Source organism: Bradyrhizobium sp. LMTR 3 (genome assembly GCF_001693485.1).
Taxonomy (GTDB): Bacteria; Pseudomonadota; Alphaproteobacteria; order Rhizobiales; family Xanthobacteraceae; genus Bradyrhizobium.
This window is the reverse complement of the sequence record NZ_MAXC01000051.1, coordinates 114,027-344,712: the sequence shown is the minus strand read 5'-3', so window position 1 is coordinate 344,712 and position 230,686 is coordinate 114,027. Positions and strand designations below refer to the sequence as shown.

Annotated in this window: 198 protein-coding genes and 1 pseudogene (2 of these 199 only partly in view); 108 read left to right on the top strand and 91 right to left on the bottom strand. The window is 62.9% G+C overall.

The genetic code is table 11. The features are described from left to right. The 10 genes from LMTR3_RS31905 to LMTR3_RS31860 form a co-directional block, all read left to right on the top strand. Positions 1-925, top strand: the 3' portion of a protein-coding gene (locus tag LMTR3_RS31905) for a LacI family DNA-binding transcriptional regulator (protein WP_065748914.1). The gene continues 119 nt to the left of window position 1, outside the view; only the last 925 of its 1,044 coding nucleotides appear in the window; its start codon lies beyond the left edge, outside the window; it ends in the stop codon at positions 923-925. Between the two features lie 81 nt (positions 926-1,006). After that, a complete protein-coding gene (xylB, locus tag LMTR3_RS31900; RefSeq protein WP_065748913.1) occupies positions 1,007-2,461 on the top strand; it encodes a xylulokinase in 1,455 nt (484 codons plus the stop codon). After that, the gene (gene xylA / locus LMTR3_RS31895; RefSeq protein WP_065748912.1) at positions 2,458-3,780 is read left to right on the top strand and encodes a xylose isomerase; all 1,323 of its coding nucleotides are present in this window, start codon (positions 2,458-2,460) and stop codon (positions 3,778-3,780) included. The genes xylB and xylA overlap by 4 nt, the downstream gene beginning before the upstream one ends. An 11-nt stretch (positions 3,781-3,791) precedes the next feature. Continuing rightward, positions 3,792-4,556, top strand: a complete 765-nt coding sequence (locus LMTR3_RS31890) for an ATP-binding cassette domain-containing protein (protein ID WP_065748911.1) — start codon at positions 3,792-3,794, stop codon at positions 4,554-4,556. Next, the gene (locus tag LMTR3_RS31885) at positions 4,556-5,638 is read left to right on the top strand and encodes an ABC transporter permease (RefSeq protein WP_065748910.1); all 1,083 of its coding nucleotides are present in this window, start codon (positions 4,556-4,558) and stop codon (positions 5,636-5,638) included. Before LMTR3_RS31890 ends, LMTR3_RS31885 begins: the two co-directional genes overlap by 1 nt. A gap of 87 nt (positions 5,639-5,725) precedes the next feature. Further along, a complete protein-coding gene (locus tag LMTR3_RS31880; RefSeq protein WP_065748909.1) occupies positions 5,726-6,658 on the top strand; it encodes a sugar-binding protein in 933 nt (310 codons plus the stop codon). Positions 6,659-6,745: 87 nt separating this feature from the next. Continuing rightward, positions 6,746-7,723 carry an aldo/keto reductase gene (locus LMTR3_RS31875; protein ID WP_065748908.1) on the top strand — a complete coding sequence of 326 codons (978 nt, stop codon included), beginning with the start codon at positions 6,746-6,748 and terminating at the stop codon, positions 7,721-7,723. Positions 7,724-7,726: 3 nt separating this feature from the next. Continuing rightward, the gene (locus LMTR3_RS31870) at positions 7,727-8,590 is read left to right on the top strand and encodes an amidohydrolase family protein (protein WP_065748907.1); all 864 of its coding nucleotides are present in this window, start codon (positions 7,727-7,729) and stop codon (positions 8,588-8,590) included. A gap of 507 nt (positions 8,591-9,097) precedes the next feature. Next, a complete protein-coding gene (locus LMTR3_RS31865; protein ID WP_065748906.1) occupies positions 9,098-10,297 on the top strand; it encodes an ABC transporter substrate-binding protein in 1,200 nt (399 codons plus the stop codon). Between the two features lie 192 nt (positions 10,298-10,489). Further along, positions 10,490-12,292, top strand: coding sequence for an AMP-binding protein (locus LMTR3_RS31860; protein WP_065748905.1), 1,803 nt, complete (start codon positions 10,490-10,492; stop codon positions 12,290-12,292). A 126-nt stretch (positions 12,293-12,418) separates the two neighbouring features. On the opposite strand, the gene LMTR3_RS31855 is transcribed toward LMTR3_RS31860, so the two are convergent. Next, on the bottom strand, positions 12,419-12,931 hold the full coding sequence (locus LMTR3_RS31855) for a winged helix-turn-helix transcriptional regulator (RefSeq protein WP_065748904.1): 513 nt from the start codon (positions 12,929-12,931) through the stop codon (positions 12,419-12,421). A 239-nt stretch (positions 12,932-13,170) separates the two neighbouring features. On the opposite strand from LMTR3_RS31855, the gene LMTR3_RS31850 reads away from it, so the two are divergent. Together LMTR3_RS31850 and LMTR3_RS31845 are read left to right on the top strand one after the other, a co-directional pair. After that, complete coding sequence (locus LMTR3_RS31850) at positions 13,171-13,803, top strand: 2-hydroxychromene-2-carboxylate isomerase (protein ID WP_065748903.1); 633 nt, start codon at positions 13,171-13,173, stop codon at positions 13,801-13,803. A 77-nt stretch (positions 13,804-13,880) separates the two neighbouring features. Continuing rightward, entirely contained in the window at positions 13,881-15,080 is a 1,200-nt protein-coding gene (locus tag LMTR3_RS31845; protein WP_065748902.1) for a CaiB/BaiF CoA transferase family protein, read from the top strand. Positions 15,081-15,087: 7 nt separating this feature from the next. On the opposite strand, the gene LMTR3_RS31840 is transcribed toward LMTR3_RS31845, so the two are convergent. Beyond that, positions 15,088-15,765 (bottom strand): glutathione S-transferase family protein, encoded by a 678-nt coding sequence (locus tag LMTR3_RS31840; RefSeq protein WP_065748901.1) that lies wholly within the window; start codon positions 15,763-15,765, stop codon positions 15,088-15,090. Next, the gene (locus LMTR3_RS31835; RefSeq protein ID WP_065748900.1) at positions 15,765-16,508 is read right to left on the bottom strand and encodes an SDR family NAD(P)-dependent oxidoreductase; all 744 of its coding nucleotides are present in this window, start codon (positions 16,506-16,508) and stop codon (positions 15,765-15,767) included. The genes LMTR3_RS31840 and LMTR3_RS31835 overlap by 1 nt, the downstream gene beginning before the upstream one ends. A gap of 224 nt (positions 16,509-16,732) precedes the next feature. Between LMTR3_RS31835 and LMTR3_RS31830 the strand changes: the two genes are divergently transcribed. The 7 genes and pseudogenes from LMTR3_RS31830 to LMTR3_RS38110 all read left to right on the top strand — a co-directional run. Beyond that, positions 16,733-18,337 (top strand): class I adenylate-forming enzyme family protein, encoded by a 1,605-nt coding sequence (locus LMTR3_RS31830; RefSeq protein ID WP_084029944.1) that lies wholly within the window; start codon positions 16,733-16,735, stop codon positions 18,335-18,337. Positions 18,338-18,356: 19 nt separating this feature from the next. Beyond that, the gene (locus LMTR3_RS31825; RefSeq protein WP_065748899.1) at positions 18,357-19,094 is read left to right on the top strand and encodes an SDR family oxidoreductase; all 738 of its coding nucleotides are present in this window, start codon (positions 18,357-18,359) and stop codon (positions 19,092-19,094) included. Between the two features lie 15 nt (positions 19,095-19,109). Beyond that, positions 19,110-20,291 carry an acyl-CoA dehydrogenase family protein gene (locus tag LMTR3_RS31820; protein ID WP_065748898.1) on the top strand — a complete coding sequence of 394 codons (1,182 nt, stop codon included), beginning with the start codon at positions 19,110-19,112 and terminating at the stop codon, positions 20,289-20,291. A gap of 21 nt (positions 20,292-20,312) precedes the next feature. Next, a complete protein-coding gene (locus tag LMTR3_RS31815) occupies positions 20,313-21,443 on the top strand; it encodes an acyl-CoA dehydrogenase family protein (protein ID WP_065748897.1) in 1,131 nt (376 codons plus the stop codon). A gap of 47 nt (positions 21,444-21,490) precedes the next feature. Next, positions 21,491-22,675 carry an acetyl-CoA C-acyltransferase gene (locus LMTR3_RS31810; RefSeq protein WP_065748896.1) on the top strand — a complete coding sequence of 395 codons (1,185 nt, stop codon included), beginning with the start codon at positions 21,491-21,493 and terminating at the stop codon, positions 22,673-22,675. A 31-nt stretch (positions 22,676-22,706) separates the two neighbouring features. Further along, positions 22,707-23,711, top strand: a complete 1,005-nt coding sequence (locus LMTR3_RS31805; RefSeq protein ID WP_065748895.1) for an NAD(P)H-dependent flavin oxidoreductase — start codon at positions 22,707-22,709, stop codon at positions 23,709-23,711. A 22-nt stretch (positions 23,712-23,733) separates the two neighbouring features. Next, positions 23,734-23,841: pseudogene (locus tag LMTR3_RS38110) on the top strand (enoyl-CoA hydratase); the annotation flags it as partial. A gap of 171 nt (positions 23,842-24,012) precedes the next feature. On the opposite strand, the gene LMTR3_RS31800 reads toward LMTR3_RS38110, so the two are convergent. Further along, on the bottom strand, positions 24,013-25,203 hold the full coding sequence (locus LMTR3_RS31800; protein ID WP_141686896.1) for a hypothetical protein: 1,191 nt from the start codon (positions 25,201-25,203) through the stop codon (positions 24,013-24,015). 312 nt (positions 25,204-25,515) lie between these two features. Between LMTR3_RS31800 and LMTR3_RS31795 the strand changes: the two genes are divergently transcribed. Further along, the gene (locus LMTR3_RS31795) at positions 25,516-26,247 is read left to right on the top strand and encodes a class I SAM-dependent methyltransferase (protein ID WP_065748893.1); all 732 of its coding nucleotides are present in this window, start codon (positions 25,516-25,518) and stop codon (positions 26,245-26,247) included. 167 nt (positions 26,248-26,414) lie between these two features. Further along, positions 26,415-27,929, top strand: coding sequence for an NAD(P)/FAD-dependent oxidoreductase (locus tag LMTR3_RS31790; protein ID WP_065748892.1), 1,515 nt, complete (start codon positions 26,415-26,417; stop codon positions 27,927-27,929). Positions 27,930-28,121: 192 nt separating this feature from the next. On the opposite strand, the gene LMTR3_RS31785 is transcribed toward LMTR3_RS31790, so the two are convergent. Beyond that, the gene (locus LMTR3_RS31785; protein WP_065748891.1) at positions 28,122-29,927 is read right to left on the bottom strand and encodes a hypothetical protein; all 1,806 of its coding nucleotides are present in this window, start codon (positions 29,925-29,927) and stop codon (positions 28,122-28,124) included. Between the two features lie 567 nt (positions 29,928-30,494). Between LMTR3_RS31785 and LMTR3_RS31780 the strand changes: the two genes are divergently transcribed. Next, the gene (locus tag LMTR3_RS31780; RefSeq protein ID WP_065748890.1) at positions 30,495-31,694 is read left to right on the top strand and encodes an adenylate/guanylate cyclase domain-containing protein; all 1,200 of its coding nucleotides are present in this window, start codon (positions 30,495-30,497) and stop codon (positions 31,692-31,694) included. A 123-nt stretch (positions 31,695-31,817) separates the two neighbouring features. On the opposite strand, the gene LMTR3_RS31775 is transcribed toward LMTR3_RS31780, so the two are convergent. Further along, positions 31,818-32,495 carry an L-2-amino-thiazoline-4-carboxylic acid hydrolase gene (locus LMTR3_RS31775; RefSeq protein ID WP_065748889.1) on the bottom strand — a complete coding sequence of 226 codons (678 nt, stop codon included), beginning with the start codon at positions 32,493-32,495 and terminating at the stop codon, positions 31,818-31,820. Positions 32,496-32,621: 126 nt separating this feature from the next. Here LMTR3_RS31775 and LMTR3_RS31770 point away from each other — a divergent pair, with 126 nt between their 5' ends. Next, complete coding sequence (locus tag LMTR3_RS31770) at positions 32,622-33,251, top strand: LysR family transcriptional regulator (RefSeq protein WP_065749007.1); 630 nt, start codon at positions 32,622-32,624, stop codon at positions 33,249-33,251. A gap of 431 nt (positions 33,252-33,682) precedes the next feature. Beyond that, positions 33,683-35,983, top strand: coding sequence for an MHYT domain-containing protein (locus tag LMTR3_RS31765; RefSeq protein WP_065748888.1), 2,301 nt, complete (start codon positions 33,683-33,685; stop codon positions 35,981-35,983). Positions 35,984-36,029: 46 nt separating this feature from the next. Here the strand turns inward: LMTR3_RS31765 and LMTR3_RS31760 are convergent, their stop codons facing one another. Together LMTR3_RS31760 and LMTR3_RS31755 are read right to left on the bottom strand one after the other, a co-directional pair. Further along, on the bottom strand, positions 36,030-39,140 hold the full coding sequence (locus LMTR3_RS31760; RefSeq protein WP_065748887.1) for an efflux RND transporter permease subunit: 3,111 nt from the start codon (positions 39,138-39,140) through the stop codon (positions 36,030-36,032). Next, on the bottom strand, positions 39,137-40,315 hold the full coding sequence (locus LMTR3_RS31755; RefSeq protein WP_065748886.1) for an efflux RND transporter periplasmic adaptor subunit: 1,179 nt from the start codon (positions 40,313-40,315) through the stop codon (positions 39,137-39,139). Before LMTR3_RS31755 ends, LMTR3_RS31760 begins: the two co-directional genes overlap by 4 nt. 40 nt (positions 40,316-40,355) lie before the next feature. On the opposite strand from LMTR3_RS31755, the gene LMTR3_RS31750 reads away from it, so the two are divergent. Next, the gene (locus LMTR3_RS31750; RefSeq protein WP_141686894.1) at positions 40,356-41,039 is read left to right on the top strand and encodes a hypothetical protein; all 684 of its coding nucleotides are present in this window, start codon (positions 40,356-40,358) and stop codon (positions 41,037-41,039) included. Positions 41,040-41,267: 228 nt separating this feature from the next. On the opposite strand, the gene LMTR3_RS36965 is transcribed toward LMTR3_RS31750, so the two are convergent. Both LMTR3_RS36965 and LMTR3_RS31740 read right to left on the bottom strand, forming a co-directional pair. Then, positions 41,268-41,639, bottom strand: coding sequence for a hypothetical protein (locus LMTR3_RS36965; protein ID WP_084029926.1), 372 nt, complete (start codon positions 41,637-41,639; stop codon positions 41,268-41,270). Positions 41,640-41,901: 262 nt separating this feature from the next. Then, entirely contained in the window at positions 41,902-42,132 is a 231-nt protein-coding gene (locus LMTR3_RS31740; protein WP_065748883.1) for a hypothetical protein, read from the bottom strand. A 303-nt stretch (positions 42,133-42,435) separates the two neighbouring features. Here LMTR3_RS31740 and LMTR3_RS31735 point away from each other — a divergent pair, with 303 nt between their 5' ends. Both LMTR3_RS31735 and LMTR3_RS31730 read left to right on the top strand, forming a co-directional pair. Further along, on the top strand, positions 42,436-43,113 hold the full coding sequence (locus LMTR3_RS31735) for a response regulator transcription factor (protein WP_065748882.1): 678 nt from the start codon (positions 42,436-42,438) through the stop codon (positions 43,111-43,113). An 80-nt stretch (positions 43,114-43,193) separates the two neighbouring features. Next, positions 43,194-44,558 (top strand): sensor histidine kinase, encoded by a 1,365-nt coding sequence (locus LMTR3_RS31730; RefSeq protein ID WP_065748881.1) that lies wholly within the window; start codon positions 43,194-43,196, stop codon positions 44,556-44,558. A 17-nt stretch (positions 44,559-44,575) separates the two neighbouring features. Here LMTR3_RS31730 and LMTR3_RS31725 read toward each other — a convergent pair whose 3' ends face one another. Then, entirely contained in the window at positions 44,576-44,869 is a 294-nt protein-coding gene (locus tag LMTR3_RS31725) for a hypothetical protein (RefSeq protein ID WP_141686893.1), read from the bottom strand. Positions 44,870-45,304: 435 nt separating this feature from the next. On the opposite strand from LMTR3_RS31725, the gene LMTR3_RS31720 reads away from it, so the two are divergent. Beyond that, the gene (locus LMTR3_RS31720) at positions 45,305-46,210 is read left to right on the top strand and encodes an RNA polymerase factor sigma-32 (protein ID WP_084029925.1); all 906 of its coding nucleotides are present in this window, start codon (positions 45,305-45,307) and stop codon (positions 46,208-46,210) included. Between the two features lie 60 nt (positions 46,211-46,270). On the opposite strand, the gene LMTR3_RS31715 is transcribed toward LMTR3_RS31720, so the two are convergent. Together LMTR3_RS31715 and LMTR3_RS31710 are read right to left on the bottom strand one after the other, a co-directional pair. Then, entirely contained in the window at positions 46,271-47,467 is a 1,197-nt protein-coding gene (locus tag LMTR3_RS31715) for an acetyl-CoA C-acyltransferase (RefSeq protein WP_065748879.1), read from the bottom strand. Positions 47,468-48,064: 597 nt separating this feature from the next. After that, positions 48,065-48,934 carry a response regulator transcription factor gene (locus LMTR3_RS31710; RefSeq protein ID WP_065748878.1) on the bottom strand — a complete coding sequence of 290 codons (870 nt, stop codon included), beginning with the start codon at positions 48,932-48,934 and terminating at the stop codon, positions 48,065-48,067. A gap of 178 nt (positions 48,935-49,112) precedes the next feature. On the opposite strand from LMTR3_RS31710, the gene LMTR3_RS31705 reads away from it, so the two are divergent. The 9 genes from LMTR3_RS31705 (at position 49,113) to LMTR3_RS31660 (ending at position 61,657) form a co-directional block, all read left to right on the top strand. Beyond that, a complete protein-coding gene (locus LMTR3_RS31705) occupies positions 49,113-49,835 on the top strand; it encodes a hypothetical protein (RefSeq protein WP_349643830.1) in 723 nt (240 codons plus the stop codon). Between the two features lie 301 nt (positions 49,836-50,136). Continuing rightward, the gene (locus LMTR3_RS31695; RefSeq protein WP_065748875.1) at positions 50,137-50,979 is read left to right on the top strand and encodes a hypothetical protein; all 843 of its coding nucleotides are present in this window, start codon (positions 50,137-50,139) and stop codon (positions 50,977-50,979) included. 135 nt (positions 50,980-51,114) lie between these two features. Beyond that, on the top strand, positions 51,115-53,046 hold the full coding sequence (locus LMTR3_RS31690; protein ID WP_065748874.1) for a hypothetical protein: 1,932 nt from the start codon (positions 51,115-51,117) through the stop codon (positions 53,044-53,046). 120 nt (positions 53,047-53,166) lie between these two features. After that, a complete protein-coding gene (locus LMTR3_RS31685; RefSeq protein WP_245320064.1) occupies positions 53,167-55,194 on the top strand; it encodes a type I secretion system permease/ATPase in 2,028 nt (675 codons plus the stop codon). 36 nt (positions 55,195-55,230) lie between these two features. Further along, positions 55,231-56,595, top strand: a complete 1,365-nt coding sequence (locus tag LMTR3_RS31680; protein WP_065748872.1) for an HlyD family type I secretion periplasmic adaptor subunit — start codon at positions 55,231-55,233, stop codon at positions 56,593-56,595. Positions 56,596-56,638: 43 nt separating this feature from the next. Further along, positions 56,639-58,201, top strand: a complete 1,563-nt coding sequence (locus LMTR3_RS31675; RefSeq protein WP_065748871.1) for a GNAT family N-acetyltransferase — start codon at positions 56,639-56,641, stop codon at positions 58,199-58,201. A gap of 54 nt (positions 58,202-58,255) precedes the next feature. After that, the gene (locus LMTR3_RS38765; protein ID WP_176722036.1) at positions 58,256-58,402 is read left to right on the top strand and encodes a hypothetical protein; all 147 of its coding nucleotides are present in this window, start codon (positions 58,256-58,258) and stop codon (positions 58,400-58,402) included. Positions 58,403-58,940: 538 nt separating this feature from the next. Next, the gene (locus LMTR3_RS31665) at positions 58,941-60,977 is read left to right on the top strand and encodes a VTT domain-containing protein (RefSeq protein WP_084029923.1); all 2,037 of its coding nucleotides are present in this window, start codon (positions 58,941-58,943) and stop codon (positions 60,975-60,977) included. After that, positions 60,977-61,657 carry an endonuclease/exonuclease/phosphatase family protein gene (locus LMTR3_RS31660; protein ID WP_065748869.1) on the top strand — a complete coding sequence of 227 codons (681 nt, stop codon included), beginning with the start codon at positions 60,977-60,979 and terminating at the stop codon, positions 61,655-61,657. The genes LMTR3_RS31665 and LMTR3_RS31660 overlap by 1 nt, the downstream gene beginning before the upstream one ends. Positions 61,658-61,679: 22 nt before the next feature. Here the strand turns inward: LMTR3_RS31660 and LMTR3_RS31655 are convergent, their stop codons facing one another. The 4 genes from LMTR3_RS31655 to LMTR3_RS31640 all read right to left on the bottom strand — a co-directional run bounded on the left by LMTR3_RS31655 (position 61,680) and on the right by LMTR3_RS31640 (position 64,973). After that, a complete protein-coding gene (locus tag LMTR3_RS31655; protein ID WP_065749004.1) occupies positions 61,680-61,871 on the bottom strand; it encodes a hypothetical protein in 192 nt (63 codons plus the stop codon). Between the two features lie 90 nt (positions 61,872-61,961). Then, a complete protein-coding gene (locus tag LMTR3_RS31650; protein ID WP_245320063.1) occupies positions 61,962-62,657 on the bottom strand; it encodes a DUF3750 domain-containing protein in 696 nt (231 codons plus the stop codon). A gap of 243 nt (positions 62,658-62,900) precedes the next feature. Beyond that, the gene (locus tag LMTR3_RS31645; RefSeq protein ID WP_084029922.1) at positions 62,901-63,923 is read right to left on the bottom strand and encodes a YihY/virulence factor BrkB family protein; all 1,023 of its coding nucleotides are present in this window, start codon (positions 63,921-63,923) and stop codon (positions 62,901-62,903) included. 120 nt (positions 63,924-64,043) lie between these two features. After that, positions 64,044-64,973: a dihydrodipicolinate synthase family protein gene (locus LMTR3_RS31640; protein ID WP_065748868.1), complete on the bottom strand. Its 930-nt coding sequence runs from the start codon at positions 64,971-64,973 to the stop codon at positions 64,044-64,046. Between the two features lie 110 nt (positions 64,974-65,083). Between LMTR3_RS31640 and LMTR3_RS31635 the strand changes: the two genes are divergently transcribed. From LMTR3_RS31635 to LMTR3_RS31610, 5 genes are all read left to right on the top strand, one after another. Next, a complete protein-coding gene (locus LMTR3_RS31635) occupies positions 65,084-66,268 on the top strand; it encodes a CaiB/BaiF CoA transferase family protein (RefSeq protein WP_065748867.1) in 1,185 nt (394 codons plus the stop codon). 409 nt (positions 66,269-66,677) lie between these two features. After that, positions 66,678-67,439 (top strand): SDR family NAD(P)-dependent oxidoreductase, encoded by a 762-nt coding sequence (locus tag LMTR3_RS31625; protein WP_065748865.1) that lies wholly within the window; start codon positions 66,678-66,680, stop codon positions 67,437-67,439. A gap of 33 nt (positions 67,440-67,472) precedes the next feature. Next, positions 67,473-68,309, top strand: coding sequence for an enoyl-CoA hydratase family protein (locus LMTR3_RS31620; protein WP_065748864.1), 837 nt, complete (start codon positions 67,473-67,475; stop codon positions 68,307-68,309). Between the two features lie 200 nt (positions 68,310-68,509). Next, a complete protein-coding gene (locus LMTR3_RS31615; RefSeq protein WP_065748863.1) occupies positions 68,510-70,858 on the top strand; it encodes a bifunctional salicylyl-CoA 5-hydroxylase/oxidoreductase in 2,349 nt (782 codons plus the stop codon). 78 nt (positions 70,859-70,936) lie between these two features. After that, the gene (locus LMTR3_RS31610; protein WP_065748862.1) at positions 70,937-72,190 is read left to right on the top strand and encodes a flavin-dependent oxidoreductase; all 1,254 of its coding nucleotides are present in this window, start codon (positions 70,937-70,939) and stop codon (positions 72,188-72,190) included. 109 nt (positions 72,191-72,299) lie between these two features. On the opposite strand, the gene LMTR3_RS31605 is transcribed toward LMTR3_RS31610, so the two are convergent. Together LMTR3_RS31605 and LMTR3_RS31600 are read right to left on the bottom strand one after the other, a co-directional pair. After that, positions 72,300-72,755: a cupin domain-containing protein gene (locus LMTR3_RS31605; protein WP_065748861.1), complete on the bottom strand. Its 456-nt coding sequence runs from the start codon at positions 72,753-72,755 to the stop codon at positions 72,300-72,302. A 21-nt stretch (positions 72,756-72,776) separates the two neighbouring features. Then, positions 72,777-73,952, bottom strand: coding sequence for an ABC transporter substrate-binding protein (locus LMTR3_RS31600; protein WP_065748860.1), 1,176 nt, complete (start codon positions 73,950-73,952; stop codon positions 72,777-72,779). A gap of 214 nt (positions 73,953-74,166) precedes the next feature. Here LMTR3_RS31600 and LMTR3_RS31595 point away from each other — a divergent pair, with 214 nt between their 5' ends. After that, positions 74,167-74,667 (top strand): MarR family winged helix-turn-helix transcriptional regulator, encoded by a 501-nt coding sequence (locus LMTR3_RS31595; protein ID WP_065748859.1) that lies wholly within the window; start codon positions 74,167-74,169, stop codon positions 74,665-74,667. Positions 74,668-74,739: 72 nt separating this feature from the next. Here the strand turns inward: LMTR3_RS31595 and LMTR3_RS31590 are convergent, their stop codons facing one another. After that, the gene (locus tag LMTR3_RS31590) at positions 74,740-75,759 is read right to left on the bottom strand and encodes an AraC family transcriptional regulator (protein WP_065748858.1); all 1,020 of its coding nucleotides are present in this window, start codon (positions 75,757-75,759) and stop codon (positions 74,740-74,742) included. Between the two features lie 327 nt (positions 75,760-76,086). On the opposite strand from LMTR3_RS31590, the gene LMTR3_RS31585 reads away from it, so the two are divergent. The 4 genes from LMTR3_RS31585 to LMTR3_RS31570 all read left to right on the top strand — a co-directional run bounded on the left by LMTR3_RS31585 (position 76,087) and on the right by LMTR3_RS31570 (position 80,423). Then, positions 76,087-76,536, top strand: a complete 450-nt coding sequence (locus LMTR3_RS31585; protein WP_057843280.1) for a cupin domain-containing protein — start codon at positions 76,087-76,089, stop codon at positions 76,534-76,536. 31 nt (positions 76,537-76,567) lie between these two features. Continuing rightward, on the top strand, positions 76,568-78,058 hold the full coding sequence (locus LMTR3_RS31580) for a flavin-containing monooxygenase (protein ID WP_065748857.1): 1,491 nt from the start codon (positions 76,568-76,570) through the stop codon (positions 78,056-78,058). A 183-nt stretch (positions 78,059-78,241) separates the two neighbouring features. After that, on the top strand, positions 78,242-79,939 hold the full coding sequence (locus LMTR3_RS31575; protein WP_065748856.1) for a benzoate-CoA ligase family protein: 1,698 nt from the start codon (positions 78,242-78,244) through the stop codon (positions 79,937-79,939). Positions 79,940-79,964: 25 nt separating this feature from the next. Then, positions 79,965-80,423, top strand: a complete 459-nt coding sequence (locus LMTR3_RS31570) for a RidA family protein (RefSeq protein WP_065748855.1) — start codon at positions 79,965-79,967, stop codon at positions 80,421-80,423. 97 nt (positions 80,424-80,520) lie between these two features. Here the strand turns inward: LMTR3_RS31570 and kynA are convergent, their stop codons facing one another. Both kynA and kynU read right to left on the bottom strand, forming a co-directional pair. Continuing rightward, complete coding sequence (gene kynA, locus LMTR3_RS31565) at positions 80,521-81,360, bottom strand: tryptophan 2,3-dioxygenase (protein ID WP_065748854.1); 840 nt, start codon at positions 81,358-81,360, stop codon at positions 80,521-80,523. After that, on the bottom strand, positions 81,357-82,550 hold the full coding sequence (kynU, locus tag LMTR3_RS31560) for a kynureninase (protein ID WP_065748853.1): 1,194 nt from the start codon (positions 82,548-82,550) through the stop codon (positions 81,357-81,359). Before kynU ends, kynA begins: the two co-directional genes overlap by 4 nt. A 163-nt stretch (positions 82,551-82,713) precedes the next feature. On the opposite strand from kynU, the gene LMTR3_RS31555 reads away from it, so the two are divergent. Further along, positions 82,714-83,544, top strand: a complete 831-nt coding sequence (locus LMTR3_RS31555; protein ID WP_065749002.1) for a hormone-sensitive lipase — start codon at positions 82,714-82,716, stop codon at positions 83,542-83,544. Positions 83,545-83,822: 278 nt separating this feature from the next. Here LMTR3_RS31555 and LMTR3_RS31545 read toward each other — a convergent pair whose 3' ends face one another. Beyond that, positions 83,823-85,343 carry a mannitol dehydrogenase family protein gene (locus tag LMTR3_RS31545; protein WP_065748851.1) on the bottom strand — a complete coding sequence of 507 codons (1,521 nt, stop codon included), beginning with the start codon at positions 85,341-85,343 and terminating at the stop codon, positions 83,823-83,825. Between the two features lie 120 nt (positions 85,344-85,463). Here LMTR3_RS31545 and LMTR3_RS31540 point away from each other — a divergent pair, with 120 nt between their 5' ends. The 6 genes from LMTR3_RS31540 (at position 85,464) to uxuA (ending at position 91,600) form a co-directional block, all read left to right on the top strand. Then, positions 85,464-86,201, top strand: a complete 738-nt coding sequence (locus LMTR3_RS31540) for a FadR/GntR family transcriptional regulator (RefSeq protein WP_065749001.1) — start codon at positions 85,464-85,466, stop codon at positions 86,199-86,201. Positions 86,202-86,282: 81 nt separating this feature from the next. Continuing rightward, on the top strand, positions 86,283-87,260 hold the full coding sequence (locus tag LMTR3_RS31535) for a sialic acid TRAP transporter substrate-binding protein SiaP (RefSeq protein WP_065748850.1): 978 nt from the start codon (positions 86,283-86,285) through the stop codon (positions 87,258-87,260). An 85-nt stretch (positions 87,261-87,345) separates the two neighbouring features. Beyond that, entirely contained in the window at positions 87,346-87,924 is a 579-nt protein-coding gene (locus LMTR3_RS31530) for a TRAP transporter small permease (RefSeq protein ID WP_065748849.1), read from the top strand. A 4-nt stretch (positions 87,925-87,928) separates the two neighbouring features. Then, positions 87,929-89,335 (top strand): TRAP transporter large permease, encoded by a 1,407-nt coding sequence (locus LMTR3_RS31525; RefSeq protein WP_065748848.1) that lies wholly within the window; start codon positions 87,929-87,931, stop codon positions 89,333-89,335. Next, the gene (locus tag LMTR3_RS31520) at positions 89,332-90,378 is read left to right on the top strand and encodes an L-idonate 5-dehydrogenase (protein ID WP_065748847.1); all 1,047 of its coding nucleotides are present in this window, start codon (positions 89,332-89,334) and stop codon (positions 90,376-90,378) included. Before LMTR3_RS31525 ends, LMTR3_RS31520 begins: the two co-directional genes overlap by 4 nt. 31 nt (positions 90,379-90,409) lie before the next feature. Further along, the gene (gene uxuA / locus LMTR3_RS31515; protein ID WP_065749000.1) at positions 90,410-91,600 is read left to right on the top strand and encodes a mannonate dehydratase; all 1,191 of its coding nucleotides are present in this window, start codon (positions 90,410-90,412) and stop codon (positions 91,598-91,600) included. 87 nt (positions 91,601-91,687) lie between these two features. Here the strand turns inward: uxuA and LMTR3_RS31510 are convergent, their stop codons facing one another. The 8 genes from LMTR3_RS31510 to LMTR3_RS31475 form a co-directional block, all read right to left on the bottom strand. Beyond that, on the bottom strand, positions 91,688-92,767 hold the full coding sequence (locus LMTR3_RS31510) for an ABC transporter ATP-binding protein (RefSeq protein WP_065748846.1): 1,080 nt from the start codon (positions 92,765-92,767) through the stop codon (positions 91,688-91,690). Next, the gene (locus tag LMTR3_RS31505; RefSeq protein ID WP_176722035.1) at positions 92,764-93,744 is read right to left on the bottom strand and encodes an ABC transporter ATP-binding protein; all 981 of its coding nucleotides are present in this window, start codon (positions 93,742-93,744) and stop codon (positions 92,764-92,766) included. The genes LMTR3_RS31510 and LMTR3_RS31505 overlap by 4 nt, the downstream gene beginning before the upstream one ends. Continuing rightward, positions 93,744-95,315 (bottom strand): ABC transporter substrate-binding protein, encoded by a 1,572-nt coding sequence (locus LMTR3_RS31500; protein ID WP_065748844.1) that lies wholly within the window; start codon positions 95,313-95,315, stop codon positions 93,744-93,746. The genes LMTR3_RS31505 and LMTR3_RS31500 overlap by 1 nt, the downstream gene beginning before the upstream one ends. A gap of 17 nt (positions 95,316-95,332) precedes the next feature. Next, on the bottom strand, positions 95,333-96,901 hold the full coding sequence (locus LMTR3_RS31495; RefSeq protein WP_065748843.1) for an ABC transporter substrate-binding protein: 1,569 nt from the start codon (positions 96,899-96,901) through the stop codon (positions 95,333-95,335). Beyond that, a complete protein-coding gene (locus tag LMTR3_RS31490; RefSeq protein ID WP_065748842.1) occupies positions 96,898-97,785 on the bottom strand; it encodes an ABC transporter permease in 888 nt (295 codons plus the stop codon). Before LMTR3_RS31490 ends, LMTR3_RS31495 begins: the two co-directional genes overlap by 4 nt. Beyond that, positions 97,782-98,720, bottom strand: coding sequence for an ABC transporter permease (locus LMTR3_RS31485; RefSeq protein WP_065748841.1), 939 nt, complete (start codon positions 98,718-98,720; stop codon positions 97,782-97,784). The genes LMTR3_RS31490 and LMTR3_RS31485 overlap by 4 nt, the downstream gene beginning before the upstream one ends. Before the next feature lie 356 nt (positions 98,721-99,076). Further along, positions 99,077-99,331 carry a hypothetical protein gene (locus LMTR3_RS31480; RefSeq protein ID WP_065748840.1) on the bottom strand — a complete coding sequence of 85 codons (255 nt, stop codon included), beginning with the start codon at positions 99,329-99,331 and terminating at the stop codon, positions 99,077-99,079. Positions 99,332-99,586: 255 nt separating this feature from the next. Then, positions 99,587-100,333 (bottom strand): polyamine aminopropyltransferase, encoded by a 747-nt coding sequence (locus LMTR3_RS31475; protein WP_065748839.1) that lies wholly within the window; start codon positions 100,331-100,333, stop codon positions 99,587-99,589. A 181-nt stretch (positions 100,334-100,514) separates the two neighbouring features. Here LMTR3_RS31475 and LMTR3_RS31470 point away from each other — a divergent pair, with 181 nt between their 5' ends. Next, a complete protein-coding gene (locus tag LMTR3_RS31470; RefSeq protein WP_065748838.1) occupies positions 100,515-100,829 on the top strand; it encodes a helix-turn-helix domain-containing protein in 315 nt (104 codons plus the stop codon). A 6-nt stretch (positions 100,830-100,835) separates the two neighbouring features. Here the strand turns inward: LMTR3_RS31470 and LMTR3_RS31465 are convergent, their stop codons facing one another. The 11 genes from LMTR3_RS31465 to LMTR3_RS31415 all read right to left on the bottom strand — a co-directional run bounded on the left by LMTR3_RS31465 (position 100,836) and on the right by LMTR3_RS31415 (position 112,162). Further along, entirely contained in the window at positions 100,836-101,369 is a 534-nt protein-coding gene (locus LMTR3_RS31465; protein ID WP_065748837.1) for an NADH-quinone oxidoreductase subunit B family protein, read from the bottom strand. 12 nt (positions 101,370-101,381) lie between these two features. Beyond that, positions 101,382-102,893, bottom strand: a complete 1,512-nt coding sequence (locus LMTR3_RS31460; RefSeq protein ID WP_065748836.1) for a hydrogenase large subunit — start codon at positions 102,891-102,893, stop codon at positions 101,382-101,384. A 14-nt stretch (positions 102,894-102,907) separates the two neighbouring features. Beyond that, the gene (locus LMTR3_RS31455) at positions 102,908-104,359 is read right to left on the bottom strand and encodes a hydrogenase 4 subunit F (RefSeq protein ID WP_065748835.1); all 1,452 of its coding nucleotides are present in this window, start codon (positions 104,357-104,359) and stop codon (positions 102,908-102,910) included. Beyond that, positions 104,356-105,018 carry a hydrogenase-4 component E gene (locus LMTR3_RS31450; RefSeq protein ID WP_065748999.1) on the bottom strand — a complete coding sequence of 221 codons (663 nt, stop codon included), beginning with the start codon at positions 105,016-105,018 and terminating at the stop codon, positions 104,356-104,358. Before LMTR3_RS31450 ends, LMTR3_RS31455 begins: the two co-directional genes overlap by 4 nt. Positions 105,019-105,023: 5 nt before the next feature. Continuing rightward, positions 105,024-105,980 (bottom strand): respiratory chain complex I subunit 1 family protein, encoded by a 957-nt coding sequence (locus tag LMTR3_RS31445; RefSeq protein WP_065748834.1) that lies wholly within the window; start codon positions 105,978-105,980, stop codon positions 105,024-105,026. After that, entirely contained in the window at positions 105,971-107,986 is a 2,016-nt protein-coding gene (gene hyfB / locus LMTR3_RS31440; RefSeq protein ID WP_065748833.1) for a hydrogenase 4 subunit B, read from the bottom strand. Before hyfB ends, LMTR3_RS31445 begins: the two co-directional genes overlap by 10 nt. Continuing rightward, positions 107,986-108,294: a helix-turn-helix domain-containing protein gene (locus LMTR3_RS31435; RefSeq protein ID WP_065748832.1), complete on the bottom strand. Its 309-nt coding sequence runs from the start codon at positions 108,292-108,294 to the stop codon at positions 107,986-107,988. The genes hyfB and LMTR3_RS31435 overlap by 1 nt, the downstream gene beginning before the upstream one ends. Positions 108,295-108,581: 287 nt before the next feature. After that, complete coding sequence (locus tag LMTR3_RS31430) at positions 108,582-109,163, bottom strand: DUF2889 domain-containing protein (protein WP_065748831.1); 582 nt, start codon at positions 109,161-109,163, stop codon at positions 108,582-108,584. Between the two features lie 29 nt (positions 109,164-109,192). After that, on the bottom strand, positions 109,193-110,170 hold the full coding sequence (locus tag LMTR3_RS31425; RefSeq protein WP_065748830.1) for an NADPH:quinone oxidoreductase family protein: 978 nt from the start codon (positions 110,168-110,170) through the stop codon (positions 109,193-109,195). 84 nt (positions 110,171-110,254) lie between these two features. Continuing rightward, positions 110,255-111,328 carry an LLM class flavin-dependent oxidoreductase gene (locus LMTR3_RS31420; protein WP_065748829.1) on the bottom strand — a complete coding sequence of 358 codons (1,074 nt, stop codon included), beginning with the start codon at positions 111,326-111,328 and terminating at the stop codon, positions 110,255-110,257. 75 nt (positions 111,329-111,403) lie between these two features. After that, positions 111,404-112,162, bottom strand: coding sequence for a FadR/GntR family transcriptional regulator (locus tag LMTR3_RS31415; RefSeq protein ID WP_065748828.1), 759 nt, complete (start codon positions 112,160-112,162; stop codon positions 111,404-111,406). 153 nt (positions 112,163-112,315) lie between these two features. On the opposite strand from LMTR3_RS31415, the gene LMTR3_RS31410 reads away from it, so the two are divergent. From LMTR3_RS31410 to uraD, 8 genes are all read left to right on the top strand, one after another. Continuing rightward, entirely contained in the window at positions 112,316-113,680 is a 1,365-nt protein-coding gene (locus tag LMTR3_RS31410) for an ABC transporter substrate-binding protein (protein ID WP_065748827.1), read from the top strand. Beyond that, complete coding sequence (locus tag LMTR3_RS31405; RefSeq protein WP_065748826.1) at positions 113,677-114,576, top strand: carbohydrate ABC transporter permease; 900 nt, start codon at positions 113,677-113,679, stop codon at positions 114,574-114,576. Before LMTR3_RS31410 ends, LMTR3_RS31405 begins: the two co-directional genes overlap by 4 nt. A gap of 8 nt (positions 114,577-114,584) precedes the next feature. Next, positions 114,585-115,412: a carbohydrate ABC transporter permease gene (locus LMTR3_RS31400; protein WP_141686889.1), complete on the top strand. Its 828-nt coding sequence runs from the start codon at positions 114,585-114,587 to the stop codon at positions 115,410-115,412. Positions 115,413-115,417: 5 nt separating this feature from the next. Beyond that, positions 115,418-116,209, top strand: a complete 792-nt coding sequence (locus LMTR3_RS31395; RefSeq protein ID WP_065748824.1) for a shikimate dehydrogenase family protein — start codon at positions 115,418-115,420, stop codon at positions 116,207-116,209. A gap of 164 nt (positions 116,210-116,373) precedes the next feature. After that, positions 116,374-117,516, top strand: coding sequence for a mechanosensitive ion channel family protein (locus LMTR3_RS31390; protein WP_065748823.1), 1,143 nt, complete (start codon positions 116,374-116,376; stop codon positions 117,514-117,516). 142 nt (positions 117,517-117,658) lie between these two features. Then, the gene (locus LMTR3_RS31385) at positions 117,659-118,072 is read left to right on the top strand and encodes a DUF3830 family protein (RefSeq protein WP_027536371.1); all 414 of its coding nucleotides are present in this window, start codon (positions 117,659-117,661) and stop codon (positions 118,070-118,072) included. Positions 118,073-118,074: 2 nt separating this feature from the next. Beyond that, complete coding sequence (puuE, locus tag LMTR3_RS31380; protein ID WP_065748822.1) at positions 118,075-119,013, top strand: allantoinase PuuE; 939 nt, start codon at positions 118,075-118,077, stop codon at positions 119,011-119,013. A gap of 10 nt (positions 119,014-119,023) precedes the next feature. After that, the gene (uraD, locus tag LMTR3_RS31375; protein WP_065748821.1) at positions 119,024-119,905 is read left to right on the top strand and encodes a 2-oxo-4-hydroxy-4-carboxy-5-ureidoimidazoline decarboxylase; all 882 of its coding nucleotides are present in this window, start codon (positions 119,024-119,026) and stop codon (positions 119,903-119,905) included. Positions 119,906-120,042: 137 nt separating this feature from the next. Here uraD and LMTR3_RS31370 read toward each other — a convergent pair whose 3' ends face one another. Next, positions 120,043-121,437, bottom strand: coding sequence for a nucleobase:cation symporter-2 family protein (locus LMTR3_RS31370; protein WP_065748998.1), 1,395 nt, complete (start codon positions 121,435-121,437; stop codon positions 120,043-120,045). Between the two features lie 196 nt (positions 121,438-121,633). Here LMTR3_RS31370 and pucL point away from each other — a divergent pair, with 196 nt between their 5' ends. The 7 genes from pucL (at position 121,634) to LMTR3_RS31335 (ending at position 130,293) form a co-directional block, all read left to right on the top strand. Further along, positions 121,634-122,476 carry a factor-independent urate hydroxylase gene (pucL, locus tag LMTR3_RS31365; RefSeq protein WP_065748820.1) on the top strand — a complete coding sequence of 281 codons (843 nt, stop codon included), beginning with the start codon at positions 121,634-121,636 and terminating at the stop codon, positions 122,474-122,476. A gap of 55 nt (positions 122,477-122,531) precedes the next feature. Further along, positions 122,532-123,797 carry an allantoate amidohydrolase gene (locus LMTR3_RS31360; protein WP_065748819.1) on the top strand — a complete coding sequence of 422 codons (1,266 nt, stop codon included), beginning with the start codon at positions 122,532-122,534 and terminating at the stop codon, positions 123,795-123,797. 173 nt (positions 123,798-123,970) lie between these two features. Then, positions 123,971-125,365 (top strand): hypothetical protein, encoded by a 1,395-nt coding sequence (locus LMTR3_RS31355; protein WP_065748818.1) that lies wholly within the window; start codon positions 123,971-123,973, stop codon positions 125,363-125,365. Positions 125,366-125,702: 337 nt separating this feature from the next. Then, a complete protein-coding gene (locus tag LMTR3_RS31350; protein WP_065748817.1) occupies positions 125,703-126,413 on the top strand; it encodes a cysteine hydrolase family protein in 711 nt (236 codons plus the stop codon). After that, on the top strand, positions 126,410-128,062 hold the full coding sequence (locus LMTR3_RS31345; RefSeq protein ID WP_065748816.1) for a regulator: 1,653 nt from the start codon (positions 126,410-126,412) through the stop codon (positions 128,060-128,062). The genes LMTR3_RS31350 and LMTR3_RS31345 overlap by 4 nt, the downstream gene beginning before the upstream one ends. 227 nt (positions 128,063-128,289) lie before the next feature. Then, a complete protein-coding gene (locus LMTR3_RS31340) occupies positions 128,290-129,309 on the top strand; it encodes an alpha/beta fold hydrolase (RefSeq protein WP_065748815.1) in 1,020 nt (339 codons plus the stop codon). 27 nt (positions 129,310-129,336) lie between these two features. After that, on the top strand, positions 129,337-130,293 hold the full coding sequence (locus LMTR3_RS31335) for a fatty acid desaturase (protein WP_065748814.1): 957 nt from the start codon (positions 129,337-129,339) through the stop codon (positions 130,291-130,293). Here LMTR3_RS31335 and LMTR3_RS31330 read toward each other — a convergent pair. Both LMTR3_RS31330 and LMTR3_RS31325 read right to left on the bottom strand, forming a co-directional pair. Then, positions 130,280-130,891 carry a TetR/AcrR family transcriptional regulator gene (locus LMTR3_RS31330; RefSeq protein WP_065748813.1) on the bottom strand — a complete coding sequence of 204 codons (612 nt, stop codon included), beginning with the start codon at positions 130,889-130,891 and terminating at the stop codon, positions 130,280-130,282. The genes LMTR3_RS31335 and LMTR3_RS31330 overlap by 14 nt on opposite strands. Before the next feature lie 50 nt (positions 130,892-130,941). Further along, positions 130,942-131,793, bottom strand: coding sequence for a VOC family protein (locus LMTR3_RS31325; protein ID WP_065748812.1), 852 nt, complete (start codon positions 131,791-131,793; stop codon positions 130,942-130,944). A gap of 73 nt (positions 131,794-131,866) precedes the next feature. Between LMTR3_RS31325 and LMTR3_RS31320 the strand changes: the two genes are divergently transcribed. After that, complete coding sequence (locus tag LMTR3_RS31320; protein ID WP_065748997.1) at positions 131,867-133,171, top strand: NAD(P)/FAD-dependent oxidoreductase; 1,305 nt, start codon at positions 131,867-131,869, stop codon at positions 133,169-133,171. Positions 133,172-133,230: 59 nt separating this feature from the next. Here LMTR3_RS31320 and LMTR3_RS31315 read toward each other — a convergent pair whose 3' ends face one another. The 4 genes from LMTR3_RS31315 to LMTR3_RS31300 are packed head-to-tail and all read right to left on the bottom strand — an operon-like array spanning position 133,231 to position 138,312. Next, positions 133,231-134,862 (bottom strand): ABC transporter ATP-binding protein, encoded by a 1,632-nt coding sequence (locus tag LMTR3_RS31315; RefSeq protein WP_065748811.1) that lies wholly within the window; start codon positions 134,860-134,862, stop codon positions 133,231-133,233. Next, entirely contained in the window at positions 134,859-135,689 is an 831-nt protein-coding gene (locus LMTR3_RS31310; RefSeq protein WP_057843250.1) for an ABC transporter permease, read from the bottom strand. Before LMTR3_RS31310 ends, LMTR3_RS31315 begins: the two co-directional genes overlap by 4 nt. 4 nt (positions 135,690-135,693) lie before the next feature. Then, positions 135,694-136,671, bottom strand: a complete 978-nt coding sequence (locus LMTR3_RS31305) for an ABC transporter permease (RefSeq protein ID WP_065748810.1) — start codon at positions 136,669-136,671, stop codon at positions 135,694-135,696. Positions 136,672-136,695: 24 nt separating this feature from the next. Continuing rightward, a complete protein-coding gene (locus tag LMTR3_RS31300; protein WP_065748809.1) occupies positions 136,696-138,312 on the bottom strand; it encodes an ABC transporter substrate-binding protein in 1,617 nt (538 codons plus the stop codon). A gap of 428 nt (positions 138,313-138,740) precedes the next feature. Between LMTR3_RS31300 and LMTR3_RS31295 the strand changes: the two genes are divergently transcribed. Further along, entirely contained in the window at positions 138,741-139,040 is a 300-nt protein-coding gene (locus tag LMTR3_RS31295; protein ID WP_028347431.1) for an HU family DNA-binding protein, read from the top strand. Positions 139,041-139,242: 202 nt separating this feature from the next. On the opposite strand, the gene LMTR3_RS31290 is transcribed toward LMTR3_RS31295, so the two are convergent. Further along, positions 139,243-140,001, bottom strand: a complete 759-nt coding sequence (locus LMTR3_RS31290; protein ID WP_245320062.1) for an SDR family oxidoreductase — start codon at positions 139,999-140,001, stop codon at positions 139,243-139,245. Positions 140,002-140,278: 277 nt separating this feature from the next. Here LMTR3_RS31290 and LMTR3_RS31285 point away from each other — a divergent pair, with 277 nt between their 5' ends. From LMTR3_RS31285 to LMTR3_RS31265, 5 genes are all read left to right on the top strand, one after another. After that, on the top strand, positions 140,279-141,124 hold the full coding sequence (locus LMTR3_RS31285) for a CmcJ/NvfI family oxidoreductase (protein ID WP_065748996.1): 846 nt from the start codon (positions 140,279-140,281) through the stop codon (positions 141,122-141,124). A gap of 79 nt (positions 141,125-141,203) precedes the next feature. Continuing rightward, positions 141,204-142,439 carry an MFS transporter gene (locus LMTR3_RS31280; protein WP_065748807.1) on the top strand — a complete coding sequence of 412 codons (1,236 nt, stop codon included), beginning with the start codon at positions 141,204-141,206 and terminating at the stop codon, positions 142,437-142,439. A 149-nt stretch (positions 142,440-142,588) separates the two neighbouring features. Next, the gene (locus LMTR3_RS31275) at positions 142,589-144,256 is read left to right on the top strand and encodes a hydantoinase B/oxoprolinase family protein (protein ID WP_065748806.1); all 1,668 of its coding nucleotides are present in this window, start codon (positions 142,589-142,591) and stop codon (positions 144,254-144,256) included. Next, complete coding sequence (locus tag LMTR3_RS31270; RefSeq protein ID WP_245320061.1) at positions 144,253-146,313, top strand: hydantoinase/oxoprolinase family protein; 2,061 nt, start codon at positions 144,253-144,255, stop codon at positions 146,311-146,313. The genes LMTR3_RS31275 and LMTR3_RS31270 overlap by 4 nt, the downstream gene beginning before the upstream one ends. Positions 146,314-147,000: 687 nt before the next feature. Next, positions 147,001-148,233, top strand: a complete 1,233-nt coding sequence (locus LMTR3_RS31265) for an ABC transporter substrate-binding protein (RefSeq protein WP_065748804.1) — start codon at positions 147,001-147,003, stop codon at positions 148,231-148,233. Positions 148,234-148,372: 139 nt separating this feature from the next. Here LMTR3_RS31265 and LMTR3_RS31260 read toward each other — a convergent pair whose 3' ends face one another. Together LMTR3_RS31260 and LMTR3_RS31255 are read right to left on the bottom strand one after the other, a co-directional pair. Then, positions 148,373-149,587, bottom strand: a complete 1,215-nt coding sequence (locus LMTR3_RS31260; protein ID WP_065748803.1) for a mandelate racemase/muconate lactonizing enzyme family protein — start codon at positions 149,585-149,587, stop codon at positions 148,373-148,375. A 262-nt stretch (positions 149,588-149,849) separates the two neighbouring features. Then, a complete protein-coding gene (locus tag LMTR3_RS31255; protein ID WP_065748802.1) occupies positions 149,850-151,091 on the bottom strand; it encodes an amidohydrolase family protein in 1,242 nt (413 codons plus the stop codon). A 152-nt stretch (positions 151,092-151,243) separates the two neighbouring features. On the opposite strand from LMTR3_RS31255, the gene LMTR3_RS31250 reads away from it, so the two are divergent. After that, positions 151,244-151,663, top strand: a complete 420-nt coding sequence (locus LMTR3_RS31250; protein WP_065748801.1) for a nuclear transport factor 2-like protein — start codon at positions 151,244-151,246, stop codon at positions 151,661-151,663. 5 nt (positions 151,664-151,668) lie between these two features. Here the strand turns inward: LMTR3_RS31250 and LMTR3_RS31245 are convergent, their stop codons facing one another. Then, positions 151,669-152,427 carry a GntR family transcriptional regulator gene (locus tag LMTR3_RS31245; protein ID WP_065748800.1) on the bottom strand — a complete coding sequence of 253 codons (759 nt, stop codon included), beginning with the start codon at positions 152,425-152,427 and terminating at the stop codon, positions 151,669-151,671. A 192-nt stretch (positions 152,428-152,619) separates the two neighbouring features. On the opposite strand from LMTR3_RS31245, the gene LMTR3_RS31240 reads away from it, so the two are divergent. From LMTR3_RS31240 to LMTR3_RS31220, 5 genes are all read left to right on the top strand, one after another. Next, positions 152,620-153,483 (top strand): ABC transporter ATP-binding protein, encoded by an 864-nt coding sequence (locus LMTR3_RS31240; RefSeq protein ID WP_065748995.1) that lies wholly within the window; start codon positions 152,620-152,622, stop codon positions 153,481-153,483. Position 153,484: 1 nt separating this feature from the next. Further along, complete coding sequence (locus tag LMTR3_RS31235) at positions 153,485-154,261, top strand: ABC transporter permease (protein ID WP_065748799.1); 777 nt, start codon at positions 153,485-153,487, stop codon at positions 154,259-154,261. Positions 154,262-154,305: 44 nt separating this feature from the next. Next, positions 154,306-155,331 (top strand): ABC transporter substrate-binding protein, encoded by a 1,026-nt coding sequence (locus LMTR3_RS31230; RefSeq protein WP_065748994.1) that lies wholly within the window; start codon positions 154,306-154,308, stop codon positions 155,329-155,331. A gap of 119 nt (positions 155,332-155,450) precedes the next feature. Further along, positions 155,451-156,893, top strand: coding sequence for an amidohydrolase family protein (locus LMTR3_RS31225; RefSeq protein WP_065748798.1), 1,443 nt, complete (start codon positions 155,451-155,453; stop codon positions 156,891-156,893). Between the two features lie 205 nt (positions 156,894-157,098). After that, positions 157,099-160,419, top strand: coding sequence for a carboxyl transferase domain-containing protein (locus LMTR3_RS31220; RefSeq protein WP_065748797.1), 3,321 nt, complete (start codon positions 157,099-157,101; stop codon positions 160,417-160,419). A gap of 1,085 nt (positions 160,420-161,504) precedes the next feature. On the opposite strand, the gene LMTR3_RS31210 is transcribed toward LMTR3_RS31220, so the two are convergent. Then, positions 161,505-163,076 (bottom strand): flavin-containing monooxygenase, encoded by a 1,572-nt coding sequence (locus LMTR3_RS31210; RefSeq protein ID WP_502686687.1) that lies wholly within the window; start codon positions 163,074-163,076, stop codon positions 161,505-161,507. Between the two features lie 283 nt (positions 163,077-163,359). Between LMTR3_RS31210 and LMTR3_RS31205 the strand changes: the two genes are divergently transcribed. The 3 genes from LMTR3_RS31205 (at position 163,360) to LMTR3_RS31195 (ending at position 166,751) form a co-directional block, all read left to right on the top strand. Then, entirely contained in the window at positions 163,360-164,961 is a 1,602-nt protein-coding gene (locus LMTR3_RS31205) for a GMC family oxidoreductase (RefSeq protein WP_065748794.1), read from the top strand. Between the two features lie 7 nt (positions 164,962-164,968). Continuing rightward, positions 164,969-165,418 carry a gluconate 2-dehydrogenase subunit 3 family protein gene (locus LMTR3_RS31200; RefSeq protein ID WP_065748793.1) on the top strand — a complete coding sequence of 150 codons (450 nt, stop codon included), beginning with the start codon at positions 164,969-164,971 and terminating at the stop codon, positions 165,416-165,418. A 313-nt stretch (positions 165,419-165,731) separates the two neighbouring features. After that, positions 165,732-166,751 carry a S1C family serine protease gene (locus tag LMTR3_RS31195; RefSeq protein WP_065748792.1) on the top strand — a complete coding sequence of 340 codons (1,020 nt, stop codon included), beginning with the start codon at positions 165,732-165,734 and terminating at the stop codon, positions 166,749-166,751. Positions 166,752-166,949: 198 nt separating this feature from the next. Here the strand turns inward: LMTR3_RS31195 and LMTR3_RS31190 are convergent, their stop codons facing one another. The 5 genes from LMTR3_RS31190 to LMTR3_RS31170 form a co-directional block, all read right to left on the bottom strand. After that, positions 166,950-167,735 (bottom strand): alpha/beta fold hydrolase, encoded by a 786-nt coding sequence (locus LMTR3_RS31190; protein WP_065748791.1) that lies wholly within the window; start codon positions 167,733-167,735, stop codon positions 166,950-166,952. Positions 167,736-167,738: 3 nt separating this feature from the next. Beyond that, complete coding sequence (locus LMTR3_RS31185; protein WP_065748790.1) at positions 167,739-169,034, bottom strand: O-acetylhomoserine aminocarboxypropyltransferase; 1,296 nt, start codon at positions 169,032-169,034, stop codon at positions 167,739-167,741. Positions 169,035-169,079: 45 nt separating this feature from the next. After that, positions 169,080-170,384: a nicotinate phosphoribosyltransferase gene (gene pncB / locus LMTR3_RS31180; RefSeq protein ID WP_065748789.1), complete on the bottom strand. Its 1,305-nt coding sequence runs from the start codon at positions 170,382-170,384 to the stop codon at positions 169,080-169,082. Positions 170,385-170,453: 69 nt separating this feature from the next. Further along, entirely contained in the window at positions 170,454-174,008 is a 3,555-nt protein-coding gene (locus tag LMTR3_RS31175) for a molybdopterin cofactor-binding domain-containing protein (protein WP_065748788.1), read from the bottom strand. Next, positions 174,005-174,475, bottom strand: coding sequence for a (2Fe-2S)-binding protein (locus LMTR3_RS31170; RefSeq protein ID WP_065748993.1), 471 nt, complete (start codon positions 174,473-174,475; stop codon positions 174,005-174,007). The genes LMTR3_RS31175 and LMTR3_RS31170 overlap by 4 nt, the downstream gene beginning before the upstream one ends. Before the next feature lie 292 nt (positions 174,476-174,767). Between LMTR3_RS31170 and LMTR3_RS31165 the strand changes: the two genes are divergently transcribed. The 8 genes from LMTR3_RS31165 to LMTR3_RS31130 all read left to right on the top strand — a co-directional run bounded on the left by LMTR3_RS31165 (position 174,768) and on the right by LMTR3_RS31130 (position 182,987). Then, the gene (locus LMTR3_RS31165) at positions 174,768-176,213 is read left to right on the top strand and encodes a 6-hydroxynicotinate reductase (protein ID WP_065748992.1); all 1,446 of its coding nucleotides are present in this window, start codon (positions 174,768-174,770) and stop codon (positions 176,211-176,213) included. After that, positions 176,210-177,118: a UPF0280 family protein gene (locus LMTR3_RS31160; RefSeq protein WP_065748787.1), complete on the top strand. Its 909-nt coding sequence runs from the start codon at positions 176,210-176,212 to the stop codon at positions 177,116-177,118. The genes LMTR3_RS31165 and LMTR3_RS31160 overlap by 4 nt, the downstream gene beginning before the upstream one ends. A gap of 18 nt (positions 177,119-177,136) precedes the next feature. After that, complete coding sequence (locus LMTR3_RS31155; protein WP_065748786.1) at positions 177,137-177,721, top strand: amino acid synthesis family protein; 585 nt, start codon at positions 177,137-177,139, stop codon at positions 177,719-177,721. 23 nt (positions 177,722-177,744) lie between these two features. Continuing rightward, positions 177,745-178,956 (top strand): ABC transporter substrate-binding protein, encoded by a 1,212-nt coding sequence (locus tag LMTR3_RS31150; protein ID WP_065748785.1) that lies wholly within the window; start codon positions 177,745-177,747, stop codon positions 178,954-178,956. A gap of 171 nt (positions 178,957-179,127) precedes the next feature. Next, positions 179,128-181,014 carry an ABC transporter permease gene (locus LMTR3_RS31145; RefSeq protein ID WP_065748784.1) on the top strand — a complete coding sequence of 629 codons (1,887 nt, stop codon included), beginning with the start codon at positions 179,128-179,130 and terminating at the stop codon, positions 181,012-181,014. Further along, positions 181,011-181,802 carry an ABC transporter ATP-binding protein gene (locus LMTR3_RS31140; protein ID WP_065748783.1) on the top strand — a complete coding sequence of 264 codons (792 nt, stop codon included), beginning with the start codon at positions 181,011-181,013 and terminating at the stop codon, positions 181,800-181,802. Before LMTR3_RS31145 ends, LMTR3_RS31140 begins: the two co-directional genes overlap by 4 nt. Beyond that, a complete protein-coding gene (locus LMTR3_RS31135; RefSeq protein WP_065748782.1) occupies positions 181,799-182,503 on the top strand; it encodes an ABC transporter ATP-binding protein in 705 nt (234 codons plus the stop codon). The genes LMTR3_RS31140 and LMTR3_RS31135 overlap by 4 nt, the downstream gene beginning before the upstream one ends. A gap of 28 nt (positions 182,504-182,531) precedes the next feature. Further along, on the top strand, positions 182,532-182,987 hold the full coding sequence (locus tag LMTR3_RS31130; RefSeq protein ID WP_065748781.1) for a MarR family winged helix-turn-helix transcriptional regulator: 456 nt from the start codon (positions 182,532-182,534) through the stop codon (positions 182,985-182,987). Between the two features lie 13 nt (positions 182,988-183,000). Here the strand turns inward: LMTR3_RS31130 and LMTR3_RS31125 are convergent, their stop codons facing one another. The 5 genes from LMTR3_RS31125 to LMTR3_RS31105 form a co-directional block, all read right to left on the bottom strand. Further along, positions 183,001-183,666, bottom strand: a complete 666-nt coding sequence (locus LMTR3_RS31125; protein ID WP_065748780.1) for a hypothetical protein — start codon at positions 183,664-183,666, stop codon at positions 183,001-183,003. 3 nt (positions 183,667-183,669) lie between these two features. Continuing rightward, on the bottom strand, positions 183,670-185,070 hold the full coding sequence (locus LMTR3_RS31120) for a selenium-binding protein SBP56-related protein (RefSeq protein ID WP_065748779.1): 1,401 nt from the start codon (positions 185,068-185,070) through the stop codon (positions 183,670-183,672). 67 nt (positions 185,071-185,137) lie between these two features. Further along, the gene (locus LMTR3_RS31115; protein WP_065748778.1) at positions 185,138-185,563 is read right to left on the bottom strand and encodes a DUF4399 domain-containing protein; all 426 of its coding nucleotides are present in this window, start codon (positions 185,561-185,563) and stop codon (positions 185,138-185,140) included. A gap of 16 nt (positions 185,564-185,579) precedes the next feature. Then, positions 185,580-187,148, bottom strand: coding sequence for an SUMF1/EgtB/PvdO family nonheme iron enzyme (locus LMTR3_RS31110; protein ID WP_065748777.1), 1,569 nt, complete (start codon positions 187,146-187,148; stop codon positions 185,580-185,582). A gap of 386 nt (positions 187,149-187,534) precedes the next feature. Then, entirely contained in the window at positions 187,535-188,734 is a 1,200-nt protein-coding gene (locus LMTR3_RS31105; RefSeq protein ID WP_065748991.1) for an amidohydrolase family protein, read from the bottom strand. A gap of 145 nt (positions 188,735-188,879) precedes the next feature. Between LMTR3_RS31105 and LMTR3_RS31100 the strand changes: the two genes are divergently transcribed. Further along, a complete protein-coding gene (locus LMTR3_RS31100; protein WP_065748776.1) occupies positions 188,880-189,653 on the top strand; it encodes a ferredoxin--NADP reductase in 774 nt (257 codons plus the stop codon). A gap of 159 nt (positions 189,654-189,812) precedes the next feature. Here LMTR3_RS31100 and soxA read toward each other — a convergent pair whose 3' ends face one another. The 9 genes from soxA to LMTR3_RS31055 all read right to left on the bottom strand — a co-directional run bounded on the left by soxA (position 189,813) and on the right by LMTR3_RS31055 (position 196,732). After that, the gene (gene soxA / locus LMTR3_RS31095) at positions 189,813-190,586 is read right to left on the bottom strand and encodes a sulfur oxidation c-type cytochrome SoxA (RefSeq protein ID WP_065748775.1); all 774 of its coding nucleotides are present in this window, start codon (positions 190,584-190,586) and stop codon (positions 189,813-189,815) included. Further along, entirely contained in the window at positions 190,583-190,903 is a 321-nt protein-coding gene (soxZ, locus tag LMTR3_RS31090; protein ID WP_065748774.1) for a thiosulfate oxidation carrier complex protein SoxZ, read from the bottom strand. The genes soxA and soxZ overlap by 4 nt, the downstream gene beginning before the upstream one ends. Then, positions 190,903-191,382 (bottom strand): SoxY-related AACIE arm protein, encoded by a 480-nt coding sequence (locus tag LMTR3_RS31085; RefSeq protein ID WP_065748773.1) that lies wholly within the window; start codon positions 191,380-191,382, stop codon positions 190,903-190,905. The genes soxZ and LMTR3_RS31085 overlap by 1 nt, the downstream gene beginning before the upstream one ends. A 9-nt stretch (positions 191,383-191,391) precedes the next feature. Further along, positions 191,392-191,829: a sulfur oxidation c-type cytochrome SoxX gene (soxX, locus tag LMTR3_RS31080; protein WP_065748772.1), complete on the bottom strand. Its 438-nt coding sequence runs from the start codon at positions 191,827-191,829 to the stop codon at positions 191,392-191,394. A 13-nt stretch (positions 191,830-191,842) separates the two neighbouring features. Then, positions 191,843-193,126 carry an NAD(P)/FAD-dependent oxidoreductase gene (locus LMTR3_RS31075; protein ID WP_065748771.1) on the bottom strand — a complete coding sequence of 428 codons (1,284 nt, stop codon included), beginning with the start codon at positions 193,124-193,126 and terminating at the stop codon, positions 191,843-191,845. A 10-nt stretch (positions 193,127-193,136) separates the two neighbouring features. Then, positions 193,137-193,430 (bottom strand): c-type cytochrome, encoded by a 294-nt coding sequence (locus tag LMTR3_RS31070; RefSeq protein ID WP_065748770.1) that lies wholly within the window; start codon positions 193,428-193,430, stop codon positions 193,137-193,139. Between the two features lie 53 nt (positions 193,431-193,483). Next, positions 193,484-195,670 carry a xanthine dehydrogenase family protein molybdopterin-binding subunit gene (locus LMTR3_RS31065; RefSeq protein ID WP_065748769.1) on the bottom strand — a complete coding sequence of 729 codons (2,187 nt, stop codon included), beginning with the start codon at positions 195,668-195,670 and terminating at the stop codon, positions 193,484-193,486. A gap of 10 nt (positions 195,671-195,680) precedes the next feature. Beyond that, entirely contained in the window at positions 195,681-196,130 is a 450-nt protein-coding gene (locus LMTR3_RS31060) for a (2Fe-2S)-binding protein (protein ID WP_065748768.1), read from the bottom strand. Positions 196,131-196,309: 179 nt separating this feature from the next. After that, positions 196,310-196,732, bottom strand: a complete 423-nt coding sequence (locus LMTR3_RS31055) for a MarR family winged helix-turn-helix transcriptional regulator (RefSeq protein WP_349643829.1) — start codon at positions 196,730-196,732, stop codon at positions 196,310-196,312. A gap of 99 nt (positions 196,733-196,831) precedes the next feature. Between LMTR3_RS31055 and LMTR3_RS31050 the strand changes: the two genes are divergently transcribed. Continuing rightward, positions 196,832-197,260 (top strand): anthrone oxygenase family protein, encoded by a 429-nt coding sequence (locus LMTR3_RS31050; RefSeq protein ID WP_065748766.1) that lies wholly within the window; start codon positions 196,832-196,834, stop codon positions 197,258-197,260. Positions 197,261-197,294: 34 nt separating this feature from the next. Here the strand turns inward: LMTR3_RS31050 and LMTR3_RS31045 are convergent, their stop codons facing one another. From LMTR3_RS31045 to LMTR3_RS31015, 7 genes are all read right to left on the bottom strand, one after another. Beyond that, positions 197,295-198,686: an MFS transporter gene (locus LMTR3_RS31045; protein WP_065748765.1), complete on the bottom strand. Its 1,392-nt coding sequence runs from the start codon at positions 198,684-198,686 to the stop codon at positions 197,295-197,297. A gap of 131 nt (positions 198,687-198,817) precedes the next feature. Continuing rightward, a complete protein-coding gene (locus LMTR3_RS31040) occupies positions 198,818-199,606 on the bottom strand; it encodes an ABC transporter ATP-binding protein (RefSeq protein WP_065748764.1) in 789 nt (262 codons plus the stop codon). After that, positions 199,594-200,649 (bottom strand): dihydrodipicolinate synthase family protein, encoded by a 1,056-nt coding sequence (locus tag LMTR3_RS31035; RefSeq protein ID WP_065748763.1) that lies wholly within the window; start codon positions 200,647-200,649, stop codon positions 199,594-199,596. Before LMTR3_RS31035 ends, LMTR3_RS31040 begins: the two co-directional genes overlap by 13 nt. A gap of 11 nt (positions 200,650-200,660) precedes the next feature. Then, entirely contained in the window at positions 200,661-201,485 is an 825-nt protein-coding gene (locus LMTR3_RS31030) for a GNAT family N-acetyltransferase (protein ID WP_065748762.1), read from the bottom strand. Continuing rightward, positions 201,472-202,509, bottom strand: coding sequence for an NAD-dependent epimerase/dehydratase family protein (locus tag LMTR3_RS31025; protein WP_065748990.1), 1,038 nt, complete (start codon positions 202,507-202,509; stop codon positions 201,472-201,474). The genes LMTR3_RS31030 and LMTR3_RS31025 overlap by 14 nt, the downstream gene beginning before the upstream one ends. 14 nt (positions 202,510-202,523) lie before the next feature. After that, positions 202,524-203,294, bottom strand: coding sequence for an ABC transporter permease (locus tag LMTR3_RS31020; protein WP_065748761.1), 771 nt, complete (start codon positions 203,292-203,294; stop codon positions 202,524-202,526). A gap of 88 nt (positions 203,295-203,382) precedes the next feature. Continuing rightward, positions 203,383-204,030 carry a TetR/AcrR family transcriptional regulator gene (locus LMTR3_RS31015; protein WP_028347374.1) on the bottom strand — a complete coding sequence of 216 codons (648 nt, stop codon included), beginning with the start codon at positions 204,028-204,030 and terminating at the stop codon, positions 203,383-203,385. Between the two features lie 98 nt (positions 204,031-204,128). Here LMTR3_RS31015 and LMTR3_RS31010 point away from each other — a divergent pair, with 98 nt between their 5' ends. Continuing rightward, complete coding sequence (locus LMTR3_RS31010; RefSeq protein ID WP_065748760.1) at positions 204,129-205,133, top strand: ABC transporter substrate-binding protein; 1,005 nt, start codon at positions 204,129-204,131, stop codon at positions 205,131-205,133. Between the two features lie 19 nt (positions 205,134-205,152). Here LMTR3_RS31010 and LMTR3_RS31005 read toward each other — a convergent pair whose 3' ends face one another. Both LMTR3_RS31005 and LMTR3_RS31000 read right to left on the bottom strand, forming a co-directional pair. After that, positions 205,153-206,151: a Bug family tripartite tricarboxylate transporter substrate binding protein gene (locus LMTR3_RS31005; RefSeq protein ID WP_084029918.1), complete on the bottom strand. Its 999-nt coding sequence runs from the start codon at positions 206,149-206,151 to the stop codon at positions 205,153-205,155. Positions 206,152-206,214: 63 nt separating this feature from the next. Beyond that, positions 206,215-207,027 carry an IclR family transcriptional regulator gene (locus LMTR3_RS31000; protein WP_065748759.1) on the bottom strand — a complete coding sequence of 271 codons (813 nt, stop codon included), beginning with the start codon at positions 207,025-207,027 and terminating at the stop codon, positions 206,215-206,217. 100 nt (positions 207,028-207,127) lie between these two features. On the opposite strand from LMTR3_RS31000, the gene LMTR3_RS30995 reads away from it, so the two are divergent. After that, positions 207,128-208,369: an acyl-CoA dehydrogenase family protein gene (locus tag LMTR3_RS30995; RefSeq protein WP_065748758.1), complete on the top strand. Its 1,242-nt coding sequence runs from the start codon at positions 207,128-207,130 to the stop codon at positions 208,367-208,369. 101 nt (positions 208,370-208,470) lie between these two features. Continuing rightward, the gene (locus LMTR3_RS30990) at positions 208,471-210,417 is read left to right on the top strand and encodes an alkyl/aryl-sulfatase (RefSeq protein WP_065748757.1); all 1,947 of its coding nucleotides are present in this window, start codon (positions 208,471-208,473) and stop codon (positions 210,415-210,417) included. Positions 210,418-210,566: 149 nt separating this feature from the next. On the opposite strand, the gene LMTR3_RS30985 is transcribed toward LMTR3_RS30990, so the two are convergent. Next, complete coding sequence (locus LMTR3_RS30985; protein WP_065748756.1) at positions 210,567-211,634, bottom strand: glycosyltransferase family 4 protein; 1,068 nt, start codon at positions 211,632-211,634, stop codon at positions 210,567-210,569. A gap of 303 nt (positions 211,635-211,937) precedes the next feature. On the opposite strand from LMTR3_RS30985, the gene LMTR3_RS30980 reads away from it, so the two are divergent. From LMTR3_RS30980 to LMTR3_RS30965, 4 genes are all read left to right on the top strand, one after another. After that, a complete protein-coding gene (locus tag LMTR3_RS30980; protein WP_065748755.1) occupies positions 211,938-213,701 on the top strand; it encodes an ABC transporter ATP-binding protein in 1,764 nt (587 codons plus the stop codon). Positions 213,702-213,769: 68 nt separating this feature from the next. After that, positions 213,770-215,968, top strand: a complete 2,199-nt coding sequence (locus LMTR3_RS30975) for an amylo-alpha-1,6-glucosidase (RefSeq protein WP_065748754.1) — start codon at positions 213,770-213,772, stop codon at positions 215,966-215,968. 46 nt (positions 215,969-216,014) lie between these two features. After that, positions 216,015-216,512, top strand: coding sequence for a PRC-barrel domain-containing protein (locus LMTR3_RS30970; protein WP_065748753.1), 498 nt, complete (start codon positions 216,015-216,017; stop codon positions 216,510-216,512). A 45-nt stretch (positions 216,513-216,557) separates the two neighbouring features. After that, positions 216,558-217,850, top strand: a complete 1,293-nt coding sequence (locus LMTR3_RS30965; protein WP_065748752.1) for an MFS transporter — start codon at positions 216,558-216,560, stop codon at positions 217,848-217,850. On the opposite strand, the gene LMTR3_RS30960 is transcribed toward LMTR3_RS30965, so the two are convergent. From LMTR3_RS30960 to LMTR3_RS30945, 4 genes are all read right to left on the bottom strand, one after another. Continuing rightward, complete coding sequence (locus LMTR3_RS30960; protein ID WP_065748751.1) at positions 217,819-219,048, bottom strand: MFS transporter; 1,230 nt, start codon at positions 219,046-219,048, stop codon at positions 217,819-217,821. The two genes, LMTR3_RS30965 and LMTR3_RS30960, sit on opposite strands and share 32 nt — an antisense overlap. A 120-nt stretch (positions 219,049-219,168) precedes the next feature. Continuing rightward, on the bottom strand, positions 219,169-219,660 hold the full coding sequence (locus LMTR3_RS30955; protein ID WP_065748750.1) for a cupin domain-containing protein: 492 nt from the start codon (positions 219,658-219,660) through the stop codon (positions 219,169-219,171). 311 nt (positions 219,661-219,971) lie between these two features. Then, positions 219,972-221,333, bottom strand: a complete 1,362-nt coding sequence (locus LMTR3_RS30950; RefSeq protein ID WP_065748749.1) for a dihydrolipoyl dehydrogenase family protein — start codon at positions 221,331-221,333, stop codon at positions 219,972-219,974. 90 nt (positions 221,334-221,423) lie between these two features. Continuing rightward, positions 221,424-221,915, bottom strand: a complete 492-nt coding sequence (locus tag LMTR3_RS30945) for a DUF302 domain-containing protein (RefSeq protein ID WP_065748748.1) — start codon at positions 221,913-221,915, stop codon at positions 221,424-221,426. Positions 221,916-222,156: 241 nt separating this feature from the next. Between LMTR3_RS30945 and LMTR3_RS30940 the strand changes: the two genes are divergently transcribed. Next, positions 222,157-222,441: a hypothetical protein gene (locus LMTR3_RS30940; RefSeq protein WP_065748988.1), complete on the top strand. Its 285-nt coding sequence runs from the start codon at positions 222,157-222,159 to the stop codon at positions 222,439-222,441. An 80-nt stretch (positions 222,442-222,521) separates the two neighbouring features. After that, entirely contained in the window at positions 222,522-223,241 is a 720-nt protein-coding gene (locus tag LMTR3_RS30935; RefSeq protein WP_065748747.1) for a peroxiredoxin-like family protein, read from the top strand. A gap of 88 nt (positions 223,242-223,329) precedes the next feature. Here LMTR3_RS30935 and LMTR3_RS30930 read toward each other — a convergent pair whose 3' ends face one another. The 3 genes from LMTR3_RS30930 to LMTR3_RS30915 form a co-directional block, all read right to left on the bottom strand. Then, positions 223,330-223,899, bottom strand: coding sequence for a NuoB/complex I 20 kDa subunit family protein (locus tag LMTR3_RS30930; RefSeq protein WP_065748746.1), 570 nt, complete (start codon positions 223,897-223,899; stop codon positions 223,330-223,332). A gap of 25 nt (positions 223,900-223,924) precedes the next feature. Further along, on the bottom strand, positions 223,925-224,251 hold the full coding sequence (locus LMTR3_RS30925) for an antibiotic biosynthesis monooxygenase family protein (protein WP_065748745.1): 327 nt from the start codon (positions 224,249-224,251) through the stop codon (positions 223,925-223,927). 798 nt (positions 224,252-225,049) lie between these two features. Then, positions 225,050-225,952, bottom strand: a complete 903-nt coding sequence (locus LMTR3_RS30915; RefSeq protein ID WP_065748743.1) for a LysR family transcriptional regulator — start codon at positions 225,950-225,952, stop codon at positions 225,050-225,052. A 188-nt stretch (positions 225,953-226,140) separates the two neighbouring features. Here LMTR3_RS30915 and LMTR3_RS30910 point away from each other — a divergent pair, with 188 nt between their 5' ends. Together LMTR3_RS30910 and LMTR3_RS30905 are read left to right on the top strand one after the other, a co-directional pair. Then, entirely contained in the window at positions 226,141-226,965 is an 825-nt protein-coding gene (locus LMTR3_RS30910) for a 3-hydroxybutyrate dehydrogenase (RefSeq protein WP_065748742.1), read from the top strand. 16 nt (positions 226,966-226,981) lie between these two features. Continuing rightward, a complete protein-coding gene (locus tag LMTR3_RS30905) occupies positions 226,982-228,145 on the top strand; it encodes a patatin-like phospholipase family protein (protein ID WP_065748987.1) in 1,164 nt (387 codons plus the stop codon). Here the strand turns inward: LMTR3_RS30905 and glgA are convergent. Continuing rightward, a complete protein-coding gene (gene glgA, locus LMTR3_RS30900; protein WP_065748741.1) occupies positions 228,123-229,580 on the bottom strand; it encodes a glycogen synthase GlgA in 1,458 nt (485 codons plus the stop codon). The two genes, LMTR3_RS30905 and glgA, sit on opposite strands and share 23 nt — an antisense overlap. Positions 229,581-229,778: 198 nt before the next feature. Between glgA and LMTR3_RS30895 the strand changes: the two genes are divergently transcribed. Further along, positions 229,779-230,686 carry the 5' portion of a CaiB/BaiF CoA transferase family protein gene (locus LMTR3_RS30895; RefSeq protein WP_065748740.1) on the top strand. It continues 295 nt past the right edge of the window, so 908 of the gene's 1,203 nt are visible here — the first part of the coding sequence; the start codon lies at positions 229,779-229,781; its stop codon lies beyond the right edge, outside the window.

The window sequence follows — 230,686 nt, the reverse complement described above, 5'->3', positions numbered from 1 at the left end:
GATCCGCCGTGTCAAGGAGACGATCGCGCGCAACTCCTTCCAGCCGCATGTGGCCGGCGCCGAACTCGCCCGTGGCCGTTTCAGGCGCTTCGCCTTCGTGATGCCGTCGGGGCCGAACCTGTTCATGCAGCAGATCCAGTCCTATCTCGGCGAGATGTCGGGCTGGCTGTCGTCCCGCCGACTCGCGGTCGAGATGGTCGCGACCGACGTGTTCGATGCCTCCGTCCTCGCGAGCTCGCTGGAGGCTCTTGCCGGCGAGTATGACGGCGTCGCGGTTGTCGCGCTCGATCATCCGAGCGTGCGGGCCGCCATCAATGATCTCGTCGATGGTGGCGCCAAGGTGGTGACGCTGGTCTCTGATGTGCCTTCGTCGCGCCGTCATCATTATGTTGGCATCGACAATATCGCCGCCGGGCGCACCGCCGGCGCGCTGGTCGGCCGCCTCGTTGGTCCGCGATCCGGCAAGGTCGCGATCGTCGCCGGCTCGCAAGGCCTGCGCGACCATGCCGAGCGCATCTTCGGCTTCAATCAGGTGATGGCGTCGGAGTTTCCGGGGCTCAACGTACTGCCCGTGCTCGAAGGGCGCGACGAGGACGAGCGCTCGGAACAGCTCATGTCGCGGCTGCTCGGCAAACATCCCGACATCGTCGGCCTCTATAATGTCGGCGCCGGCACGCAAGGCGTTGCCAAGGCCCTGATCGATTCCGGTCGCGAGAAGCAGGTGGTGTTCGTCGGACACGACGTCACCGTGCTGACGCGCAAGCTCTTGTTGCAAGGCGTGATGGATGCGGCGATCTCGCAAAACCCGGGACATGAGGCCCGCGCCGCCGTGCGCGTGCTGCTCGCGCTCGCCCGTGGGGAGCCGATCCTGAGTGAACAGGAGAAGATCCGGATCGACATCGTGATGCGGGACAATCTGCCGTAGGCAGCAGAACTGATTGCAAGACGGCCGGATACGGGAAAGGCGGCAAAGATCGCCAACCGGGCCGGAAGGGAGGATGACGACGTGTATCTCGGGATGGACATCGGCACGTCCGGTGTGAAGGCGGTGCTCGTGAACGAGGTCGGCGCGGTGGTCGCGACAGCCGCGCGCGAGCTTGCGCTCTCGCATCCCGCACCGCTGTGGTCCGAGCAGGATCCGGACGCCTGGGTTGATGCGGCGATCGGCGCCGTCGACGATCTCGCGTCCGCTCATCCGCGCGACGTCGCGCAGGTGCGTGGCATCGGTCTCTCCGGCCAGATGCACGGGGCTACCTTGCTCGGCGAGGACGGCCGTCCGCTGCGTCCGGCAATCCTGTGGAATGACGGCCGGTCGCATGCCGAATGCGAGCGGCTCGAGGGGGGCTGTCCCTCGCTCCACGCGATCGCCGGCAATCTCGCGATGCCAGGCTTCACCGCGCCAAAGCTGCTCTGGGTGGCCCGCCACGAGCCCGAGATCTTCGATCGGGTGGCAAAAGTGCTGCTGCCAAAGGCCTACGTGCGCTACCGCCTGACCGGCGAGATGGTCGAGGACATGTCGGACGCCGCCGGCACGCTCTGGCTCGACGTCGGTCAGCGCCGCTGGTCGGCGTCGTTGCTAAATGCCACGGGGCTCGATCTTCACCATATGCCGCGCCTGGTCGAAGGCAGCGAGATCAGCGCGGCACTCGCCCCCGAATTTTCGCAGCGCTGGGGCATGGCGAAAGATGTCGTGGTTGCCGGCGGTGCGGGAGACTGTGCCGCGAGCGCGATCGGGCTGGGCGCCATCACGTCCGGCGATGCGTTCCTGTCGCTCGGAACTTCGGGCGTCGTATTTCGTGTCACTGACAGTTTTGCGCCGGCGCCCGCGTCGGCTGTGCACGCCTTCTGTCATGCGCTTCCCGGTCTCTGGCACCAGATGGGCGTGATGCTGGCGGCGGCCGCCTCGCTCGCCTGGCTTTCGGGCGTCATGGCGACGCCTGCCGCCGCGCTGCTGGCGCCGCTCGGCGAGACCGTCCGCGGACCGAGCCCGGTCAAGTTCCTTCCCTATCTCGATGGCGAGCGCACGCCACACAACGACGCTGCCGCCAGTGGCGCGTTGGTGGGTCTTCGCGGCGCGACGGGACGCGATCAGATCGTCCAGGCCGTGCTCGAAGGCGTGGCCTTCGCCGCGCGCGACAACCTCGCGGCGCTCGCCAACGCCAGCGGGATCACGGAGGTCGATCTCGTGGGCGGCGGCTCGCGCTCGGCGCTGTGGGCCCAGATCTGCGCCGATGTGCTCGGCATTTCCGTCCATCGCGTCGAGGAGGGCGAGGTCGGTGCAGCGCTTGGCGCGGCCCGGCTCGGCCGGCTTGCCGCCACAGGCGAAAACCCTGCCCAGATCTGCACGCGTTCGCGGCGGCTTGCGAGCTTCACGCCGCGTGCGTCTGCCGAAGCCGCCTACGATGAAGCCTATCACCAGTGGCGAAAACTGTATCCCGCGCTGAAGGAGCTCTCCCTGTGAACGTGTCACCCAAATTCTTCGGGGCGAGTGCGCCGGTCGCCTACGGCGGCAAGGACGCCAAAAGCCCGCTCGCGTTCCGCTGGTACGACAAGGATCGCGTCGTGCGCGGACGGCGGCTCGAGGATCACCTGCGTTTCGCGGTCTGCTACTGGCACTCGTTCTGTTGGCCCGGCGGCGATCCCTTCGGCGGCGAGACATTCCTGCGGCCCTGGCATCGTGGCACGGATATGATGGCGCTGGCGCGGGCCAAGGCCGATATCGCCTTCGAGCTGTTCCGCCTGCTCGATGTGCCCTTCTTCACCTTCCACGATGTCGACGCCGCGCCGGAAGGCGCCTCGCTCGCCGAATCCGTCGCCAACCTCAACGCCATTGCCGATCTCTTCGAACAGAAGATGGCGTCTTCCAAGGTGCGCCTGCTCTGGGGGACGGCCAATCTGTTCACGCATCGCCGCTACATGGCCGGCGCCGCGACCAATCCGGATCCGGACATTTTCACCTATGCCGCCGGCCAGGTGCGGGCCGCGCTCGAGGTGACCAACCGTTTGGGCGGGCAGAACTATGTGCTCTGGGGTGGACGCGAAGGTTACGAGACGCTGCTCAACACCGACATCAAGCGCGAGCTCGACCAGCTCGGCCGCTTCGTCTCGCTGGTCGTCGAGCACAAGCACAAGATTGGTTTCAAGGGACCGATCCTGATCGAGCCGAAGCCGAAGGAGCCGACCAAGCATCAGTATGATTTTGATGTCGCCACCTGCTACGGATTCCTGCAGCGCTATGACCTCCTGAACGACGTCAAGCTCAACATCGAACAGAACCACGCCATCCTTGCCGGCCATTCGTTCCAGCACGAGATCGCGCTGGCGCAGGCGCTCGGCGTGTTCGGCTCGCTCGACATCAACCGTGGCGACGATCTGCTCGGCTGGGATACCGACCAGTTCGCGATGAACGTGCCGGAGCTGGCACTGGCGTTCCACGACATCCTGAAGGCGGGCGGCTTCACCACCGGCGGTCTCAATTTCGACGCCAAGATCAGGCGGCAATCGATCGATCCGGACGATCTGATCCACGCCCATGTCGGCTCGATGGATGCGTGCGCGCGGGCGTTCCTTGCCGCCGCCGACATGCTCGAAGCCGAGGCGCTGACGATGCCGGTTGCGGAACGCTACGCCGGATGGGCCGATGCCGAGGGACGCGCGATCCTCGCTGGCCAGCGTTCGCTTGCCGATCTTGCTGATCGCGCGCTGGCACCCGGTTTCGATCCGCAGCCGCGCTCGGGTCGTCAGGAATATCTGGAATCACTGGTCAACCGGTACGTCTGAGCGAGGCGAGCATGGAAACCGCAGGTAGCGCCGGGCAACCGGTTCTGGAATTGACAGGGATCGGCAAGGAGTTCGGCGCGATCCGCGCGCTGCACGACGTCGACATGCAGGTCTTCCCCGGCGAGGTGGTCGGCCTGATGGGCGACAACGGCGCGGGCAAGTCGACGCTCGTCAAAATCATCGCCGGAAACTTCCGCCCCACCCATGGCGAGGTCCGCTTCGGCGGCAACGCGGTCCATTTCTACCGTCCCATCGATGCTCGCGCGGTCGGGATCGAGGTCGTCTATCAGGACCTGGCGCTTGCCGACAATCTCACGGCGGCGGCCAACGTCTTCCTTGGCCGCGAGCTCAAGCGCAAATTCGGCCCGTTCGCCTTCCTCGATCACACTGCGATGGCGGCGCGCGCGCTGCAACTGTTCGGCGAGCTGCGCTCCGAGACCAGACCGCATGATCTCGTCAAGCAGATGTCGGGCGGCCAGCGCCAGGCGGTTGCGATCGCACGAACCCGCCTGTCGAACGCCAGGCTCGTGATGATGGACGAGCCGACCGCGGCGATCTCGGTCCGCCAGGTCGAGCAGGTGCTGGGCCTGATCCATCGGCTGAAAGAGCAGGGCGTCGCCGTCATGCTGATCTCCCACCGCATGCCCGACGTCTTCGCGGTCTGCGACCGCGTCGTCGTCATGCGCCGCGGCGAGAAGCGGGCGGATAAGTCGATCCGCGATACCAGTCCCGAGGAAGTCACTGCCCTGATCACCGGTGCGAAGGAGGCTGCGTGATGGCTATGCCCCTGGAATCCCCGATCTCCTTCACCAACGTAGGCCGTATCAGGTGGTGGCAGCGCGGCATCTTTGCATCCCAAACCGGCTACGTTCTGCTGGCGCTGCTCGTGCTGCTGATCGCGATGCATTTTGCCAGCCCCTACTTCTTCACGCAGGGCAACATGCAGAACGTGGCGAAGAATTTCTCCTTCATCGCCATTGCCACCCTCGGCATCACCTTCGTGATCATCACCGGCGGCATCGATCTCTCGGTGGGATCGATGATGTGCTTCTCCGCCATGATCACATCCATGGTGATGTCGGGCCTGTCGACGCCGGGCATGCCCGGCGCGTCCCTGTTCGTGCATCTGGCTGCGGACGGCAAGACCGTGGTCGCCAATGTACCGGGGCTGATCCTGCTTGTCTCGATCCTGGCGGGACTTGTCACCGCGCTGATCGTCGGCCTCGTCAACGGCTTCTGCATCGCCGTGCTCGGGCTGTCGCCCTTTGTCACCACGCTCGGCATGCTCTCGATCGTCCGCGGTCTCGGCTATGTCGTCTCCAACGGGCGCGGCAGCTTTCCGGGCGGACCAGATGCCGACTGCTTCTACGCGCTGACATCGGGCGATCTGTTCGGCATACCGGCGCCATTCATCTATCTCGTGATCCTCGCGGCAATAATGGCGATCGTGCTGCACCACACGAGCTTCGGCCGTCATGTCTTCGCGCTCGGCGGCAACGAGAAGGCGGCGGAATTGACTGGCATCCCGGTCGTACGGGTCAAGATCGAAGTCTACGTGATTTGTGCGCTGGCCGCAGGGCTGCAGGGCATCATCGTCTCGGGCTGGCTGGGGTCTGCGCCCGCGAACATGGCGACATCCTACGAGCTCAACGTGATCGCAGCGGCGGTCATCGGCGGCGCCAATCTCGCAGGTGGCGTCGGCGGCCCGCTCGGGGCCATCGTCGGCTGCGTGCTGCTTGAGGTGATCCGCAACGGCCTCGTGCTCGCGCAGGTCAGCTCCTACTGGCAGCAGACGCTCGTGGGCGTGATCATCATTCTGGCCGTGCTGGTCGACCGCATCCGCTCACGCATCGCTTGAGGTTACTCCGGGGGAGCAACGAACACTTCGTCTATCCGCCTTCTGGAGATTCAATTCAAAAGGATAGGCACAAATGTGGAGGGACCAATGAGGAAGATACTTCTCGCCGGAATGGCCATCGCGATGATGGCGACCCCGGCATTCGCCCAGACCTACAAGTTCGTGATCGTGCCCAAGGCGATGAACAATCCGTTCTTCGACGTCGCGCGCGACGGTTGCCTGAAGCGAGCCAAGGAGCTCGGTAACGTCGAATGCATTTACAAGGGACCGGTCGAGCATGAGCCGGCGACGCAGGCGCAGATCATCCAGGATTTCGTTACGCAAAAGGCGGATGGTCTTGCGATCTCGGTCGCGGATGTCGCAGCGATGACCAAGTCGATCGAGGCTGCGACCGCGGCCGGTATTCCCGTCATCACCTTCGATGCGGATGCGCCCGGCTCCAAGCGCATTGCCTATATCGGCACCAACAACAAGGACTTCGGCCTCGCGCTCGGCAAGCAATTGCTGCAGCTCAAGCCCGAGGGCGGCAAGTATGCCGTCGTTTCCGGTGGTCCGGGCGCCAAGAACCTCGCCGAGCGCGTCGATGGCGTGCGCGAGGCGCTCAAGGGCTCGAAGTGGGTCGAGGTCGCGGGCTCGCCGACCTTCTGCAATGACGATCCTGCGCTCGCGGTCCAGCAGATGGCGGATCTGCGCACTGCCACGCCCGATCTCGGCGCGATCGTGCCCGTTGGCGGCTGGCCGATGTTTGCGCCCGAAGGCTACAAGGCCTTCGTCAACAAGAACAAGAAGGACATCGATGCCGGCAAGCTGACGCTCGTCGTCGCCGATACGCTCAAGATGCAGCTTGAACTCCTGCGTGACGGCTACTCCAACGCGCTTACGGGACAGCGCCCGTTCGAGATGGGCGAGAAGGCGATGGACACTCTGCTGGCAATCAAGAAGGGCCAGAAGGTTCCCGAGATCATCTATACCGGCCTCGACCTCGTGACCAAGGACAATGTCGCTCAACTGTTGAAGTAGGAAACGTTCTCAGCCCCAACGTTCCTGCGCTACACTCCCTCTCCCGCTTGCGGGAGAGGGAGTGCTGGTTCGACCCTGGAGCTTGGAATGAAGCGTACACGGCTTGCGGATAGGCTCGACGTCACGGCGATTGGTCTCGGAACCGCTCCTCTCGGTGGATTGTTTGCGCCGGTCAGCGATGCGGATGCAGAGGCGACGATCGAACGCGCCTGGTCGCTCGGCGTCCGCTTCTTCGATACCGCGCCGCTTTACGGCTTTGGATTGGCCGAACGTCGCTTGGGTGGTTTTCTGCGCCGGCAGGAGCGGGACTCCTTTGCAATCTCCACCAAGGTGGGCCGCTTGTTACGCCCAGCCAATGCTGCTGCGGAAGACGATCACTACAAGGGCACGTCCGCCGAGCGGCCGCAATTCGATTTCAGCTACGACGGCGTGATGCGATCGGTCGAGGAAAGTCTCGCCCGTCTCGGCCTCGACCGCGTCGATGTACTGCTCGTCCATGATCCGGATGATCATTATGAGGATGCCGTCGCCGGTGCATTCCGCGCGCTGCGGCGCTTGCGCGACGATGGCACCGTCAAGGCAATCGGCGCCGGCATGAATCAATCCGAGATGCTCGCCCGCTTCGCCGAAGCGGCGCCGGTCGATTGCTTTCTGTTGGCAGGCCGCTATACGCTGCTCGACCAGGGCGCGCTGACGAATTTGTTTCCGATCTGTCATGCGAGGAGCATCGGCATCATTCTCGGGGGCATCTACAACAGCGGCATCCTCGCGAACCCGCGTGCCGGCGCGAAGTTCAATTATGAAGACGCCGATGCGACGCTGGTCGCCCGGGCGTTAGAGTTGGAGGCGCTGTGCCGCAAGCATGGCACCGAGCTCAAGGCCGCCGCAGTCCAGTTCTGCATGGCCCATCCGGCGGTAACGGTCGCGCTGCAAGGTGCGCGTACCGCTGCGGAGGTTTTGGACAACATCGCGATGGCCGAACGGTCGGTACCATCAGCCTTCTGGCAGGAGCTGCGCGAGCGCAAGTTGGTCGATGTATCAGCACCGCTGCCGGGTGGAGCCTGACCCATGGTGATCGACGCCCATCAGCATTTCTGGGATCCCGCGCGCGCCGATTATCCCTGGATGGAGGCGCCCGAACTCACGCGGATTCGCCGCGCCTTCGGTCCGGCCGATTTCGCGCCGGTGCTTCGCGCCAACGGAGTCGATGCCAGCATTCTGGTGCAATGCCGTTCGTCGATCGAGGAGACAGAGGAATTCTTGCGCCTCGCCGCTGTAACGCCCTTTATCATCGGTGTGGTCGGCTGGGTCGACCTGACGGACGGCGCGGTCGATGAGACGCTCGAGCGGCTACGCGGCTCGCTCGGAGGCGACAGGCTGGTCGGGATTCGTCACCAGGTGCACGACGAGCCCGATCCTGAATGGCTGCTGCGCGAGGACGTGCAACGCGGCTTGACCTCGGTGTTTGCGCACGATCTCACTTACGATATTCTGGTGCGCACGCGTGAAATGCCGGCCGCGATCGCAACTGCGCAGGCGTTTTCGCAAGGGCGCTTTGTCCTCGATCATGCCGCCAAGCCGCCGATATCAGAGGGATTCAGCCGTGAATGGGCCGATCTTCTCGTCGCACTCGCCGCTTGCGGCAATGTCTGGTGCAAGATTTCGGGTCTCGCCACCGAGGCCAGGTGGAACGACTGGGATGCGGAACGTCTGCTTCCGTTCGTCGCGCACGCCGCCAAATGCTTTGGCGAGGATCGCCTGATCTTCGGCTCCGACTGGCCGGTGTGTTTGCTCGCAGGAAGCTATGGCGCGACCAAGGGCGCGCTCGAGGAGTGCCTGATGAAGCTTGGTCCGCATGTGCGCGACAAGGCGTTTGGGGCGAACGCTCAGCGGGCATATCTTATTCCTTCTGCCCTTGAAGGTGGCGCGTAGCGCCGGACGAGAGGTTCTGTCCGCGAACTAACCCGGGCGAGGGGCATTCGCGCCAAACTACGATTTTCCACCCGACCGCAGCGCTGGTTTGACCAGAGCACTGGCCCGCGAGCGTCAGGCACTCCGGCGCATAGTTGTATGGCGTACGAAAGCCCGCTCTTGGTAGGCCATCAAGAAGGCCAGCGGTTCCACAAATAGTTCTATAATAGAATTTATATCGTACTTCGCTCGGAAGAAGTATTCCCGCCGCGTTTCTGACGGCCGCGCTGCTTCACTTACGCTGGTAGTTGCGCAAGCTATACGCCTGCAGGCGATACGGCAGCGACTGATGAATCCTATTAGGTCAGGGCTGGAGACGCCACGTCACCCAAAATGGATTGAAGCCCATTTCCGGCAAACAGAGAACTGGTTTCGAGGGACTTGACTAGTTCTAAAAAAGAACGGTAACTTGCGGAACAAGAAGGTCGGACAACGGCCGCGGTTGCATCGCGTTTGGGAGGACGAAAAATGTTGATGAAATGGAAGATCGTGGCGGCTCTGGTTTTACTTTTGAGCGGCACGGCATTCGCAGCCGAAGAGCCAGGAATCTCAGCGACCGAGATCAAGATTGGCGGCGTCTTTCCCTTCAGCGGACCGGCGTCATCGATCGGTCTCGTGGGCAAGGGACTTATGGCCTATATTCAGTCGGTCAACGACCGCGGCGGCATCAACGGCCGCAAGATCAACTACATCGCATATGATGACGCGTACAGCCCTCCAAAAGCGGTGGAGCACGTCCGCAAACTCGTTGAGAGCGACGAAGTGTCGTTCATGTTCGGCCAGCTCGGCACTCCCGGCATCTCGGCTACGGCAAAATACCTGAGGTCGAAAGGGGTGCCCAGCATCGCGATTATCAGCGGGTCATCCAAGTTCACTGACGTCGCCAACTACCCGCTGACCACGACAGGTCTTGTCAGCTACGACACCGAAGGAAAAATCTACGCCAAATATCTGACGAAGGCGCTGCCAAACGCCAAGTATGCGGTCCTCTACCAGAATGACGACCTCGGCAAGGACTACCTCAACGCCTTCAAGGCGTTTCTCGGCAAGGACTTCGACCGAAAGGTCGTAAGCGCTTCCTATGAGGTCACCGAACCGACGGTCGATTCACAGGTCGTAAACTTGAAGAGCTCTGGTGCGGACGCGCTTGTCATCGCCGGCACGCCGAAGTTCGCGGCGCAGGCCATCCGGCAAGCCTCGGTGATCGGCTGGAAGGCGACCGTAATCATTAATTTTCCTTCGGGCTCGGTCGGAGGCACGCTAGCGCCCGCCGGTCTCGACAAATCCGTCGGCGTAATCGTCGGTACGACCAACAAGGATGTTCTGGATTCGACCTGGAAAGACGACCCGGGCATGCAGGCCTTTCGGGGGTTTTTTGACAAGTATTTGCCGGGCGCTGACATCACCAACGGCAGCTATCTGACCGGCTATCAGCAAGGCGTCCTGCTCGAGCAGATTCTGAAGCAATGCGGCAATGATCTTTCACGCAAGAATATTCTTGCGCAGGCCAAGAACCTGAAAGACTTCATCGTTCCGACTGCGCTGCCTGGCATCAAGGTCAACACCACCGACACCGAGAACATGATCTGGACGCAAATGCGATTGCAGCGGTGGAGCGGCACGAGTTGGCAAGCCTTCGGCGAAGTGTTGGACGCCAGGTCCGAGTGACCTGGCGCGGGCGAAACGACGGTTCCGGCAGGTTCGCGACGTGGGTGCGAACTGCCGGCCGGTCGCGCCCATCAGGCCGATTGACAACTCGCGCCACCCAGGCCGACGGACCCGCGAGCACCAGCTATCGGTGGTGAATCGGGTTGCTGCCTTCGAGCGCTCCTTTCCGGGTAATTCAGGAGATCATTTTCCATGTCGACGAAGGCACTGACGTTTGCGCCGAGGGAGCTTTGCGTAGAGCGTCGAACCGACGGCACGCTCATCTTGAGCTCGCCCGTTGAGTTGGGTGAGTGCGCCTGGCGCATCACGGATTTCCTTCCGACCTGGGCAAATTCTGCTCCGGATAAAGTTTTTCTTGCGCAGCGCAATGCGAAGGGCGGATGGGACGAGATTACCTATGGTGAAGCATGGTTGCAGGTTCAGGCGGCCGGCCAAAGCCTGATCGATATGGGCGCAAAGCCGGCTGACAAGCTGGCGGTACTTTCAGGAAACTCCATCGAGAACGCCGTGATCTCGTTTGCCGCGATGTCGATAGGGGTAATTCTGGCGCCAATATCGCCAAACTACACGCTGATGCCCGGCGGCCTGGCTCGTCTCAAGGATATCGCGGAGGTGCTGCGCCCGAGTTTCGTTTTCGTTCAGAGCGGACGAGACTTTTCTGCGGGCCGCTCCATTCCGGAACTGGCAGCCGCGACCTGGATCAGCGTCGATGGCGCGCCGGACACGGTGCCGTTCCAGGCTCTGACCGCCCGAAGCGGGAGCGACGGATTCGAGCGCGCGTCACGTGCGGTATCTTGCGACGCTGTCGCAAAGATACTCTTCACGTCCGGTTCGACCGGTTTCCCCAAAGGCGTGCTCAACACCCACCGCATGATGGCGAGCTCACTGCAAATGGGGAGCCTGCTGGTGTCTGCTCCGGATGCGCCGGTGCAGGTCGAGTGGCTGCCATGGCACCATACAATGGGCAGCAACGTAATCCTTCACGGCATTCTGAGGAATGGCGGTACGCTTTACATCGACGATGGCCGGCCGCTGCCTCAGCTCTTCCACAAGACGGTCGCGAACCTGAAGGAAATTTCACCCACCGCCATGTTCAACGTGCCTGCCGGCTATAATCTCTTATGTGATGCGATCGAGAACGACTTCGATCTTGGCGCCAGCGTGTTCAAGCGGATGGATAGGCTGAGCTATGCCGGGGCTGCAATTTCGCAGGCGACGCTCGAGAAGCTCTATCGATTGACATCCTCGATTACCGGTCGGCGAATCCCGGTCATGTCGGGATACGGCACAACCGAAACGGCCCCGACAATCAGTACGACCCATTGGGCGACCGACCAGCCGGGAGAGATCGGCCTTCCCGCGCCGGGTCTGCAACTAAAGCTGATCCCGGTTTCCGATACTTATGAGGCGAGGGTGAAGGGACCCAACGTCACCCCCGGCTATCTCGGAAGGCCGGATTTGACGGAGAAGGCCTTCGATGAGGAAGGATTCTATCGCATCGGCGACACCGTCTCGTTTCTGGATCCGCAGAAGCCGGAGCGGGGGCTGCGTTTCACGGGCAGAATTTCCGAGAACTTCAAACTCGCAAACGGCACGTGGGTTTCCATCGGGAATGTGCGCGCGGCAATCCTGGCTGCAACGCGCGGCGTATTGCTGGACATTGTCGTTGCGGGGGAAAACCGTGAATCGTGCGCGCTGCTCTGCTGGTTGAATCCGACCGAGGCGGCGCGAATTTCGAAGACGCCAGCCTCGGATTTAACCTGCGACGCTCTCGTGGTTCAATTTCTTAGAGATCGTCTTCAGGAATATAATGAGACCGTTGGAAGCAGCGAACGAATCTGTTCGTTTTCCCTGCTGAAGGATCCACCGTCAATGGCGGCAGGAGAAATCACCGACAAGGCCTACGTCAATCAACGTGCTGTGCTGAAACATCGCTCTGAACAGGTCGAACGCCTCTACTGCAACGACGCAAGTCGAGATGTGATCCGGATCTAGGTGCGGTTCAACCGTTCGCGAGACCGTTGCCGGATATCTCGTTTCCGCCATATGGCGCCTACGATATGCCTGCGCGGAGATCTGGTTAGTCAGGCCTTCGATGCGAAGCCGGGGTGGGCGGCCACCTCAAGCGGCGCTGCGGCGCGCCTTTGCCTTCGGTTTCTCTGGCGCCTTTATTGCCGGGGTGGTTCGGGCACCAGGGCCGGGGTGGGTATGAACCTCCTTGGCCGAAAGTGGCTCGCCGCATTCGGAGCACACCATGACCGGATCGAAGTTCTTTCCGCATTTGCGGTGCTGGTGCAGCAAAGGTCGCCCGCGTTCGTCGACCATGTGCGTGTCGCCCCAATGCACAATCGCCATCATGATCGGATAGAGATCGAGTCCCTTCTGGGTGAGGATATATTCATGCCGTTTGGGCGATTCCTGATAGGGAATGCGACGCAGTACGCCCTGGCGGACCAGTTTCTTCAGTCGTTCGGCGAGCAGATGGCGTGTGATTCCGAGCGCGGACTGAAATCCCTCGAAACGGCGCGTGCGCAGGAAGCACTCGCGCAGGATCAGAAGCGTCCAGCGGTCGCCGATCACGCCGATGGTCCGGGCCATCGAACATGGCTCTTCTTCCAGTTCATCCCATCTCATTCCGGCTCTCCAGTCTTCCCGCGCTCATTCCGCTCGAATCGTCCAGGGAACTTTTGGTTCCGCTACCATTCTAGTTAGGTACTAAACTCCAAACAATCCCCTAGGGTTCGCATTAAATTAGGAAAACTCCGCATAGTTTGACAGTTCGTTTTTAGAACTGTAAGGGTAAATGGCAGGCTTGGGTTCAGCCTGCTGATGATCGAACCTGACCAACAACGTGCTCTCCGGGAGGAGTCGACATGCCCCTGAAGGTAGAATTCCAGTTCGATTTCGGCAGCCCCAACGCCTATCTGGCGGAGGTCGCCATTCCGGGGATCGAGCGGCGTACCGGCGTGAAATTCGAATATGTCCCGGTTCTGCTCGGCGGCATCTACAAGGCGACGGGCAACATGTCGCCGTTCGATTCGCTTCGCGGCATCAAGAACAAGCCGGAATACCAGGCGCTGGAGACCCAGCGGTTCATTCGCCGCCATAATGTCACGAAATTTCGCCAGAATCCGTTCTTTCCGGTCAATACGCTGATGCTGATGCGCGGCGCCGTCGCGGCCCAGTTCGAAGGCGTGTTCGAGCCCTATTTCCGCGCCGCCTACCATCATATGTGGGAGGAGCCGAAGAAGATGGACGACCTCGAAATCTTTCGTAACGCATTCATCTCCTCAGGCGTCGATATCGACCGGTTGATCGCACGCGCGCAGCAGGATGACGTCAAGAAGAGGCTGATCGACCTGACCAACGACGCCGTCAGCCGGGGAGCATTCGGCTCACCGACCTTCTTCGTTGGAAAGGAAATGTTCTTCGGCAAGGACCAACTCCGCGATGTCGAGGAATCGATCGTCGAACAGACCAGACAACCTGTTTCCAAGACGGCCTAACAGCGCCTATTGTCCGGGTTGAGTGACGAAAGCCAAACTCCCGGACCCAAGCAAAGTGAACTCAGGGAGAATGCCTCATGCCTGGCCCGCTTAGCGGTGTTCGCGTCCTCGATCTGACCGGCGTGGTGTCGGGCCCGTTCGCGACCATGTTTCTGGCGGACCAGGGCGCCGACGTGCTGAAGATCGAGCCGATCGGCGGCGATATTACGCGCCGCAGCCGTGCCACCATCGACAAGGACGGCGAGTTCTCCGCGCTGTTCATCTCTTCGAACCGCGGCAAGCGTTCGCTGTCGATCGACGTCAAGAGCACGGGTGGCCGTGAGGTGCTCACCAGGCTGATCGCGCAGGCTGATGTGCTGGTGCAGAACTTCCGGCCCGGTACCATGGAGCGCCTCGGTTTAGGCGTGGAAGAATTGCGCCAGCGCCATCCGCGCCTGATCTATGTCTCGATCAGCGGCGTCGGCGACACCGGCCCCTATGTAAAGAAGCGCGTCTATGACCCGATCATTCAGGGCCTGTCGGGCTTCGCCGATATCCAGTCGCAGCCGGTAACGAATCGTCCGCAAATGATCCGGACGATCGTATGCGACAAGACCACTGCGGTGTTCACTGCACAGGCGGTGGCGGCAGCGCTCTATGCCCGCGAGAAAACCGGGCAGGGCGATCATATTCAGGTCGCGATGCTGGATGCGATGATTTCCTACCTGTGGCCCGAAGGCATGATGCAGTATACGGTGGTGGGGGCCGAGGCCGCCGCAGCCGATCCCAACGATCGGCCGGATCTCGTCTTCAAGACCAGTGATGGCTACATCACCGCCGGCACGATTTCAGATTCCGAATGGCAGGGCTTCTGCCGGGCATCCGGCGATCCCGAGCTTGCCAACGATCCCCGGTTCGCGACGCCATCGGCGCGTTCGGTCAACGCCACCGCCCGCATCAACAAGATGGCTGAGTATATCAGCCAGCATACCACCGCCGAATGGCTGGAGCGGCTGGATGCCGCGGATGTACCTTGCGCGCCGATCCTGCGGCGGAGCGAAATCATCCACAATGAACAGGTGGTGGCGCGCGGTATCATCGCGGAATTCGATCAGCCGAAGGTCGGACGGGTGCGGCAGCCGAAGCCCGCGGCCCGCTTCGAAATCAATGAGGCTGCAATTGGCGGGCCGGCGCCGAGGGTCGGTGAGCATTCGCGCGACGTGTTGCGCGAACTGGGGTATGACGACAGCGCCATCGACAAGATGGTCGCCGAACGTGCCGTACGCGTGGCCGTCTAGGCCAAGCTCAGATCTTCGCCGCTGCCGGCGTGATCGGTGCCACCGGGACATTCGCCGCGACGGCTCGCTGATAGGCCTCTCGGCCTTGGATGCGCTCAAGGTAGGGTTGCGCGTTGTCGCAAATGCCGACGCCGTAGGCGACGGCCCAATCGAGGCATGTCGTAAGCAGGATGTCGGCGCTGGTAAATTGGTCACCCATCAGGAATGTCCGGCCGTCTGCCAGCGCGACCTCCACGTGTCGTAGCTGTTGCCGGAAATATTCGCCGGCCTGCGCGACGACTTCGGGCGCAATTCCATAGATATGTCCCAGTGCATCCGCGCGATGGCGGCGCATGACGTAGAGGCTCGTAGAATCGAGTTCGGCGACGATAAAGAAGCACCATTCGAGCCACGCGGCATACTCGCGTTGGGCTTCGGGGATCAGCGAGCGTTCCGGCGTCGAATAGGTTCGCGACAGATAGGCGACGATCGCGGCGCTTTCACCGATGCAGAAGTCGCCGTCCTGCAGCAAGGGGATCTTCTGGCGGGGATTGAGCCTGGTGTATTCGGCCGTCTTGGTCTCGCCGGTCCGCGGCCCGATCGGCTTGACCTTGTAGGATAGGCCAAGCTCGTGCATGGCCCAGTGCGGACGAATGGTGCGGCTTGTTCCAACGCCCCACAGGGTGAGATCGGGTGTTGCGCTCATCACCATTTCTCCACGGACGGACGAAGATCGAGTTCATGGGTCCAGCCGTCTCGGCTTTGCTGATGGGCGAACCAGTACGCCTCGGCGATGGAAGACGTCTTCGTCAGGCTGTCCGGGGGAATCTCGCTTGCCTCGATTCCCTTCGCCGCTTTCATGCGCTGATGAATGGCTTCGCTATCCACGCCGGCGTCGATGATGAGATGGACCACGTGGATGTTCTTCGGCCCCAGTTCGCGCGCCATGGCCTGGGCGACCGCGCGAAGGCCGAACTTCGCCGATGAAAACGCCGCAAACCCCTGGCCGCCACGGACACTGGCGGTCGCGCCGGTAAAGAAGATGGTGCCGCGCCCACGTGGCAGCATGACGCGCGCAGCCTCGCGTCCGACTAGGAATCCCGCGTAGCAGGCCAGTTCCCAGGCCTTGAAGAACAGCTTTTCCGTGGTCTCCACCAGGGGCTTGTTGACATTCGATCCGGCATTGAAAAGGCAGACCTCGATCGGCCCGATATTGCTTTCGACGTCGGAAAAAAGCTTTTGAACTCCGGCTTCCTGACGAGCATCGACGCTGAAAGCGTGGATACGATGACCCGCAGCGGCGAGTTCATCCACCAGTCCCTGGGATTTGGCTGCGTCACGCCGGCAGATACAAACGGTGTAGCCCCCTTTGGCAAAGCGACGCGCGACCGCCGCGCCGATGGCGTCGCCCGCGCCCACGAGTATTGCAACGCCGCGACTTTCCGCCATTCTCGCCTCTCCAATAGGTTCTTATTTGATACTTATAGGTAACTCCTATCGACCTCGTTGTAAACGAGCTTTTTGAGAACTCTCAAACATGACAGGCCTCCTGCCTCTTTGGAGCCGTGGACACCAGAAGATGAAATAGCAATTGACGAGTTCTAAAAAAGAACGTTAACTTGATATCGCACGTGACGCGGCAAGGGCGACGTTGGCTGTTCGGGAGGTTGACGGTGACGGGTCTTTCAGGGGCAATCGATATCGATGAGATTGCTGCGGGGCTGCCGCGCCGAATCCATGAAGTAACGACCGGCCACGTCGTCAACGCCCCGGACCGGATCGCCCTGGTCGAAGATGGCGCTGCCTGGAGCTATCGTGACCTGGATGGGCGGGTCGCCGAGATCGCGGCTGTTCTCACCTCGCTGGGGGTGAGAGCGGGTGATCGGATGGTTATTGTCAGCGAAAACTGCATCGCGCTGGCGGCCTTGCTGCTAGCGTCGAGCCGGCTCGACGCCTGGGCAATCGTCGCCAACCCGCGATTGTCGACGCGCGAGTTGGACCAGATCCGCGACCATAGCGGCGCCCGCCGGATGTTCTTCACGTCAGGTGTTTCGAAAGAGGCCGCGGCGCACGCATCACGCTATGGTGCGGAGAACCGGCAAGTTGGCGCGCTGCGGGAGATTGGCATCGGCCCGCTGAACGAAAGCGCCACTGTCGAGCCGGTGGAGGCCGATCCGGCAAAACAAGTAGCTGTCCTGATCTACACCTCGGGAACGACGGGCACACCGAAGGGGGTGATGCTCTCTCACGAAAACCTGCTGATCAGCGCCAAGACCACGGCGCTTTTCCGCAGGATGGATCGAGACGACAAGATCTATCTGGTGTTGCCGATCTCGCACATCGTCGGTATCTCGCTCCTGATCATGACGCTAATGGTCGGCGGCACGGTGCGGATGGTCAGCAAATTCGATCCGGCGGCAACTGCCAAGGCGATCGCGGAGGAGGGCGTAACCATCCTCAATGGCGTGCCCGCCACTTATCAACGCCTGCTGGAGTACAAAAGCGTATCGGGTCTGACACGGCTCGACCCGGGCTCGTTGCGCTTGATTGCCGTTGCCGGCGCGCCGCTCGACCTGAATTTGAAGCTGCGTGTGGAGAAGGAGTTCGGCCTTGCGCTCCTCAACGGTTATGGGATCACCGAATGTTCGCCCGGAATATCCGGCGTGCGCTTCGATGCGCCGCGGTCCGACCAGGCGGTTGGTACGCTGCTGCCGGGAGTAGAAGGGCGCATCAGAACAATCGACGGCATACCGCTGTCAAAGGGTGAGGTCGGAGAACTTCACGTTCGCGGACGCAACGTGATGCGCGGCTATTATCGCGCGCCGGAACTGACGGCCAAGGTGATCGACAGCGAGGGCTGGTTCAATACCGGCGATCTGGCGCGCTTCGACGGCGATTGCCTGTATGTCGTCGGCCGCACCAAGGAAATGATCATCCGCTCGGGCTTCAACGTCTATCCCGCCGAGGTGGAAGCGGTCCTCGGTTCACACAAGGATGTGGTGCAATGTGCCGTCGTCGGCCGTCCGGCCGACGGCAATGAGGAGATTGTCGCCTTTGTACAGTTGCTGCCGGGGTCGCGCGCGACGCCGGCAGATCTGATGGGCTTCATCCGATTTCAGCTCACCTCCTACAAGCGGCCATCCGAAATCATCGTCCTCGATGCCTTGCCGGCCACTTCGACCGGCAAGATACTCAAGCATAAGCTGGCGGAGTCATTACGCGAGGGTGACGAAGCTCCACCGGCGCAGACGGCTCCACTTCGTAGACAGCAGATCTAACCTGACCGGGAGAAGACCCTTGCAAAAGAGAAACGCAGCCGTGGCCGTGATCGGCGCCGGGGATTACATCGGCGGCGAGATTGCGAAGAAATTCGCGTCCGAGGGCTTCACGGTGTTTGCCGGACGCCGCAACGGCGCCAAGCTCGAACCACTCGTCAAGGAGATCGAGCAGGCCGGCGGCGAAATTCACGCCCGCTCGCTCGACGCACGCAAGGAGGAGGAGATTATCTCGTTCCTCGGCGATGCCGACAAGCATGCGCCGCTTGAGGTGTGCATCTTCAACATCGGCGCCAACGTCAACTTTCCGATTCTGGAAACCACCGAGCGCGTGTTCCGCAAGGTCTGGGAAATGGCTTGTTACTCCGGCTTCCTCGCCGGCCGCGAAGCGGCGCGGCTGATGCTGCCTCGCGGCAAGGGGAATATCTTCTTCACCGGAGCGACGGCCAGTCTGCGCGGTGGATCCGGCTATGCAGCCTTTGCCAGCGCCAAGTTCGGTTTGCGGGCCGTCGCCCAGGCGGCCGCTCGCGAGTTGGGGCCCAAAAACATCCACGTGGCGCATCTCATCATTGATTCCGGCGTCGACACCGAGTGGGTGCGCCAGCGACGGATCGAGGCACTCGGTCCGAACGCGCTGGATAACCCCGATGCCTTGATGCCGCCGTCATCGGTCGCGGAGTCCTATTGGTTGCTCTATCAGCAGCCGCGCAGCGCCTGGACCTTCGAACTGGAGATCCGTCCCTTCGGCGAGAAGTGGTAGCGGGAGCCTCGCACGATGGAGCTCGAACTTTCCAGCGAGGACGCTGCGTTTCGTGACGAGGTGCGTGCTTTTATCGCGGAGAACTATCCGCAGGAAATGCGCGTTCCAAATCCAGAGACCGATTTGACCAAGGAGCAGTCGCTGCTCTGGCACCGCATCCTCCACAAGAAGGGGTGGATCGCGCCGCTCTGGCCCAAGGAATATGGAGGCCCCGGCTGGTCCGTCACGCAGCGCTTCATCTTTGAACAGGAGACCTCACGCGCCGGGACGCTGCCGCCGCTGGCGTTCAGCGTCACCATGGTCGGCCCGGTCATCTACACCTTCGGCAACGATGCGCAGAAGAAGAAGTTTCTGCCGCGAATCCTCTCTGGTGACGACTGGTGGTGCCAGGGCTATTCGGAGCCGGGCTCAGGCTCCGACCTTGCGTCCGTTCGCACCAAGGCGGCGCGTGACGGCGATCACTACATCGTCAACGGCCACAAGACCTGGACGACGCTGGCCCAGCATGCCGACTGGATCTTTTGCCTGGTGCGAACCGATCCTGCGGCAAAGCCTCAGGCCGGCATCTCCTTCCTGTTGATCGACATGAAATCGCCCGGCGTCACCGTGCGGCCCATCATCACCATCGATGGATCGCACGAAGTCAACGACGTGTTCCTCGAGGACGTGCGGGTCCCCGTGGAGAACTTGATCGGCGAGGAAAACAAGGGCTGGACCTACGCGAAATTCCTGCTCGGCAACGAGCGTACCAGCATGGCCGGGATCGGCCGGTCCACTCGGTATCTCGGGCGTCTCAAGCAGATCGTGAGAACCGAGATCGGCGAGGACGATCCGTCCTTCGGGGAGTTCATCAGGGAGATCGCGCGCGTCGAGCTCGATGTGCTGGCGCTGGAGGCAACCGAACTGCGTATCGTGGCTCAGATGTCGCGCGGCATCGACCCGGGGCCGGCTGCGTCGCTGTTCAAGATCCGGGGCACCGAGATATTCCAGCGCATCACTGACCTGACGCACCAGGCGATCGGTAATTACGGTCTGGCCATCCGTGAGCACCCGGTGAGCGCCAACCGCTTCATGCCGGGACCGGACTACGGGCACACCGCGACCGAAAAGTACCTGAATTCCCGCAAACTCAGCATTTACGGGGGATCGAACGAGATCCAGCGCAACATCATCGCGAAAGCTGTTTTGGGTCTCTGACCACATCGCACGAGGCATCGGATGGATATTCAGTTGACGGAAGAACAGGAATTGCTCCGTTCCAGCATTCAACGCTTCCTGCGCGAGCAGTACGATTTCGACGAGCGCCGCAAGATCGTTGCGACCGATGAGGGCTGGAGCCGCAGGCACTGGAAATCCTTTGCCGAACTTGGGCTCTGCGCCGCACCGTTCCAGGAAAACTCCGGCGGCCTTGGTGGCGGCTCGCTTGCGACGATGATCGTGATGCAGGAGTTCGGCCGCAACCTCGTCGTCGAACCGTATTTTGAGACGGTTGTCCTCGCCGGCGGCGTGATCGAGGACGTCGGCTCGCCCGAGCAGCGCCAGACCTTCCTGCCGAAGATCATGGAGGGCGATGCGATATGGGCGCTGGCCTGGGCGGAGGGACGATCACGTTATGATTTCCACAACGTCACGACCACTGCACGCCGCCAAGGGGACAAATTCGTTCTGAGCGGGACCAAAGCTGCGGTGGTCGGCGCGCCCTGGGCCGATAAGTTGATCGTTTCGGCGCGTACCTCGGGCCAGCAACGCGATCGCGACGGCGTAAGTCTGTTTGTCGTGGATCGCCATGCGGCCAATCTTCACCTGCAGAGCTTCAAGACGGTCGACGGCCGGCGCGCCGCTGAACTCACGCTGATGAAAGTCGAGGTGCCGGCAAGCCAGATGCTGGGGAGCGAAGGCGAGGGCGTCGCTGCCCTGGAGGCGGCTCGCGATCGCGCTATCGCGGCCCTTTGCGCGGAAGCCGTCGGTGCCATGACGGAGCTGAACTCGGCGACGCTCGAGTACAGCAAGACGCGCAAGCAGTTTGGGGTTGCGCTGGGAACGTTTCAGGTGCTGCAGCACCGCATGGTCGACATGTTCATCGCGCTTGAGGAATCGATTTCGCTCACTCAGCATTTGAATCTAACCCTGGCGTCGAAGGAACCGAACGGATCGAAACTGGCGTCCGGCGCCAAGACCAAGGTGGGCTATGCCGCGCGCTTCGTTGCAGAGCAGGCCGTGCAACTGCACGGCGGCATGGGCATGAGCGACGAGTTGAACATCGGCCACTACTTCAAGCGAATAAGCTCCATCAACGTCCAGTTCGGCGATCCTGCCTATCATCTGATGCGGTACGCGCAGCAGAGCTAATTCAAGTTCACATGCGCGGGTCATCTCGTGCCCAACGGAGAGTAACCATGACTGAAGCGGTAATCGTTTCGACTTCACGGACAGGCATCGGCAAGGCTTATCGCGGTGCGCTCAACAGCACCGAAGGTCCGACGATGGCCGGCCACGTGATCGCCGAAGCGGTCAAGCGCGCGAGGATCGAACCGGGAGAGGTCGAGGATGTGGTGATGGGCTGCGCGATGCAGCAGGGCACCATGGTGATGAACGTCGCGCGCAAGGGAGCAATCCGAGCCGGCCTGCCGGTGACGGTAGCCGGCACGACAATTGACCGCCAGTGCGCTTCCGGTCTGCAGGCGATCGCAGTCGCCGCGCGTTCGGTCATGTTCGACGGCGTCGAGGTCGCGGTTGCCGGGGGCGCGGAGTCGATCAGTCTCGTCCAGAACGAGCATATGAACAAGTTTCATGCGATCGACGATGAATTGATGGCTTTGAAGCCGGAAATGTACATGTCAATGCTGGATACGGCCGAGGTCGTGGCGGAGCGCTACAGGATTTCGCGTGAGCGCCAGGACGAATACAGCCTCGAATGTCAGCGCCGCACGGCGGCGGCTCTCCAGGGCGGGCGATTCAACGACGAGATCGTCCCGTTCAGGACCAGGATGGCCGTCATGGACAAGGACACCAAGCAGATTTCGTTCAAGGAGATTACGCTGACAAAGGACGAGGGGCCACGCCCGGAAACGACAGCCGAGGGTCTTGCCAGCATTAAGCCGGTGTTTGAGGGCAAGACGATCAGCGCCGGAAATGCCAGCCAGCTTTCTGACGGCGCGTCGGCCTGCGTCATCATGAGCGATAGGCTGGCGGCGAAGAAAGGCCTTAAGCCGCTTGGCATTTTCCGCGGCTTTGTCGCGGCCGGAGTCGAGCCGGATGAAATGGGCGTCGGGCCGGTAGCCGCTATTCCGCGCCTGCTCAAGCGTCATGGTCTGAAGATCGATGACATCGATTTGTGGGAGCTGAACGAGGCCTATGCCGTTCAGGTGATCTATTGCCGCGACAAGCTCGGGATCGATCCTGAAAAGCTCAATGTCAACGGCGGTTCAATCTCGATGGGCCACCCCTATGGAATGACCGGAGCGCGCCTCGCCGGCCACGTGCTGATAGAAGGGCGCCGCCGCAAGGCCAAATATGGTGTAGTGACCATGTGCATCGGCGGCGGCATGGGCGCGGCCGGGCTATTCGAAATGGTCCATTGAACGAAAACGCGGCAACAAACCGGAGGCACGTGTGAAGACAGCAATTACCGAAATGTTCGGCATCGAACATCCGATCATCCAGGGCGGAATGCACTATGTGGGTTTTGCCGAACTCGCGGCCGCGGTGTCGAATGCCGGCGGGCTCGGAATCATCACCGGCCTGACGCAGAGGACGCCGGAACTGTTGGCGAAGGAGATCGCGCGTTGCCGCGATATGACGGACAAGCCGTTCGGCGTGAACCTGACCTTTCTGCCGACCTTTACCGCGCCTCCATATCCGGAATACATCGCAGCCATCAGGGAGGGCGGCGTCAAGATCGTCGAAACCGCCGGCCGCAGCCCCCAGCAGTACATGCCTGCCTTAAAGGCGGCTGGCATCAAGGTGATCCACAAATGCACGTCCGTCCGGCATTCGCTGAAGGCCGAGCAGATCGGCTGCGATGCCGTCAGCGTCGACGGTTTTGAGTGCGGCGGCCATCCCGGCGAAGACGACATGCCCAACATGATCCTGTTGCCGCGTGCGGCCGAAGAACTGAAAATACCGTTCGTTGCCTCCGGCGGCATGGCCGACGCGCGCAGCCTGGTTGCGGCGCTGGCGATGGGCGCCGCGGGCATGAACATGGGCACACGCTTTATCGCCACCAAGGAAGCGCCGGTGCACGAGAACGTCAAGAATGCGCTGGTGAAGGCGTCGGAACTCGATACGCGCCTGGTCATGCGCGCGCTGCGGAACACCGAACGGGTCCTGAACAACAAGGGTGTCGAGCACCTGCTCGAGATCGAGCGAGAGAAAGGCAAAGGCCTCAAGATTGACGACATCCACGACCAGGTGGCGGGCGTCTATCCCAAGGTGATGATCGAAGGCGATATGGATGCGGGCGCCTGGAGCTGCGGCATGGTCGCTGGACTCATTCACGATATTCCGACGGTGAAGGAACTGATCGACCGCATCATGGCGGATGCCGAGCGACTGATCAGGGGCCGGCTGACGGGATTCCTGGACGCCGATAGCGAGGCAGCCCTGAAGGTCGCGTGAAGGCACGACGGGAGTAGCGCGAATGGCCGAAGATCGGATCGAGGTCGATACCGGGACAGGTGAGCTGCTGTGTGAAATCCGGGATCGCGTGGCGCTGATCACACTGAACCGGCCCGAGGCGCGCAACGCCTAGACAGCGACCTTTGACCGGGGCGAGGTCGCGACGGCCGAAAGTCGCTAAGCCACTGGAGTCGGTTGGCGGCAAACACGAAAGTTGGTCAAGTAGAGTCAGTTGGTTGACCGATAAGGCAAGCTGCCATCATTTTCCAAACATTTGATCTCGGCATCAACTTACGGAAGCCTATCCCAAAGGAGCGCCCAGCAGACGGAACGCCACGGGACCGCCGATGAGGAAAGCAAGCAGGAGGGTGCGGATGGTCGATTGCCGGATTGCGCCCAGCAATGACAGCCCGGCGAGCGGGACGACTCCAGCGAGCGGTAGATAATAGCGCGGATAGGCGGTCGTCATCCAGCCGAACTCGGTGTGCAGCCTGTAGCCGAAGATAATGTGTAGCAGGAGCGTAACGGCAAATGCCAGCGCGCCGGCGACCACCACGATTTCGAGTGGACCTTCCGTCCCGCGTACGATCCTGACTCCCGCCACCCAAATCCCGCCAAGTGCGCAAAGCCCGGCTGCTATCGGGATCGCCAGCGCCGCGTAATTCAGCGCGCTGCGCTCCCGTAACGCCGGCATCCATTCAGCGACGAATTCGGAGACGAAGTGCATGAAAAAGGAGACTGGCGTCATACGCGGAGCGCTGTCCCAGCCCATGGTTAACGCGCCGGTCTTGATCATCGCCATGACTCCCGGCGTTGTCGGTGCGGGGCTGCCGTATTGCGCGAGCAACGCAACATAAGGGACGCCAGCCAGCAGCATGGCTATCGCAATTGGAACGATCCATTGGAACGGCAAGCGCCCGCGCCACACCAACCATAGCAGCGCGCCGGCGACCAATCCGCCCGCCAGCACCAGTCCTGTGAATTTCGCCCACGACGCCAGGATGACGCCGCCCAGCGCAGCAAATAGCCAGGACCGGCTCCCGTTCGCCAGGAGTCGAAAAGCCGCAAGCGTCGCGATTGATCCACCCGCGAATGCGGCGTTGTCGTTGTTGATGGCGCCGGCAAGCGGCGCCATCACAGGGATGCAAGCGATGGGAACAACAAGGGCGTAGAACGGCAGCCGCGGAAGCTTCGCGAGGACGCCAATTGCCATCAGAGCCGCGAGCCCGATTGCTGCAAGGGCAACATTGAACAGCCGGTAGACGAGCATGCCCGCGGGATGGCCTTCCAGCCCGGGACCGAGGCGAGCCAGCAGCAGATAATACGGCGAGGGATGATTCAGGTAGTTCGCCTCGTCGGTGAAGCGGAAGGTCGACGGATCGAGCATCCGCAGATCCGCGAACGCGGGCCAGATATCACCGGTGCGTTGAAGATGCGCAACATAGGATGCATGCGCGACCTCATCGAAGCCCTGCGTCACATCCTTGCGCATCGCGCTGAGTATCGCAGCGACAATGAAGATAACAAGAACGATGGCGCAAACGCGCAAATTGGTGTTGGCCGAAGCAGCGGAGTTTCGATGGTGCGACGGCGCATATAAGTCATTCGGCGCAAGCATCGGGTCAGTGTGCATGGCGTCCGTTAAGCAAATCTGATGGCGCGTGCGTCAGTCTCACGCAGATAAGGAGTATATTAAGCAGATCGGAGGAAAAGGAGGCGATTCGAGCCTATCCTTCTCGATCCCCGCCGGACGGTCGCGAGCGGAAACGGCTCTATTATTGGGCATTGCTGAAGGTGACCTCACATGACGCGGATAGGCACTCGAGCCGAGGTCTGGTTTTCCAACGTCGTTGCTTCGTTTGCGCGCTATGTCGCCGAGAGAACACTTCCCGAATCAGTTCCGATGCTGATGCGTCGCGACGCCGTCCTGGACTCCTACGGCCACGCAAAGGAGGTCATGCAGGGTGCATATTCGTTCCTGGATCGCTTTGAAGGGCTGACCCTTTCGATCCAGGAGGCCAGGAAACGATTTCCAACCCGGAAGCTCGTGCTTGAATTTGGAGTCTACAAGGGTGGAATGATTAACTACCAAGCGAGGAAGTTCGCCGAATTGAATTTTGTAGGATTTGATAGTTTTGAAGGCTTGCAGGAACAGTGGAGCGGCATGGCTCCCAAAGGGACCTTCGATCTTGGCGGCAAGCTGCCAAGGGTCCGGAGCAATGTCGCCCTGGTTAAGGGATGGTTTGCGGAATCGGCGCCGCGATGGAAAGCGGAAAATCCTGCTTCCGGCACGCCGTTGCTGGTGCACGTCGACTGTGACACGTACGCCGCGACGGTAGACGTGCTCGAATTCTGCGCCAACTATGTCGAACAGGGGCTCGTTCTTCATTTTGACGATTATTTCGGCTTTCCCGATTGGAGAACCGGCGGATTCAAGGCGTTGCAGGAAGTCTCCGAAAAGCGACGCTGGCGGCTGACCTATCTGTCATACGGGACAAAAGAGGTCGCTCTGCTGGCGGAAGCGCGCGCCGACTGATGGGCTGGCGCCGGGCGTGCGAACGGCACCGGTCGGATGATGCGCTGACGTTTCATTAACTCTCGCCTCCAAGCATCCCAAGCGGGCAGAACCCACCAGAGGATGTAAGTTCCCTTTAACGAAACTCTGCGCAAGTGCGAACCCGAAATCCGAGGATCGCGCCGCGCATGACAGTTGATGCAGACGTTTTCGTGATCGGCGCCGGGCCCGCCGGCCTTACCACGGCCTATTGCCTGACCAAGGAGACGTCCTCGGTTATCGTGATCGAGAAAGACCCGGTTTATGTAGGCGGCATCAGCCGAACAGTGCGGCACGGCAATTACCTGTTCGACGTCGGCGGCCATCGGTTCTTCTCAAAAGCAAAGGAAGTCGTCGATCTCTGGCTGGAGATCCTGCCTGACGACTTTATCACGCGGCAGCGGCTGTCGCGGATCTACTATGGCGGCAAATTCTATTCCTATCCCCTGAACGCATTCCAGGCGTTGCGAAATCTCGGAATATTCACGAGCGCCGCTTGCGTGTTGTCCTATGCCTTCGCCAAGGCCTTTCCGGTCGCGTCGCCTCGCAGTTTCCACGACTGGGTGCGCAATCAGTTCGGAGAGCGTCTGTTTCAAATCTTCTTCAAGACCTACACCGAGAAAGTGTGGGGCATGTCGTGCGACGAAATCTCTTCGGACTGGGCGGCGCAGCGTATCAAAGGGCTGGATCTTCGCATCGCCGTCACGAACGCGCTGACGCGCTCATTCCGGCGCAAGCCAAAGGCCGATGCCGCGGGCGGCGAGGTCGTGAAGACGCTGATCGAGACGTTCCAGTACCCGCGCAAGGGTCCCGGCATGATGTGGGAAGCGGCTGCGGCCAGGATTACAGAGCGCGGCGGCCGAATTCTGATGGGCAGGGAGCTGGCCGATCTCGCATACGACGACTTGCGGAAACACTGGCGTATCGGCGTTGTGACCGCCGACGGGCGACGCGAAGACTATACGGCGCGCCATATCGTGAGTTCGGCGCCGGTGCGTGAGCTGGTGCAACGGCTCTCGCCGAAACCTATCTCGGTCCTGCACGCGCGAGCCCTACGCTACCGCGATTTCCTCACGGTTGCGTTGATGGTCGACAAGCCGGATCTTTTTGCCGACAACTGGATCTATATCCACGACCCATCGGTGAAGGTCGGTCGGGTGCAGAATTTCGGCTCGTGGTCGCCCGACATGGCGCCGCCCGCGATGTCTTGCCTCGGCCTCGAGTATTTCTGTTTCGAGGGCGACGGTCTGTGGGCGATGTCCGATCGGGATCTTGTCGCGCTCGCGACACAAGAGATCGTCAAGGTCGGCCTGATCTCTGCCGCCGACGTCGTCGACGGCTGTGTGGTGCGCCAGCCCAAAGCCTATCCGGTCTATGACGATGCCTATCGTGAAAATATGGCAGTGATCCGGCGCGATCTCGAGCAGAGCTATCCGAGCCTGCATCTGGTCGGCCGAAACGGGATGCACAAGTACAACAACCAGGATCATGCCATGATGACCGCCATGCTGACGGCGCGCAATATTCTGGCTGGCGAGCGCATCTACGACGTATGGCAGGTAAACGAGGACGCTGAGTATCATGAAGCGGGAGCTTCGAGCGCGCAAGCAGCTCTTGCGAGCGAGCGTCTGGTGCCGCTCAAGGCGAGCACCCGGGCGGCGTAGCGCGATGCGCCCGCTGGCTTGAACGCGGGGCTTTTCAACTACGCGTCATCATTTCCGGACACCGCCGAACGCCTTCCGCAAAATGGTCGGCACTCTCTACCAAGGTTGCTTCGGGCACTTTTAAGACACGCCGGCGTCCGCGATTATGTTTGCTTGTCGGGTTAGACCAGAAGCGAGCTGCGTGCGGCTCGTTTACCTTCGCACGCGCCAAACGGAAATTTTGTGTGTGGGGTCGACGTCGAGACGCTCAAGGAAATCAGGCGTTTCGCCCCGGCCGAGCCGTGCCGCTAATCCATCTGGAGCGAGTTTGACAAAATCCTGCTCGGGAGCTGCCGAACACATTACCAGGTGGTCGATGCGACGATCCGATAGTATTTGATGCGCGACCGGTATTGGCGCCAGCATCAGCTTCAGCATCGCGACGATACCGTCGTTATTTCGATGGTATGGTGCTGCAAAAACGGCGTGACCGGTGGCGACAAGAATCTTTGGTCCGAGATCGATCGGTGCCATCACACGTCCGTTCGGAAGTTGTGTCATGAAAGCGACATCGGACACGGTCTGGCACGTTGACGCATCTTGCTCGGCGATCGTCATCTGCGGCTTGAAAATCAAGTCGATCAGTGGCTTCGCCGAAAGGCCCAAGGCTGCAAGGCTCGCTGGTGACACGGCGAGTGCCAAAATGACCAAGGTTCGTCCAGAGGCAAGTGTTGGCCACAGAATGGTCAGGCTCGCCGCAAAAATCGGAGCCGCCAACATCGTTGCCGCCGCAGAGCCCCGAATCTCCCAAAAGCTAAGCCCGATCAACGCGGCCAGGGTCATTACGCCAAGGATCCAGCAGAATCGTCCAAGCGGATTGGACCGGATCAGCGCCGCCACGGCGAAGCCCATCGTCATCAACGGAAACCCGTAGAAACCGAGGACTTTTTGCGGCGCGAGCTGCAGCATCGTCGCGAGTGACATCGATTCGACAACCCTGTCGACCCAAAGCGAAGTAACAAGCGGATCGAGATGTGCGTAAGGCGACGCAATGCATCCCGCAAACAGTGAGAGGAAGGCGCCAACCAGAGTGATCGCCGACCCCGTTCCCGTAGCCACGCGCAGGCGCAGCGTAGAGTGGCGACGATCAATTGCGGCCATGGTCATCAGACCAATGCCGCCCCCGGCGGCCAGCAGCAGGACCGGCCCACCGAAAGTGTCGCAGACTGGCAACGCCAGCGAAGGCAGTGGAAGCAATGCCAATGCGAGCAGGAGCGATGATGCTGCCAGCCCCGCCCCGAAGGCGCTGATCTGTCGCGAGACGGATGCCCCCCTCCAGACAAAGAGGCCAAATACGGCGAGACTTATTGCTGCGATGGCGGGCAGCATTTCAATGCCGATCGCCAGCGATAGCGATGCCACCACGCCGCCCAGCGCGGCCTTAACCGCACTCTGCTCGATCTGTGACGTCAGCAGGACCAGGGCGAGCAACAAAGCGATCTGCGCGTTGTGGTGATCAATCGCACCTGGCCGGAAATGGATTAGCGCCGGCACGGATAGCACTGCCAGCAGCACTGCCGCCATCTGCGAGTTATTGGCACTGGTACTCATTTGGCGGGCAATTGCAGCGACCAACACAAGCGAGGCTGCGAGCAGCAGCAGGGGCCAAAGAAATAGCATCGCGACTTCTGCGCCGTGCGTTCCAACCAGCGGCTTCAGCAGAAGGATCAACGCAGCCAAGGGGACGTCGATGACGCGCGACCAGTGCATCGACGCGCCAGGCGGATCCAATCGATATTGGAACAGGTCGAACCAGCCTTGCCCACTGATCAGGTCGCGAACCTGGACGAGCCGCATGGCGTCATCTGCAGATAGCGCATCGAAGACGTCGCCGTCGATCGAGGGCAACGCAAGTGCGAGCACTACCGCTAGCCACAGCACCGGCATCCAGACGTTCGGATTCGTGCCGAATTGCTCTCTTTGCGCTGCCTGGCCTGAGGTCGAACTGAGATCGGACATGGCTTCCTCATTACTGATGAGCTAGCCCTGTGGCCTTTACGGATTAATTAACGGCGAACATGCAACGCGGCCGAAAATAGCGAGCACCTGCCCCGCATATAGAGCACGTAGAATGACGAAGCGTATCGCAATCATCCAGGGGCGCGAAACTCGATTTTCCACTGTTGCGCACGCAGTTGGATTTTAGCGGACATTGCTGCGGTTGGCTCCAAAGTCCGGTTTGCCACGGCGGATCCCGTGTGGCGGGCTGCTTTTGTTTGGAAACGGGCTGCTAAGCTATTGAGTTTGCTAGAGGCCATTCTGGCCATTTTTTCCAAACGCCCCTTGAAATCACTCGAGAATCAAACTGATTTTGATTCCGCCATTCGGAGGTTCGATCGCTCCGCCCCAGCCAGGGCTCGAAGCGCCAGCCCGGCACGACCGCGGCGCCCTCTCGCGCCGGATACGCAACAACTCGCCGACAACCCGATGCGCACAAGCAGATTGCGGCGGACGCCGTTGACGACGTCGCGCGGGGACACGACATATCCTGTACCGTCGATCCAGGTCACCGCTCAGGAGCAAGATATGAACGCGCCGCCAACAATTGATCCCGTTACCGCGTGTTCTGACCGGGACGTCTTGCACTGGCTGACAAACGACACGCGTGATGAGCGCTTCATTGACAATATTTTCGCCGAGCTGTGTATCCGGCTCCAGCGAGCAGGCATTCCCGTCAAGCGGGCGTCGCTTCATATCCTGATCCACCATCCGCAATGGCTTGGCGCACGGATCATGTGGGCCGACGGGATGCGCGAGGCGGAGATTGCGAGGGTCGACTACGACATCAGGGAGCGATCCGAATACATCGGTAGTCCCGCCAACGAAGTTCATGACGGTGCCTCCGAGGTGCGCGAAAATCTCGAACGGGACCCGTCACTGGGCCGCAAGCACGCCGTCTTTGACGAGATGCGGGCGAAAGGCCTGACTGATTATGTGGCGTGGCCGCTGTATCATACGCTCGGCAAGCGGCATATCGTGACCTTTGCAACCGACCGGCCAGGAGGTTTCGACGATGCGCATATCGCCAGCCTGCTGGAACTGTTGCCGGTTCTGGCGCTGGTCAGCGAAATCCGTGTCAAGAACCGGTTGGCGCGAACGCTGCTTGAAACCTATGTCGGGTCGCATGCCAGCGAGCTCATTCTAGCCGGCGCCACCAGGCGGGGTAGCGGGACGACGGTACGTGCCGCCATCATGATCTGCGATCTGCGTGATTTCACCAGGATCTCCGACAACTGGCCGCGCGATGACGTCATTGATCTTCTGAACGGCTATTTCGATGCGATGTCGGAGCCGATTGCGCGACATGGCGGGGAAATACTGAAATTCATCGGCGACGGTCTGCTTGCCATTTTTCCGCTGAGCCGGTCGTCGGCCTGCGCAAATCTGCTGCATGCCGTGGCTGAAGCCCGTCAGGCCATGCTTGCTCTCAACGAAGAAAATAGCGAAACCGGTCGTGAGCCGCTGAATTACGGCATCGGCGTCCACGTCGGAGACGTCATGTACGGCAATATCGGGTCGCGCAGCCGGCTCGACTTCACGGTCATCGGTCCTGCGGTCAACATGGCTTCGCGTCTCGAAGCCCTCACCAAACAATTGGGAAAAACGGTGCTGCTGTCCCGCGCGTTCGCTGATTTCGTCGAAAACGATTTCGATCTCGAACGCGTCGGGGAATATCCGGTGCGCGGCTTCAACGACCCAATCGAGCTGTTTGCGTATCACGGCTGAACGACCATCCATCGCCAGGTGCCGGGCCGCCCACACGGGGCACCAACTCGTCAAGCGGCCATTGTCAGCGAATGTCGATCTCGGCGCTTGCGACGCGAAGACCCGAAGCACACGTACGTCGTCCTAGTCCGACGCGAGCCGCGAGAAGCGGAAATTGCAGTGGTTCGCGCCGCCAGCCAACGTTTGTGTCCTTTCCAGGTGGATGCCTCGCGTTGCATAGGCGTCGAAATCAAGCCCACAAATGTTCGGCAAGATTTCTTCATCTCCGTGGCGAGCCGCGAATTTGCAAAAGCCGCAAGCTTTGTAGTTGATGCCGAATTCAAAGCTGTCACCCGGGCCCGGCTCGACGAAATCGTAGACGAAATCTTCCGGAAACTCTTTCTGATGGCTTTTTGTAGCCTGCTCGCGCAGCAAAGTCTGATTCTCTGACGACATGAATTGACGCCCCGAGGCGAGACGTTCCGCTTCGGGCACGGTGAGCAATTGCGCCTTGTAGGTTTCTCGCTCGATTTCGCCGATCACCGACAGCGACACGCCGTGTCGCCGGAGCACTCGGCTGATGGCCATAAAGCCCATGAGACGCATGAAGAAATCGCTCATACGACTTGCAGCGCCTCCGACATAGGGCATTTGGGTGAGCACGATTTCGAATTCGTCCATCACCTCCTGCCTAATCCCATCGATATTGGATAGATGCGCGCGCTCGCACAACATCGCTTCGGCAAGGTCGAGGCGATGGCGCATGGCGGCCTCCATTGCACTGCGATGCGACTCGTAAAAGGGATGGATGATCTCAGCCATTGGACACCTCTGTTGCGAACCGACCGTAACCGGGGACATCAAGTCAGCGCAAAGCATCGTTCCTTAGGTCAAGCACTAGAAAATCTATTGCAAGGCCACGGCCTATCAGTGTCAAACTGCAGCGCGATGACCTACACCCTTCCACCACTCAACGCGCTCCGCGCATTCGAAGCCGCCGCGCGGCATCTCAGCTTCAAACTGGCCGCGCACGAGTTGCACGTGACGCCCGCCGCTGTGGGGCAGCAGGTGAAAGCGCTGGAGGCGCGCCTCGGCGTACGCCTGTTCGAGCGGCTGCATAAGCAGCTCATCCTGACCGCGGCCGGTCAGGCCTATCTGCCCGAGATATCCGATGGTTTTCGTCGCATTGCGGACGCGACCTCGCAATTGAAACCGGCAGGTGCGGTGCTGTTGCAGTTGGGGGTCCATGGCAGCTTCGACCTGCGCCGCCTCGAGTTGGCGGAGTTTCGCACCGCGCATGCGGAAATCGGTTTGCGGGTGCTGCAGCCCGCCGGCTTGCACGAGTTGGTCGAGGGCAAGGTCGACTTGCTGATAGCCCGCGGTCTTGGCCACCATCCGGGCTATCGCTGCGACCGGGTCATTGGGGGATCCGGTTTGGGTGATTGGCTGATTGCACCTGAAGGCACCGCGGATTGTCCCGAGGTCGTCAGCTTCCGCGAATGGCTGCGCGCCCTTCCGGCCGAGAACCCGCCCGCAAACCACCGCCGCCCTCGTCTGGTCGGCATCATCGGAAGTTGAGGCGACCGTGAAGCAGAAAGAATTCGGCGTCAAAGGTCCGGAAGTAACGATCATCGGGCAGGGCGCCTGGTCGCCCAAAAGCTAAAAGACAGTTGAGCCACAGCTTTAGAGCCATTGATTCGCGTGCAGGCCATGTCAGCGCAGTCGCTCCCAGTTGTTGCCGGGACCGATCCTCCGTGGAGGCTGCTTCTATTTGGAAACGGCTGCCAAGCTATTGAACGGCTGGGGCCGTCTTGGGCTTCTTTCCAAAGGCGCCTTGAAATCATTGGATAATTGGGCGGATTTCGATTCCGTCATTCGGAGGTTCGATCCCTCCCACTCCGGCCAGGCGCTCCGCCGAGCTCGGCACCCTCAATTGCCATTCGGCGCGGGAACAATGCACGGCCGCAAGAACGGTGCTATTGAGATGCTTTCCTTGCGACATCAACGGAATGCATCACCATCCAGGCACCCATGACCCCGTTCTTGTCGCGCTGTCACTCCTGATTGCCGCGCTTTCTTCCTATACGGCGCTGGATCTCGCGACTCGCATGCGGGCTGCTTCCGGCTCCGCCAGCCTGGGCTGGCTTGGGGCTGCGGCCGTCGCCATGGGTGGCGGCATCTGGTCCATGCATTTCGTGGCCATGCTGGCGTTCAGCCTGCCCGGCGTCGAAATTTCCTACGATCCGCTCCTCACGCTCCTCTCGCTCGCCCTTCCCATTTTGGTCGCTGCAGCCGCGTTCGTCGTCGTAAGTCAGCGGTCGAACGCGCTCGTCGTTTCCGGCATTGGAATGGGGCTCGCGATCTCCGGCATGCATTACACCGGCATGAGCGCCATGCGGATGGCGGCTGCGATCCACTACGATCCCGTCTGGGTTGTGCTTTCCATCGCCATTGCGATCGGCGCGTCCATCATTGCGCTGCGCCTCGCCTTTCACATGACGAGCGTGCTCGAGCGCATATCGGCGGGCGTCGTCATGGGGGTGGCGATCTCCGGGATGCACTACGCGGCCATGCGCGGCTCCTCCTTCCTTGCCACGGATGCCATTCTTGGCCGCGCAGCCCACGGCGCGGTTGGGCAAGCGCCCCTCGCGTTCCTGGTCGCCGGCACCACGATCGTCGTCCTCGTCATTGGGCTCGCCGCGGCCGTGTACGACCGCGCCTCGGCAGAACGTGCCGATCGCGAAGCCGAGGCACTCAGGCGGAGCGAGGAGAAATTCCGCCTGCTGGTGGAGGGGGTGGCCGATCACGCCATCTTCATGCTCGACCCCGAAGGGCGGGTGGCGAACTGGAATCTCGGCGCGCGCCGGCTGATCGGCTACGGCGACGAGATCATAGGTACCCACTACGCCATCCTTCACACCGAAGAAGACCGCGAGTCCGGGGTTCCCGATGCCGTGCTTCTCGACGCAGAGCGGGAAGGCAAGTCGGCAGGCGAGGGCTGGCGCGTTCGCAAGGACGGCAGCCGCTTCTGGGCCGAGGCGACGATACGCGTGGTGCAAAACGAGCGTGGCGAGGCAATCGGCTACGCCAAGATCGTGCGCGACGTGACGGAACGGCGCCGGGCCCAGGAAGCGCTGGAGCGCACGCGCGATGCGCTCGTGATATCGCAGAAGATGGAGACTGTCGGACAGCTTACCGGCGGCGTCGCCCACGACTTCAACAACATACTTGCCGTGATCCTGGGCAGCCTCGAACTGGCGAAGAAGCGCCTCCAGCCGGAAGATCCCAGGATTCACCGGCTGCTCGATAACGCGATTCAAGGTGCGCTGCGCGGCGCCTCGCTAACCCAGCGCATGCTGGCGTTCGCGCGCAAGCAGGACCTCAAGCCTGTCGTCGTGGATGTCCCGGAGCTGGTGCGCGGAATGGCGGCTCTCCTGAAGTTTGATCCAGCCATCCGGGTCGAGACCCGTTTTCCGATCGAGCTTTCGAAGGTGAAGGTCGATGCCAACCAGCTCGAGCTCGCGATCCTCAACCTCGCCGTCAATGCGCGCGATGCGATCGCGGCTAGTGGCGGGGTCATCAGCATCGCTGCCCGCGAAGAGCATGCCATCGATGGCCTTGCCGAGGGACGATACGTCGCGCTCTCGGTGAGCGACACCGGATGCGGCATGGACGAGGAGACGCTCAAGCATGCGCAGGAGCCGTTCTTTACGACCAAGGGCGTCGGTAAGGGAACCGGTCTCGGCCTCTCGATGGTGAAAGGGTTGACCGAACAGTCCGGAGGCGTGTTGCTGCTGAAGAGCCGCATCGGCGAAGGGACCACGGCCGAGATCTGGCTGCCCGCCTCTCAGGACGAAAAGCTGCCGGCGCTCCATGCGGCGGAGCCGTCGCGCTCCGCGCCCCGCGGCAGCCGCCCGCTTTCCGTGCTGGTCGTCGACGATGATCTTCTCGTCCTCGACAGTGTCGCTGCGATGCTCGACGATCTCGGCCACGCCGTGATCGAGGCGCGCTCCGGCGAGGAGGCAGTCCAGCTTCTGCGCCGAATGCCGAAGATTGACATCGTGGTGACCGATTACGCCATGCCCGGGATGAACGGGTTGCTGCTTGCCGAGGCAGTGGCCGCCGAGCGTCCGGGCACGCCCGTGGTGCTCTGCACAGGATATGCCGAACTGCTCGGCTCGACGCAGCCTCACTTGCCGCGCATTTCCAAGCCGTTCGACCAGGCGGCGCTCCTGGCCGCCATTGAGGAGGTGCTGAGCGCACAGGCAGCTTCGCGCTCGGTTGTGACCTTACACCCGAAGAGAGCCTGACGGTTGATGGATCTCATCGCGTCTCACTGAACGGCCGGAACTCCCGTCACTCGGCCGGCATAGGCTTGGCGCCGTCCTCGATCGCCGGCTTCTTCTTGCCGAACAGCCAGGTCTGCAGTCGGTCGAGATAGATGTAGACCACCGGCGTCGTATACAGCGTGAGAAGCTGCGACACGGCCAGTCCTCCGACGATGGCGTAGCCAAGCGGCTGACGTATCTCGGAGCCCGCGCCGGTGCCGAGCATCATGGGAACGCCAGCAAGCATGGCTGCCATCGTGGTCATGAGGATCGGCCGGAATCGCATGACGCAGGCGCGATAGATGGCGTCTTCCGCCGACAATTGCTCCTGTTGGCCGACATGGAGGGCGAAATCGACCAGCATGATGCCGTTCTTCTTGACGATGCCGATCAGAAGGATGATGCCGACGATCGCGATCACGCTGAGATCGAGGTGAACCGCCATCAACAACAACAGTGCTCCGAGCCCCGCCGACGGCAGCGTCGAAATGATGGTGATGGGGTGGATCAGGCTCTCATACAGGATGCCGAGGATGAGATAGATCACGAACAGCGCCGCCACGATCAGGATCGGCGTTGTTGACAACGAATCGCCGAACGCCTGTGCGTTACCCTGGAAGCTGGTCTGCAGCGAAAGCGGTTTGCCGAGCTGCTTCTCGATATTCTGGATGGCGCTGGTCGCCTGGCCGATCGCCGTGCCGGGGAGCAGGTTGAAGGAGATCGTCACCGACGGAAACTGTCCCTGGTGATTGACCACGAGCGGGGCGACCTTGACCACGCTGTCGACCAGCGTCGATAGCGGCACTTCCTGGCCGGTGGAGGATTTGACATAGATTCCGGTCAACGCCTCGGGCGAATACTGGAATTTCGGATTGACCTCCATGATCACGTGGTACTGGTTCAGGGTCGTGTACATCGTGGAGACGATGCGCTGGCCAAAGGCGTCATCGAGCGTGTTGTCGATGGTGAAGGGCAGGATGCCGTAGCTCGAAGCCACCTCGCGTTTGATTGAGATATCCAGCAGGGGACCGGAATTGAGCTGGTCGGTCGCGACGTCGGTGATGCCGGGGACCTTCTTGATCCTGTCGAGGAACAGCGCAGCCCAGTGATTCAGCTCGCCGGGATCGGCATCGCCGAGCGTGTACTGATACTGGGTTTTCGAAACGCGCCCGCCGATGGTAATGTCCTGCGCGGCCTGCATATAGAGCGTGATGCCTTGAATCTTGGCCAGGCTGGTGCGCAGGCGGGCGAGCACCGTTTCCATGCTGTCGCGCTGCTTGTAGGGCTTGAGCGCAATGTAGATGCGGCCATTGTTGACCGTGGTGTTGCCGCCGCCGGCGCCGATCGCCGATCCGACGGACGCGACGGCCGGATCCCGCGTGATGGCATTGAGCAGCGCCTGCTGGCGCTCGGTCATCGCCTGATAGGAAATATCCTGCGCGGCTTCGGACAGGCCGATGATCAGCCCGGTGTCCTGCTGCGGAAAGAAGCCTTTGGGAATCACGACGTAGAGATAGCCGGTCAGCCCGATGGTCGCAAACATCGTCAACAGGGTGATGAAACGGTGACGGAGCACGATCTTGAGACCGGCCTCGTAGACTCCGAGTAGTGAATTGAAGCCACTTTCGAGGATGCGGAACAGCCGTCCGTGCGTCCTGTTTTCCGGCTTGAGCAGCCGCGCACACATCATCGGCGTCAAGGTCAGCGAGATCAGGAGCGACAGCACCAGGGCTACGCTGACGGTGACGGCAAATTCGCGGAACAGCAGCCCGACATATCCGCCCATCAGGAACAGCGGAATGAACACCGCGATCAGCGACAGCGTGATCGACATGATGGTGAATCCGATCTCGCCGGCGCCCTTCAGCGCCGCCTCGAATGGCGTGGCGCCGCCCTCCATGTGCCGCACGATGTTCTCGATCACGACCACGGCGTCGTCGACCACGAAGCCGACGGCGATCGACAGCGCCATCAGCGACAGGTTGTCGAGGCTGTAGCCGAGCTCGTAGAGGACAGCGAGCGTGCCGATCAGCGACAGTGGAACGGTGACCGCCGGGATGACCGTCGCCCAGAAGTTCCTCAGGAAAACGAAGATCACCATCACCACCAGCGCAACCGTCAGCATCAGCGTGAACTGAACGTCGTGGATGGATGCGCGAACCGTATCGGTGCGGTCGGAGATGACATTGACCTTGATCGCGGGCGGGATCGAGGCCTGTAGCACCGGCATTTCCGCCTTGATCCGCTCGACGGTGTCGATGACGTTGGCGCCGGGCTGGCGCTGGATCGCCAGGATGACGGCGCGCCGGTTGTTGTACCAGCCGGCGATCAGGTCGTTTTCCGGCGCGCTGACGGCGCGACCAACGTCGCGGATGCGAACCGGCGAGCCGTTTCGATAGGCGATTACGAGATTGGCGTAGTCCTCCGCCTTCAGGAGCTGATCGTTGGTGTTCAGCGTATAGGTCTGGCGCGGGCTGTTGAGCGTGCCTTTCGGCAAATCGACATTGGCTTGGCCGAGCGCCGTGCGGACGTCCTCGAGATTGATGCCGCGCGCGGCAAGCGCCTGCGGATCGAGCTGCACGCGCACGGCCGGCTTCTGCTGGCCGCCGATGCCGACGAGGCCGACGCCCGGTATCTGCGATATCTTCTGCAGCAGAATGTTTTCCGCGTAAGCATCCACGGTGGTTAGCGGCAGGCTGTCCGAAGTGAAACCGAGCACCAGGATCGGCGTGTCCGCCGGGTTGACCTTGCGGATGGTGGGCGGGTAGGGAATGCCGGGCGGCAAAAACGGACTCGCGGCGTTGATCGCCGACAGCGTGTCGCTGACCGTTCCGTCGATCTGGCGGTTCAGATCGAACTGTAGCGTTATCTGGGTGAAGCCGAGTGCGCTCGCCGACGTCATCTGGAGGAGACCCGGAATCTGCCCGAACTGGAGTTCGAGCGGTGTCGCTACCGACGCCGCCATGGTCTGCGGATCCGCGCCCGGCAACTGCGCCGTCACCTGCAGCGTCGGATAATTGACATTCGGCAACGCCGCGACCGGCAGCAGCGGGTAGGCGATGAGGCCGCCGACCAGAAGACCGACCATCAGGAGCGCCGTTGCGATCGGCCGGTGGATGAAGGGCGCGGATATGTTCATGGGATCGTCGCCTGTTGTGCTTGCTGTGCCGCTGCTTCCTCGGCTGCTTCGCCATGCAGCAGCGTGACATGTGTGCCCGGCTGCAGCCGGTATTGTCCGTCGACGACGACCTGCTCGCCGGCCTTCAGGCCGGTATCGATCAGCGCCTCGCCATCGGTGATCTGTGCGACCTTGACGGGGCGCATCGCTACCGTGCTGTCGGGCTTGATGACATAGGCATAGGCGCCGTTCGGCCCCTGCTGCACGACCGACGCGGGGACGGTCAGACCGTTATGCCGGGTCGTGACGAGCAGCCGCGCATTCACCAGTTCACCGGGCCACAGCTCGCGAGACTTGTTGGGAAAGGTTGCCTTGAGCTGGATCGAGCCGGTCGTCTGCAGGATCTCGTTGTTGACCAGCGCGAGCTCGCCCCGGCCTAGCTGGAGAGTGTCATCCTGATTATAGGCCAGGACCGGAAGCGGCGTCTTGGTCGCTTGCTGTTGCTTGAGGATCTGCGGCAGCACGCCTTCCGGCAGCGTGAAGATCAGCGAGATGGGATCGAGCTGCGTCACGACGACGAGCCCGTTGGCCGTCGTCGGGTTGATGATGTTGCCGACATCGATCTGGCGAATGCCGACGACGCCGTCGATCGGCGAAGTCAGCCGCGTGTAGCTAAGTTGCACCTTGGCCGCCTCGATCAGCGCCTGGTCGGTCTTGATCGCGGCCTCCAACTGGCCGACCTGCGCCTTCTGGGTTTCGATCAGTTGCGGCGTGGCCCAGCCCTTGTCGCCGAGTTGGTTGTAACGCGCGAGATTGGCGCGGGCATTGGTGAGCTGGGCCTGGTCGCGCTCCAGATTGCCCTCGAACTGGTCGATCTGGGCCTGGTACGGGCGCGGATCGATTTGCGCGAGCAGGTCGCCGGCATGGACGGTCTGCCCTTCGGTGAAATTGATGCTGATGAGCTGGCCCTGGATCTGGGCTCGCACGACATCGGTGTTGTATGCGATCACGGTGCCGACGCCGTTCTGATAGATCGGCACGTCATGCTGCGCGACCACGCCGGCCACGATCGGAACCGGAGGTGGCGGCGCGGCGGCGACAGCGGCTTTGAACGCATTGGCCTGCGTGAAGTAGAGAAGGCCGCCGGCGGCGACGGCGCAGAACAGGACGGCGGGTATTGCAAGTTTCATTTTCATGGCTGCTTCTCGCACGTGGGCTTCCGCTCAACGGAACATCGTGGCGGCGGTTGATAGGCCTGGTATCGTGTTCGGCGCCCCTGTGATGTTCGGTATCCCTGTGATGGCGTCGGTGGACGCGGCGACGGCGGTCGTATTCGGCGCCGGCAGCGTGAGGGCGGGCACCGTCGGGACCGTTGAGGCGATGGTGCTGACGGTGGGCGCGACGCCGATGGTCGGCACTGCCGCGGCGGAGCTGACGCCGAGATTGGCGATCTCCGTCGAACCCATTGGAATGCCGGTTCGCGCCACGCCGCCCGGCGCCACCGGAGACATCGGCGTCGATGATGCTGCTAGACTGCCCGAGCCGGCGCCGCACATGCTCGATGTACCCGAGGTGTCGATCAGGGCCGATGTCGGCGGAATGCCCGATGACGACATTCCCGACGAATTTGGCGCTCCCGCCATCGGCATCGCGGACATCGTGCTCTGCGGTGTGACGGTCCCGACTGCCACGCCGCCGCCGTCGAAGGTTGCAGCCGATCCGAACATCGTCGACGGTGCCGTGCCGATCGTCGAGCACACGGTGCTGCCGATTGTGCCAGTCTGGTCGGCCGGTGCGGGACTCACACCGGGTGAGGCGATTTCCGTTGCGCCGAGCGGGATGCCGGTGCCGCCGACCGGCGCGCTTGGCACCATGCCCAGTGGCGAGGTCGCCGCCAGCAAAGGCGTCGGCATCACCTGAGCCTGCTGCGCAAAGGCCGGGCCGCACAGCAAGGCAGATGCTGCCGTGATTATCAGGAAGCGTTTCATGTTGCTCTCCAGTACCGTTCGACCGGCACGACAACGCGTGGCGCGACGTCCACGCGATATCTTTCGAACTGTTGGGGGGATCGGTCCGGAGGACGTTTGAAGAAAGCAGGAAGACGTTCTCCGAACCGACAGCCCGCGCGCAGGGTCCTGCGCGGCGGGTTCAGCTACAGCTCAGGGGCAATGGGCTGTAGGGGTGCAGGTAGTACCAGTCGTAGCAATCGGGATAACCGTAGTATCCGTAGCCGTACCCCGGTCCGTATCCGCCGAAGCGGTGCGCGGCGTGCTGGTGCAGCCCGAAGCCGTGCTCGCCAAAATGACCGATGCCGCCGATGTGGCTGCCGCCAAAGCCTCCGACATGTTCGCCGCCGATGCCGCCGAAATGGGCGCCGCCGCCAAAGCCGCCGCCCATATGGCCGCCGCCAAAACCTCCGCCGTGACCGCCGCCACCGCCACCACCGCGGGCTTCGGCCGCGCCCGCCATCAGGCTCGACGCGAGAAGAGCTGTCGCCAGTATCGTGATCATCCGTTTCATCGTGATACTCCTTTTCAGCCAGATTGTTCGGCGCTGTGACGCGCGAGCTTCAGCGGGTCGCGCGGACCAAACGTCGGATGGGTGACAGGTAGGTGCGGTGCACAACGCATCCATTAAATTCGATGTTAGTGGCGTTCACGAACCAGAGCGGCGCTGTACGGACATCGAGGGCGAGCTTCCTTGCGCATGGCAAAGAAGAACGGGTTGGCGGGGAATCCCGCCAACCCGTTATGGGGCGTTGTCACATCGCAGCGTTCGCGGCTCAGTAACCCGTGTTCGGCTCGCAGGGCGGAGCGGTCCAGGGTGCCGTGGCGAAAGCGCCGACGTCCGGTGCGCGGACGCAGCTATTGCCATCGTTACGATGCATGACCGACATTACGCCCGCATTGTCATTGGTTACGACGTGCCGGGCCATGTGCGGGGCGGCGAGGGCCGGCGTGGCGAGGGTGGCTGCGGCGAGGAGCGCAGCCGACAGGAGTTTCACTTTGCGCATGGGTTTTCTCCATTCGATGAGAGGGAAGCCGGACTGGCTTCTTGCTGTGACGTGCGGCCGGCTCGTCCTCGTCCAAAGGGAATATCGCCTCACGTGCTTTCAACTCGCCGTGAACCGAAATCGCGCCGGCTGGACGAGGCAATACACGCCCGCCTTTCATTAAATCGCAATTTATTGGCGCCGCGCGCCGCCGCGAGCTAACTGTTTGGGGCATGCGGGCGTCGCCCTGGCTTTGTCGGCTGGCCGGCATATCATTGTCACCTTGTGGCGAGCGGATATCTTGATGGCAATCGGACCGATCGGATGACAAAGGTTCTTCTCATAGAAGACGACAACGAGACGGCGGGGGAAATCACCGCCGAGCTGGCCGATCGCGGCTTCGAGGTCGAATGGTCGGCTGACGGGCTGGATGGCCTTGCCAAGGCGCGCGACCTGCGGCCGGATGCCATGATCGTCGACCGCCTGCTGCCGGGGATGGATGGCCTCACCGTGATCGAGTCGCTGCGGAAGGACCAGGTGCGCACGCCGGTGCTGGTGCTGAGCGCACTTGGCGCGGTCGATGACCGCGTGCGCGGCTTGCGGATGGGCGGTGACGACTACCTCACAAAGCCGTTTGCGATCGTCGAGCTCGTCGCGCGCATCGAGGCGTTGCTCCGCCGTCCGCCGGAAACGCGGGAAACGACCTTGCGTGTCGGACAGCTCGAGCTCGACCTGATCGAACGCACGGCAAGGCGCGGCGAGCGCAGGATTGACCTTTTGCCACGCGAGTTTCGCCTGCTCGAATACATGATGCGGCGAAGCGACCAGCTATTGACGCGGGCGATGCTGCTCGAGGAGGTCTGGAACTACAAATTCGTTCCGGCCACCAATTTGGTCGACGTTCATATGGGCCGCGTGCGGCACAAGGTCGACGGCCCCGGCGACACCCCGATGATTCACAATGTACGCGGCGCGGGGTTCATTCTGCACGCCGTGCCCTGACGGATGCATAGCGACTGTGCCGGGGCGCCCGCGCCGTCGGGCCGGCAGGGTAATCGGACGGCAGGTTCGGGAAGCTTCACTTGCAGTTCATCCGCTCGAAGACGTTTCACTGGACCGCCGCACTGGCGGCGCTGTTTGCGATCGTTGTCATCGTACTATTCGCCTTCATCTACTTCAGCATCGACAACTACCTGATCGCGCGTTCCGATCGCATGATCACGACGCAGGCCGGCTTCTTTGCAGGATTGCCGCGCGAGCGCATGATCGGCGCGCTCGACGATCATCTCGAACAGGATTCGCGCGGCGTCCAGTTCTCCGGCGTGTTCGACGCAAAGGGGAAGCGTCTTGCCGGCAACGTCGCGGCGCTGCCGGACAGGCTCGATATCGGCGCTCCGGCGCGCAGCGTGCCGCTGCTGCGCCTCGATAGCAAGGAAGCCGGCCCAACATCGGTCAGAACCGTCGCGCGTCGCCTTGATAACGGCGACATTTTGGTGATCGGACGGAACGTCGACGAAACCACCGAGGTCTTCAAGGTCGTCGGCGCCGCGCTCGCGCTCGGCCTGTTGCCCGCGTTCTGTCTCTGGTTGCTCGCAGGCGCCTGGCTGAGCGCGCGCGCCCGCCGGCGGGTCGAGCAGGTCAATTTGCGGGTCCAGCGCATCATCGCAGGCGATCTGCACGAGCGGCTGCCGCACAGCAACGCCGATGAGCCGTTCTCGCGGCTTGCCGCCATCGTAAACGGCATGCTCGATGAGCTGGAGACCACGATCAACGCGCTGGCCGGCGTCGGCAACGACATCGCCCACGATTTGCGAACGCCGCTGACGCGCGCTCGTCTGACGCTCGAACGCGGCCGTACCAACGCGCCGACCCTGGCGCAGCTCCAGGAGGTTGTCGACAAGGCCATCGCCGGCATTGACCAGTCGCTGTCGATCGTCACGGCGCTGTTGCGGCTCGCCGAGATCGAGAACAGCCGCCGGTCGTCCGCCTTCGGCGACGTTGCGCTCGGCGACATGCTGCGCGAGGTCTGCGACATGTACGAGCCGATCGCCGAAGACAAGCAGATCGCGCTGAGCGTGACCATAGCCGACAAGGTTTCCGTGCGCGGCGATCGCGACCTGCTGCTGGAGGCTGTGGCCAATCTCGTCGACAATGCCATTAAGTTCACGCCCCGGAGCGGCAGGGTCGAACTCGCGCTGCTGCGCGGCGAGGGCGAGACCATCTTGCGTGTGACAGATACGGGTCCGGGGATCAGCGCGCAGGAACATGAAGCGGTGTTGCGCCGGTTCTATCGCTCGGACAAAATTCGCAATACGCCGGGCATCGGCCTCGGACTCAACCTGGTCTCGGCAATCGTGAAGCTCCACGGCTTTCGCCTGATCATCCACGCCGGCCCGGGAGGCCGGGTGGAGATCGTTTGCCCCGATGAGGAAGGTGGCCGGACATAGATCGCTATCCGCCAACGTCATCCATGCCGGCGGCCATCATGCTCGGTGCGGGATGCGTGGTGTACACGCCGATGCTGCCAGACGCTGGGGCCGGCCATGCCGCTTTCCCTTTCGTTATAGGCCTGCATCACCGAGGGCGGCAGCCCTTCCATCCTGTAAGCCGGCGTGGGTGCGCCGCCATTCAGGACGTCCAGATTGGGATAGAAAAACGCAAAATTGCCCGGCTCCTGGATGGCTTCTTGCGCGAAGGCGGGCGCTGCCGCCATCATCGACAGCAATCCTGCGACAGCGATGCTCTTGATCGAGGTCATTGTCTTTCTCCATATCATCTATGCGGCAATTCGCTGGACGCGCATGCGCGGTCGCATGCCGCAACGGGCGCGTGTTCTTTTCGAATACGAACTGCTCGCTTGAGGCTGCATCCAGGCAGCGGATGCATGACGGAGATGTAGGGCGGGCGCGACCTCGTCCCACTAAATTGCCTTTTACAAAGCTCAACTGGTCTTGATCTGTCGTGCAAAGCGTTTGCAGGGAAGCGGTCGTTTGAAATTCGCACGAGCGCGCGAATGCTCACCGATCGAGATTTCGCGATCTCGCCTCAAACGAGATCGTGCGATTTTGAAATCGAGACCAAAGCGGCGCGGACGCTAACAGCGAATTTAGATTCCTCAATTCCAATTTAATGGCTGCATCGCGGCGTCTTCTCCTAGGGTCTGTCTGCCGGACCCGATGGATTGGAGCCACCGATGAACGCCCACAGCACGACCATACTGTCAGACAGGCGCGAGCCGCTGACTGGAGACAGATCACGAGATATCGTCGATGAATATGCCGCACTCATCAAGCGATACGCTCTGCTTGAACCGACGCGCGAGCAGCAGCTTGCCCGGCGCTGGCAGCAGCATCGAGACCGAAGCGCTACCGATGCGCTCGTCACCAGCCATCTCCGGCTCGCGGCCAAGGTGGCGCGCCGCTACCAGCGATACGACCTGCCGCTTGCCGATCTGATCGGGGAGGCCAATCTCGGCCTCGTCATCGCGGCCTCGCATTTCGAGCCGGGCCGTGGCGCGAGGTTCTCCACCTACGCATTGTGGTGGATCAAGGCCGCGATCCACGATTACATTCTGCGGTCGCGCTCGCTGGTCAAGATCGGGACGACGGCCGCTCAGCGGAAGCTGTTCTTCGGGCTCAGGCGCGCCATGCGCAAGTTCGGAGGCGACAGGACGGGCCTTACGCCGGAGGTGGCCGAGGCCGTCGCGAGGGAACTCGCGGTCCCTGTTCGCGATGTGATCGAGATGAACGGCCGTCTGACGGGCGACCTTTCCCTGAATGCATCCGTCGATGATGACGGGCCTACCGAATGGGAAGCGAGGCTGGTCGACCCTTCGCCGAACGCGGAGGCTATGATCGCCGAGCAGGATGAAGGCGGGCAATGGGCGAGGGCGCTCCATTCGGCCCTCGATGTTCTGACGGCGCGGGAGCGCCACGTGTTCGAGGCCCGGCGGCTTCGCGAGGATCCGCCGAGTCTGGAAGAACTCGGGCGTGAACTGTCGATTTCCGGCGAGCGCGTGCGGCAGATCGAAGCTTTAGCCTTCGAAAAGGTCAGGCGTGCGGCGACAAGGCGCTTGAGACATGCCTCCCTTGCAGCTTGAGGGGTCGGAAAACGGCGAGCGACACCCTTCGCGCCGCTCGCAGTCCTTCCGACGGCCCAATCAGCGTGCGGCGCGCTCGACGGCGATCGCGGTCGCTTCTCCGCCGCCGATGCAGAGCGCAGCGATACCGCGCTTTAGGTTCCGCGCTTCCAGCGCATGCAGCAGCGTCACGATCAGTCGCGCGCCGGTGGCGCCGATCGGGTGGCCGAGCGCGCAGGCGCCGCCATTGACGTTCAGCTTTTCGTCGGGAATGCCGAGATCCTTCTGCGCCGCCATCGCCACCACTGCGAACGCTTCGTTGATCTCGAACAGGTCGACGTCGGAAACAGCCCAGCCGACCTTGTCGAGCAGCTTGCGGATCGCCGGGATCGGCGCGGTGGTGAACCATTGCGGCTCCTGGCTGTGGGTGGCGTGGCCCATGATCTCGGCGAGCACGGGCAGCCCGTCGTGATCGGCCAGCGAGCGTCTGGCCAGAACCAGCGCGGCGGCGCCGTCGGCGTTCGCGGAAGAGGCGGCCGGCGTGATGGTGCCGTTACTGCGGAACGCGGGCTTCAATCCGGGAATCTTCGCCGGATCCACCTTGAGCGGATGCTCGTCATTGGCGACGACACGCGGGCCCGCCTTCTCGGCCAATGTGATCGGCGCGATCTCGGCCCTGAACGCGCCGCCCTCGACCGCCTTGCGGGCGCGGGTCAAGGTCTCCATCGCGTAGGCGTCCTGGTCCTTGCGGGTGAACTGATAGGCCTCCGCGGTGGCCTCGCCGAAGTCGCCCATCGAGCGGCCGGTCTCGTAGGCGTCTTCCAGCCCGTCCATCATCATGTGATCGATGATCCGGTCATGCCCGGCGCGATAGCCGCCGCGCGCCTTGGCCAGCAGATAGGGCGCGTTCGACATGCTCTCCATGCCGCCGGATAGCACGATCGAAGCTGAACCGGCATTGATGATGTCGTGCGCCAGCATCGTCGCCTTCATGCCGGAGCCGCACACCTTGTTGACCGTGGTGGCGCCGGTGGCGTCAGGCAGTCCAGCGCCGCGCGCGGCCTGGCGTGCCGGCGCCTGGCCCTGTCCGGCCGGTAGCACGTTGCCCATGAACACCTCCTCGATCCGCTCCGGCGCGAGTTTCGCCCGTTCCAGAGCCGCGCCGATCACGTGAGCGCCGAGCCTGTGCGCGCTGAAGGGGGACAACTCACCCATGAACCGGCCAAGCGGCGTGCGGGCGGCGGAAAGGATGACGACGGGATCGGGGCTTGCGGCCATTGGAGATTCTCCTGTTCGATCGGATATTTGTATGACGATAATCATATATTGCGGCATTGCAATGGGATGCCGCCGCTTTCCGCAACGAGGCGCTAGAGCGTTTTCCAGCGAAAGCCTGCCCCGGACTTGATCCGGGGTGGACACCGGTTCGCGTCAAGAAAACGCGTCAAAACAACAATCTAGAGCCCGGTTCTGATTCAATCAGAACCGAAAAGGCTCTGGCTGACAGGTCGCCGGAGAAATGGCCCGCGAGTTCCGGCAGGAGCGATGACAGGGAAACGAGGCGAGGGCGAAGACCTCCCCCGGCGCCCTATCCTTCGTTTCCCTATATCGTAAGGATTATCACCAATGATCCGTTATCTGCTCGAACGCGCTTATTGTGACAGCGACCGGTTCCCTGTTTCATTTCCGCGAGGGACGATGCAATCCACTCCGATAACTGAACTTCGACGAGCGCCCCATGACGCGCCCATGGCCCCACATCCGAAGTCAGTCCGGGCGCCGTTTCTTTTCTACAGGTGATTTCTTGTGTGCGGATCGCAGAAGCGCCGATCCAGGATGGCCCAATGGCAACTGGCGTAATGCCGAAAATAATCGCTAGTGAGATATGGATGACCTGACCGTCATGGATGAATCCGGAGTAATCAGTTCGACGGGACTGTCGAAGGAGACGCGCGCCGCGGCGATCGCGACTTGGGTCCGGTTGCTCACGCCCAGCTTGCGCATGATTTCGCGGACATGGACTTTCACCGTCGTTTCGGTCATGCCGAGCTTGCGACCGATCACCTTGTTGGGATCGCCTTGGCAGAGGCAAGCGAGCACCGCGTACTGCCGCCCGGTAAACTCGGGCGCGTGCCGCGCGCCGTTTAGGCCATGGTCGCGCTGTACCGCCTTACCGTCGAAGAGGGACCCTGGCTGGTCGTAAGGACCGTCCTCCGGCCCCAGAGGGGGCGCCTGCGTCTGTTGTTCCGGCTCCGGAAGCGCTTGCTCCTGGGACAGGTCCGGTTGTCTGTATTCGAGAGGCGTCGGCGGACTGAAGGTCTGGCTGGCCAGGATGGCGGTTGCCGGAAAGTAGGTGCCGCCATGGAGGACGAATGAAAGGGCGTGCAACGCAAGCTCGGGCGCCATGGAATTGCTGAAGTAGCCCCGGGCTCCGCAACGGATCGCGGCGAGGACGGTGGCGGGATGTTCATCGTCGGAGATGATGGCGAGTGCCGCCTCCCGGCGAAGGGTATGCAGCACCTGTATCTCGGTGAAGACCTCGTGGGGAGAGGGGGTGCCGACGCTGTAAATCAGCATCTCGCATTCGCTCCGCTCGATAAGCCTTATGTGCGCCTCATCGGGATCGAGCGAAATCAGCTCGACTTGCTCGTTGCTGGCCCAAGGACTTAAGAAGCTCTCCGCTCGAGCTCGTCGAAAGGCCATTGCGTCTACAATAAATACAGTCTTCTTGCGTGGGACTGACATAACGCGCCCCCGGATTTTAATACCGATGATATCGATAGATTCCTTCAGAACCGCACACAGTCGCTGTGAATTAGTTCACTCGGCATCTTAATTGTTCAAAAAAACTTTACCCTCGCTAACGGGGGATGCCAAGGAGACCAAATGTGGCCGAATCTCGTCAAGAATCGGTCATTAAAGTGTGCTTTTTCATTCCCCAATTGCAAAAAGCCGTCCCCCGCAACCTTGGCTAATATATCTTTCGATACGTACGACTGCCGTGACGGAGCAGGTACGATGGTATCATTGTCGGCCTCGCAGGGCGCGGAACCATACGATGTTTGTCAGCAAGCTGCCCCCAAAACCGGATTTCGAAGTGCTGGCTGCCGCTGCTCCGGCTTCCGCCGATCGCCGCACATTCGTTCTCGCCTTGATTGGCAACCTGATCTGTAGCTGGTCGAATAACGAAAGTCTTTTCATCTACGTTCTGATGATCCTGTTGCGGACAGACGAAGCGTCGGCCGCCGTCGTGTTCGCCACGCTGAATACGACCCGCGCGAGGCTCGATCTGATCCAGCGGTTGGCCAAGATCAGGGTGACCGACAAAGCTCTCGCCAAGAGTCTGACGGCTCTCATCGAACGCTTCTCGGAATCGACCAAGGTTCGAAATGAGTTGAATCATTGCATGTTTATTTTCGATTCCTCGGGCGCCATCACCCACACGCAATCGATGCGATTGATGGAAACAAAGGCGAGCCTGAGGTTCGGAGAGATCAAGGCGCTGGACGAAAGCCGTCTACAAGAGATGGTGCGGACGATCCACGAAATGACGAAGATCAACCGCGAGATCTGGGATCTCCTGCCGCGCCTTGAAGCACATGTTCACGGCGTGAAGCCACAAAGCGTGCCGCGCGATGCGGCTTAAACGGTCCGGCGATGACGGGTGTCATGTCTCGTCCCGCTGCTGTTCACTCCAACATCCATTCGTTCTGAGCGTCGACCGTGTCGATAGTTGATATCGCAAGATACAACTGAAGATCGAATGCGTGCATGTTGTTGGCGAAGATGTGGCGGCATCCTGACGACGCTGGCGCCCGCAATAAGGCGAGATGCCGGCAGTCGGAACAACCGACGTTGAAGAGCACCGCCGCGCTTCGAAGACCGCAGACATAGAAGATCAGCGCTCTCCGTTCCGCCCGCGATGCTCCAAGCCACAGGAGCACGTCATGGCTTTTTGGGATCCCAACGACCAGGAACAAGACCAGAAGCAGGACCAGGACCAGGACCAGGACCAGAAGCAAGATCAGTTGCAGGCGCAGGCCAATCTCCAGGCTCAATTGCAGGGCCAGGGTCAAGGCCAGGGTCAGGGCCAGGGCCAATTCCAGGTCGCGGTTCAGTCGCTCGAATCCAAGAGCGACAACGAGAACGACAACGACAATGACAACAAGAATGAGAACGAGAACTGGAGCGCCAACGGGAACCTCAACTTCAATGAGAACAAGAACGAGGTCGACAACGAGGTAGATAACGACCTCGACAACAAGGTCGACAATGAGGTTGACAACAAGATCGACAACGACATCGAAAACAAGATCGAAAACACCGTCGAGAGCAAGGTGGATGTCGATGTCGACGTGGATGTCGATGTGGATACGAGCGGCCTGAGCACCCCGGTCATCGATCTCTACAACTTCACCACGCAGGGTTCTATCGTCATGCCCGACGTGGTGAACCAGAAGATGGAAGACGGCAACCAGTTCAACATTGATCAGGTCAACAACCTGGTCGATCAAGACACCAACGCTTCGTCTGCCAACTACAACGGCGGCGGCGGCGGAACATGGGGTCATCCGGGCGCAGGCTTCGAAATGGAGGCGAAGATCGAGGGCGGAACGTCCAGGATCGACTCCGGCGAGATTGGAGCGCGTGCCGACGTCTCTTCGAGCGCCGATGCAGCCATCAACCAGTCGGCCTTCGACCAGAACATCACGCAGGGTGCGAACATCCAGTTCAACAGCATCACCATCCAGGCTGCTGGCACCACATTCAGCGATGACGACGTAGGTTAGTTTTGCGTTCGACCCGCGCGGCGTTAGCCGCGCGGGTCATTTTTTCCCAGTTTTCATTTCAGTCGCCGCAGTTGCCGACAAGAACTGTGGGGTCGCCGCGCGGCCCTAACGGTCGCGGCGACAGGGGAGGCTCCCATGGCGTCAGCTAGTTTCGTCGAAATCATTTCCCATTTCGCTGGATACATGCAGATCTTCGAGGACATCGCTCGCGATCGCATCCAGTACGATGAGACGCCCGGACCCGGCCCCTCCGGCGACTACACGACGCTGCGACCCAACTACCACCATCGCTACGCGCCGGAGGATATGGACAGCGCGGCAAGCCCGGTGCCGGAAGTGATAGCCGACGATCCGATGGATATGATCCGCGGTCGTCCACTCAAGCTGCTCAAAGGCCCGCAGGACCCCGATTTCGATTTCTTTCCGACGCCGCCGAAACCGAACATCGTGCTGCCGCCAGGAGGTGGTGGTGGCGGCGGAGGCGGCAGCGAGTTTAACATCAGGGTGAAGTACGAGGACGGCGGCGCGGAGATTCAGCTTACGGTCCACCAGCACAACTTCATGCGTGACGAGGACTTCAATCTACCGGCGGATTTCCTGGTTGCGGCCGAGCCCTTGATCATGAGCCTCAACAGCGATGCGATGGCCACCATCGAGCAGTTGGTGGCCAATGCCAGCGCCGAGATTCCCACCGACTGGTGGATGCCGCAGAACGATGCCGGCGCGACGGATTTCCTGATCACCCACGACGCCGCCTGGGCAGACCGCGACGGCACGCCGGATGAGCATTCGGTGCCCGCCGGTTACTATGTCAACGGCGAGCTGCAGGAACCGCCAACGGAGCCGAGGCCGCCGATCGAGCTGAAGGAGTTGCCGGACACCGGCGACGGCATCGGCCAATGGGCGTCGATGGGCGGCAACTACAGCATCAACGCGGCGCTGCTGGTCGATATTGGCGAGAGCGCCCGCACCATGGTGGTGTTGGGGGATTACTTCAAGACCGATGCCATGTTCCAGACCAACACGACCGTCGACAACGATGAGGTCAGCGTGTCGGGCGGGGAGGGCACGCCATCGGTGACCAGCGAAGGCAATGTCGCGACCAACATCGCCAATTTCGTCCAGAACCCCAGCATCTATGCCGACCTCCCCTCCTACTGGGCGGGGCCGAACTGGATCGTCGATGTGGTCGACGGCGACTACTACAGCGTCAATACGGTGAGCCAAACCAACTATCTCTCCGACAACGATGTGGCAACGCAGGTCAGCAGCGAAGGCCACTACAATCTCGTCAGCGGCCACAATCAGCTCGGCAATCTGGCTCAGATTTTTGATGGTGAGATTCACTACGACCTGATCATCATCGAGGGCGCCTATCACGGCATGAACGTGATCTTCCAGAACAACATCCTGTTGAACAACGACAATATCGTGATGTCGGCCGACGGCACCGATCCGTCTCAATCGGTGAATTCAGGTCACAACAGCCTGTTGAACGAGGGCGCTATCGAGAATTATGGCGGCGACACCTTCGACGGGCTGACCCCGGGGCTCCAGCAGATCCTGGATCTGCTGGCCTCCGGCGTGACATCGATTGATCCCGAGCTGGGCAGTATCATCGCCGGCAATGGCGGCCCTCTGCGCGTGCTCTACGTCAAGGGAGACTACTACGACATCAATGCGGTTTGGCAGACCAACATCACCTCCGACATCAACGTGCTGTATCAACTGCAGAACGAGCCGTCGCCCGATCTGATGGCGCTTGATCCTGACGCCGACGTAACGCAGTCGGCCAGCACCGGCGGCAATGAACTCGCCAACGATGCTGCGATTGTCGATGTCAATCCCGACGTCATTTACGTCGAGGGCGAAGTCTACACCGATTCCATTCTGGTGCAGGCCAATTTGCTGCCGGTGGACCAGGATGACGCGGTCAATGGCGATACCGATACCCTGGTGACTGAACTTATCGCGTTCGTCGACGACACCCAGGACCAGACAAACGCGAGCCCGGCTGTCGTTACCAATTCGGTGCAAGCAGATCCGATGGCAAGCGTGCTGCATTAGCGGCAAGCAGGATGCTTTGTTTATTGGAAGTAACGGAGTTTCCAAATGTGGGGTTGGGATGATCGTCCAGGCGCAGCCGGGACCTGGCGCTTGAGAGAGTATGACGAAGCAACGCCGCATATGGCAAAGCTAGTTCCGCTTCGTCCATGGTTTGATGAGCCCCCTCCGCATGCCAAGGATCCGCCGGTCGTACTTGCGGACGAGAAGGCGTCTCCGGCCGTAGCCAAGGTCGCGGACCCACCGGCGGTCGAGCCCTCCCTGCGGGAGGAAGCCAAGACCCCGGCACCGGGATCCACCGTCGTGATTGAGCAGCAGACTCCTGCGCCCCCGTTGCAGCGTGGCGGCAACAGGGGCGGTGGCGGCTCCTCCGGCGGGGGTGGCGGCGGAGGCGGTGGCGGCACGCCGCGGCTCCAAAAGCGTTCCGGCGACAATGAATTTCGCGACGTACTCGGCAAGGGCCTTGCGAGTGCCCGCCGCAACCTGGTGACCGTGGGGATATTCTCGATCGCGGTCAACCTGCTGGTGCTGGCGATTCCGATCTACCTGTTCAACATGTCAGATCGCGTGATGACCAGCCGCAGCACGGACACGCTGGTGATGCTGACTATCATCGTGGTCGTCGCGATCGCAGCGCATGTGCTCATGGATATGATGCGCCGCGTCATCCTGATGCGGGTTGCGGTGGAAACCGAGGCCCGATTAGGTGGACCGGTCTTGAGCGCAGCCGCCAAGGCCGCGCAGAGCGGATCCAGCCGCGAATTCCAGACCTTGGCGGACCTCCAGCATTTGCGCGCGTTCATTACCGGCCCGGTATTGCTGACGATGTTTGATGCTCCGGTGTCGCCGGTCTATTTCGCCGTCGTGTTCCTGATCCATCCGCAACTCGGATTCATCGTACTGGGTGCAGGCGTCGCGTTGGTCGTTGTGGCGATGTTGAACCAGCGGGTCACCGCGGTACCGTTCAACCAGGCCAACAACTACGGCGCCCGGGCAAACCTGCAGGCGGAATCGATGGCCCGCAATGCCCAGGTCATCAACGCCATGGGCATGATTCCCGAAGGCGTGCAGGTGTGGGGCCGCGAAACCGTGGAGTCCCTGAAGGCACAGGTGATCGGGCAGGATCTCAACATCGTGATGACGGGCGTGTCGAAATTCCTGCGGCTGTGCACCCAGATCGCGATCCTCGGCTGGGGCGCCTGGCTGTCGCTGGAAAACGAGATCACCAGCGGCATGGTGATCGCCGCCTCGATCGTGGCGAGCCGCGCGCTGGCGCCGCTGGAGGGGACCATCGAAGGCTGGCGCAACTTCGTGCAGGCGCGTTCAGCCTATGTCCGCATCAAATCCCTGCTGCTGAACTCGCCGCTCAACCTGGAGCGGCTCCGGCTGCCGCGTCCGGCAGGGTACCTCAGCGTCGAGCGCATTCTCTACGTGCCGCCGCCGAACAAGAAGGTGATCCTGAACGGAATCAGCTTTCAACTGAAGCCTGGAGAATCCCTTGCCATTGTCGGAGACTCCGGTACCGGCAAAACCATGCTGGCCCGCATGCTGGTCGGATCGATCATTCCAACCGCCGGCAGCGTGAGACTGGACATGATGGATCTGCGTAACTGGGATCCACGCCAGTTCGGCGAGAGTGTCGGCTACCTGCCGCAGGATGTGCAACTGTTCCCTGCATCCATCAAGGCCAACATCGGCCGGATGCGCGAAGACGCCCGCGACGAGGATGTGTTCGACGCGGCAGAAGCCGCCGACGTGCACGAACTGATCTCGAGCTTCGCCCAGGGCTACGAGACCATCGTCGGCATGGACGGCAGTCCGCTGTCGGGTGGCCAGCGGCAGCGCATCGGGCTGGCGCGCGCGTTCTACGGCAACCCGCGCCTGCTCGTGCTCGACGAACCGAACTCGAACCTGGACTCCAATGGCGAGCGGGCGCTCGCCAAGTCGCTGCTGCGCGCCAAGGAAAAGCAGATCACGGTAGTGACGATCACGCAGCGCGCGGCGCTGCTGATGAGCGTCGACAAGATCATGATCCTGCATCAGGGCGCGGTGCAGGCGTTCGGAACCCGCGACGAGATCATTCCCATGATCACCGGCCGCAAGCCGAACAATATCCCCAACGGCGATCCTCCTCCTGCGTTGAATTCATAGGGACGTCAGCCGGTTTGACAGCAACGAGGTTACGCGATGGCCAATAGGAAAATTGCGGACCACTCCGCAGTATCACAAGGCACCTGGTACGATTCGCTGCCGCGATCGACCAAATTCCCAACGGTTGCCGGCGCGCTGATCATGGCCGTGGTGGTGATGGGGTTCGGCGTCTGGGGCAACACGGCGCCGATCGCCGGCGCCGTGGTCGCGTCGGGCGTGTTCGTCGCTACCGGACAGAACAAGATCGTCCAGCATCTCGAGGGCGGCATGATCCGCGAGATTTTCGTGCGCGAAGGCGACACCGTGGAGGCCGGACAAGCGCTGCTCGAACTCGATGACACGGCGGCGCGCGCGGAGTTGCAGCGGCTGTTCCTGCGCCGCATCCGTCTGTCGGCCATGGATGCAAGGCTGCAGGCCGAGATGAGGGAGGAGTCGGATATCACGCTTCCTGCCGAGGTCGTGGCTTGGCTGAACAAGTCGCCCGAAGTGAAGGAAATCGTGGACAGTCAGCAGATGACGTTTGCGGCGCGCCGCAACAACCTGAACAGCGACGTCAAGAGTATTCAGGAGAGCATCAACGCTCTGGAGGAGCGGATCCGGGGGTCGCGGGTGCAACTGGAAGCGGTCAAGCGGCAGATCGTGCTGCTCGACGAGGAGATCGTGACCAAGGATCGTCTGGTGCAGGCCGGACTGGTGCGCAAACCGGAACTGATGGTGCTGCAGCGAACAAAGGCCAATCTTGAAGGCGAGGTCGGCCGCATCATGGGCGACGTCGGCGATGCCAAGGAACGCATCGCGCGCGCGCTCGAGCAGATCAACGGCGTGCGCAAGACCGCGATCAAGACCGCGGTCGAACAGATGCACGAGGTCCGCGGCGAACTGGCCGACGTCCGCGAGCGAATGCTGAGCGCCAAGGGCGTACTCGATCGGGTTCGCGTCACGGCCCCGGTGCGCGGCGTCGTGGTCAAGCTCCGCTATCATACGCGGGGCGGAGTGGTCGAGGCCGGCAAGAACATCATGGAGCTGTTGCCGGTGAAGGACGAACTCATCATCGAGGCGCGATTGCGGCCGCAGGACATCGACAGCGTCAAGCATGGACAGGCCGCGATGGTGCGGCTGACGGCGCTGAACCAGCGCATCACGCCGATGGTCTCCGGCGACGTCGTGTACCTGTCGGCCGATACGCTCGCGGACGAAAAGAAGTCCCAGCAGGTCGGGCCGACCGACATCTATCTCGTCCGCGTCAGGCTCAACAGCGAAGAGAGCCGGAATCTACCGGGCTTCAGTCCGACGCCCGGCATGCCCGCCGAGGTCTACATCAAGACGGCGGAGCGCACGTTCTTCCAGTACCTCATGAGGCCCATCTACGACAGCTTTATGCGCGCATTCCGGGAGCGCTAGGCACACGACAGGAACTCAACACGCACCTTGAAAGGCGTCCGCCGTGCATATCGATATCATCGAAGACCTGCCGTCGCTTGCGAAACTCGAGGAAAACTGGAACGCCGTCTACGACGCGGACGACGAAGCGCAGATATTCCTGTCGTGGAAGTGGCTCAACGGTTGGCTGTCCTGCATCCCGGGACCATGGTTCATCCTGGCGGCGAAGGCCGGTGACGCCGCCGATCTGCCTTACGTGGCGTTCTTTCCCTTGCGGCTGCAGATCAGGATCGAGAAATCCGACGTCGTCAGCGACATGCGGATGGCAGGTAATTTCGCCGCCGACTACACCGGCCTGATTTGCAGGCCCGAGATGGAGAACAAGGTCATTCCCGCCTTTGCCCGCTACGTCAGGCAGATGAACTGGACGCGCCTCAACCTGGACAATCTGCGGATGTCGGAGCGGCGCGTGCGGTTGCTGCTGGCCTGCTTTCCGAAAGCCGGCTATCGCTACACCGAGCTCAACAGGATCAACAAGGTCGACGGTATCGATAACGGTCTGTGCCCGTATGTCACGCTGCCGAAGAGCTGGGATGCCTATCTCGAATCGTTGAGTCCCAATACCAGGCAGAAGATCCGGCGTCTTCTGAAGCAGGTCGACGCGAAGGGTGAGTATCGAGTAACCGTTGCCACGCCCGAGACGTTCGCGCAGGATCTCAAGACCCTGCTGGGATTCTGGGAGACAAAGTGGCGCCCTCGGAAGGGAGATCGAGTCGATAGCCTGGTTCAGTCGAACGGCGTCATGCTGACGCGCAGTTTTGAAACCGGCCAGGTGTACCTGCCGACGTTCTGGCACGGCGACCGGGCCGTCGCGGCGCTGGCCACGCTGGTGGATCCGCGCAAGCGCACCTTCTCGTTCTACATGACCGGACGCGACGAGACGTTCGATGGACCGCCGCCGGGTGTGATGCTGCATGCCTTCAGCATTCGCCACGCGATCGAGCTCGGCTATACCGAGTACGACTTCCTACGCGGAAACGAGCCGTACAAATATTCGTTCGGCTGCGCGGAGCGCAAGATCCTTGGCACGGTTCTGGAGACCAGGAACGGCAAGAATCTCAGCGGCAGGATCGACGTCAGATGCATCCCTGACGTCCTGCAACAGGCGACCGCACTTCACCGGAAGGGGAAGACTGCCGACGCCGAAATGGGCTATCGGCGGATTTTGGACGTGCAGCCGAAACACGCCGACGCATTGCACCGGCTGGGCCAGTTGCTGGCGGCGAAGACCGATTTCACCGCGGCAAAGCGGCTGTTTCGAACCTTGACGACGGTTCGCCCCGATGCGGCCAAGGCATGGCAGTGCCTGGGCCAGGTCTGTGAAAGCCTCGGTCAGTACGAGGAGGCGCTGCGTCAGCATCTCGAGTTCATGCGGCTGCAGCCGGATTCGCCGGACGGGTTCGTCGCGGTTGCCAGATGCATGGCGAAGCTCGGGCGGCTGGCGGAAATCAATGCTGCGCTACTGGCCGCGATAGAACCGGCGAGCGGACCGTCGGTGAGGAAGTGGCGCGATTGGCGCAGCATCCCGGACAGGCGGGCTGCGCGCGAAAACTCCATCTCGGCGTAAGGCAGAATTGTCTGAATTGTCCCGTTGGCAGCACGCGGTGGGGAGGAGGACGGCATGCTCACGATGACAATAAAGGTCGGTCGTTGCCTGACGGCCGCGATGACGTCCGGGACGCCGCCGTTCGTCCATCGCATGGTGCGCCCGTGGATTTCCCGCCATGCATTCGAGACCGAACGTATTTCCTCTCCGGCGCATAGATGAGCCGGCGAAGGCGCCTGGCCAAGGATGCGATTGCCCAAACGGCCACCCGATCACCGGACTTCGTTGCCTGAACGGACACGCGTCAGGATGAGCGCGCTCGGAGCGGCGCGATGCCCAAAGTTCGCCGGCCGGGAAGGGGTGATCATCGGCTCCGGCCGCTATCGCAGCACCGTCCGCATCATGTTCGACGGCTTCAAGTCGCCGATCTCGCTGCACAGCACCTACGTCGAACCGGTGGTTGAGGAAGAAAGTGTCTCCCGACCGGGCCGGAACGCTACGCCCCCAGGATCTTGCCGATAGGAGTAGCCGTCGCTGCCGCGTGTCTGGTGATCCAGCGCGCGGAAGGCGGAGGGACGGCGGCAAGTTCCGCCTGGCTGGAACTGTCGCGCCTGCAGATCGTTGGATTTGGTGTCGGGCGAACATTCGTTCGTGATCCCGAACGGGTTTTCTCATTCTGTTGCCGAGGTGCCGTCTGCTGCAAAGCTCATCCATCCTCATTCCTGGCGAAACCGTCTGGAGAAGGTGCAAGGCAGGGCGGTTGACAATCCTCAATGATGCCGCCGCATATTTCGCCGCTTTGCGGGAGGCGCTGCTGCTCGCAACGCGGCAGGTGTACATCATCGGCTGGGACATCCACAGCCAGACCCGGTTTGTCGGGCCCTCCGGGTACGCAGATGACGGCTATCCGCAAGAGCTCGGTGCGTTTCTGAAAGCGCTGCTAAAGGCGAAGCCCGATCTGCGGATCAACATCCTGATCTGGAATTTCCCTGCCCTCTACGCCGCCGAGCGGGAGTGGAATTCGGCCGCCAAGTTCACCGCGCACGCGTCGGACCGGCTGCGCTTTTGTTTCGACTCCAGCCTTCCCTTGGGCTCAGCGCAGCATCAGAAGATCGTCGTCATTGACGGTGCGCTTGGCTTCGTCGGCGGTCTCGACCTGACGATCCGGCGCTGGGACACCAGCGCGCATGAGACGCATCATCCGCTTCGTACCGATCCCGACGGCAAGCCCTATCCGCCGTTTCACGACGTGCAGTGCATGGTGGATGGCGAAGCTGCGGCCAGCCTGACGGAAGTGGCGGAGAACAGGTGGCGCGCTGCCGGCTGCACGACGGAAAGACCCGCAGCGACCAAGGGCGAGCGCTGGCCTGCCTCGGTTCCGGTGCAGTGCCGGGGAATGACGGTGGGCATCGCCCGGACCGAGATAGCCACCGCGCGCGGTGACGGCGTGAACGAGGTCGCGCGGCTGTTCGAAGCGTCCATCAACGCGGCCGACCGCTTCATCTATATCGAAAACCAGTTCACCAGCGCCACCGACATCGCGCGCCTCCTCGCGCAACGGATGCTGGACGTGCCGCAGCTTCGCGTCCTGATCGTCATGCCGAAGATGCATTCGTCCTGGTTCGAATCGCAGGCCATGCAGAGCGGGCGCGGCGGATTTATCGCCCGGTTCGTATCGGCGGGCGTTATGGACCGGGTCCGCTTTGTCTATCCATCGACGCGGGATGCCGAGCAGGCGGCCGCGGTCATGGTGCACAGCAAGGTGATGATCGTCGACGATCGCATGCTGCGCGTGGGATCGGCCAACCTCAACAATCGCTCGATGGGGGCGGACACCGAATGCGACCTGGTCTTCGAGGCGACCTCCGACGCGCATTGTGAATATCTCGCCTGGCTTCGCCGTCGTCTGATCGGACATTTCTGCGGCGTCGATGAACGCGAAATCGAACGCCACGAAGCCGACCTGTTTGGATTTCTGGACCGCCTGGCGGAGGACGACAGCCCGAAATCGCTGCAGCCGATCGATCCGGCCGCGTCGGTCGGCGGCGTAGCGGTCATGGTGCAGCCCGTCGCCGATCCCAGGGAACCGCTTCACCTCGACCGTGCCGCCAATCGCATGTGGACGGCAAGAACCATTTTGGCCGTATCCGGCCTCGCTGCGGCGCTCGCCGGCCTCGCGCTGGCCTGGCAGTACACATCGCTGCGCGATTTCGCCGATGTCGGCTTCGTCTCCTCGATCATCTCGCAACCCGCGCGGTCGCAATTCGCGCCGCTGTTCGCGATTGCCGCCTTCGTCGTCGGCGGGCTGGTGGTTTTTCCGGTGCTGGTACTGATCGCCGCGACCTCTGCGGCGCTGGGGCCGTGGATGGGTTTCCTGAGCGCGAGCGCCGGCGTGCTGCTCAGCGCGCTCACGCTGTTTTCGATCGGCCGCGTGCTGGGCCAGGCGCGATTGCAGCGGTTGCTCGGGCGCCGGGCCGCCCGGGTTCAGAGCGGCATCATCGGCAAGGGGGTCATGGCGGTCGCCATGATCCGGATGGTGCCGATCGCCCCGTTCTCGATCGTGAACGTGGTGGCGGGCGCCAGCAAATTGAGCCTGCGCGATTTCGTGCTCGGCACCGTGCTCGGCATGGCGCCCGGAATCGCTGTGATGGCCGCGCTCGGCGCGCAGATCGCGGATCTGGCGCGAAACGCCTCCTGGATCAATGCGCTGCTGCTGGCGTTGGCGATTCTCGCCTGGATCGCACTGTGCCTTGGCGTGCAGTTCCTGGTGACCTGGCTGGCGGGACGAAGAACGTGATGGCTACGGTTCGCATCATGACGTGGAACGTCCACGGCATCTTCCACCTCAATCCCGGGTTTGATTTGGATGGCGTCTGTTCCGTCATTCGCCACTGGTCGCCTGATATCGTGGCCCTGCAGGAGGTCGACTCGCGCGGGAGAACCGACGATCCCTTTGCCCTTCTGGCGAAAGCCGTCGGCGACCACAGCGTCGATGCGCGATCGATCGTCACCGAGGACGGCGACTATGGACAGGTGCTGCTGAGCCGCTGGCCGTTCGCCGAGCCCCCGAAAATTTCCGACGTCTCGTATCAGGAGCGGGAGCCCCGCAGGGCCATTGCCGCGCGCATTTTGTCTGATTATGGCGAGGTGAGGGTCATTGCCACGCATCTCGGGCTGAGTATCCATGAAAGGCACGCCCAGGCGCATGCCCTGGCCGAACTGGTGCAGCCGACGCGGACGCTCGTGCTCGGCGATTTCAATGACTGGTTCTGGGTGAAATCGGTGCGGGGCGTGCTGGCGCGGATTTGCCCGGTCCGAACGCGGCTACGGACATTTCCGGCGCGCTTGCCGATGATGCGGCTCGACCGAATCTACGCCTCGCCCGATCTCGTGATCCGTTCGGCCTGGACCGATCGCAAGGCGCGCTCCTATTCGGACCATCTTCCCGTCATCGCGGATGTTGCGTTTCCGGAGTAGAGGTGTGACGTCAGGTGGTCGCTCAATCGGGTTTGGCCGGGTGCTGCGTTCTGGGATGGCGCTCATGCAGCAGCACGGCCAGATCGTGACGCAACTCGGAGCGGTTGCGCATCGCGGTTTCGAACAGCGCCTCCTGAATGTCCCGGGGCATGTCGCCCCAAACCGCAATCGCGGCCTCGCCGAGCAATGATGCAAAGGTCGGTTCGTCGGTCATGTCGATCCTCCCGATTTTCGACGTTTGACCGAAACGAAGGTTCCCCATGGACTGGAATCAATCCGATTTCGTCCGTCGTCGATACCGCGATCACGGGCCCAGCGGCAGCCCGAGCCGGCCGACACCCGGCAGTTTCAGTGCGGGGCGGCGAATGTCGAAGCCGAGAACGCCTCCGAAAAAATTGAATTCGATGCCTTCGATCCATCCGATCGTCAGTCCAAGATAACCTCCGAGCGAAGCAAACACGCCGGTCCGCGACGGCGTGAAGCCAACCCAACTGCCATGATAAGGATAATCCTTGCCGATCGCCGTCGGCGGCAACACCGCTTCTAGTTCCGGAACGGCATCCAGTATCGCCTGGATGAACGTGTTGGAGTTCGGGCCCGGCCAGGCGCTGTAATCTCCATTGGCTCGAAACTTGTAAGTCTCGATGACCGAGCGGATTTTGGGAATCAGCGCTTCCGCTTTCGGACCATCGACGCTGACGACCGTTTCGGGGATCTCGCCAAACCAGCGCCCGTCGGCCTGGAATCCGTCGATCCGGATCGGCTCACCCCAGGCCGTGTAATCGTAGCGGCTGTAACGGCTGGCTCCGCGCTCCTTCACGACGATCCAGGTGTGAACCGCGAATATCCCGCGCCAGCGTACAGTCCTTGCCGCGAACACCCTGATCACGGCATCGGTGTGTTCGGAAGCGTTGGCAAGAAGCCCGGCGCTTGAACGGTCCGCCGTTTGCCAGTTCGCGCGCCTGTCGCCGAGCAGGTATTGCACGGCGGAAACAGCCATGGGAACGAGCATGAGCAGAAGGAAAATGACGAGGTATCTCTTCACGGCGGGAAATCAATGTGAGCGGGCACTTGATGTAGTGGCTTCAACTCTGATTTCCAGTTCAGCCCTCCGCAATTCCGCGATCAAAAACGGAGAACGCCGAGCGCAAAGAGCAGGCCGATGGTTACGGCTGCCGAAAGTAACAGCGAGCCAAGACATCCCAGCCTGTTCGAGAAAAACAGGAACATTACGCTGCTGCGCCTATGATTTAGCCTCTCCGATCGTGTCGGCCATCGTGGCCCCGCGCTGACCTAGCGGCCTGTTTCCGCCCTCCGTGCTATCGGCTGCGGTCTGATGTTCGATCTCCGCATTGAGTTCGGCGCCAAACAACACCACGATCGTCGACATCCACATCCACATCATCAAGCCGATCGCCGCCCCGAGCGAGCCGTAGGTCGCGTCGTAATTTGCGTAATGGGCAAGATAGAACGACAGCAAGGCGGATCCCGCAAGCCATGTCAGCGTTGCAAGCACGCTGCCGACGCTCAGCCAGCGCCATTGCGCGGAGCGGCGGCTTGGTCCGAACCGATAGAGCACCGCAAGGCCAAAAAGCATCGTCAGGACCAGGACGGGCCATCGTCCGAATCGAAACAGCGCATCGGTCACGGAGCCGAGTCCGAAGGTGGACAGAACGATCGGGAGTGCGACCACGGAGCCGATCGCGAGAAGCACCGCAACCAACCCGCCAAAGGTGAGTGCGAGGGAAACCGCGTTGAGCTTGAAGAACCCGCGCTTCTCGTCCTCGTCGTAGACCACATTGAGCGCATCGATGATCGCCTTGATGCCGCCATTGGCGCTCCACACGGCAAGGAGGAAGGAGAACAGAAACGCCAGTCCCAGCCTGACCTCGCCCTGGGCCAGCACCCGGCCGACCTGATCTCTGACGATGCCGAGAGCGCCCTCCGGCAGGATGCCCGCAAGCATCGTCATGTGGTCGTTGATCGTACTTGGATCGGCGAACAGCGCGTAGGATGAGACGAGGGCGGTGATCGCCGGGAAAAGGGCGAGCAGGCCATAGAAGACGACACCTGCGGCGACGGCGAGAAGCCGGTCTTCGCTGACCTGCTGGTAGGTCCTGATCAGGATGTCCTTCCATCCTCTCCAGGGAATTTGCCACGGAGACACCGCGCGGCGGCCGCGGCCCTGATCGCCTGGAGGGGCTGAAGTATCCGGCTCGCCCCGGGCTGGTTCGGACTTCTCGTGCAGGTGACTCAAGTGGCTCATGACGAACCGTCCCGCGTCTCTACGCCTTAATGCGCAGGAAGCGGCGACGTTCCTGGATCAAGTCGCGATGAGCAGGTGGCTATACAGTGCCGGAGAGCGGTGCCGGTTGACGGTGGCGATCTACCGCCCCCAGCGCAATACCACGGGATCGAGCTGGCGGGCGATTTCGATGAGACCGGCGCGCGCCGCCGGGTGAACCCTTTGCAGGGGATGACGAACCGCGTCCGAACCGATCACGCCGCCTTCCTTCATCAGTATCTTGGCGGCCTGCAAGCCGCACTGGCGGTTCTCGTAATTGATCAGCGGCAGCCAGCGCGCGTAGGCTGCCATCGCTTCCTCGCGTCGGCTTGCGAGATACGGATCGATGATCTGCCGGATGCCGTCAGGATAGCCGCCCCCCGTCATGGCGCCGGTCGCCCCGGCGTCGAGATCGGCCATCAGCGTGATCGCTTCCTCGCCGTCCCAGGGACCTTCGATGCTGTCGCCGCCGGCCGCGATCAGATCGCGAAGCTTCGCGGCCGCCATAGGAACCTCGATCTTGAAATAGCGGATATTCGGAATTTCCCGTGCCATGCGCGCCAGCAGGTCGACCGAAAGCGGCGTCCCGGCAACGGGCGCATCCTGGATCATGATGGGAATGTCGATGGCGTCGGAGACGGTGCGATAGAATTCGAAAATGGCCCTTTCCGGCACGCGGAACGTAGCGCCGTGGTACGGCGGCATGATCATCACCATCGCCGCGCCCGCGTCCTGGGCCTGGCGGCTGCGCTCCGCGCAGATGCGCGAGCCGAAATGCGTCGTCGTCACGATTACCGGCACGCGTCCTGCGACATGCTCCAGCACCGCAACCATCACCGTTTCGCGCTCGGCATCGGTGAGGACGAACTGCTCGGAGAAGTTGGCCAGAATGCACAGGCCGTTCGAGCCGGCGTCAATCATGAAATCGATACAGCGCCGCTGCCCCGCGAGATCAAGCTCCCCCTGATCGTCGAAGATGGTCGGAGCGACGGGGAAGACGCCGCGATAGGGCCGTTGTGCAGTCGGGGTCATCTGGGGAGGTTCCGTTTGGAAGGGATCAGTGATTGTATGGTCGTCCAGCTCATTCATCAACATGATAGAAGGCTCGTCACAATCGAGCAGTCAGACAGGGAAAAAGACCGATGGGGGGAGTTCTGGAGGGCATTCGTGTCCTCGATTTCGGGCGTTATATCGCAGGACCGTATTGCGCGACATTGCTGGCGGAGTTCGGTGCGGAAGTCATCCGGGTGGAAAAACGCGACGGCAGCGAGGACCGTTTCGTCGCGCCGGTCGGCGAAGGCGGCGAGGGCGCGTTGTTCCTGCAGGTCAACCGCAACAAGAAATGCATCACGCTCGATCCGATGAAGCCGCAAGGCCAGGAGGTGATGCGCCGGCTGGTTGCGACATCAGACGTCGTCGTCGCCAACCTGCCGCCGCAGACGCTGCGCGCGATGAAGCTCGACTATGAATCGCTGAAGGCGATCAAGCCGGACATCATCCTGACGACCGCGACCGCTTTCGGTGGGCCTGGGCCATGGTCGGACCGCGTCGGCTTCGACGGCGTTGGCCAGGTGATGTCGGGCGCGGTCTACATGACGGGCAAGGGCGATCCGCCATATCGCGCCGCGGTGAACTGGGTCGATTTCGGCACCGCGCTGCATTGCGCCTTCGGCACGCTCGCCGCGCTGATCGAGCGGGCTAAGTCCGGGCGCGGACAGATCGTCGAGGGCGCGCTGCTCGCAACCGCGCTGTCCTTCACCAACGCGACGCTGATCGAGCAGGCGGTGATATCAGCCAATCGCGTGCCCACGGGCAATCTCGGCCAGGCCGCGGCGCCCGCCGACATCTACCGCACCAGGGACGGCTGGGTGCTGTGCCAGGTCACCGGCCATCCGTTGTTCATCCGCTGGGCCAGATTGATGGGCGAGGATCATTGGCTCAGCGATCCCCGCTTTGCCGACGACATCAAGCGCGGCGACCACGGACCGATCATCAGCGAACGGATGGCGCGCTGGTGCGCCGAGCGCACCACACAGCAAGCCGTCGATACGCTCGGTCAGGCGATGATCCCGGCCGGACCGGTCTTGAGCCCGCAACAGGCGCTGGAGCATCCGCATATCCGCGCCACCGGCTTCATGCAGGATGTCGATTATCCCGGCTTGCCGAACCCCGCGCCAGTGGCGCGCGCCGCGGTGCGGCTGTCGGAGTCCCCCGGTGAAATCGTCACGCGCCCGCCGACGCTCGGCGAGCACACCGATCGCGTGCTGGCCGACATCGGCTACGACGCGGACGCGATTACAGCGCTGCGAAGAGACAGGATTATTTGAAACTAACGGGTAGGGTGGGCAAAGGAGCGTGAGCGAAGTGCCCACCATCTATAGTCGAGCTCGCTTCTCGATGGCGGGCACGCTTCCGCTTTGCCCACCCCACAGGCTGAATGAGAGGGCCGGAAGTTGAAAGCAAACCTCGGGCAGTTCATGTCGCGAGATCGCAAACACATATTCCGTTGTCGTCACCCGCGAAGGCGGGTGACCCAGTATCCCAGAGACAGCAGTGGTCGAACGGATAGGCCGCGGCGTACTGGATCCCCGCCTTCGCGGGGATGACAATCGTTGTGGCGTTCCGGTATTGCCCCATCATTGCGAGGAGCGGAACGACGAAGCAATCCATTCCCCTTCCTTGCAAAAGCTTGAAGTTTAAAATATATGCTGAACCCTGGTCCTGGAGGCTTGACCGATGTCCCAATTGTCGCGTTCCTCCCATGCGCTCGTCACCGGCGGCGGGCGGGGCATTGGCCTTGCGATATCGGCGGCGCTGTCGAAAGCCGGTGCAACGGTAACAGTGCTCGGGCGCAATCGCGCGACATTGGATGAAGCGGTTGCGTCCGGCGCAGCGCAGTTTGCAGCCGTCGCTGACGTCGCCGACCAGGCTTCCGTCAAGTCGGCCGTTGCGGAAGCCGCCGCGCGGCAGCCGATCGACATCCTCATTGCCAATGCCGGCGCGGCAGAGTCCGCACCGTTCGGCCGCTCCGATGCGGCGCTGTTCCAGCGGATGATGGACGTCAATTTCATGGGCGTGGTCCACGCCACGCAGGCTGTGCTGCCGGGGATGCTGGAGCGCCGCCGCGGCCGGATCGTCGCCGTCGCATCGACCGCCGGCCTCAAGGGCTACGCTTATGTCAGCGCCTACAGCGCGGCGAAGCATGCCGTCATCGGTCTCGTCCGTTCGCTGGCGCTGGAAACCGCAAAGAGCGGTGTCACGGTCAACGCTGTCTGTCCCGGCTTCACCGAGACCGACCTGCTCGAAGGCTCGATCGACAACATCATCAAGAAGACCGGCCGCAGCCGCGAGCAGGCGATCGCGGAGTTGTCAAAGCACAATCCGCAGGGACGTCTCGTGGCGCCGTCGGAAGTAGCTGATACCGTGCTCTGGCTCTGCGGCGAGGGCGCCGGCGCCATCACCGGACAGGCCATCGCGGTTGCCGGTGGCGAGGTCTGAGCGGTCAACGACAATGCAATTCAGGGAGATCCCATGAGCAAGCCTGCCAATCCCGTCACGCTGCCGCTGGCCGACTATTCGCCGAAACATTTTGTGCTGGCGGTCGTGGATCGCGTCGCCACGGTGACGCTCAATCGTCCTGAGCGAAAGAATCCGCTGACCTTCGAAAGCTATCGCGAACTCACGGACTTTTTCCGCGCCTGCGCGATGGACGATGAGGTCAAGACCGTCGTCGTGACCGGTGCCGGCGGCAATTTCTCGTCCGGCGGCGACGTGTTCGAGATCATCGGTCCCTTGATTCAAATGGACACCAAGGGGCTCACCGCCTTTACCCGCATGACCGGCGACCTGGTGAAAGCGATGCGCGCGTGTCCGCAACCGATCGTGGCCGCCGTCGAAGGCATCTGCGCCGGGGCCGGCGCGATCGTCGCCATGGCGTCGGATCTGCGCCTTGCCGCGACGGGCGCCAAGGTTGCGTTCCTGTTCAACAAGGTCGGGCTCGCCGGCTGCGACATGGGCGCCTGCGCGATCCTGCCGCGCATCATCGGGCAATCGCGGGCGTCGGAATTGCTCTACACTGGCCGCTTCATGACCGCGGAGGAGGGCGAGAAATGGGGCTTCTTCTCCAGGATCGTCACCCCGGAACAAGTGCTGCCGCAGGCGCAATTATTGGCCAAGCAGATTGCGGAAGGACCCACCTTCGCCAACACCATGACCAAGCGTATGCTGGCGATGGAATGGGCGATGTCGGTGGAGGAGGCGATCGAGGCCGAGGCGGTGGCGCAGGCGCTCTGCATGACCACGGAAGATTTCGCGAGGGCGTTCGAGGCGTTCTCGAACAAGCGGACGCCAGTGTTTCAGGGGAATTGAGGCCCATTTATCCCCTCATGGTGAGGAGGCGCGTTAGCGCTGTCTCGAACCATGCAGGCCCGTGGCCCATCCTTCGAGACGCGGCCAAGAGGCCGCTCCTCAGGATGAGGACGGAGGGTGTGGCAAGAGGCTTGCCGAAAAATTATTTTAGGCTTAAAGTAATTCGGAACTAGCCCGACAGCCTGTTTCGGAGGCGGTAGATGAAGATCGCGATCATCGGCGGCGGACCGGCCGGTCTCTATGCCGCGATCCTCTTGAAGAAGCAGCGGCCGCAGGCCGAGATCACCGTCTATGAGCGCAACCGCGCCGACGACACGTTCGGCTTCGGCGTCGTGTTCTCCGACGCCACGCTGGATAATTTCGAAAGATACGATCCGCCGAGCTATCGCCGCATCACCCAGGAATTCGCCTATTGGGACGACATCGCCGTGCATTTCCGCGGCACCGTCCACCGCGTCGGCGGCAACGGCTTTTGCGGCTGCTCGCGCCGCACGCTGCTGTTGATCCTGCAGGAGCGTGCCCGCGAACTCGGGGTCACATTGCTGTTCGAAACCGATATCGACGACGAAGCCCGTTTCGCCGACACCGATCTCATCGTGCTCGCCGACGGCATCAACAGCCGCTTCCGCGACAAGCACATCGAGCATTTCCAGCCGCAGATCGACTTGCGTTCCAACAAATTCGCCTGGATGGGCTCGACCCGGCCGCTCGACGCCTTCACCTTCATCTTCCAGGAGACAGAGTGGGGGCCGTTCATCGCGCATGCCTATCAATACGAGGCGGGGCGCTCGACGTGGATCTTCGAGACCGACGCCGAAACCTTCCACCGCGCCGGCCTCGAAGGCCTCAGCGAACGTGAGTCCGCCGATCGCATGGCCGAAATCTTCGGCTGGTTCCTCGACGGCCATCCGCTGCTGATCAACCGCTCGATGTGGCGCAATTTTCCGATGATCCGAAGCCAGCGCTGGATCAAGGACAACATGGTGCTGCTCGGCGACGCCAAGGCGACCGCGCATTTCTCGATCGGCTCCGGCACCAAGCTCGCGATGGAAGACGCGATTGCGCTCGCCGACGCCATGGCGCAGGCGCCGACCGTCGACGCCGCGTTGCAGACCTACGAGCAGGGGCGGCGCGAGGAGGTCGAGAAGACCCAGCACGCCGCCGACGTGTCGCTGGTCTGGTTCGAGCACGTCGACCGCTTCTGGGATTTCGATCCCGTGCAGTTCGCGTTCGGCGTCATGACCCGCGCCAAGGCGATCACCTACGATAACCTCACGCTGCGCGCGCCGGAGTTCGTCCGCGAGGTCGACAAGGTGTTTGCGAAGCAGGTACGCGCCAAAGGCTTTGACGTCGATATCGACGAGCCGGTGGCGCCGATGTTCCAGCCGCTCAGGCTGCGCGAGATGGAAGTCGCGAACCGCGCGGTGGTGTCGCCGATGTGCATGTATTCGGCGAAAGACGGCGTGCCCGGCGATTTCCATCTGGTGCATTACGGCTCGCGCGCGATCGGCGGCGCGGGATTGATCTTCACCGAGATGACCTGCGTCGGCCGCGACGCCCGCATCACACCGGGCTGCACCGGTCTGTGGACCGACGAGCAGCAGGCCGCCTGGACGCGCATCGTCGATTTCGTCCACGCCAATTCGGCGGCAAAGATTTGCCTGCAGCTCGGTCACGCCGGCCGCAAGGGCGCAACCAAATTGATGTGGGAGGGCATGGATCGGCCGCTGGAGCAGGGCGGCTGGGACACGATCTCGGCGTCTCCGTTGCCCTACTTCCCCGACAGCCAGGTGCCGCGCGAAATGGATCGCGCCGCGATGGACGGCGTTAGGGAAGAATTCGTGGCGGCCACCTTGCGCGGCGTGGCCTGCGGCTTCGACATGCTGGAACTGCACTGCGCCCATGGCTATCTGCTGGCGAGTTTCATTTCGCCGCTGACCAACCAGCGGACCGACGAGTATGGCGGCACGCTCGCCAACCGGCTGCGCTATCCGCTGGAGGTGTTCGAGGCGATGCGCGCGGCGTGGCCGGTGCACAAGCCAATGTCGGTTCGCATCTCGGCGACCGACTGGGCGGCGGGCGGCATCACCGGCGATGACGCGGTCGCGATCGCGCGCGCGTTCGCCGAAGCCGGCGTCGATCTTGTCGATGTCTCCACGGGCCAGACTGTGCGCGACGCGCAGCCGATCTATGGCCGGATGTTCCAGACGCCGTTCTCCGATCAGGTCCGGAACGAGGCCCGCGTTGCGACCATGTGCGTCGGGAACATCACCACCGCAGACCAGGTCAACACGATACTGGCCGCCGGTCGTGCCGATCTCGTCGCGCTCGCCCGGCCGCATCTGGTTGATCCGTCCTTCACGATGCGGGCTGCGGCCTGGTATGGCGCCGACATTGCCTGTCCGCCGCAATATCTCCCCGGCAAGGAACAAATTTTCCGCAACAGCGTACGCGACCGGCAGGATTTCGAGGAGCTCAAGGTTAAGGCTAAACCGAAAACCCGCGCCGAGCTGAAGGCCGAGGCGACAAAGCCGCTTGCAGCCGAATAAGCCGAATGGCAGGCTCTATCGCTCCCTCGCCCCGCGCCAGCGGGCAGAGGTCGAAGAATATAGAGTGGAGTTACGCGCATGAAAGCGATCATCGTCGGAGGCGGCATCGGAGGCCTTACCACCGCGCTGATGATGCGCGCCCGCGGCATCGATTGCGAAGTGTTCGAGCAGTCCGACACCATCCGCGAGCTCGGCGTCGGCATCAACACGCTGCCGCATGCGATCAGAGAACTGACCGCCCTCGGCCTGCTGGACCGGCTCGATGCTGCCGCTGTTCGTACCGATCAACTGTACTATCTCAGCCGCCACGGCCAGGAAGTCTGGCGCGAGCCGCGCGGCCTCGATGCCGGACACGACGTGCCGCAATTCTCGGTGCACCGCGGCCGCCTGCAAAGCGTGATCCATCGTGCCGTCGAGGAACGGCTCGGGGCCGAGGCGATCCACACGGGTTGCCGTCTCGGTGCGTTTGCCCAGCACGAGGGCGGCGTGGTCGCTCACTTCTTCGACCGCACCGGCGCCCATGTCAAAACCGCGCGCGGCGATATCCTTGTTGGCGCCGACGGCATTCATTCGCGCGTGCGCGAGATGCTGTTTCCGGACGAGGGACCGCCGTGCTGGAACGGACATATGCTATGGCGCGGCGCGCGGGACTGGCCGGCATTCCTGACCGGCCGCTCGATGATCGTAGCCGGTGGACTGAATGCCAAGGTCGTGGTGTATCCGATTGCGGAGGGCTCGAGTCCATCGAGCCGGCTGACCAATTGGGCGGTAATGGTGAAGATCGGTGACGGTAACGCGCCGCCGCCGCGCCGCGAGGACTGGTCGCGGCCCGGTAAGCGCGAGGAACTGATGCCGCATGTCGAGCGCTTCAAGGTGCCGTATCTCGACGTGCGCAGCCTGATCTCGGCGACGCCGGAATTCTACGAATATCCGTGCTGCGACCGCGATCCGCTGCCGTACTGGACCTGGGGACGCGTCACGCTGCTCGGCGACGCCGCGCACCCGATGTATCCAGTCGGATCGAATGGCGCCTCGCAGGCGATCCTCGATGCCCGCGCGCTGGCAGATGAGCTGGCGCGCGCCGAGCATCCGCGCCAGGCGCTGGTCGCCTATGAGAAGAAACGCCTGCCGATGACGGCGGAGATCGTGCGCGCGAACCGCCGCGGCGGCCCCGAAGGCGTGATCGACGCCGTCGAGCAACTGGCGCCGGACGGATTTACCGATATCGAAAAGGTGCTGAGCCACGCCCAGCGCGAGGCGATCGTGCGCGGCTACGCGTCCAAGGCCGGCTTCGCCCCGCCGCAGGTCGGGCTCGCGGCGGTGCGGGCGTAGGCGAGGTCCCGTAGCCCGGGTGAGCGCAGCGATACCCGGGGTACTGCCGACGCCGGCCGAATCCCGGATGTCGCTTCGCTCATCCGGGCTACGAAGCTAACGAATAATCTCACGCCCCCGGAGGCGGCGGCAGGAAGTGGATGTTGTGCTCGGCCGCCAGCGCCACCACCGCGTCCGGCTTCTGCTCCTTCATGTTGTGGATCGCCCAGAACAGGTCGTAGAGCCGCTGCGTCGGCGAGACCCAGAACAGCGTCTTCGCGGTCCGTCCCGATTTGTTGAAGATGCCGTGCGGCTTGCCCATCGGTAGGCGAACCAGATCGCCGGGTGTGGCCTGCGTATCGGCGCCGTCGAGGAAGAAGTCAAGCTGCCCTTCCAGGATGTAGAGATACTCGTCCTGATCGGGATGGATGTGCGGCGGCACAAAAGTGTCGGGCGGCAACGTCGCATGCCAGGAGAAGGAATGCTCGGTGACGCTCTTCGGCACATAGGTCTGGCCGAGAATGCTCCAGGAAATTCCCTGGATTCCCTCGTTGGCGCGGGTAATGCCGGCGATTTCAGTCTTCATGGTATCGCTCCCTTTCGATTGTCATTTCGCGGGTGTGCAATCCTTGGCATAGCGATCGCCGTAGTTGGAAAACACCTTCTCGACGATCTCGGTCTGGAATTTGCCGTCCGGGCGCTTGGCGACCTTGGTCAGATAGAAATTCTGGATCGGATAGCCGTTGACGTTGAACTTGAAATCGCCGCGCAGCGAAGTGAACTCGGCCTTCCTGAGCGCTGCCGAGACCGCGTCCTTGTTCTTCAGATCGCCCTTCACCGCCTTCACCGCGCTATCGATCAGCATGGCCGTATCGTAGCCCTGCATGGCGTAGGTGCCGGGCACGCTGTTATAGGCGGCCTCGTAAGCAGCGACGAATTTTTTGCTGTGGGGATTGTCCATGTTCGGCGCCCAGTTGGCGCCGCCGAACATGCCGACGGCGGCATCCTGCTGCGCGGGCAGGGTCGATTCGTCGACCGTGAACGCCGACAGCACCGGGATCTTGTCGGCGAGGCCGGCTTGCCGGTACTGCTTGACGAGGCCAACGCCCATGCCGCCCGGCATGAAGGTAAACAGCGCATCGACCTTGGAGGAGGCGATCTTGGTCAGTTCGACCTGGAAATCCAGCGTGCCGAGCGGGGTATAGCTCTCCTCGACGATCTCGCCCTTGTAGTCGAGCTTGAATCCGGCGGCCGAATCCTTGCCGGCCTGATAGTTCGGCACAAGCACGTATATGCGCTTGTAGCCGCGATCCTGGGCGACCTTGCCGAGGATCTCGTGAACCTGGTCGTTCTGGTAGGAGGTCACGTAAAAGAACGGACTGCACTCCTTGCCGGCATAGCTCGACGGGCCCGCGTTCGGGCTGATCAGGAACGTCTTGTTCCCCGTCACCGGCCGGTGAATGGCTTGCAGAATGTTGGAGAAGATCGGCCCGACCACGAAATCGACCTTCTCGCGCTCGAGCAGGCCCTTGGCCTTGGTCACGGCGCCATCGGGCTTGAGTTCGTCGTCGACGACGATCACCTCGACGTCCTTGCCGGCCATCTTGCCGCCGAGCTCCTTGACCGCGAGCTGGAAGCCGTCGCGGGATTGCTGGCCGAGTACGGCCGCCGGGCCGGACAGGGTCGTGATCACGCCGATCTTGATCTTCTCCTGCGCTGCAGCCGGAGCGGCAGCAAACCCCAGCAAAACGGCAAGCCCAGTCAGCTTCAACGACTGCTTCATGATTTTTCCTCTGTTCGGCGGCCCTGCAGCCAAAACTTAACGCTACATCAAACGCTCGGGGTGCAGCTTATTCTGACGGCGACGGCACCCGCAAGCACAACGCATCCATGCAAGCCATGCGCCAATTGCTTGAAACTTAAAGAAATCTGGACAATGATCCCAAGCGGCGGCCTATTCGGGCTCGCCGACCGTCCAACGCAGACAAGATAGCATCATGACTCTCGATTCAGAGACCAAGGCCGTCGAGCTCCCGGAGCATCATGGCGACGAACTCAGGCTGTGGCTTCGTCTGCTGACCTGCACGACCCTGATCGAGGGTGAGGTACGCAGCCGCTTGCGCGAGCGCTTCGACGTCACGCTGCCGCGGTTCGACCTGATGGCCCAGCTCGACAAAGTGCCGGAGGGCATGACGCTGTCAGATGTCTCGAAGCGGATGATGGTTTCGAATGGCAACGTCACTGGCCTCGTCGAGCGCCTGGTCGAATCCGGGCATCTCGACCGCCGCACCTCGGATGTCGATCGCCGCGTGCAGGTGATCCGCCTGACCAAGGCCGGTCGTGCCGAATTCCGCAAGATGGCCGCAGAGCACGAATTATGGATCGCCGATATTTTCGAAGACCTGACGCCGAAGGATGTTCGCGAGCTGATGCGCCTCCTGGCCAAGACCAAAACTTCGGCGCAAAAATCCGCGAGGGCGCGGGGCGACCGAGGCTGACACGGGAAGGGTGATCCGTTGAGCGCCGAGGTGGACTACGAGGCATAATAATCGTGCACGGGTCGCCGGGCGCTAGTTCATCCCGCGCAGGGTCGCCGATGGCGGTTCGCCGAACTTGGCGCGATAGGCGCTTGCCATCCGGCTGAGGTGTGTAAAGCCGAGCTCGAATGCGATATCGGTGATGCTGTCGTTAGGTGAGGCGACGGCCAGTCTGACGTTGAGGTGTGCGAGGCGGATGTCGCGCAGCATCTCGGAAATCGACATTCCGAAATGCCGCTGGAAGCCGAGCTGTAGCGCGCGGATGCCCGTGCCTGCGGCTGCAGCAAGCTGCGCCAGATCGAGTGGCTCGTCCGCGTGCGCATATAAGAACTCGCGCGCCCGTCGCAACGATTGCGGCAGCGTTTCGGCCCGGCCACCAAATCGCTCGATGGCATCGCTGGCGCTGTGATGCTGGCCGTGGAGCAAAGCACCCAACAACGTCTCGCGTATATTGGCTGCGGCCACCGGCGAAAGCGGCCTTCGCGGTCCGAGGCATTCGGCAAGATCGACGAACTCCAAAATCTGCGACTGAAGCGCCCGGCCGGCTGCTGAGCGGAGATCGACCGCAGGCTCGAACTCGATCGCGCCCGCCGGCCGCCCCGCTAGCGCCGCGGCCCGTTGCTCTATCAGACGGCGGTCGACCAGCAGAATGATCTGGGCGCAATTGCTCTGCCAAGTCATTCGCGTCGGGATCGTCGGCGACAACAGCGAGGCGCTGGCGCCGGGCGCGGTTGCGATGTCGCGCGAGGCGGTTTGGATCCGCGCTGAACCGTGCACGGGGATTTGCAACAGAAAAAAGCGCTCGAGGCAACCGGGGTCGATCGACACCGATCCGCCATAGGCGACGTAGTTGACGGATAAGCCGCCAAAGACGGCGCTGTTGTGCAACGCAAAGAATTCAGATGATGTCGTTTGCTCGGGCGTCAGTCGATGCGGGCAGAATATCCGCCCGACCGCGTCGGCGGCAGCATCGACGCCGTCGGTCGAAACGCGGTTGAATGCCGCCAGCCGGACGGTTGGGTCATGCCTGACAATGCTGGCGCCCGTCTCCACGGCCCGGCCCTCCGCATTATTTGAAGCCTATAATATCTGCGGGTGCCGTGCTTGGAAAGGCGATTTCGTTGACCGTGGTGCCTGATCCGCGGGCAACCGCGGCGGTCATGCTCTCTCCGTCATTCCGGGTTCGCGCTACGCGCCCCCGGAATGACGGGGGAGGGATCACGGTGTGAAAGCCGACCGTATCGCGTCGCAGCAAAGCGTAGATCTCGCGCGATGCGGGCCGGATTCGTTTTCCGGCTAGACGGCCGCTTCGGCTCGATCCAGCCTGCGCGAACTATTTTCAGACGTTGAAAACCACATCAACTGCGAGAGGAGGGCGATATGGCAGCACTCGAAAAAGGCATCACCGCCAACGGCACCGGCTACGGCGGCAAGACCTGGAATATTCTCGGTCAGGTCTACTTCCCCAAGGCCGTGACCGATTCAACCTTCGCCTTCGAGACCAACAGCGAGCCCGGGCAATTCGTGCCGGTGCACGTTCATCCCACACAGGATGAGTTCATCCTGGTGCAGGAGGGCGTTCTCGATCTCAAGCTCGACGGCGTCTGGGTGCAGGCCAAGGCCGGCGACCTGGTTCGGATGCCACGCGGCATCCCGCATGGCTACTTCAACAAATCAGACAAGCCGGCCCGCGCGCTGTTCTGGGTGTCGCCGATGCAGAAGCTCGAAGCGCTGTTCAACCAGCTTCACAATCTGACCGACCCCGAAGAGGTGGTCCGGATCTCGGCGCAGCATGAAGTGAACTTTTTGCCGCCCGAGGCCAACGAATAGCTCCCTGAACTCATCCTTGCTGGAGATCGTCATGGTCAGCCGAAAGAAAGTCTGCGTCATTGGCGCCGGCATATCCGGACTTGCGGCCGCAAAAGCCTTCGCCGCGCGCGGTCATCAGATCACGCTCATTGAGCGCAGCGGCGATCTTGGCGGCGTCTGGGAACCGGCGCGGTCCTATCCCGAGGTGCAAACGCAGAGCCCGAAGGATTTGTACCGCTACACCGACAAGGCGATGCCGGATTCCTATCCGGAATGGCCGAAAGGTCCGCAGGTCCATGCCTACCTGACCGAATACGCAAAGGACAACGATCTCCTCGGTGCTGTCCGCTTCAACACGACCGTGGTGCAAATGGATCGTCGGCCCGACTCTGCGCCGGGCTGGCGGCTCGATCTGTGTGGGCCGGACGGCCGCACCACTCCCGAAGACTTCGACTTCGTCGCGGTCTGCACCGGGCAGTTCAATGAGCCGCAGACGCTCAGCCTGCCGGGCGAAGACGCCTTCAAGGCGCAGGGTGGGCGTATCCTGCACTCCTCGCAATACAACGATCCGGCGATTGCCAGAGGCCGCAGGATCGTCGTGCTCGGCGGCTCGAAGTCGGCGACCGATATCGCCGTCAACGCGGTCAATTCCGGGGCGGCCGAAGTGACGCTGGTGTACCGCGAGCCGGTGTGGCGGATTCCCTATTTCATCGGCGGCCTGGTCAATTTCAAACGCATTCTCTACATCCGCGCGCAGGAGGAGATGTTCCGGAGCTGGGGCATCGGCGCAATGTCGCGGTTCGCGCATATGGTGGCAGAGCCGCTCATCTGGGCCAACTGGCGCGGGCTGGAGAGCCTTCTGAAAATTCAACTCAAGCTCGGCAAATGCGACATGGTGCCGAAGGAAAGGATTGAAGACGGCGTCAACTGCTCGGTGCCGATCGCAACGCCCGGATTCTTTCCGATGGTCGCGGACAAGCGCATTAAGGCCATCAGAGGCAGTTTCGAGCGCTATGATGGCAATACGATCGTGATGACCGGCGGGCAGCGCGTCCAGGCCGACGTGGCCGTGCTCGCGATCGGCTACAAACTGGGTGTGCCGTTCCTGCCGCAGGCTTACCGAGACAGACTGGTCGATCCCGACGGGCAGTATCGGCTCTATCGGCTGATTGCCAACCCGGACTTGCCCGAAATGGGATTCGTCGGTTTCAACTCCAGCTTCTGCACGGTGCTATGCGCAGACCTCGCCGCGAACTGGCTGGTGCGCTATGCCGATGGCCAGCTCGTCCGTCAGCCGACGCCCAAGGAAATGCGCGACAACATCGAGATGATGCTGCATTTCAAGCGCGTCGAGCGGCCGGCCGCCGGCGTTTATGGCGGGCTGTGCGTCGCGCCCTATCACTTCAAGCATTTTGACGAATTGCTCGCCGACATCGGCGTATCCGGACGGCGCCGCAATCCGCTGGTGGAGAAATTCACCCCGCCCGATGCCGCCGCCTACGGCCGCTTCCTCGCCGCGGCGCCGGACTACCGGGCCGCCTGAGGGGCGAGTTCCCGGCCGGGGCGCGGCCGTTAATCTCCGAAGGTGGGAATACGCGATTCCACCCTTGATTCCACCCTTGCGAAAAATTGTTTTAAGCCTAAAATGATTTGTGGGACGGCGTTGCCGGGCGTCCTCGATATTGATCTCGAGCCTTTCATGGATGGAAGCGAGGGGAGATTGAAAATGTCAGGTAGCACTCCCAGCCGGACCCTTGGCCGGTCTCTCGGCCCGTCGGGGCACGTCGACGATTTTACGCGGCGAAATCTGCCGCCATCAGAGCAGTGGCCGGATCTGCTGCTCGATCGGCCGGAATTTCAGTATCCCGAATATCTCAACGCCGCAGTCGAACTGACCGATCGGATCGTCGAAGAAGGCTGGGGCGATCGGATCGCACTGATCGGCAACGGCCGCCAGCGCACCTACAAGGAACTGGCTGACTGGTCCAACCGCCTCGCGCATGCGCTGGTGGAGAATTACGGCGTCAAGCCCGGTAACCGGGTCCTGATCCGCTCCGGCAACAATCCGGCGTTGGTCGCGGCGTGGCTCGCGGCCACAAAAGCAGGCGCCGTCGTCGTCAATACCATGCCGATGCTGCGCGCCGGCGAGTTGAGCAAGATCGTCGACAAGGCGGAGATTGCGCTGGCGCTGACCGACAGCCGCATCGCCGACGAACTGGTCGCGTGCGCGAAGACCAGCCGCTTCCTGAAGCAGGTGGTGAATTTTGACGGCACGTCCAACCATGATGCCGAGCTCGACAGGGTGGCGCTGAACAAGCCGGTCCGGTTCGACGCGGTGAAGACGGGGCGCGACGACGTCGCGCTGCTGGGATTTACCTCGGGCACGACGGGCGAGCCGAAGGCGACGATGCATTTCCATCGCGACCTCATGATCATTGCGGACGGCTATGCCAGGGAAGTGCTCAACGTTACCGAGGACGACGTTTTTGTCGGCTCGCCGCCGCTGGCCTTTACCTTCGGGCTCGGAGGGCTGGCAATCTTCCCCCTGCGCTTCGGCGCAACGGCGACGCTATTGGAAAATGCGTCGCCGCCCGAGATGGTCAAAATCATCGAGACCTACAAGGCGACAATCTGCTTCACCTCGCCGACCGCGTATCGCGCGATGATGGCGGCGATGGATAATGGCGCCGACCTGTCGTCGCTGCGGCTGGCGGTTTCCGCCGGCGAGACATTGCCGGCGCCGGTGTTCGAAAGCTGGACCCGCAAGACCGGCAAGACCATCCTTGACGGCATCGGCTCGACGGAATTGCTGCACATTTTCATTACCAACCGCGTCGGCGATGCGGTCCCGGGCACGACAGGACATCCCGTGACGGGCTACGAGGCAAAAATTGTCGACGACGACATGAACGAATTGCCGCCCGGTACCATCGGCAAGCTTGCGGTGCGCGGGCCGACCGGCTGCCGCTATCTCGACGACGCGAGGCAGTCGAACTATGTGCGCGACGGCTGGAATCTGACGGGCGATACCTTTGTCCGCGACGCGAATGGCCGACTGTCCTTTGTCGCCCGCTCGGACGACATGATCGTTTCCTCCGGCTACAATATTGCAGGGCCCGAGGTCGAAGCGGCGCTGCTGTCGCATCCTGCCGTCGCCGAATGCGGCGTGGTCGGCGCGCCTGACGAGGCGCGGGGGATGATCGTCAAGGCTTACGTGGTTCTGGCAGGCGGCGCTGCTGCCGACGCTGCGCTGACGCAGGCGTTGCAGGATCACGTCAAGCAGACGATTGCGCCCTATAAATATCCGCGCGCGATCGAATATGTCGCGCAACTGCCGAAGACCGAGACCGGCAAGCTGAGGCGCTTTACGCTCCGGCAGATGGCTGCGGCCGGCCCGGCGTCGCCAAGCGTTGCCGCGGAATAGTTTCTAACCTTATGGAGAAAAGCCGGTGACCGCCCCCAAAGGCCCCACACTGAGCGTGGTGCCTCATCCCAAGACCGACACCTCACCGCCGGGCCCGCAAGTGCTGCAGCCGAGCGGCTGGCCGATGCCGAAAGGATACGCGAACGGCATGGCGGCCGATGGCCGGCTCGTCGTGACCGGTGGCGTGATCGGTTGGGATTCGCAGGGCCGCCTGGAGCCCGATTTCGTCGCGCAGGTGCGTCAGACGCTATCCAACATCGCCGAGATTCTAGCCGAGGGCGGCGCCAGACCTGAGCATCTGGTGCGCCTGACCTGGTATGTCGTCGACATCGAGGAATATCTCGCGAGCCTGAAAGAGCTCGGCCGCGTCTACCGCGAGATTTTCGGCGCGCATTATCCGGCGATGGCGCTGGTGCAGGTGGTACGCCTGGTCGAGAAGGAAGCCCGCGTCGAGATCGAGGCGACGGCGGTGGTGCCGCGCTGAATGGGTGTCGTAACTCTTTGATTTGAGCATGATCTCCGCGCAAACGCGTTTGCGTTTGTTGCGAGGGAAAACCGGTATCCGCTTTTCCGGACCACCTCTAAAGCTCTGTTCTCAGCCTCCAGAGTTCCGGAAACAGTTCGACCTCGAGCATCTTGCGCAAGTAGGAGACGCCCGACGTGCCGCCGGTTCCGCGCTTCAGGCCGATGATGCGTTCGACCGTCGTGACGTGGTTGAAGCGCCAGCGGCGAAAATAGTCTTCGAAATCGACCAGCTTCTCCGCAAGCTCGTAGAGCATCCAGTGTTTCGCCGGCGACGCATAGACGGTCTTCCAGGCCTCCAGAACCTCGTCGTTTGGCGTGCGCTTGACGCGCCAGTCGGTTCGGCGTGCGTCTTCGCCGATGTCGAAACCATTGCGCGCCAGCAGCCGCAGCGCCTCGTCATAGAGGCCCGGCTCAGCGAGAATTTCCTCGAGCTTTGCCGTGATGTCGGCGCGGTGGGCATGCGGGCCAAGCAGCGCCAAATTTCGATTGCCGGCGAGAAACTCGATCGCGCGGTACTGGTACGATTGGAAACCGGAGGATTGCCCGAGCTGATCGCGAAACTCGGAGTATTCGCTGGGTGTCATCGTCCGCAACACGTCCCAGGCGGTATTGAGCTGCTCGAAGATCCGGGCGACGCGCGACAGCATCTTGAAGGCAGGATGCAACTGGTCTTGGCGGATCGCCTTGATGGCGGAACGGATTTCGTGGATGGCCAGCTTCATCCAGAGTTCGGAAGTCTGGTGCTGGATGATGAACAGCAGTTCGTCATGCGCGTCCGAGAGCGGCTCTTGCGCGTCCAGAACGCGTTCCAGATGCAGATAATCGCTGTAGGACATGCGCCCGTCGAACGACATCTGGGCTGCCTCACGCGAGGAGTCGTCGGGCTTGCCAGTCATGTTACGAGCGCCTTTTTCCGGTAATCCGCGGTATCCCAGCGGCGATTGGTCAAGACGTCGGCGATGACGTCCACTGCCGCGCGAACCTCGGCTTCTCCGATGTAGAGCGGCGTAAAGCCGAAGCGCATCATGTCAGGCGCGCGGAAGTCGCCTATCACGTCGCGCGCGATCAGCGCCTGCATGATCGCGTAACCATCCGGGTGACGAAACGAAACCTGGCTGCCGCGCCGCTTTGCCTCCCGCGGCGAAGCCAGTGTCAGTTCGGGACAACGTCCTTCGACTTCGCGAATGAACAGGTCGCCAAGCTCGATCGATGCATGACGCACGTCGGTCATGCTGACGCCGGCCCAGACGTCGAGGGCGGCGTCGAGCGCGGCCATCGCGATGATCGGAGGCGTACCCACTCGCATTCGCTCAATGCCCGGCCCGGCCCGATAGTCGAGGTCAAAGGCAAAGGGCGCATGATGACCCATCCAACCGGAAAGCGCCGGCCGCGCCGTATCGGCGTGCTTCGGCGCAACATAGATGAAGGCCGGCGCGCCAGGACCGGCATTGAGATATTTGTAGGTGCAACCGACGGCGAAATCGGCTTCGGCTCCTTCCAAGTCGACCGGAATCGCACCCGCGGAATGCGCGAGATCCCAGACCGTCAAGGCGCCGGCGGCATGCGCCCTGCGCGTCAGCGCGCTCATGTCGTGCAGCCGGCCGGTGCGGTAGTCGACCTCGGTCAGCATCAGGACCGCGACCGTCTCGTCGATGGCGGCTTCGACGTCTTCGGGGGCCACGACTTTCAACTCGTAGCCACGGTCGAGCGATTCAAGCAGACCGCTGGCGATGTAGAGATCGGAAGGAAAGTTGCCGCTATCCGACAAGATCACGCGCCGCGACGGATTGAGCTCGAGGGCCGATGCCAGCGCCTGGTAGACCTTGATGGACAGCGTATCGCCCACCACAACCGTCCCGTCGGCGGCGCCGATCAATCGGCCGATGCGGTCACCGACACGCCGGGGCTGCGTCATCCACCCGGCGACGTTCCAGCCTTTGATAAGGTGCTTGCCCCATTCCTCCGACATCATGCGGCCGACGCGATCGAGGGCCGCAACGGGCAGGGGACCGAGCGAATTGCCGTCCAGATAGATCACGCCATCCGGGACGGCGAACAGGGATCTTGTTCGCGTGAAATCGGTCATGTCATTGCCTGGTCCGCGCCCCCTGGAATTATTCGCGCTGATATCGATTATTTCAAGCTTGAAATTTATGGGCGGAAGGTGCGCTTCCCGGTATAGAGTGGTTGCCTGCCGGCATCGATCGGATATTGGCCCGGCCCACAAGATCGAATGGAAGCCGAACCGCGTGATTTTTCATCAGATTTCCGACTGGAACGACGCCTATGCGAATGCTCCTAACATTCCGGGCGGGGAACGCTGGCCGGCGGCGTGGGTGCAGCCCGCGCAGGCCTATCGCGACGCACTTCAAGGCAGCGGCCGTGCGACGCTCGACGTCGGCTATGGCGAGCGCCCACGAAACCGCTTCGATCTCTTTGGGCCGGAAGGTCGGCCAAAGGGCCTGGTCGTCTTCGTCCATGGCGGATTCTGGAAGGCGCTCGACAAGAGCTTTTGGTCGCATCTGGCGCGCGGATCGGTTGAAAGCGGCTATGCGGTAGCAATGCCCTCCTACACGCTGTGCCCGACTGTGCGCATCTCCGAGATCACGCGCGAAATTGCCTCAGCCATCGCGCGCGCCGCCGCGATGGTCGAAGGCCCGCTTTTCCTGACCGGCCATTCCGCCGGCGGACATCTGGTGACACGCATGATCTCGGCGACGTCGCCGCTTCCGGACGATGTCCGGGCGCGCATCAGCCACACCGTCTCCATTTCCGGCGTTCATGACCTTCGTCCGCTGATGAAGGCCGCCATGAACACGGACCTTCGGATCGACGAGGCCGAGGCGCTCGTGGAAAGCCCCGCATTGCTGGAGCCGATGCCGAATGCGCGCGTAACATGCTGGGTAGGCAGCGCCGAGCGCCCGGAATTCGTCCGCCAGAACGCGCTCCTCGCCAACATCTGGACCGGGCTCGGTGCGAAAACCTGCGTGATCGAAGAACCCGGCCGGCATCATTTCGACGTCATCGACGGATTCGCCGATCCCTGTCACCAACTCACCAGGACCTTGTTGTCGCCGTAGCCTGCTGAATTTGTGAAATGAACGGCGGTCGCGGTGTGGCCTTCTAGAGCTTGATGAAATTAGGTTTGATTGTGGCCACGAAGAAGGTGCGCTCCCTCTCCCGCTTGCGGGGGAGGGTTGGGGTGGGGGTGTCTCCGCAGGCGAACTGCCCGAGTGGAGAGAGCCCCCACCCGGCGCCGACCTCCCCCGCAAGCGGGAGAGGTGAAACGGCGCCGTCTCCGGCCAAATCGATCTAACCAAAAATCATCATGCCTTAGCCGATGGTTCTCACCAAGCAATCATGCTGCTTGAAATGTCTGTACCGCCTGACGCGCGCCCAGTGCGTAGAGTTTTGCGAGCGCCTCGATGACGGCGCTGCGCATGCGAGGATCGTTACCGAGCGCGCCGAAGATGGAGCTGACCGCCAGCAGCGCGGGAGCAAGCCGCTCTGCGGCCGGACCGGCACGCTCGGCGATATCAGACAACTCTCGCGCAAGGGGATCGCGCACGTCGATGGCGCGGCCTCGCTCGTCGGTCCCGGTGACGTAACGCATCCAGCCGGCCACCGCGAGCGCGTGGGTATCGATCGGCAGCCCCAGCCGCAGCCGGTCCTGCATGGTCGCGAGCAGCCGTTGCGGCAGTTTCTGCGATCCGTCCATCGCAATCTGCCAGGTGCGGTGGTGCAGGGCCGGATTGGAGAAGCGCTGCAGCAGCGACGCGCTATAGGCTACCAGGTCAGTGCCCGCAGGCATCGCCAGCGTCTGTGCGGCGTCCTGCATCACCTGTCGGGCAAACGCCACAAAGCGATGGTCGGTCATGGTTGCGGCGATGGTCTCAAAGCCTGCGAGATATCCGAGATAGGCGAGCGCCGAGTGGCTGGCGTTGAGCAGCCGCAGCTTCATATGTTCGAACGGCGTTACATCCGAAACCAGTTGCACGCCCGCGGCCGCAAAGTCCGGCCGTCCGGCCGGAAAGCGGTCTTCGACGATCCATTGCGTGAACGGTTCTGTGATAATGGGCCATGCGTCGATCATGCCGAGCGCTGAAGAAATCTCCGCCCGGTCGAGGTCCGTGGTCTCCGGCACGATCCGGTCCACCATGGTCGAAGGGAAGGCCACCTCGGCGTCAATCCATTTGGCGAGATTGCGCGATCGCAAGGCGGCGAACTGCGTCACGATGCGCCCGACGGTTTGGCCGTTGCCGGAGAGATTGTCGCAGGAGAGAACGGTGAAGGGGGCCGCGCTTGCGATCCGCCTGCGCGCGAGTGCCGCCACCAGGTATCCGATGGCCGAACGCGGCGTGCCCGGATTCTGCAGGTCATGAACGATGTCGGGATGACGCTCGTCCAGATCGCCGGTCTGCGGCGTATGGCAATAGCCCTTCTCGGTGATCGTCAGCGAGACGATACGCGTGGCCGGGTTGGCCAGGCGCGCGATCAACTGGCCGGATTTCTCGGTGGCGACGTCGATCGCGAGAACCGAGCCGATGATGCGGTGATCGGTGCCCGCGCCGGAGCGAACGGCCAGCGTGTAAAGACCATCCTGCGGGGCGAGGGCATCGCGTGTCGAAGGGCTGCGCAAGCTGGCCCCGATGATTCCCCAATCCATCGCGCCGCCTGCCAGGAGGTCGTCGATCACCACCGCCTGATGCGCCCGGTGGAACGCGCCAATTCCGAGATGAACGATGCCGGGCGAGATGAGCGAGCGGTCATATGCCGGTTGCCGGATGTGGCCGGGAAGCCGAGGAAGGTTGGCATTCGAAAGGCGGAAAGTGCCGTCTTTCGGGCCGGAAGGCGGGATTTTCGCCGTGTCGCTTGACATGGAAGGCTCGATCTATCAATCTTTGGTCAATTGGTAAGGCCAATGTGCCGATTTATTGGCCTTGGTCCGATCAAAGCAAGAAAAATCGATTCGCTTGAGGATCGTCAGGGAGAGCCGAGCGTGCCGCTCGAAGCCGTGGAAGCGCGACGCCTTTATCGCCAGGTTGCCGATCAGCTTCGCGCCTTGATCGACAGCGGCGAATACCGCGTGGGCAGCCGGCTTCCGACCGAACGCGATCTTGCCGAACAGTTGAAAGTGTCGCGGCCGACGGTGCGCGAAGCCCTGATTGCTCTGGAAGTCGAGGGCCGGGTTCGGATTCGCGTTGGTTCCGGGATTTATGTCAGTGAGCCGGCCGCGCTCGCACCGCCTTTGCCATTGGCGGCCGAGATCGAAGGCCCGTTCGAACTGCTGCGCGCGCGCGAATTCCTCGAAGGCGCCATCGCCGAACAGGCGGCGCGGGTGGCGACAGCCGAAGATATCGCGCGCATCGACGCTTCGCTGGAGGCGATGGCCACCGTGCAGCATCCCGGCGAAGCCTCGATGATCCATGACCGCGCGTTTCACATCGCGGTGGCCGGATGCCTCGACAACGCCGTGCTGGTCCGCGTGGTCGGTGAGCTGTTCGACCAGCGGCTCAATCCCTACTTCGCCAAGCTCGCGCACTATTTCGAAAATCCGGAATCCTGGAATGCCGCGCTGGCCGAGCACCGCGCGATCCGCGATGCCATCGCCGCGCACGATCCGGACGCCGCCCGTGTGACGATGCGCGAGCACCTGGCGCGTTCGCAAGCCCGCTTTGCGCAAAATTTCGGAGCGGAAGCTTCGTCCGCCTCGCGCATCCGCGCAAGCAGCGGCTGAACGACGAGAATTCGAACGGTTCGGCGAAATGCCGGGCCGGTTGGGTAACAAAAGCAAATTGTAACGACGGAGGAAATTCACGTGCTGAAAAAATTGACGATTGCATTCGCGGCGTCTGCAGCGGCGCTGCTGGCCGCGACCACCTCGGGCCTGGCACAGACCAAGCTGAAATGGGCCCACGTTTACGAAACGTCGGAGCCGTTCCACACCGCTTCCGTATGGGCCGCGGGCGAGATCAACAAGCGGACCAACGGACGCTACCAGATCGACGTCTATCCGGCTTCGCAGCTCGGCAAGGAAACCGACATCAACCAGGGGCTTTCACTCGGCTCCGTCGACATCATCATTTCCGGCTCGAGCTTCGCGGCCAAGAGCTTTCCGCCGATCGGCGTGACCTACTATCCCTACACCTTCCGTGATGCCGATCATCTCCTGGCCTACACCAAGAGCGACGTCTTCAAGGAGCTTGCCAAGGGCTACGAGGACAAGAGCGGCCATCACATCGTGGCGGTGACCTATTACGGCGTGCGTCACACCTCTTCGAACAAGCCGATCAAGGCCTGCGCCGACATGAAGGGCCTCAAGATGCGCGTGCCTGACGTGCCGGCCTATCTCGCGATGCCGCGCGCCTGCGGCGCCAACACCGCGCCGATCGCCTTTGCCGAAGTCTATCTCGCGCTGCAGAACGGCACCGTGGAAGCCCAGGAAAATCCGCTCACCACAATCGAGGCCAAGAAGTTCTACGAGGTGCAGAAGCACATCGTGCTGACCGGTCACATCGTCGATCACCTCAACACCGTCGTCGCCGGCGCGCTCTGGAAGAAGCTCTCGGAAGAAGACCGCAAGGTCTTCACCGACGTCGCCCAGGAAGCGGCGGCAAAGGCTACGGCCGAGATCAAGGCCAACGAGGCCAAGCTGGTCGACTTCTTCAAGCAGAAGGGGCTGACGGTCACCGAGGTCAACAAGGACGAGTTCCGCGACACCGTGATCAAGACCACGAAGTTCGAGACGTTCGACTACCGCAAGTCCGACTGGGATCGCATCCAGGCGGTGAAGTAAACGGCCAGGCCTTCGTCCGTGCTTGCCCCGATTTTTGGCGGTAGGCACGGCGGAAGCCTCGAATACGCCAGCTCGGGGAGGGCGCATGTCGACGGTTGAAGTGCACAAGCAGATCACGGCGGACGAGATCGCCCATACCTTCGAGGATGAGGTCCCGAAGGGCGCCGATCTCGGACAATACGCCGCCGAGGACTGGCTGGCGCTCGCGATCTTCTGGATCATGGCGCTGTCCGTGTTTCTGCAATTCTTCACCCGCTACGTGCTCAACGACAGTTACGCCTGGACCGAGGAGATCGCGACCTATTGCCTGATCGGCGTGGTCTTTATCGGCTCGGCGATGTGTGTGCGGCTGTCGCGGCACATCCAGGTCGATCTGCTGTTCCGCTATCTGCCGCATCTGCCGGCGCGCGCGCTCTCGACGGTCATCGACCTGATCCGGATCGCGTTCTTCGGCTATGCGATCAAGTTGGTCTGGCAGTTCATCCAGATCATCGGTGACGAACGGATGACCACGATCAAGTTTCAAAAGGGATTTGTATATTACGCCGTGCTGCTCGGCTTCGTGCTGATGTTCGCGCGCTCGATCCAGATCGCGGTCGAGAACTGGCGGCGCGGTTACTCCATCCTGGAGCGACCCGGCGCATTCGACGGAACGGAAGGCTGACGCCATGCTGCTGCTGCTTGGGGGATTTCTGCTGCTGATGCTGGTCGGCCTGCCGGTCGCGCTTTCGATGGCGGTGTCGTCGCTGGTCTACATTCTCGTCACCGGCATCACGCCGGATGTCACGCTGGCGCAGCGCATGATTGCCGGTGTCGAGAGCTTTCCGCTGCTCGCCGTGCCCTTCTTCATCCTGGCCGGCAATCTCATGAATATCGCGGGCGTCACGGGGCGCATCTACAAGTTCGCGGTCGCGCTGGTGGGCTGGATGCGCGGCGGCCTCGGCCATGTCAATATCGTTGGCTCCGTGATCTTTTCCGGTATGTCCGGCACCGCGATTGCGGATGCCGCAGGGCTCGGCACCATCGAGATCAAGGCAATGAAGGATCACGGCTACTCGACCGAGTTCGCGGTAGGCGTCACCGCGGCGTCCGCCACGCTCGGCCCGATCATCCCGCCGTCACTGCCGTTCGTGATCTACGGCATGATGGCGAACGTCTCGATCGGCGCGCTGTTTCTGGGCGGTGTGATTCCAGGCGTGTTCATGACGTTGGCCATGATGGCGACCGTGGCCTATTTCGCGCACAAGAACGGCTGGGGCAGCGATACGCCGTTCTCCTGGCAGCAACTCGGCTCGGCCGCGATCGAAATCCTGATCGTGCTCGCATTTCCGTTCGTCGTTTGGCTGCTGGTCGTCGCCGGGCTCTCGGTGAACATGGCGGTGGGAATCGGTCTGGTGGCGCTGCTGGCGCTCGACTGGTACTTCGATTTCTCCGCCGTGATGGCGCTGATGGCTCCTGTGATCCTGATCGGCGGCATGACGCTCGGCTGGTTTACGCCGACCGAAGCCGCGGTCGCCGCGGTGATCTGGTCGTTGTTCCTGGGACTGGTGCGCTATCGCTCGATGACGCTGCAGACCGTTGCCAAGGCGACGTTCGACACCATCGAGACCACGGCATCCGTGCTGTTCATCGTGACCGCGGCCTCGATCTTTGCCTGGCTGCTCACGGTGTCGCAGGCGGCGCAGACGCTGACGGATGCGATGCTCGGCATAACCCAGAACAAGTGGGTGTTCCTGCTGCTGGCGAACATCCTGATCCTGTTCGTCGGCTGCTTCATCGACACCATCGCCGCCATCACCATCCTGGTGCCGATCCTTTTGCCGATCGTGCTCAAGCTCGGCATCGACCCCATTCATTTCGGACTGATCATGACGCTGAACCTGATGATCGGTCTGTTGCACCCGCCGCTCGGCATGGTGCTATTCGTGCTGGCCCGCGTGGCGAAATTGTCCGTCGAGCGCACCACCATGGCGATCCTGCCGTGGCTCGTGCCGCTCCTGTTGGCGCTCGTCGCCATCACCTACATCCCGGAACTGACGCTCTGGCTGCCTAAATACATGGGACTCTCAAAATGACATCGATGGCTTTGGCCGCAACGCTGTTCGGCCCGGAAGATCTGCGCATGGTGGAGCGGCCGCTCGATCCGCTCGGCTCGGGCATGGTGCGCATTCGTTTTGGCGCCGGCGGCATTTGCGGGTCGGACATGCATTATTACCGCCATGCCCGCACCGGCGACTTTGTCGTGACCTCGCCGCTGGTGCTCGGCCACGAGATTGCGGGTGAGGTGGTCGAGATCGCAGGTTCCGCGCCGGGCGTAAAAGTCGGCGATCGCGTTGCCGTCAACCCGTCGCGCTGGTGCGGCCATTGCAAGCCGTGCCGCGAAGGCCGGCCCAATCTCTGCGAAAACATCTTCTTCATGGGATCGGCCTCGAAGACCCCGCATATGCAGGGCGGCTTTGCGTCTTACTTCGACGCCATCCCGGCGCAGTGCGTGAAGATTCCGGACCACGTGACCTATCAGGCGGCGGCGCTCGCCGAACCGCTCGCAGTCTGCCTGCACGCGGTCGCCCGCGCCGGGGACGTGACCGGCAAGCGCGCCGTGCTGTTCGGCGCCGGCCCGATCGGTCTCCTGACCATGCTGGCGGCGCAGCGCGCCGGGATCGCTGAGACGACCGTCGTCGACATCGCGGCGGCGCCGTTGGCGTTCGCCACGAGGCTTGGCGCCAACCATGTCGTTGACATCTCCGGCGGCGAAGAGGCGCTGAAGGCGCAGGCTGCAGCGCAGCCGTTCGACGTGGCGTTCGAAGTCTCGGGCACCGCGGCGGGCTTGGCCAGCGCGATCGGTGCGGTCAGGCGCGGCGGTGTCGTGGTTCAGGTCGGCAACCTGCCGGGCGGACAGATTCCGGTGCCGGCGAATGCGGTGATGGCCAAGGAGATCGACCTTCGCGGCTCGTTCCGCTTCGGGACGGAATTCTTCACGGCGGTCGAACTGATCGCCGACGGCAGCGTGGACGTGCTTTCGCTGGTGACGGCGCAACGCCCGCTCGCGTTAGCGCCTGATGCGGTGCGGCTGGCGCTCGATCGTTCGCAAAGCGTCAAGGTCGTGCTGACCGCTTGATCGCCGTTCTCGTTTCAGGAGCTTCCGCATGATGCTGCAGGGATGGCGGTGGTACGGACCTAACGATCCCGTATCGCTCGACGATATCCGTCAGGCCGGCGCGACCGACGTGGTGACGGCGCTGCACCAAGTGCCGATCGGCGAGGCCTGGACGCGCTCGGCCGTCGAGGAGCGGAAGAACCTGATCGAGAACTCGCAACCGGGCCGCTCACAGCTCGCCTGGTCGGTGGTGGAATCGATCCCGATTCCTGATGACGTGAAGCGGTTAGGGGGCAGGGCGACGCGCTCGATCGAGGCGTGGATCGCGAGCATGGAGGCGGTCGCCGCGTCCGGCATCAAGATTATCTGCTACAATTTCATGCCGGTGGTCGACTGGTGCCGCACCGATCTCGAGTGGGAACTGCCGAACGGCGCCAAGGCGATGCGCTTCGACCAGGACCGGTTCGCGGCGTTCGACTTGCACATCCTCGAGCGCCCCGAAGCGCCGGCCGAATATTCAGAGGCCGCGCAGCGTCGCGCCAGGCAGGTCTATGACGCGATGACGCAGGCCGATATCGACGTGCTCATCACCAACATTGCCAGCGCGCTGCCGGGATCCACCACCGATCCCCTGACCATTCCGCAGTTCCGCGACCGCCTGCAGCATTATCGTGGCATTGATTCCAAGGTGCTGCGTCAGCACTTGAGCGAATTTCTCGCGCGCGCCGCGCCGGTGGCGGAGCAGCTTGGCGTAACGCTGACGCTGCACCCGGACGATCCGCCGCGCCCGCTGTTTGGGCTACCGCGCATCGCCTCATCGGCGGAGGATTATCAGGCGCTGTTCGACGCGGTGCCATCAAAAGCCAACGGCATCTGCTTTTGCACCGGCTCGCTCGGCGTGCGTGCGGAGAACGATCTGCCAGCGATGGCCAAGCGCTTCGCCCCGCGGATCGGCTTTGCCCATCTGCGGGCGACCAAGCGGGAAGCCGACGGCCTGTCGTTCTTCGAATCCGATCATCTCGATGGCGACGTCGATATGATCGCGGTGTTGAAGGCCTTGCTGGCGGAGAACCGAGCGCGCTCGCCGGAAAATCAGATCGTGTTCCGGCCCGATCACGGCCACCGCATGCTCGACGATCTCGCCGCAACCAAGCGCACCAATCCCGGTTACACCGCGATCGGCCGCCTGCGCGGCCTGGCCGAATTGCGCGGTGCTATCCGCGCCATTGAACACGCCGGCTAGGACAGGAAGTGCCGCGAGAGAGCCCCATTCTACTTTGCATGGGGTTGTTTTCGCAATTTTGTGTCTGGGCCCTTACGCCGCTCTGGCTCAGGCCGATGTCCGTGCCGCCTTCGCCGCCTCGAAAGCCGCCAACCGCGCGGCGAATTTGCCGTTCGCAAGACCCGCGCGCGCGAGGATGGTGGGGGCGGGCAGCGTCTCAAAAAAATGACAGGCCACGCGATGGCCGGGGGCCGCCTCGCGTAGCTCCGGCTCCTCGGCCGAACAGCGCGCCTGCGCATGCGGGCAGCGGGTGTGGAAGCGGCAGCCGGTCGGCGGCTTGAACGGGCTCGGCACGTCGCCCTGCAGCATCACGCGCTTGGTGCGGAGCGCAGGATCAGGCTTTGGAATCGCTGCGAGCAGCGCCTGGGTATACGGGTGCAACGGCCGGTCGTAGAGCGACTTCTTGTCTGATATCTCGACCAGCTTGCCCAAATACATCACGGCGACGCGGTCGCTGATGTGCTTCACCACGGCAAGATCATGGGCGATGAACAGATAGGAGAGGCCAAAACGCTGCTGCAGATTCTGCAGGAGGTTGACGATCTGCGCCTGGATCGAGACGTCCAGCGCCGATACCGGCTCGTCGCAGACGATCAAATCGGGATTGGCGGCGAGTGCGCGGGCGATGCCGATGCGCTGGCGTTGCCCGCCCGAGAACTGGTGCGGATACCGCCTGGCATGTTCGGGCAGCAGGCCGACGATGTCCAGGAGCTCACGGCCGCGCGCCTCGCGCGATGCGTCGTCGCCGATTTCGTGAACGCGCAGCGGCTCGGCCAGGATTTCGCCGACCATCATGCGCGGATTGAGCGAGGCGTAGGGGTCCTGGAAGATGATCTGCATATGCCGGCGCATCCGGCGCAGCGCATTCTTGTCGAGATCGGCGATTTCCTTGCCCTTGAAGCGTACAGAGCCGGAGGTCGGGTCCATCAAACGCAGGACCAGCCGTCCGGTGGTCGACTTGCCGCAGCCGGATTCGCCGACCAGCGCGAGCGTCTCGCCGCGGGCGATCTCGAAGCTGACATCTTCGACGGCGCGCACGAGCCCAATGGTCTTGCGGCGGATCAGCCCGCGGGTGACCGCGAAATGCTTGACCAGGCCGTCGACCTGCAAAACGGGGGCGTCGCTCATGCTGTCACCTCGACCGGGGCTTTCCAGCACGCGACCTTGTGACCGGGCGCGATGTCGCGCAGCGGTGGCGGATCAAGCCGGCAGCGCTGGTCCGCAAACGGACAGCGCGGCGCAAAGCGGCAGCCCGCTGGCTGGTTGTTGGGGCTGGGCACCGTGCCCTCGATGGTGGCGAGCCGCTTGCGGTCGATATCGATGCGCGGAATCGAACCGAGCAGGCCGATGGTGTAAGGATGCTGCGGGTCGGCGAACAGATCGTTCACATCGGCGCTCTCGACGATTCGCCCCGCATACATCACCAACACCTGATCGGCGACCTCGGCGATGACGCCGAGATCGTGGGTGATGATCAGGATCGCCATGCCGAGCCGCCGCTGCAGGTCGCTCAACAGGTCAAGAATTTGCGCCTGGATGGTGACGTCGAGCGCCGTGGTCGGCTCGTCGGCGATCAATAGCGCTGGCTCGCAACTTAGCGCCATGGCGATCATGACGCGCTGCCGCATGCCGCCCGACATGTTGTGCGGGAAGTCGTCGATGCGTTGCGCCGCTGACGGAATCCGTACCAGCTCGAGCATCTCGATGGCACGCGCCCGCGCTGCGCGGGGCGACATCGCGGTGTGGGCGAGGATCGCCTCGACGATCTGCTGACCCACGGTGTGGACCGGATTGAGCGAGGTCATCGGCTCCTGAAAGATCATCGACATCTTGCCGCCGCGCAGCCTGCGCCGCTCGTCGGCCGTGAGCTTCAGCACGTCGCGATTGCCGAACAGCACCGCCTCGGCCTCGACCGTGCCCGGCGGGCTCGGCACCAGGCCCATCACCGAAAGCGAGGTCACGCTCTTGCCGCAGCCGGACTCGCCGACGAGGCCGATGGTGCGTCCGCGCGGAACGCTGAAGCTGATGCCGTCGACGGCGCGGAACAGCCCGCGGTCCGTCGCAAAATGGGTCTTCAACCCGCGAACCTCGAGGAGCGTGTCCATCAGAAGGAATAATCCAGTCCCTTATAGAAGGTGTTCTGGTAGAGCATGTGCGGCCTGACGCCCTTCATCTTCTTCGAGCTGGTGGTGTACATCGCAACGTTCATCACCGGCATCCACAGATGCTCGCCCATCACCTTCTCCTGCACACGGGCGTAGTTGAGCGCACGCTCGGTATCGGTCAACGCGGCGCGGCCGGCGCGCAGCCACTCGTCGGTCTCGGCGTCCTTCCAGTTCATGCGATTAGGCGTCGGGATGTTCTTCGAGTTGAAATAGATGTTCATCAGCTCACCCGCCGACAAATAGGGCACGGTGACGGTCCACAGCTCGTAGTCCTGCTTGCCCATCTCGGCAGGGGCGATCGTGGAGTCGAAGCCCACGATCTTCCAATCGACGCCGATCTTGCGCATGTAGCCTTGAATAGCTTCGGAGACACGCGGGAAATAGGTGACCTGTGTGAACAGCACCCGCGGCGCGAGCTTCATGCCGTCCTTCTCGCGGATGCCGTCGGCGCCAACCTTCCAGCCGGCCTCGTCCAAGAGCTTCTTTGCCCGCTCCACATCTTCCTTGATGATGCTCTTGGTCTTGTCGGCGAAGTCCAGCGCCTTGGGGTCGACGAAGGTAAACGCCGGCTCGGCGTTGCCCAGCATGACACCCTTGACTATGTCGGCGCGGTTGATGGCGATATTCATCGCCTCGCGCACGCGTTTGTCCGAAACCATCGGGCGCGTGATCTTGTAGCCGTAATACATGAGCTGGAAGTTGGGCTTGGCTTCCTGAACGGTCAGGTTGGGTGCGGCCTTGACCTGCTCGATGAATTGCAGCGGAACCTGGTGGGAGAGGTCGAACTGACCACCCATGATGGCGGCGACCCGGCTGGCGTCCTCCGGCACGATCTTGATGCTGAGTTTTTCAAATTTGACCGGGCCCTTGTTCTGGTACATCGACGGGCCCCATTTGTAGGCGTCGTGGCGCTTCAGTACGATTTCGGTGCGCGGCTGCCAGCTCTCGAAGCACCAGGGACCGGTGCCGTCGATTCCCTTGATGCCGTAGTCCTTGCCGAGCGTCTCCACGCTCTCCTGATTGTGGATTGCATTGGTGTACATGGTGAGCTGTAGCAACAGCTCGGAGTAGGGCTCGTTGAGCTCATATTCGACAGTATAGGGATCGGGCGCGCGCACTTCCTTGATGTCGCCGGCGCGCCAAGCGTAGGGCGCTTTGGTTTCCGGATCCTTCAGCCGCTTGAAGCTGTAGACGACATCGGCGGCGGTGAACTTCTTGCCGCTGCAGAACGTCACGTCGTCGCGCAGCTTGAAGACGTAGGTCTTGCCGTCCTCGCTGATCGTCCACGATTTCGCGAGGTAGGGGATCGCCGTCTTGCCGTCCCAGTCGAGCGCCACCAGTGTATCCTGGAACATGTTGACGATGTCAGACGTCGGCGACCAGGTGGTGCGCTGGCCGTCGTAATGCGGCGCGTCCAGCGACTTCATCACCCTCAAGGTCTGCGCCTCGGCCGCTGAAGACATTGCGGCCACTCCCAGCAGCGCCGCAACTCCCGTCAAAATGCTGCGCATCGTATTTCTCTCCCTCGTTATTTCTGGCGCGACACGTCCAAGCCCTTGTAGAAAGTGTTCTGGTAGATCATGTGCGGCCTGGCATCTGATATCTTCTTGCTGGCCACCTGGTTCATGTTGATGTTGAGTACGGGCATCCAGAGGTGTTCTCGCATCACCTTCTGCTGGACCTTCGCGTAGTATTTGGCGCGATCGGCTTCCGTCAGCGCCGAGCGGCCCTGCTTCAGCCACTCATCGGTTTCGGCGTCCTTCCAGTTCATCCGGTTGGGCGTCGGAATGTTCCTGGAATCGAAGTAGATGTTCATGAGGTCGCCGGCCGACAGATAAGGCACCGTCACCGACCAGATTTCGTAGTCCTGCTCGGCCATCTTGGCGGAGGCGATCGTGGAGTCCCAAGGCTGAAGTTGCCACTGCACGCCGATGCGGCGCAGATAGCCCTGGATCGCCTCGGCCACCCGCGGCGTGTTGCCGGCTTGGGTGTAGTAGACCTTGGGCTGCAGCTTGATGCCGTCCTTCTCGCGAACGCCGTCGCTGCCCATCTTCCAGCCAGCTTCATCGAGCAGGGCTTTTGCACGCTCGATATCCTCCTTCACGACGCCTTTGGTGTCGGGGTCGTGATCGAGCGCGTCGGAATCGACGATGGTGAAGGCCGGCTCGGCGTTACCGAGCAGGACGCCTTTGGCGATCTCGCCGCGGTTGATGGCGATGCTCATCGCCTCGCGCACCCGCCGATCCGCAACCATCGGCCGCGTCGTCTTGAAGCCGAAATAGAGCAACTGGAAGTTCGGCTTGGCCTCGGTGACGGTCAGCATCGGTGCCGCCTTGGCCTGAACGATAAACTGCGCCGGGAACTGATGGGTCATGTCGAACTGCCCGGCCATCATCGCCGCCACGCGGCTGGATTCCTCGGGCATGATCTTGACGCTAAGCTTCTCGAACTTCACGGGCCCCTTGTTCTTGTACATCGATGGGCCCCATCGGTAGGCGTCGTGGCGCTTGAGCACGATCTCGGTGCGCGGCTGCCAGCTCTCGAAACACCAGGGACCGGTGCCGTCGGCGCCCTTGATGCCGTAATCCTTGCCCAGCGCCTCCACGCTCTCCTTGTTGTGGATGACGTTGGTGAACATGGTGAGCTGCAGCAGCAGTTCGGAGTAGGGCTCCTCGAGCTCGTATTCGACCGTGTAAGGATCTGGCGCACGCAACTCCTTGATGTTGCCGGCGCGCCAGGCATAGGGCGCCTTGATCGCGGGATCCTTGAGCCGCTTGAAGCTGAAGACGACGTCGTCGGCGGTGAATTTCTTGCCGCTGCAGAACGTCACGTCGTCGCGCAGCTTGAATGTATAGGTTCTGCCGTCCTCGCTGATCGTCCAGGATTTGGCGAGATAGGGAATGGGCGTGCGGCCGTCCCAGTCGAGCGCGACCAGCGTGTCCTGGAACATGTTGACGATATCGGACGTCGGCCCCCAGGTGGTGCGCTGCGCATCGTAGTGCGGCGCGTCGATCCCCTTCATGAGCTGGAGAGTCTGGGCCGCCGCCGGGCCCGTGACGCACAGTGCCAAGGACATTCCCAGTGCGAACCTGATCATGTCTGCAGCCTCGGATCGAGGACGTCGCGGAATGCGTCGCCCAGAAGGTTGGCGGCCAGCACGATCACGAAGATGGCACAGCTCGGGATCGTCGCGATATGCGGCGCCATGAACAGGAAGTCGCGGCCCTGCGCTGCCATCATGCCGAGCTCGGCGGTCGGCGGCTGCGCGCCCATGCCGAGGAAGCCGAGCGCGGCGCCGATCAGGATGATCTGGCCGAAGCGCAGCGTCAGGAACACGAAGATCGTTGATATGCAATTCAGCGTCAGATAGCGCCAGATCAATTCACCGTCGGAGACGCCGACGGCGCGGCCGGCCTCCATGAATTCCTGGCCCATCACGCCGATCGCCGCGCCGCGTGCAACGCGGGCGACATCGGGCACCGTGGCAACCACGAGCGCGATCACCACGGCGGTCAGCCCGGCGCCGAAGATCGCGGCCACCGCAAGGCCGATCAGGATCGCAGGGAAGGCGAGCATCACGTCGACCAGCCGCATGATCCAGCCGTCCAGCCGCCGGTAATAGGCGGCGAGGATACCGAGAACACCGCCGATGAAGCCGCCGACGATCACGCCAACCAGCCCGAGCATCAGCGTGTTGCGCGTGCCGTAAAGGACTCGGCTGAAAATGTCGCGCCCGGTATTGTCGGTGCCGAACCAGTGCGCGGCGTCGGGAGGCAGCATCACCTTGGTGAGGTCGGTGAAGTAGGGATCGTAGGGCGCGATCCAGGGCGCAAACAGCGCCGCCAGCACGATTGCCGTGAGCGCCAGCCCGGCGAGTGCAGCGACCCGGTCGCGCGCCAGCCGGCGCAACACTCCGGCGCGGGCGAATACGCCGGTTCCGCGCTCCTGGACAAAGCCTTGTTCGAGGACCTCGACGCTCATCTGCGCTGCACCCTGGGATCGAGATAGACGTAGAGCACATCGACCAAGAGGTTGATGGTCAGGAAGGCGACGGCGAGGATCATGATCGCGCCCTGCGCGGTCGGAAAATCGCTGGAGACGATGGCGCCGACGGCAAGCCGGCCGACGCCGGGCCATGAGAACATGGTTTCCGTGACCACGGCGCCGCCGAGCAGGAACGCCGCCTGCAGCCCGATCAGGGTGACGACGGGAATCATGGCGTTGCGCAGCGCGTGATGAATGATCACCACCCGCTCACGCAATCCCTTGGCGCGCGCCGTGCGGACGAAATCGGCGCCGAGCACTTCGAGCACGGCGGTGCGCGTCAGCCGCGCGATTGGGCCGATCAGCACCGCGCCGAGCGTCAGTGCGGGGAGGATCAGGCTCGGCAATCCGCCGTCCCATACCGGACCGGTGCGACCGGTGAAGGGCAACAGCGCCCATTTGAATCCAACGAACTGGATCAGGATCAGGCCGATGAAGAACACCGGCATCGACACGCCGGCGACCGAGCAGGCCATGATGATGCGATCGGTGAGGCGGCCGCGATGGACTGCCGCCAGCGTCCCGAGCGCGAGCCCGGCCGGCACTGCGATCAGCATCGCACCGAGCATCAGCTCGATCGTCGGCCCGATCGTCATCGCCAGTTCTTCGCTCACCATTCGGTTGGAAATGATGGAGCGACCGAGATCGCCGCGCAGTACGCGCAGGATGTATTCGAAGAATTGAACGGGGATCGATCTGTCGAGACCGAGTTCCTGACGGATCGCGGCGATGGTCTCAGCCTTGGCATCGGGCCCGGCAATGATCATCGCGGGATCGGCCGGCACGACCTGCAACAGGCAAAAGCAGAGGAAGAGAACCCCGAGCAGAGCGGGAAACGAAATCAGCAGACGATGGACGATCTGTTGTCCCATGCGACGCCAACGGACGGGTTGGGCCAAAAGGAACTCACGCGCCCACGCCGACGCTGTTGTCTCTCCCTTGGCAGCCGCACTTCGTCCGACGTGCGCGGCATTTGATTATCGGGGAATAGTGGCATGCGTCCGACGCGGCGTCACGCCCAATCTGACAATTCGTTTCGGGCTGCGTCCTTTTGCGCTTCGAACTGCAACGACTTCTTGCGATGCGATAAATCCGTGTCACGGGATTTTCGCTAACAACGGCCGTGTTGGGCATCACGCTCATCTCGACGATGAGCGAAATCAGTGAATGCGTACGGTTGTGAATGAACCGGCAGTTACGCGCGCAAGGATTCGATTCACCCCGTGATTTACGGCGCGACGTTTCCGGCGTGCTTGCTGGACGCACGGGCCGATGAACGTTCGAACTCGTGAGGGACATCCATCAGGTGCATCACCTCGATGCAATCGGCGTTCAGGCGGTCGTTGTCGACCAGCCGCCCCGCAAGCACCTTCGCCTGAGACGGATCGTCGGACTGTACGTCGACCCAGCGCTGGAGGCACTTGAAGCTGTGACCGTCGGAATTCAACAGGTCCTTGTAGAAGGAGACGCGGTAATTGCTCATCTTGGCACTCCCCGTCGTTCCGGCTTGTGGGGCTAGCTTATACTCTTAGGCGCGGACGTCGGCCAGCGGCTTGCCAGCCCGCGAAGTCGATTTAATCTAACGCGCTATTCGAGATGCTGGTCATGCATCCTGTAGCTGTGCACCAATTCAAAAGCTACCGGAAGGATCGAGGTGGCGACGGCGCTTGCGCCGAGTGCCGGTGAATTCCTATCCCACGGCCGGCCCCGACGGCCCGCAACGATTTGCCGCGGCGGGCTACCTGTCAGCGGCGGAATAAATCGCGCCGAGGTCGCGAGCGCGCAATCTGCCTCGCCGGATCGACCACCGCTCGAGGCTGTTTTGCATCGCCTCGGCAAGCGCCGGATGCGCGTTCAATCGCTTTTCCGGCACGCATGCGATGATCGCATTTCGATCCTGGACGCCCTGTTCATCGATGAGCCACGCTGCCAGCCGGTCGCCGGCAAGCCGCGCGGCGATGCGGTCGGGTACCGGGTCGATATCGTTCGCGACCAACACGTTCATCACGATGCGGCCGCCGGGCGCCAACCGCGCGCGGATGGCATCGCAGGTCTCGACGTCGAATTCATCGTCAAAGCGAAAATCCGGACCCCCGACATCGATGGCGATCCCGTCGTAAAGCAGATCGTCGTCGAGAATGAATTTCCGGAAATCGGACGCGATCAGCGGCAATCCGTCCGGCAGCCCAAAATACTGCTGGGCGATCACGAAGCTGATCGGATTGTTGTCGACGATCGTCAGCTCTTTTCCGAGACGCGCCAGTCTGGTCGCGAGATTCCCGCCGCCGCATCCCAGGACGAGGATGTTTGTCGCGCGATGCAAGAGCTCGTCCATGAGCCTGACATAGCTGAAGACACTCTCGCCGTCGGGCGTGGCCTGACTTTGCCTGATGCCTTCCTCGAAATAGATCAGTGTTCCATCCGCGGTGCATTCGACGATCTCGATCGCGCCGTTCCTGCCCCGATAACGCCCCAGCAACCGCACCTGACATCACCATGCATCAAATAGGATGTATGAGCCATCGCTTATCATGCAGCATGCCTGATGCCAATCGCTCAGGGCGGATGTCACTGGCGCGTGTGATGTACTGCACCTCTGAATTGATGCTTGAGCCCGTAATTTAGACGGTATATCCGTATTCATCCGGAATCGGAGAACCCGTCCCATGATTACCGCCAATCAACTCAGGGCCGCGCGCGCACTCCTGAACATAGATCAGCGGCAGATGGCCGATCTCGCGGATCTTTCCGTGCCGACCATCCAACGCATGGAAGCCAGCGATGGCGTCATCCGCGCCAATGTCGATTCCCTCATGAAACTGGTTTCCGCGCTTGAGAGCGCCGGGATCGAGTTGATCAATCCGGGCGCCGCGAGCGCGACCGGGGGGCGGGGCGTACGGCTTCGCGAACATGTCACAAATCCGAAGATGAAGGTCAAGACCGTGCGCCAACCCAAGAAGGTACTGGAGCGGGTTCGATAGCTTTTCTCACGACGTCACGGCGTTCGCGTCCGCCTGTTCCAGCAGTGCAAGAAGACCGCGCAGCATGGCTACGGGAGTGGGCGGGCAGCCCGGAATGTGCAGGTCGACCGGGACGACTTCGGAGACGCCGCCGACGACCGCATAGCTGCCGGCAAAACATCCTCCGTCCCGCGCGCAATCTCCGACCGCGACGACCCATTTCGGGTTCGGCGTCGCGTGATAGGTGCGCTCCAGCGCCTCGCGCATGTTCTTCGTCACGGGTCCCGTCACCATCAGGACGTCGGCATGGCGCGGCGAGGCGACGAACCGCAGGCCGAACCGCTCGACGTCGTAATAGGCATTGTTGAGCGCGTGAATCTCCAACTCGCATCCGTTGCAGGATCCGGCATCGACTTCGCGTATCGAAAGGCTCCGGCCGAGCCGCCGTCGCGCGGCCTGCCCGAGCTCGGTTGCAAGCTCCGCCACGGCGGCGTCATCGGGCGATGGCGCCGGCTCCGTGAGTGGCCGGCTAAGCACACTTTGAAAGAGCAGCTTGCGCATCGCGTGGTGTCCTTAGAGATCGTGGCCCGAATAGGAGCAGTTGAACGACTTGTTACAGAGCGGAAAGTCCGCGACGATGTTGTTCTCGATCACGGCTTCCAGCAGCGGCCATTGAAACCATGAGGGGTCGCGCATGTGGCATCGCTCGATCAGGCCGTTGCGCAGGCGCAGCCAGACCAGGATGTCGCCGCGGAATCCCTCGACGATCGCCATGCCTTCGCGCACCTCTCCTCCAAGCGGGACTTCCTTGCGTATCGACCCCTGGGGAAGCCGGCTCAGTATCTGGTCGATCAGTGCGAGGCTTTGCTCGACTTCGCGGACCCTGATCCAGACACGGGCGTTGACGTCACCTTCGTTCAGGACGGGAACGTCGAAGCGCAGACTGTCGTACGGCGGATAGGCCAGCGCGCGGCGCGCATCGAACGACCGGCCCGAGGCGCGGCCGACATAGCCGCCGGCGGCATATTGGCTCGCCAGCGAAGCTTTCAACGTGCCGGTATCGACGGTGCGATCCTGCAGCGAAGCGGTGTTGTCATAGAGCTCGACCAGCGCGGGAAAGCGCAGGCGGATATTGTCCAGCGCAGCCTGGATGGCTTCCACCCCGTCATGGCCGATGTCGCGGGCCACGCCGCCGGGCACGATGACGTCGCGCATCAGGCGATGGCCGAAGGCCGCGCCGGCTGCGCGCAGTACGCTCTCGCGCAACACGCCGCAGTGCGCGTGCATCAGCGCAAAGGAAGCGTCGTTGCAGATCGCGCCGATGTCACCGAGATGGTTGGCGAGCCGCTCGAGTTCTGCGAGCAGCGCCCGCAGGAACACGGCGCGCTCCGGCGCCCTGAGATCAAGTGCGGCTTCGGCGGCGCGGGAAAAGGCGTAGGCATAGGCGACGGTGCTGTCGCCCGAGGCGCGGCCGGCGAGCCGAACGCCGCGTTCGAGGCTTGCGCCGGTCATCAGGCCGTCGATGCCCTTGTGGACATATCCCAGCCGCTGCTCCAGCCGGACCACGGTCTCGCCGCTGGCAGTAAAGCGGAAATGTCCGGGCTCGATGATACCGGCATGCACCGGGCCGACCGGAATCTGGTGCAGGCCGTCGCCCTCCGCGGCGAGAAAGCGATAGGGCGCCGCCTTCGGCAGCGCGTCGAGACGATCGCCCAACGGGAAGCGCACGCCCCAGCGATTGTGATCGAGCCAGGGCCGTACATCGGATGAGTCCTCGGCGGACAATCCGAACAGATCGTGGATGGTGCGCTCCAACCGCAGGGCCGGCGGGTGATGCCGGCCTACGGAAGGAAAGCGACGATTGGGGCAATCCAGACTGATGACCGCGATGCCGGCGGTTTGACCATCCATGATTGCCATGTGAACCGTTGCGGGTTCGCCCCACAGGCCGAGCAGGCTCCAGCGTCCATGTGCCAGTTCGCTCGCCGCAAACGTCCAGACCGAAGCATCGACCACGACGCGCGGCCACGGGGCGTGTTGCTCGACCTTGCGGCCTTCCAGCGTCAGATCGATCAGCGATGGCATGTCAGTCCTGTCCTCTATCCAAGGAGTTGGGCCACGTGCTGGAACCAGACCACCAGCGGGGAAGGAAGATAAATCCCTGCGCCCAATACCAGTGCGAGATGCGCGAACATCGGAATGTAGGATGCGTCGGCAGGCGCCGTGCTGCCGCGTGGCTCGCCGAAGGCGACGCTGGTCAGGCGCAACGTCAGGGCGCCGAAGGCCAATAGCAGCCCGAACACCAGCACGATCGCAAGCAATGGCTGCCTTGCAAAGGTCGAACTCACGACCAGGAATTCACTCATGAATATGCCGAGCGGCGGCAGTCCGGCGATTGCGACGACGCCTACCACCAGTCCCCAGCCGAGCGCTGGATGAGTCACGGTCAAGCCGCGGATCCGCGATATCCGCTGCGTGCCCTTGATTTGCGAAATGTGTCCGACGGCATAGAAGATCGCCGACTTGGTCAGGCTATGCATCACCATGTGCAGAAGCCCGGCGAAATTGGCCAGCGGGCCGCCCATGCCGAACGCAAACACGATGATGCCCATGTGTTCGATCGAGGAGTAGGCGAACAGGCGTTTGATATCGCGCCGCCGGTACAGCATGAACGCCGCGAAGATCAGCGAGACCAGGCCCATCGTCACCATCAGCGGACCAGGGGCGATCGAGGCCGGGTTGGCCGCGAGCAGAATCTTGAAGCGCAGCAGCGCGTAGAGCGCGACGTTCAGGAGCAGGCCCGACAACACGGCCGATATCGGCGTCGGCCCCTCGGCATGCGCATCGGGCAGCCAGGCATGCAGCGGCGCGAGGCCGACCTTGGTGCCGTAGCCGAGAAACAGGAACACGAACGCGACGTTGAGCAGGGCCGCGTCGAAGTTCGCGGCGCGCTCGACCAGCAGCGTCCAGACCATGCCGTCCTGACCTTCGCCCATCACCGGGCGCGCCGCCATATAGACCAGGATGGTGCCGAACAAGGCGAGCGCAATTCCGACGCTGCCGAGGATGAAATACTTCCAGGCGGCTTCGAGCGCCGCATGGGTACGGTAGATGCCGACCATCAGCACCGTCGTGAGCGTCGCGAGTTCGACCGCCACCCACATCAGGCCGATATTGTTCGAAACGAACGCCAGATTCATGCCGAACATCATGGTCTGATACATGGCGTGGTAGAAACGCAGGTACGTCGGCGTCAGCCGTCCGGTTTCGAGTTCATGCGCGATATAGCTCGCGCTGAAGATGCTGGTGGTGAATCCGACGAAGGTGTTGAGCACGATGAAGACGATGTTCAGGTCGTCGATCAGCACGTACGGTCCGGGGGGAGAACGTTCCATCACGAACAGGCAGAGCGCAGACAGGAATGTCGCGAGGCTGGCCAGGACGTTCAGCCGCGCCGTCAACCGGTAGCCGGGCAGGGCAGCCAGCAGCGCCGCCGAAGAGATCGGTATCAGCAGAACCGCTGTGACCGGGTCGAAGAAAGGCAAGGTCATCGGCGTTCGCCCCGGAAGTCGTCGAGCGCGGAGACATCCACCGAATCGAAGCGCTCACGGATTCGGAACAGGAAGATGCCGATCACGATGAACGCGATCAGGATCGAGAAGGCGACGCTGATCTCGACCACCAGCGGCATTCCCTTGGCCCCGGTCGCCGCCAGCACCAGTCCGTTCTCGAGCGACATGAAGCCGACAACCTGGCTGACCGCGTTGCGACGCGTCACCATGACCAGCAGCCCGAGCAGCACCACCGACAGGGCAAAGGCGAGATCCTCGCGCGCCAGCGGGTCGGCGTCGCTCGTCACCCGCAGCATCAGAACCAGCGAAAGCGCGACCAGGCCCATCCCGGCCAGCATGGTCGGGCCGATTCCGACGGCGGATTCGATGTCGCGGTGAATTCCGAGCTGCTTGACGATGCGGTGCAGCGCCACCGGAATGATGATTGCCTTGAACACCAAGGCGATGAACGCGGTGACGTAGAGATGGGGCGCGTCCTGGATGAAGGCCTGCCAGGCGACCGAGAGCGACAGCACCAACGCGTGGAGCGCGAAAACGTTGAGCAGCGAATAGAGACGGTCCTGATACAGCATCATCAGGCTGATCAGCACCAGTCCGCCGGCCAGCGTGTGCGAAACGTCGAAGGCGAGGCTCTGCATCTGCATCAGAAACTCCTCGAGACGAACAGGAGCAGGGTGCCGAGCAAGCCCAGCATGAGCGCCGCGCCGAGGAACTGCGGAACACGAAACACCCGCATCTTTGCGGTCGCGGTCTCGAACAGCGCGAGCAGGAAGCCGGCCAGCGCGAGCTTGACGATGTAGGCGCCGGCGCCGATCGTGTAGGACAGCGCTCCGCTGCCGTACAGCGCGATCTGCCAGGGGAAGAACACGCAGGCGATCAGCGAGACATAGAGCAGCAGTTTGAGGAACGCGCCGAGCTCGATCATCGCCAGATGGCGCCCCGAATATTCCAGGATCATCGCCTCGTGCACCATGGTGAGTTCGAGGTGCGTCGCCGGGTTGTCGACCGGGATGCGCGCGTTCTCCGCGATCGCCACCATGAACAATGCGACCAGGGCCATGCCGAGCGACACCCGCAAGCCCACATAGGACGACGCCAGGAAATGCGCGACCGTCGAAAGCTGGGTCGAGCCTGCGACGAGCGCCAGGCAGAACACGATCAGCAGCATCGCGGGCTCGGCAAGCGCGGCGATCATGACTTCGCGGCTGGAGCCGATGCCGCCAAAACTGGTGCCGACGTCCATTCCGGCGAGTGCCAGGAAGAAGCGTGCGCTTCCCAATAGCGCGACGATGGCGATCAGATCGGCCGTCCAGTTGAACAGCAGTCCGGTCGCGAAGGTCGGCACCAGCGCAGCGGCCACCCAGATCGCAGCGAAGGTGATGTAGGGCGTGACGCGGAACAGCCATGACGCGTTGTCGGCCAGCACCACCTCCTTGCGCATCAGCCGCAGCAGGTCGCGGTACGGCTGAAAGACGGAAGGGCCCTGGCGGCGCACCAGCCGGGCCTTGATCTTGCGCACATAGCCGGTCAACAGCGGCGCGAGCAGCAGCACGAGCAGCATCTGCACACCCTGCACGATGGTGTCGGAGATCACGACCATATCGCGAGCACCAGCAGCAATGTGACGAGGGTGGCAAAGACCAGGCTGAGATATCGCCGGATGGTCAGGAACTGCAGGTGGTTGAGCCGCGTGGACAAGAAGCCGACGGCATCTGCAATCGGCGCATACATTCCGCTCCAGACCAGGTCGTGCAATTCGATCCTGAGCCGCGCTGGCCTGATATCTCCCGGCGGCGGCATGGTGACGTGATCGCGGGCGTGGAAGACCAGCGTGCCGAACACCCGGCGGATCGGTTGCGCAAAGCTGACGCCTGAATATTGCGCGGCGGGTGTCGCGTCGGAGAAACCGCATCCCCAGGCCGGCCCGCGTCGCAGCGCGCGCGAGGCGAAGCGGTGAATGAAATAGACCGCCAACGACGCGGTTGCCGCGATGAACACCATCACCAGCAATCCGTTGTATGAGCTGCGGCTCTCCGCAATCGGCACGATCGAAAGCCAGGGTTGGCTGGCCTGCGCCGGCATGCGGCTGCCGACAATCTGGGTGGCGACGGGTGCAAGGGCGTCGATTGCGAGTCCCGGCAGGATCCCGGCCAATAGACAAAGCGCGGCGAGGATGAACATGGCCGTGAGCGAGAACCGATCAACCTCACCAGCGGTCTTTGCCGCCGGGCCACGGGCGCGCCCGAGAAAGGTCACGCCATAAGCCTTGACGAAACAGGCCGCTGCCAGCGCCGCCGCCAGCGCGAGCATCGCGCCGACCGCCGGCACCATGATCTTCAGCGCCCATTGCGTCAGCTCCGGGCTTTGCAACACCGCCTGGAAGATCAGCCATTCCGAGACGAAGCCGTTGAACGGCGGAAGCGCCGAGATCGCAACGCAGCCGACGAGAACGGCGAAGCTCGTGAACGGCATGCGGTGAATGAGGCCGCCCAGTTTATCCATGTCGCGCTCGCCCGTCGCAGTCAGAACGGCGCCGGCTCCGAAGAACAGCAGGCTCTTGAAGAAGGAGTGGTTGAGCACGTGAAGCAGGGCAGCCGTGAAGGCGAGCGCGGCGGCGAGCTTCATGCCATTGGCCTGAAACGCCATCGCAAGGCCGAGGCTGACGAAGACGATGCCGATATTTTCGATGGTGCTGTAGGCCAGGAGGCGCTTCAGATCCTTTTCCATCATGGCGTAAAGAATGCCCATGACGGCGGTGATGCTGCCGAGGAACAGCACGACCGCGCTGGCCGGCCATGTCGGCTGTCCCAGCAGATCGAACATGACGCGAATGAAGCCGTAGATCGCGACCTTGGTCATGACGCCGCTCATCAACGCCGAAACATGGCTGGGGGCCGCGGGATGGGCGAGCGGCAGCCAGACATGCAGCGGCACCAGGCCGGCCTTCGAACCGGCGCCGAGCAGCATCAGGATCAGCACCAGCGTCGCTGAGTATGGCGCGTGCTGCGCGGCGCGTATGGCCGTAAATCCATAGTCTCCGGCAGGCCCTGCCAGCAGGCCGAACGCCAGCAGCAAGGCGAGCGTGCCGAAACTCGCCATCACGAGATAGACGTAGCCGGCTTTCGCGTTGCCCGGTTCGCGATGGTGCGCCATCACCAGCGCCCAGGACGCCAGCGACATGAATTCCCAGCACAGCAGATAGGAAAATGCGTCGTCGGCCAGCACCACGAGATTCATGCCGGCCAGAAAGGCGGGAAAGAACGGCAGTACGCGATGCGGCGCGGGATCATGGTGGCCGTAACCGAGGCCATAGAGACTTGCCGATGCCCCGCCCAGATTGACGACGATGAGAAAGAACGACGCCAATGCGTCGAGACGGAAATGCGCCCCAAGCCACGGCAAGCCCACCGGTAAAGTGAGGGTGGTGGCATCCGTGCTGCCGCCGAGCAGACTGCGCAACGCGCCGGTCAGCGCAATCGCGGATAACGCCAGTGTCGCGCCGTAGATGACGGCCGTGGCGGTCTGCGAGCGGCTCAGCGCGATGGCCATCACGGCCAGCCCAAGCAACCCGGCGACACAGACCATTTGCAGGGCGACGGCCGACATTATTTGCGCGCCCTCGCTCCGCTCGATGCCTTGTTTTCCGGTCGCGCGTTGGAAGATCCGTAACCGGCCTTCAGCCGCACGCCGCGCCCGCCGTCGGCGCTGCTCGCCCCGGCATCGATCAATTCTATGCCGGCGCCCTCGAGCGCGGTGATCAGCTTCACCAGCGAATCGACATTGCCCCGGACCATGGTCTCACTTGCTTCCATGCGCTGGATGGTCGGCACCGAAAGCCCCGATAGTGCCGCGAGCCGACGCTGATCGATGCCGAGAAGCACCCTGGCAGCCCGCAATTGAGCCGCAGTGATCATCAGTCTGCCTCGCCGGCAAGGCTCGGGCCAATTATGGACGTCATTTCTCCATCCTAAGTATTGATGTTCAGATGTCAATAAGTGATATCTCAGATATCTATTCTGAGGGGTGCGTTCTTTGAGGGACGCGGGCCGCGCGTTCCCCGGATGCTGCGCAGCGCGCGGCGAATGCGGCGTGGTGCGCTGCTGATCTGGGGTCCATCTGCTGCTCTGACGCTAGGTCCCGGCTCTGCAGAGCAGCGTTTCACGCTCGCCGCGTCCGTGACGCGGAGACCAATTACGCGCCTTCAATCCTGCGCCGCCGGCTTGGTCGCGAACTTCGGAAACATCGCCGCGACGACGGGGCCGTCGGTGCGCCAGGAATGGCAGCCGCCGATGAAGAACGGACGCTGGCCGGAGTTCTGCTGGTTCTCCAGCGTATCGCGGCCTTCGGGATTTCTGCCATAGGACATGGTCTGGTACAGCGTGGTCACGGCGGGGCCGAGCAATTCGGCGAGATGGGTGCAGGTCTCGATCCGGCCGATCCTGCGCCGCACCGTCTCGCGCCAGCCCGGGCCGATCCGCTCGCCGACCAGGCGCTGCAATATCGGCTCGACCTCGACACAGGTCGGATAGGGCGTGGCGCGCATCATCGCCTCCGCCTCGCGAATGGTCATGCCGTCGTCGATCGCAAGCCGCAGACCGATATCATGAACGGGATCGCCCGGCTTCAGTTCGTTGCGGAAACGATCGGCACGCTGGGTGAAAGGTTTTGTATCCCGCAGCCACGCCTCGACTTCCCAGAGCCCGTCGTTCCGCAGAAAGCCTTCGCATTCGACCGATCGCGTATGCATCAGGCGACGCGATGGCTTGCTGTTTTCCAGAGACATCAGTCTGTATCCTGCTTCGACGCGTCGCTTCAGCCGAATTTCACGATCATCTTGCCGAGCGCCGACCGCGACTGCATGGTCTTGAACGCCTCGCGGAAATTCTCGAACGGCACGATCTTGCCGACCACGGGCTGCAATTTCCCCGATGCCAGCCAGTCGAATAATTGCGCCATCAGGCGGGCGTGAGTTTCCGGCTCGCGCTTCTGGATCTGGGCGAGGTCGACGCCGAGCAGCGCGCCGCCCTTGAGCAGCGGCAGGTTGAACGCCAGCGCTGGAATGGTGCCGGAGGCGAATCCGACGACGAGGTGCCGCCCGCGCCAGGCGATCGAGCGAAACGCCTGCAGCGAGACTTCACCGCCGACGGGATCAAAAATGACATCCGGTCCATGCCCGCCGGTCAGTTCCTTCAGCGTCTCCCGCCAATCCGCCTGGGTGTAGTCGATGGTCTGATCGGCGCCGTGACGAACCGCGAAGTCGCGCTTTTCCGGCGTCGAGGCCGCGGCGATCACCCGCGCGCCCATCAGTCTGCCGATCTGGACGGCTGCGATGCCGACGCCGCCGGCCGCGCCCAGCACCAGCAATATCTCGCCTTCGCGCAGCGATGCGCGGGCATCCAGCGCGTAAAGCCCGGTCAGATAGTTGGCTTGAAACGATGCGCCGGCCTCGAACGGAACTTGCGGCGGCAGGTGCTGGAGCGCCGCAGACGGTACCGAGATATATTCGGCCAGGGCGCCGGACCGGGCCATGCCGATCACCGGCATGCCCGGCTTGAACGCGCCGATATTGTCGGCGACGGCATCGACCGTTCCGGCAAACTCCGTTCCCGGCACGAACGGCAGCGGGTCCTTCGTCTGATAAAGGCCCTGCACCTTCAAACCATCGACGAAGCCGACTGCCGCCGCGCCGACCCTGACGCGGACTTCGCCCGCGGCGAGGCCGGGCGTATCGATCTCCTTGATCGAAATACCGTCGATCGAATTGTAGTTCTCGACAACGACCGCCTTCATGCAAATTCTCTCATGCGTTTTCTCTTCATGTCCCAGGACCTTGCGCCGGTGTCTTGAGGTGTCTGCGGATACGTGAGGTGAACTCTATTCGGCTGCTTCGGCCTGCCGGTCGATCGCCAGCGCGCCTTGCTTGATGAGTGGAATCAAGTCGCGGCCGATCGCCATCGTGTCGTGCGGATTCTCGAAACCGCGCAGCAGGAAGGAATGAATGCCGAGCCGGTAATATTCCAGCACTGCTGCCGCGATCTGCTCGGGTGTTCCGACCAGGCATGACGTATTGCCCGGCGCACCGGTGGCACGCGCAATCCCCATCCATAGCCGCTCGTCATGGACGTCGCCGCGCGCGGCGTAGCCGAGCAGGCGTTCGGCGGAATGATTGGTCGGCTGGGGCGCGGCACCGGTCTTGCGCTCGACATCCGCCAGCAGCGCGTTCGCCTTGTCCCACGCCGCGCCTTCGCTGTCCGCCATGATCGGCCGCAGCGACATGTTGAAGCCGACGCTGCGCCCAAAGGCGGCTGCGCGCCGCCGGAAATCCTGAACCCGTTCCCGCGTCTCCTTGAGCGGCTCGCCGAAGATCGCGAACACGTCGCAATGTTTGGCGCCCATCTCCAGCGCGCCCTCCGACGAGCCGCCGAAAAACAGCGGAGGGAAGGGCTGCTGGTAGGGCTTGATATCGGAAAAGCCGCCCTCGACGCGGTAGAATTCGCCCTTGTGGTCGATCGGGCTGTCGCTGGTCCAGAGTTTTTGCATCACCTCCAGATATTCGCCGGCGCGGCGATAGCGGTCGTTCTTGGGCAGGAAGTCGCCTTCGCTCGCCTGATCCGCGTCGCTGGTGCCGGCGATGATATGCAGCGCCATCCGGCCCTGCGTGAGCTGGTCGAAGGTTGCGACCTGCCGCGCGGCCAGCGCCGGCGCCACCGAACCCGGCCGGTGCGCGATCAGGAACCTGATCCGCTCGGTGTGATCGGCGGCATAGAGTGCAATCGCAAAACCTTCGGCGGCGGAGGCGTAATAGCCGACAAGGACGGAATCATAGTTCCACTGCTCATGCAGCCGGGTGAAATCGACCACCCATTGCCGCGATATCTGTCCCTTGATCAGGTGAACCGCGACGCCCTCCTGCTGGGTGCCGATCATTCCGATGATTCTTGCGGGCATGGCGTTCCCCGGTTTTTGGTTTGACCGAATGAAACGCGCATCGTCGTGCGAATGCAAGCGCTTAGCGACTTGTGTTTAGGCGTCGCCTTCGCGCTCCGCGCCCGCTGTCGCCAGCGCTTCGCCATGCCGGCGTGACAGCGCCGAGGTAATGTTGCGCTCGGTCAGGTCCATCAGGCGATGCATCGCGCGCCGCGCGCCGTCGGGATTGCGCGCCCAGATCTCGTCGAGGATGGCGCGGTGATAGGGCAGGCTCTTGCGCGGCGCGCCGGGGTTCAGCGTCGAGAGCTCGAACGACATGCGCAGCGCCGCTTCCACCGTGGCGCCGAAGGCGACCAGAAAGTCGTTGCCTGTCGCCCTCAGGATGCTGCGATGGAAGCGCAGGTCGGGCTCGGAATAGGCCCGGCTGTCCATTCCGGCGGCATCCATCTCCCGGTAGGCCCGCTCGATCCGGGCGAGGTCGGCGTCCGAGCCGCGCTCGGCGCAGATCGCGCAAGCCTCAGGTTCGACGATCCGGCGTACCTGTGTGAGCTGGCGGGCGAACTCTTCCATCGGACGCAGCTCCCATGTCCATTCCAGAAGCTCTGCATCCAGCATGTTCCAGTTGATCCGCTCGCGGACATGGGTGCCGGCCTTCTGCCGCGCCGCAATCAAGCCCTTTGCCTTGAGGATGGACAGCGATTCCCGAATCGAGGTGCGGCTGACGCTGAATTGCGACGCGAGCTCGATCTCGCGCGGCAGCGTGCTTCCCTCCTGCCACGTGCCGGAGACGATGAGTTTTGCGATTTCGCGCGCGACGTGGGTGTTGGACTGACGGAGTTCGACGTCCCTGGGCAATCGTGGACCCTCAAGCCTTGAAATAATATTGTCTGCTTTATTGCGATGCGATGTCAATTGATACCGTAAAAATAGTGTACGCGAGAAAAGCGTCCTTTTGACAGCACATTTTATGTCGGTCATATTGTCCAAAAGACCGTCAGGGAGGGTGCCATGACCAAGAAGAATTCGAGCCACAAATCCGTGGACTTCAGCCGAAGAACGCTGCTTCAGGCCGGCGCCGCCACCCTCGGCGCCGCCGCATTTCCGTTGCCGGCCATTGCACAAACAAAACCGTTTACCGGCGTCACGCTGCGCGGCGCGTCCTTTCAGCACCGCTTTTTCACGCTGCTGCAGAACTACATTCCGGAGTTCGAGGCGCAGACCGGCATGAAGGTTGATCTGCAACTCTCGGCGTTTCCGGTCTACAACCAGCAGGCTAACCTCGAATTGTCGTCGGGCGGCTCGGCTTTCGATTTCGTCAACGTCACCTTCATCCTTGCCGCGCGCTGGGTGGCGGCAGGGCTACTCGCCAATCTCGACGAGTTCACCGGCGATCCCAACCTGACGCCGGCGGAATGGAATCCGAAGGATTTCGTCGAGGGCGCGCAGGTACCGTACCGCGACGCCAAGGGCGCCACCTACGGCTATTCCTGGGAAGGCGGGGCCATGGTGATGGGCCTGTCGCGCATGGATCTGATGGAGAAGAAGGGCCTCAAGATTCCCAGGACCTTTGCCGAATTGCAGCAGGTCTGCGCCGAGATCAACGGCACCGACAACGTCAACGGCATCGTCAGCTTCCAGCTCCATCACTGGTGCCTGCCGCCCTATATCCAGGGCTTTGGCGGCAACATCTTCCGCAAACCGCCTGCCGACATCATGCCGACGCTCAACTCGCCGGAGGCGATCAAGGCCGTTGAGTATTACGCGAACCTTCTGAAGAACTACGCGCCGAAGGGCGTGCTCACCTACACCGAGGATCAGGCGCGGCAATCCCACATGACCGGCCGCTCCAACATCTTTATTCATTCCAGCGCCTGGATTACACCGATCCTGCTCTCGAACGACAGCAAGGTGAAAGACACCTCCCGCGTCGTCAGGATGCCCGCCGGGCCTGTGCACGACTACCCGGCCGCCAACAGCCAGGGCCTCGGCATTCCCAAGAACGCCAAGAACAAGAAAGCGGCGTGGGAATTCATCAAATGGGCGCTCAGCCCCGAAATCTCGATGCGGCTGGTCAAGGAGCACGGCCATTCCTCGGTCTGCCGCAGATCCGTGATCGAGAGTGAGGAATACCGCAGGCTGAACACGGTCAACGGCCAGGACCTCGGCGCGCTCTATCTCGAAGTGCTGGGGCTGCCGGCCAAGGGCGAGAACTACATGGCCTATCGCACAGTGAAGGAGTTCCCGATCGTTGGCGATGTCCTCAACAAGGCGTTCGAACAGGTGGCGACGGGGCAGCTCGCAGCCCCGGCTGCGATGAACGCAGCGCAGGAGCAGGCGGTGGCCAATCTCCGCCGCGCCGGGACCGCGCTTTGAGCGGAGAAGGACTGGTCGACGCCGAGCGCCGCCGCTTCAATCGGCTGGCCCTGGCGCCGAGCCTGATCGCGTTGTTCGTGATCGCAGGCTTGCCTGCGATCTATCTTGTGGTGACCAGCCTGACGCCGTTCCAACTGGTCAATCCGGGATCGTCGACCGATTTCTCTTCGCCCTTGCGGAACTATCTCCTGCTCCCCGGCGATCCGCGCTTTGTCAATTCGCTATGGGTGCAAGCCAAGCTGTCGTTCTGGGGCGTGCTGTTGCAGGTCCTGCTCGGCATGCTGCTGGCGCTATTGCTGCACACGCAGTCGCGCGTCGTGGAGTTCGCGCGCACCCTGTTCCTGATTCCGATGGTGCTGCCGCCGATTGTCGTGGCGATCATCTGGAAGCTGATCTACACGCCCGACATCAGCCCGCTCTATTACGCCGCAAGCCTGCTTAACGTGACCATGCCGTCGCTGACTTCGAGCGTCGATTTTGCGCTGACCGCCATCATCATCGCTGACACCTGGGAATGGATGCCCTTCACCTTCCTGATGGTATTGGCTGCGCTGCAGACCATTCCGGATGAGTTTTCCGAAGCCGCCCTGGTCGACGGCGCCAACCGGCTGCAGATATTCTTCTACATCACGCTGCCCTTCATCACGCCGATCCTGGTCATATCGGGCATGTTTCGCCTGATCGACAGCGTCAAGGCATTCCCGCTGGTGTTCCTTTTGACCGGCGGCGGGCCGGGCAGCGTCACCGAGGTGACCAACTATTATGCCTATCTGCTCGCATTCGACTTCAACGAAATCGGCTATTCCAGTTCGGTCACGATCGTGATGCTGCTGCTCGTCGTCGCGGTCAGCCTCGGTGTGGTGTGGATGGGCCGCCGCCGCGAGGCCATGGCATGAGTGGAGGCATGACTGGCCCGGTCCGCCGTTCGGCCAGCCCGCGTAGGCTCGTTGCGATCGGCGTGACGCTGATCGTACTGCTGTTGCCGTTCCTCTGGCTCTTGCAGATGAGCTTCAAGTCCAATGACCTGATCCTGCAGTTTCCGCCGCCCTTGATCTTCACGCCGACGCTGCAAAATTATGCGTCGCTCTGGCAAGGCGCGTTCGCGGCCTCCTTTGTCAACAGCCTCATGAGTGCGTCATTCTCCACGGCGCTGGCGCTCGTTCTCGGGGTGCCCGCGGCCTACGCGTTGTCGCGATGGGCGGGGCGGGGAAAGCACGCGCTGAGCTTCGCCATCCTGGTGACGCGAATGGCGCCGCCGATCGCATTCACGATTCCGTTCTTCCTGTTCTATCGCTGGATCGGGCTGCTCGACACCGTTACCGGGCTGGTGCTGGTCTACACCAGCTTCAACCTGCCGCTGGTGATCTGGATGATGCAGCCGTTTTTTGAAACCGTGCCGTCGTCGCTGGAAGAGGCGGCGCTGGTCGACGGTGCGTCGACACGGGTCGTCTTTCTCCAGATCGTGCTGCCGATGGTCGCGCCCGGCATCGCCGCCACCGCGATTCTGTGCTTCCTCTACGCCTGGAACGACTTCTTCTTTGCGCTGATCCTGACGCGGACCAACGCACGCACGGCGCCGGTCGCCGTGGTCAACTTCATGAACTACGAGGGATGGGAGTGGGGCAAGATCGCCGCGGGCGGCTCGCTGGTGATGGCGCCGGTCCTGATTTTCTCGCTCGCCGTGCGCCGCTATCTGGTGAGCGGGCTGACGGCAGGCGCCGTGAAAGGGTGAGAGCGATGCGGCTTCCGACCGGTGCTTCACGATTTGTATTCATCTTTGCCCATCCGGCCGGCCATGTCGGCGCGCCCCGCCACTACACGCCTTACTTCCAGGGCAATGGGCTGGATTGGCACATGGTGCCGCTCGACATCGCGCCGGAACGTCTCTCCGAGACAATCCGCACGCTCGCGAAATCGCCGAGCGTCGCCGGCTTCAATCTCACAATGCCGCACAAGCCGGCGGCGTTCGAGCTGTGCGATGCGGTCGGGCCGGCGGCGGAGTTCGAAGGCGTCGTCAACACGATCCGGATCGAGGCCGGCGGACGGCTGGTCGGCGAATCTTTCGATGGCGGCGGTTTCCTGAATGCGGCGCGCGAGGAGGGGATATTCGATCCCGACCGCCGCTGCGTCGTGGTCGGGGCGGGGGGCGCCGGCCGCGCGATCTGTCATGCGCTGGCTGCCGCAGGCGTGAGGCGGCTACAAATCCTGAACGAAACGCCAGGGCCGGTCGAAATCCTCGCCCAAAAACTCCGCAGCCGCTTCGCTCATGTCGAGATCAGCCTCGACGAAAAATTCGACGACGCCGGCCTGCTCGTCAACGCCACCTCGCTCGGGCTTCGCGAGACGGACGCCCTGCCGATGAATCCCGCGAGGCTGCCGGATGATTGCGCCGTATTCGATATCATTGCCGCCCGCCGGACCGAGTTCATGCAAGCCTGCGCCGCGCGCGGCCTGAAGGTGGTTGATGGTGTCGCGATGATCAAACACCAGTTGCCCCTGCAGACCGCATTCTGGCGCGGCGAATCCTGAACCATCGCGCATCGCAACCGCGTGCCATCACGCCAAAGTTCCCCATTTCGCCAATCGACCTCCGCGATGCGCAAGATGAACTACTGCGCTGCGTCAGATGCGGGACCAATGCACGGATCAGTGCGTTAGCGACCGAATGACGCTTACGCAGTGGGGAATCCGGCATGGAAGATCTTCTGTCAAAGGTCGAACAGGCGTTTGATTGGGTGCCACAATGGCTGGTCGGGCTTGGCCTCGTCGTCGGCGCCATTGCCGTGGCGCTGTTCGTGTACGGTATTGCCGCAAGAATCATCAAGCGCGCGCTGGGGATGCGCTGGCCGGCCGTGAGGTTGCTTCTGCAAAGGGTTTCTGGCCCGGCGCGGCTGGCGCTTTGTCTCGTCGCCGTGGCGCTGGTGCTGCCGCTGGCGCCCTTGAACGACGTGCTGCGTGAACAGCTCAGGCACTTCTTCATCGTTGCCGTGATCGCGCTGATCGGATGGATCTCGGTTCGTGCCGTGGACATTGGGGCCGCGCGCTATCTTCAGCGCTTCCGCCTCGATACCGACGAGAATTTTCTCGCCCGCAAGCACGTCACCCAGGTGCGTGTCTTCAAGCGCGTGATCGATATCTTGATCATCATCATTGCCGTTTCCACGGCCCTGATGACCTTCGAGTCCGTCAAGCAATACGGCGTCAGCCTGTTCGCCTCCGCCGGCGCGGCCGGCCTGATCGTCGGCCTTGCCGCAAGGCCTTTGCTCAGCAACCTCATCGCCGGCGTTCAGATCGCGATCACGCAACCGATCCGGATCGAGGACGCCGTCATCATCGAGAACGAATGGGGGTGGATCGAGGACATCGCCTCGACCTATGTCGTGGTCCGGTTGTGGGACTGGCGCAGGATGGTGGTGCCGCTGTCCTACTTCATCGAGCGCCCCTTCCAGAACTGGACCCGCGACACCCAGTCGCTGATCGGGGCCATCACCCTTCATGTCGATTATTGCACCGATGTCTCGCGGATTAGGCAGCGGCTCGAACAGGCCGTGCGCGAGTCCAAATTGTGGGATGGCGCCGTGGTCAATCTCCAGGTGATCGAGGCCAGCCTGCGGTCGATCGAGCTTCGGGCGCTGGTCAGCGCCAGCTCCGCGCCGCAATCCTGGGATCTCCGCTGCGAGATCAGGGAAAAGCTGCTCACCTACATTCGCGAGGAGATGCCGGAAGCCTTCCCGCGCGAACGTGCCATGATATCGCCCCGGCTCGCCGACTTCAGCGACACTTTCGAGCACGGCGATGAGCGGTTCCGTCCGGTGCCGGCGAGGGCCCACAGCTAGCTCCTGCACAGGACGAATTCCCGGCTCCGATGTCCTCGCCGAAACTGCCGAAGAGGACCGGAATCGGCCTTGCGTCCGCTTGTTCGGGCTGTAATGGATACGGCTGAACCACGTCCTCACCTATATCCAGAAGAAGAGATCGATGAGCCAACTGATTGTCCGCGCCGGTGAATTTACTTTCCAGGCCCGCTTCGAGGAGCAACTGGCGCCGAAGACGGTCGCCGCCTTTCGCAAGGCGATGCCGTTCGAGAGCCAGGCGATCCATGTCCGCTGGAGCGGCGAGGGTGTCTGGATGCCGCTCGGCGATCTCGATTTCGGCGTCTCCTACGAGAACCACACCAGCTATCCCGCGCCCGGCCAGATCATTCTTTATCCCGGCGGCATCAGCGAGACCGAAATCCTGCTGGCCTATGGCGGCGTGCACTTTGCGAGCAAGATGGGCCAGCTCGCCGGCAATCACTTCATCACCCTGACTTCGGGGCTGGAGAACCTGACCGCATTCGGCAAGACCGTACTGTGGAAGGGCGCGCAGAAGATCCGCTTCGAGGAAGTCTGATCATGGCGGCGCCGGCTTACCCGCGCGACTTTCGCGGCTACGGGCGCAACCCGCCCGATCCGAAGTGGCCGGGCAACGCGCGGGTTGTGGTGCAGTTCGTGGTTAATTTCGAGGAAGGCGGCGAGAACAATGTTCTCGACGGCGATCGCGCCTCGGAGGCTTTTTTGTCAGACGTGCTGGGTGCGCAGCCCTGGCCCGGACAGCGCCATGCCAACATCGAGTCGATGTTCGAATATGGCTCGCGCGCCGGCTTCTGGCGGCTGTGGCGGATGTTCACCGAACGCAATCTGCCGGTCACCGTTTTCGGCGTCGCCAAGGCGTTGAAGCGAAACCCGGATGTGGTCGCTGCCATGAAGGAGTCCGGCTGGGACATCGCCAGCCACAGCCTGCGATGGATCGAGCACAAGGACATGTCTGAAACCGAGGAGCGCACCGAGATCGCGGCGGCGATCCGCGTCCACACCGAGGCGACGGGGCAGCGCCCGCTCGGCTGGTACACCGGACGATCTTCGATCAACACCTTAAGGCTTCTGATGGAGGCCGGCGGCCTGCTTTATCTCTGCGACTCCTATGCCGACGACTTGCCGTACTGGATCAAGTCGCGCGGCTCAAAGCCGCATCTGGTGATCCCCTATACGCTCGACGCCAACGACATGCGCTTTGTCAACGCGCAGGGCTTTGGCGGCGGCGATGAATTCTTCACCTACCTCAAGGACAGTTTTGACGTTCTTTATGCGGAAGGTGAGAGCGCGCCGAAGATGATGTCGGTCGGCCTGCATTGCCGGGTCGTCGGCCGCCCCGGCCGCGCGGCGGCGCTGATGCGGTTTCTCGACTACATCGGAAACCACGAGCGCGTCTGGGTGCCGACGCGGCTGCAGATCGCGCAGCACTGGCACGCCAACCTGTCGCATCTTGCCGATAGCGCTTTCGATATCGGATAGGCCGGCATCGATGTTGAAGCTTTCCGATCTAAATTATTACAGCAAGGATGATTTCGTCGCCGCGCTCGGCAATATTTTCGAGCATTCACCGTGGGTGGCCGAAGCGGCGGCCGTGCGGCGGCCGTTCGCAGGCATCGGCGCGCTGTTCGCGGCAATGACGGCTGCGGTCGACCGCGCGCCGGACGAAACGCTGATGACGCTAATCCGGGCGCACCCCGACCTCGCCAACAAGACCCAGCGCGCCACAGGCCTCACCGCGGAATCTTCCGCCGAACAGGACAGCGTCGGCCTCGATCGGCTGTCGGATGCCGAATATGAAGCCTTCGAGCGCGCCAACAGCGCCTACCGTGCCAAGTTCGGCTTTCCCTATATCGTCTGCGTTCGCCGCCGCACCCGCGATTCCATCCTGCGTGATTTCGAGCGCCGCCTGCCGAACGACGCGAAAGCAGAGATGCGGACTTCAGTCGTGGAGATTTGCCGGATTGCGGCGCTGCGCCTCGACCAGCTCGTGGCTTCCGAGGACCGGCTGCCGGTGCATGGCCGGCTGTCGACCCATGTGCTGGATACGCACAGCGGCAGGCCCGCGGCGGGGATATCGATCGAGCTCACCGAACTGTCCGATCTAGGGCAGAGCCGCGTCGTGGCGCGCGCCGTGACCAACAGCGACGGCCGCACCGATCAGCCATTGATCGGCGGCCGGCCAGTGCCGATCGGCCGCTACGAACTCATGTTTCGCGTCGGTGACTATTTTGCCGGCCGTAATGTGCCGACCTCAGACCCACCGTTTCTCGATCGAATTCCCTTGCACTTCTCGGTGAGCGATCCCGAAGGCCATCTCCACGTGCCGCTGCTCGTGACGCCCTGGAGCTATGCGACCTACCGCGGGAGCTAATCACTTCGTAGTTTGTAGGGTGGACAAAGTAGTTTGTAGGGTGGGCAAAGCGAAGCGTGCCCACCATTTCCAGATGAAATCGTTGATGGTGGGCACGGCGCAAGGGCGCCTTTGCCCACCCTACGGCCTCATCCACACTAATGCGTCGCCGTTGCCGCCGCTGCTGCAGCTTCCGCCTCCGCTGCAGCCTTGCCGCCGACGCCGTTGAAGAATGCATTCAGCGTCACCGCGACCAGCGCGCTGAGCAGGATGCCGGACTCCAGCAGCGGGTGCAGGTCGTGCGGCAGGTTCTTGAAGAAATTCGGCGAGACCAGCGGGATCATGCCGAATCCGACCGAGATCGCCACCACGAACAGATTATGGCGGTTGTTCTTGAAATCGACCGCGGTGAGGATGCGCGCGCCGGTGGCCGCCACCATGCCGAACATCACGAGCCCGGCGCCGCCGAGCACCACCAGCGGCACCGCCTCGACCAGCGCCGCCATCTTTGGCACCAGCCCCAGCAGCAGCAGAATGCCGCCGCCAGCGATGGTCACCCAGCGCGAGCGCACCCCGGTGACGCCGACCAGCCCGACGTTCTGCGAGAACGACGTGTAGGGAAAGGTGTTGAACAGTCCACCCAGGAACGTGCCGACGCCATCGGCACGTAGCCCGCGGGTCAGCGCATCGCGGTCGACGGTCTTGCCGGTGATTTCGGCAAGTGCCAGGAACATGCCGAGCGACTCGATCATCACCACAATCATCACGATGCACATGGTGATGATTGGGACGAGCTGGAATTTCGGTGCCCCGAAATGTAGCGGCAGCACGATCGCCGCCCATGGCGCCGCGGCAACTTTTTCGAAATGCATGACGCCGAGCAGGGCGGCGAGGATCGCGCCAGCGACGATGCCGAGCAGCACTGCGACATTGGCGACGAAACCGGAGCCCCATTTGATCAGGCCGAGGATGACGAGCAGCACGAACAATGCAATGCCGAGGCCTTGTAACTGGCCGTAGCCGGGATTGGGGAACGCGCCGGGCACGCCGTCGACGATCTTGGTCAAGGTCGGCAGGCCGCCACCGGCCCAGTTGATGCCGACCCGCATCAGCGAAATGCCGATTACCAGGATGATCGTCCCGGTCACGACAGGCGGAAACAGCGGCAACATCCGGCTGATGAATGGCGCGGCAAGGATGGCGAAGATTCCGGCAGCGATGACCGAACCGTAGATGCCGAGCAGCCCGATGTCGGGCGCGGCGGCCATCGCCAGCATCGGGCTGACGGAGGCAAAGGTGACGCCCATCATGACCGGCAGGCGGATACCGACTCCGGGAAAGCCAATGCATTGCACCAGGGTAGCGATCCCGCAGGCGAACAGATCCGCGCTGATCAGAAAGGCGACGTCTTCCGGCGGCAGCTTCAGCGCCCGGCCGATGATCAAGGGCACGGCAACCGCGCCGGCGTACATCACCAGCACGTGCTGCAGGCCGAGCGCCAGCAAGCGTGGCGTCGGCAGAACCTGGTCGACCGGATGGATTTCGCTGCTCATATTCGGATTCCCCTGCTGCAGGCGCTTCGCCTGTTTGGACCGATACAAGGCGCGTGCCAGAATTTGCGCTCGAAGGCTTGTCGTTAAAGTGTCGTCCCCTAAAGCCTTGCCCTGTGGCACGAAGGTTGCTCAATATCCAACCTTACCGGGCGACCGAAATCCCCGCAAATTATCCAATTGAACGGGAGCTCCTGGCATGCGGCTGATCAAGAATCGATACGGAAAGGGCCGCGTCCGGGTTATGCGGATTCACCGGGACGGCGACCGCCACGAGGTCAGCCAGCTCAGCATCAAGGCAATGATGGAGGGCGACTTTGCCCGTGCCTATACCCATGCCGACAATTCCACGACGGTGGCAACCGACACCATCAAGAACATCGTCAATGTCGTCGCCCGCGAGAACACTGGCCTCTGCACCGAGGAATTTTGCCAGGTGTTGGCGAAGCGATATCTCGACACCTTTCCGCAGATCGCTTCGGTTGCGGTCACCGCCCACGAGACCAAATGGCGTCGCCTGAGTTTTGGCGGTAAGCCGCATCCCCACAGCTTTGTGCTCGACAACAATGGCAGGCCGTTCGTCGAGGTCGCGGCCGTGCGGGGTGGGCCATCGACATTGGCTTCCGGCATCGACGGGTTCTCGTTCATGAAGTCGACGCAGTCCGGCTGGGAGAATTATCCCAGGGATCGCTACACCACGTTGCCGGAGACCGCCGATCGGATCTGCGCGACCAGCATGGTCGCGTCCTGGAAATGGTCGGGCAAGCCGTCGAACTATCCGGCGGCGAATGCGAAGATTATGGATACCGTGCTCGAAGTGTTCGGCACGACCTACAGCATGAGCGTTCAGGACAGCCTGTACCGGATGGGCGAGGCGGCGCTGGCGGCGGTGCCCGAGATCTCGGAAATCAGCATGGCCTGCCCCAACATGCACTTCATCCCAATGAACCTGTCGGCTTTCGGGTTGGATAACAATAACGACGTTTTCCTGCCCACCGACGAGCCCCATGGTCAGATTGAGTGCACGGTGGGAAGGGGTTAAAAGGCGTCCTCACAATTCGGAAGGCGCCGCTCACGGCGCGTTTCACTGGAACAGCATGACGAAGATACAGACGGTCAGTGGTGGGACGGCGGGATCTCGGCTCGGCGATGAAATCGTAAGCCGTATCAATCAGCTCGGAATGATTTCCGAGACGCCGCAGCATCTGGCGCGGGTTTTCCTGTCGCCTGAGCATCGCACGGCAGCCGATCTCATTCTGTCCTGGATGCGGGATGCCGGCATGGAAGCGCATCTCGACGCGATCGGCAATGTCTGCGGCCGTTACGAGGGCGATCGCCCGGGATTACCCTGCCTGATGCTGGGCTCGCACTACGACACCGTGCGCGATGCCGGCAAATGGGACGGACCGCTCGGGGTCATCACAGCGATCGCCTGCGTCGCCGATCTGAACCGGCGCGGCGTGCGGCTGCCGTTCGCGGTCGAGATCGTCGGTTTCGCCGACGAGGAGGGCGTGCGGTTTGCCTCGACGCTGCTCGGCAGCCGGGCGGTCGCGGGAACCTTCGACGCAAGCGTGCTCGACGCGCGCGACCGTGACGGCCTCACCATGCGCGAGGCCATGGTGCAATTCGGCCTCGACCCCGGCCATATCAATGCGGCGGCGCGCACCCGCCGCGAGCTGCATGCCTATGTCGAACTGCACATCGAACAGGGGCCGGTGCTGGAACAGCAAAACATTCCGGTCGGCGTGGTGACGGCGATCGCGGGCGCCACGCGGCTCGCCGCAAATCTCTCCGGCATGGCCGGCCATGCCGGCACGGTGCCGATGGCGCTGCGGCGCGATGCGCTGGCCGGTGCCGCCGAATGCATCGTCGCGGTCGAGCAGTTCTGCAAGGCCGATGGCGCCGGCCTGGTCGGCACCGTCGGCGTCATCAACGCATCGCCCGGCGCGACCAACGTCATTCCTGGGCAGGTCTCCTTCACGCTCGACATCCGCGCGCCGGCCGATCCGCACCGCAAGCGGGCCGTCGCCGAGATCGTGCGGCAGATCGAGGCGATCGCAAAGCGCCGTGAGCTGTCGCTGCAGATCGACGTCACCCATGAAAACCGCACCGTGCCCTGCGCGCCCTGGCTGAAAGCGCAGGTCGCGGAAGCGGTTGCGGCCGAAGGCTATGGCGTGTTCGAACTGCCGAGCGGGGCGGGGCATGACGGCATGGCGATGATCGATATCGCCGATGTCGCCATGCTGTTCGTGCGCTGCCGCGGTGGCATCAGCCATAACCCGGCCGAGCATGTCGAGACCGCCGATGCCGAGGCGGGCGCGCGCGTGCTGCTGCGGTTCATCGAGAATTTCCGGCCGGGGTAGGCGGCAGGCCTAAGTTCAGAAGATGTAGGGCTTGCAAGAGCTGACCTGAGCGCTGCTGCCATGCCGCTTTATGACAATGCGGTGACATCATGGTTCATCTGACAGAAAGACGAATCGACGATGTCTGAAGTACCAAGGCGTGGTAATCGAAACCACGGAACTCTGTTTCTCATATGCATCGCCACATTCCTTTTTCATCACATCGCAAATACCGATTTTACCAGGGTCCGTTCGCCTCCTGTGTCGCCAACGGTATTCAGGCTGTCAACTTTCTCGGTGATCGCTTCCTGAGAAAGTATCGCGCATCGGCCGGGATCAATGAGTTGTACAGGCACTCGGTCGATAATGCCTTTTCTCCGAACGAAGCCTTTCTGGTCACGGGGGCACCGCACGCATCGGCCTATTATCCCCGGGACTTTGCCTGGTTCTATCCCGATGTTCTCGATCCCGAGACCATCATGGATTCCGAGGATGCTGTCCGCAGGGTTCGTTTGCTCGAGAAGAGCGTCCGGCTGATGTTGGAGGCCGTCCGCGCCAATGTCGTCACAACGACCATTGTTCCCGCAGGCAACGACCGTTACATCGGCGTCAATTACTTCTCGCTGCCGTCGGATACGCTGCTGGGCATTCTCGCGGGTCTGGAGCAGATTATGCGCGCGGACCAAAGGCCGTCTTCGTTTTTGGCGATGGCGCAAGGCGCCTATGCCGGCCGCTTGTTGCTTGGCGAGTATCGGAAGGACCTGGAGAAAGCGATATTTCAACTCGCCGGCTCGTTGCAGCCGTTCGACGACGACGGCCTCGCAGCTTTGCTGTGCGACGTAACGGCCCCCCGTTCCGCGGCGACAGATACCCGCGCCGAGCGCCGGCGGTTCGTCACCAATGCATGCGTCTACGCGACCTTTGTGCGCGGAATACGGTTGGGGGTGATCGACCGGATCGAGCTGGAAGGGCTGCTCGGACGCGCGCTTTCGCAGTACAAGAAGGAGCTGCTCGAGTTATTCGGCAAGCATGGCCATATCAGGCATTCCCTGGATTCCAGGAGCGAACCGGGGGCGTCTTCCGTCGCCCTGGACTTCGTCAATGTGCACCAGGGATTTTGGGATCTGAGCGAGGTGAGCGAACGCGCGCTATTCGCAGCCACGACGGATCTAATCCTTGGCGAACCGCGGTTTCGAATCCCGGATACGTCGCACTTCCTGGTGTCCACGGATAACCCGCAGAACAAGATGATCCACAAGATTGCGGCTCCGGCCTACCAGGGGCGCTCCTGCTGGCCGACGTTTAACGTCGAGTTCGCCGATCGCATGCTGGAGTACGATGAATTTTCCGGCACTGACAAGTACCGGTCCTGCGCCCGCGATATATTGAGGGACATCCGTCGCGCGACCGAAACGCACGGCGGATATCAGGAACTTCTGTCGGAAAGAGGTCTCAAATATCGCACATGGGCCTATCAGAGCGCCGTCGCGCACTCCTGGTTTCCGCGTTTTCTGTCGGTCTGGCGGCGGGCATTCGGGACGCCGCTGCTGAGCTCGAATTCGCAACCTGTTGAGGCGGCCTCTGCGTAGCGGTGCGATGCCCAACGCCAACGTGACCTCACGCCGGAAATCCGCGCACCGAAGCACCTTGTAACGCCGGTCATTTTTTCGCGGCGTGTCGCGACCTGGGCGTAGCGATTTCAATTGCGCTCTGAACCGCAGGCGCAACTGCGGGTTTGCTCAGTTAATGAGCAGGTGCCCGTCCGGAAAGCGCCGGACGGAGGGTAGGCTGCCGTCGCATCCATAATCATCAAATTGAAAATGCAACGGATTTCACTGCCCCCGGCCACGAGCCGCCATTGTACACAATGGCACGCGCCTTGCTTGATTTCTCCCGAAGGGTTCTCTCGTTCGGGGCGCGTACGTCATGGCGAACTCAAGAAAGCTCGCAGCGGAGCCGGAGCCGATCGAGCTCGACTGGGCGGCGACCGCGCTTCTCATCATCGACATGCAGCGCGATTTCATGGAGCCCGGCGGCTTCGGCGAAACGCTGGGTAACGACGTCAGCCAACTCGCGCGCGCGGTGAAGCCGATCGCCGCCGTGCTCGAAGCGGCGCGCGCGACCGGCATGCTGGTCATTCACACCCGCGAGGGCCATCTGCCCGATCTTTCCGACGCACCGCCGGCCAAGGTCGAGCGCGGTGCGCCGTCCTTGCGCATCGGCGATCCCGGGCCGATGGGGCGCATTCTCATTCGCGGCGAACCCGGCCATGACATCATTCCCGAACTCTATCCGCTCGACAGCGAGATCGTGATCGACAAGCCGGGCAAGGGCGCGTTCTACGCCACCGAGCTCGGCGACGTGCTGCAGCGCTACGGCATCGAGAATATCTTGGTGTGCGGCGTCACCACCGAGGTCTGCGTCAACACCACGGTGCGCGAAGCCAACGACCGCGGCTATCGCTGCGTGGTGCTGGCCGATGGCTGCGCCTCCTATTTTCCCGAATTCCACGAGATGGGCCTGAAGATGATCAAGGCGCAGGGCGGCATCTTCGGCTGGGTTTCGGATTCAGCCGCGGTGCTGAACGCACTTTCACCGGAGATTCCAACAACGGCAGTAGCGGGGGCATCACGATGAGCGCAACGGAGACATCAGGTACATCCACCTTCAGGCCGGCGCTATGGACGCCGGGCGACTGGAACGCCTTGTTCGGCTTCGGCACCAACATCCTCGTCAACATGCTGGTGCTGACCGGGCTGCTGCGCTTCGTGCTGAAGATGCCGGATTCAATCGTATTCGGCCGCATCCTGCCGGCGCTCGGCCTGATGATGTGCCTGTCGACGTTCTATTACGCGTATCTCGCCTACAAACTGGCGCAGAAGACCGGGCGCAACGACGTCTGCGCGCTGCCGTCCGGCGTCAGCGTGCCGCACATGTTCATCGTCACCTTCGTGATCATGCTGCCGATCACGCTCAAGACCGGCGATCCCGTCAAGGGCTGGTCGGCCGGCCTGGTCTGGGTGTTCTTCCAGAGCTTTATCCTGATGATCGGCGGTTTCATCGCGCCCTACATCCGGAAGATCACCCCGCGTGCGGCGCTGCTCGGCACGCTCGCCGGTGTTTCCGTCACCTTCATCTCGATGCGCCCGGCGCTGGAGATGTACATGACGCCGCAGATCGGCCTGATCTGCTTCGCCATCATCCTGGTGAGCTGGTTCGGTGGCGTGAAATATCCACGAGGGATTCCGGCGGGCCTTGTCGCCATTGCCGCCGGCATGCTCATCGCCTGGGGCTCGAACCTGTTCGGCCTTGGGCTCGGCGGATTGAGCCTGAAGGGCGTTGGCGATGCCTTTGCCAATTTCGGTTTCTCGGTGCCGTTGCCGGCCTTCGGCCACGTCTTCTCTGGATTCGAATTCCTCGGCATCATCCTGGTGACCGCGATCCCGTTCGGCATCTACGACCTCGTCGAAGCCATGGACAATGTCGAAAGCGCGGAGGCAGCCGGCGACGAATATCCGACCACGCGCGTGCTGACCGCCGACGGCGTCGTCAGCCTGATCGGCTGCCTGATGGGCAATCCCTTCATCAACGCCGTCTATATCGGCCATCCCGGCTGGAAGGCGATGGGCGGGCGGATCGGTTATTCGGCCGCGACCGGCATCATGGTGGTGCTACTGTCGTGGTTCGGCATCATCTCGGTGCTGCTGGCGCTCGTGCCGGTGGTCGCGATCTCGCCGATCCTGCTCTATATCGGTATGCTGATCGGCGCGCAGGCGTTCCAGACCACGCCGCTCAAGCATGCGCCAGCGATCGTGCTGGCGTTGACACCGCATCTCGCGGCGTGGGCGAAGCTGCAGATCGATACCATGCTTGGCTCGACGATTACGGCCGCGCAGACTGTCGGCGGTCTCGCCGCCGACAAGGTCGACGCGGTCAAGACGGCTGCCATTGCCGCGCTACCCCAACAGGGCGTGCTCTATCACGGCCTCGAAGTGATGGGCGGCGGCTCAATCCTCGCCGGTCTCGTGCTGGGCGCGATCGGCGTGTTCGTGATCGAACGCGACTTCATGAAGGCGTCGGCCTTTGCGCTCGCCGGCGCGGTCATGACTTACTTCGGTTTCATGCACGGCGAAGCCGTCGGCATCGGCGGCGGCCTTGGTGTTACGCCCGGCGTGGCGCTGGCCTATGCCGTGATGGCGGCGGGCCTGTTCGCGCTGGCGAAGACCAGCCCTGCCGTCGACTACAGCGCGCATCCGGAGGTGTCCGCGGCGGCGCCAGCGGAGTGAGCCCTCTCACCCCTCATGGTGAGGAGCGCGAAGCGCGTCTCGAACCATGAGGCCACAGTCGGGCCCCATCCTTCGAGACGCGCGTTCCGCGCCCCTCAGGATGAGGGGAGGGCGAAACGCGCCAACTTGCATCCTCACCTTCGAGCGCGAGCAAGTCATTGCCTACCAGCGAAATCTGTTGCAATCCAACTAATATAGTGTACTATCAGTACAGTAAATGATGACCCATGACGATGCACTGCGACTATCATGTCTTCGACGCGGGAGACGTCCTGCTTCAGTCGGGCGTCGTCTTCCCTTCGATGCGGCTCGCCTACCAGACCTATGGCACGCTGAGTGCGCGCAAGGACAATGTGATCGTCTATCCGACATCGTTCAGCGCGCAGCACTACGACACCGAATGGCTGATTCAGCGCGGCGGCGCGCTGGATCCCGATCGCTATTTCATCATCATCCCGAACCTGTTCGGCAACGGCCTGTCCTCGTCGCCGTCCAATTCGGATGTCACGCCGTTTCCGGCGATCAGCTATCACGACGCGGTCGGGGTCCAGCGCCGCCTCCTGGTGGAGCAATTCGGCATCTCGAAAATCGCGCTCGTCTATGGTTGGTCGATGGGCGGCATGCAGGCCTACCACTGGGCGGCCTGCCATCCCGATATGGTGGAGCGGGCGGCTGTCGTCTGCGGCAGCGCCAGATGTTCACCCTACAATCACGTATTCCTCGAGGGCGTGAAGGCCGCGCTCATGGCGGACCCCGCTTTCCGCGACGGTCGTTTCATCGCAACACCTTCCGCCGGACTTCGCGCCATGGGACGCGTCTATGCGGGCTGGGCGATGTCGCACGCCTATTACTGCGACGAGATCTGGCGCGAGGCCGGCTTTACTAGCCTCGAGGATTATCTGGCGCGCTCGTGGGACATTGCCTTCACACGGCGCGACGCCAACGATCTGCTGGCGCAGATCGGCATCTGGCAGCGCGGCGATATCAGCCAATGTCCCGAATTCGCCGGCGACATCGACCGCGCGCTCGCCGCCGTCAGGGCGCGCGTCCTGCTGATGCCCGGGCAGACCGATCGCTATTTCGACATGCGCGACAACGAGGCCGAGTTGGGCCGGCTCGTCAACGCGCGGTCAGCCGAACTGCATCCGATCCCGTCGATCCACGGCCACCGTGCCGGAAACCCGATCAACAACGCCACAGATTGCGATTTCATCAACGCCGAGATCTCGGCGCTGCTGCAGCGTTAAAAATCATCACCGGAGACGATTTCGACCATGAGCACTGCCGTCACCGCAACAGGGGAGAAGCCGCTTGCGCCAGCCATGCTCCGCGAGCTTTCAGTGCGTTCGGACCTTCAAGGCGCCATTCGCACCATCAGTCACTACGGTGCGATCGTGGTGGTCGGCGCCCTGATATGGCTGGTCTCCACGACTTGCGGACTGGCGTGGGCCTTGCCCCTGATCGTCGTACAGGCCTATTTCGTGGCCTTCCTGTTCATGCCCATGCACGAGACCGCCCACAAGACCGCGTTCCGAAACCGCGCACTGAACCTTGTCGTCGGCCATCTCTCGGCTTTCGTGATCGCAAATCGCTACGAATATTATTGCCTGTTTCACTGGGACCATCATCGCTACACCCAGGATCCCCAGCGCGATCCGGAGCTGATCGTTGGGCCCAAGCCGTCCTCCGACGCGCAATTGGCGATTGCCTATACCGGCCTTGTCCAGCTCGCCGGGCGAGAGTTGTTGATGCTGCGTCACGCCCTGACCGGCAAGGTCGCGCTTCCCTGGGTTCCCGAAAGCAAGCGCTACATCGTCGTCAGGGAAGCGCGTCTGTATCTGATGGGCTATGTGGTGCTGCTGCTCGCCTCGCTCGCTTTGCACACGGCGATCCTGCTCTGGGTCTGGATCATTCCGCTGCTTCTCGGCCAGTTGATCCTGCGTCCGTACCTTTACGCCGAGCACACGGGCTGCGAACGGACGCGCAGTGCTTTCCAGAATACCCGTACCACCTACACCGGCATGGTCATGAAGTGGTTCGCATGGAACATGCCCTATCACGTCGAGCACCATGCCTATCCTTCCATCCCGTTCCATGCGCTACCGAAGCTGAACCGGATCGTCGATGGTCAAATCAAGTTCCGGGGCAGGGGCTACCGGGCGGTGACGCGGGAGACGTGGGCCTGGTTCCGCCGGACGCGAGCTAACCCGTCCGGCGCTAACAGTCTTTGATCATCAGAATGGTGTCGACCAGGTTGCGCGCCTGCGTCGACGAGATCGGCTTGATGCCGAAAATGTAGCGGTAGAACAGGCTGCCATAGATCGCATCATAGAGGTCTTCCGGCGCGCCTGTCGCGCCGATGCTGCCGTCCTGCTGGCCGGCCGCGACCAGTTCGACCAGCGCGGTCCTGCGATGGTCGAGGTAGCGCTCGTAGAAGATCTCTGCTGATCCGGTCCTGGAGATGCATTCCGAGATCACCGCGAGTTGCACCTTGCCGAACTCTCCCTGAAGCGCTTCGGCATAGGCCGCAGCGTGGCGCCGGAGGCGGGCCGCGGGCTGACCGGTGCCTGAGATCGGCAGCATCATCGACGCCTGGTTCAGGAACGCGTCGATCAGAAGCGCCTCGCGCGACGGCCACCATTTATAGATGGTCATCTTCGAAACGTTCGAGTGCCGCGCAATCGCGTCGATGCTGGTGGCGGCAAGACCGGTGCTCGCCATCAGCGCATAGGCGCTCTGCAGGATCGCGTTGGTCGTTTCGGCAGAGCGGGGGCGGCCGCGGCGGACGGCCGCCGCGCCACCTTCCGTTGTCATCTTGCTCTTCGCCATCGTCCGGATTTCCAGCCCCTGAACCGGTGCGGCGCGATCGATGCGCTTGGCTATGCCACAAACGCCAACAGCGTGCCGTTGCCTTCGGCCGGCGGCACCACGACGCCACCGGCACTCTTCATGCCGGCAGCACCGAGCGCCTTTTCCGCCGCCGCGAGATCGGCCGCGATCACCAGCCCCGCGCCGCCACGCTCGGGCAGTCCCGCCAGCGGGACGTCAGGGTAGCGTGTGCCGAGCTGGGTCTTTGTCAGGAATATGAAGTCGGCGCGGTCGCTGCCCGAAGGGATCGCAATGACGCCGTCCGGTTCGACCCTTGCCTCACGATCGATCATGCTCGCGAGTTGCGCGGCGTCATCCGCCGGCTCCGGGGTGACGATCAGCACTTGCTTTAGGCGCTTGGCGCCATTGGCGTGCTTCATCAATTCGGGAATCCAAACCGTCTCGCGCGTCTTGTGTTGGCAGGCAAAGATGCGCACGCCGCCGGGCGCTTCCGCCGTCGGCCATTGGAAGGTGCGAAACTTGGCCGCGGATACCGTGCCATCCGGCATCGTTACCGGACGTTCGAAATCGGTCGGTCCAATCGGCGGATAGCCGCGCGCGCGAATTTCCTCCGCGCCTTCGGCGGAATCCACCGCCGTGAACGCGATGCGCTCGATACCTTCGCCATTCTTTTCCAGATATGTCCGCGCCGGAGCATTATGTTCCGTCGGCGTCAGCACGCCGAGCAATTCCATATAGTCGGGGTCGAACATGATGGTGTAGTTGCCCGATCCCATATGTGCGCTGTGGGTGCCGCGCGGCGACACGGTGAAGCCGAGCCGCTTGTAGTTTTCGGCGGCTTTGTCGAGGTCTTTCACCATGACCACGGCGTGATCGATTCCGATGATGTTTTTGAGTGCCACTCTTTTGTTCCCTGAGGCTCGTGAGCGGTCTAAGCTAATCAGAACCATCAGTTGCCTGCAAGAAAGGATCATGATGAACACGAGCAACGTCCGCTGGCCCGATTCACTGTGGGCCGCCGTGACGCCATCGGGGCCTGATTTACCGGAACTGATCGGCTCGCAGCAGGTCGATGTGATCGTGATTGGCGGAGGCTTCACCGGACTTTCCACCGCGCTGCATCTGCGCGAAGCGGGCGTCGATGTCGCGATTGTCGAAGCCGCCGAGCCGGGCTGGGGTGCATCGGGCCGTAACAATGGCCAGGTGATCCCGACGCTGTCGCGGCCCGATCCGGAAGATATCATTGCCAAACATGGCGAGGCCGGCGAACGTTTCGTCCACATGCTGCGCGACAGCGCTTCTTATCTCTTCGACGTGACAAGACGCTACAAGATCGACGCCGAGGAGGAACAGGCCGGCTGGGTTCAGCCCGTGCATTCGCCCGGCCGCATCAAGATCGCGGAACGGCGGGTGCGGCAGTGGTCGAAGTTCGGCGCGCCCGTTGAGTTGCTGTCGCGCGAGCAGACGCGCGAAATGCTCGGCTCCGATGCATGGTTCGGCGGCTTCTGGAACAAAACCGGCGGCCACATCAATCCGCTGGCGCTGGCCCGTGGCCTCGCGCGCAGCGTGCTCGGCCTCGGCGCGCGCATTTACGCACGCTCGCCGGCGGAAAGCTTTGAGCGCCGGGGCGACCGCTGGGTGGTCAAGACGGCGAAGGGCGAAATCTCCGGCCATGCGCTTGTCGTGGCGAGCAATGCCTATAGCGGCGAGTTCTCCAAATCGCTGGTGCCTGAGATTGCGCGCGAGGTGATGCCGGTGCTGTCGTGGCAGATGGCGACGCAGCCGTTGTCGGACAACGTCCGCAACACCATCATTCCCGGCCGGCAGGCGATGTCGGATACCCATGGCGAACTCTATTTCGCGCGCTACGACGCGCGAAACCGCTTGGTCACCGGCGGCGCGGTGATTGGCCCCGGCAACAAGGTGGAGCGGATCAAGGCGCGCGTCACCGAGCGCCTGCAGCGGCTGTGGCCGCAGATCGGCGAGGTCTCGTTCGATTACGTCTGGAACGGATATGTCGGCATGACCACGGATTTCCTGCCGCGCATTCACAAGCTCGGACCCAATGCGTTCGGTTGGACCGGCTGCAACGGCCGCGCCGTGGCGCTGACCATCCCGCTCGGCAACGAACTGGCAAAGGCCGTCCGCGGCGTGCCGGACAACGAGTTGGCGCTGCCGTTCACCGAGCCGGCGCCGATCGTCGCGCACGGCATGTTGCGAACACTGGCGCCGCTGATGCTGCTGGTCTATCGCCGGCGCGATGCCAGGGAGATGACGTGACGCAGCGAGCGAGGCTGCCGCTTCTCCCTCTCTCCCCGCGAAGGGGCGGGGAGAGGGAGCTACACCGCCGCCGTCGCGTGCTCCCGCGCAAACTCCCCGCCGGGGATCGAGTCGAGCAGCGCGCGCGTATACGGATGCTGCGGATTGCCGAACACTTCCGCCGCGCGTCCGTGCTCCACCACCTCACCATCCTTCATCACCGCGACGAGGTCGCAGATTTGCGCCGCCACGCGCAGATCATGGGTGATGAAGACGATCGAAAGCCCGAGCCGCGTCCGCAGTTCGGCGAGCAGCTTTAACACCTGCGCCTGCACGGAAACATCGAGCGCCGACACCGGCTCGTCCGCCACCAGCACGTCCGGCTTCAGCGCCAGCGCCCGCGCAAGTCCAATACGCTGGCGCTGGCCGCCGGAGAATTCGTGCGGATAGCGGTCGCCGGCGGAAGGATCCAGCCCGACCAGCGCGAACAGTTCTTTCGCATCCGCAATCGCCTCGGCGCGCGGCGTGCCGTGCACGATTGGTCCCTGCGCCACCAGCTCGGCCGCCTTGCGGCGCGGATTGAGCGAGGCGAACGGGTCCTGAAATACCATCTGGATATGCCGCGTCTCGCGGCGGACTTCTTCACGCGGCATTTTTGCCCAGTCGCTGCCGTCGAGCACGATCGATCCGGTATCGGGATCAATCAGCCGCACGATGCAGCGCGCCAGCGTCGATTTGCCCGAACCGGACTCGCCGACGATACCGAGCGTCGCCCCGCGCGGCAGGTTGAGCGACACGTTCTTCACGGCCGCCGTCACCCGCGCGCCGCGCCCGAGAAAGCCGCCGGTGCGATAGGTCTTCGAAACATCCGTGATCGTCAGGATGTTGTCAGAGGCAAGCGCCCGCGGGGGAGGCGCGTTCAGCGGCGGCACAGCGGCGATGAGCTGCTTGGTATAGGCGTGCTGCGGATGGTGCAGCACCTCGGAAGCCGTCCCCTGTTCGACGATGACGCCGTGCTGCATCACCACCACGCGGTCGGCGATCTCGGCAACGACGCCGAAATCATGGGTGATGAACATGACCGCCGTCCTGCGGCGCTGCTGCAGGTCGCGGATCAGTTTCAATATCTGCGCCTGTGTCGTGACGTCGAGTGCCGTCGTTGGCTCGTCGGCAATCAAGAGTTTCGGATCGAGCGCCAGCGCCATCGCGATCATGGCTCGCTGGCGCTGCCCGCCGGATAGCTCGTGCGGATAGGCCCTTGCCGCGAGCTTCGGATCGGGAATGCGGACGTCGGCGAGCAGGGCCAGCACTTTCGCGCCGATCTCCGCCTTCGACAATTCGGTATGGATCGAGAACATCTCGGCGATCTGGTCGCCGATGGTGCGCAGCGGATTGAGCGCCGTCATCGGCTCCTGGAAGATCATCGCAATACCGGCGCCGCGCACCTCGCGCATTTCAGCAACCGAAGCTGCGCAGAGATCGCGGCCCTCGAATAGCATCCGGCCGCCGTCGATCGTCACCTCGTTCGGCAACAGCCGCATGATCGCATTCGCCATCATCGACTTGCCGGAGCCGGATTCGCCAACCACGCAGAGGATTTCGTTGGAAGCGATTTCCAGTGACACGCCCGACAGCGCATGCGCTCTATCCGCGCCGCCGGGCAGTCGGACGCTCAACCGATCGAGCGAGAGGATGGTATCTTTCCGGCTCATCGGCCTTTCAGCCTCGGATTAAGCGCATCATTGAGGCCCTGGCCGACCAGCGACACAGCGAGCACGGTAACGAGGATGGCGATGCCGGGGATCGCCGAGACGTACCACTGCACCCGCAGCACGTCGCGGCCGAGGCCGATCAGATTGCCCCAGGACGCCACGTTCGGATCGGACAGCCGCAGGAAAGCGAGCGCGCTTTCCAGCAGGATTGCGACTGCCATCACCACGCTGGCATAGACGATCACCGGTGGCAGCGCGTTGGGCAGGATCTCGCCGAAAATGAGCTGGATATTCTTCATGCCGAGGGTCCGCCCGGCCTGGACGAATTCGCGGTTGCGCAGCGACAGGAACTCGGCGCGGGTCAGCCGCGCCGGCGCCGGCCATGAGACCACGCCGACGGCGATGGTGACGGTCGTCAGCGTCGAGCCGAACACGGCGACCAGCACCAAGAGCAGCACGAAATTCGGCAGCGTCTGGAACGCTTCGGTGATCCGCATCAGGACATTGTCGACCCAGCCGCCGTAGTAACCGGCGAAGGCGCCGACCAGGATGCCGATCAGGATCGCGATTGCGGTTGCAACACCCCCGATCAAAAGCGAGATCCGCGCGCCGTAGAATATCTGGGCGGCGATATCGCGTCCGGAATTGTCGGTGCCGAGCAGGAAGCGCGGATTGGAGAACGGCCAGACCAGCGGCCGGCCGGCGAGCGCTAGCGGATCGCGCGGGTAGAACCAGCCGGCCGAGATCGCCATCGCGATCACGATCAAAAGCAGGATCAGGCCCGCGACCGCGGCGGGACTTCGGAAGTAGCGCTTGACCGCGTCCATGGCGTCAGCCCTCGGCCGTGATGCGCGGGTCGAGCCGCGCATAGATGAGGTCGACGATGAAGTTCACGGTGATGACGAGCAGCGCGGAGACGAAGACGATGCCAAGCAGGGTATTGAGGTCGCGCTGCACCACAGACTCGTAGGCAAGCCGCCCGAGCCCCGGCAGCGAGAACACGCTTTCGACCACCACCGATCCGCCCAGCATGGTGCCGGCCTGCAGTCCGATCAGCGTCACCATCGGCAACAGCGCATTGCGCAGCACGTGCCGCGTCACCACGCGCGTCTCGTCGAGACCTTTTGCGCGCGCGGTGCGGACGTAATCGAGATTGAGAACCTCCAGCATCGAGGCGCGCATGATACGAAGATAAATGGCGAGAAAGATCAGCCCGAGGGTGAGCGTCGGCAGCACCAGATGGCTCGCGATATCGAGCACGCGCCAGATGCCGGTCCGGACCGTTCCGATGTCCTCAAAACCACCGGGCGGCAACCATTGCAGATAGACCGAGAACACAACAATGGCCATCAGGCCGAACCAGAACGAGGGCGTGGCGTAGAAGATCAGGCCAAGCGTGGAGATCAGCGTATCGGGCCAGCGGTTGACGCCGCGAGCAGCGATCACGCCGAACACGAGGCCGAAGAAGAACGCAAACGACAGCGACGCGGTCATCAAAAGGATCGTCGGCGGCAGCCGTTCGAGGATAACCGAGGCCACCGGCTTGCCGTAGATCGAGGAGAAGCCGAGGTCGAGCCGCACCAGCCGCCAAAGGTAATTGCCGAGCTGGGCCGGGATCGAGAGGTCGAGCCCATAGAATTTGCGCAGTTCCTTGGCGGTCGCTACATCGCCGCCGCCCATCTGTGCCATCATGGCGTCGACGGTGTCGCCCGGTGCGAACTGCAGCAGCAGGAACACGCCGATCAGGATCAGGATCAGGGTCGGGATCGAGGCGGCGAGCCGCCGCCCCGCGAGGCTCAGAATGCGCATAGACCTATCTTGGCGGATATCGGCTTAAGCCGAAAGCCAAAGATCGTGCCAGCTCGTCGATCCCCAGCGCGGCGTGTTGGAGTGGTTGCGTGCCTTCGCCGTAATCGTGGTGACGAAAATTTGCTCGATCGGCATCCAGACCGGCAGCTCCGTATTCACTTCCTTGACGAATTGGGCGTAGAGCGCCTTGCGTTTGGCCGGATCGATTTCGGTCGCGGCATCGTCGATGGTCTTGTCTACGTTCTTGTCTTGCCAGCCCCACTGGTTGGTCCAGGGTGCACCCTTGGGCTGGCCCGAGCGGTACCAGACCGTGGTCGAGACCGCGGGATCGTTGCGGTATTGGTGCCAGCCGGTGGCGAGATCGAAGGCGTGCTCGTCATAGACCTGCTTGAGGAAGCCGCCGCCGTCGTTACGAACGATCTCGACGGGGATGCCGATCTCGCCCAGCGACTGCTGGATGAAGGTCGACCACAGCGAGATGTCCTCGCCCCACGGCGCAGGCAACAGTCTTAGCGAGAAGCGCGTGCCTCCACGTGCCGCCTTGAAGCCGGCTTCGTCGAGCAGCGCGGCGGCCTTGGCCTTGTCGTAAGCGTATTGCGGCGTGTTCGGCCCCGGGTAGAAGTCCGTCGAGGTCGAGGGGATCGGCCCGGTGCCGAGCTTGGCGAAATCGCCGAGAAAGTTCTCGATGAAGAACGGAACGTTGATCGCATGCGCGATCGCGCGGCGGACGCGGATGTCGGACAATTCCTTGCGGCGGAAGTTGAACTCGAGCGTATTGGTCCGCGCGTTGCCTTCATTGCCCTTGGTCGAGACGACAAAGCGCTTGTCCTTGGAAAGCCGCGCCAGGTCCGAGAGCGTTAGTCCCGAGAACGGCGAGTAGTGCAGCTCGCCGGCCTCCATCTGCGCGGCCGCCGCAGAGCGGTCGGTGATCACGCGCCAGACGATGCGATCGAGATAGGGCGCGTTCGGACGCCAGTAATTCTCGTTGCGGTCGGCGATGACATATTGCCCGCGCTCATATTTGACGAACTTGAACGGGCCGGTGCCGACGGGCGCGAGATTGGTCGGGTTCTGGCGGATATCGCCGCTCTCATAGAGGTGCTTGGCCGAGACATAGCCGAGGTCGGGCAGGGCGCGCAGCAGGAGGTTCAGCGGCATCGGCCGCTCGTACTTGAAGATCGCGGTCTGCGCATCAGGCGTTTCCACCGCGGTGAGGAAGAGCTGCAGCGTCGATCCGTAATTGAGGATCTTCTTCCACATGTTCATGGCGGTGAATTCGACGTCGGCCGAGGTGAACGGCTTGCCGTCGTGCCAGGTGATGCCCTTGCGCAGCTTGAACGTCACCGTCTTGCCGTCGGGGCTCCCTTCCCAGCTTTCGGCGAGCACGCCGACCGGCTGGCCGTTGGCGTCGAGATCGACGAGGTTTTCCTGGATCTTGCCGCCGATGATGTAGACGCCGGTGGAAGCCTGGATGCTCGGATTGAGCTGGCGCTGCTCGGCGCCGTAATGGACGTTGAACACGCCGCCCTTGCGCGGGGTTTCCTGCGCGAAGGCCCGCATCGGATTGATCACGTTGGCCGCGATGGCTGCCGAGGTCAGCAGCGCAGTGCGACGATTGATCTCAAGGCGCGTCAAATCCATGCGAAGTCTCCGAACTCGATATTGATGGCAGACCGTTCACGCGTCCGCCTTGAGCGTGATGTTACGATGGAAGGCCAACGCGAGTCATTTTCAAATCAACGCGCAGAGCGGAAAATCCTTCCAGAAAACAACGTGCTTACTGGCTGATCAGTCTTGCGCATTTTGCCCTGTCAGAAGGCAAATCACGGCTCGCCCCGATAGAGGCAAAGACCCGAGGGCAGTCTCAGATTGTCCGAAAAAGGGGCCTCGGGGTGCGCTGATTCCCCATAAAAATAGGCCCTAGACGGCTTCTGATGCTAAAAATCCCGGAAAAATTGGACGAATCACTGCAACTCGACTAGCGAGATAGTTGTGCAGAATGTCGGAAACCCTGTTTTTTAGGCGGTTTCCGACATATCGTCGCCTGTGCCAGAATCAATGGAGCAACCATGGCCACCCAAATGTCTAAGTCGCAGCTCATCGAGAAGATCGCGACCACCACCGAACTTTCGAAGAAAGAGGTCAAGAACGTGATGGACACGCTCGTTGACGTCGGTCACAAGGAGCTGAAGAAGAACGGGCTATTCCTCGTTCCCGGCTTCGCGAAGTTCGTCGTGGTGAAGAAGCCGGCGACCAAGGCTCGGAAGGGCACCAACCCCTTCACGGGCGAGGAAATGATGTTCAAGGCCAAGCCGGCCCGCAAGATCGTCCGGGCCCGCCCGGTCAAGGCCGCCAAGGACGCGGTTTAAGACAAGCGGAAAGGCCCCTGGCGACGGGGGCCTTTTTGTTTGCGGGTCGCGTTCCCCGGATGCAGCGCAGCAGGCCGCGTTAGCGGCGTGATGCGCTGCTGATCCGGGGTCCATGCGACCGTAGGTCCCGGCTCTGCGGAGCAGCGTTGCACGCTGCACCGCGTCCGGGACACGAGAGGCGGATCGGCAAAAGCGATATCCCTCATACCACCGGCGACCGCCCGCCATCGACATTGATGGCGGTGCCGGTGATGAACGAGCCCTGATCGGAAGCGAGGAAGCAGGCCAAATTGGCGAATTCCTCCGCCGTGCCGATGCGCCCCAAAGGCGTGCCCTTGGCGAGGTTTTTCGCAAACACCTCGAAATCCATATCGGGTGCCTGCGCGGCGTGGCGCTTGACCCATTGATCGCTCATGATCAGGCCGACCAGCATGGCGTTCACCAGGATGTTGTGCTCGCCGCCTTCGCTCGCCATCACCTTGGTCAGCGCCATGCCGGCCGCCCTTGAGACCGAGGTCGGCGCCGAGGAGGCAGCCGGCGCCTTGGCGTAGGTGTTGAGCACGTTGATGATGCGGCCCCATTTGCGCGCCTTCATGCCCGGCCAGACCAGCCGGCTGAAGCGGATCGCGGCGAATAGCTTGAGATCGAGGTCTTCCTGCCAGGCTTCGTCGCTGATGTTCTCGAACGCCATCGTCCGCGCGGTGCCTGCATTGTTGATGAGGACGTCGGCCGGGCCGAGGTCGGCGACAATCCTTTCATGCGCATTGCCGATGTCTTCCGCCTTCGAGACGTCGCAAACGTAATCGCGAACCTCCAGTCCGTCCTTCGCAAGCTGCTCCCGCGCTGCCGTGAGGTCGGCTGCGCCGCGCGCGAGGATCGCTACTTTGGCGCCGGAGGCGGCAAATCGCCGCGCGACGGCGAGGCCAATCCCTTTGCTGCCGCCGGTGACTCTGTCCTTCATCGTGACTTGCATGTGGTTCTGCCTGTGAATTGACCCGGAACGGGTCGAGTGACCCCCATTGTTGCCGTGCCTTATCGCAGCGTCAACGCGCGCCCTCGCGCGATGACGAACGCGTGAGTGCCGGAAAATACCACCGGGTTGGCCGGCATTTTCGACAAGGATTTTCCCCGTTTGCCGCCACCGGGAACGGCAATGTTGCTATTTTCCAGCGCGCCTTGTGGGGCTCGGCGACCGCGCCAAGATCAAGCAGAACAACAATGGAGTCCAGGAGACCACCATGGGCCTGCAGCAAGCAAAACTCGAATCGCTTCCCTTCGTCACCGCCGAGCTGAACTATCTCGCGCCGACGCCGGGAAAGCCCCGCACCTACGCGTTCGATCTGCCGCCGGGCGAAGCCAAATCCACCGCACTGCCCGAACCGCACAACGTCCCGATCTTCGACGCGCGCCTGATCGCGGCAAACCTTTCGCTGGACCGCGAAGGTTTCGAGCTGGTCCGCCATCCCACCATCGTCAGGAATTTCTACGACGATAAGGAAGTGAAAAACGTCTACTATCCCGCCGTGGAAGCCTTCCTGAAGGCGACGCTCAAAGCCGACCGCGTCTTCATCTTCGACCACACGGTGCGCAAGCGCGTGGCAGGCGCCGCCGATATCAGGGCCGCTGGCCCACGCCAGCCGGCTACGCGCGTCCATGTCGACCAGACCGATAAATCAGGCGCCAACCGCGTGCGCGAACATCTGCCGGATGAGGCTGACGAGCTTCTGAAGGGACGGGTGCAGGTCATCAACGTCTGGCGGCCGATCCGCGGTCCGTTGCTCGATGCGCCGCTGGCAATGTGCGACGGCCAGACGGTCGAGCCGGGCGATCTCGTCGCTTCCGACCTGATCTATCCGAACCGCAGCGGCGAAACCTATTCGGTAAAATACAATCCGAACCATCGCTGGTACTACATTCCGGAAATGCGGACCGACGAGGCGTTGCTGTTGAAATGCTACGATTCCGCAACCGACGGCCGCACACGGTTCGGGCCGCATACCGCCTTCATCGATCCGACCACGCCGACCGATGCGCCGCCGCGCGAGAGCATCGAACTGCGAACGCTGGTGTTCCACAGGAACTGATCGCTGCGAGCGGGCGGATTCGCGTTCTCAACATATTGGTGCTACCTCGCCCCGAAACAGTTTTGGGGCGAGACGGCTCATGGACGACGGCAAGGCCGACGGTGCGGATGTCAATTTCCGCGCACTGATTTTTGCGCTGCTGGCGCTGGCCTGTGGTCACATGCTGTCGACGCTGCTGCGAACCATTCCGGCCATCAGTCTCGACGTGATGGCGGCCGATTTCAGAACGCCCTCGCAGACGCTGGCGAGCCTGACCTCGATCTACCATTTCGCCTTTGCCGCTTCGCAGATTCCGGTCGGCGCAGCGATGGATAGGTTTGGCGTGCGGCCGGTGTCGCTCGGTCTGCTGGCGGGAACCATCGTCGGCGCGCTGGCGTCGGGTCTGGCCACCGGGCCGGAGAGCTTTCTGTTCGGCCAATTCCTGCTCGGGGTCGCCACCTCGGGCATGCTGATGTGCCCGATGACGCTGGCGGCGAAACAGATGTCGGCGGCGCGCTTCGGGCTGTGGTCCGGCATCATTCTCTCGATCGGCAATATCGGCATGCTGCTGTCGTCGAGCCCGTTGGCCTTCGTCGTCGAGCAGTGGGGATGGCGTGCCGGATTCTGGATTTCCGCCGGCTTCGGAGCTGTGGTGGCGGTGGCCGTGTTCGCGCTGGTGCCGAAGCAACCGGCCGCGCATGCCGACGACTCCTCGCCATTGTGGCAAATGGCCGAGGTGCTGCGCATCGGCCTGTCGCGACCACTGCGCGGCCTGATCGCGCTGTCGCTGGTCTCGCTAGCGGCCTCGCTGGTGTTGCGCGGATTGTGGGGCGGACCGTGGCTGATGGAGGTCAAGGGGCTCGGCCGCATCGAGGCCGGCAACGCGCTCGGCCTGTTCACGCTGGCGTTGATCGTTGGTCCCGTCCTGATCGGCATTCTCGACCGCAACATCGGCCACCGCCGCGAGATCCTGGCTGCCAGCCATTGCTTCGTAGCCGTGTTGCTCGCGCTGATGGCGGCGGGCGCGCCGCATTATCCGCTTTCGGAACTGTTCGGGACGACGGCGATCCCGCCGCGATTTGACAGCGTGCTGCTGGTCATGATCGGCATCGCGATATCGGCACAGCCGCTGCTGTTCGGCATGACGCGGCAACTGGCGGGCGCACAGAACGCCGGCAAGGCGCTCTCCGCCGTCAACCTCGCGTTCTTCCTCGGCGTCGCGCTGATGCAATCGGCAACCGGCGTGGTTGCGGCGCTGCTGGGCCTGCCCGCGGTGCTGCTGTTCATGGCGGCGGCCTTGATCGTCGGGACGGTGGTGTTTTTGCTGTACACGTAGGATGGGTGGAGCCACCGGGTGCGGCCTTTGGCCGGCCCGATGATAAACTCCGCGATACCCATCAATTCCAGCCTCCCGTGTTGTGATGGGTTTCGCAATGGCCCCACCCATCCTACACTCTGATGCTGAACAACTGACAACGGGTAACCATGTCCGCCAGGATCGATCCCATCACGCGCTCTGTCGTCCAGCACCGCCTCAGCTCGATCGTGAAGGAGATGGGCGAGGCGATGCTTCGCACCTCCTATTCGCAGATCCTCAATTCCAGCCGCGATTTTTCGCTCGCGATCTGCGACACGAGCGGGCGACTGATCGCGCAGGCCGATCACCTGCCGGTTCATGTCGGGGCGCTGCCATGGGCGACGCTCGCGGTCGAAGAGCGCTTCAAGGACGTTAAACCCGGCGACGTGATCCTGCTCAACGATCCCTATTACGGCGGAAGCCATCTGCCTGATCTGACCGCCTTCGTGCCGGTGTTCGACGGCGAGCGGCGGCTGCTCTGGACCATCGTGCGCGCACACCAGAGCGACATCGGCGGCGCCACCCATGGCGCCTATAACCCTGCCGCGACCGAGATCTATCAGGAGGGGCTGCGCGTTCCGCCAATCAAGCTCTATGAAGCGGGTAAGCTCCGCGACGATCTGCTCGACCTGCTGGCGCTGAACATTCGCAACCCCAGGGAATTCCGCGGCGATCTCGCGGCCATGCTCGGCGCGGCGCATCTCGGCGAGCGGCGGCTGTCGCGATTGTTTGCGGAGTTCGGTGCGCCGGTGGTCGAAGCCGCGGTGGAAGCCATCCTCGATGCCACCGAACAGCAGACCCGCGCGGTGGTCTCGACCTGGAAGGACGGCGTGTTTTACGGCGAGGCGTTTCTCGACGATGACGGCCATGGCTGCAGCGACATCCGCATCGCGGCGAAGGTGACCAAGAATGGCAGTGACGTCGAGGTCGATCTCTCCGACTCCGATCCGCAATCGACCAGCTTTGTGAATTCCTCGCACGCCAACATGCAGGCCGCGGTGGCGATGGCGTTTGCCTATCTGATCGACGCCGAGATTCCGAAGAACACCGGCGCGCTGCGCCCGCTGAAGGTAATTGCAAAGCAGGGCACGGTGGTGTGGGCCGATCCGGGCCGGCCGGTGACGCTGTGCACCAGTCATCCCTCCAATGAAATCGTCGAAGCCATCGTGAAAGCCCTGTCGGCATCCTGTCCGGAACGCGCAATGGCGGGCTGGAGCCGGCGCTTTCGCATCGCAATCCAGGGCGAAGACCCGCGCACGGGAAAGAATTTCATCTGGCACCTGTTTCAGGCGCGGCCCGGCGGCGGCGCGTCATCCGGCGGCGATGGCTGGTCGTCGATCGGCGAGTGGCACTCGGTCGGCGGGTTGAAGTTCGGCAGCCTGGAGGTCGCCGAAGTGCGCTTTCCCCTGCATTTTCGCACGCATGAATTCCGCCCCGGCTCCGGCGGCGACGGGCAGCATCGCGGCGGCCTCGGCGTGTCGCTCGATCTGGTGCTGGAGACGGAAAAGTCTGCGAAGGGCAACACCGCCGGCGACGGCGCGCGCCACGGTCCCTGCGGCATGCTCGGCGGGCAGGACGGCAAGCCGCATCACTATCGTCTACTCTCCGAAGGCCGCGAGCCGCGCGTGCTGCGCACCAAGGAAGTCGGTATCGAGCTGCGCCCCGGCGATTGCCTCGAAATCCGTTCCTCCGGCGGCGGCGGCTGGGGGTCGCCTGCGAAACGATCGGCTGAAGCGCGTCAGCGCGACCGCGAGCAGGGCCTGACCGAAGTCGCGACGGAGCAGGCGTCTTCATGATGTTCAGGATAGGCATTGACGTCGGCGGGACCTACACCGATCTCGTGGCGACTGACGAGACCGGCCGCACCGTGTTTGCGAAATCGCCATCGACGCCGGCTGATCAATCGATCGGCGTGATGGCGGGGCTGGAAGAATTGGCGCGGCGGCTCAACGTCACGCGCGCGGACATGCTCGCGGCGACCGATCGCCTCGTGCACGGCACGACGGTCGCGACCAATGCGCTGCTGGAGCGCAAGGGCGCAAAAGTGGCGCTGATCACCACCGAAGGTCATCGCGACGTCATCGAGATGCGCGAAGGCCTGAAACCCGACCGCTACGATTTGCGCTCACCGCCGCCGGCGCCGCTGGTGCCGCGCGATTTGCGTTTCGGTGTCAAGGAGCGGCTCAAGGCCGACGGCGGTGTCCTTATTCCGCTCGACCTAAAGTCGCTCGACAATGCCATTGCCGGCATCAGGCGATCGGGCGCGACCTCGGTCGCGGTATGCTTTCTGCATTCCTATCTCAACCCGGTTCACGAACTCGCCGCCGTCGAGCGGCTGAAGCAGGCGCTGCCGGACATCAGCATCTCGCGCTCCAGCGACGTGCTGCCGCAGATCAAGGAATATGAACGCGTCTCGACCACGATCGTGAACGCCTATGTCGAGCCGATCGTGCGGCGCTATCTGACCAATCTCGAAGCGCGGCTCGGCGAGGCCGGCTTCAAGGGCAGTCTCTTCGTCGTGCTGTCGCATGGCGGCATGGCGCCGGTCGAGGAAGCTTCGCGCCTTGCCGCGGGCACGGTGCTGTCAGGCCCCGCGGGCGGCATGTCCGGCGGACGGCGCTGTTCCGACTTGGTCGGCATTCCCGATCTGGTGCCGTTCGACATGGGCGGCACCTCGACCGATATCTCGCTGATTTCTGGGGGACAGGTCTCGCTCTCGGCCGACGGCATGCTGGCCGGCCAGCGCATCGCGCTGCGCAGCCTCGATATCGCGAGCATCGCCGCCGGCGGCGGCTCGATCGCGAGCGTCGATGCCAGCCGCACGCTGCGGGTCGGGCCCGAAAGCGCGGGCTCGGTACCGGGTCCGGCCTGTTACGGCAATGGCGGCGAGGCCGCCACTGTGACCGACGCCAATGTCGTGCTCGGCTATCTCGATGCCACAGCCTTCATGGGCGGCAAGCGCCCGCTCGACCGTGCCGCCTCGGAAGCTGCAGTTGATCGCATCGCCGCTGCGATGGAGCTGTCGCGCGTCGATGCCGCCGCCGGCATCTACCGCATGATCAATCTGAACATGGCCGACGGCATCCGCCTGATGACGCTGCGCCGCGGCGTCGATCCGCGAAAGTTTGCGCTATTGAGTTTCGGCGGCGCGGCGGGCCTGCACGCGGCGGAGGTCGCGCGCGAGCTCGAGATCAAGCGCATCATCGTGCCGACGGTGGCGTCCGTGCTGTCGGCCTGGGGCATGCTGACCAGCGATCTCCGCTACGAAGTCAGCCGCACGCATTATGGCGCCGGCACGCGCATCACGGCCGATGAGGTGCGCGACCTCTTTGCCGGGCTGGAGCAGCAGGCTGCCGGCCGCCTGCGCTCGTGGTTCAATGGCCCGATTGCAATCGAGCGCTCCGCCGAAATGCGCTACGGCGAGCAGATCTTTGAGATCGACGTCTCGCTCGATGGCCTCGACTGGAACGCCGCCGATCTCGTGGACCAGATCGAAGATCGTTTCCATATCAGGCACGAGGAGCTCTACACCTACGCCTCGCGCGGCCAGGAAGTCGTGTTCGTCAACGCGCGGGTGGCCGCGATCGGTGAAGTCGCGCGACTTGATTCCGATACAAGGCCCGCAGCGTCATCAGCCGCCTGCGCACCACGCAGCCAGCGGCAAGCTTTCTTCGGCGGCTGGCGCGAAGTCCCGGTCTACGCGCTCGACGACCTGCAGCCCGGCCACACTTTGGCCGGACCGGCCATCATCGAGGCAGAGACCACGACGGTGCTGGTCGACACGGGGGACCGCGTGACGGTGAACGCCCTGGGCTGGCTGGATATCGCGCTACGCGGACACGTAGATACGTAGCCCGGATGAGCGAAGCGATATCCGGGGTCGGCCGTTGTCCCGCATGTCGCTTCGCTCATGCGGGCAACGTTGCTGCTCAAATCGGTGCATTTACCGATTGCGGCCCCTACACGGCCAATCTCGACCATGTATACGGCCAAGACCCAATTCGTTCGCCAGCCACAACGGAACCGTTGCCTCTTGAGGCCCCTCGCGTATCACCGGCACCACGGGCTCGCCGCACGGATCGACCCGGTCGTCCTCAGGGCGATAACGATATCGTGGAACGATATTGTAATCCCAGTAGGGAGTTGGCCTTACGATGGGCACCCTGACGATAGGCCTTTCCCGTGGTTCACGAACGACTTGGGCCGTCTGCGCATGCGCTGCGGTACCAAACGTGCCGAGGTTACACAGGACCAGGGCCGCTCCCAAAGCTACTATCGCTATCCTCATGCCTCGACCTCCTTGCCACACACAGCTTAGATGGAACTCCAGCGATGTTCGAGTTCGCGTCTCGGTTGAGGTATATCGGACATCAAAGACATCGAAACCGCAACGTCTCATTTTATGAAGACTGGCGGCGTGCGCTACTGCAGCGCCCTACGCAGCCCACATTTCATTTTAACAACCTGATCTCTCGCGCTATCATCGCCATCGCTGGGTGGCGTCACGAGCTCTGAACAGCTCGCGTTCGAGGCTGCGTCGATGACAACAAGAATAAAATGGCTGCCACCAGCCTTCTTCGTTGCATTGTTGCTGGCACCGATTTGGGCCGCCCCGCCGCCGACCCGTGCCGCCGGCGTGACCGATACCGAGATCCGCATCGGCAACATCATGCCCTACACCGGCCCGCTGGCCGCGTTCGCCTCGATCGGACGCGCCGAGGCCGCGTATTTCGATATGATCAACGAACGCGGCGGCATTAACGGGCGCAAGATCAGGTTCATCTCCCGCGACGACAGCTCAAATCCGAGAACGGCGGTCGAGCATACAAGCGAGCTGGTCGAACAGGAGCGTGTGCACCTGATGTTCGGGTCGTTCGGCACGCCGGCCAATCTGGCGACGCGAAGCTATCTCAACGAGCGAAGCATCCCGCAGCTCTTCGTCGCCTCCGGCGACGAGGAGTGGGCGCATCCGAAGCGGTTTCCCTGGACGATGGGCTGGCAGCCGACCTTCCGCTCCGAGGGCCGGATCTATGCCAACTACATTCAAGCCGCCTATCCGAGCCGGAAGATCGCCGTGCTCTGGCAGAACGATCAGTTCGGCCGCGATCTGTTCCGGGGATTGCAGGAGGGGCTCGGCATCACCGCCAACATGATCGTTGCCGACATTGCCGTCGATGCGGACATGTCGATCGATACGCAGGTTGATATCCTGAAGAACTCCGGCGCTGAAGTGCTCGTGCTCAATTGTGCGCCGCCGATCGCGGCGCGTGCGATCCGTAAGGCGGCTGAACTGGGGTGGCATCCGGTGTTGTTGCTGGTCAATGCGGCGGCGTCGATTGCGAACGCGCTGCGACCGGCGGGGCTTCAGAATTCCATCGGCGTGATCTCCACCTCATACCTGAAGGATGCCGGCGACGCCACCTGGAAGGACGATCCTGCCATCAAGGCGTGGCTTGCGTTCATGGACAAGTATTATCCGGATGGAGACAAGGAGGATGGCTACGCCATCTTCGGCTACGCCGCGGCCGAAACGCTGGTCCAGGTGTTGACCCAGTGCGGCGACGACCTGTCGCGCGAGAACATCATGCGGCAGGCGGCGTCCTTAAGGAATTACCAGAGCACGGTCGCATTTCCGGGAATAGCGATCAACACCGGACCGGCCGACTTCCACCCGATCGAGCAGATGCGGCTGGTGCAGTTCGACGGCAGCGCGTGGCAGCCGATCGGCGATGTGATCGAGAGCGCGTTCCTGGGCGCACCGGGCGATAAGTGACAGAATGTAGGGTGGGCAAAGGCGCGAAGCGTCGTGCCCACCATTCAATTTGCACGGTCGGAGAGATGGTTGGCACGCGGAGCCTGTCATCGGGCGCGCATTCGCGCGACCCGGTGGCTTTGCCCACCCTACGAAACCGCTACTTCCTCTGCCCGTAGTTCAACAGCCCGCCCTTGCTCTTCGGCGGATGGGCGCGCAGGCCTTCCTCGTTGGGCTCGGTGCCCCAGCCGGGGCGGTCCGGCATCACCAGGTGGCCGTCGACGATCTCGGGCACGTGGGTAAACAATTCATGGTCCCACGCGAGGCGATCGATGTCGGTTTCCATGATGCGTAAATTCGGCACCGCGGCGGAAAAATGCGCGTTCTGCATCGTGCAGAGATGGCCGTAGAAATTATGCGGGGCGACGTTCACCTCGAAATGCTCGGCGGCCGCGGCGATCTTCATCGATTGCCAGACCCCGTTCCATGGCGTGTCGATGATCGCGACATCCATCGCCTGCTCGTTGAAATAGGGCAGGAACTCGCGCAGGCCCAAGAGCGTCTCGCAGGATGACACCGGATGCGGGCTCTGGCGGCGGATGTAGCCCAGCGCCTGCGGGTTGAAGGTGTCGATCTCCACCCAGAACAGGTCCATGTCCTTGATGGCGCGCAGTATCTTGAGGTAGCCCTCGGTCTTGGCATTGAAGTTGAGGTCGAGCAGCAGATCGACATCGGGGCCGGCGCCGTCGCGGATTGCCTCCAGATGCATGCAAAGATTGCGCAGCACCTTGCGATCGACGTTGATCTCGGGTTCGAACGGCGAACCAAAGCCCGGCCGCCAGCCCTGCGGCTTGCCGTCGGTGTAGACGAAGATGTTGGTCTTCATCGCCGTAAAGCCTTTTTCGCGTACCTCGCGGCCGATTGATTTGACGCCGTCGAGATCGGTAATCGCCGGCTTGAACCAGTCGGGATGGTTGATGCGCCAGGTCGCGCAGTGCGACCAGTAGACCCGGATGCGGTCGCGGATCTTGCCGCCGAGCAGTTCGTAGCAGGGCACGCCGAGCGCCTTGGCCTTGACGTCGAGCAGCGCGTTCTCGAGAGCCCCAAGCGCCAGCGCCACCACGCCGCCGGCGGCCGGGCGCGTCGCGGCGAACAGTTCGGCGTAGATCCGCTCGTGCTGGAACGCGTTCTTGCCGATGACCCGCGCGCCAAGCCGTTCGATCGCCGCCGTCACGCCGGGCGCCCCAAAACCCTCGTCGTACTCGCTCCAGCCGACGATGCCGTCCTCGGTCATGATCTTGACGAAGTGGTAGTTCCGCCATCCGGCGTCGCAGGCCAGCGTTTCGACGCTTCTAACGGTGGTGGCTTTTTTCATGATTTCCTGCCCCGGGCTTGTTGTTGTTGGCTGATAACAACAATGGATCGACGGGGAGGTCAATTGCAGGGCAGCGCAGACCGTCAATGCAGATCGTGCTTATCCGGCGCGCCGTGGCCTCGTGGTTCGAGACGCGCGGCTTCGCCGCGCTCCTCACCATGAGGGTCTAAAATTCTTTTCACCGGCGAGATTTTAGACCTCATCCTGAGGAGCGGCGCTCGCGCCGCGTCTCGAAGGATGAAGCCACCGACGGTGCGGAAAGCTAAGCTCGTGGCGGAAACAACGTCGGCCTCTGCCGCTCGAACACCTGCCGCCCGCTCTTGAATCCCATCAGCACATCAGGCAATTCCGCAATCGCGTTCGTCCCGCTGTCGGTATCGAGAATGATCAGGTCCGCCGGATTGCCCACCGCGATGCCGTAGCCCCGCAGGTTCATCAGCCGCGCCGGCAGCTCGGTCACGAGATCGAGGCAGGCGTCGAAATCGCTGACGCCTGCTTGCGCGACATTGGCGTAGAAATTCGCCATCCTCAGCAGCGAGGCGTCGCCGAATGGCGTGAAGGGGTTGAGCACATTGTTGGTCGCGACCGAACAGAGAACGCCATCTGCAACCAACTTGTGCGCCACCGTCAGCCCGCGCGGAGCGTTGTGCGTGGCGTCGCGACCCATCAGATAGAGATCGGTCGCGGGCAGCACGGTGACGGCGACGCCGGATTTGGCCAGCCGCGCGGTGGCCGGCTTCAGCCGGTCCGGCGGCAGCGCCGATAATTTGGTGGCGTGACCGATCGCGACGCGGCCCTGATAGTTGCGCCGCTCGGTCTGCCGGCAGACCTCGTCGAGATGCCACCAGGACGGATCGAGATCGAAGTCGAGGTGCAGGTCGACGTCGACATCGAATTGCTGCGCCAGGTCGAAAATTTTTTCGAGATGCGCGTTCGGATCGGTGTCCATATAGGGGCAGCCACCGATCACTTCGCCGCCGTCGCGCAAGGCCGCAATGAGCAGCTCCTCGGCGCCGGGATCGTTGGTCAGGCCCTCCTGCGGAAACACGCAGATCGAAAGATCGAGCGCCCAGGGATAATCGCGCTTCAGCGCTTTCACCGCCTCAAAGCCGCGCAAGCCGATCCGCGGATCGATTTCGACATGGGTACGCATCCGCATGGTGCCATGCACGATGGCGCGCTCGATCACGCGCGCGCCGCGGCCGTAGACGTCTTCCACCGTGAAATCGCGCTTCATCGCGGCGACCGCGGCGATGGCTTCGGTGACGCTGCCGTGGTTGTGCGCGCAGCGGCCGAGCAGGCAGGCCTTGTCGAGATGGATGTGGGTGTCGACGAAGCCGGGCAGGGCCAATCTGCCGCCGACCTCGATCTCGGCCGCTTCGCAGGCAAGCCGGGGTTCGATGGCCACGATACGCCCGCCGGCGATGCCGATATCGACAGGCGTCGCCGAGGTTCGCGTCCTGGCGTTGCGGAAGATTAGGTCAAAGGCGGTTTTGGTGTTCATCAGGCGTCGGGCTGGAGAAGGTCTCAACCTATCGGAAGCGGGGGCGCCGGGCACCTCCAGATTGTGTGCAATCGGAAGGCTGAATTGTTCAAAATATGTGCATGCAGTTTGTGGGCTGGACTGTAGTATCCCCGGCATCAGGAGAAGCCGCCATGTCTGTCGCCGCGAAAGCCGAAGTGAAGGGAATGTCCGACGCCGAGGTGGTCAAAGCCTATCTCACGGCATCGATGATCCCGGATCCCGATGCGGCCGCGGCCTACATGAAGCCGGGCACGATCATCACCTTCACCGGTGGCCGCGAGTTCGATCATCCGCGCGGGCCGACCGGCTTCAACGCGCGACGCTATCGCTGGGTCAAGAAGAAGATGGACCGCTTCGACGTCTGTCCGGGCGCCGAGGAGACCGTCGTCTACAGCATCGGCACGCTCTACGGTGAATGGCTCGATGGCACGCCGTTCGAAGGCAATCGCTATGTCGATCGTTTCGTGGTCAGGGGCGGGCAGATCGTGAAGATGGACGTCTGGAACGACAGCGCCGAGCGGATTCTGGTGCAGATGGGGATTGAGGCGTAGCGGTCTTACCTCGCCCTGACCACCTTCGGCATCTTCACCACGCGCTCGCTTTCGCCTTCCTCGGCATAGGGCGCCAGAATATCCAGCAAATCGCGGCCGCGCGGCGGGGCGGGGGCCACCAGCGCGCGGCTGGCCACGGAATCCAGGTGGCTGTGCATCAGGCTCATCACCTTGGCCTCGTCGCCCTTGACCAGCGCGGCGATGATCGCGCGGTGCTCGTTGATCGCGCATTCCGACGAATGCGGACGGCTGTAGAGCGATAGCGTCAGGCAGCAGCGATAGGCGACTTCGCTGACGTAACGCACCAGGATCGGGCTGTTCGTCATGTTGGCGAGCAGGATGTGGAATTCCGTCGCGAGGCGGATCGACACCGCATCCGAGCCGTCGCGCGCGCGGTCCTCGGCATCGACATGGGCGTTCAGCTCGGCAACCTGGCTCTTGGTCAGCTTGCCGGCGAGTTGCCGCACCACCAGGCGCTCGAGTTCGATCCGGATATCAAAGGCATCGCGCGCCTCCTGCCAGCTCGGCGTCGCTACCACCGCAATCCGGTTGCGGCGCAGTTCGACGAGACCTTCTGCGGCCAATTGGCCCAGCGCATGTCGCGCAATGGTGCGGCTGACGCCGAACCGCTCGCCGAGCGAATCCTCCGGCAGCTTTGCGCCGGGCGCCAGCGCCTGCTCGATAATGGCGCGGCGCAGCGCGCGGCAGATCACGCCGACCTTGTCGGATGGGACAGCAGTCTTGCTGGCGGGGCGGGGCGCCATCGGCGAATCCTGGCGGGTGCTTCGAATGGGTCCTCTTATCACAATTGCCGACTGATTGTGCGCCTCAATTGCATGCACCTTGTGGGTCAAACTGCACAAAAGGAGTCCGCCGGATCGGGCGGCAAAATCCGGGCTCCTTGATTTTAAAGGCAAGTTTGGCTGGCATCCGGCTTGCATGCACTTACAGCCATGATGCGCATGCAACCAGATTCCGAATTTCAGGGCACACCGGTTTCGGGCTCCGCCGCTCCGATCGCGATCGAACTGTCGGAGGCTTCCGTCACCTTCGGCCGCGGCGCCCGGGCGGTGCCGGCCCTCTCCACGACAAGCTTGCGGATTGCCGATGGCGAGTTCGTCGCGCTGGTCGGGCCGTCCGGCTGCGGCAAGTCGACCATCCTGCGGCTGGTGAGCGGCCTGGTGCAGCCGACATCGGGCGTCGTCATCGTCGGCGGCCGCGAGGTGGCGGCGCGCGCGTTGCGCGTCGGCATGGCGTTCCAGAATCCGACCATGCTGCCGTGGATGTCGATCGAGCGGAACATCATGCTGCCGCTCAAGATCGTCGAGCCGTTTCGCTCGCAATTCCGAAAGCTGCGCAAGACCGAATTCCGCGACAAGGCCAATGCGCTTCTGGAGCAGGTCGGCCTCAAGGGGTTCGGCAACCGCTACCCCTGGCAACTCTCCGGCGGCATGCTTCAGCGCGCCAATCTGTGCCGCGCGCTGATCCACGAGCCGCGCATGCTGCTGCTCGACGAGCCCTTCGGCGCGCTCGACCAGTTCACGCGCGAAGAGCTGTGGTCGATCCTGCAGGACCTCTGGATCGCGCACAAGCCGACCGTGCTCCTGGTGACGCATGACCTGCGCGAGGCTGCCTTTCTCGGCAGTCGCATCTGCGTGATGAGCGCGCGTCCGGGCCGCATCCTCGACGACAGCCGCGTCGACTTCGCCCGCCCACGCACGGTGGCCATGACCTTCGAGCCGGATTTCGTGGCGCTGAACCAAAAGCTGCGTGCCTTCATCGTCGATGCGCGCACCGCCTCAGCACGGGGAGCGGCCTGACATGCCCGAGCTCGATTACCGCCAAAAGGCCTGGTCGGCGGCACTGATCGTGCTGTTCTTTGTCGCCTGGGAATTGTTCTGCCTGATATCAGGCATGTCCGACCTGGTGCTGCCGCGTCCCTCGCAGGTATTCGTCACGCTGGTCGAGAAATTCCCCATCCTCTGGCCGCACATTCTGCAGACGCTGGCGACGACGATGATCGGGTTTGTCCTTGGCGTCGGTCTCGGCGTTGTGCTGGGCGCGGTGATCGGCGTCTCGAAAACCGCTTACGATACGGCTTATCCGCTGCTCGTTGGATTTTCCTCGATCCCGAAAGTCGCCGTGGTGCCGATCTTCGTGCTGTGGTTCGGCTCCGGCTCGGTGCCGGCGGTGCTGACGGCACTCTCTATCTGCTTCTTCCCGATCGTGGTCAATATTGCGACGGGATTGGCGACGACAGAACCCGAACTCGAAGACGTGCTGAAAGCACTTGGCGCCAGCAAGTTCGACATCCTCTGGAACGTCGGCTTGCCCCGCACCATGCCGTTCTTCTTTGCGTCGCTGAAGGTCGCGATCTCCTACGCCTTCGTCGGCGCGGTGCTGTCGGAGACCGTCGCCTCGAACCGCGGCATCGGCAACGTCATGATGACCGCGTCCTCGAATTTCAACGTGCCGCTGGTGTTCGCCGGCCTGTTCGTGCTCGCCGGCCTCGGCGTCGCGCTCTACGTGATCTTCTCGGTAATCGAGGGGCGCGTCACCGGCTGGGCCACCCGCAAGAACGACATGATCGCGACTTGAAAGTTTTCGCCAACCGCCATCCAACCCTTGTCGAGGAGACCACAATGTTAGCCAGAGTAAGCGCCGCGCTGTTGGGAGTTGCCCTGTTTGCCGGTTCCGCCAGCGCCCAGGAAACCACGATCAAGTTCACGCTGGGCTGGAAGACGCAAGGGTCCGACGCCGCGTTCTTCTACGCCAAGGACAAGGGCTTCTTCAAGGAAGAGGGCCTCAATGTGGTGATCGACCAGGGCGAGGGCTCCGGCGCGACGGTGACGCGCATCATGTCGGGCGCCTATGACGCCGGCTTCGGCGACGTCAACGCCATCATCCAGAACGCCTCGACCAAGCCGCAGGACGCGCCGGTGATGGTCTACATGATCTGGAACCAGCCGCCGTTCGCCATCGTCACCAAGAAGACCAGCGGCATCAACACCATCAAGGACTTTGAGGGCCGCACGCTTGGCGGCGCGCAGGGCACGCCGACGACGCGGTTGTTGCCGGTGTTTGCCAACAAGAACAAGCTCGAGGGCGAGAAGATCAAGATCTCCAACATGGCGCCGAACTTGCAGGAGCCGATGCTGATCAAGGGCGATATCGACGCGGCTCTCGTGTTCAATATTACGAGCTACTTCAACCTGGTGCTGAACCGCCAGGATCCCGACAAGGACTACAGGTGGTTCTCGTTCGGCGATTACGGCCTCGATCTCTATTCCAACGGCATGATGGTGTCGCGCAAGCTGCTGGCGTCCAATCCGAAGGCCGTCGCCGGCCTCGTCCGCGCCGTCAACAAGGCCGTGATCGCGATCGCCAAGGACCAGAATGCCGGGATGAAGGCCGCGCTGAACTACGACAACCTGATCAACGCCGAGGTCGAGAAGCGCCGCCTGCAGTTTTCCTTCGACAAGCTGATCGTCTCGCCCGAGATGAAGGAGATCGGCGTCGGCGACGTCAAGGACGACCGCATGGCCCGCGCCATCGGCATCATCGTCGAAGGCTACCAGCTCGCCCGCGCGCCGGCGCCTGCGGAAATTTTCTCCCGCGAGTTCCTGCCGCCGCGCGCGGAGCGGGAGCTGGTGTATACGGCGAATTGAGGATGTGAGCGAGCACCGTCATTCCGGGATGGTGCGCAGCACCAGACCCGGAATCTCGAGATTCCGGGTTCGATGCTTTGCATCGCCCCGGAATGACGAACTGGAGAGGGCGCGCTCTTATGATTACCGAAGTCTCTGCACACAGCCTATTCTCCGGCCCTGATCGCGGCTTGCTCGAAAACGTCGTGCTGCGGCACGACAACGGTGTCATCACGTCGACCTCCGAGGCCGCGCTGCCCGCCACAAGCCCGCGCTCCCTCGTGCTGCCGGCCTTCGTCAACGCCCACGATCACGCGCGGCCGACCGCGTCCTCGTTCGGCGCGCTCGGCATGCCACTGGAAAGCTGGATCCTGCGCTCTGCGCTCGGCACGCCGGTCGATCCCTATCTGACGGCGGCGTCCGCGCTGGCGCGGTCGGCGAGGGCGGGCTGCGCTGCGATGATGGTGCACTACACCCGGCCAAGCGGCACCATGCCGCTGGTCGAGGAGGCAAAGGCGATTGCGCGGGCGGCGTCCGACGTCGGCATCCGCATCGCGTTTGCGCTCGCGGTGCGCGACCAGAACCCGGTCGTCTATGGCGACGGCGAACCGGTGCTGTCGCAGCTCTCAAGCGACGATCGCAAGGCCGTTGAGGAACTGTTCGTCCGCGAGCCGATGTCGCCAAAGGCCTATATCGAACTCACGGATGCCATCGCCTCGGCCATCGCAGGTCCCAAGGTCGATGTGCAGCTTGGCCCCGCGGGCGTGCAATGGTGCTCAAGACCGCTGCTTGAGGCGGTGGCGGAGAATTCGGCCCACACCGGGCGACGCATCCACATGCATCTCCTCGAGACAATCTATCAGCGCACCTGGGCAGACCAGCATTTTCCGGATGGCGTCGTTCGTTATCTCCGCGATATCGGCTTCCTGTCGGAGCGGCTGACGCTGGCGCATTGCATCCACGCCCGGCCTGACGAGATCGAGATGATCGCCGTATCAGGCGCGCGTATCGTCACCAACTTCTCCTCCAACTTGCACCTGCGCTCGGGCCTTGCCCCGATTGCCGCGGCGCACCGCTGTGGCTGCGCCATCGCGGTCGGCGTCGATGGTCTCGCGCTCGACGAAGACGACGACGTGCTGCGCGAGATGCGGCTGGTGCAGATGATGCACGGCGGCCTTGGCTTTGAGCGAACCTGGACAGCTTCCGAATTCCTCGCGCTCGCGATCGCCAATGGCCGCAAGGCGACCGGCGCGCCGGGAACGGGCGCGCTCATATCAGGCGCTCCGGCCGATTTCGTCACCATCGATCTCGATCGGCTGGACCGCGACCGGATCATGCCGGTCGGCCCCATCGATCTCCTGTTCGCGCGCGGCAACGCGTCTTTCTTGCGCGACGTCGTGGTTGACGGGCGGCTGATCGTCAGCGAAGGCCGTTGCACCGGTGTAGATCTCCCCGCGATCGAGCGGGAGCTGCGCGGAATCTATCGCGCCAATGCAAGACAACTCTCGGCCTTTCAGCGGGCCTGGCCGCCGCTCGCAGCGTCGCTGCAGGGCTGGTTCGAAGCCCAGCTTGATTGCCGGTAGATCGCTAAGCGCCTCAGTTTGCTGTGTGAATTCCGTCATGTGGAACGAAATTCCACTTGCGCAGAATCTCGGCAACGGTTCATGTCGAGTAAACAAGAAACTGCCGGTAGCCGCCTCGCGCTGCTGATTGGGGTATGGGAAGCAAGCGGGGCGAGGTGAGCCGATCGCCGCATCATTTCGCTCTGCTGTCCAGACGGAACCGTTCATGTCCTTCCATAAATTGCTGATTGCCAACCGCGGCGAGATCGCCATCCGCATCGCGCGCGCCGCGGGCGATGCTGGCCTTGCGACGGTCGCAATGTACTCCGCCGACGACGCGCAATCGCTGCATGTCCGCGCCGCCGACGCCGCCTTTGAAATCCCCGGGCGCGGCGCGCGGGCCTATCTCGATATCGAGGCGGTGATCGCAGCCGCCAAGGCGACCGAATGCGACGCCGTGCATCCCGGCTATGGCTTCCTCAGCGAGAATGCCGCGCTCGCCCGCCGCTGTATCGAGGAAAGCATCGTCTTCGTCGGCCCGTCGCCGGAAGCGCTCGATCTGTTCGGCGACAAGGCGCAGGCCAAGGCGCTGGCAAGAAAATGCGGCGTGCCAGTTATCGAGGGCACCAGCGGGCCGACCAGCCTCGATGAGGCCAGGGCCTTCCTTGAATCGCTCGGCGCAGGCGGCGCCATCATGATCAAGGCCATCGCCGGCGGCGGCGGCCGCGGCATGCGCATCGTCGATGACGCGGGCAGGCTGGAGGAGGCCTATGCGCGCTGCCAATCCGAGGCGATGGCGGCCTTCGGCAGCGATGGCGTCTATGTCGAGCGCCTGATTCGCAATGCCCGCCACATCGAGGTGCAGGTCATCTGCGACCACCACGGCGCGATCAGCCATCTGTGGGAGCGCGAATGCACGATCCAGCGCCGCAACCAGAAACTCATCGAGGTCGCGCCAAGCCCGTCGCTGAACGACGCCTTGCGCTCGCGTATCATCGACGCCGCCAAGGAACTTGCCGCCGCCGCGAACTACGACAATCTCGGCACTTTCGAATTCCTCGTCGATAACGACGCCAGGACCAGCGACAAGGCGTTTGCCTTCATCGAGGTCAATCCGCGGCTGCAGGTGGAGCATACCGTTACCGAGGAGGTGCTCGGCCTCGATCTCGTACAGTCGCAGCTTGCGGTCGCGGCCGGCGCGACGCTGGGCTCGCTCGGGCTTGCGCAGGGGTATATCCCGAGGCCCCGCGGCTTTGCGATCCAGCTCCGGGTCAACATGGAGGTAATGGACGAGACCGGCGCCACCAGGCCGACCGGCGGCACACTGGCCGTGTTCGACCTGCCGTCCGGCCCCGGCGTGCGCGTCGATACGTTCGGCTATTCGGGCTACCGGACCAGCGCCGCCTTCGACTCGCTGCTTGCGAAGGTCATCGTGCATTCGCCGGGCGGTAACTGGACCGACGTCGTGCATAAGGCCTCGCGGACGCTGCGTGAATTTCGCATCGGCGGTGTCGCCACCAACGTTTCCTTCCTCGCGGCGATTTTGGCGCATCCGGATTTCGTCGAGAACCGTCTCAGCACCGGTTTTATCGACAAGCATGTTGCCGATCTGGTTGGCGAAACCAACATGACGGCGGAGACGGAACTGGTCGAATCCGGCAGCGCCGCCGATGACGAGACGCTCGCGATCGCGGTCGCGGCATCGGCAACCGGCCCGGCAGGTTCGGTCGCGGTGCCGGCGCCGCTGCAAGGCACGATCGTCGCGATAGACGTCGAGGAGGGAGACCTCGTTCGCGCCGGCCAGCAGATTGCCGTGCTCGAATCCATGAAGATGGAGCATCTGGTCACGGCGCCGCATGGCGGCCGGGTGACGCAGATCGCAGCGGGCTCCGGCGTGACGCTGATGCAGGATGAGCCGATCCTCTACCTCGAACCGGCCGAACTAGACGCCCATGATATGGCTGAGGAAGAGGATATCGATCTCGACCACATCCGCCCCGATCTCGCCGAACTGATCGAACGCCACGCCATCACGCTGGATGAAAGCCGGCCGGCCTCGGTCGAACGACGGCGCAAGACCAACCAGCGCACGGCGCGCGAGAACATCGCGCACCTCGTCGATGAAGGCTCCTTCGTCGAATATGGTTCGCTCGCCATCGCTGCCCAGCGAAGGCGGCGCACGGTCGATGACCTGATCCGCAACACGCCGGCCGACGGCCTGATCTCCGGCGTCGCCACCGTGAACGCGGAAAAATTCGGCGTGGACGCCGCCCGCTGCATGGTGATCGCCTACGATTACACCGTGCTCGCCGGCACGCAAGGCCACATGAACCACAAGAAGATCGACCGCATGCTGGGCCTGGCCGAGCAATGGCGGCTGCCGCTGGTGTTTTATGCCGAAGGCGGCGGCGGCCGGCCCGGCGATACGGACAGGCTCGGCATGACCGGCCTCGACGGGCCGTCCTTCGTGCAGTTCGCAAAGCTCTCAGGGCTGGTGCCCGTGATCGGCGTCGTCTCCGGCTATTGCTTTGCCGGTAACGCCGCGATGCTCGGCTGTTGCGACGTCATCATCGCCACGAAGAACGCCTCGATCGGCATGGGCGGACCGGCGATGATCGAGGGCGGCGGGCTCGGCGTCTATCACCCTGCTGAAGTAGGTCCGGTGTCGTTCCAGTCGCCGAACGGCGTGATCGACATCCTCGTCGAGGATGAAGCGGAGGCGACATCCGCGGCGCAGAAATACCTGTCCTACTTCCAGGGCGCGGTCGCCGACTGGAAAGCGCCGGACCAGCGCCTGCTGCGGCGGGCGATTCCGGAGAACCGGCTGCGGGTCTATGACATTCGAACTGTTATCGATCTTCTCGCTGATGAAGGATCGGTGCTCGAGATCCGCCGGGATTTCGGCGTCGGCATGATCACCGCCTTTATCCGTATCGAGGGAAAGCCGTTCGGCCTGATCGCCAACAACCCAAAGCATCTCGGCGGCGCGATCGATGCGCCGGCTGGCGACAAGGCGGCGCGCTTCGTGCAGCTCTGCGACGCCTTCGACATTCCCATTATATCGCTCTGCGATACGCCGGGCTTCATGGTCGGCCCCGAAGCGGAGAAAACCGCGATCGTGCGCCATGTCGCGCGCATGTTCGTGACCGGCGCGAGCCTTACCGTGCCGCTATTCGGCATCGTCCTGCGCAAGGGCTATGGTCTCGGCGCGCAATCGATGATCGGCGGTGGCTTCCACGCCTCGTTCTTCACGGTGGCCTGGCCGACCGGCGAGTTCGGTGGCATGGGGCTGGAAGGCTATGTCCGTCTCGGTTTCCGCAAGGAGATGGAAGCAATCGAAGACCCGGTCGAGCGCGAGGACTATTACAAGGCCAAGGTCGCCGAACTCTACGCCAACGGCAAGGCGGTCTCGATCGCCTCGGTGCTCGAGATCGACGAAGTTATCGATCCCGCCGACACGCGGCACTGGATCATGTCCGGCCTGCGCTCGGTGCCAAAGCCGGACGCACGCGCGACCAAGAAGCGGCCGTGTATCGATGCGTGGTAGCGGCATGTCATTCCGGGGCGCGCGCAGCGCGAACCCGGAATCCATCTCGCGACGCAACGTGCGGCTAAATGGATTCCGGATTCTCGCTTCGCGAGCCCCGGAATGACGGCTTCGTGGATGGGCAAAGGCGCATTCGCGCCGTGCCCACCATCTATCCTCGAGCGCATTTCGCGATGGTGGGCACGCGGAGCCTGTCATCGGGCGCGCATTCGCGCGACCCGTTGGCTTTGCCCACCCTACAATTGCAGCGTATGTGATCTTGTATGTGACTGCCCGACGGGCAAATCACCAAAACCTGTCCAGCTCCCTTTTCAAAAATATTCTGCTTTCGTTCTCACCCAAATCAGTCGCATAACTCCGCCCGTCTCACGGCAGATGAGGGGCGTTGGCCATCGTCACGAACGTGCGGTGAGATGCGATGGACGCTGACGGCGCGCTAGACGTACGCGCAGGATCCGCCTTCGCTAAAGCTTCGGCGGACCGGTACCAAACCCGGCGAAGCCTCTTGGCGAAGACGGGAGCGTACGGCGAAGTCGTGTGGTTCTGGCGTCGCGGTGCTGGCGTTAAGTCCTTAAGAAGCGAAGCTTCTCGGGGGCGACGGAGGCAAAAGAGCCGTTCTCCGGGAAGAGCACGAAGTAAGCCGTAAAGCCATTGCGCAGGGAAGGCCGGGATGCTCCCGCTGTACCTGTATGCTCGTGTGCGTATTCTTTATGCGCAATGGCACACGAGACCGCGGGTGCGGCGCGCACCCGGTCTTCCCTGCGCCCTCCGAACAAGAGGGCGGGAAGTTGAGAGCAAACCTCGGACGCAATGCGCCGCGAGAATGCGAAGTTATATTCAGTCGTCATTGCGAGGAGTCCGCGTAGGATGGGTAGAGCGAAGCGAAACCCATCATCACGTGCACCGGCATTGATGGGTATCGCTTCGCTCCACCCATCCTACGAGACCGTCATCGCCCGGCTTGACCGGGTGGCCCAGTATTCCAGAGACGCCAGTGATGGAACCGATAGGCCGCAGCGTACTGGATCCCCCGCATGCGCGGGGGATGACAGTCACGGAGTGCGGAAGGCCTCACACACTACGATCTACCCCAGCCTCAACTCATCATATCCCTTCGCCGCTACCGCATCGCACCGCGCACGATAAGCCGGCGCGCTGCCGCTGTAGCGGGCGACGATGCGCCTCTGTTTGCCTTCGACGTTGGAATTGATGCCGGTCATCCAGGAATTGACCTCGTTGGACAGCAATCCCTCGCCGAGCGCCTTGACGTGATCGGTCCAGGATTTCACGCCCTCCGGCGTCGCCTCCAGCCGCGTCAGTCCCTCTTTCATCGCGAACAGGAGCAGGCCGGTGACCCAGTCGACGCTGTATTCGATGCTGCGCGGGATGTTGCCGAGCGCGGTGTGCGGCCCCATCAGCATCAGCATGTTCGGAAATTCATGCACCATGATGCCGAGATAGGTCTCCGGGCCTTGTCGCCACTTGTCTTTCAACCGCGCGCCGCCAACCCCGCGAAAATCGATCTTGTCGAAACTGCCGGTGATGGCATCGAAACCGGTCGCATAGATGATGATGTCGAATTCGTAATCCCGTTCGCTTGTCCTGATACCCTCAGGCGTGATCCGCTCGATCGGCGTCTCGTTGATGTCGACCAATTCGACATTGTCCTGGTTGTAGACCTCGTAATAGAAGGTCTCGAGCGGCAAGCGTCGCGTACCGAAGCCGTGATTTTTCGGAACCAGCTTTTCCGCGACCGCCTGATTCTTCACGCGCTGCCGGATCTTGCGCGCGACGAAATCGGAGATCGTGGCGTTCGCCTTGCGGTCGATCAGTATGTCGCGAAAGTTGCCTTGCCAGATGCCGAAGCCGCGCTCGCCATAGAGCTTTTCATAGAACGCCTCGCGTTCCTCGTCCGACACCTCGAACGCGCCGCGCGGGTCCGGCGTGTGCAGGAAGCAGGCGAAGGTTTCCTGGCAACGGGCGAAGATCTCGGGATAGCCGGCCTTGATCTTCTCTTGCGTCTCCGCATCGATCTTGCCGTTATGCAGCGGCGCGCACCAGTTCGGCGTGCGCTGGAATACGGTGAGATGGCCGACCGAGCCGGCAATGGTCTGAATGGTCTGCACGCCGGTCGCGCCGGTGCCGATCACGGCGACGCGCTTGCCGGTAAAGTCCACCGGTTCTTTCGGCCACCGCGCGGTATGAAAGGATGCGCCCTTGAAATCCTCGCGGCCCTCGATCCGCGGCAGGGTAGGCGTCGACAACGGCCCGATCGCGGTGATCAGGAAGTGCGCGTCGAACCGGCTGCCGTCCTCCAGCGTAATGGTCCAGCTCCGCGTGTCTTCGTCGTAAGTAGCCGCCGTGACCCGGCTCCGAAACTGGATATCGCGACGCAGGTCGAACTTGTCGGCGACATAATTGAGATAGCGCAGCGTCTCCGGCTGGCCGGCAAAATGCTCCGACCAGTCCCATTCCTCCAGCAACTCCTTCGAGAACGAGTAGCCATAGGAATAGCTCTCGGAATCGAAGCGCGCGCCGGGATAGCGGTTCCAGTACCAGGTGCCGCCGGCATCGGTGCCGGCTTCGAACACGCGCACGCGAAAACCCTGCTCGCGCAGCCGGTAGAGCTGGTACAGCCCCGACATGCCCGCGCCGATAATGATGGCGTCAAAGTCCGGAATCGGCGTCGCTCCCTAGCGTATGGTTTGCTCAAAAGCTATCCGGTCTCGCGGCGGCAAACAAACCGGTATCAAGGCGTGGCAGGGTTGCGCGTTTGTCCCGCCAAGCCCGCCTCGCTCGGCTTTACTGCAGGCCGCATCTGCCCCTATCGTTGTTTGTCATTCCGGGGCGATGCGAAGCATCGAACCCGGAATCTCGAGATTCCGGGTTCGCGCTCTGCGCGCCCCGGAATGACAGAAAGAGAAAGTCCAAGGACCAAGAATGAAGCACGATCCCGTTGACGTCCTCATCATCGGCGCCGGCGCGTCCGGCGCGGCGGTGGCGTGGAGCCTGGCTGAAACCAGGATGCATATCCTCTGCCTCGACCAGGGCGGCTGGATGAAGCCCTCGGAGTATCCGAGCACGGGACGGGACTGGGAGGCGAAGTTTTACGGCGACTGGTCGACCAGCCCGAACATCCGCGGCCGGCCCGAGGACTATCCGATCAACGACGACAACTCGCCGATCAAGGTCGTGAACTTCAACGGTGTCGGCGGCTCGACGGTGATGTACACCGCGCATTGGCCGCGGCTGCATCCGTCCGATTTCAAGGCGAAAACGCTCGACGGCATCGCCGACGACTGGCCGATCGAATACGACACGCTGGTGCCGTTCTTCGAGGAGAACGACCGCATGATGGGTGTATCCGGTCTGTCAGGCGATCCGCTGTCGCCGCTGACACACCCGCCGATGCCGCCGCAGCCGCTCGGGCTTTCCGGTCCGCTGATCGGCAAGGCCATGAACAAGCTCGGCTGGCACTGGTGGCCATCGGACACCACGGTCGCGACGATGGATTACGAGGGCCGGGCGCGCTGTATCAATCTCGGCCACTGCACGCCGGCCTGCGCGCAAGGCGCCAAAGCCTCGACCGACATCACCTATTGGCCGCAGGCGATCCGCGCCGGCGTCGAGCTCAAGACCCATTGCCGCGTGCGCGAGATCCTGACCAACGAGCATGGCATGGCTTCGGGCGTCGTCTATTACGACAAGGATGGCGTCGAGCAATTCCAGCCGGCCGAAGTCGTCATCATCGCCTGCAACGGCGTCGGCACGCCGCGGCTGCTCTTGAATTCGGTCTCCGGCCGCTTCCCGAATGGCCTGGCCAATTCATCCGGCCTGGTCGGCAAGAACCTGATGTTCCATCCCTATGCGCAAATCTACGGTTTCGTGAAGGAGCCGACCGACTCTAACCGCGCGCCGCCGACCTGCCTCTGGAGCAAGGAGTTTTACGACACCGATCTCTCGCGCGGCTTCGTGCGCGGCTACGGCATCCAGTTCGGCCGCGGCGCGGGGCCGGTGTTCGAAGCCGTCGCGAGCGAACAGAAGGGCATTTTGCCATGGGGCGCGGACCATCACCGCGTGTTCCGCAAGCTCAACGGCCATCGGCTCGCGGTGTCTGCGATCTGCGAGGATCTGCCCGAGGAGCACAACCGCGTCACGCTCGATCCCGTGCTGAAGGACAGCCACGGCATTCCCGCGCCGAAGATCGACTACACGATCAGCGAAAACAGCCGCAAGATGATGGAGCATGGATTGGCGCGCGGCCGGGAAATCCTCGAGACCGCCGGCGCCACCGACATCTGCATCAACAACCCGATTCCCTGGGGCGGCTGGCATCTGCTCGGCACCGCGCGGATGGGCACCGATCCGGCGCGCTCCGTGGTCAACGAATGGGGCCGCTCGCACGACGTGAAAAACCTCTTCATCGTCGACGGCAGCGTGTTCGTCACCTCAGGCGGCGTGAACCCGACCTCGACCATCCAGGCGATCGCGCTCTACGTCGCCGACCAGATGAAGCAACGCCTTGCCAACCTCTTCGATTGAGACCGCGATGTCCGTAAGCACTGAACTGACCGCAGCCCAACGCGACGACCTCCGCACCGTCGCTGCGATGATCATTCCCGCCAGCGACGAGTACAAGGTGCCCGGCGCCGACGACCCCGCTGTTCAGTCCGACATGCTGGCGACGCTCGGGCGCGATACTGCGCAGGTAGCGCAGGCGCTCGACCATCTGGCGCGTCTGGCCGGCAAGCCGCTGGCTGAGCTTGACGCGGCGCGGCGCGACGAGGTCGCAAGAGAATTTCGTGCCACCGGCGGTGTAGCGGCGGCAACGCTCGTCCGCGTCGTCCTGCAATGCTACTACCGCGACGATCGCGTGCTGCGCTCGCTCGGGCTCGAACTGCGCGCCCCGTTCCCCAAGGGCCATGTGCTGCCCGAGGGCGACTGGTCGCTGCTCGATCCCGTGAAGGCGCGCTCCGGGAATCTCAGGCGGGCGCCCTAAAGCAGCGAAAATAGATTTGATCGCGACCACGAAGAAGGTGCGCCCCCTCTCCCGCTTGCGGGGGAGGGCTGGGGTGGGGGTATCTCCGCGGGCGACACTGCCCGAGTGGAGAGAGCCCCCACCCGGCGCTTCGCCATAGCCGAGGCTTTGCCTCGGCGTCTCAGAGGACGGCCACCGAAGGTGGCCTACGCCTCCCCCGCAAGTGGGAGAGGTGAAGGGCGTCTGCGACCAGCAGGCCAGCCTTGCACCGGATGCGGGCACCTTGCGCAAGGAGTTCCCGGCCACCATGTGATGAGGCCGAAGGAATCTCGCCATGCTGGATTTTACCTCAGATATCGCCGATGACGGACTGTCGTCGCGAACCGCCGAGCCTGCCCGGGATAATGACCGGGTTCTGCTCGATGCCTATTCCAATGCCGTGATCGATGTGACCGAGCGGGTCGGTCCCGCGGTCGTGCGGGTCGAAACCGGGCCGAAGGTGCGCAGTGCGCGTGAGCGCGGCGGACTTGGCTCCGGTATCGTCATCTCGCCCGACGGTCTCGTGCTGACCAACAGCCATGTGGTCGGATCATCGAAGGAGATCAGGCTGCGCGACACCGAAGGATTCGTCACCGACGCTCACGTGCTCGGCGTCGATCCAGACACTGACCTGGCCTTGCTGCGGGCCGACGGCGCGCGCGATCTGCGTTATGCCTCGCTCGGCAATTCCAAGAGCCTGCGTCGCGGCCAACTCGTGGTCGCGATCGGCAATCCGCTTGGCTTCGAATCGACGGTGACCGCCGGCGTGGTGTCGGCGCTTGGCCGCTCGATCCGCTCGGTGAGCGGTCGGACCATCGAGGACGTGATCCAGACCGATGCTGCGCTCAATCCCGGTAACTCCGGCGGGCCTTTGGTGTCGTCGTCATCGGAGGTGATCGGCATCAACACCGCGATCATCAACGGCGCGCAGGGCATCTGCTTTGCGGTCGCCAGCAACACGGCGCAGTTCGTGCTGTCCGAGATCATCCGCCACGGCTATGTCCGCCGCGCCTATATTGGCGTCGCAGGCCAGACCGCGCCGATCCCGCGGCGGCATGCGGTGGTCGCCGGCGTCGACAACAAGATGGGCGCGCTGCTGGCGCAGATCGAGCCGGACAGCCCGGCCGCGAAGGCGGGACTGTTGCCGGGCGATGTCGTTATCAAGCTCGACGGGGTCGAGATCAACGGCGTCGACGATCTGATCCGCGCCCTCGACCGCGACCGCATCGGGCGGACGCTCGCGATGGATGTATTGCGGATGGGACGGCTGCGCGCGATCGATATTCATCCGGTGGAGCGGAAGCCGGCGCGGTAGTGACGATTGGGACTCACCCGCCCCTTGAGGGGGCGGGTCGACGCGCGCATAGCGCGGCGGGGCGGGGTGACGGTCTGTCCACATCCAACAGTGCACGTGTGGATAGACTGTCACCCCGCCCCGTCTCGCATTGCACTGCGCTCCATGCGAGCCGACCCGCCCCCTCAAGGGCGGGTGAGGAGAGCGAACGGGTCGCCGCTACCCCAGCCGCAACGCCGCCAGCAATTCATCCGGCGCTTCGGCCATGATCATGTGGCCGGCGCCGGGAACGACGACGATCCGCGCATTCGGCGTCGCCGCCGCCAGCGCCTTGCCGCCCCTGGCTGGCGTCATCATGTCGCGCTCGCCGAGAATGAAGGTGACGGGCACCTTCACCTGCGCGGCTGCCGCGAGTGCGTTCTGATAGGAATTGCAGGCATTGAGATCGCTGTAGAGCACGCCCGGTCGCGTCTGCTGCAGCACGCGCTGCGCGCCCTGATGCATCCACAGTCCCGGCGCGAGACTGCCGCCGAGCTCGGCCTTGAAGCCGAGGCCCCAGATCGAGACCATATCGATGGCATCGGGGTTGTTGACCTCGGCGGCCTTGAGCAGGTCGGGGCCGACCGTCATCGTAGCAGCGGTGCCGATCAGGCTGAGGCCGGATACCTTGTCGGGATGCCGCGCGGACGTCTCCAGCGCGATCAGCGAGCCCATCGAATGGCCGATGAGCTTCGCCTTCGGCGCGCCGGCCGCGTCGAGCAGCGCGGCTGTCCAGTCGGCCATCTCGGCGATGGTCGGCAGCGGGCTGCCTCCCGAGCGGCCATGGCCGGGCAAATCGGGCGCCAGCACGGCGTAGCCGTGATGGGCGAACCAGCGGCTGTGCAGCGCCCAGGTTGAATGATCGAACCCCGCGCCGTGCAGCATCACCACCGCGGGCAGCGACGGATCGAACGGACGGCCGCCGGTCGCAACGAAAACATCAGCACCGTTGACGGAAAGCTGCATGGGTCAAACCTTCTGCGATGCGCGAAGCGCCTGGCCGAGATCGTCGATGATGTCGGAAACGGCCTCAATTCCGATCGACAGCCGCACCAGCTCCTCGCCGACCCCGGCTGCCTTCAACTGCGCGGCGTCCATCTGCTGATGCGTGGTGCTGGCGGGGTGAATCACCAGCGTCTTGGCATCGCCGACATTGGCGAGGTGGCTGATCATCCTGAGCGACTCGATGAATTTTTTGCCCGCCGCGCGTCCGCCCTTGATGCCGAAAGAGACGATCGATCCAGCGCCACGCGGCAACAGCCGCTTCGCGAGCTGATGGTCGGGATGATTTTCCAGCGCCGGATGCAGCACCCACTCGACCGCCTTGCTGGCGCTCAGCGCCTCCAGCACCACAAGCGTGTTGCTCATGTGGCGCTCCATCCGCACGCCGAGCGTCTCGACGCCCTGCAGCAGTTGAAACGCGTTGGTCGGCGACAGGCAGGCGCCGAAGTCGCGCAAACCTTCCGTGCGCGCGCGCATGATGAAGGCGGCCTGGCCGAACTGCTCGTCGAAGACGATGCCGTGATAGCCGGCATAGGGCTCGGTGAGTTGCGGAAACTTGCCCGAGCCGTGCCAGTCGAACCGGCCGCCATCGACGATGACGCCGCCGATCGCAATCCCGTGGCCACCGATCCATTTGGTCGCCGAGTTCATCACGATATCGGCGCCGAGCTCGATCGGGCGGCTGAGGAACGGCGTCGCAAAGGTGTTGTCGATCAGGAGCGGAATCTTGGCGTCATGCGCGATCTGCGCGACCGCCGGAATGTCAAGCACCTCCAGCCCGGGATTGCCGATGGTCTCGCCGATCACCAGCCGCGTGTTCGGCTTGATCGCGGCGCGGAATTCATCGAGCGCGCGCGGTTTGACGAACGTCGTCGTGATGCCGAAGCGCGGCAGCGTGTGCGCCAGCAAATTGATGGTGCCGCCGTAGAGCGAGGCGGAGGCGACGATATGGTCGCCGGCGTTGAGGATCGTTGCGATCGCCAGATGCAGCGCGGCCATGCCGCTCGCCGTACAGATCGCGCCGACGCCGGCTTCCAGCGCCGCCAGCCGCTCCTCGAGCACGGCGGTCGTGGGATTGGAAATCCGGGTGTAGATGTGGCCGGCGCGCTCCAGGTTGAACAGCGCTGCGGCGTGGTCGGAGTCCTGAAACACGTAGGACGTGGTCTGGTAGACCGGAACGGCGCGGGCGCCGGTTGCGGGATCCGGGCGCTGGCCTGCATGCAGGCTCAGGGTTTCGAAGGCAGGCGGCTTGGGTGCGGGCATGCGGGGCTCGTCAGATCAAGTGGTGGCGGGAAAGTATGTGATGGCTCAGACGTGCACGGCGGTGCGGACGCGGCCGGCATTGCCGAACACGCGCAAATAACGTTCGATCTCGGACGGTGTGCCGGTGGCCTTCTCGGGATTATCCGACAGCTTGACCGCCGGCCGCCCATCGACCGACGTCACCTTGCAGACCAGCGAGATCGGATCGAGATCGGCCGATCCATCCGGCGCGCAGCCGACGAAATCATTGGTGAGGTTGGTGCCCCAGCCGAACGAGATGCGAACGCGTCCGGCGAAATGGCGATAGGTCTCCTCGATCGAATCGACATCCATGCCGTCGGAGAACACCAGCAGCTTCTCCTTGGGCTCGCGGCCCTTCTGCTTCCACCACTTGATGATGTCCTCGCCGGCTGTGATCGGCGGCGCGCTGTCCGGGCGGAAGCCGGTCCAGTCGGCGACCCAGTCCGGCGCGTCGCGCAGGAATGTTTTGGTGCCGAATGCATCGGGCAGGGCGATCAGCAGATTGCCGCCGTAGGTGTGTCGCCACTGATCGAGGATGCGATAGGGCGCCCAGCGCAGCTCCTCGTCGGAATTGGCGAGCGCGGCCGCGACCATCGGCAATTCATGCGCATTGGTGCCGATCGCTTCGAGATCGTTGTCCATCGCCAGCAGCACGTTGGAGGTGCCGGTGAAAGAGGGGCCGAGCCCCTCCTTGACGGCCTCGACGCACCAGCGCTGCCACAGATGGCCGTGGCGCCGGCGGGTGCCGAAGTCCGACAGCCGGAGGCCTTCGAGCTTGCGCAGCCGCTCCACCTTGGACCACAGCTTGGCCTTGGCGCGGGCATAGAGCACGTCGAGCACGAAACGTCCCTGACCCTTGGTCGCCTGCCGCGAGCGCAACTCATTCATGATCGCGAGCGCGGGGATCTCCCACATCGTGGTGTGAGTCCACGGCCCGTGGAAATGCAGCTCGTACTGGCCGTCGACCTTGTTCAGTTCGTATTCGGGCAGGCGGAAGTTGGCGAGCCAGTGGATGAAGTCCGGCGAGAACATCTGGGTCTTGCCGTAGAACGTGTTACCGGCGAGCCAGATCAGCTCCTTCTTGGTGAAGCGGATGGTGCGCGCGTGGTCGAGCTGTGCGCGCAGTTCGCCCTCATCGATGATCTCGGCGAGGCGAACCTGCCGAGTGCGGTTGATGACCGAAAAGGTGACGCGCTGCTCCGGGTAGAATTCCCGGATCATCTGCAGCATCAAAAGCTTGTAAAAATCGGTATCGAGCAGGCTGCGCACGATCGGGTCGAGCCGCCAGCCATGGTTATAGGTCCGGGATGCAATATCGGTAACTGCCATGGCGGAACTTTACCGTGCCGCAGGCCGCCCAACCAGTGGGTTTTGCCGGCGGCATGGCAGCTCAGCGCGCTATTCCTGCCGGATACGGCCGATCGCAGCAGGAATCTCCTTCCAACCCGGCTTATCGGGGGCAAATTGTTGCCTCAGATAAGCGACCAGTTCGGCGATTTGGCCGTCCGTCAGGCTGTCCTTGAACGCCGGCATATAGCCGAGGTCGGTCACGGCCGGCTTTGCGATGCCATGCAGGATGACCTGGATCAGATTGTCCGGCACGGTGCTGTGCAGATTGCTGTTGAGCGCCAGCGATGGCCGGCTGCCGAACAAGGGTGCGCCGCCAACCTCATGGCAGACGGCGCAGGCGCCCTGATAGAGCCGCGCGCCGACGCTAGAAGCCGCAAGCGTTCGCGTGCCCGTCGAGGCTTCGAGCCTGACGGCAAGCGCTCGCTGCGCCGGGCGATCGATCGCGGTCTCGTTGAACGAGGCGAGATAGACCGCCATGGCGCGGATGTCGGCATCAGGCAACGCCGCGAGTTCCCTCACCACCGGCGCCATTGGCCCCGCGGCGACGCCGTGAAAGCGCGACTCGCCGGTTCGCAGATACGCGTACAGTTCGTCCTCGTTCCACGGGATCGGCGCTCGCGACAACGAGGTCAGCGCCGGTGCTTCCCAGCCTTCCGCAAATCCGCCGGCGAGATAGGCGTTCGCCTTCTCCGCGCCGAGCGCATTGCGCGGCGAATGGCAGGCGCCGCAATGGCCGAGGCCTTCGACGAGATAAGCGCCGCGATTCCATATCTCGGATTTTGCGGGATCGCGCTGGAACACGGCGGGGGTGTGGAATAGCGCATTCCATCCGGCCATCAGCGGGCGCAGGTTGAACGGGAATGCCAGCGCGTTGGCCGGCGTCTCCGCTCGCACCGGCGACTGCGCCATCAGATAGGCATAGAGCGCCTGCATGTCGGCGTCAGTGGTCCTGGCGAAATGCGGATAGGGAAACGCCGGATAGAGATGTCGCCCGTCGCGATGGATGCCCTCGCGCATTGCGCGCTCGAAGGCGGGATAGGACCAGGCGCCGATTCCGGTTTCGACATCGGGTGTGATGTTGGTCGAATAGATCGTGCCGAACGGTGTCGGCAGCGGCCGGCCGCCGGCGTTGAGCACGCCATTCGCAGCGGTGTGGCACACCGCGCAATCGCCGAGCGCGGCAAGTTGCTGGCCGCGGGCGATGGTCGCGGCCGAATAGACCGAGGCATCGGGCCGCGCGATCGGCGCGATCGCTCGCCACGGCAACGCGGCAGTGCCCATGCCGACCACAGCCGCGCACAGCGCTGCGGCAGTCGCGAGTACGCCGCGCCGTCCCGCGAACGGATTGGGCCGTCGGTTGAGATCAGGCTGTGGTGCGGATGCCGGCGCGGGCAACGCCTCCGCTGCCGCCGGTTCCTCGCCACGCAGTCCCCGCAGGATGCGTTCCGGGGTGAACGGCAATTCGCGAAAGCGCACGCCGGTCGCATCATAGATCGCATTGGCGATGGCGGCCGCGCTGGGGACGGAAGCGGACTCGCCGACACCGAGCGGCGGCTGATCCTGTCGCGGCAGCATCAGCACGTCGATCTCGGGTACCTCGGGAAACTTGATGATGGGGTAGGCGCCCCATTCGCGCGCCGTCACGGCGGTACGATCGAACGACACTTCCTCCATCAGCGCGCGGCTGGTCGATTGGATGACGTTGCCGTGGATCTGGTGGCGCACGCCGTCCGGATTGATCATCAGGCCGGAGTCCTGGCCTGCCACCACCCGCGTCACGCTGACATCGCCGGTCGCCTTGTTCACCGCGACGTCGGCGATCCACGCCGACCACGCTGCGCCATATCCGGGAAACTTGCTGTGCACATAGAGTGCATAAGCAAAGCCGCGCCCATGGACGATATCGTCCTCGGCCTGCTTCTCCTTGCGTACCGGCCGCGGCGTCCAGCCGGCGCGTTCGGCCACCGCATTGACGAGATCGATCGCCCGCTGATCCTTCAAATAGCGCAGACGGTACTCGATCGGATCGACACCGGCTTCAGATGCGCATTCGTCGATCCAGGATTCATGGGCAAAGGTGTTCGGCAGCGCCGAGACGCCGCGGAGCCAGGAGGCGCGCACGATCGGCGGCATGTCATTTGCTACCACGCGCAGATTCTCGTAATCGTAGGGCGGGATCGCGGTGCGATCGCCCATCTCGAAGACAGCCGGCGTATGTGGGACGGCGCCGGTCAGCAGCAGGGCCAGCGTCGGTGCGCCGTTCGACGGATAGCGCGTAGCAAAATCATAGCCGGCAACGCTGCCATCGGCGTTCAATCCGCCGTTGACATCCATCAATTGCGCGGTGCCCTTCGGCTCCCAGGCGTGCTCCTGCTCGCGCGTCAATTGCACGCGGACGGGCCGGCCCACGGCGCGCGACAGCAGCACTGCGTCGGCGGAAACATCATCGGCGCAGTTGCGGCCATAGCAGCCGGCGGCCTCCAGCCGGATCACCTCGATCTCGGCTTCGCGCCGGTGGATCAGTCGCGCCAGATCGGTGCGCAGATGATGCGGGTTCTGCGTGCCGGACCAAACCCTGGTGTGATCGTCCTGACAGTCGGCGACTGCGCAGGACGGGCCGATCGAGGCGTGCATCTGGTAGGGCCAGATGTATGTCCGCTGCATCGGCTTGGTGGCGCGGGCGATCGCCGCATCGACATCACCCTTGTCGATCAGCGTTCGTGGCGTCGATGGATTGGCGCGCAGCGCGGTCGCGATGTCCTTCAGATCGGGCAGCGTCGGCACCGGCTTCCAGCTCACCTTGAGCTGCGCCGCCGCCTTGATCGCATTCTCCTCGCGCTCGGCGACGACGCCGACGAAGTCGCCGATGCGAACGACAGCGACAAGTCCGGGGATGTCACGCACCGAGGACTCGTCGACCGCGATCAGGCTGTTGCCGATGAAGTCGCCGACATCGACGCCGGCATAGGGCGGGCGAACGACGCGGCCATGCAGCATGCCGGGAATGCGTACATCGTGCACATAGACCAACTCGCCGGTTGCCTTCGCCGGCAGATCGACTCGCGGCACCGATCGGCCAACGATGTTATAGGCGTCGACGGACTTCACCGGAACGTCGTCGGCGAGTTCAAGGCGAATAGTCTCGCCCGCAATCAGTTCGCCATAGCTGACGCTGCGATTGTCCTTGCCGCGGACGAGGCCGTCTTCAATGACGAGGTCCTCGACCGAAAGTTCCAGCCGCTCGGCGGCGCGCGCGACCAGAAACTGCCGCGCTTGTGCGGCGGCCTTGCGCAACGGTACGGCCGTAATCTGAATTGTTTCGCTCGCAATCGTCGCGCCCTGATTGGGAACGAGGGCTGTGTCGCCGAGCACGACCACAACACGGGCAAAGGATACGTCGAGCTCTTCGGCAACGATCTGCCCGAGCGCAGTGCGTATGCCGGTGCCGAGATCGACGTGGCCGTTATAGGCGGTGACCGATCCATCTGCCGTGATCTTGATGAACGTCTCGAACTTGACGGCCTCGACCGGCGATGCCGGACGCACGACGGACAGCGTGCCTTGCAACCCCTCGCGATCCTCGGCCGTGTCGGGGAAGGTCATCGCGTCTGCGCCTCAACGAGACGGCCTGCGGCGCGCATCGCCGCGCGCATGATTTCGACGTGCGCGCCGCAGCGGCATAGATGATGGCGCAGTGCTTCCAGTACTTCGTCTTCCGACGGGTGAGAGGAACGCAACAACAGCGCCTTGGTCGTGATGATCATGCCGTTGAGGCAATAGCCGCATTGCGCCGCTTGTTCGCTGATAAACGCTTGCTGCACGGGATCGGGATGCTCGCGCGTGCCGAGGCCTTCGAGCGTCACGATGTCGCGCCCGACGCAGCCCTCGATCGGGATCACGCAGGAACGGGCGGCGACGCCGTCGATCAGCACGGCGCAAGCACCGCATTCGCCGAGCCCGCAGCCGTATTTCGGTCCGTTCAGTTCGAGGTCGTTGCGGAGCACGTAAAGCAATGCAGTGTCGAGCGCGGCGTCAACGTCGTGAGCTTTGCCGTTGACGGTCAGGCGCATCATGCTCTCCCGAAGTCCTCGTTGCGCTGCAAAATCCGCACTGGATGCTTCGCGAAAGATACCGTTTGTGTACAAACGTGCAAGCCGCGCGATCCCGCGCTGCAGCGCGCTGCTCGCTTTATGAACAGGGCGGCGAGGCAAATGAGGTATTATGCGGCAAGCGGGGCGTTTCGCAGCGGGAGCGGCTTGACAGTGTTCCAGTCCGCGCGCAACATCATTCGTATACGAACAAATGGTCGGACCCGCGAAGAAACGGGGTATGATCGGCGCCTTCCCGACTGCAGGCTTGTTCATGACTGACGAGACCGTTGCCACCGGCGACAAGATCCGCTGCGATGCCTGTCCGGTGATGTGCTACATCAAGCCGGGCGCGGCGGGCGCGTGCGATCGCTATGCCAACCATAATGGCGAGTTGGTGCGCGTCGATCCGCATATCGTGCTGGAACGAACGGTGTCGCATGGCGGACGGCTGGTGCCGTTCCAGGCCGGTGGCGACTGGGACGGCAAACTCGTCCACGAGCCCAACGTGTTCGTCACCGCGATCGGCGCCGGAACAACTTATCCCGATTACAAGCCGGCGCCCTTCATCGTGTCATCGGAAATCGACGGCGTCGACATGGTCACCGTCGTGACCGAAGGCATTTTCAGCTATTGCGGCGTCAAGGTGAAGATCGACACCGACCGCTATCTCGGCCCCGAAACGGCGGCTGTCCGGGCGGAAGGCGAGGCGATCGGCCATGTGACGACCAGCGAATATGGCTCGCAGATGCTGTCGCTCGGCGGCGTGCATCATCTGACCGGCGGTTCCAAGAAGGAGGGCCGCGTTACCTGCGACGCGCTGATGGACCTTTCCAATTGCAAGCCGGTGGAACTGACGATCGACGGCGGCGCCACGGTGGTGGTGCAGGCCGGCCATCCGCCGATCGTCAATGGTGTTGCCGAAGAGCGCATGCGCGTAGGCTGCGGCTCGGCAACCATCGGCATGTTTGCCAAGCAATGGCACGGCAAGGTCGATGAGGTCGTTGTCGTGGACGACCACATCACCGGCGTCCTCAGTGAGCACCAAGCCGGCAAGCTGCTGGATATTCCCGATACCGGGATCAAGATGAAGGGCCGGCGCTCGACGCCCGGCCGTTACTTCCAGGTCGCCGATCCCGGGACGGGGTGGGGCGGCACCAATATTTCCGATCCGCTGTCGGTGCTGGGACCGTTCAATCCGAAGGAGGCGCGGCCTGGGCTCACCATGCTGATGGTCTCGACCACCGGCGAGCACGCCGCCTATTACCAACTCGACGAGGCGTTGCGGCCGATCGAAAAGCAGATGCCGCCAGATCTCCAGTTCTCGGTCGAGCGCATCCAGGAAAATTGCGAGCCGGCCTTGTGCACCGTGCTGTTCATGGGCGGTGCCGGCGGCTCGCTGCGCGCCGGTGTCACCGACAATCCGGTGCGGCTGACGCGGTCGGTCAAGGACGCGCTGACGCGGGTCACCAGCGGCGGCGCGCCGGTCTATGTCTGGCCGGGCGGCGGCATCACTTTCATGGTCGACGTCACGCAAATGCCGGCCGGCGCGTTCGGCTATGTGCCGACGCCGGCGCTGGTGGCGCCGATCGAGTTCACGCTGAAACTATCCGATTACGCGGCGCTGGGCGGTCACATGGATCATGTGCGCCCGCTGGCATCGTTGCGGGAGAATAGCGGGTTCCGCCCGATGCCCAATGTGCCGGGACGGCGCGCATGAAACGGCTCCCGCAAATCGCGCTTCTTCCTGACGGCAAGCGGCTGCATTTGCAGGACGGTCCGATCGACCTGATCATCGAGGCGAAGGGAAGTGAAGGCGAGGTGCACGCCGCTTACGAGGCCGCCGCTCGGCGCTTCACCGGCTTGCTCGATGAACTCTGCGAGGAGTTGATCGAACTTCGCAAGGCCGCCGATCCGGCGCGAAGCACGCTGAACGGTGTGGTCGCACGTCGCATGCATGCGGCAGTCGCGCCGTTTGCGGGCGAGCACTTCATCACGCCGATGGCGGCGGTGGCAGGTAGCGTTGCCGAAGAGATTCTTGGCGCGATGCTAGGCACGGCGCGGCTTGATCGTGCCTACGTCAACAATGGCGGCGACATCGCATTGCATCTGACCCGTGGCGAGCAGTTCACGGTTGGATTGATGGACCGGCCGGACCGTCATGGCGTGATGCAAGCCACCACTATCGAAGCCGATGATCCGGCACGCGGCATCGCGACCAGCGGGCGGCATGGCCGTAGTTTCTCGCTCGGGATTGCCGATGCCGTTACGGTGCTGGCTCGAACGGCGTCGCAAGCCGATGCCGCGGCGACTATCATCGCCAATGCCGTCGATCTGCCTGGTCATCCCGCCATCATCCGCTGTCCGGCCAATGAATTGCAGCCCGACAGCGACCTCGGAACGCGCCTCGTCACCCGCGACGTCGGCGTGCTCCGGGAAAGCGAGATCGACGATGCGTTAAGGGCAGGGGTAAGCCGGGCACAACAATTGCTTGCGGCGGGATTGATCGAAGGTGCGGCCTTGCGTCTACTAGGCGAGACGGCCGTGTTGGGTGCAACAGGGACCAGGGCGGGCGCGTTGCCAACGTTTCATGGAAACGCACTGGAAAGAACAGCGCATGTTTGATCGGGAGCGAGGCGGACAATGAGCGCGATCATTCGCAAGATCGTCACGGTGGTCGAGGAAACCCATCTTGAGATGGGGCAGAAGGTTGCACCGCCGACGCGGCGGGCCGCGGCGATTGCTGTGATCGAGAATCCGTTTGCCGGAAAGTATGTGGAAGATCTTTTACCGCTGATCGCGATCGGGGAGGAGCTTGGAGAACTGCTGTCGAAACGAGCAGTTGCCGCGCTCGGCATCGATGGTGCCAAGGCGCAGAGCTACGGCAAGGCCGCCGCGGTCGGCGAAAACGGCGAGCTCGAGCATGCGGCAGCGATCTTGCATCCCAAAATGGGCGCGCCGGTGCGGAAGGTGTTGGGCAAGGGCGCGGCGCTGATTCCGTCGTCGAAGAAGCGCGGTGGCCCGGGCACGACGCTGGATATTCCGCTCGGCCACAAGGACGCGGCTTTCGTGCGTAGTCATTTCGACGGCATGGAAGTGCAGATCAACGATGCGCCCCGCGCCAACGAGATCATGGTTGCGGTTGCCGTCACCGATAGCGGCAGGCCATTGCCGCGCGTCGGGGGACTGACGGTTGCGGAAGTCAAAGGCGAAGACGGCTTGAGATAATGACATCAACATTGGAGGTAGGGATGCGACGGAGACATTTGCTGGGAGCGGGATTGGCGATCGCGGTCGCCGGCATGGCTGGCAGCGCCATGGCGCAGAGTGAAATCAAGGAAATCAAGATCGGCGAGATCAACAGCTATTCGCTGTTGCCCGCTTTCACCGAGCCCTACCGCAAGGGCTGGCAGCTTGCGGTCGAGGAGATCAATGCCGCGGGCGGCATCAATGGCAAGAAGCTGGTCGTCATTTCCAAGGACGACGGTGGCAAGCCGGCAGACGCGCAGACCGCGGCCAACGAGCTGGTGTCGAGCGAGAACGTCGCGATGCTGGCCGGCACGTTCCTGTCCAATATCGGTCTCGCCGTCTCCGACTTCGCCAACCAGAAGAAGGTGTTCTTCCTCGCGGCAGAACCTTTGACCGACGCCATCACCTGGTCGAAGGGCAACCGCTACACGTTCCGCCTGCGTCCCTCCAACTACATGCAGGCCGCGATGCTGGTGGAGGAAGCCGCCAAGCTGCCGGCCAAGCGCTGGGCGACGATTGCGCCGAACTACGAATACGGTCAGTCGGCGGTTGCGGTGTTCAAGAAGCTGATGTCGGAGAAGCGTCCGGACATTCAGTGGGTCGACGAGCAGTGGCCGCCGCAAGGCAAGATCGACGCAGGGCCAGTGGTGCAGGCGGTCGCTGCGGCCAATCCCGAGGCGATCCTCAACGTCACCTTCGGTGCCGATCTGGTGAAGCTCGTGCGTGAGGGCAACACCCGCGGCCTGTTCAAGGGACGTTCGGTAGTGTCCTTCCTCACCGGCGAGCCGGAATATCTCGATCCGCTGAAGGATGAGACGCCGGAGGGTTGGATCGTCACCGGCTATCCCTGGTACGACATCAAGACGCCGGACCACGACAAGTTCCTGAAGGCCTATCAGGCCAAGTACAACGATTATCCGCGGCTCGGCTCGATCGTCGGCTACCAGACCATCAAGGCGGCGGCGGCGATCCTTGCGAAAGCCAACTCGACCGACCCTGAGAAGCTGATCGCGGCGACCGAAGGCCTGTCGATGCCGTCGCCGTTCGGCGAGATCACCTTCCGCAAGATCGATCATCAGTCGACGTTAGGGGCCTATGTCGGCAAGACAGCGCTGAAGGACGGCAAGGGCGTGATGGTGAACTCGGTCTATCGCAAGGGCGCGGACTATCTGCCGAGCGACGCCGAAGTGGAGAAGCTCCGCCCGAAGCAGTGAACTTTGGCTGAGGTCGGGGCCTTCATGGTTCGAGACGCGCGGCGATGCCGCGCTCCTCACCATGAGGGTCTAGGAGGACCTCTCGATCTATGACCTCATCCTGAGGAGGCGCGAAGCGCCGTTTCGAAGGATGAGGGCCCCGCTCTGACGATTGCCTAACCCGGACCGCCAATGGCCTTCTACTTCGTTCAGTTCCTGACCGGTCTCGCCAGCGCGGCGTCGCTGTTTCTGGTCGCATCGGGGCTGTCGATCATCTTCGGCGTGACGCGGATCGTGAACTTTGCCCATGGCGCGTTCTATATGCTCGGCGCCTATGTCGCGTTCACGCTGACGGAGCGGTTCTCCGGCGCGCTCGGCTTCTGGGGCGGCATCGTCGTTGCAGCGCTGATCGTTGCCATCATCGGCGTGCTGGTCGAGATGGTGCTGCTGCGGCGGATCTATCATGCGCCGGAGCTGTTCCAGTTGCTGGCGACATTCGGCCTCACCTTGATGGTTCAGGACATCGTCGTGATGATCTGGGGCCCGGACGATCTGCTCGGCCGTCGCGCACCTGGCTTCAAGGGCGCGGTCGATTTTTTCGGCCAGAACATTCCGAGCTACGACCTGTTCCTGATCGCGCTTTGCCCGATCGTGCTCGGCATTCTTTGGTTGTTATTCCAGCGCACGCGCTGGGGCGTTTTGGTGCGCGCGGCGACGCAGGACCGCGACATGGTGGCGGCGCTCGGGGTCAATCAGAAGTGGCTGTTCACCAGCGTGTTCGCGCTCGGCGTCTTTTTGGCCGCCCTCGGCGGCGCGCTGCAGATCCCACGCGATGCGGTGCATCACGCGCTCGACCTGCGCATCATCGTCGAAGTGTTCGTGGTGGTGGTAATCGGCGGGCTCGGCAGCATCATCGGTGCCTTTGTGGCGGCCGTGCTGGTGTCCGAACTCAACGCCTTCGGTATTCTCATCTTCCCGAAAATATCCATCATCCTGGTATTCCTCGTGATGGCAGTGGTGCTGATCGTGCGCCCCTGGGGCCTGTTCGGCAAGCCGGAAGCTGCCGCACGCCGCACGCCGGGCCTGACCGTCACGCCGTGGCGGCCGCTCACCTCGGGCGAACGGTTGATGTCACTGGGCGCGCTGGTCCTTGCGGCCATGATGCCGTTGTTTGCCGGCAACTACGCGCTCACCGTCGGATCGGAAATCGCGATCTTCGTCATCTTCGCCGCCAGCCTGCATTTCCTGATGTCGGTCGGCGGGCTCGCCTCGTTCGGCCATGCCGCCTATTTCGGGCTTGGCGCTTATGGCGTCGCATTCCTCGCCAAGGCGGCGGGATTGCCGATGATCGTTTCGCTGCTGCTCGGCCCGGTGCTGGGGCTGCTGGGCGCCGCGATATTCGGCTTCTTCGCCGTGCAACTCTCCGGGGTCTATTTCGCCATGCTGACGCTGGCCTTTGCGCAGATCGTCTGGTCGATCGCGTTCCAGTGGGTCGAGGTGACCGGCGGCGACAACGGCATTTTGGGTGTGTGGCCGGAGAGATGGGCGGCGAGCCCCGCTAATTTCTATTGGTTGTCGCTCGGCATCACGGCGCTCGTGGTCACTGTGCTCCGGGTGATGGTGTTCTCGCCGTTCGGTTTTGCGCTGCGCGCAACGCGGGACTCGCCGCTGCGTAGCGAGGCGATCGGCATCAATGGCAAGCGCGTGCAGTGGACGGCCTTCGTCATATCAGGCACGGTGGCGGGCATCGGCGGCGCGTTGTTCGCCTATCTGAAGGGAAGCGTGTTCCCGGACAGCGTCGGCATCTCGCTCTCTGTGGATGCGCTGGTCATGGTGCTGCTTGGCGGCGTCGAGACGGTTTCCGGCGCGGTGATCGGCGCCATCGTGTTCAAGGCGGCAAACATCTGGCTGGTCAGCCAGACCGATCTCTCAAAACTGGTGCTGGGCGGCTTCATTGTGCTGATGGTGGTGGCGTTCCCCAAGGGCATCGTCGGGACGCTGGAGACGATTCGGAATCGCCGGCGCTCCGCCGATACAAAATCTGCGCTCGCAACCTCCCGGATCGAGGTTGCCGAATGAGCATGGTCCCGACATTGCTGAAGGTCGAAGGCTTAAGCAAATCCTATGGCGGCGTGCACGCGGTGCGCAGCGTGTCGTTCGAACTGCGTGCGGGCGAAATTCTCGCGCTGATCGGACCCAACGGCGCCGGCAAGAGCACCTGCTTCGACATGCTCAACGGGCAGAACATGCCGGACAGCGGACGGATCCATCTGCTCGGCGAGGATACGGTCGGCCGAAAGCCGCGCGCAATCTGGCGGCTCGGCGTCGGACGCACGTTCCAGATCACGGCGACATTTCCGACCATGACCGTGCGCGAGAACGTGCAGGTCGCACTGGTGTCGTACGGCAGGCAGTTGTTCAACTTCTGGGGCTCGACGGCGGCTTACGCCCGCGAGGAGGCGGGCCGGCTGCTCGACCTCGTCGGCATGGGCGCCTATGCCGAGCGTCCGTGCGGTGAGCTTGCCTATGGCGACCTCAAGCGACTGGAACTTGCGATCGCGCTCGCCAATCAGCCCAGGCTGCTGCTGATGGATGAGCCTACCGCGGGCATGGCGCCGCGCGAGCGGATCGAGCTGATGCGGCTGACCGCAAGCATCGCCCGCGAACAGTCGATCGGCGTGCTCTTCACCGAGCACGACATGGATGTGGTGTTCGAACACGCCGACCGCATCCTGGTGCTCAACCGCGGCAGCCTGATCGCCGAAGGCTCGCCCGAGGAAGTCCGTGGCAATCCGCAGGTGCGCGCGATCTATCTCGGCGAAGGACTGGTCTACGATGCGCGTCATCGCGAGGGAGCCGGCGCATGAAGCTGCAAGTCGCCGATCTCAACAGCTTTTACGGTCCGGCGCACATCCTGTTCGATATCGCGCTGGAAGTCGGCGAGGGCGAAGTGGTGGCACTGCTCGGCCGCAACGGCGCCGGCAAGTCGACTACCTTCCGCTCCATGGTCGGCCTGGTCGAGAACCGTTCGGGACGGATCGTCTTCGAGGGCAAGGATGTCTCCCGCGAGCCGACGCATGCGATCGTGCGTGGCGGACTCGGCTACGTGCCGGAAGAGCGGCGCATCTTCACGGATCTTACGGTTGAGGAAAATCTCGAAGTCGGCCGCCAGCCAAAACGGCCGAACGCGCCGCACTGGACGCGCGAAAAACTGTTCACGCTGTTTCCCAATCTCGGCGAGATGCGCAATCGGCCGGGCGGGCGGATGAGCGGCGGCGAGCAGCAGATGCTGACGATCGCACGGACCCTGATGGGAAATCCCTCGCTGGTGCTGCTCGACGAGCCGTCGGAAGGGCTATCGCCAAAAATCGTCGAACAGATGGTCGACGCCATCCTGGCGATGAAGAAGGAAGGCGTCAGCATCGTGGTCTCGGAGCAGAACCTGCATTTCGCGCGGCTGATTTCCGACCGCGCCTACATCATCGAGCGTGGCAAGATTTGCTTCGGCGGCACGATGGCCGAACTCGACGCGCGGCCGGATATCCGGGACGCGCATCTGTCGCTGTGATCGGCGAGGGGAAGGGCGGGGAACGCTGATGGGAAGGAGTGTTTCGACGAAACGGAACGTCAAGCCGCCACGCCCGTCCTACATTCTCGACGAACAGATCGGCTTCATCCTGCGTCAGGTCTGGCAGCGCCATGCCACGATCTTCGCCCGCGAGATCGGCATCAACCTGACGCCGACACAATGGGCGGCGCTCGCCAAGCTGACCGAGACCGGACCGTGCTCGCAGAACCTGCTCGGGCGGCTGACGGCGATGGATGTCGCCACCATCAAGGGCGTGATCGACCGTCTCACCGCGCGCGGCCTGACCGAAACCAGCCCGGATCCCGAGGACGGCCGCCGCCTGCTCGTGAGTCTGACGCGTGCGGGCCAGCAACTTGCCGAGAAGGCCGCGCCGAATGCGCTGGCGATCAGCCGCGAGACGTTGGCGCCGCTCGATGCAAAAGAGCGCGAGACGCTGATGGCGCTGCTCGACAAGCTGCGTTAAGGCGTAGCTCGCGTCAGCTCAGATTCAGCACCAGCGCGATCGCGCCCACCAGAATGAGGCTGAAGGCCCAGGTCGTATCGAGGTCGAACCAGCTCTGCGATATGAACTGGAGACCGAGATAGCGGTAGGCGAGCCACGCGCAAACTCCGCCGGCGGCGACCATCGCGATGGCGTGGACGATGGCAACCAGCACGGCCATTCCGAGATTGGCGTTGATGAGAGTGCCGGCCGCCGCGTGGCCGTCGTCGAGTTCGGCTTGCCGGCAGAGCCCGAGATAGATCGGCACCAGCATCAGCGCGGCGCCATGCGCCAGCGCTACGGCAAAAGACCAAAGCCCCAGTTGCGCCGGTGATATCCGCGCTAAAGCTCTCGGATGGCGGCGGTTGGCCAACCGGAACAGGCCAAAGGCGACAACAAGGACGCTGGCGCCGATCTGTATCGTGCGCTGCCACTCGACGATGGCAACGAGCAGCGCGAAGGGAAGCAGTACGAGCAGCATGGCGAGCAGATGGCCGGCCGTGAGCGGCCCAAGCGCGGCCACCAGCGCACGCCGGCTCCGCTCCATCAGTCCAGCCGAAACGGCGAGCGGCCAGCCCATGCCCGGGTTGACGCCGTGGTAAAGGCCGCTCGCGATGACAGCCAGCCAGAGCCAGGCCGGTGTCCAGTCGGCCACGCTCAAATCTCAAGCCGACGGATAGCAGAACGAATCCGTCGAACAGTCGCCGCCGTCGAGCCGGATCTGGTGCGCGCGGTAGCCGTCGGGGAAGTTGCCCCAGTAATTGCTCGCCAGTTCGAGACCACCGTCCGGCTTCGCATTGGCCATCACCATGGCTCCCGGGACGCCATCGGGATAAAACTGGTCGTCCCATGTCGAGTACAGCGAGTTGGTCCAGTACACCCGCTTGCCGTCGCGGCTGATCTCAACCATCTGCGGGCCGCCTGCAAACGCCTTGCCGTTTGGGTGCGGCGTACGGCGTGCGATGCCGCCGATATGAACCGAGCCGGCAAGCTTCGGCCTTCGCGGCTCCCTGACATCGTATTGACGCATCTCGCCGGTGCCCCAGCAGGCGACGTAGAGAAATTTATCGTCCATCGACAGGTCGATGTCCGAGACCAGCGGCGGGACAGCGCCGAACCCTTGCAGAAGCGGCGGCAGTTGCTCCTTTGTCGCAGGTTCGGGCGGGATCGTCGCCGTCTTCTCGATGTGAAACTTGCCGCCCTCGCGCCACCACGTCCAGATCGAGCCTTCGAGGTTGGTGGTGTCGACCACGACGCCCAGGAAGCCGTATTCGCGCACCGGATCATGCGCGGGACGTACCTCCAGCGCCATCTGATGGTTGGCGCCGAGATCGATGGTCTGGACATTGCGCCGGGCGCGCAGATCCCAGAAGTGGATCCGATGGCCGTATTTGTTGGAAAGCAGATCTTCCGGCACGATCCCGTTCTCGAACTGCGGCGGCAATGCCCACTCGCTTGTCACCATGTAGTCGCGCGGCAGGTTCCACCAGAAGTCATAATGCAGTTGTTGCGGACCGCGATCGAGCTCCCACCGTCCGAGCACCTCGAACGTCTCGCAATCCATGATGAAGACACCGGGCGGTCCGTCGGTGCCGTCCTTGCCGCTGCCACCGAGCGTAGAGACGTAAATGCCTTCCGGCCCGCAATGGACGGTGTGGGGCCGCGAATATCCGGTCTTCCTGAAGATCTCTTCAGGCTCGATGATCTTGTGTATGGCCGCCTTGGTGGGGTCGGGTTTGGTGTCGACGATATAGATGCGGGACGATCGCATGCCGGGAATGATGAGATAGCGGCGCTCGAGGAAGGCATGTCCGGTCATCGGCGACAGCGCCGACGAGCAGGCGTTCCAGCCGAAATGGTGAAACTCGTCACCCTTGTTGGGCATCGTCACGGTGTGAACGATCTGGCTGTAGGTGGAAGAGCCCGGCTTGACGTCGATCACCGCAAGTGCGTCCGGTTTCGAGGCATCCGGGCTGAGCAGCACGGTGTAGGCGAAGCTCTCCGGCGGAGCCTCCATGGCAAGCTTTGGCGAAGCGTGAAACGTGGGATCGGGCCGAATGTTCATCGTACTGCCTCCCTGTTTGCCTGGACGGATTCCAAGAATGATCAAGGTCGGCGGAGAGAGTTCCGCTCTATTTGACCGTGATGGTAATTTTCTTCGAGACCACCGGAGGATTGTGCGGATAGTGGCCGGCGTCGCCCAGCACGAGCTGAAGCGTGTGCTTGCCGGGCGGAAGCTCGATCCGGGCTTCGGTCTGGCCCGCGCCAAAATGAAGGTGCGATTTGTCCTGCGGAATCTCTTCATTGGGATTGAGGGGCTCATTCACATTGATCAGCAGGTGGTGATGGCCGCTGTTCGGGTAATTATCGCCGGCGTGCGTGACGCCCATGTTGCGCAGACCAAAGCGGCACCAAAATCCGCCCTTGATGACGGCGCCGTCCTGCGGCCACACGAAATAGAGAAGGGCATCCTTGTGTGCGGGCTTCCCTTGAGCATACGCGGCGAACGGCAGGCAAGTGAGCGCTGTTGAGAGAGCGATCCATTGCATGAACTTCATGACCGCCCTCTTAAGGCTACTTGAGAGATAGCGCGACGCGGAAACCGTGGGTGGGATATCGCACGTTGGTATCATAGCTGCCGCGGTTTGATGCGCGGGCATAGCCTGAATCCTTTCTCCATGAGCCGGAGCGCATGACATGCGAGGAACATGCATTCTCGACCCATGCTGACCCGTCTCCTGGCGCCCCCTGATAATTTTTGTGCCAACAATCTTCCACCCATTGATCGACGCCGCCGCCCATATCAAACAGGCCAAAAGGATTTTGCTTGAGGCTGCCGACCTTCACCGGCTGATCGGCCGCTGGAATGTCGCTGCAGTTCCTGCAATTGACCATGCCGGGCTGAAACTGATCGCCCCACCAGTATCGGGTCTGCGTGCCGCCGCGCGCCGCATATTCCCATTCGGCTTCGCTCGGCAGTCGATATGGTTTTCCGGTGGTTTCCGCGAGCCACGCGACATATTGCTTGGCATCGCTCCAGCTTACGTTGGTAACAGGCGCATCGTCCTTTCCGGCTGCCGTGAATCCGCATGCCTTTGCGGCGGCGCATGCGTTCCATTCCTGCACGGTGACGGGAAATTTCCCCATCGCAAATGGCTTGACCATTACTTGACGGACCGGCTTTTCCGAAGCGTCTTCGTTGCTGCCCATGGCGAAGCTGCCACCCCGAAGCGAAATCATCTCGGGTTCTCGAACCGGCGCGGCCGCTTGCGACGTCGGCGGAGTCTCGGGTGCGGCGGGAGACGCCGGCGGCGGTAGCGGCGCCGCCTGTTGTTGAGTTGGTGCTACGGAAGGAGAAGGTTGGGGCGCCGGCGCTGGTTGTTTCGCGGCAGGCGCAGGCGCCTTCGGCGCTTCCGCCGGAGATGATACGGGAGCCGACGCCTGATTTATCGCCTTGCGAGTCGGTGCGAACATGTACCAGAGACTGCCGATCGCAATGGTCAGCATCGCAATGCAGAGCAAGAGGATCAGGACGCGTTCGCGCCGGTTCCGATATGCGTTAAGGGCGGAGGGGTCGGGAAGCACGCGGTAGACCCGAACGGGATCGGTGATGTTCTTGACCTTTCGATCACCGAGCGACTCGTATCCGCAAACCAGCTTATGCTTTATCTGCTCATAAATGCCGCCGGAGATATAGACTTCGCCAGCATGGGCTATGCCCTCAAGCCGCGTTGCAATATTGACGCCGTCTCCATAGACGTCGTCGGTTTCGATAATCACATCGCCAAGATTGACGCCAATCCGATACTCGATCCAATGATGCTTGGGCAGTGATGCATTGCGGCCAACCAGATTTTGCTGGATCACGATGCTGGATCGGACGGCTTCGACCGGGCTGTCGAAAATGGCGATGAAGCCGTCGCCCGTGGTTTTGACCAGCCTGCCGTGGTGTTCTCTGATACTGGGTTCGATGAGATCGCGCTCGATCCGCTTGACGCGATTGTGCGTCCCTTCCTCGTCGATCTGCATCAGACGGCTGTAACCGGAGATGTCGCCTGCTACGATGGCCGCAAGGCGGCGTGGCATTGGCTCCGGCGATGGCTCGCCAGTTCGGCCTGACTTGATGTCACGAATTTGGGCCATGGCTTGGATTGGCTCCCAACTGTGCAACAGTGTGAGGCAAGCAATCTTTCCAGCACCTACAGCGTACCATGCTGGCTGTTCGCGGCAAAGCAGCAGGGCGGGTTCCACGCTGGCTGGTACGGCAATGGACACCCATGAGAACACGAGAACACGAGAATGAGTGTGATCCAGATCATACCGGCAACGAGCCAGGCCGGGCATCGACCGGCCATGATCCTCGCGATTGCGTGAACTAAGGCGACTGGCACGGCGAGTTTGGGTCGTGACAGGACGCAGGCTGCAGCGGCCAGCCTGTATTGGACGGGGCAGGCCGGCAATTCGTTCATCACTTTCGAGGCATTACCTAAATTTTTTTTTGGCCCGGTGCGATCGAGCCTCAAGCAGCGTCAATGCCCGACGATGATCTCCGGCACTTTCCCCGCCGGCGGGGTGTTGCGGCTGCGCTGGGTGCGGACGATGCCGTCGATGATGGTCATGCCGATGCCGGGGAGGTCGCCGAGTTGCACGCTCTCCAGAATGTTCTTGCCGGGGGAATGCTGGGCCTTGTCCATCAACACGAAGTCCGCGGAGCGGCCGATTTCGATGATTCCGCAATCGAGCTCGCGCATGCGCGCGGTATTGCCGGTCGCAAGGCAGAAGGCGAGTTCGGCCGGCAGTTCGCCGAGCGAGGACAGCATCGAGACCATTCGCAAAATGCCGAGCGGCTGCACGCCGGAGCCGGCCGGCGCGTCGGTGCCGAGGATGACGCGATGGAGGTCACCCATCTCGCGCGCGGTGCGCAACGTGAACAGCGCCGAGCGCTCGTTGCCGTTGTGAACCAGCTCCAACCCGCGTTTGCAGCCCTCGCAGATGCAGCGGATCTGGTCGTCGGGCAGCGCGGTATGGCCGCCATTGATGTGACCCACCACGTCGGTGTCGGCTTCCAGCACCACGTCCTTGTCGATCAGGCCGGAGCCGGGAATTGAAGGTCCGCCGGTGTGAATCGTGCTTTGGATGCCGTATTTGCGCGCCCAGCCGACCATTTTGCGCGCGGTCGGGCCGTCCTTGACGCCGCCGAGGCCGACTTCGCCGAGCAGCTTGACGCCGGCCGCGGCCATCTCCTTGAAATCGTCCTCCACCATTTCGCATTCGATCACCGGCGCGCCGGCATGCACCTTCACCCCGCCTGGCCGCAGCGTCCAAAACGCGCGCTGCGCAAAGATCGCCATCGCCTTCAGGCCTACGACGTCGCGCGGGCGACCGGGCATGTGGACCTCGCCAGCCGAAATCATGGTGGTGACGCCACCGTGGAGATAGCTGTCGATCCAACTGATCTGGTTTTGCCGCGGCGTCCAGTCGCCGGCGACGGGATGGACGTGGCTGTCGATCAATCCGGGCGCGACGGTGGTGCCGTTGGCATCGACTGTCGTGGTGGCGCCCTCGGTATTGCAGTCCTTGAAGCGGCCAATGGCTGTGATCTTGCCGTTCTCGGCCACGATCGTGTCGGCATCCAGGATCGGCTTTTCCAAAGCCCCCGACAGCACGAGCCCGATATTGCGGATCACCAGCTTGCTCGGACCGGTCGCCTGGGGTGCGTCGTGGGCCATGGTTTTTCCTTTTGCTTCAATGCCTTCGCCGGACATTCTGCCCGGCTTGACGATCGGATCAAGTCGGATTATTCGTTTGTATACGAATGATCGTATACGAATGATTTAGCCGGTCAATCCGGCTCGCAGGTCAGGGAACGGTGCGATGAGCAATTTCAACCAGGAAAGCGTGCTGAGCGTTCATCACTGGACCGATACGCTGTTCAGCTTCACCACCACGCGCGATCCCTCGTTCCGTTTCCGCAATGGCGAATTCACGATGATCGGCCTGAAGGTTGGCGAGAAGCCGCTGCTCCGCGCCTACTCGGTCGCCAGCGCCAATTACGAGGACCGGCTCGAATTCTTCTCGATCAAGGTGCCGGATGGCCCGCTCACCTCGCGGCTCCAGCATTTGAAGCAGGGCGACGAAATCATCGTCAGCCGCAAGGCGACCGGTACGCTGGTCATCGATAACCTCGAGGACGGCCGCAACCTCTATCTGATCGGGACCGGCACCGGGCTGGCGCCGTTCCTTTCCGTGATCAAGGACCCCGAGACCTATGATCGGTTCGAGAAGGTAGTGCTGCTGCACGGCTGCCGCCGCGTGAAAGAGCTCGCCTATGGCGAGATGATTACCGAAAAGCTGCCGAACGACGAGCTGATCGGCGACTATGTCCGAAACCAATTGATCTATTATCCGACCGTAACCCGCGATCCCTTCCGCAACCGCGGCCGCATCACCGACCTGATCACTTCAGGAAAACTGTTCGACGACATCGGGCTGGCCGCGCTCGATCCGGCCCATGACCGCGTCATGATCTGCGGCAGCCCTGCGCTGGTGACGGACACGCGCGCGCTACTCAACGGCAAAGGTTTTGCCGAGGGCAATCACGGCGAGCCGGCACAGTTCGTGGTCGAGAAGGCGTTCGCGGAGCGGTAAAGCGTTCGTGACGACGGACCATCTCGTGTCCCGGACAGGCCGCGCGAGTGCTGCGGGCCGGGACCATTCTACTTTGCATGGGGTTGTTTTCGCGATTTTTTGGCCGGGCCTCGGCGAGGAGACCCGCCACGTGCTCCTCACCACCACGAGGGGTGAGAGCTAAGGCCTTACCGCCGGCGCTTCCATTTGCATGCCGCGCGCCCGGGACATCAAATACAGTTCCAACTCGACCAGTTCCAGCGCGCCGTAATCATAGGCCTGCGCGCGGATGCCGGTGATGCAGGCGCGCAGGCGTCGCTGCAGCGAGCCCAGCGATTGCCATTCCAACCGGTAGAGCGGGTAACCGGTCGGGTGTCCTTGTGTGATCGCGGCGCCGGCGAGCCGCTTGTCCCAATTGTCGTCATGGCAATTGGTGCAGCCGAGATTGAGCTGGCCCTGCCGCTGCATGTAGAGCTCGCGTCCTTTGGCGACGAACGGCGCGAGCTGCGGGTCAGCACCGGTTTCGATCGGAGCGCCCTGTGATTGCCGCGCGACAAAGGCTGTCAGTGCCAGCAGCTCGCGGTTCTCGAACGGCAGCGGCGTCGCCTGCTGGTGGTTGGTGCGGCACGAATTGATGCGCTGTTCCAGATCGATGGGGCGGCCGGTTGCCTTGTCGAACGCGGGGTAGCGGGCGGCCACGCCCTTCATGCTTGCGCGTGCATTGCCATGGCAATCGGTACACGCTTTGTCGGCGGTGCCCGTCTTGCGGTTCCACAGTGTCTCGCCATTGAGCACCCAGAGCATGCCGGGATTGGCGGTGTCGTCATCCTGCATCGTTTTTGTGTCCGGCTTCATGAAGCTGTAGCCGGAACGGCGGTCGGCTTGTGGGATCTCGGCAGCGCCGACGGCGCCCACCACCAGCAGTGCGGTGGCTATGGCGCCCAAAAATCTCATTCGACCGAGATCGAGGCGGAAGCGGTTTCGGAAAAACCCTTGTCGCCGATCCATTCGAACTCGAAGTTGCCGCTTTCGGTCACTGTCGTGAAGAAGGAGAAGAACGGGTTGGCGGCAATCGCCGGGAACAAATCGGCGCGGAAGATCTCAGCGCCGTTGAAGCGGCAGGTAAAGCTCGTGATGATGTCGCGCGGCACAGCTTCGCCTGACGCCTTATGGCGATAGCCTGACTCCATGATGTGCGACATCAGCGTCTTGATCTCGATGATTTCGCCGCGTTTGGCTTTGGCCGGGACGTTGATCAGCGCGGAAGCCATCAGATCACCTCTTCGGTGCAGGCCGCCAGTGTCACCACGACGTCAACGCTGGCCGACCAGAACGACCCGTCCGAGAGCTTGGCGATCGCGACGACCTTCTGGCTGTCGGTGAGGCGAATGCGGGTCGAAACCTGCGCTCGGCCGGCGTGGGGGCCGAGGTGGAAGTTGGCGACGTTCGGCTGCGGGTTCTTCTCGTTGAAAACGTGGACACTGCTGACGTGATCCTCCGGCGCCATCGGGTGGGCGACACTCACAGTCAGCGGCACGGTATTGCCGTTCTCGACCAAGGGCGGCACGTCGAGCTTGACCTTGCCGGTTTTCACCGCGGCGCCGCCGGTGACATTGCGGATAGCGGAAGCGAGCATCTCGGGTGTCGCCTCGGCAGGCCGAAGCGTGACGACGGGGGCCGTGCCAAGCACGGCTGCCGCTCCGGCGAGGCCGAGAAACTGGCGGCGTGTCGAATTCGGTGGTGGATGCATCGGACCTTCCTATTCGCGTAAGCTTGCGAGATACGCCACGATATCCTCGATCTGTTCGGCCGACAGGATCGGCTTGCCGCGCCACAGCGTCCCGACGCGAGTGAGGCCGTCAACGCGGTAATAGGACGGCATGATCGTCTCGGCATTGAGACGAGAGGCATCGACCAGCCGAAGCCGAAGCTGACCTTCTGACCAGCGGCTGCCGGAACCGGAAAGATCAGGCGCCAGGTCGCCCTGGAATTTCTGTTCGGGAAATGGGCCGTTGTGGCACAGGATGCAAGTGCTGGAACGTTCGACGACGAGGGCGCGGCCGCGCGTCGCATCGCCGGCCGTGCCCGTCAGCGACTGCGGAATGGCATCGTCAATGACGGTGTAGCTGCGAAGTTCCGTTGCGGCGGCGCAGCCGGGCAGCACGAGGAGAACTCCAGCAAAAATCGGATCCAACATGCGATAGGTGCGTCTAGCCAAAGACTTCCGCCGTAATGGTCGCGAACCAGGATTGCGCATAGTCGGCCTCGCGGGCGCGGAAATCGCGTGACGCTTCCACCGGACTAACGCCACCGGCGCCTTCAACGTCGGCAAGCGTTCCATTCTTCGGATGGTATACGCCGGCAATCGAGACGCCATAGTCGGGGGCTGCCAGACTGTAGCACGTATTGATCAGCTTCGGCGCGGCTGGCGATCTGCCGGCGACCAGCGTTGCAATCGCGCTTGCGCAAGTCTTGGCCTGCGCATTCGCCGAGAATGCGGATTTTGGCATCGCCCCGGCGAGACAGGCATCGCCGATGACATGGATGTTCGGTGCCGATCTGGATTCGAAAGTGACAGGATCGATCGCGCACCAGCCGGTGTTATCGGTCGCGCCCGCAATAGCCGCGATGCGACCGGCTCGTTGCGGCGGAATAACGTTGGCCACCTGGGCGGTGTGATTGCCGAAATCGGTGATCAGCGTGTTGGTTGCCGGATCGACGGCATTCACCTTGCCGCCCTGCGATAGCGATATCCATTCGACCATCCCCGGGTAAAGCTCCTTCCAGGCGTTCTGAAACAGACGCTGCTTGGAGAACGCGTCCTTTGCGTCAAGAATGATCAGCTTCGAGCGCGGCTTCTTGCTCTTCAGATAATGCGCAATCAGGCAGGCCCGCTCGTAAGGTCCCGGCGGGCACCGGAAAGGGTTGGCGGGAGCTGCGATCACCACCAGACCGCCATCGTCCATGGCCTCGAGTTGCTTGCGCAGCAACAGCGTTTGCTCGCCTGCTTTCCAGGCATGCGGCATCTTCGCCGCGGCAGCTTCGTCGTAGCCCGACAGGGCGTCGAAACGCAGTTCGATTCCTGGAGACAGCACCAGGCGGTCGTAGGCGAGCGAGGTGCCGTCGGCGAGCCCCACGGTCCGCGCCGCTGCATTGATGGTCGTTGCTTCCAGCGCCACCACATTGATGCCGCTGGCGGCGATCTTGTCGTAACCGAATTTTTGTTCCTCGATCGAACGCAGTCCGGCAATGACATTGTTGCTGAACGGGCAGGCGGTGAAGGTCCGGTTCGGCTCGACCAGTGTGACCTGCAATTTCGGATCGATCTGTTTCAGTGCGCGCGCACAACTCGCACCGCCGAAACCGCCGCCGATCACGACGATGCGCGCCGCGGATTGCGCCAACGCGGGCAGCGGAGACGCCAAGGCCGTCACTGCGGCGGCCGCGCTGGCGCTACAGAACTTCCGGCGGCTGATGCGACGGCTTACGCCCATGCTGGCGGCCTTACTTTTGTGCAGCGAGCCACGCCGCCATCGCGCGCGACTCATCGTCGGAAAAGCCCTTGGCGATGCGGTTCATTACCGTAGCGGGAAGCGAGCCGTCGCGAAATCCAGCCATCGCGGTCGCGATCTCGCCGGCGTCGCGGCCGTTCAGCCGCGAAACGGACGAACCGGTCACCCCATCGGAGTGGCAGCCGGAGCAGGACGCCGCGCCGGGCGGGGGGTCGGAAGCGGCAAGCACCGGCAGGCTCCACGCCATCACCGTTGCCAGCCCGATGAGGGCACGCAAGGCTTTCATCAGAAATCTCTCGATGAGCGAGCGGCGGCCGGAGAGGCCGCCGCCCGTTACGGTCAGGCAAACGTGATGTTCTGGTCCTTCAGCGGGACCGAACGGATCCGCTTGCCGGTTGCCGCGAAGTAGGCGTTGAGCACTGCGGGTGCGGCGACGCCGATGGTCGGCTCGCCGACGCCGCCCCAGAAGCCGCCGCTCGGCACCATGACGCATTCCACCTTCGGCATCGCGGCAATGCGCATTGAATCGTAGGTGTCGAAGTTGGTCTGCTCGATCTTGCCGTCCTTTACCGTGCACCCGCCATAGAACAGGGCGGACAGGCCATAGACGAAGGAGCCCGCAATCTGCCGCTCGACCTGCGCCGGGTTGACGATGTAGCCGGGGTCGGTCGAGGCGACGATGCGATGCACCTTGATCTTGCCGTCGTCGGTGACCGAGATTTCCGCGGCACCCGCGACATAGCTGCCGTAGCCCATCACCTGCGCGATCCCGCGATGGACGCCTTGCGGCGCGGGCTTGCCCCAGCCGATCTTGTCGGCCACCGCATTGAGCACGGCGAGATGTTTTGGATGCTTGCTCATCAGCTTGCGGCGGAATTCCACCGGATCCTGGCCCACCGAATGCGCCAGTTCATCCATGAAGCATTCCATGTAGATGGCATTCTGGTTGACGTTAACGCCGCGCCAGAAGCCGGGTGGAACGTGCGGATTGCGCATGGAATGCTCGACCAGGAGGTTCGGCACGGAGTAGCCGATCGCCGCGTCGCCGGAAGGACTCAAGCCCTGGAACGCAGCCGTATCCATGCCGTTCACCAGCGCTGCCGGACGCACCGTGTACAGGATCGATTGACCGGACAATCGCACATGCAGCGCCGTGAGATTGTTGTCGGCATCGAAGGCCCCGGTCATCTTGCATTGCGTGACCGGATGAAACTTGCCTTGCGCCATATCCTCTTCGCGCGACCACAACAACTTGACCGGCGTGCCCGGCATCTCCTTGGCGATGAGAACCGCCTGCCGGACGTAGTCGGTCATGCCGCGGCGGCCGAAGCCGCCGCCGAGGATCAGCTTGTGGACCTCGCATTTTTCGGCCGGCAGTCCCGATGCTTCCAGCGTGGCGGCAAACGCCGCTTCGCCGTTCTGCGTACCGCACCAGACCTCGCATTTGTCTGGTGTGTAGAGCGCCGTGGCGTTCATCGGCTCCATCGTGGCGTGGTTCTGGTAGGGATAGTTGTAGACCGCCTCGACCTTCTTGACGGCGGAGGCAATCGCAGCCTTGGCGTCACCATTCTGGTTGCCGATATAGGCCGGCTGGGCATTGTCGAGGCCTTCGGCCAGCCATTTGGCGATCGACTCGCTGGAGACTTTGGCGTTCTCGCCTTCGTCCCAGACGATCGGCAGCGCGTCGAGCGCGGTCTTGGCGCGCCACCAGGTGTCGGCGACGACGGCGACGGCGCTGTCGCCGACCTTCACCACCTTCTTCACGCCTTTCATGCCGGTGATCTTGGCCTCGTCATAGCTCTTTAGCTTGCTGCCGAAGACCGGCGCATCCTTGATCGCGGCGTTGAGCATGCCGGGCAGCTTGACGTCCATGCCGTAGATCATCGCGCCCGTGGTCTTGTCGACGGTGTCGAGCCGCTTGACGCCTTTGCCGGCGATCTTCCAGTCCTTGGGATCCTTCAGCTTGACGTCCGCCGGCGGCTCGAGCTTCGCCGCGGCTTCAACTACCTTGCCGTACGTCGTCGTCCTGCCCGACGGCTTATGGGTGATGACGCTGTTGGAAGCGGTGCATTCCGATGCCGGCACTTTCCACTGGTTCGCGGCCGCCTGCACCAGCATCACGCGAGCGGTGGCGCCGCCCTTGCGGACATAGTCCTGGCTGGAGCGGATGCCGCGGCTGCCGCCGGTCGAGAAATCGCCCCAGGCGCGCTTGCGTGCGACACTTTGACCCGGCGTCGGATATTCGGTGACGACTTTGGACCAGTCGCATTCGAGTTCTTCGGCTACGAGCTGGGCGAGACCGGTGAGGGTGCCCTGGCCCATCTCCGAGCGGGCGACGCGAATCACGGTCGTATTGTCGGGGCGGATCACCACCCAGACGTTGACTTCGGGTGAGCCGTCGGCAGCACGGACCACGGTCGGTCCGCCGAAGGGAATATCGAGACCGATCGCGAGGCCGGCGCCGGCAGCAGCGGTGCCGATCACGAAGGCGCGGCGATTGAGTTTGGGCATGACGTGCTTGTTCATGACGTCCCCCTCAAGCGTTCGCTGCGGCGTGGATCGCCTCGCGGACCTGCTGGAAGGTCCCGCATCGGCAGATATTGGTGATGGCCTCGTTAATATCCTGGTCGGTCGGCTTCGGATTTTCCTTGAGAAGGGCTGCGACCGCCATGATCATACCGCTCTGGCAAAATCCGCATTGCGGAACGTCGTTAGCTATCCATGCCTGCTGCACCTTGTGCAACGCGCCTTCTGAGGCGAGACCTTCGATCGTGGTGATCTGCTTGCCGGCGGCCTCGCTGACCGTCATGCCGCAGGAACGCATCGCGACCCCGTCGACGTGAACCGTGCAGGCGCCGCATAGTGCAATGCCGCAGCCATATTTGGTGCCGGTCAGCCCGACATTCTCCCTGATAGCCCAGAGCAGTGGCGTGTCGTCTTCGACGTCCACATTGATTGTTTTGCCGTTTATTGTGAGGTTTGCCATCGCATGTCCCTTTTTGAGTCCAATTCGCCAATTGAACCGGGCGCGATGTGATCCGAGAAAATAGAACAGTTCAAATCAAGAAAACGCGCGCTTGACTAGCGGGAAGAAAGTCGATCCGCCGGTGTTACGCCAGGTTTCCGCAACCTGGCCGATTTTGGTGTCCTTGTAGAGGGCAGGGGCTAGGCGGACTTATCAAGGCGCTCGCTCAGCAGCTTCGCGATACGGGTCATCGCGGTGAGCTCTTCGGGACTAAGCCCCTTCGCAAGGGCATTTGCCCACGGAACCTGCAGCGTGCTGGCGGTTTCGAAGGCATTCCGCCCACGCCTGGTTAGCGCGACGAGGTGCGCCCGGCGGTGATTAGGGTTGGGCCGCAGCTCCACGAGGCCATCCTCTGCCATCTCGTTCACAATGCGCTGAACTCCCTGTCGATTGAGTCCGATGCCGCGCGCAAGCCAGGCCACCGGCTGCGGACTTGGCGCAAGCGCGATTGCGCCCAGCACTTGCCAGCGCGCGCTGGTGAGGCCGAGGTCCGAAACAAGCCGATCACCGGCCGCGAGCAGCCGTCCATTGAGGCGGAACACGGCGAGAACCAGCTCGGTCAAAGCCTGACCGCCGGGCGTATGTCGCTTCGTTGTCATTTGACGCTTAGTATCCAAGATGACAATATATTGTCAATGAGCAAAACGAGTGTGGAGTGAATAATGTTTGCAGGACAGCTTGCAATGGTCGTCGCGGCGGCGTTCGCGGGCGCCGCCTTCTACATCAACTTTGCCGAACAGCCGGCGCGTCTCGGCCTCGATGACCGGGGCCTCTTGAGGCAGTGGAAACCAAGCTACGCGCGCGGCTTTGCGATGCAGGCGAGTTGCGCAGTCATTTCCGGCGTGCTCGGCCTGACCGCTGCCTGGCTGACGGGGGACTGGCGCTGGATCGTCGGCGCAGTGCTTATTCTCGCCAACTGGCCCTATACGCTGATCGGCATCATGCCGACCAACCGACTGCTGAACGCTATCGACGAGAAGGACGCCGGCCCGCAGTCACGTGCGCTGATCGTGAAGTGGGGAGGGTTGCACGCGGTCAGAACGGGTCTTGGGATCGCGGCAACGCTGGCTTATCTTTGCGCGCTCAATTAGGCGGAGCGAACAGCGCGCGTGCCCCGCGTGGCGATCATGTCCGTTCGGTGCCCACCGTCAGACGCAGAAAACTCATCAGGCTTCCGAGCGCGGCAAATCCGGCCCCCAGCATCAGCGCGACCGTAGCACCGTCGTGACCGGCAAGCGCAAAGCAAAGTGCCGCGAGCGCGGCGCCGAGTGTCTGCCCGGTCAGACGAGCGGTTGCGACGATGCCGCTCGCGCTGCCACTGCGGTGCGGCGGCGCGCTCGACATCAGCGCCCGCAAATTCGGCGTTTGAAAGAAGCCGAATCCGATTCCGCAAATCACCGTGCGCCAGACGATGTTGGCAACGCTAGGATCCGAAGGCAGCGTTGCCAGCAGCGCCATGCCGATGCCGAGCAATACCAGCCCAAGGCCGCCGAGAATGCCGACGGAATAGCGATCGGAGAGCCGGCCCCCGATCGGCGCCATGATCGCCACCACCAGCGGCCAGGGCGTCATGAAGAAGCCGGTCTCGACCTGGGAGCGGCGCAGCACGTCCTCGAAGTAGAAGGGCAGCGAAACGAAGGCCAATCCCTGCACCGCGAATGTGCAGACCGACGTGGCGGCCGATAGCGCGAACATCGGCCGCCGGAACAGGTCGATCGGCAACATCGGCGCCGGATGATCCGCATCTCGTCGGGTCATGATCCAGCCGAGCAGCAATGCCGCGCCAAGCGCCAGCCCGACCAGGACGGGCGGCGCCTGATGTGCCGCGCTGCCGATGCCGATGATGAACAGCCCAAGACAGCTTGCGGTCAGCGCTGCGCTCGCAAAATCGAACGCGTGTTTCGCGCGCGGCGTTCTGGGCAAGGTCTTCAGGCCGATCCAGATTGCGATCAGGCCGAAGGGAAGGTTGATCGCGAATAGCCAGGGCCACGTTCCGATCGAAAGGATCGCGGACGCAATGGTCGGACCGAACGTGAATGCCGTTCCGACCACGAGCGCGTTATGGCCGAAGCCGCGCCCCAGCATGTGAGTCGGATAGACGAAACGGACCAGCGCCGCATTCACGCTCATGATGCCGCTGGCGCCCAGCCCCTGCAGCGCCCGCGCCGCCGTCAGGCTCGGCAGCGACCATGCCAAGGCGCAGCCAAGCGAGGCCAGCGTGAACAGCACGAGGCCGCCTATATAGATCCGCTGATGGCCGACGATTTCGCCGAGTGCACCGAGCGGCAGCAGCGTCGCGACCAGCGCGATCTGATAGATATTGACGACCCAGACCACGTCGGCCGGGCTGACACGGAGGTCGGCCGCGATGGCCGGCAGCGCGATGTTGGCGATCGCCGTATCCAGCGAGGCCAGCGCCAGCGCGGTAAAGATCGCCGCCACCGCCCAGCGTCTGAGTTCCGGCGGCAGGCCGTCGATGGGCGTGGCTGATGGTTTTGCGGCTACGTCTGCGGACATTCCGTCGGGCTCTCCACGCCGGCGCGGACGCGCCCTGGGTAGCGTGTACTACGGACGCCGCGCCGGCCACAGGCTCTCAGTTTGCATGATGCGTATGCGAAGTGGGCTGGCGGTATTCTGGCGCCTGCAGACTATGTCCCCGGGCTCAGCCCCAGCCTCGCATAAATCCGCCGCGCATAGGCGCCGAACTCATCCGTGGTCTTGATCGGTAATGCGCGGGGAAACGGCAGCTCGATCGGGAAATATTCCGCCATTCGCGCCGGACCTGCGGTGAGCACGGCGCAGTGCGAGGCGAGGAACACTGCTTCCTGGATCGAGTGTGTTACGAACAGGATGGTCTTGCCACTTTCGCGCCAGATCCGCAGCATTTCGAGGTTCATCTGCTCGCGGGTCAGCGCGTCTAGCGCGCCGAACGGCTCGTCCATCAGGATCAGCTTGGGATCATGGATGAAGGCGCGGGCAATCGCCGTGCGTTGCTGCATCCCGCCGGACAATTGCTGCGGATACTTATCCTCGTAGCCGGCGAGACCAACCAGGTTGAGCAGATCGCGGGCGCGGCTCCGAGCGGCTTTCATCGGCAAGCCGACGATTTCGGCCGGCAGCAGCACGTTGTCCAAAATGGTTCGCCATTTCAGCAGCAGGGCCTGCTGGAACACCATGCCGATGTCGCGTGCCGGATCAAACGGCGTTCTCGCATTACCGATTTTAATCGTCCCGCCGTCGGCGTCATGCAATCCGGCCAGGATCTTCAGCACGGTGGTCTTGCCGCAGCCGGACGGGCCGACCAGCGAAACCAGTTCGCCTTCCTTGACGTCCATGGTGACGTCGGAGACGGCGAGGAATTCCGCGCCCTTGGATCGGTAGACCTTGCGGACGTTGCGCAGGCTGATGAAGGGCTCGTCGGCCGTCATGCCAGCCATTTCTGCAGGTTCGCCTTCACGAAGCCGTCGTCGGAGAGATCGACATGCTCGCGGCAGACGCGGTCGATCTCCTGCATCTGGCCCGGGCTCAGCCCTTCGGCCGGATCGAGACACCAGAGACCCTGCATCAATCCCTGGCGCCGCAGGATTTCGTGGCAACCGGCGATGCAGCCGTGAAAATTGTTGGCAACGTCGAAGAACGCGCTGTTGCAATCGGTGACACGCGCGTCGAGCGCCAAGAGATCGGCCGGCACGGTGTCCTTGCCGCGTGCCGCCTTGCACGTCTCGAACTGCCTGATCGCGCTCGCGGTCCATACCGACCAGTGCCCGAGCAGGCCACCCTTGAAGTATACTCGCGTGGTGACGCCCTTGTCGCGGAGGTCGAACGGCAAAAGGAGGTCAAGCAGGATGTGATCGTCGTTGCCGGTATAGAGCGCGACGCGGTCAAGTGCGTTCGCCGCAGCCACCCCACGCAGCACGTCCAGCGTCCGATAGCGATTGAACGGAGCGATCTTGATCGCGATGACGTTATCGATGGCCGCAAAGCGCTTCCAGAAATCGGCGCTGAGGATCACGCCGCCGACGGCCGGCTGCAAATAGAAGCCGACCAGCGGGATCTCGCGTGCCACTGCCTCGCAATGCGCAATGATGTCGTCCTCGGATTCCGATTTCATCGCAGCCAGGCTGAGCAGGCCGCCGTGATAGCCGATGCTACGCGCGGTCTGCGCTTCTGCGATGGCTTGCTGCGTTGGACCGGCCAGGCCTGCGATCATCGCGACCGGCCGTTTGGTCCATGAAGCGGCGGTCTCGGCCGCCAGCTCCAGCACCGGACGGTACATGCCGACGTCGCGGATCGCGAATTGCGTGGTATGCACGCCCACGGCCAATCCGCCGGCGCCAGCATCGAGGTAATAACGCGTCAGCGCCCGCTGATGCCGTACATCGAGTGCGCGGCTGGCGTCGAGCGCGAGCGGATGCGCAGGAAGCACGGTGCCGTCGGCGATCAGCTTTCGAACCTCGGCTTTGATTTCGCTATGATGCATGGCGGCTATTCCTATCCGAATTCCGGGCCGGCGACGGCGAACGGCGGTTGCGCGGGCGAGGCGGTCGCGGAGCCAAAGCGCATGCGCTGAAACGGCCGCTCGATATTCGAGCCCGAGCGAACGAGACCGTTCAGAAACGCGTCCTGAGAATGAACGGCGTCGATCAGCCAGGGGCCGGTCTCGGAGTTAGTGATGGCGTCGACCAATGCCAACGCCTGATCGGCGTGGTCGGCCAGGACTGGACCGATGTGCCGTGCGGTGCGCCCATCGCGGATCAGGGCTATGGCTCGAGCATCCGACACGATGCGAGAACCCGGGCGCGCAGCAAATTCCGACAGCAATGTGCTGCGGTCGAATCCCATGGCTCCGCCATCGCGCGCGGCCAGGGCTTCGAGGTTGCCGGCCGCGAGCGGCCCTGTCGCTGTGGTGCCTTGCGGCTTTTCCAACCGGAACCGCCGTAATTGTAGCGTCGGCGCAAAACCGAGCGGACCATAGACGGTCGCGCCAGCCGGCGTGGCATCAAGCCAGCTTGTAAGCCCGCGCCGCGCGGCCGCTTCCAGGCAGGTATCGACGAGCCTGGTCGCAAGGCCGCGGCGGCGAAAGCTGGCTGTCACCAGCACCATGCTGATCCAGGCATTGCCGGCCGAGTAGGGCAGGAGCGCCGCTGATGCCACCAACCGGTCGCCGTCGCGCGCGCCGAATACGATCCCTTGGCTCAGGAAAAAGCGCCAGTCGGCTTCGTTCTGGTTCCAGCCCGCTTCGGTCGACAGCAGGAGCCCGGCCTTCGCATCGCTGACATCGAGTTCGACGATGTCGATGGGCTCAATAGCGGCCATCGCGCACCTCGTATTTGGTGGGCTTGCCGAGGCTCGGCATCGAGCGCGACACCCAATCGGCGGTCCAACTGATGAGCTGCTCGGTATCGACGATCGGGAGGCCGAATAGTTTCACCGCCTGCGACGTGTCGGTGAGCCACGCCGTCGGCTCCTCTTTGCCGACAATCACGGGCGTGCGGCCGAAGCGCTGGCCGAATTTTGCGGCGAGGTCGCGCACCGCGAGGATCTCGTGGCCACTGACATTGATCGGCGAGGTCGGCGTCTCGCAATGCGCAAGACAGCGCAGCGCTTGCGAGGAAGCGTCGCCTTGCCAGATGAAGTTGACATGGCCGAGGCTGACGTCGATCGGCTGGCCTTGCAGCACCTTGCTTGCGATATCGTGCAGCACGCCGTATCGCATGTCGATCGCGTAGTTCAGCCGGAACAGCCGTCCGGGCGTTCCATGCTTGCGTGAGAAGTATTCGAACATGCGCTCGCGCCCGACGCAGGATTGCGCGTATTCGCCCGGCGGATCGGGCGCCATATCCTCAGCCGAGCCCTTGCCGTTGACCGGCACGAACGGATAAACGCAGCCGGTCGAGAACGCGACAATACGCGACGTCGCAAAGGCCTGCGCGACCAGGGCTGGGACGTGCGAATTCATCGCCCAGGTCAGCGAGAGGTCGCCCTCGGCGCCGAACTTGCGCCCGGCCATGAAGACGATATTCGGAATTTTCGGGAGCGCCTTGATGGCACTTTCGTCAAGCAGGTCGCAATTGATGGTCTCGACGCTGCGCGCCTGCAGCCAGTCCTTGACGGCGGGATCGCTGAACCGGGCGACGCCGATCACGCGGCGCTCCGGTACGGCCGCCTTGGCGAGGCCGGCCAGCGTCGGCCCCATCTTGCCGGCAACACCCAGGATCATGATGTCGCCGTCGACCTTGCGCAGATCGTCGATCAACGCCTGGCTCGGCCGGCACAACAGCTCGTCGAGTGCGGTGATATCGGCGATCGTCTGCGGCAGGTTTTCGCGCGTCAGCAGCATCTTCATTCCCTGTCTTACTGCAGCCGGATGTCACGGACGACGAACATCCGCTCTAAGCCGAGCACGAGCCCATACAGCGCCACACCGAGCAATGTCAGGAGCACCACCGCCATCACCATCGCCGGCGTATCCAGCGAAGACTGCACCTGGATCATGAGGTAGCCGAGCCCCCGCTCGGAGGCGATGAACTCGCCGACGATGGCGCCGGCCACCGCCAGGATCGCGCCGACCTTCATTCCGGAAAACACGTAAGGCAACGCACCCGGCAACTGGATCTTCCGGAACAGCGTCCACCGCGAACCGCGCAGCGACTTCACGAGATCCAGCAGGTCCGGTTCCACCTCACTCAGTCCACGCGCGGTGGTGAGCAGGATCGGAAAGAAGCAAATGGAAAACGCGATCAGGATGTTCGGAAAGATGCCGTAGGAAAACCAGACGATGAACAACGGTCCCAGCGCCACTTTCGGGATCATGTTCAGCGTCACGAACAGCGGCAGCAGCAGAAGGCTGACCAGCGGCGACCAGGTAAACAGCACGGCCAGCATGATGCCGACCAGCGCGCCGAGGCAGAACCCGCCGAGAATTTCGATGGCCGTCACGGCGAGATTGGAGGGCCAGGCATAGCTGGGAGAACCCAGCGTTGCGACGGTCGCGAGTGGCGAGGGCAGAATGAATTTCGGCACCTGGAAGGCGTCGACCAGAACCTGCCAGAGCACGATCACAGCCAGATGCACGATCAGGATGATCGCGAAAGACCGTGCCGATCCGCCGTCACCGCTGAACACCGTGCACTCCCTTTGGATGCGCGGCCGGTTCCCCGCCACGCGGCGGCAATCTACCGCGGCCTCTGCAACTAATCAACCATCTGGTTGATTATGGGCGCAGCGAATGCATCACCAGGTCGACCACGTGCCTGCGACGCGCCTGCCGCGCGGCCCGGCTCGACAGGTCCTTGCCGAAGATCGCCGACAGGGTCGGCGTGTTCGAAAAGTAAAAATAGCTGAGCCCGGCAATCGAGATATAGAGGTGCACGGGGTTGATACCTTTACGGAATATGCCGGCCTTCACGCCCTCGCCGAGAATGGTCGAAACCAGGCTGACCAGCGGCGAATGCATCGCTTCCAGTTTTCGCGATCCGCGCACATGCCGGGCGCCGCCGCGGTTCTCGTCGTTCAGCAGCACGATGAAGTCCGGATGCGCGGCAAGGTGATCGAACGAACTCTCGATCAGCTTCTTGATGGCCTGCTCGGGCGGCAACCCTTCGAGATTGAGCTTGCGCTCCTGGGCGCGGATCTCCTCATAGACCCATTCCAGCACCGCCAGATATAGCGCGTCCTTGTCGCCGAAATAGTGATAGACGAGCTGCTTGTTGACGCCCGCCCGCGCAGCGATCTCGTCGACCCTGGCCCCGGCGAGGCCACTGCTGGCGAATTCGCGCCGCGCCGCCGTCAGCAGCTTTTTGCGGGTCGCGGCCGGATCGCGCCGCTGCGGCCTGGTATCGTCAGAACGTTTTTTGGGCATTTCCAACCAAATAGTTGACAAGTCGTCTGGTCCCTTGTTGCATTGGTAGCGTCACGGATGCGCGACTACAAGATCGGTTGCAGAACGAGGAGGGTGCAATGAAGGCTTTGCGAATTGCAGGATTGGTGCTTGCGCTTGCCGTGCCGGCTGCGCCCTGTGTAGCCGCCGAGTCCGTCAATCTGATCCTGAACTGGACGCCGACGGCCGATCATTCGCCGTTCTATTACGCCAAGTCCCAAGGCTGGTACGAGAAGGCCGGCATCGATCTCACGATCGAGGTCGGCAAAGGCTCCGGCGTCTCATCGCTGAAGGTCGGCTCCGGCGGCTCGCCGTTCGGCATCGCGGATCTCGCGACCGCGCTGGTGGCCAAGAGCAAGGGCGCCGACGTGGTGGCGCTGATGAGCATCTACGCCAACACCGGACAGACCTTCTATTGGCTGAAGAGCTATGGCGTGAACGGGCCGAAGGACTTTCCGAACCACAAGATCGGCAATCCGCCGGGCGACGCGTCGCGGGTGATGTGGCCGGCCTTCGCCAAGGCGGCGGGCATCGCGCCTGACGCCGTAAGCTTCGTCAATGTCGGTCCGACCGCCAAGATCGCGGCGCTGAAGAGCCACACGGTGGATATCATCAGCGATTTCTACAATGAGCACGATCTCAAGGTGATCGAGTTCGGCGCCGATCTCGGCTACGTCAATTGGAAGGATATCGGGCTGAACCCTTACGGCAACTCGTTGATCGTCAACGGCGCCTATCTGCAAAAAAATCCAAAACTGGTCGAGGACTTCGTCAAGATCAGCCAGAAGGCCTACGCCGCCTGCGTCGCCGACGTCGCGCCCTGCCTCAAGGCGCTGCTCGACCAGGCCTCGGGTCTCGACAAGGAAAACCAGCAGCGGCAGTGGGAGCGCATCAAGTTCCTGATGACGGACGAATTCACGACGACCAAGGCGCTCGGCTGGATCGATGCCGAGCGGATGAAAAAGGACTACGAGCTGGTGCAGACCTATCTCGGCATGGAAAAGCCGTTCGACGTGAATACTGCGTTTTCGGTCAAGATGCTGGATACGAGCATCAAGATGGATGCCAGCAAGGTGAAGAAGTAAGTCATTTGGGAGGCAGACATCACTGCAGCGCCATGCCTGACGTCGCGATCACCTTCGTCAGCTTCTCGTGGTCGGCCTTCATCAGCGCGGCGAGATCGGCGAGCGGCATCGGCTTGCCAGGGATGTTGGCGACTGCGAGCTGGCGCTGCACTTCCGGGTTCTGCAGCGCCTTGTTGATGGCCTCGTTGATCTTCGCGACAATGGCATTGGGCGTTCCCGCCTGTACGTAGATTCCATACCAGGGCACATAGGTGGCTTCCGGAAATCCGGCCTCCGCAATCGTCGGCACATCGGGCAGATCGGCGACACGTTTGTCGGTCATGACAGCAAGCGGTTTCACGCTGCCGGCCCTGATGTGCGGCAGTGCCAGCTCGAGCGAGACGATCTCGAAATGCATCAGGCTGGTCATCAGGTCGATCAGCGCCTGCGGCTGGCCTTTGTAGCCGACATTGGTCAGCTTGATATCAGCGGCCTGAAACAGTTTTTGCGCGCTCAGATCGATGGAGGAGCCGGTGCCGGGATTGCCGAAATTGAGTTCGCCGGGCTTCTTGCGCGCGATCTCGACGAATTCCTTGATGGTGCTGGCCGGCATTGACGGATGCACCAGCGCCACGCTCTGATTCCAGACCGCAAGGCCGACGCATTTGAGATCCTTCAGCGCGTCCCAGCCGGCGTCCTTGTAAAGCGTCGGGTTGACCAAAGCCGCAGGGCCGGTAACCAGCCAGGTGTAACCGTCGGGTTCGCTGCGCGCCGCTGACGCGGTGCCGATGTTGCTGTTGCCGCCCGGCCTTGCTTCGATGACCACCGTCTGTTTCCAGTCGCGGCCGACTTGCTCGGTCACCGCGCGCGCGACGATGTCGACGATGCCGCCGGCGGGGTAGGGCACGATGACGCGGATCGGACGGTTCGGATAATTGCTCTGCGCGTGCGCCGCGTTGCCGAGCAGCATGATTGCGCCCAAAGCAAAACCCATGACTAAACCCATGGCAACGCCCAGCACGGTTTTGACCCGGCTCATTCTTCCCTCCCCATTTTTTGCGCACCTGTCGAGCGGTGCGCCTTGCCCCTCTGACGGGGGAATTCAGTCGTTGGCCACCAGCGAGCGAATGCTGCGCGCCAAGCCCAGCATGCGCGGCCCGCATTCACGCTCGATCTGTTCGGCGTTGAATCGAAATGAGGGAATGCCGCAATTGACCGAGAGGCAATCACCCGACGGCGTGCGGTATAGCGGCGCGGCGACGCCAAAAATCTCGCGCCGCCATTCGCCGAGCGAAATCGCAAAGCCGCGCTCCTTGCAAATCTCGACGTCCGGCAGCGTCCGCCTCTGGACATAATCGGCCTCGTCCGGGCGTTCGGCCTTCACCTTCGCCACGTACGCGTCGAGTTCTTCCCCGGTGAAGAGCGAGAGCAGGGCGCGGCCGACGGCGGTGGGCGCCAGCGAACTGGCAAAGCCGACATCCGGCAGATGCGCCACGGCGTCGGTGGTGCGCAGCGTTTCGACATAGATGAAGTCGAGCCCGAACGGCATCGCGATCGAAACCGTGCCGCCGGTGTAGGCCGCGAAATCGCGCATCAGCGGGCGTGCCAACTGCCGCACCTTCAGCGCCGACAGCACCGGGTAGGCCGCGGCCAGAATGCCGAGCCCGAGCTGGAAGCGTCCCTTCGCGTCGCGCTTGAGATAGCCGAGTTGCGCCAGCGTGTAGGTCAGCCGCGACACCGTCGGTCGCGACAGGCCGGTATGGAGTGCAAGCTCCGCGTTCGACAGCGAGCCCGTGCGGTTGCGGAACGCCGCCAGCAGGTCGAGCCCATGCGCCAGCGTGGTCGCGAAGGAGGGATCGGCCTGATCCTCCGCAGTCCGGGATATCGAGGGATCGATATTGGAAATCGCCACCATGGCGAAAGTTGGCCATGCTTCCGCAAAGCTGTCAATATGTCGGAACGAATTTGCATATTGTGTCGATATACGCTTAAGTTTCCAAAAATCGGGAGGCGGCATGGATTTCGACCTTTCCGGGCGATCGGAAGAGTGGCGGCAGAAACTTCAGGCGTTTTTCGACGGCGAAGTACTGCCGCGCCATCGCGGCTGGCTCGATCACACGGCCAAAGGCGAGCCCGCGCCCTTCATGGAGGACCTGCAGCGCAAGGCGCGTGCGGCGGGGCTATGGAATCTCGGGCTTCCCGAACTCCGGGAAGACGAGCCCGGCACGCGCCTTTCCAACCTCGAATATGCGCCATTGGCCGAGGTCATGGGCCGGCTGTTCTGGGCGCCTGAGGTCTTCAATTGCCAGGCGCCCGACGTGCCCAACATGATCGCGCTGCAGAATTGTGCGACGCCCGAGCAGAAGGCGCGCTGGCTGCAGCCGCTGCTGGAAGCCAGGACGCGTTCGGCGTTCGGCATGACCGAGCCGGACGTGGCTTCATCCGATGCGACCAACATCGCCACCCGCATGGTCCGGGATGGCGATGACTACGTCATCAACGGGCGCAAATGGTTCATCACCGGCGCGGCGCATCCGAAATGCAGCTTCCTGATCGTGATGGGCGTGACCGATTCCGACGCCGACCGGACGCGGCGCCATTCCTGCATCATCGTGCCGATGGATACGCCAGGCGTTCGGCTGGTGCGCCGGCTGCGCTGGATGGGGTGCGAAGATCACGTCGCGCCGATCGGCGAGCTTTCGTTCGATAACGTGCGCGTGCCCCGCGCGAACCTGCTCGCCGCGGAAGGCGAGGGCTTCAAGGTCGCGCAGATTCGTCTGGGACCGGCACGCATCCATCATTGCATGCGCTCGATCGGGCTGTGCGAACTGCTGATCGAACTGATGATGGTGCGGTCATCCGAGCGGTCCGCGTTCGGACGTACCTTGATGCAATACGACACCGTGCAGCGCTGGATCGCCGAATCCCGCGTCGAGCTCGAGCAGGCGCGCCTGTTGACCTATCGTTGCGCATGGCGCCTCGATCAGGCCGGCCATCACGGCGCCTGGCGCGATGTGTCCTTGATCAAGGTGGCGGTGCCCGCGATGCTGCAGAAGATCGCCGACCGCGCCATGCAAGTATTCGGGGCCATGGGCGGCTCCGACGATACGCCGATCCATCAGGCGCTGGCCTGGGGGCGCCTGCTGCGGATCGGTGACGGGCCCGATGAAGTCCATCTACGGCAGATCTTTCGCATGGAGCCGATGCCGTCTTGGTCGATTGCCAACTCGCCGTATCTGTCCGCACATCCGTCCTGAGCGGCGGCAATATACGTAACGGCGGCCGGAGGGACTCGAGTGTCGCTGACGCCGTTCGAATTTCGACCTTCTGTTTCTTCTGCGTAAGGGAGCACACAACAATGAGCCAACCAGCCACGATCGAAGCGCGCAACGAGTCTCCAAAGGAAGCGTCCGCCTCCGTCATCGCGCAGCATGCGGCGACGCTGAAGGCGCTGCCGTTCTCCGACACGCGTGATTTCGATGACGCCGCGCGCGGCTTCCTCGGCACGATCGAGAATGCGAGGATTACGTCGCCTCAGGGCAGGGTGGTCTGGAGCTTGGAGCCTTACGGTTTCCTGTCCGCGGAAGAAGCGCCGCCGACGGTCGATCCCAGCCTGTGGCGGCAGTCGCGCCTCAACATGCATCACGGCCTGTTCGAGGTGGTGCCCGGCGTCTACCAGGTGCGCGGGCTCGACATCGCCAACATGACGCTGATCGAGGGCGATAGCGGCGTGATCGTGGTGGATACGCTGACCTCAATCGAGGGCGCGCGGGCGGCGATAGAGCTCTACTTCCAGCACCGCGGCAAGCGGCCCGTTGCGGCCGTGATCTTCACCCATACCCACACCGACCATTGGGGCGGCGCGCGCGGCGTACTCGGCGATGCAACACCTACCGGCGGCGGCGTGCCGATCATCGCGCCCAATCTGTTCATGGAGCATGCGGTTTCGGAAAACATCATCGCCGGCCCCGCCATGCTGCGGCGCGCGCAATATCAGTTCGGGCCGTTTCTTGCGAAAGGTGTGCGCGGGCAGGTCGATTGCGGGCTGGGCAAGACCATGGCGGCGGGGGCGGTTGCGCTCGTGCGCCCGACCGACCTGATCATGGCGACCGGCGACCGGCGGACCATCGATGGGGTGGATTTCGAATTCCAGATGGCGCCGAATAGCGAAGCGCCGGCGGAGATGCATTTCTTCTTACCGCGTTACAAGCTTCTCAACCTTGCGGAAAACTGCACGCATAATTTTCATAACCTGCTGCCGTTTCGCGGCGCCGACGTACGCGACGCGCTGGCCTGGTCGAAATATCTCGGCGAGGCCCTGCAAATGTGGGGCGGCAAGGCGGATGCGATGTGCGGCCAGCACCATTGGCCGGTCTGGGGGCAGGAGCGGATCGACACCATGATCCGCCAGCAGCGCGATCTCTATAAGTTTGCGCATGACCAGACCATCCGCCTGATGAACCACGGGCTGACCGCAGCCGAAATCGCCGAAACCATCCACCTGCCCGCGAGCCTTGAGGACGCCTGGCATGGCCGTGGCTATTACGGCCACATCAGGCATAACGTGAAAGCGATCTACCAAAAGTATCTCGGCTGGTACGACGCCAATCCCGTCAACCTCGATCCGCTGCCGCCGGTCGAATCGGGCAAAAAGTATGTCGAGTATATGGGCGGCGCGGACGCCGTCCTGGCGCGCGCAAGAGCGGATTTTGCCAGGGGCGAATTCCGCTTCGTCGCGCAAGCCGTGAGCCATCTGGTGTTCGCCGATCCCGAGAACCAGGCGGCGCGTGCGTTGCTCGCCGATACGTTCGAACAGCTCGGCTATGCCTCCGAAAGTTCGACCTGGCGCAATGCCTATCTGTTCGGCGCGCAGGAACTGCGGCAGGGCATGCCCAAGACGTCGCCGCGCGCCGCGATGCCACGCGAAACGCTGGCCGCGCTGCGCACCGAACAGCTCTGGGACGTGCTCGGCGTGCGCCTCAACGGTCCCAAGGCCGAAGGCAAGCGCATCGTGCTGAACTGGAATTTCACCGATACCAAGGAGAGCTTCATCCTCAACCTGGAAAACTGCGCGTTGACGTATATCGCCGGCGCAGAAGCCGCCGATGCCGACGCCAGCTTCACGCTGCCACGCAGCGTGCTCGACGACGTGATCGCCAAACTGACGACATTCCCCGAAGCAGTCGGCTCCGGCAAGATCACGGTCAGCGGTAATCCGATGCGGCTCGGCGAATTGATGATGCTGATGGACGAATTCCCGCGGATGTTCGAGATCGTCGAACCGAAGCGGACGATGGTCTTCTGACGTGATTGTGACCTTGTAAATTGCAGGGTGGGCAAAGGCGCTTCAGCGCCGTGCCCACCATCCGTCCGGATTGTTGCTCGATGGTGGGCACGCTTCGCTTTGCCCACCCTACGGCCGTCTTGCGACGACGAGGGAAGGTGCTACCGTTACTACTCCGCGCTGCTGACCAGCTTGATCCGCGGCTCTTCCTCCATCAGGCCGCGGTAGGCAGCCAGATAATCGAGCGCCATGCGGCGCGCGGTGAAGCGGGATTCGAACTGTTTGCGGATGGCGACGCGGTCTAGCGCGGCAAGGCGGTCGACCACGGCGACCGCGCTGGTTTCATCTTCCACGACAAAGCCCGTGTGCCCCGGATCGATGATCTCCGGGACCGAACCGCGATTGTAAGCGAGGACCGGCGTGCCGCAGGCCATCGCTTCGATCATGACGAGGCCAAACGGCTCCGGCCAGTCGATCGGGACCAAGAGGCCGATCGCGCCGCTGAGAAAGTCGGATTTTTCGCGATCGCTGATCTCGCCGATATATTCCACCAGCGGGTTGGCCTTGATGAGCGGAGAGATCACTTCGTCGTAATATTCCTGATCGGCGCGATCGACCTTGGCTGCGATCTTGAGCGGAATGCCGCATCTTGTCGCGATCCGGATGGCGCGATCCACGCCCTTTTCCGGCGCGATCCGTCCCAGCACGGCGAGATAAGATGGCCGCACCTGTTGCGGTGTCAACAAATCCTCCGGCAGCCCGTGGTGAACGGTGCGCAGCCAATTGGCCTGCGGCACCGGTCGACGCTGCGCGTTGGAGATCGAGATCACCGGCACCTTGGAGAAGGTATTGAATACCGGCTGATGCTCCGGCAGGTCGAGCCTGCCGTGCAGGGTGGTCAGAAACGGCGTCGGCTGTCGGTAGAACAGCGAGAACGGATAGTAGTCGAGATGAAAGTGCAGAAAATCGAACTCTTCATCGTCGCATTTCTGCCGGACGCGTTCCAGCATCACCATGTGCAGCGCGTTGGGGTCGCGCACTGAGCCGTCGAGGCGCAACGCCTTCGGCCATGTCGCATCGAGTTTCGCCGACGTGCGGGAGTCCCCGCTGGCGAACAAAGTGACTTCGTGCCCTAACGCTACCAGTTCTTCAGTCAGCCAGTGCACCACCCGCTCGGTGCCGCCGTACAGTTTGGGGGGAACAGCCTCCGTCAGCGGGGCGACCTGCGCGATGCGCATCTTTCGTCTCCTGTTTCGAATGTTGGTTGGATAAATCCCTCAGCCCGCAGATCGGCACCGGCGTGCCGGAGGTGGGAACGTTCTTGCATCTGCGAAGTTCCCATCATCGGCGCATCTTGGTTCTTCCACACGACTGTCTTGCTGATGCCATCTGACACCAACAGATTTAAGGCGACTTCGATGCTGCAGAATTGTTGCGCGGTGATGGCTGCGCGCCAGCAAACCCGAAGCGGCACCGTTCACGACCTCGTGCGCGATGTACGTTAGGGATTCCCTTTCACTCTCAACAGGTTTGCAGACGACATGGATAATCTTTCAGGGTATGTGCGGCGGCCGCTTCCTTTTGTCTTGCGCTATCTGCGCAGGCGCCGCGGAGCCCATGTAGTCATCGTATCTGCCGTCGTTGCAGCGGTTGCATGCTCGGTGGGCACGCAATATGGCGTGAAGAGTCTGGTCGACAGCCTGACGGCCGGTTCGTCGCACGCAAGTAGCGTATGGCTGGCATTCGCTTTTCTCATGTCGCTGATCGCGGCGGATAATCTGCTGTGGCGGGTCGCGAGCTGGACGGCGAGCTTCACCTTCGTCGGCGTCACCGGCGATCTCCGCCGCGATATGTTCCGCCACCTGACCGGTCATGCCCCCAGCTATTTCTCTGACCGGCTGCCGGGCATGCTGACCAGCCGTATCACCGCGACATCCAATGCCGTCTTCACCGTCGAAAACATGTTCGTATGGAACGTGTTGCCGCCGTGCATCGCGACCGTTTCGGCGATACTCCTCATAGGAACCGTCAGTCTTGCGATGTCTGCGGGCTTGATCATCATCGCGGGTATCATGCTGATGGCGATGTTTCACCTCGCCGCGGCGGGCAAGCCGCTGCATGATGACTTTGCTGACAAGGCGGCTGCGGTGGACGGCGAGATGGTCGACGTCATCAGCAATCTGCCGCTGGTCCGCGCGTTCTGCGGCCTCAGCTACGAACACGATCGCTTCGACGCCACCGTCGAACGGGAACTCGACGCCCGCGGGCGCAGCCTCCGTTATCTCGAGAAGCTGCGGCTGCTTCACGCCGTTGTGACTATTCTGCTGACGATCGCGCTGCTGGCGTGGGTCATCACGCTCTGGCAGCGGGGCGCGGCGACCACCGGCGATGTCGTACTGGTATGTACGCTCGGGCTCTCGATCCTGAGCGCGACGCGCGACCTTGCGGTGGCGCTGGTTGACGTGACCCAGCACGTCGCCCGCCTGACGGAGGCGATTGCCACCTTGCTGCTGCCGCACGAATTGAAGGATCATCCCGAGGCCGAGCCGCTGATCCGCAGCGGCGCCGCCGTCGCCTTCAACAACGTCTCGTTCCACTATCCCGGCGGCGTTCAGGTGTTCGAGAAGTTCTCCTTGCGCATTCAGCCGGGACAACGGGTCGGGCTGGTCGGCCATTCCGGCGGCGGGAAATCCAGCCTGTTTGTGCTGCTGCAGCGGTTCTACGACGTCCAGCACGGCAGCATCATGATCGACGGCCAGGATATCTCACGGGTGACGCAGCAGAGCCTGCGCGAGGCGATCTCGGTCGTGCCGCAGGACATCTCGCTGTTCCACCGCTCGATCATGGAAAATATCCGCTACGGACGTCCGAACGCGACCGACGACGAGGTGCTGCGCGCGGCAATCGCGGCGCGCTGCGATTTCATCGAGAATCTCCCCGAAGGCATGGCGACGATGGTTGGCGATCGCGGCATCAAGGTTTCCGGCGGGCAGCGGCAGCGGATCGCCATCGCGCGCGCCTTCCTGAAAGACGCGCCGATCCTGTTGCTGGACGAGGCAACCGCGGCGCTCGACAGCGAATCCGAAGAGGCGATCCGCGAGGCGTTGTCGCGGTTGATGCGAGGACGCACCGTGATTGCCATCGCCCACCGTCTCGCCACCTTGCGCAATTTTGACCGTGTTGTGGTATTGCAGGGCGGGCGGATCATCGAGGACGGTCCGCCGGACATTCTCCTGCAGGGAAGGGGCCCTTACCGCGAATTGGTAGCGCGCGAAATGGGCCGTCTCGCCACCCACGCGGCCTGATCTGCGGCAGTAGCGTTTGCGTCCCGATGCGTCCATCACAACGCAAGGAAATCGCTTGAGGGGTCAAAATGACAGCCGAAGTCAGCCAACTGATCACCGTTCAGGCTGCCGAACACGTCGCGGAGTCGCCATTCTACATCCCGATGACGGGACCGGCGACGCGGCCGCGCTGCTCGCTCAAGCACGATGATACCTTTATCGTGCTGGACAGCCATGGCGATATCGGCGCCTCCGCTGGCGGGCCCGACGGTCTGTTCAACGCCGATACACGTTACCTCGCCCGGCTGGAGATGGTGCTCGACGAAGTTCAGCCGCTGTTGCTCGGCTCCAATCTGCGCGATGATAATTCGGCGCTGACCGTCGATCTCACCAATTCGGACGTGTACCGTAACGGCAGGCTGGCGTTGCAGAAGGACACGCTGCACATCGTTCGCTCGATCTTCCTGTGGCGCGGCACAGCCTACCAGCGCATCGCGCTGCAAAATCACGGCGATAGGCCGGCGAGCTTCGACCTGACGCTGCTGTTCGACAATGATTTCGCCGATTTGTTCGAGGTGCGCGGCGAGCGCCGCTCGCGCCGGGGTGTAGGCTCCAGCCGGTTGCTTGGTCCCGCTGATGTCATGCTGGAATACAGCGGGCTCGACGGTAAGGCCCGCATTACAGCGTTGCATTTCGAGCCGCGGCCGACGCGGCTCGCGGTCAATTCTGCAACCTATCATTTCGAACTGGCACCCAGGCAAGTGATCGCATTGTTCGTCGCGGTATCCTGCAACAAGCCGGCCATGCAGAAGCCGGTACCATTCTATCGCGGCCTGCTGGCGCATCGCCGCGAGATGCGACGGTCGACGGCCGGCGCAGCCAGTATCGAGACGTCGAACAATATCTTCAACGAGGTGCTGTGCCAGGCGATGGCCGATCTCAACATGCTGATGACGGATACGCCGCAGGGCAGATATCCCTATGCCGGCATCCCCTGGTACTCAACGACGTTCGGCCGCGACGGGCTGATCACCGCGCTGCAGATGTTGTGGGTCGATCCGCGTATCGCCAAGGGCGTGCTGCGGCGGCTGGCTCATTTTCAGGCCAAGGAGGTCGATCCGCTTGCCGATGCCGAACCTGGCAAGATCTTGCACGAAATGCGCGGCGGCGAGATGGCGGCGCTGCGCGAAGTGCCGTTCGCGCAATATTACGGCAGCGTCGACTCCACGTCGCTGTTCGTGCTGCTGGCCGGCCTCTATGTCGAGCGCACCGGCGACGAGGAAACGCTGGCCGAACTATGGCCCGCGATCGAGGCGGCGTTGCGATGGATCGACGGCCCCGGCGACCCTGATCGTGACGGCTTCGTCGAGTACCAGCGCGCCACCGAGCAGGGGCTTGCCAACCAGGGCTGGAAGGATTCCTTCGACGCGATCTTCCACGCTGATGGACAGCTCGCCGAGGGCTACATCGCGCTGGCGGAAGTTCAGGGATATGTGTTTGCCGCCAAGCGGCTGGCGGCGCGCTGCGCCCGGCGGCTGGGATTCATCGACCGGGCGGCAGAACTCGAATCCGCAGCCCTGCTGCTGGCCGAGCGCTTCGAGGAGGCGTTCTGGTGCGAGGAACTCGGCACCTACGCACTGGCGCTCGATGGCGCCAAGCGGCCGTGCAAGGTCCGAACTTCCAATGCCGGCCAGCTTCTTTTCACCGGCATCGTTCGGACCGATCGTGCCCGTCTTGTTGCGGCCGATCTGATGAGCCAGAAATTCTTTTCGGGATGGGGCATCCGCACCGTTGCCTATGGCGAGGTTCGCTACAACCCGATGTCCTATCACGACGGGTCGATCTGGCCGCACGACAACGCGCTGATCGCGCTCGGTTTTGCGCGCTACGGCCTGAAGCATTCGGCGGCGCATCTGTTCAAGGGCCTGTTCGACGCTGCGAGCTACATGGACTTGCGGCGGCTGCCGGAATTGTTCTGCGGATTCCGACGGGAGAAGCGGCGGGGACCCGTGCTTTATCCGGTCGCCTGTGCGCCGCAGGCCTGGGCCAGCGCGACGCCCTTTACCCTGCTTGAGGCGACGCTCGGTCTAGAATTCGATGCGGCGGGTGGCGAGATCCGTCTTCGTGATCCGCGCCTGCCGGAATTCCTCAACGAGGTGGTATTGCGCGATCTGCGGATCGGGTCCTCCAGCGTCGACTTGAGGGTCCGCCGCCACGGCGAGGTTGTGTCGCTCGAGGTATTGCGCACGCGCGGACAGATTCAGGTGTCGATCGTGTTGACGCATTAGCGGTCGTGCATTCCCATCCATGCGTCTTCGGAGTTCAGGAGGCCATATGCGCGCCGGTATTGTCATCATATCGCTGATCGCCGGGCTAGCGGTGAGCCTTCCGGTTTCGGCAGCGGAAGATAATGGAACGCAGGGAAGCCGTGCCGCTCCGGCCGATGCCGCGAAAGGTGCCACGAAAAAGGAACCGGCGCCTCCGGCGTCGGTCACTGTGATCGGCGCCCGCGACGCGCTCGGCATTCTGGGCCGCGAGGTCCGCAGTGCGGCCAACGAAAATATGGGACGCATCGTCGACGTGATCGTGGACCGCGAGGGCACCGTGCGCGCCGCCGTCATCGATTTCGGCGGCTTTCTCGGTGTCGGCAGCCGAAAGATCGTCGTCGACTGGAGTGCGCTGCGTTTTGGCCGTGTTGCCAACAAGAGTGACAGCATCACGCTCGAGTTGACCAAGGAGCAGGTGATAGCGGCGCCGGAATACAAGCAGGACGCGCCGGTCATCGTGCTCGGTGCGGCCGGCCGCTTACAGCCGTGGGATTTCGACAAATAAAGGAGAAACGGTCTGATCGCGCGCCCGTCCCAGTCGCTCGATCCGATGAACGACGATCGCCATGGGCGATCCGCCGGCGAGGGAAATGTTGTGCCGGTGCCGCCCGCACCCAGCGAGCGGCCCAAACCGTCGCGCGAGAGCCACCGCGGCCTCGACTGGTTCATCTTCTTTCTCGCCGACGTGCAGACCGGATTCGGTCCGTTTATCGCGGTTTACCTCACCACGCAGAAATGGACGCAGGTTGAGATTGGCTTCGTGCTGTCGATCGGCGGGATCATCGGCCTGCTCGGGCAGATGCCGGGCGGAGCCGTTGTCGATGCAGCCCGTTCCGAGCGGCTGGTGGCGGGGCTTGCTGTCGCCACCATCGGCTGCGCCGCGCTGGCCTACGCCTTATGGCCGATCTTCCCGGTAGTAACTGCGGCCGCCATCTTGCATGCGCTTGCGAGCTGCGTGCTGGGTCCGGCAATTGCCGCGATCAGCCTCGGCCTGGTCGGGCCGTTTGCGATCGGGGAACGGCTCGGGCGCAATGCCCGTTTCGCGTCCCTGGGTAATGGTTCAGCGGCGGCGCTGATGGGCGCATCCGGCTATCTGCTGTCAAGTCAGTCGGTCTTCTTCGTCACCTTCTTTCTCACAATTCCCACCTTGTTGGCGCTTGCCCGGATTCGTGGCCAGGAAATCAACGTGGCGCAGGCGCACGGTGCCTTGAGCGAGGACGGCGATGATACCAAGGCCGCCGACAAGGAGGCGACCAGTGTGCTTCATCTCCTTCGGCAGCGCCCGCTGCTGATCTTCGCCGGCGGCGTATTGCTGTTTCAACTCGCCAACGCCGCCATGCTGCCGCTGATGGCCGGCGTGGTCACGACGCGATCGGCTCAATGGGCGCCGGTGCTGATTGCGGCTTGCATCATCGTACCTCAAGCGATCGTCGCGTTGACTTCACCCTCGGTCGGGCGCAAGGCTCAGGCGTGGGGGAGGCGGCCGCTGCTGCTCTTGGCGTTCGCTGCGCTGGCGATCCGTGGTTTGCTGTTTGCGGTGGTTCGCGATCCCTATGTTCTGGTCCTGGTGCAAGTGTTCGACGGCATTACCGCGGCCGTGCTCAGCGTAATGGTGCCGCTGATCGTGGCCGATGTCGCCTACGGCAGCGGCCACTTCAATCTGGCGCAGGGGATCGTCGGAACCGCGACCGGCATCGGTGCTTCGCTGAGCACGGTATTGGCGGGCTATATCAGCGATATTTTTGGCAGCAGCGTCGCGTTCATCGGGCTGGCGGGGATCGCAGCCCTTGGCTTGACGCTGATCTGGGCGTTCATGCCGGAGACCCGGCGGACTGAGGTTTAAGCGTGAGGCCCACGGTCAATAGCGCCGCGATGGCGAGCGACGCGCCGACGCCGGCGATGCAGGCGCTCCATCCGAAGCGGTCGAACAACTGGCCCAGCACGGCGCTGCCGACGAGACCTCCGAGGAAATAGCAGGCAAGATAGGTTCCGCTGGCAATGCCGCGGTAGTCACTGGCGGCCTGGCCGACGAAGCCGGTGGCGCAGGCCTGCGCAAAGAACGTCCCGACGCCGACCAGTACCATGCCGGCCAATACATGCGGCAGGTGGGAAGAGAGCATCAAAGGCAATCCAATGGCCGCCACGGCCAGCGCCCCCCAGATGGCTGGCCGCGTGCCAAACCGGGCGACAGCCCTGCCGGCAAACAGCGTCGTGACCACGGATGGCGCGAAGACGAAATAGACAAGGCCGAGGTCCATCCGTCCGAGCGAGAGCGGCGCACGGACCAGCACAAAATTGACAAAGGTGAAGGTGCCGATAAAGGCAAACAGGATGCAGAAGCCGATAGCGAAGGCCGAACGCAGCGCCGGGTTACGCCAATGCTCGATCGTTGCCGCGAGCGGCGATTGCACCGTGAGCACCGCGTGCATCGGCTTGACCCGATGGATGGTGAAATAGACCAGCACGGCACCGGCGAGATTGAGCAGCGCGAAGAAATAGAAGTTCGAGGCCAGCCCGAGCGCGTCGACCACGGCGGCCGACACCAGCCGGCCGATCAGATTGCTTGCTACGTTGCCGGTGATATAGGCTGCGAAAGCGCCGCCCGCATCCATCGAACTGCATTGCTCGCCGAGATGGGCCAGCGTCAACGCGAACGCCGAGGCCATGCAGAGGCCCTGGGCGATGCGAAGCACCGTAAACGTCGTGAGATCAGGCGCGATCGCCAGCAACGTGGTGGGGACCGCGAGCACGACCAGGCTGACGAGAATGCCGAGCCGGCGATCGATGTGCGGGCTGAAGAAGCCGACAACGAGGCCGGCAACGGCCATGCCGATGGTGCTGGCATTGACGGCGATACCCATGGCGGCCGGGGTTACATTGTAGTGCCGGGTCAGCGACGGAAGAATCGCCTGCGTCGCGAACAGATCCACCACGGTCAGGAACGCCGTGAGGCCAATGACCAGGGATCGTAGCGCCACGCCGGGTGAGTGACCATGCATTTCCATCGCTTGGGATTTCATCGGCGCGGACATGCTGGTCATGGCGCTTCTCAATATCTTATCGAGAAAGAAGGATGTGACGCCAAGGCGTGTGGGACGACACGGGGTCCCCAGGCCGTCACATCCGGCAACGAGACGTCGGGTGGCGCTCGTTACAGCTCCTTACATATTGTGGTCGTGCGGATCCTTGCGGACGTCGCCGACATAGAGAATGACGGTCTCCTTGCCGAGATTCTTCCACCAGTGCGAGGTGCCGGCGACTTCCGGCCTGATCTCGCCGGCCTTGTGCACGATCGGCTCCGAGCAGTTGCTGGCGTACTCGACAATCTCGCCCTGCTGGACATAGATCAGCGCAGGCCGGTCGTCATGGCTGTGCCAGGGTACGATGCCGCCGGGCTCGATGGTCAGCTTGCGGAAGCGCAGCTCGCGATCCCTGATGTTGGCCGGCTGCTTCTCGAGATTGATCGAGCCGAGCGTGACGTCGGTGACACCGACCGGCTTGTGGTCGACCATCGGGCGGACATTTGCCTGCATTTTTCCGGCCGGGCATTCGCCGGCCACGGCGCTCGAGGCGGTCGCAACCGAACCTGCGATCAATCCGGCGAGCGCGAGGCCCTGCCAGACCATGCGCGACGTGACGTTGGATTTGGACATGTCGTGGTCTCCTCTGGTTTTGCCTTGGCACCGGATGGTCCGGCTACGTCACCACCATCGTGGAAATGACGCACGAGAGGAAATGCCGGTTGGCTTTTGACTCGATAGCTCCCTGCTATGCGGTTAGTTCTACTGCGTCATTGGCCCCTCATGGTGAGGAGCGTGAAGCGCGTTTCCGGACGATGCTTCGCATCGCCGGGAGAACCATGAGGCCCCGCCCGTGGCTTACATCCTTCGAGACGCCCGCTCTGCGGGCGCCTCAGGATGAGGGCTAGAGCAGCGATGACGGAGTAGGACTAGAGCGTTTTCATCTAGCCGTGGCCGAGCATGTGTTTGATGTCGGAGGAGAAGGTCGGATAGGCGTAGACGTTTTCCCGGATCTGGCTCGCGGTAATGCCGAACCGCATCGCCAATCCGAAGATGTTCACCAGTTCCTGCCCCGAATGCCCGACGAAATGAGCACCAAGGATGCGGTCAGTGGCCTGATCGACGATTACTTTCGACCACGCCACTGTTTCGGCATAGGTTTTCGCGGAGAACCAGTCGAGCATGTCATTGACGTGGACGTCGATCGCAAGGCCGTTCTGCCTGGCGGCGGCTTCCGTCAGGCCAACCGAGGTGAGCGGCGGCACCGTGTAGACCGATGTCGCCATGCTCGCGTAGTCCGGGCTGTACTTAGCGCCTTCGACGATGTTTCGGCCGACGATGTCGCCCTCATAGGTCGCGATCGGCGACAATTGCGGCGAGGTCGGAACTGCGTCGCCGCAGACATATACGTTGGGATTGGAGGTCGACCGCAAATGGCGGTCGATTGCGACGCGGCCATTGGCTTGCTCGACCTGGCCCGCGGCAAGATCCAGCGTATCGACATTGGCGACGCGTCCGGCGCCGTTGACGACACGGTCGGCCTCGGCTACGTGCACGGTGCCGTTATGGCTGAAGACGACGCGCAGGCGGTCCTTCGCCCTTTCAATTTGCTTGACGCTCACTGCAGCTCCGATGCGAATGCCGATGCGCTCGCTCTCGGCGTGCAAGCGCGCGACGGCGTCGGCGTCCATGGCTGGCAATAGCTGCGGCAGCGCTTCGAGAATCGTGACCGCGGCACCAGCGCGCGCATAGACGTGGCCAAACTCGAGCGCGATGACACCACCACCGATGAAGATCACGGAAGCCGGCAGTTCGCGCTCGCTCAGCATTTCGTCCGAGGTGATCATGAGCTCGGCTCCCGGAATCGGCAGCGGCCGCGGCTTCGATCCCGTCGCAATCACGATATGCCTGGCCTCGAGTGTCCGGCTTCCGACGCGGATGGTATTGGAGCCTGTGAACGCGCCGCGACCCTTGATGACCTCGACGTTGCGCTTGGCCATCGCGCGGGCGAGATTGGCAGGAATGTCCTTGATCATGTCCTTCTCGCGGTCGATCAGCGCGGCCCAGTCGAGTTTCGGCTTGCCGACAGCTATGTGATGGGTGGATGCGCGTTCGATTCCGTGCAGCGCGTGACCGGCGGCGACCAGCACCTTCTTCGGCGTGCAGCCGCGGTTCGGGCAGGTGCCGCCGAGAAGATCGGCCTCGATCATCGCGACCGACATTCCCGCGCGCCGGACCGGTCCGGTGACGCCGATGCCGGCATTGCCGCCACCGAGAATGACCACGTCAAATTTCTCCGGTGTCATCGGACGAACTCCTCTGTTGGCAACGCCGGATGCGATCAGGCCGCGCCGGCGGCGCAGCCTGATGAGCTTGCGGCAAGCAGGCCGACACGGTTACTTGGTTGTGATGGTCGAGGTGATCGAGCCCACCACCTTGGTCGCCATCTCGAACTGCGCCACACGGTCCCTGATATTGTGACGCCTGGCGATCCATCCGAAATCGGTCCAGACTGCCCAGACGTCGCCATTGTCGTCCTGCGTCAGCAATAGCCGGACCGGCCAGTCAAGCCCGGCGTTCGGATTCGAGGTGATGAACTGCGTCCCGAGCGGCGGATTGCCGAACACCAATAGCGTCGAGGGACGCAGTTTGATGCCGGCACCGGCCGCGAGTTTCGATTGGTCGATCTCGCTGAAGAATTTGATGCCCTTGGCTGCGATATCCGCCTTGATGCGGCTGATCGCCTCCGGCATCGGCACCGCGCTCTTGACGCGAACGATACCATCGTCGCTGTCGGCCCGCGCTGCCGAGACGGCGGAAAGCACGAGCACCGCCAGCAGCAGTGTGGCAAGGAAATTTGCAAAGCGGTTCGTCAGATGGCGTGTCATGGGAAACCTCCCGTCGGTGGCGCATGCCCTCCGCATGCCTTCGAGGGCAGGATGAACGTTCGGCGGGCCGATATGAAATGCGCATCCGCTCTCAAGTCGATAGCGGCGGACTATCGGTGCCCCTCAATACGCCATGGCTATCGAACCGATTGTGCAACGGCATTTCAAATCAAGGGACGTCCATCCTCTGATGGGCCAGCGCCCGATTGGCGGGCGCGACGTCAATCCTGAGGAATTTCCCATGACCAGCCTTTCCAAGACCCTGATTGCCGCAGCGGCCTTTGCGGCCGTTGCAACGACCGCCTTCTCGCAAGTCCCCTGGGAATTCAATCCGGGCATGGCCTACATGTATGCCGGCCCCGGCAAGATGTCGGCGATGGCCATGGCTGCGACGCCCAAGAACCACGACGCGATGATGAGGAACGCCAAGAAGGTGCCGAACAACACCGTGTTCTTCATGGACAAGGGCCAGCTCTATTCGACCTCGGGCATGCTTGATCCGACCGGCAATTTCTATCTGCCCTGAAGCAGGAGCACTGCAGGGTTCGGGCCGCCCTTGCGGGGCGGCCCGAACCGGAAAATAATACGGATGTGCCGGAGCAAGCCATGACGACAACGCTATCGCCAGCCAACGCCGAACGCCTGAAGGAGGCGTTCCAGCAATGCCGCGACATGGAGGGTACCTTGCGCGAGCAGCTCGAGGCCTACGCCGCGGCGGGACGGGAGATCTTTCCGGCCTACGGCGAAGCGGTCGACCGGCTGGTGGCGCGGCTCAATGAGAACGGCGGCGGCGAAAACGCGCCGAGGCCGGGCGAGGTGATGCCGCCGTTCCTGTTGCCGGACGAAACCGGCCGGCTGGTCAGCCTGAAATCGCTCCTCGACCAGGGGCCGGTCGCCGTGATGTTCTATCGCGGCCATTGGTGCCCTTACTGCCGGCTAAACGTAAGGGCGGTGATCCAGGCCCAGGACCGGATCAAGGCGTTGGGCGCGCAGACAGTTGCGATCATGCCGGAGATGCAGGCCTATGCCGAGAAATTCAAATCCGAGGCCGCAGCGCCGTTCCCGGTTCTGACCGATCTCGACAACGGCTACGCGCTGTCACTCAACCTCGCGATCTGGCTCGGCAGCGAAATCCAGCGGCTGCTTTCGTATCAGGATATGGCGAGTTTTCAGGGCAATGACGGCTGGGTGCTGCCGATCCCGGCTACCTTCGTGGTCGGGCGCGATGGATTGGTAAAAGCCCGCTTCGTCGATCCCGATTTCCGCAAGCGCATGGAGATCGACGACCTGATCGCCGCGTTGAAGGGTGCATGCGAAGAGCGATAGTAGAAATCCGCTCGCCGGCTTGCAGATCGCGCCGAGAGCGCTTTCGAGCGAAGTTCTGGCAGGGTTCCCGTTTTCCGGGCGATCGACGTCAGCGTTCGATGGTACCTGAACGCCGAATCTTCTTCTGCAACAGCATCACGCCGTACAGCAGCGCTTCGGCGGTCGGCGGGCAGCCCGGAACATAGATATCGACAGGCACGATGCGGTCGCAGCCCCGCACGACCGAGTACGAATAGTGGTAATAGCCGCCGCCGTTGGCGCACGAACCCATCGAAATCACATATCGGGGCTCGGGCATCTGATCATAAACCTTGCGCAGCGCGGGGGCCATCTTGTTGCATAGTGTACCGGAGACGATCATGACATCCGCCTGCCGTGGACTGGCCCGGGGTGCAAATCCAAACCGTTCGGCGTCGTAGCGGGGCATCGCCATTTGCATCATTTCGATTGCGCAGCATGCGAGGCCGAATGTCATCCACATCAACGAACCGCCGCGGGCCCACGTGATCAAATCATCGGCGGCGGTAACGAAAAACCCTTTGTCGCCGAGCTCATTGCTCAATCCGGCAAAAAAGTAGTCATCACGCATGGGAGCGCCGGTCCCCGGGTCCAGGATTCCGCTTCCGGAGGGCGTGATCAATGGTCGGGAGTCCTGCATCAGGTTGTTCCCACTGGTTGTTTGCTTACGTTTTCCCCTCCATGACGGCAGAAACTTCATACAGGTGCGGATCGATCTCGCTCGTGATGTCGTCGAAATGGCCCCACTGCCTGCGAAACTCCGGCGATTGATGGGCCGACCGCAGCAGATCGCTGTTCTGCCATTGCACGTAGTTGACGATGCGGCGTCCATCCAGACTGCGATGCAGGCTGATCGATATGAAACCCGGCTGACGCGCCATGAAGCGGGCGCGCTCGGTCATGACCGACAACGCCTCCGCTTGCTTCTCGGGCTCCGACTCGACGATCGTGATCTGGGTAACGGGTTGCTTGTCGGCGTGGATCTGCGGCATGGCTGATCTCCCTTGATCGAGACCGAATTCAGCGCAGCTTCGTGGCGCAGCGCCTGGCGCGGGTCCCCAGCGTTGCCGGCGCGAGCCCGCAAGCTCGACGACGTCGGCGAGCAGGTCAGCCTTGGTGACCTCGCCTCAACTACGGAAATTCCGCGAAGGGGAAGCAGTTCCCTTAGGGCGTGCAAGACTCGCGCGAACAGGATCGCTGCCGCACGAGGCCGGTGGCCGCCCGGATGAAAGCGTTGGTAGCGGAACCGGTGGAGAAACTTCAAGGAAGAGAGATCTCCGAGAAAGAAAAAATCTCGAAGAAGCCCGGAACGTGATCGCGCGTCGAAAGTTACGTGTGCAAGGAGCAAGTAACCCTCACAGAAGGTGAAATGCTCCGACGGCCCCGTCATTTTGCGATTTCAAATGGCGGGGTCGCTCTTTATTGAGCAGACTTTCTTCACCCTACCAAGCAGGCATGCGCCGCGGTTCCGCCCTGCAGAGCACTGCATCAGCGGGGTGGTTGCATGCCTGGCGAAGTCAGCCAATTTCTGATTTCGACTGCCTTCCTCATTTGCAACGCCTTGCGTTTGGCGGCTTCCTTGTCGTCGCCGGGCGGCAGCCTATCCGCTGTCTGCTGCAGATCCTCGGCGATCTCTTCCCAATCTCTGCGGTTCGGGCGCGGATGAGGTTTCATCGGTCCCTCCAACTCCCAGCCAGATCCCTATATGGTGCGGCCGTCCTGGATTTTAAGGGGACGCGTACTCAGCGCAAATGCGGCGGAAGCGAGGAGAACCGATCCAGCCGGAGCTCTCAAGGAGTTCCATTCCTTTCAATGAGTTGCTGCCAGTTTGTGCTGCGCAGCATCCGCATCACGGCAGATGCCACCGCAGTCCGTTCACGTCCGGCCACGCCGTAAAGATTTACCGTTCGCCGCGCATCCAACCCTTCGACGCTGGCGCGTTTTAGCGTCGGCGGGATCGACGCTGTATCGGGCACCACGGCGACGCCGATATCGGCCTCCAACAGTTCGATCAGATCGCGCTCGGATGCGATCTCGTGGCTGCGATCGACGTCGAGGCCGTGTTCGCGAAGCGAAGAGTTCACCCGCGCCGCATGCTCGCAGTAGTTCCGCGACAGCAATTGTTCGGCGCGAAGATCGCCGAAGTCGAGTTTATCGCGGTCCGCCAGCGGATGCTTCCGGTTGACGACGAGCTGAAAGTTTTCGGTAAACAACGGCCAGGTATCGAGCCGGTCCCACTCTTCGCTGATTTCAGCGGCAATGCCGAGTTCGGCTTCGCCCTTCTTGAGATATTCCGCGACTTCGCGGGCATTGCCGCGCAAGAAACGAAACTCCAGACGATTGAACATCCGCTTGATCTGGTCGAGATGCGGAATCAACAGCGATAGGTCGACCGAATGGGTCAGTGCGATCCGGAGCGCGCCGACTTCGCCGCTCTTGAAGGATGAGGCAAGTTCGCGCGCGCCGGTCGCCGCTTCATAGCATTGCTTGAGCAGCGGATGCATGCGCTGGCCGAGCTCGGTCAATTGCGCGGCCGGGCGCTCGCGGCGAAACAGATCGCCGCCGAGTTCGGCTTCGAGCTGCTTGATCGCCCGCGTCAGCGATGGCTGCGTGACGTTGCACTCGTCGGCGGCGCGCGTGAAGTTGAGCACACGCGCGACCGCAAGGAAGTAGCGAACCTGATGCATCTCCATGGTCGTGCCCCGCTCTGACGTGCAGGAAAGCTACCCGATTGCGCCGCCGGATGACTACCCAAACCGCCATAGCGCTGGCGTATGGTTTTGGAAGCCAAAGGGCATTTCCTTGAAGCCGTTTCCCGCGTGCAGATTGCAGCGGAAATGGTCTCGTTACGACGCTGACCAGCCACACGAAAGGACGGCCCATGAATATTCAGCTCAAGACACAGGGTGCTTCGGCCTTGCGGCCACTGACAGGCAAGGTCTCGCTGGTCACGGGCTCGACCAGCGGTATCGGGTTCGGGATCGCCCGTGCGTTGGCCGGAGCCGGCTCGGCCGTGGTGCTGAACGGTTTCGGCCTCGCGGCCGAGATCGCCAAGACCCGCGATCAGCTTACCGCCGATTTCGGCGTCGAGGCCAGCTATTCCGCGGCCGATATGACGAGCCGGGAAGCAATCGCCGAGATGATCGCTGCCACGGTCGCCAGTCACGGCCGGCTCGATATTCTGGTCAACAATGCCGGCATTCAACACGTCGCGCCGCTCGATCAGTTTCCGGTCGAGAAGTGGGACGCGATCCTGTCGATCAATTTGTCATCGGCATTTCACACCATACGGCTCGCATTGCCCGCGATGCGCCAGAACAGGTTCGGCCGCATCATCAACATCGCCTCGGCCCACGGCCTGGTCGCTTCGCCTTTCAAGGCGGCCTATGTCGCGGCAAAGCACGGCATCGTCGGCCTGACCAAGGTGGCGGCGCTGGAGACCGCGGAGGACGGCATTACCTGCAACGCGATTTGCCCGGGTTACGTCTACACGCCACTGGTCGAGGCGCAGATCGACGGCCAGGCCAGGGCGCACGGCATTTCTCGCGAGCAGGTCATCCACGACGTGTTGCTGGCGCAGCAACCGAACAAGCGCTTTGCCACCGTCGAAGAGCTCGGCGCGCTGACGGTGTTTCTTGCCAGCGACGCGGCGGCTTCGATCACCGGCGTCGCGCTGCCGGTCGATGGCGGCTGGACCGCGCACTAATCCGAAGGAGCGTGACATGAAGGACGTTCAGGATATCGGTTCCTCGCCGAACTTGCGATCGCTGGCCAGGTCCGAGTCGGGTCAGATCGTCCTGGTGCTGCAGGGCGGCGGCGCACTTGGCTCTTATCAGGCCGGTGTCTATCAAGCGCTGCATGAGGCCGGAATCGAACCGGATTGGATCATCGGCACCTCGATCGGCGCTATCAATGCCGGCCTGATCGCCGGCAACGCGCCGCAGAACCGATTGTCGCGCCTTCGCGAGTTCTGGAAGAAGATGGAGCAGAGTCCGGTCTGGACCTTTCGCGACATCTTTCCAGGCTTCAACGAAAAGCTTTCTTATTGGTCGACCGTGACCAACGGCATTCCCGGCTTCTTTCGGCCCAACCCGTTGGCCCATGCCGGCGATTCCTATCCGCTCGGCGCCGACAATGCCGGCTACTACTCGACCGCGCCGCTGGAGCGAACCTTGAGCGAGCTGGTCGATTTTGAGCTGGTCAATCAATGCTCGCCACGCCTGACGGTCGGCGCCGCCCATGTCCGCACCAGCCAGATGCGCTATTTCGACAGCCGGGACTGCGAGCTCGGCGTCAAGCACATCATGGCGTCGGGTGCGCTGCCGCCGGCATTCCCGGCGATCCGCATCGACGGCGAGCTTTACTGGGATGGTGGCATATTGTCGAACACGCCGACGGAAGCCGTCTTCGACGATAACCCGCGCAAGAACTCGCTGATCTTCGCCGTGCATCTTTGGAATCCGGCCGGCGCCGAGCCGACCACGATGGCGGAGGTGCTGAACCGCCACAAGGACGTGCAGTATTCGAGCCGGATAGCCAGCCACATTGCCCGCCAGCAGCAGGCGCATCGGCTGCGCCACGTCATCAACCAGCTCGCCGCGCGCCTGCCCGAGTCAGAGCGAAGCAGCGAGGCGGTGAGGGAACTGACGGGCTATGGCTGTCCGACCCGGATGCATGTGGTGCGGCTGCTCGCCCCACAGCTCAGCCGGGAGGACCACACCAAGGACATCGATTTCAGTCCGTCCGGCATCATGCAACGCTGGGATGCCGGTTACCGCCACACCAAAGCGATGCTCGAGAAGAAGCCCTGGGTCGGCGAGTTCGATCCGCTATCCGGCGTCATCCTCCACGAGCAGATGGAAGTTATGCCGGAAGCGGCGGAGTAGCTGGGCGTAACGTGACGATGGAAGGCGCGACTGTCTTCTTGTAGAGCGCGTTGTAGCAGGCGGCTGAAAGATCCCAGCTAAACGATCGTGCCATTGCGTTGCGTCGCATCGTGTCGAGCCGGTCCTTGGCGCGGAAGGCTTCGAACGCGCGCCGCACGCCGCCGAGGAACGACTCCGGCGACGGCTTCGAAAACAGGAATCCGGTTTCGCCATCCTTGATGGTCTCCGCCAGCCCACCGGTCTGGTGACCGATCGGCAGCGATCCGAACCGCTGCGCATACATCTGGCTCAGCCCGCACGGCTCGAACCGTGACGGCATCAGCGTGAAATCGCTGCCGGCAAACATCCGCCGCGCCTGTCCATCGTTGAAGCCGATGACGACGCCGATCGCGTCCGGCCGGCGCAGATGTGCCTCGACCAGCGCCTTCTCAATGTGGGGCTCGCCGCTGCCGGTCACGACGATCTGGCCGCCGGCATCGATGATTTTGTCGGCGGCTGACAATACGAGGTCGACGCCCTTCTGGTGGACGAGGCGGGCGACAAGTGCAAAAATCGGCCCGCGTGACAGCGCCAGGCCAAACTGCTTGCGGACGTAGTTCGCGTTCGCCTGCTTGCCTTCCCAATCGCCGGCGCCAAAGGTCTGCGCCAATTGTGCGCAGGCGCGCGGATCCCAGCTTTCGTCGATGCCGTTCAGGATGCCGGTCAGTTGGTCAGCGTCCGAGCGGCGCTTCAGCAGGCCTTCGAGCCCGCAGCCGAGCTCGCGCGTCGTGATCTCCTTTGCGTAGGTCGCGCTGACGGTGGTCAGATGCGAGGCATAGACGAGGCCGCCTTTCAGGAACGACACGTGATCGTAAAATTCCAGCCCGTCGATGTGGAAGGAGCTCTCGGGCGCCCCGATGCGGCGCAGCGAGTCCGCGGGAAACAGTCCCTGATAGGCGAGGTTGTGGATGGTCAGGATCGAAGGAACTTTTGCGTCCTTCCAGGCCAGGTAGGCCGGCGTCAATGCAGCCTGCCAGTCATTGGCGTGAACCAGGTCCGCTGCCCAATTCTTGTCCACCTTGCCCAAGGCAAGTTCGGCGGCAGCGGATGCAAACCGCCCGAAGCGGATGTCGTTGTCGGGCCAGTCGCGGCCGGATTCATCGCCATAGGGGTTGCCGGGCCGGTCATATAGTTGCGGGCAGAGCAGGACGTAGACCGGCAGGCCGTCCTTGGTCGCTGCCCGCCCGACCGAGCAGGCCGGCATCTCCGCCAGCGCGTCACATTGTCCAACAATATCAACGTGGCTGAGCTGCTCGACGACGTCCCGATAGCCGGGCAGCATGACCCTGACGTCGCTTCGTCGGCGAAGCGCCCGGGGCAGGGCGGCGGACACGGCGGCGAGCCCGCCCACCCGGACGAAATCATCCATTTCCGTAGTGATGAATAAGACTCTCAAAGGAATGCCCTCTACCAGCCTCTGATGAGGGGAAATGCAAGAAAGGGTCCAGTTTATTCCAAGGGTCCGTCTACTGGAGATAATGCCGGGCCCTCGCTATCGGTTCCTGATGCGAAAGGCTTTCCTGCCGCGGCGGTGCCCTTTAGGGTCACGCCGCGCCAACAACAAGTGCCGTTAGGCCCAAGGAGCTACACGAGAATGACGATAGCCGGTAACGAGCAGAGGAATATGACAGGCAGCTTTGCAGGCCTACGCGTCCTCGATTTCTCAACCACGATTGCCGGGCCTCACTGCACGCGCATGCTAGCCGATATGGGCGCCGAGGTCATCAAGATTGAAACCGAGGACGGCGAGACAATGCGGACCCGTCCGCCGGTACGGAATAATTGCTCTACCGCCTTCGGCCAGCTTAACGTCGGCAAGAACAGTCTGGTACTCGATCTGAAATCGCCCAGGGGCGTCGAGGCCGTTCGCCGATTGGTCGCGACTGCAGACGTGCTGGTGGAGAATTTTCGCCCCGGCGTGATGCGGCGATTGAAGCTCGATTATGCCTCCCTGCACGGCCTCAACCCGAAACTGGTCTATTGCTCGATCTCCGGATATGGCCAGACCGGGCCATCGGCGGAGCTGCCGGCCTATGCGCCGGTGATTCACGCGGCATCAGGCTATGAGATGGCGCATCTGGCCTACCAGCCGGGACGAAGCCGGCCGGATTACTGCGGCATCTATCACGCCGACGTACTCACCGGAGTCTACGCATTCGGCGCGATCTCGGCGGCGCTGTATCAGCGCGCGGCAACCGGGCAGGGCCAGCATATCGACGTCTCGATGCTGGAATCCATGCTGAGCCTGACGTTGAACGAACTGCAATGGTCGCAATTCGAGGTGAAGCCGACGCAACGGCCGATGTTCGGCCCAATCGAGACGACCGATGGCTATGTCATGATGGCGATCGCCAGCGAGAAAACCTTCCAGAGCCTGATGCAGGTGATCGGTCATCCGGAGTGGGTGAGCGATCCGCGCTTTGCCAAATATTCCGATCGGCGGGAAAACTGGACGAGCCTGATGGAAGGCGTGGAAGCATGGTCGCGCACCGTGACGACCGC

What these genes read in the sequence shown, in the direction of transcription:
- LMTR3_RS31815 (WP_065748897.1), top strand. Translation starts at nt 20,313, where the DNA reads ATGGATATTCAGTTGACGGAAGAACAGGAATTGCTCCGTTCCAGCATT.
- soxZ (WP_065748774.1), bottom strand. Translation starts at nt 190,903, where the DNA reads ATGGCTTCCGCGCTGATCAACGTCCCGGCCAAAGCCAAACGCGGCGAA.
- kynU (WP_065748853.1), bottom strand. Translation starts at nt 82,550, where the DNA reads ATGACCGATTTCACGCGAACAAGATCCCTGTTCGCCGTCCCGGATGGC.
- LMTR3_RS31605 (WP_065748861.1), bottom strand. Translation starts at nt 72,755, where the DNA reads ATGAAGACTGAAATCGCCGGCATTACCCGCGCCAACGAGGGAATCCAG.
- LMTR3_RS31890 (WP_065748911.1), top strand. Translation starts at nt 3,792, where the DNA reads ATGGAAACCGCAGGTAGCGCCGGGCAACCGGTTCTGGAATTGACAGGG.
- LMTR3_RS31810 (WP_065748896.1), top strand. Translation starts at nt 21,491, where the DNA reads ATGACTGAAGCGGTAATCGTTTCGACTTCACGGACAGGCATCGGCAAG.
- LMTR3_RS31350 (WP_065748817.1), top strand. Translation starts at nt 125,703, where the DNA reads ATGGCGAACTCAAGAAAGCTCGCAGCGGAGCCGGAGCCGATCGAGCTC.
- LMTR3_RS31765 (WP_065748888.1), top strand. Translation starts at nt 33,683, where the DNA reads ATGCATCACCATCCAGGCACCCATGACCCCGTTCTTGTCGCGCTGTCA.
- LMTR3_RS31580 (WP_065748857.1), top strand. Translation starts at nt 76,568, where the DNA reads ATGGTCAGCCGAAAGAAAGTCTGCGTCATTGGCGCCGGCATATCCGGA.
- LMTR3_RS31625 (WP_065748865.1), top strand. Translation starts at nt 66,678, where the DNA reads ATGTCCCAATTGTCGCGTTCCTCCCATGCGCTCGTCACCGGCGGCGGG.
- LMTR3_RS31390 (WP_065748823.1), top strand. Translation starts at nt 116,374, where the DNA reads ATGGAAGATCTTCTGTCAAAGGTCGAACAGGCGTTTGATTGGGTGCCA.
- LMTR3_RS31860 (WP_065748905.1), top strand. Translation starts at nt 10,490, where the DNA reads ATGTCGACGAAGGCACTGACGTTTGCGCCGAGGGAGCTTTGCGTAGAG.
- LMTR3_RS31450 (WP_065748999.1), bottom strand. Translation starts at nt 105,018, where the DNA reads ATGCAGAGCCTCGCCTTCGACGTTTCGCACACGCTGGCCGGCGGACTG.
- LMTR3_RS31490 (WP_065748842.1), bottom strand. Translation starts at nt 97,785, where the DNA reads ATGAGCGTCGAGGTCCTCGAACAAGGCTTTGTCCAGGAGCGCGGAACC.
- LMTR3_RS31170 (WP_065748993.1), bottom strand. Translation starts at nt 174,475, where the DNA reads ATGCGCCTGACCGTCAACGGCAAAGCTCACGACGTTGACGCCGCGCTC.
- LMTR3_RS31640 (WP_065748868.1), bottom strand. Translation starts at nt 64,973, where the DNA reads ATGACCCCGACTGCACAACGGCCCTATCGCGGCGTCTTCCCCGTCGCT.
- LMTR3_RS31850 (WP_065748903.1), top strand. Translation starts at nt 13,171, where the DNA reads ATGCCCCTGAAGGTAGAATTCCAGTTCGATTTCGGCAGCCCCAACGCC.
- LMTR3_RS31295 (WP_028347431.1), top strand. Translation starts at nt 138,741, where the DNA reads ATGGCCACCCAAATGTCTAAGTCGCAGCTCATCGAGAAGATCGCGACC.
- LMTR3_RS31400 (WP_141686889.1), top strand. Translation starts at nt 114,585, where the DNA reads ATGACTGGCCCGGTCCGCCGTTCGGCCAGCCCGCGTAGGCTCGTTGCG.
- LMTR3_RS30910 (WP_065748742.1), top strand. Translation starts at nt 226,141, where the DNA reads ATGAATATTCAGCTCAAGACACAGGGTGCTTCGGCCTTGCGGCCACTG.
- LMTR3_RS31280 (WP_065748807.1), top strand. Translation starts at nt 141,204, where the DNA reads ATGGACGACGGCAAGGCCGACGGTGCGGATGTCAATTTCCGCGCACTG.
- LMTR3_RS31760 (WP_065748887.1), bottom strand. Translation starts at nt 39,140, where the DNA reads ATGAACATATCCGCGCCCTTCATCCACCGGCCGATCGCAACGGCGCTC.
- LMTR3_RS31200 (WP_065748793.1), top strand. Translation starts at nt 164,969, where the DNA reads ATGTCCGTAAGCACTGAACTGACCGCAGCCCAACGCGACGACCTCCGC.
- LMTR3_RS36965 (WP_084029926.1), bottom strand. Translation starts at nt 41,639, where the DNA reads ATGAAACGGATGATCACGATACTGGCGACAGCTCTTCTCGCGTCGAGC.
- LMTR3_RS31615 (WP_065748863.1), top strand. Translation starts at nt 68,510, where the DNA reads ATGAAGATCGCGATCATCGGCGGCGGACCGGCCGGTCTCTATGCCGCG.
- LMTR3_RS31000 (WP_065748759.1), bottom strand. Translation starts at nt 207,027, where the DNA reads ATGGTGGCGATTTCCAATATCGATCCCTCGATATCCCGGACTGCGGAG.
- pncB (WP_065748789.1), bottom strand. Translation starts at nt 170,384, where the DNA reads ATGGCAGTTACCGATATTGCATCCCGGACCTATAACCATGGCTGGCGG.
- LMTR3_RS31115 (WP_065748778.1), bottom strand. Translation starts at nt 185,563, where the DNA reads ATGAAGTTCATGCAATGGATCGCTCTCTCAACAGCGCTCACTTGCCTG.
- LMTR3_RS31345 (WP_065748816.1), top strand. Translation starts at nt 126,410, where the DNA reads ATGAGCGCAACGGAGACATCAGGTACATCCACCTTCAGGCCGGCGCTA.
- LMTR3_RS31250 (WP_065748801.1), top strand. Translation starts at nt 151,244, where the DNA reads ATGTCTGTCGCCGCGAAAGCCGAAGTGAAGGGAATGTCCGACGCCGAG.
- LMTR3_RS31525 (WP_065748848.1), top strand. Translation starts at nt 87,929, where the DNA reads ATGCTGCTGCTGCTTGGGGGATTTCTGCTGCTGATGCTGGTCGGCCTG.
- LMTR3_RS31865 (WP_065748906.1), top strand. Translation starts at nt 9,098, where the DNA reads ATGTTGATGAAATGGAAGATCGTGGCGGCTCTGGTTTTACTTTTGAGC.
- LMTR3_RS31370 (WP_065748998.1), bottom strand. Translation starts at nt 121,437, where the DNA reads ATGAGCAGCGAAATCCATCCGGTCGACCAGGTTCTGCCGACGCCACGC.
- LMTR3_RS31595 (WP_065748859.1), top strand. Translation starts at nt 74,167, where the DNA reads ATGACTCTCGATTCAGAGACCAAGGCCGTCGAGCTCCCGGAGCATCAT.
- LMTR3_RS38765 (WP_176722036.1), top strand. Translation starts at nt 58,256, where the DNA reads ATGCTCACGATGACAATAAAGGTCGGTCGTTGCCTGACGGCCGCGATG.
- LMTR3_RS31165 (WP_065748992.1), top strand. Translation starts at nt 174,768, where the DNA reads ATGACTGACGAGACCGTTGCCACCGGCGACAAGATCCGCTGCGATGCC.
- LMTR3_RS30925 (WP_065748745.1), bottom strand. Translation starts at nt 224,251, where the DNA reads ATGCCGCAGATCCACGCCGACAAGCAACCCGTTACCCAGATCACGATC.
- LMTR3_RS31735 (WP_065748882.1), top strand. Translation starts at nt 42,436, where the DNA reads ATGACAAAGGTTCTTCTCATAGAAGACGACAACGAGACGGCGGGGGAA.
- LMTR3_RS31430 (WP_065748831.1), bottom strand. Translation starts at nt 109,163, where the DNA reads ATGTCTCTGGAAAACAGCAAGCCATCGCGTCGCCTGATGCATACGCGA.
- LMTR3_RS31150 (WP_065748785.1), top strand. Translation starts at nt 177,745, where the DNA reads ATGCGACGGAGACATTTGCTGGGAGCGGGATTGGCGATCGCGGTCGCC.
- LMTR3_RS31395 (WP_065748824.1), top strand. Translation starts at nt 115,418, where the DNA reads ATGCGGCTTCCGACCGGTGCTTCACGATTTGTATTCATCTTTGCCCAT.
- LMTR3_RS31230 (WP_065748994.1), top strand. Translation starts at nt 154,306, where the DNA reads ATGTTAGCCAGAGTAAGCGCCGCGCTGTTGGGAGTTGCCCTGTTTGCC.
- LMTR3_RS30950 (WP_065748749.1), bottom strand. Translation starts at nt 221,333, where the DNA reads ATGACACCGGAGAAATTTGACGTGGTCATTCTCGGTGGCGGCAATGCC.
- LMTR3_RS31140 (WP_065748783.1), top strand. Translation starts at nt 181,011, where the DNA reads ATGAGCATGGTCCCGACATTGCTGAAGGTCGAAGGCTTAAGCAAATCC.
- LMTR3_RS31025 (WP_065748990.1), bottom strand. Translation starts at nt 202,509, where the DNA reads ATGCTGCTGACGCGCGAAAACCTGCCGCAGACGATCGCCGATATCACC.
- LMTR3_RS31785 (WP_065748891.1), bottom strand. Translation starts at nt 29,927, where the DNA reads ATGTCCGATCTCAGTTCGACCTCAGGCCAGGCAGCGCAAAGAGAGCAA.
- LMTR3_RS31835 (WP_065748900.1), bottom strand. Translation starts at nt 16,508, where the DNA reads ATGGCGGAAAGTCGCGGCGTTGCAATACTCGTGGGCGCGGGCGACGCC.
- LMTR3_RS31110 (WP_065748777.1), bottom strand. Translation starts at nt 187,148, where the DNA reads ATGGCCCAAATTCGTGACATCAAGTCAGGCCGAACTGGCGAGCCATCG.
- LMTR3_RS31270 (WP_245320061.1), top strand. Translation starts at nt 144,253, where the DNA reads ATGATGTTCAGGATAGGCATTGACGTCGGCGGGACCTACACCGATCTC.
- LMTR3_RS31045 (WP_065748765.1), bottom strand. Translation starts at nt 198,686, where the DNA reads ATGTCCGCAGACGTAGCCGCAAAACCATCAGCCACGCCCATCGACGGC.
- LMTR3_RS31035 (WP_065748763.1), bottom strand. Translation starts at nt 200,649, where the DNA reads ATGCATCATAGCGAAATCAAAGCCGAGGTTCGAAAGCTGATCGCCGAC.
- LMTR3_RS31255 (WP_065748802.1), bottom strand. Translation starts at nt 151,091, where the DNA reads ATGAACACCAAAACCGCCTTTGACCTAATCTTCCGCAACGCCAGGACG.
- LMTR3_RS31620 (WP_065748864.1), top strand. Translation starts at nt 67,473, where the DNA reads ATGAGCAAGCCTGCCAATCCCGTCACGCTGCCGCTGGCCGACTATTCG.
- LMTR3_RS31725 (WP_141686893.1), bottom strand. Translation starts at nt 44,869, where the DNA reads ATGACCTCGATCAAGAGCATCGCTGTCGCAGGATTGCTGTCGATGATG.
- LMTR3_RS30995 (WP_065748758.1), top strand. Translation starts at nt 207,128, where the DNA reads ATGGATTTCGACCTTTCCGGGCGATCGGAAGAGTGGCGGCAGAAACTT.
- LMTR3_RS31225 (WP_065748798.1), top strand. Translation starts at nt 155,451, where the DNA reads ATGATTACCGAAGTCTCTGCACACAGCCTATTCTCCGGCCCTGATCGC.
- LMTR3_RS31420 (WP_065748829.1), bottom strand. Translation starts at nt 111,328, where the DNA reads ATGCCCGCAAGAATCATCGGAATGATCGGCACCCAGCAGGAGGGCGTC.
- LMTR3_RS31285 (WP_065748996.1), top strand. Translation starts at nt 140,279, where the DNA reads ATGGGCCTGCAGCAAGCAAAACTCGAATCGCTTCCCTTCGTCACCGCC.
- LMTR3_RS31885 (WP_065748910.1), top strand. Translation starts at nt 4,556, where the DNA reads ATGGCTATGCCCCTGGAATCCCCGATCTCCTTCACCAACGTAGGCCGT.
- LMTR3_RS31265 (WP_065748804.1), top strand. Translation starts at nt 147,001, where the DNA reads ATGACAACAAGAATAAAATGGCTGCCACCAGCCTTCTTCGTTGCATTG.
- LMTR3_RS31610 (WP_065748862.1), top strand. Translation starts at nt 70,937, where the DNA reads ATGAAAGCGATCATCGTCGGAGGCGGCATCGGAGGCCTTACCACCGCG.
- LMTR3_RS31340 (WP_065748815.1), top strand. Translation starts at nt 128,290, where the DNA reads ATGACGATGCACTGCGACTATCATGTCTTCGACGCGGGAGACGTCCTG.
- LMTR3_RS30965 (WP_065748752.1), top strand. Translation starts at nt 216,558, where the DNA reads ATGAACGACGATCGCCATGGGCGATCCGCCGGCGAGGGAAATGTTGTG.
- kynA (WP_065748854.1), bottom strand. Translation starts at nt 81,360, where the DNA reads ATGACTGGCAAGCCCGACGACTCCTCGCGTGAGGCAGCCCAGATGTCG.
- LMTR3_RS30960 (WP_065748751.1), bottom strand. Translation starts at nt 219,048, where the DNA reads ATGACCAGCATGTCCGCGCCGATGAAATCCCAAGCGATGGAAATGCAT.
- LMTR3_RS31105 (WP_065748991.1), bottom strand. Translation starts at nt 188,734, where the DNA reads ATGGCCCACGACGCACCCCAGGCGACCGGTCCGAGCAAGCTGGTGATC.
- LMTR3_RS30985 (WP_065748756.1), bottom strand. Translation starts at nt 211,634, where the DNA reads ATGCGCATCGCGCAGGTCGCCCCGCTGACGGAGGCTGTTCCCCCCAAA.
- LMTR3_RS31160 (WP_065748787.1), top strand. Translation starts at nt 176,210, where the DNA reads ATGAAACGGCTCCCGCAAATCGCGCTTCTTCCTGACGGCAAGCGGCTG.
- LMTR3_RS31005 (WP_084029918.1), bottom strand. Translation starts at nt 206,151, where the DNA reads ATGAGCCGGGTCAAAACCGTGCTGGGCGTTGCCATGGGTTTAGTCATG.
- LMTR3_RS31485 (WP_065748841.1), bottom strand. Translation starts at nt 98,720, where the DNA reads ATGGGACAACAGATCGTCCATCGTCTGCTGATTTCGTTTCCCGCTCTG.
- LMTR3_RS31660 (WP_065748869.1), top strand. Translation starts at nt 60,977, where the DNA reads ATGGCTACGGTTCGCATCATGACGTGGAACGTCCACGGCATCTTCCAC.
- LMTR3_RS31655 (WP_065749004.1), bottom strand. Translation starts at nt 61,871, where the DNA reads ATGACCGACGAACCGACCTTTGCATCATTGCTCGGCGAGGCCGCGATT.
- LMTR3_RS31155 (WP_065748786.1), top strand. Translation starts at nt 177,137, where the DNA reads ATGAGCGCGATCATTCGCAAGATCGTCACGGTGGTCGAGGAAACCCAT.
- LMTR3_RS31015 (WP_028347374.1), bottom strand. Translation starts at nt 204,030, where the DNA reads ATGCCCAAAAAACGTTCTGACGATACCAGGCCGCAGCGGCGCGATCCG.
- puuE (WP_065748822.1), top strand. Translation starts at nt 118,075, where the DNA reads ATGGCGGCGCCGGCTTACCCGCGCGACTTTCGCGGCTACGGGCGCAAC.
- LMTR3_RS31120 (WP_065748779.1), bottom strand. Translation starts at nt 185,070, where the DNA reads ATGAACATTCGGCCCGATCCCACGTTTCACGCTTCGCCAAAGCTTGCC.
- LMTR3_RS31600 (WP_065748860.1), bottom strand. Translation starts at nt 73,952, where the DNA reads ATGAAGCAGTCGTTGAAGCTGACTGGGCTTGCCGTTTTGCTGGGGTTT.
- LMTR3_RS31185 (WP_065748790.1), bottom strand. Translation starts at nt 169,034, where the DNA reads ATGCCCGCACCCAAGCCGCCTGCCTTCGAAACCCTGAGCCTGCATGCA.
- LMTR3_RS31195 (WP_065748792.1), top strand. Translation starts at nt 165,732, where the DNA reads ATGCTGGATTTTACCTCAGATATCGCCGATGACGGACTGTCGTCGCGA.
- LMTR3_RS31840 (WP_065748901.1), bottom strand. Translation starts at nt 15,765, where the DNA reads ATGAGCGCAACACCCGATCTCACCCTGTGGGGCGTTGGAACAAGCCGC.
- LMTR3_RS31870 (WP_065748907.1), top strand. Translation starts at nt 7,727, where the DNA reads ATGGTGATCGACGCCCATCAGCATTTCTGGGATCCCGCGCGCGCCGAT.
- LMTR3_RS31310 (WP_057843250.1), bottom strand. Translation starts at nt 135,689, where the DNA reads ATGGACGCGGTCAAGCGCTACTTCCGAAGTCCCGCCGCGGTCGCGGGC.
- LMTR3_RS31320 (WP_065748997.1), top strand. Translation starts at nt 131,867, where the DNA reads ATGAACACGAGCAACGTCCGCTGGCCCGATTCACTGTGGGCCGCCGTG.
- LMTR3_RS31470 (WP_065748838.1), top strand. Translation starts at nt 100,515, where the DNA reads ATGATTACCGCCAATCAACTCAGGGCCGCGCGCGCACTCCTGAACATA.
- LMTR3_RS31300 (WP_065748809.1), bottom strand. Translation starts at nt 138,312, where the DNA reads ATGGATTTGACGCGCCTTGAGATCAATCGTCGCACTGCGCTGCTGACC.
- LMTR3_RS31305 (WP_065748810.1), bottom strand. Translation starts at nt 136,671, where the DNA reads ATGCGCATTCTGAGCCTCGCGGGGCGGCGGCTCGCCGCCTCGATCCCG.
- LMTR3_RS31360 (WP_065748819.1), top strand. Translation starts at nt 122,532, where the DNA reads ATGACGAAGATACAGACGGTCAGTGGTGGGACGGCGGGATCTCGGCTC.
- LMTR3_RS31445 (WP_065748834.1), bottom strand. Translation starts at nt 105,980, where the DNA reads ATGGTCGTGATCTCCGACACCATCGTGCAGGGTGTGCAGATGCTGCTC.
- LMTR3_RS31065 (WP_065748769.1), bottom strand. Translation starts at nt 195,670, where the DNA reads ATGAACAAGCACGTCATGCCCAAACTCAATCGCCGCGCCTTCGTGATC.
- LMTR3_RS31775 (WP_065748889.1), bottom strand. Translation starts at nt 32,495, where the DNA reads ATGGCTGAGATCATCCATCCCTTTTACGAGTCGCATCGCAGTGCAATG.
- LMTR3_RS30945 (WP_065748748.1), bottom strand. Translation starts at nt 221,915, where the DNA reads ATGACACGCCATCTGACGAACCGCTTTGCAAATTTCCTTGCCACACTG.
- LMTR3_RS30940 (WP_065748988.1), top strand. Translation starts at nt 222,157, where the DNA reads ATGACCAGCCTTTCCAAGACCCTGATTGCCGCAGCGGCCTTTGCGGCC.
- LMTR3_RS31685 (WP_245320064.1), top strand. Translation starts at nt 53,167, where the DNA reads ATGGCAAAGCTAGTTCCGCTTCGTCCATGGTTTGATGAGCCCCCTCCG.
- LMTR3_RS31175 (WP_065748788.1), bottom strand. Translation starts at nt 174,008, where the DNA reads ATGACCTTCCCCGACACGGCCGAGGATCGCGAGGGGTTGCAAGGCACG.
- LMTR3_RS31645 (WP_084029922.1), bottom strand. Translation starts at nt 63,923, where the DNA reads ATGAGCCACTTGAGTCACCTGCACGAGAAGTCCGAACCAGCCCGGGGC.
- LMTR3_RS30975 (WP_065748754.1), top strand. Translation starts at nt 213,770, where the DNA reads ATGACAGCCGAAGTCAGCCAACTGATCACCGTTCAGGCTGCCGAACAC.
- LMTR3_RS31060 (WP_065748768.1), bottom strand. Translation starts at nt 196,130, where the DNA reads ATGGCAAACCTCACAATAAACGGCAAAACAATCAATGTGGACGTCGAA.
- LMTR3_RS31190 (WP_065748791.1), bottom strand. Translation starts at nt 167,735, where the DNA reads ATGCAGCTTTCCGTCAACGGTGCTGATGTTTTCGTTGCGACCGGCGGC.
- LMTR3_RS31875 (WP_065748908.1), top strand. Translation starts at nt 6,746, where the DNA reads ATGAAGCGTACACGGCTTGCGGATAGGCTCGACGTCACGGCGATTGGT.
- LMTR3_RS31510 (WP_065748846.1), bottom strand. Translation starts at nt 92,767, where the DNA reads ATGAGCGACGCCCCCGTTTTGCAGGTCGACGGCCTGGTCAAGCATTTC.
- LMTR3_RS31755 (WP_065748886.1), bottom strand. Translation starts at nt 40,315, where the DNA reads ATGAAAATGAAACTTGCAATACCCGCCGTCCTGTTCTGCGCCGTCGCC.
- LMTR3_RS31635 (WP_065748867.1), top strand. Translation starts at nt 65,084, where the DNA reads ATGGGGGGAGTTCTGGAGGGCATTCGTGTCCTCGATTTCGGGCGTTAT.
- LMTR3_RS31820 (WP_065748898.1), top strand. Translation starts at nt 19,110, where the DNA reads ATGGAGCTCGAACTTTCCAGCGAGGACGCTGCGTTTCGTGACGAGGTG.
- LMTR3_RS31465 (WP_065748837.1), bottom strand. Translation starts at nt 101,369, where the DNA reads ATGCGCAAGCTGCTCTTTCAAAGTGTGCTTAGCCGGCCACTCACGGAG.
- LMTR3_RS31770 (WP_065749007.1), top strand. Translation starts at nt 32,622, where the DNA reads ATGACCTACACCCTTCCACCACTCAACGCGCTCCGCGCATTCGAAGCC.
- LMTR3_RS31715 (WP_065748879.1), bottom strand. Translation starts at nt 47,467, where the DNA reads ATGGCCGCAAGCCCCGATCCCGTCGTCATCCTTTCCGCCGCCCGCACG.
- LMTR3_RS31355 (WP_065748818.1), top strand. Translation starts at nt 123,971, where the DNA reads ATGCATCGCCACATTCCTTTTTCATCACATCGCAAATACCGATTTTAC.
- LMTR3_RS31575 (WP_065748856.1), top strand. Translation starts at nt 78,242, where the DNA reads ATGTCAGGTAGCACTCCCAGCCGGACCCTTGGCCGGTCTCTCGGCCCG.
- LMTR3_RS31030 (WP_065748762.1), bottom strand. Translation starts at nt 201,485, where the DNA reads ATGGCCGCTATTGAGCCCATCGACATCGTCGAACTCGATGTCAGCGAT.
- LMTR3_RS31145 (WP_065748784.1), top strand. Translation starts at nt 179,128, where the DNA reads ATGGCCTTCTACTTCGTTCAGTTCCTGACCGGTCTCGCCAGCGCGGCG.
- LMTR3_RS31260 (WP_065748803.1), bottom strand. Translation starts at nt 149,587, where the DNA reads ATGAAAAAAGCCACCACCGTTAGAAGCGTCGAAACGCTGGCCTGCGAC.
- LMTR3_RS31880 (WP_065748909.1), top strand. Translation starts at nt 5,726, where the DNA reads ATGAGGAAGATACTTCTCGCCGGAATGGCCATCGCGATGATGGCGACC.
- LMTR3_RS31845 (WP_065748902.1), top strand. Translation starts at nt 13,881, where the DNA reads ATGCCTGGCCCGCTTAGCGGTGTTCGCGTCCTCGATCTGACCGGCGTG.
- LMTR3_RS31135 (WP_065748782.1), top strand. Translation starts at nt 181,799, where the DNA reads ATGAAGCTGCAAGTCGCCGATCTCAACAGCTTTTACGGTCCGGCGCAC.
- LMTR3_RS30935 (WP_065748747.1), top strand. Translation starts at nt 222,522, where the DNA reads ATGACGACAACGCTATCGCCAGCCAACGCCGAACGCCTGAAGGAGGCG.
- LMTR3_RS31690 (WP_065748874.1), top strand. Translation starts at nt 51,115, where the DNA reads ATGGCGTCAGCTAGTTTCGTCGAAATCATTTCCCATTTCGCTGGATAC.
- LMTR3_RS31235 (WP_065748799.1), top strand. Translation starts at nt 153,485, where the DNA reads ATGCCCGAGCTCGATTACCGCCAAAAGGCCTGGTCGGCGGCACTGATC.
- LMTR3_RS31335 (WP_065748814.1), top strand. Translation starts at nt 129,337, where the DNA reads ATGAGCACTGCCGTCACCGCAACAGGGGAGAAGCCGCTTGCGCCAGCC.
- LMTR3_RS31520 (WP_065748847.1), top strand. Translation starts at nt 89,332, where the DNA reads ATGACATCGATGGCTTTGGCCGCAACGCTGTTCGGCCCGGAAGATCTG.
- hyfB (WP_065748833.1), bottom strand. Translation starts at nt 107,986, where the DNA reads ATGTCGGCCGTCGCCCTGCAAATGGTCTGTGTCGCCGGGTTGCTTGGG.
- LMTR3_RS31455 (WP_065748835.1), bottom strand. Translation starts at nt 104,359, where the DNA reads ATGACCTTGCCTTTCTTCGACCCGGTCACAGCGGTTCTGCTGATACCG.
- LMTR3_RS31040 (WP_065748764.1), bottom strand. Translation starts at nt 199,606, where the DNA reads ATGGCTGGCATGACGGCCGACGAGCCCTTCATCAGCCTGCGCAACGTC.
- LMTR3_RS31780 (WP_065748890.1), top strand. Translation starts at nt 30,495, where the DNA reads ATGAACGCGCCGCCAACAATTGATCCCGTTACCGCGTGTTCTGACCGG.
- LMTR3_RS30915 (WP_065748743.1), bottom strand. Translation starts at nt 225,952, where the DNA reads ATGGAGATGCATCAGGTTCGCTACTTCCTTGCGGTCGCGCGTGTGCTC.
- LMTR3_RS31290 (WP_245320062.1), bottom strand. Translation starts at nt 140,001, where the DNA reads ATGAAGGACAGAGTCACCGGCGGCAGCAAAGGGATTGGCCTCGCCGTC.
- soxA (WP_065748775.1), bottom strand. Translation starts at nt 190,586, where the DNA reads ATGAGATTTTTGGGCGCCATAGCCACCGCACTGCTGGTGGTGGGCGCC.
- LMTR3_RS31220 (WP_065748797.1), top strand. Translation starts at nt 157,099, where the DNA reads ATGTCCTTCCATAAATTGCTGATTGCCAACCGCGGCGAGATCGCCATC.
- uxuA (WP_065749000.1), top strand. Translation starts at nt 90,410, where the DNA reads ATGCTGCAGGGATGGCGGTGGTACGGACCTAACGATCCCGTATCGCTC.
- uraD (WP_065748821.1), top strand. Translation starts at nt 119,024, where the DNA reads ATGTTGAAGCTTTCCGATCTAAATTATTACAGCAAGGATGATTTCGTC.
- LMTR3_RS30955 (WP_065748750.1), bottom strand. Translation starts at nt 219,660, where the DNA reads ATGTCCAAATCCAACGTCACGTCGCGCATGGTCTGGCAGGGCCTCGCG.
- LMTR3_RS31790 (WP_065748892.1), top strand. Translation starts at nt 26,415, where the DNA reads ATGACAGTTGATGCAGACGTTTTCGTGATCGGCGCCGGGCCCGCCGGC.
- LMTR3_RS31585 (WP_057843280.1), top strand. Translation starts at nt 76,087, where the DNA reads ATGGCAGCACTCGAAAAAGGCATCACCGCCAACGGCACCGGCTACGGC.
- LMTR3_RS31650 (WP_245320063.1), bottom strand. Translation starts at nt 62,657, where the DNA reads ATGGCTGTTTCCGCCGTGCAATACCTGCTCGGCGACAGGCGCGCGAAC.
- LMTR3_RS31480 (WP_065748840.1), bottom strand. Translation starts at nt 99,331, where the DNA reads ATGAGCAATTACCGCGTCTCCTTCTACAAGGACCTGTTGAATTCCGAC.
- LMTR3_RS31130 (WP_065748781.1), top strand. Translation starts at nt 182,532, where the DNA reads ATGGGAAGGAGTGTTTCGACGAAACGGAACGTCAAGCCGCCACGCCCG.
- LMTR3_RS31275 (WP_065748806.1), top strand. Translation starts at nt 142,589, where the DNA reads ATGTCCGCCAGGATCGATCCCATCACGCGCTCTGTCGTCCAGCACCGC.
- LMTR3_RS31100 (WP_065748776.1), top strand. Translation starts at nt 188,880, where the DNA reads ATGAGCAATTTCAACCAGGAAAGCGTGCTGAGCGTTCATCACTGGACC.
- LMTR3_RS31800 (WP_141686896.1), bottom strand. Translation starts at nt 25,203, where the DNA reads ATGCGCAAGGATGTGACGCAGGGCTTCGATGAGGTCGCGCATGCATCC.
- LMTR3_RS31245 (WP_065748800.1), bottom strand. Translation starts at nt 152,427, where the DNA reads ATGGCGCCCCGCCCCGCCAGCAAGACTGCTGTCCCATCCGACAAGGTC.
- LMTR3_RS30980 (WP_065748755.1), top strand. Translation starts at nt 211,938, where the DNA reads ATGGATAATCTTTCAGGGTATGTGCGGCGGCCGCTTCCTTTTGTCTTG.
- LMTR3_RS31710 (WP_065748878.1), bottom strand. Translation starts at nt 48,934, where the DNA reads ATGTCAGTCCCACGCAAGAAGACTGTATTTATTGTAGACGCAATGGCC.
- LMTR3_RS31330 (WP_065748813.1), bottom strand. Translation starts at nt 130,891, where the DNA reads ATGGCGAAGAGCAAGATGACAACGGAAGGTGGCGCGGCGGCCGTCCGC.
- LMTR3_RS31495 (WP_065748843.1), bottom strand. Translation starts at nt 96,901, where the DNA reads ATGATCAGGTTCGCACTGGGAATGTCCTTGGCACTGTGCGTCACGGGC.
- pucL (WP_065748820.1), top strand. Translation starts at nt 121,634, where the DNA reads ATGCGGCTGATCAAGAATCGATACGGAAAGGGCCGCGTCCGGGTTATG.
- LMTR3_RS31410 (WP_065748827.1), top strand. Translation starts at nt 112,316, where the DNA reads ATGACCAAGAAGAATTCGAGCCACAAATCCGTGGACTTCAGCCGAAGA.
- LMTR3_RS31530 (WP_065748849.1), top strand. Translation starts at nt 87,346, where the DNA reads ATGTCGACGGTTGAAGTGCACAAGCAGATCACGGCGGACGAGATCGCC.
- LMTR3_RS31205 (WP_065748794.1), top strand. Translation starts at nt 163,360, where the DNA reads ATGAAGCACGATCCCGTTGACGTCCTCATCATCGGCGCCGGCGCGTCC.
- LMTR3_RS30990 (WP_065748757.1), top strand. Translation starts at nt 208,471, where the DNA reads ATGAGCCAACCAGCCACGATCGAAGCGCGCAACGAGTCTCCAAAGGAA.
- LMTR3_RS31545 (WP_065748851.1), bottom strand. Translation starts at nt 85,343, where the DNA reads ATGTCAAGCGACACGGCGAAAATCCCGCCTTCCGGCCCGAAAGACGGC.
- LMTR3_RS31070 (WP_065748770.1), bottom strand. Translation starts at nt 193,430, where the DNA reads ATGAAAGCCTTGCGTGCCCTCATCGGGCTGGCAACGGTGATGGCGTGG.
- LMTR3_RS31425 (WP_065748830.1), bottom strand. Translation starts at nt 110,170, where the DNA reads ATGAAGGCGGTCGTTGTCGAGAACTACAATTCGATCGACGGTATTTCG.
- LMTR3_RS30905 (WP_065748987.1), top strand. Translation starts at nt 226,982, where the DNA reads ATGAAGGACGTTCAGGATATCGGTTCCTCGCCGAACTTGCGATCGCTG.
- LMTR3_RS30970 (WP_065748753.1), top strand. Translation starts at nt 216,015, where the DNA reads ATGCGCGCCGGTATTGTCATCATATCGCTGATCGCCGGGCTAGCGGTG.
- soxX (WP_065748772.1), bottom strand. Translation starts at nt 191,829, where the DNA reads ATGTTGGATCCGATTTTTGCTGGAGTTCTCCTCGTGCTGCCCGGCTGC.
- LMTR3_RS31010 (WP_065748760.1), top strand. Translation starts at nt 204,129, where the DNA reads ATGAAGGCTTTGCGAATTGCAGGATTGGTGCTTGCGCTTGCCGTGCCG.
- LMTR3_RS31050 (WP_065748766.1), top strand. Translation starts at nt 196,832, where the DNA reads ATGTTTGCAGGACAGCTTGCAATGGTCGTCGCGGCGGCGTTCGCGGGC.
- LMTR3_RS31075 (WP_065748771.1), bottom strand. Translation starts at nt 193,126, where the DNA reads ATGGGCGTAAGCCGTCGCATCAGCCGCCGGAAGTTCTGTAGCGCCAGC.
- LMTR3_RS31740 (WP_065748883.1), bottom strand. Translation starts at nt 42,132, where the DNA reads ATGCGCAAAGTGAAACTCCTGTCGGCTGCGCTCCTCGCCGCAGCCACC.
- LMTR3_RS31315 (WP_065748811.1), bottom strand. Translation starts at nt 134,862, where the DNA reads ATGAGCCGGAAAGATACCATCCTCTCGCTCGATCGGTTGAGCGTCCGA.
- LMTR3_RS31795 (WP_065748893.1), top strand. Translation starts at nt 25,516, where the DNA reads ATGACGCGGATAGGCACTCGAGCCGAGGTCTGGTTTTCCAACGTCGTT.
- LMTR3_RS31085 (WP_065748773.1), bottom strand. Translation starts at nt 191,382, where the DNA reads ATGCATCCACCACCGAATTCGACACGCCGCCAGTTTCTCGGCCTCGCC.
- LMTR3_RS31855 (WP_065748904.1), bottom strand. Translation starts at nt 12,931, where the DNA reads ATGAGATGGGATGAACTGGAAGAAGAGCCATGTTCGATGGCCCGGACC.
- LMTR3_RS31505 (WP_176722035.1), bottom strand. Translation starts at nt 93,744, where the DNA reads ATGGACACGCTCCTCGAGGTTCGCGGGTTGAAGACCCATTTTGCGACG.
- LMTR3_RS30930 (WP_065748746.1), bottom strand. Translation starts at nt 223,899, where the DNA reads ATGCAGGACTCCCGACCATTGATCACGCCCTCCGGAAGCGGAATCCTG.
- LMTR3_RS31680 (WP_065748872.1), top strand. Translation starts at nt 55,231, where the DNA reads ATGGCCAATAGGAAAATTGCGGACCACTCCGCAGTATCACAAGGCACC.
- LMTR3_RS31720 (WP_084029925.1), top strand. Translation starts at nt 45,305, where the DNA reads ATGAACGCCCACAGCACGACCATACTGTCAGACAGGCGCGAGCCGCTG.
- LMTR3_RS31385 (WP_027536371.1), top strand. Translation starts at nt 117,659, where the DNA reads ATGAGCCAACTGATTGTCCGCGCCGGTGAATTTACTTTCCAGGCCCGC.
- LMTR3_RS31240 (WP_065748995.1), top strand. Translation starts at nt 152,620, where the DNA reads ATGCGCATGCAACCAGATTCCGAATTTCAGGGCACACCGGTTTCGGGC.
- LMTR3_RS31500 (WP_065748844.1), bottom strand. Translation starts at nt 95,315, where the DNA reads ATGCGCAGCATTTTGACGGGAGTTGCGGCGCTGCTGGGAGTGGCCGCA.
- LMTR3_RS31695 (WP_065748875.1), top strand. Translation starts at nt 50,137, where the DNA reads ATGGCTTTTTGGGATCCCAACGACCAGGAACAAGACCAGAAGCAGGAC.
- LMTR3_RS31435 (WP_065748832.1), bottom strand. Translation starts at nt 108,294, where the DNA reads ATGATCACTGCGGCTCAATTGCGGGCTGCCAGGGTGCTTCTCGGCATC.
- LMTR3_RS31460 (WP_065748836.1), bottom strand. Translation starts at nt 102,893, where the DNA reads ATGCCATCGCTGATCGATCTGACGCTGGAAGGCCGCAAGGTCGAGCAA.